Source organism: Francisella orientalis FNO12, assembly GCF_001042525.2.
In the GTDB taxonomy this organism is placed as follows: Bacteria; Pseudomonadota; Gammaproteobacteria; order Francisellales; family Francisellaceae; genus Francisella; species Francisella orientalis.
This window is the reverse complement of record NZ_CP011921.2, coordinates 1,326,134-1,556,819: the sequence shown is the minus strand read 5'-3', so window position 1 is coordinate 1,556,819 and position 230,686 is coordinate 1,326,134. Positions and strand designations below refer to the sequence as shown.

The following is a 230,686-nucleotide window of genomic DNA, read 5'->3' as shown; positions in this document are numbered from 1 at the left end:
GATTGTCTTAATTATGGTTGTGTGCCATCTAAGGCAATTATAGAAGCTTCAAGAGTTATTACAAAATTAAATAAGGCTCAAGACTTTGGTATAAATGTAGATAGCATAGATATTGATTACGCCAAGGTACAAGCACATATCAAAGCTACTATAGCAAAAATAGAGCCACATGACTCAGTCGATCGTTTTGAGAAATTAGGCGTCAAAGTTATCCAAGAATATGCCGAGATAGTTGGTCGCTATACGGTCAAAGCGGGTGGTAATATTATCAAGGCTAAATATATTGTTATATCTACTGGTTCAAGAGCAAGTATTCCTAATATTAAAGGTTTGGATACGGCTGATTATCTAACCAATGAAACAATTTTCGAGCTTAAAGAAAAACTAGAACATTTGATGATTATCGGTGGTGGACCCATAGGTGTGGAGTTAGCGCAAGCTTATGCTTTGCTTGGTAGCCAAGTTACAATTTTTGAAGCTTCAGATACTATCTTAGGTATGCTTGATAGTGAATGTCGCAAAGTTGTGATAAAAGAGTTTGATTGTCTAGGTATCAACATAATTACAAATGTAAATATCACAGAGGTTGAACAGCAAAACCAACAGGTAAATGTTTGTTGTGGCGATAAGTATTACGAGGGGTCGCATCTATTGGTTGCAGCGGGTAGACAGCCAAATTTAGCTAAGTTAAATTTAGATAATGTGGGTGTTAGGTATACCTCTAGAGGTATAGATGTTGATAAGCGCTTGAGAACAAACTATAAAAATATCTATGCAATAGGCGATGTCACCAGAGGGTATCAGTTTACTCATGTAGCCGGCTATCATGCTGGTATAGTGATCCAAAATATCTTATTTAAGCTACCTGCAAAAGTTGATTATAGTAGCTTGCCATGGTCTATATATACTAGCCCAGAAATAGCGCATGTTGGTCAAGATATCTCACAAGCTCAAGATCAAGGCGCAAAAGTTCTGAATTTGTCATATCAAAATAATGATAGAGCAGTAGCAAGTCTAGCAACTAATGGATTAGTCAAGGTAGCGGTCAATAAAAAAGGTTATATATTAGGGGTTACTATTGTTGGTGAAAGCGCTAGTGAGCTAATTGTACAATGGACTTTAGCAATTAAAAACAAACTAAAGATAAAAGATATGGCTTCTCATATTGTGGCATATCCAACTTTAAGTGAGCTAAACAAAAGAATTGCTGGAAGTTATTTCACACCTAAACTATATAGTAACAAAGTTAGACGCTTAGTTAGACTGTTAATGAAAGTATTTGGTAAAAGGTTATGATAGAACAAAAAATCAGACCAGCTTTTCAGAGAATCTTTGTTGATAATGTTGCTAAGCTTGTAGCACCTATAATAGCGCCTAATGCAGTTACAATACTATCTTTAATCTGTGGTTTAGTTGCTGCTGTATCATTTTTTATAAATCAATACTTGTGTGTCTTTTTGTTATTGTTATCAGGATATCTAGATATTTTAGATGGCTCAGTCGCAAGGCTGCAAAATAGCTCATCATCATTTGGAACTATGCTAGATATATTAAGTGATCGTTTTGTAGAGAGTTTTATAATTATCGTTATCTTTATTAATCAACTTGATATTGTATGGGTTGGTTTATTAATGATGATGTCTATTATTGTCTGTATTAGTAGTTTTTTGTTAGTAGGAATCTTCGGTCAAAAAGAATCTTCTAAAAGCTTTTACTATAGTCCGGGTTTGATTGAAAGAGCGGAAACATTTATCTTTTTTATAGTTATGATTCTATTACCGAGTACAGTATTTGTGCTAGGATTGATTTATACATTGTTAGTTTTATGGACTACGTTGTACCGTTGTTATGAGTTTTATAAATTTGAAAGAGTGAAGGATATAATTAAATGAAAAAACTATTAGGTAATGTATTTATAGGTTTTGTGAGTGGATTAATTAGTGCTTATATTTTGTATTTTATTTTTACCTATATAAGGCAGCATGGGATATACCTAAATGATGATTTTAAATATACACTTTACCGCTTAATGGTATGGGGAGGTGTATGGGCAATACTTTTTGCCTCTCCTATCCCTAAAAATATTTTAATTAAAACAGTAGTAATTGCACTAGCTGTTATATTTTTTAACTTTTTAGTTAATATGCCTCTTTCTGGCCAAGGTTATTTTGGTTTGAATGCAGGGAGTGAAGTGATTGTTCTAAATATAGTTTTCAATTCTATATGGGCATTACTCGCTGGAATTATATATAGAGTCATAGCGATTGTTGAGTAATTTATATAAATAGAGAGTTTGTTTATGAGTGTTTTTAAAGGATCTCTAAATAAGATATTTACTGCCTATATGGCAGGATTAGTTTTATGCTAATCTTATATTTAATTGTCCATGGGCTTTATTGGCTGGGTTTATATATTCATTTGCTAGTAATAAGTAATGTATTAAACTTATTAATAATTTTTAGATAATTTAACCATATCACTTGTTTTTCGCTAATTAATCCCTATATCTAATAGCAGGAAATTTTATAACATTAACTATATATCCATATTATCTATTTATTGGATATGTTTGAAAGTATTTGGGAGTTTAAAATATGGTAGATTATTATTCTTTACTAGGAGTTAGTAGAGATGCCTCAGAAGCTGAGTTAAAAAAAGCATACAGAAGATTAGCAAAAAAATATCACCCGGATGTCAACAAAGAAAAACGGGCTGAGGATAAATTTAAAGAAATTCAAACAGCTTATTATGTCTTAGGTGATAAAGAAAAGAGAAAACTATATGATGCGTATGGAGAAAACTGGGACAAAGTTCAGCAAGGAGGTTTGGGCGGAGCTGGAGGCGGCTTTGGAGGTTTTTCTCAAGGCGGAGGTTCTCAAAGCTTCAACTTCGAGGATTTAGGAGATATTTTTGGTGATCTTTTTGGTAGTGGAGCTGGTGCAAGAGGCTTTGGTGGAGGTCAACCAAGAGCTAGAAAAGGTGAGGATATAAACATCTCTTTACGATTGAATGTTGAGGATGCTATAAAAGGTGACTCTAGAACTGTTTCATATAGCTATCAAGAAGCAGGTGCTAATGGTATGCCAACAATGCAGCACAAAAGTGTAGATGTCAAAATACCACCAGCTATGGGTAATGGTAAAAAACTGCGTGTCAAAGGTAAAGGTAGTGCAGGTATTGGAGCAAATGCGCCGGCTGGGGATTTGTATATCAAAGTTGAAGTAGTGGATCATAAAAACTATAAGGTTGATGGCAATGATATATATGAGCATATTAATATAGCTCCTTGGGAGGCGGCTCTGGGTACATCACTAGAAATAGATACCCCATATGGCAAGAAAAAAATGAAAGTGCCAGAGGGTAGTCAATCAGGTCGAAAAATGCGTATCAAAGGTAAAGGTCTTGGGGATAGAGATTTTTATATTGTTTATGATGTCAAATTACCACCTGCTGATACTGATGAGAAAAAAGAGTTCTATAAGCAGATGCAAGAAAAAATGAATTTTGATCCAAGAGCTTAGACTTGCCTTTTCCTATTTCCTATCTCAATTATAAAGTAACTTACTAGTATTAATGAGCCTCCAATAATAGTTGATAAATATATTTTTTCATTATTGATAAGTTTCCCAAAAATTGTTGCAAAAATAGGCTCAAAAGAGAAGATAACAGAACTTGAGACATGCTTAGGTGTTTTTGATAAGTGTTTTGTAAGTAATAGCAAGTGATTGTTGAAATTGAGCAAAAAACTATAGCGATTATTAAGATATAGTTAAAATGAAGATACATAAACGATGATACATCTGTTATCAAAGGCATAGGTATACCAAAAGCTACTTGTAGTATTATGAGTAAACGTAGATCTTCAAAAGCTTCGCTGCGATGATCTTTTCTAGTTTCATAGCTAAGATATACCACTGATACAGCATACATCAATGCACACAATACTGACCAGAGATAACCTATAGTAAAGTTATCAAAACTTGCTCCTGATAATGCGTATATTTCCACCAATGAAACACCAGAAGCAACTATTCCGTAAATTGTTAATCGATCAACTTTAAAAAGACTTCCTATAAAAGGAATCATAATTACACTCAAAGCTGTCAAAAATGCAGAAACACTTGATGAAACTGTGTATAGTCCTTGAGTCTAAAAATAAAAACTCATGCCCTCAAGTGAGCCAAATATAGCTCCAACTTTTAGTAAGTAGAGCTTATTATTAAACTCAGCTCTTAAAACTAAGGGTAGGAATAGTAGGCATGATAATCCAAGTCTAAAAGCTACAAAAAGCCCTGGTGATACATACTCAAGAGAGATCTTAATTAAAGGGAATGTTGTTCCCCAAAGTATAGTCACTATAAAAAGTACAAATACTGCCTTTCTTTGTATACTCATGATATATTTACAGTACGATGCTAAAATTTATTAGCAAGTTTGTCTTTATCTGCTATTAAAATCAAGAAGATAATTTTACAAAAATAATCTTATAGTAAGTTATTAATTACTGGTTATTTACATTAAATTATCAATATTGGTATAATTTGATGTTTTTGAAAATAATTTTATAAAAAAGGGTGCCTATGAAACAGGTTTCAAAAGTTAAACAATTTGGTGCTATAGCTATTATAGCTGGTACAGCGATAGGCGCTGGTATGCTAGGTATTCCATTTGCAGTAGCAGCAGTAGGATTTAACTATGCATTAATGGCATTGTTTCTGGTTTGGATCATCATGTATGCGACAGCTTTGTTAATTGTTGAGGCAAATGTTTCACAACCATTAGGTACAGATATGGACTCGATTGCTCATAATATACTAGGTAAGTCTAGTAGAGTGATGAATTTATTATTTTATTTACTATTGTTATACTCACTCCTTACAGCTTATATCTTTATGGGCGGTCAGCTCTTTGAAACTTATGTTACTAGCTGGTTTAACTTTGGTAATGATAGCTTTGCAAAGTTTTTATTTACATTTGTTTTTGGCTTTTTTATTTATAAAGGAATTAAGGTTGTATTTAGAGTTAATGAGTTATTTTTAAGTCTAAAAGTTTTGGCTTTTGTATTATTTATATCTTTTGTAGCTCCACAAATACGACCTGCTGTACTAGAGAGTAGAGCGCTAGGTGTTGAGTATGTTTGGTTCTCTATCCCAATACTTGTAACATCTTTTGGGTTTCACATTGTGATTCCTGCGATTAGAAACTATTTTGAAAATGATGTTGTATTTAAAAAAACAGTAGCAGCTGGAGCATTAGCACCACTAATTGTTTATTTAGTTTGGGTTATGGCAACTCTGGGGACTATAAATCTACATGGCGGTAATGGTTTTATTGATCTTAGCCATTCAGGTAAAACATTAGCAGAAGCGTATGTAAGCTTAGGGCAAAGAGCTCCATTAGTATTTATTAGGCTTTTTGAGAATTTTGCAATTATTACATCTTTTCTTGGTGTTGCATTGGCATTATTTTCATTTAATCAGGATTTATATGCGCTAAATTCTAGAAAAAAATTAATCACTTTAATGATAACATTAGTGCCTCCGTTGTTTTTTGCAATATATTTTGTTAATAGTTTTATAGCTGCTTTGGGATATGCAAGTATTTTTGTATCTGTACTTTTAATTGTACAACCAGCACTGATGGCTTGGATTGTGAGAACTAAACAAGGTCAAAATAACATTCTCAGTAAGCTATATTTATCTTTGATATTATTCTGTGGTGTAGGTATTATTGCGTTGCAATTGTTGGTAGCCTTTGGTAGATTACCTCATATATAATTTTATTAACTTTCAAATCTTTTATATTTCTATGAAAAAACCTAGTTTTGATTTAAAAAAAAGACCACATGATAGTGGTAGTTATCAATTTGAAAATAGCTATAAGAGCCTTAATACTGAGGAATTTAGCCTTGATAAACCTAAGCAGTTTCCAGCCGAGTTAGTCGAGATATTTAATCTAATACAAGCTGTTCGTTATGATAGAATAGCTCTACAAGAAGAATATAATAAGTGTAGACTAAAGTTAAATAACGATAGAATGGATCTTGAGTTTGAAATTATAAAAATAAAAAAGCATTATAATGCTAGAATATCTGCTTTGCAGGAGGAATATAATTCGGTAAAATCTAATTACAGTATTGAACTAACAAAGATAAGAGAAAGCTAATAATACAAAGTTAGTCGGACAGTCGTACTTTTCATGAGTGAGGAAAGTCCGGGCTTTATAGAGCAAGATGCCAGATAACGTCTGGGAGGCGTGAGCCTACGGAAAGTGCAACAGAAAATAAACCGCCTTTTTTTAAAAAAAGGTAAGGGTGAAAAGGTATGGTAAGAGCACACCGCATTGGTGGTAACACTCAATGGCATTGTAAACCCCATCTAAAGCAAGACCAAATAGCGCTACGAAAATGTTGCTCGCATTGTAGCAGGGTAGGTCGCTTGAGCTTGTTGGTGACAACAGGCCTAGATAAATGACTGTCTATTACAGAACCCGGCTTATAGACTAACTTTGTATTTTTTTATAAAAAAGTGGGAAATTATGCAAGTTATTGACTCTAAACTTTTGGATAGCGATGGTCAGATAAAAGACGACCTTTTGATATTCGAGCTTAAAAGTTTTTATACTAGCGATAAGTTTGAGATTATAGCAGCAGCTTTAGAACTTCTAAAAGGTAAGAGTGCTGAATCAGTACGTCATCCAACCGGAATAAGCTCGTTTTTATATGCTATCGAGATGGCATATGTTCTTTTTAAAATCAAAGCAGACGAAGAATCTGTTTCAGCAGGAATACTTTACGAGCTATATAATTTTGGTGATATATCAGATGAAGATGTAGAGAAAGCAACCAATCAGACGGTAGTTAAGATTTTGCAAGGTACACGCAAAATGTCAGCTATTAGAATGTATCGTTCTGATAATATTTCACTTGAGCAGATTGATACTTTTAGGAAAATGCTTTTGACGATTATAGAAGATGTCAGAATCGTTTTAATTAAAATAGTTGATAAGCTATGTACGATCCGTCATTTAAAATCTCTAAATACTAACACCCTAAGAGTTATAGCTAGAGAAACGCTAGATATCTATGCACCATTGGCAAATAGACTTGGCTTAGGAGCCGTTAAGTGGGAGCTCGAAGATAGAGTCTTTTTCTTCTTAGAGCAGGAAGAATACAAAAAAATAGCCAAAAGTTTAGGTTTTACACGTAAAGAAAGAGAAGAGTTTCTTAATCAAGTTATTGAAGAGTTAAAACAAATACTCAGAAAGTATAATTTAGATGCAGGTGTTCAAGGTAGAGTTAAACACATCTATAGTATATACAAAAAGTTTAAAAACAAAGGCTATCAAGACATCAATGATCTTTATGATATTACAGCTGTTAGAGTCATAACAAATAATATAGATGAATGTTATAAAGTACTAGCTGAAGTTAATAATCTATATTCACCTATTCCAGAGGAGTTTAGTGATTATATAGCTAATCCAAAGCCTAACGGTTATAAGTCTATACATACTGTAGTCAGGGTTGGTGAACAAAATATCGAGGTTCAGATTAGAACACATAAAATGCATGAAGAATCAGAGCTTGGTTTTGCTGCGCATTGGCGTTATAAAGAAGGTGTGAAGTTTGATGCATCATACGAAGCAAGAGTGGCATGGTTGAGATCTCTTCTTGAATGGGAGAAAGAAATCAATGAAGATGATAGCCAAATTACTAAAGAGTTAAATAAGAGACTTTATGTATTTACGCCCGCTAATGAATTAATAGATTTAGCTGAAGACTCAACGGTTTTAGATTTCGCATACTCTGTACATACAATGGTTGGTCATCGTACAAAAGGTGTAAAATTAAATGGTAAGATTGTTCCATTAACAACTAAACTAAAAACAGGAGATAAGGTCGAGGTTCTAACTGGGAAAGAGCCTAATCCTAGCAAAGACTGGGCTTCTGAGAGTTTAGGGTATTTAACCTCTGCTAGAAATAGATCTAGGGTAACAAAGTGGTTTAATGAGCAAAATAAAGAAGATAATATTGTTTTAGGAAAAGATAGGCTTCTTAAAGAATTAAGAGGTTATGATCTTAAAGAAGTCGATTTTGTAGAAGTCGTTAATAAGTTTAATATGAAAAGTAGTGATAGCTTATTTGTTGCTGTTGAGAACGGTACAGTTAGGATTAATAGTATTGTTAATCATATACTTGATACATATTCGGCTGAAGAGAAGCTTGTCAAAAAGCAAAATCGAGTAACTACGGCTAAAGCCAAAACCCCTAAAGTTTTAGTGTCCGGATTTAATGGTATGAAGTATGAAATGGCTAAATGTTGTCAGCCTGTTTATCCTGATGAAATTCAAGGATATATGAGTGTTTCAAAGGGTGTTGTTATACATACATCAAACTGTCCTAATTTGAGTCACTTAAAAGAAAAAAGTCCTGAGAAATTTATAGAAGTCAATTGGGATGAGTAGAGTATACGTAAAATTAATTATCTTCCAGCATAGTTTCCTGTGTTTTTAGATTGTTGTAACCAACCATTTTTGATATAAAAAGCTACTTCATTTGTCGATTTAATTTCATTCCCAGCAGATGTCTGTCCCGCTATAGTCAGTTTATTCTCTCCAGGAGTTGGTCTAGCAATTTTCCACTGACCATCTTCAAATGTCGCTGGCATAACTGTGCCATTAACTATAAAAGTTGGTTTGTCATCAGCAGATATGGCAGGATTCGTTGATACGGCTAGCTTATCTTCTTTAGTGAAAATATTAGCATCGTTAGCTGGAGATGTTATTTGTACATTTAGATCTCTAGTTCTTTGATTTTTATCCAATACTTCTTTATTTTTTTTCAGCCAGACTAGAGTTATTTAGTTTAGAGATATCGCTTTGCTTAATTTCAACGGGTTAATTTGAAATCATATCTTGGCTAGCTTTGGTATCAACAACTGTAGGTTGACCGACCTCGATGATTTTATAATCAGTACCATCCGAAGGCTTTTCTTCTGAAAATACAACATTACCATTTTCTGAGCGCTATGAGTAAATAGTTGGGTTAGCTGCTTGGACAAAAGATATAAACGTGAAAGATGTTATAAGGAAAAGTAAGATAATTTTATGAAAATTGGACATTATTAAATTCTCAAATTTTTAACTATCTTCAAGTATATATAAAATTAATAATAATCAAAAGCCTAGATATGTTAATTTATCTACCTAAAACCTGACGTCTATAGAATTCTGAGTCACTTGATGTAATGATTTTATGATCCTTGGTACTACCTCTAACAGAAATTGTTACAGGTCCAGGATTTGGTCTATTGATTTTTCAAACGCCATTTTGAAAGTGAGCGGGATAAGGTATACCATTTATTATGAATATGGGATGATCTTCAGCTGTTAAAGCTGGCTCCAGAATTATTGGTAATTTCTCATTATGTACAAAACGATTTTCTCCATTAGCTGGTGAGATTATTTTTACTTTAATTACTCCTGAATTTCTACCGTTTTGCTGTTGAGTATCTTGTTGTGTATTATGAGCACTTAAATATAAGTTATTCTGTTTTAGTGAAGCAAGTTGTTGTTCTACAGGAGATTTTTGTTGTATTTTATTTTTATGAACTACACCGACTTTTTCGTATTCTTGATCAAATATAGGAGCTGTTTGTGAGAATACTACATTACCCTTAGAGTCTCTCCATGTATATACATTGTCATCTTGGTTTGCGTATAAAACATTAGTTATAATGCTCAGTAATAATATTTTGTACATATACTTTAAATAAATCATAAAACAGATATCTTAAAACTTTATATTTACAATTATATATGTTTATATTACATCAATTAAGGATAAATTTAGGTTTCTATTATGATTACATTGGATTATGTGATTTATGATTGTATAGCTAATGCGTGTTTACTTGGGTTTGCAATTTTACTTTATAAGAAAAACAAGTATGCTTGGATGTTCGTGTTAGCTAGTCTGATTATAAAAGTTTTTATTTATGGTAAATATGGGATTACAACATCATTTATCTATTTGTCGGCACAGATATTAACAACTGTAGTTACTGGATATATTTGGCTCAAACAATCTAACTATACCAAACCAACTCAAAAAGTAAGATTGCTAGCAATAGTTGCTAGTTTGATTGTCTTGTTATTATGGGTTGGTGTGATGTATAAATATGTCAATCCATATATACTTGATTACGAGTTATTATTTGGCTTTGATTATCTATGCTATATGCTGATTGTAATAGGAGCTATATTTGTTGCCTTTAGGTTGGCCATAGGGTTATTATTTTTTTCTGTAGTGTTTATTTAGCTATGCTGTTAATTATGCAAACTCTGCGATGGTTATTAGCAATTCACCTCAGAATATAAGAGATTTTATTCCATATTATTGGATATCAGCTGTACTTTTATTCATAGCTGGGATTATTATAGTAGCAGCATACACAAATGCTAAGAGAAATATTTGATACAGTTATAGACTATATACATCAAACCTATTTGTTTTACCTTTAAGTTGAGATGTTGGTTTTTTATCATAAAGAAAATCAGCATTAATAGGTCTTTTTACAACAGCTTTTTTTGTTTTTTTCGATAAGATAATATTCTTGAGTAAATTTGAGTTAGATTCATCGTTATTAAAAGCAATATCGTGTAAGACTTGCATTCCTTGTTTGACTTTAGCGCTTTTGTTACGTGGTGGAAACATTGGGTCTATATATATACAGTCAAAAGAAATATTAGTAGTATTTATATGCTCATTAGCATCTATATTAATCAAGTCTATTTGATTGGCAATGTCTTTTAAGTTATGAGTTTGTCTTGCTCTATGAAGTGCATCTACGAGTAATACGTAAATATAACAATCTTTCTCTAGCGAAGTCAATCTATGTCCTCTAGCTGCTAGTGTAAATGTATCTCTGCCGAGACCAGCTGTTGTATCTAGAATATTTAGTTTGTCTTTTGAGCGACCCTCAACTGCTTGGACAATACTGCATTTTTTAGTTTTAGGATCTATCCTATTTAGAATTTCGCTACTATTAAAATCTATAAATAGCTCTTTATCTTTGTAGTGTAGTTTTAGGATATTATCCTCGACATATAAGTACTTACCATTTTGGTTTGATAAAATATATTCAAACTCAATATCTGTAATATTCTCAATATGAGATTTTACTGCTAAATCGTAAATATTCATGATTTTTTTTTCGCTCGAGGGTGTGCTTTATCAAAAACACTAGCAAGTTGTTGGAAATTTAGATGAGTATAAATTTGCGTGCTAGAAATATCTGCATGGCCAAGTAAATCTTTTACAGCAAGTAAGTCTTTAGATGAATCTAAAACATGAGTTGCAAAAGAGTGGCGTAACATATGAGGATGTATATGCTTTGTTGCATATTTTTGTGCAAAGATTTCAATCCGTTTTTGGATAGACCTATTTGTTAAATGCCCACCATTTTGTGAGATGAAGAGATAGTTACATTTTAGGCTATAAGTATCTCGAATATTTAGCCATCTATTTAAATTTGTTAGTGTTTTACTACCAAAGTATGCAATTCGTTCTTTGTTGCCTTTACCTATGACACGTATACTCTTTTGATTTATATTTATGTCTTTTAGTTCTATTGAAGATAATTCGCTAAGTCTTATTCCACAGCTATACAAAAGATCAAAGCATGCTATATCACGAGTTTCGATATTATTGCTTGGTTTGATATCTAATAAGTAGGCTAGCTCATCTGTATTTACAGTTTTAGGTAGTTTTTTACTACTCTTAGGTGCCTTGATACCAGTTGTGGGATTATTTTTTATTAACTCACTATTTATCAAAAAATTAAAAAAACTTCTTAAAGAACTAAGTTTGCGTTGTAATGTTTTTGATGAGTTTCCTTGGGCATGAAGCTTTTTAACCCACATTAAAATATTATTATTTTCAAGTTTTGTTATATCTTTATCAACTATTGAACTATTTAACTGGAGTAAATCTCTGCGATAATTATTTATAGTTTCTTGAGAGTAATTTTTTAGGTAAAGTAAATTATCAAGGAAATTATCAATATGTTCTATATTTGTCATTATCTAAATTACAGAACTACGCACAATATTACTATTACACCAGAAACTAGAGAAATTAGCCATAAGCTTTTGTAGGTTGATATCTTGTAGTTAAAGCTCTCGCCAAGACTATTTATCTTAAATGCCATAAGAGCCGGCATAATCATCAATAAGACAGCAATCGATAGGCCAACGCATGTCATAGCATAAATAAATATGTCAGGATCCATTTGGTTTATTATTAGTGGAATGGCAAAAGTCAGAACTGTTGCTATTGAGTATCCAATAACTTTTTTTGTTTTATATAACTTATATGTGTCTAAGTTAAAATGAAATAAAGATAAGTTAACACTTAAAAATGATGTCATAATAGCCACATAAGTGAAGATATGCAGTACCGCATCTGTTGTCGGAGTTCTTACCTTGCTTCCTAAGGTTTTTAGAATATCTCCGATATTAGCTTTATCAACTGGGATGTGATTAAATATCGAATCCATGAAGCTTACATGACCGTGTAGTGGTAGTACACCTAAGATAGTAAATACCCATATGATATATAGTATAAGCGGTATGATACTGCCGATAATAACGATGAGTTTCATATCTTTAGCATTTTTGCCAAGATAGTCAGACAAGGCAGGGACTATAATATGAGATGTAAAAGATGTTGTAAAAACAGGAATTGCAATAATTAATGAAACTCCCAAATCAACTGGAGTTACAAAAAGATTTGGAACTTCAATATAACTATTAAATACAACACATAAAATTACTAATACGAGTATTTTTAGGATTATAAAAAATCTATTAGCATAATCGACAAATCTTGTTCCTAAAACTACGATACTTCCAAAAATGACTACAAAGATCAACGACGATGCTTTTTCATCGAGATTAGGGAAGGATGAGGATAATGATGATGCAGCGGCTGAGATATAAGCGGTACTAATAAAATACATAAGTATTAAAAAAGCTATACTTGCTACTATACCTTCACCTTTTCCAAGATATCTCTGTGCTATAGTTTTAAAGCTACTGCCATAAGGCATTGAGCAAGAAATATCTGAGATAACGACAGCGGTGTAAGTCATTATACTCCAGACTAAGAATATGAGAATAGAGCCTATCACAAAACCAAGTTTAGCGGTTATGATAGGGAGTGCTAGTATACCGCCACCTATCATAGTACCTACTATGATCATTATTGATCCTAAAATTTTGATGAAGCTATTCTGTCGATTATTCATATTTATTCTTAACTTAGTGTGCTGGCTGTTGAGATTGTTGTAATTTTTTTTGCATATATATAGCATCAAAGTTAATTGGTGCTAGATTAAGAGGTAAAAACCCTCCTTTAATTATCGAAGAATCAATAACTCTTTTTGCGTAAGGGAAAAGAGTATTAGCACAGTAGGTGTTAAGCACTGATTCTACTTGTTCTTCATTCATGCCAGTAATCGTAAATATACCCGATTGAGTAACCTCTGCTATGTACGCATTTGCTTGCTTGTTTTTTGTGGTTATCGTGATTGTCAAATCAAGCTCAAAATTTTCATCATTAATTTTTTTTGTATTAATATCAATATTGAAATCTGAGCTGGGATCCCACTGATCTTTAAAACAAGCTGGAGAGTTTACAGTTTCGAATGAAACATCCTTTGTATATACTTTTTGAATTAAAAAAGAAGGTTGATTTTCATTGTTTTGCATTGTTTTTCCTAAGACTTTACAAATTCATATCTAAAAAATTATAGCAAATTGAAAAAGTTTATATAACTAAATTAGAGCTTTTTTAGTTCAAAGAGTATATTTAGAGCCTCGATAGGCGTTATTGAGTTGATATCTATTGTTTCAAGTCGCTCTTTAATATGATTTTTTTGTATGGTTGTTTGATCAAGCTGGAGATTTTGTTGGGGTTGATCTGAGATATTTAATTTAGCTTGTCCTTTTTCTAAATTAGCTAGATTTTTCTTTGCTGATTCTAAAACATCTTTTGAGATGCCAGCTAATTTAGCTACTTGAATACCATAGGATTTTTTAGCCGCACCAGCAACTGCTTTGTGCATGAAATAGATATTGTCTTTATATTCTTTAGCTTCAAAATGGATATTCTTTGTATTTGGATACTGATTAACTAACTCTGTAAGCTCAAAGTAGTGCGTAGCAAAAAGAGTCAATGCACCAATTTTTGCAAATTTTTCTGCACAAGCTTTTGCAAGTGATAAACCATCAAAAGTACTTGTACCTCTACCGATTTCATCCATGATTACTAGAGACTTTTGAGTAGCATTGTTAAGAATGTAAGCTGTTTCAGTCATTTCAACCATGAATGTGGATCTGCCACTAGATATGTCATCTGAGGCACCAATCCGAGTATATATGGTGTCTATATCGCAAATATCCGCATAGTTAGCCGGCACATATGAGCCTATATATGCTAGAAAGATAAGTTGGGCAACTTGACGCATATATGTGGATTTACCACCCATGTTAGGTCCAGTGATTATTTCTAATGTATAAGTGTCTGTACTTAATAGGGTATCATTGGGTATAAAAGGTTCATCAATATTTTGCTCGATCGCTAGATGACGAACCTCTTTTATATCTAACTTACCAGTTTTATTGAATTTAGGTTGATTTAGGTTTAGTTTGATAGCTCTTTCTGCAAAGTTTGCTAAAACATCTATTTTTGCAATACTTGCTGCAGTCTGTTGGATTTGAGAGTAGTATTCTAAGACTTTATTCAATAGGACATCGTAGATAAGCTTTTCTCTAGCTAAAGCTTTTTCTTTTGCTGAGAGAATCTTATCTTCAAAAGCTTTTAGCTCATTAGTAATATAGCGCTCACTAGCTTTTAATGTTTGGCGTCTGATATACTCAGCTGGGACTTTGTCAGCATATTGTTTCGAGAGTTCAATGTAATAACCATGCACACGGTTATAACCAACTTTTAGTGTATTAATCCCTATTTTTTGTTTTTGTAGAGTTTCAAATTTTAATAAAAAATCGTAAGAGTTGTCTTTTAGTCCTCTTAACTCATCAAGCTCTTGGTCGAAACCATGTTTTATGGCGCCACCATCGCGAATGGTCACTGGGGGATTATCTACAATAGCCTTGTTTAGTAGTTCTGTTAGTTCATCAATTTGATGGATGTGATTATTTATATTTATAATTTCAGAGGTGTTTATTTCTTTAAGTAGATTCTTGAGTTTAGGTAGTTGCTCGAGAGAGCTATTAAAAGATACTAGATCTTTAGGTTTTACTGTTCCTAGAGCAACGCGAGAAATTATCCTTTCAATGTCATTTATATAAGACAGAATATCCTGAACTTTTAAGAAATGGTGTTGTTCCTTTAATGCTTTTATAACATTATGACGGAAAGCTATTTTATTTAGATCTCTAGTAGGGTTTTTGAAGTATCTCCTTAGAAGTCTACTGCCTAAACTAGTTTTACATTTATCCATTATGTTTAGAAGGCTACTTTTTGAATTATTATCTAGCTCTAAATTATTTCTACTATTACTATCTATGTTTAGTATGTTTTGATCTTCATCTAGATGGATGTCTGAAATGTGTTTAGGAATACTTTTAAGTGTATTTGTTAAATAAGCAAGTATTGATCCGATAGCTGTTAGTTGTTCTTTTTTATATGAGTTTAGAATGTTATTTGCAAAACTGTTATCAAAGGTGTCTACTATATGCTTTTTTGCCTCAAAATTACTAAAATACCATTCTTCCAAAACCTTTACTGGTTTGTTAAAAATATTCTTTTGGATAAGGTTATTAGAGTTGGTAATTATCTCTTGAGGAGAGAGCTTTAATATCTGATTTTTTAGATCAGATAAATTTTTCATTGTATTTACAAGATGAATTTTGCCTTGAGTATAGCTAGTATACGCGATGTGATATTTATTGTTTTTTTCATAGATACTTACGAGAATGCTATCTTGGTTACTATCTAAGAAGGCTTCTTCAGAAACTGTTGCCGGAGTTATTATACGTGTAACTTGTCGTTCAACAGGACCTTTTGAAGTGCTTGGATCTCCTATTTGCTCGCATATCGCAACAGATAATCCTTTTTTGACAATTTTGGCGATATAGCCTTCTGCAGCGTGATATGGCACACCAGCCATCGGTATTGATTCACCATTTGATTTTCCTCGAGCAGTGAGGGTTATGTCTAGTAGCTCTACAGCGTTTGTTGCATCATCAAAAAAAAGCTCGTAAAAGTCACCCATTCGATAAAATAGTAATATATCCGGATATTGAGATTTAATTTTCAAATACTGCTGTATCATTGGTGTGTGATTTGAAACTTCTTTCATAGTGGTTAATATTCTAGATTTTAAAAAATTATGTTTGAGATTATATTATAAATAGATACTATAACAAACCTTAAAAATCATTGGTTGTAGCTTTTTTATTTTGCTAAAATACTTTAGAATATAAAATAGCTATTTTTATGAATTGATTTGAATTTGAAAGGAGAAAATAAGTGAACTATTTAGACTTTGAGTCAAAAATAAAAGAAATTGAAGATAAAATTACCTCACTATCTCATGTATATGAGGATGAAAAGACTGAAGCTGAAATCAAAAAGCTTGGCAAAAAAAGACTTGAGCTTATGGAGTCTATTTACTCTAAACTTACAGATTGGCAAGTAGTTCAATTATCACGCCATCCAGATAGACCATATTTTAAAGATTTACTATCGTTAGTCTTTACAGATTTTCAAGAGCTACATGGCGATAGAGCATTTGGTGATGATTTAGCTGTTATTGGTGGTTTAGCTAAACTGAACAACAAACCTGTTATGGTTATAGGACAAGAAAAAGGTCGTGATACCAAAAGTAAGATTAAACATAATTTTGGTATGATGCATCCTGAAGGCTACCGTAAGGCTTTGAGATTGATGAAATTAGCCGAAAAATTCAATATGCCAATCGTTACTTTTATTGATACTCCAGGTGCGTACCCAGGTATCAAAGCTGAAGAGCGTGGTCAGAGTGAAGCAATTGCAAGAAACTTATTAGAAATGAGTGCGCTTAAAGTTCCTGTGGTTTGTATTGTGATTGGTGAAGGCTGTTCTGGTGGGGCACTAGGTATAGGTGTTGGTGATAGGTTACTTATGCTTCAGTATAGTTACTTTGCTACTATCTCTCCAGAAGGGTGTGCTTCAATTCTACACAAGACAGCTGAGAAAGCATCTGAAGTTACACAAATGATGAATATAACATCTGGACGCCTTAAAGAGTTAGAGATAGTTGATGCAGTTATACCAGAGCCTTTAGGTGGAGCACACAGAGACTATGATACAACAGCTGCTAACATCAGAAAAGCGGTTGCTGCTGAATTGAAAGCGTTGTCAGAGATGACAGTAGAGGAGAGAAATGCTAAAAGATATGATAAGTTAATGTCTTTCGGAAGATTCAAAGAAGCATAATTCTCTCAGCCTCAATCTAAATTTAATTCAATGTTTCTAAAAAAACAAAATCACAGGCTGGATTTGGTATCGTAGAATCAATGATTGCTGCCTTGATTTTGTTGTTTGTACTATCATCCGGTTTTATATTATTAAATAGTATTCTTGTGAGTATAACTCTTGAAAATAGGAAGGATTAAATAGCTACTGTTCTTGATGAAAGAGTCAGTATATATCGTCTAACAGGAGTATTAGACGATACTAAAACAGATGATGGTATAGAGTTTATCAAAACAGTTGTACTAGAAAAAGAAAACGATATTAAGCCACAGGAAAAAGAACAACCTGTGAATAGATTTAAATCATTAAGTGTTGCAGATATCAAAAAAAATGGCAGAAAGAGCTGATAAAAAAGCAAAAAAAGATGCCGCTAATAATGTTGATATTATATATAAAGTTGTAAACATAGCAGCTATTGATAATCAAATGCAAGTAGCTGATAAGGTTAAAGTTATTGAAAGAGATGTGAAAGCTAATGATAGCGAAGAGAGTTAAAAAATCATCAGGTTTTACTTTGCCATAACTAATGGTAGCAATGGTTATAGCAGCTATAGTAATGAGTATGGCCATCGGTATATATATTGATATGAAAAAGCAATATATAAAACTTATCGATAAGCATAGAATAAACTCTGATCAATTATTAGTTAAGCAGATATTATATAATGCAATCGGGCAAGCAGGGTTTACAACTAAATATGGAGATATTCATCAATATCTTGTGGATAACTCAGGGGATAACTTTGAAGATATCTTCGGGAAAATGGGTATAATAACAATTGGCAAAGCACCAGAGCAAAACTTTAAGAGTTTACATAAGGGACTGAGTATGTCTACGGAGCTATGCAAAGAGCGAATGTTAAATGATGAAGCTCTGCGAAATATGAATATTAATGAAGATATACATTGTGTACAACCTGAAACTGACTTTCTGATGATTCAAAGAAGTAGTCTAGACTCTACTTTGAAGTCAAATTCATCAAATAATATTTTCAAAGTAAATGAGTTTCAAAAGGATACTTTGCCTGAGAAAGATCTCTCTATATCTTAGAAGTATTCTTTGTAGCTGCTACTAACAAAAAAGATAAAGATGGTAATGAAATATATTCACTCTATGAATATGTGAAGCAAAATGCAGATGATTCACAAATATACGAATTAATAAGTAATGTAACAGATCTGAAAATTGAGTATGTTATGAATTCAGATATTCGTCAAGGAAATGCCAAAATAAATTGGAAATCATTGGAAAAAGAGCTTGTGAATATAAAAAGTGATTCTACAGCTGAGCTTAAAATTTCTTTTAAAGTTGCCGGGCAAGCAACAAATAAAATTTATATATTAGGTCAAGATTAGGTGTATATATGAATGATAGGTTAAACACAAAAATAACTGGCTCAGCATTGTTGATGGCTTTGATATTCTCATTTGTAATTATGGTGATGCTTAGAGGTCTTTTATATACATTTAAAATGGGTATGTTGACTACTAAGAGTATTATTAAAAATAGTAATGATAAAGTATTAGGAGAGTCATATATTTCTAAGGCTAAAGATGATATTAATTTTACGAAGTCTAGTGAATTTGAGATTGGCAAAAGTAAGTTTGAAATAACTGTAAATGAAGATGATATATCATCATTTTTTCCTACTATGACAAATGCAGAACTATTCCAGTCACAAGAGTATAAAAGTTATGATGTTATATATAAAGCTTTTAATCAAGGTACAAAAGTAGATTTAACAGAGAGAATCATTTATAACGCATTAGCAGCTAATACATATCAAAACTTTGATGGTGATTATACACTTATAAATGTTCCAATGATAAATCTAGAAGCAATGACTAATTATCAAGAGAGGATTTATCGTTTAAAGAGTGATGGTACTATCGAAGATGCACCAAAAGGTTTTATTGGTTTTGTAGAGAAGCAAAATAAGCAACTAAATATATTCACAGATAAAACCAAGATAGGAGTTGCAATTCCTGATGGTATGGGAACTGACTATAAGGTTAAGATAGGTTGGAATCTCGAAAAAGGAAAATGGACTTTATATTTATTATTATACGATACTGATAAATTATTTGCTTCTAGCATAGCATTAGATGATTTACTTAGTGAAGATGTTAAAGGTTTAGCCAAAGATAATAAAAAAATTGGTGATGAAATTGGAAAATGGCAGGCAGTCATGGTAGCTAGTAGTAAGGGTCGTTCATCATCAGGAGCTCAATTTGTAAAAGATAACATTCTTGGAGTGGTTTGGTATTTTGATAATAATGATGGTGCTCCAGAAATTATGCTAGTAAGAAAAGATAGTCAAAAAAAGGGTAACAGACGGGTTTTAGAAGTGTATTATTCTGAATACTCTACAACAAATAAAAGTTACGTTCTTAAGTTAGCAGAAAAAATTAATTTCAAAGGCGATTTAGATGAAGATAATATAAAACTTTTAGTGCCTGATATGGCAAATAATCTAGAAGCAAATATGCTTTTAATATTTCATCCGAATAACAAAAGTAAAACTATTATGGGGATTAGTGATTTTAATTTTAATGGAGATCACAGGGTTGGCAAGAGTCTAGATACATATATAGATGGTGAGAGTTTTGGTAAACCTGTTATAGTTTCTAAATCAGATGAGTCAATGTATATCATAACGTATGAACCAAATAAACTTCATAGATATGGATATCAAAAAGGTTTTGGTAGTTTTGTTAGTTTAGATTTTAGTTCTAATGGTTTAGAAAAAGAATTTAATTTCGAAGATAATGATAATCCTAATGTTGTAGTAGGACTTCCTAAGAAAAAAAAGAATAAACCTAAAAGACTTGGTGAAGATAAAAGCAAGAGTAAGGATACAGAAGATGAAGATGATAATGGTATTCAACTCGTAGTGCCTAAGTTTGGTTATCTATTTGTATTTACTCCAGATAAGGTTATGCAACTTAATTATGATTTTGATGTACTTCAAAAGGTTGATTTAGGACCGCAGTCTCCTCAGATTCTTGCTGATTTTGATGCTATCAAAAATACGGTTAATAAAATATATATTCAATCAGAAGCATTAGATTTTAAAGCTCAAGAAATAAAAGATGAGTTGGGTTACGAAGCAGAACCTGCCGCTCCAGTTTATTTAGAAAGTAAATATCTCTACCCATTAGGAGTTGTTAAGGAAGTTAAAATATGAGTATGTTAAAAAATATAAATACAGAGAAAAGAAATCCAAGAAGCTTTAACCTTGATTCGATGTCAGTTCAAGAATCTGTGAATCTAATGATAGATGAAGAGTATGGTGTGATTGAAGCATTAAAAGAGCAAAGTCTAAATATTGCTAAGATAGTTGAGGTTACATCACAGGCCTTGAAAAAGGGTGGTAGAGTCATATATGTAGGTGCGGGAACAAGTGGTCGATTAGGAATACTTGATGCTGTTGAGTGCCCACCAACATTTAGTGTTGATTATAATACTATTATTGGATTAATCGCAGGTGGCGAAAAAGCTTTTATTCAAGCCCAAGAGGGTGCTGAAGATAATCCTGATTTTGGTAAAGCAGATTTGCTAAAAATAAATTTGACGGCTAAAGATGTTGTAATAGGTATCGCAGCTAGTGGAAGAACACCTTATGTTATAGGAGCTCTTGAGTATGCAAATTCTATCGATGCTACTACTACTGCGATTAGCTGTACTAAGCAAGCTAAGATATCTAGTTATGCTGATTATAATGTTGAGGCAGTACCTGGTCCTGAAGTTTTGACTGGGTCAACTAGGCTTAAGGCGGGAACAACACAAAAACTCATTTTAAACATAATATCAACGTTATCTATGGTATCGCTTGGCAAAGTGTATCAAAATTTGATGGTTGATGTTAAACCAACTAATGAAAAATTAGTTGAGCGCTCTAAGAATATCATTTGTGAGGTAACAGAGGTTGATTATGTGACAGCTCAAGATTTTTATATGAAAGCTAATAAGTCTGTAAAAGTCGCGATTGTAATGATATTAAATGATTGTGATTATGAACAAGCTTTGGCAATATTAAAGGATAATAATAATTTTATAAAGAGCTAGGATGAGATTATTTATATTGCTTACTATTACATTAATCAGTCTAAATAGGTATGGTGCTGTTTATGAGTCATATAGTAATAGAGTGCCTGAATTTACTAATACTCCGTCAAAAGGAGCAACTAAATTAAACTTGGCAGATGATGCTATTACTGTAATAAACGCCGATAATATACCAAAGCAAGTTGTATGGGAGGGTAATAGGCAATATGGCTATTCAGATTATTCACAACCATATCAAGATACGCTACAAGCAGCTTTCCCAGAAGAGTTTACAGATAATTACTTTGATTTTTATGGTAGAAATTATCAATATCATAGTTTAATGTCATCAAGTATGGGGTAAAGTATGTATGCTGAAAATGGCGCTAATAATAGACGTTTACAAAGTAATTATTAGTCGGTTGAATAATGAGAAAAAATCTTATACTAATTGTTTTTATATCTTGTTTGATTAAGATTTTCTATTCACAAGAAACTATTCAATCCGCCTTTGAAGATAATGGTAGTCTTACTATCAAAGAGTTTCACCATATAGCAAAACAGCAGCGTAAAGAGTTAGTTAACGGTTTGCATCAGCAACATCACAGAATTTGAGAAGATAGCTAATAATTTATTTTAGCTCGGTAGATGTATTTGCTGCTTGTTTGGTTGGATTATGAGGATATATCATATTTAGAACTATTTTCAGTGTTGAGCCTTGCGCTAATATTGATAGTATCACGACAGTATAAGTTATACTGACTATAACGTGACCCTCATCAGGTAGTGATAGTGCCAACGCCAAAGATATTCCCCCTCGAACTCCAGACCATGCTACAAGTAGATTGTCTCTAGCAGATGCTCTAGATAGCTTTTTATCTATAACCGTTATAGGGATTGAGATACTGATTAATCTAGCAAATGTTACTATAAATATACCCGCAGCGCCAACCCAGAAAGCACCATGATCGAAAGGTATGCTAGTTAGTTCTAGACCTATCAATATGAATAAAAATGAGTTCAACATATTATCAATAATCATCCAAAATTTATCAATTTTTTCAACCTGATTTGGATGAGTTTTTTTACGATCAGAAAGACTATTACCTATAACTAGACCTGCAACAACCATGGCAATTGGTCCTGATACGTGTAGACTGTGAGCAATTACATAACCCATGCTAGCTATAGCCAGTGTTACAAAAATTGATGTCTCAGAATCGTCATTTGTTTTTAGGAAGATTAAAGCTACTTTTGCAAATATATATCCAAGCAGTATTCCACCACCGGCTTCAATACCAATCTGCTTAGTAATAATCCAAATATAGTTGATACCGGAGCTAGTTATTCCTTGACCGAAGTCTCCTCCACTACCAAAAAACACAATATTTGAAAGTATTACAAATAATATAATACCAGTAGCATCATTAAATAATGATTCACCAACAACACGTGTTTTGAGATGTTTAGGTATTGATTTATTACCAGCAAGGGTACTAATGACAGCTATTGGGTCTGTAGGTGAAATAAGCGCACCAAATACCAAACAGTATCCAAAGCTTATATTAAAACCAACCAATAAGCAGAATCCGTAGATTAGAGTTGCTGTTGTTAGTGCTGATAAAATTAAGCCAATACTAGCAAGTCCAAATATGGCTTTAAGTTCTTTTTTAAGATCGATCATATTGAAGTGCAGAGCATTTGCAAATAGTAAGAAAGACAGCATCCCATCCAAAACTGTTTTTTTGAAATCAAAACTAGATAGAGCAACTACTAAAAAGTTTGAAGAACTAAGGAAGGAAGCACATAGTGCCGAAAAGGTTATTGATAATATTGTTAATCCAATTGCCTTTGGTAGTTTCAGAAATTTTGTATTGATGTAACTCATCAGAGCAGCTACGACAGTAAGTAAACTAAATAAAAAAAACTCATTCATATTATTCCCCTAAAGTCCACAGCTATATTCGCAACTACAGGCTTTTGATAATTCTTCTAAAATATTGCCATGAATAAAGGCATGGTTATCTAATTTGTCGAAAGGTACATTATTAAACATAAAACTATTTGTTTCATTTTCTAGTGCTGAAACTTTTTTTATATCTGCTTTTGCTATCTTTTCAAACTCTTGTTGTGTTAAGTGTATACAAGGTTGACATTCAAGACTATGGTAAAACGCTTTAAAAGGCAGCTTTTTAGTCAATTCTAAAATATCATCATGATTTAGCTCTAATAAAGAGTACTCTAGTGATCTATAGTCATATTTTTCCTCTTCTTTCAGGTTTTTCAAAAGTTGTGAAACTTTTGATAAGTCTTTTCGATGACTCAGAAGTATGGTAGCTTCAGCATCAGGATCAATTTCATCAATTTTATTTAACAGTGTGATACCTTTTAAGAAGCCAGCACACCAGCTAAATTTCTGAGAAGGAAATTGCTTACGTGCTTTAACTAATTCTTGAAAAGAGTTTTCTGATTTTAGGTGATAAAACTCGATATCTTCACTTTTTAACCACGCGAATACATTACCTAAATAGCTATTCCAATTCTCAGCAGCAAAACCAGTATCTACAGATAATACGCAAAAGTTATTGTGTAAATTTTTCTTTGCCCAGCATATAAGAGCCAAAGAATGAATGCTATAGTTAGCTATAATTATATTATCTAACCTCTGCATCATTTTACATTCCTATTAAATCTTTAATTTTGCTAAGTTTATTCATAGCTAGAGGGCGCATTTTCTCTGCACCTTGATTAAGAATATCATCTACAACTTTGGGATTATTAATGTAGTAATCATATTTCTCTCGTGAATCTGTCAAATATTCATTTATTTTTTCAAAAAGTATTTGCTTGGCATCACCCCAACCTAATCCACCAGCTAAGTATTTTTCTTCTATAGAAGAAACTTCAGCCTTGGTAGCAATATTCTTATATATTGTAAATACAGTACAGTTTTTTGGATCTTTTTTTTCTTCGGGTGTTTGAGAGTTTGTGATGATTTTCATGACTTGTTTTCTAAGCTTTTTCTCTTTAGAGAATATAGGTATAGTATTATCATAACTCTTTGACATTTTACGACCATCTAAACCAAGTATTGTTTGACTGTCTTCACTAGTTAGAGCTTGGGGCGCTTTTAGTATTTGATTTTTATATATATGATTAAATCTATTTGCAATATCACGAGCAATTTCAATATGTTGGATCTGATCTTTTCCTACAGGAACTAAGTCTGCATCAAACATCATAATATCTGCAGCCATAAGGACAGGATAGTTAAATAAACCCATAGTTATGCCCTTATCAGGATCGGCATTTTCCTCTTGAATATTTTGATCTACTAATGCCTTGTATGCATGAGCACGATTTAGTAGCCCTTTAGCTGTAGTTGTACTGATAATCCATGTTAGCTCCATGATTTCAGGTATATCTGATTGACGATAAAAAGAAGCTTTTGTAGGATCAAGTCCTAATGCTAGCCATGAAGAAGCTATTTCATATATATATTGCTGGCGTAGTTTCTTATCCCAAAGCTTTATCAGTGAATGTTGATCAGCTATGAAGTACATGCAATTATATTCATTACTTTGAGACATTTCTATTGCGGGCTTAATAGCGCCTATATAATTTCCTAGATGAGGTGTGCCAGAAGGTGTTATACCTGTAAGAACTATTTTTTTAGACATTTAATAATTAAAAATTAGAATAATAGTCTTACAATTCTATCATATAAGAAGCTTATTTGCGTTATGTATATCAAAGAAAGCTGGCTAAACTAAAGATATTAATATTGGTAAAATCAGATAAAGATTTAAGAGGAAATTTTTTAATTACCAAAATCACAGTTAATAGCTAATGTTCCAGGAGCTGATGGATTGTCAGCCACATATATTTCAGCGCGTGAATATTTAGTGGTGTCCATTTTATTAGGACAGCTTAGTGGTTTTGCATACCATGTTATTTTTGGTGTTACAGTTATACTTGTTCCAATAGGAGACGTGGCTGAAGCAGTACCTCCTGTTGGAGATACGTATCCCAGTGTATTTATGCTACCATTAGAGCTTGTGAAAGTGATTCCTTCATCAAAACCATACTTTGGACTATTGTTGTGTACAAGAATAGTTGCTGTCTTTGGAGTTTCTTTTTCATCAGGGATTTTAGCACACTTGTTACTATCTAAAGCACAAGGAGACATATAATAACCAAAGTCGCCTACGCCGTGAGCAGGGTATTTGACTGAACCTGTGTTATATGCTTCTGGGACATAATCGACATTTAAAGACCAGCCCATAAAACCAGCGAACTTAGTATCTTTAGGAATGTTTCCTAGGTTGTCATATACTGACTTCATAGCATCATAAGTTTGTAAAGCTGAAGAGTTTGAAGGAATGTTACCATAATTACCGTCAAACTGAGGGAAATATACTGTAGCAGCTCCACCACCTTGAGCAGCAGTAGGATAGCCTATAACTATTTTAGCAGTTTTTGCTCCGATGTAGTTTTTGGTTAGTGTATATGCTTTTTGAACAAAATCAGGCTTTTGCTCAGGAGCTGAGTTGTAGTTTTGTACATATACATAATCAACTAGGTCCAAGACTTTATTTTTTGCATTAAATAATGGTGCATAAAACTCATCGTTACCTGTTGAGACTAGTTTATCATTATTAATCTGAGGAGCTATTATTACTAGCTTCGAGCTATCGATATCTTTTATATTTGTAATTACATTTTTTAGGTATATGCCATTGTTTGTTGCTGTTTCTGCTATTTCAATATCGAAATCGATACCATCTAGACCATACTTATTTAGGAAGTTGACTATATTTTGAGCAAGTCCATTAGCATCAGTGTCATTAGGATTATAAGTGTTAACGTTACTTTGTCCGCCAACTGAAACTATTGCTTTTAATCCAGCATTTTTTGCTTCTTGGATTTTTTAGCTGCAAGAGTTTCATAGTCACTTTTAAACGATATATTGTTATTTGCATCTATAGTTGCAAATGCTATAACAGCCTCGTTGTAGCTATCCTTAGCAACTTGAGATAAATCTACGCTATCAGCAGAGCCCATAGCGGTAATATCTAAATATCCAGCCATTACTCTATCACTAGAGTTTGCTGAACTAGTATTTGATGGGACAGAGCTGTTCGCGAAAGCTATAGCTGATGATGTTATAAGTAGGCTTGTTATAATTGTTTTCTTTAGCATGAAGGTGCTTCCTTTTTATTATTCGATGTTAAAAAAATAATTTTGTATTGGAATTATAATCATGAGGGGAGTGTGTTTTATATATACAATATTGCATAGCTATTATGTGTATTTGCAAAAGAAAGACTCTTATTATTAGATATTCTTAACTAGTTGAAATAATGTAATGGGAGTAATCAAATACTATCTAAAATTTAGATAAGTTTTTATCAAATCTGTAGGAATTTAAAAAAACAAAAAATGAAAAGAATTTGGAGCGGGAAACGAGGCTCGAACTCGCGACCCCAACCTTGGCAAGGTTGTGCTCTACCACTGAGCTATTCCCGCATGAAACTATGGCACACCCAAAGGGATTCGAACCCCTAACCGCTCGGTTCGTAGCCGAGTACTCTATCCAGTTGAGCTATGGGTGCAAAAGTTGAAGCATATTATATGCAAAAAATATTAGTTAGTCAAGTTTGCAATGTTATTATTGTTGCTATTAATTTGTCTTCTAATTCTTGATCATTTAAATTTGTATTATCTATAATGAAATCAGCAATTTTTTCTCTTTCATTATCTGATATTTGTAGATTTATGAATGCGACTGCTTGTTGTCTATTTTTGCCATCGCGTTCCATTAGTCTTCTAATTCTAGTCTCAAGATCTGCTTTGATAACTATTACTTTTTTAAGATAATCGTAGTGTCTAAAATTATATGGTCCTAATAATGGAATATCGACAATAGTCATTACAGTATCTGATTCTTTTACTTGTTTCTTTATCTCTCTATTGATAACAGGGTGTAAATAATCTTCAAGCCATTTTTTAGCCTCTTTAGATTCGGTAATGATTGCTCTAAGCATAGCTCTATTTATTTGCTTGTTTATTACTATGTCGTTGCCAAATTTTTCAGCTACTTTCTTGATTACGGAAGGTTTTTTGGTAATCTCTCTACTTATTGTATCTGCACATACAATATTTAAATTCATTTTTTCTTTTAGAATTTTTGTTGCCGTTGATTTGCCACTAGCTATACCGCCAGTTATACCAATTGGATAAGTTTGTATCACGCTCATCTACGCCTTCATCGTAAAAAATTATTTGAGCACAGATTTTAATATTTTTTTCTTAGAAAGTCATATATTTTTTGATTAAAACCCATTTTAAACTTAATATAATTATATTTTTACTAAAAATAGTTATTGTTTTGTGTCTATCGAAAATGTGATTCTAAAAAAAATAAAAGCTACTAACAAACCTCTTTTATTCAGAGATTTCATGAATATGGCTTTATATTATCCTGAATTGGGTTACTACTCTGGGTTTAAAGAAAAAATATCTTCAAATGGGGATTTTATTACGGTGACCTCTCAAACATCTCTATTTGCGCGTACTTTTGCGAGGCAGTTTGCACTAGTGATTTTGGAGTTGGGTAGAGATTCTAATGTTATAGAATTTGGAGCGGGTAGTGGTAAGTTTGCTGTTGATTGTATGCATGAACTTAATAGCTTAGGTAGCTTACCTGACAAATATATAATAGTTGAACTAAGTAATGATCTAAAATCTAGGCAACAAGAAAATGTAAGGAAGAATATTCCTGAGCTTTATGATAGGTTTGAGTGGTTGACAGAGCTTCCAAACTATAAGCTTAAGGCAGTGGTTTTTGCAAATGAAGTTTTAGATGCAATGCCGGTAGATATTTTTAGAGCAGAAAATAATCAATTTATACAGCAAGGTGTATACTGGACTGATAATAAGTTCAAACTCGTTGATATGGCTAGAAATGATAAGCTTTTTGAGTATGAGGCTAATAGAGTATTGCTTGATAATATCTGTTTTGAAGATGGGTACACTAGTGAGATAAATACTTGGATCCGTCCGTGGATTAAGTCTTTGTATGATATTTTAGGGAGCGGTATGATATTTTTGTGCGACTATGGTTATCATAGGAGTTTATACTATTCAAAAGAAAGAAGTATGGGGACTTTAGCTTGCTATCATCAACATAAGGTTAATTTTGATCCATTTGTTAATATTGGTGAGCAAGATATTACAGCACATGTTGATTTTACAACTGTTGTAGAGGCCGCAACAGAAGCTGGATTTCAATTAGATGGTTATATTACGCAAGCAAATTTTCTCAAAAAAGCTAGTATTGCCGATGTTTTTGATGATGTGTCTAAGAATCTTAAATCTAAAGATCAACTGAGATATACTAATGATATCAAAGAACTTCTGCTTAACGACAAGCTTGCTGAAGTGTTTAAAGTAATTGGCTTTTCTGTTGATTTTGACTACATATTAGATTCATTTGATAATGAGGATAATATTGATTATTTGCTATAGAGTTTCAGCCATAGAAATATTTAGTAAACTGATTTATATAAATTCATTTTAGTCTAACTAAGAAACAAAAAATATTTGAGCTATAACTTGAATTAGTTATGATTAAACTATCAACTGATTTGTTATATAGTTGATGTTATTTATAGATTGACTTATAATCGAGTGGTTAAGTTTTAATTTCGTTAATATTCGATTAATTCGGAGGATAAAGGATGTCGGATTTCACTAAAGATATTGATGTTTTAGAAACCCAAGAGTGGCTTGAGGCTTTTGAAGATGTCATTAAAAGAGAAGGTGCTGATAGAGCTAAGTTTTTATTTGAACAGTTGCTTAGTAAAGGTGCTGAACTTGGTATAGAGAATGCTTACTCAACAGCAAAAGTTAAAAGATATATAAATTCTATAGATGTTTCTGAACAGCCAAGTTATCCTGGTGATATGGAAATTGAGCAAAGAATCGAAGCCATAAATAGATGGAATTCAGCGGTAATAGTAGCATCAGCTAACAAAAGAGAAGGCTCTATTGGAGGTCATATTGGTACTGGTGCTGGTGCTATGACTCTATATGAAGTTGGCTTTAACCATTTCTGGAAAGCTCCAAATGAGAATCAAGCGGGTGATTTGATTTTCTACCAAGGACACCTTTCTCCAATCGTATATGCTCGTTCATACCTAGAGGGTAGAATAACAAAACAGCAATTAGAGAATTTTAGAAGACAAGCTTTTGATAGAGAAAATGCTGTTTCTTCTTATCCTCATCCGTATTTACAGCCTACATATTGGCAGTTCCCAACTGTATCTATGGGCTTAGGTCCACTTCAAGCTATCTATCAGGCTAGATTTATGAAGTATCTTCAAGCTAGAGGATTAGTTGAGACTTCTGATCGTCGTGTATGGGCATTCTGTGGTGATGGTGAGATGGATGAGCCGGAATCCATTGGTTCTATTACTAGGGCAGGTCGTGAAGGTTTAGATAACCTTATATTTGTAGTTAATTGTAATCTACAAAGGCTAGATGGCCTTGTAAACGGTAATGGTAATATTGTTGAAGAGTTGGCAGATGTATTTGCTGGTGCTGGCTGGAATGTTATCAAAGTTTTATGGAGTAGTGATTGGGATAGATTACTACAAGATCAAAAAGGCGGCAAAAAGCTTGCTCAAAGATTAAGTGAACTAAATGATGGTCAATTCCATACTATCAAAGCCCACGGTGGTGCTGAGTGTCGTAGAGTAGTATTTAGTGGTGATGAAGATCTTGAAGCGTTAGCTAAAGATATGACAGACGAAGATATCCAAGCATTACGTCGTGGTGGTCATGATCCAATCAAGATTTATGCTGCATATAAGAAGGCTATTGAGCAAGCAAATGGTAAACCAACACTTATCCTACCCATGACTGTTAAAGGTTATGGTTTAGGTGAGTGGGGTGAATCTAAGAATATTGCACACAACGTCAAAAAACTTGATACAGATGCTCTTGAGCATATCAAAAATAGATTTAATGTTCCTGCTACAAAAGAAGATATCGAAAATTATAAATTGGTTTCTTTACCTGAAGATTCTGCTGAGATGAAGTATCTTCATGCGAAAAGAGCAGCTTTAGGTGGCTATATTCCAGCAAGATTAGAGAATAAAGAGCTATTAGCTATTCCAACTTATCAAGAGTTTGCAAAAAACTTATTAGAAGATAGTGGTGATAGAGAGTTCTCTACTACTACAGCTTTTGTAAGAATACTATCTCACTTAGCAAAAGATAAGAAATTAGGTAAGCATATTGTACCAATCACGGTTGATGAATCGCGTACTTTTGGTATGGAAGGTCTATTCAGACAGTTAGGTATTTATAATCCTAAGGGTCAGCAGTATGTACCTGAAGATAAAGAACAAGTAATGTTCTACAAAGAAGCTAAAGATGGTCAGATTTTACAAGAAGGTATCAATGAGCAAGGCGGATTCTGTTCATGGATAGCTGCTGCTACATCTTATAGTGTGCATAAAGTGCCGATGATTCCTTTCATGATTTACTACTCTATGTTCGGTTTCCAAAGATTTGGTGATCTTGCATGGGCTGCGGGTGACTCTATGGCAAAAGGTTTTGTAATCGGTGGTACTTCTGGTCGTACAACTTTAAATGGTGAAGGTCTACAGCACGAAGATGGTCATAGCCATATTCAAGCTGGTCTAATTCCTAACTGTATTTCTTATGATCCTACTTATGCTTATGAGTTAGCTGTAATTCTTGGCGAAGGTATGAATAGAATGTATGTTAAAGGTGAGCATGTATATTACTATATCACTGTAATGAACGAGAATTATTCTCATAGAGCTATGCCAGAGGGTTGTGAAGAAGGTATTATCAAAGGTCTATATAAGCTTGAAGATACTAAACCAGCTGACAAACATGTGCAATTATTAGGTTCAGGTTCTATACTAAGAGAAGTTGAGGCTGCTGCTAAGATGCTAAAAGATGAGTATGGTATTACTTCAAATGTTTGGAGTATGACTTCTGCTAATGAGCTTCATAGAGAAGCTAAAAAAGTAGCAAGAGAAAATATGCTTCATCCAGATGCTGAGAGAAAAGAAAGCTACATAGAAAAATGCTTGAAGAATGAGCAAGGCCCTGTGATTGCTTCTACTGATTACATTAAACTCTATACAGATCAACTAAGAGAGTTTATTCCGCATACTTATGTTAACTTAGGTACTGATGGTTTTGGTAGATCTGATACTCGTGAAGCTCTAAGAAGTTTCTTTGAGGTTGATAGATATCACGTAGTTGTAGCATCATTATATGCTTTACATTTAGATGGTAAAGTCAAGGCTAGCGAAGTTAAAGATGCGATTAAGAAATATAATATAGACCCAGAGCGTGTAGCTCCGCTATATTGCTAATCGGTGAGGAGATATTAATGTCTATAGAGATAGTTAAAGTTCCTGATATTGGGGATTATGATAGTGTAGATGTGATCGAAGTTAATGTTGCTGAAGGTGATGTTATCGCTGAAGAAGATTCTTTGATTACATTAGAAACAGATAAAGCTAGTATGGAAGTACCATCTCCTGTTGCTGGAAAAGTTGTTGAGATTATCACAAAGGTTGGTGATAAAGTTTCGCAAGGTAGCTTGATATTAAAAGTTGAGACTGGAGCAAGTGCTTCAGTAGCTACACAAGCGCCAGCACAGCAAGTTGCACCTGCACAGTCAGCTACTGAAGAAGTTGTAGATGTCAAAGTTCCGGATATTGGTGATTATGATAGTGTTGATGTTATCGAAGTATCAGTGGCTGTCGGTGATACAATTGCTGAAGAAGATTCTTTGATTACGTTAGAAACTGATAAGGCTAGTATGGAGGTTCCATCTCCTGTAGCTGGCGAAGTTGTTGAGATTATCACAAAGGTTGGTGATAAAGTTTCGCAAGGTAGCTTAATTCTTAAGGTCAAGACAAAGGGCACAGCTCCTATAGCAGCACCTAGTCAGCCAGCAAAGCAAGAAGCTCCTAAGCAAGAAGCTCAACCAGCAGTATCTGCTTTAGCGACTCAAACTAATGTTAATGAATATGCCGTAGATAATTCAAAAGCTCATGCTTCTCCAGCTGTTAGAAAGCTAGCTAGAATTTTAAATGTTGATTTAAGAAAAGTTAAAGCTACAGGTCGTAAAGGACGTGTAACAAAAGAAGATTGTTATAACTACATCAAGCACGCTGTAACACAAGTTCAGACTGGTAAAGTCGCTGCTAGTGGTAGTGGTTTAGATCTTCTAGATGATCTAGTGGTAGACTTCGCTAAGTTTGGTGAGATTGAAACTCAACCATTGACTCGTATCAACAAAATTAGTGCAAAAAATCTACATAGAAACTGGGTTAAAATTCCACATGTTACTTTCTATGATGATGCAGATGTTACTGATCTTGAAGAGTTTAGAAAGTCTAAAAAAGCATTTTCTGAGAAAACTGGAGTTAAGATTACGCCGTTATCATTCTTGGTCAAAGCTGCAGCTGTAGCACTTCAAGAGTTCCCGAGAATGAATAGTTCGCTATCAAATGATGGTGAAAACTTGATATTGAAGAAATACTACAATATTGGCTTTGCTGCTGATACTCCAGCTGGGCTAATGGTTCCAGTTATCAAGGATGCTGACAAAAAAGGTATTATTGAAATATCAAAAGATATTCTGGAATTAGCTGGTAAAGCGCGTGATGGTAAATTAAGTGCCAAAGATATGACTGGGGCTACATTTACTATCTCTAGTATAGGTGTGCTTGGGACTACAGCATTTACACCAATTATTAATATGCCAGAAGTAGCGATTATGGGTGTATCTAAGACTGCTGTTAAACCAGTGTGGAATGGTAAAGAATTTGAACCTAGAACTATGCTACCTCTATCTATGTCAGCAGATCACAGAGTAATTGATGGTGCATTAGCTGCTAAGTTCTTAACTAGATATTGTCAGATTTTATCTGATTTACGTGAAATCATAATGTAAACACGGAGTTTTAAAATGAGTGGTATTAAAACGCAAGTTGTAGTTTTAGGTAGTGGCCCTGGGGGCTATAGTGCGGCTTTTAGAGCAGCTGACTTGGGATTAGAAGTAGTTTTGGTTGAGAGATATGCTGAAATTGGTGGTGTATGTCTGAATGTTGGTTGTATTCCATCTAAGGCTATGCTTCATATTGCTAAAGTTATCAATGAAGCGCGTCATCTAGAATCTCTAGGCATCATCGAGATGGGTGGTCTTAAAATCAACAGAGAAAACCTTTTAAAGTATAAAGATGGCGTGATTGGTAAGCTTACTAGCGGTCTAAAAGGCATGGCTCAGATGAGAAAAGTAAAAATCGTGCAAGGTTATGGTAAATTTACTTCTGATAAAGAGCTTGCTGTAGAAGCTGCTGATGGTAAAGTTACTAAGATTACTTTTGATAACTGTATTATTGCAGCGGGATCAAGTGTAATTAATTTACCATTTGTACCTAAAGATGACAGAATCATTGACTCTACTGGTGCTCTAGAGATGAAGGAAATCCCAGAGACTATGCTAGTAGTAGGTGGTGGTATCATTGGTCTTGAGATGGCTCAGGTATATTCTGAATTAGGTACTAAGATTACTGTTGTTGAATTTGCTGATCAGCTTATGAATGGTGTTGACAAAGATTTAGTCAAAGCATACCAAAAAGTAAATAGCCGTTATGGTGTTCGCTTAAAAACAGGTGTAACAGCTATGGAAGCTAAAGAAGATGGTATTTATGTAACTATGGAAGGCGATCATCCTACTAAGAATGAAAGATTCGATAGAGTACTTATGGCTATCGGTCGTAAGCCAAATGGTAAGCTAATTGATGCAGAAAAAGCTGGTGTTAAAGTTGATGAAAGGGGCTTTATCCCTGTAGATAAACAACTTCGTACAAATGTACCACATATCTTCGCAATTGGAGATATCGTTGGTCAGCCTATGCTTGCTCACAAAGCTGTACCAGAGGGAAGAACAGCTGCTGAAGTTATTTCTGGTCTGAACCATAGTTTTGATCCGTTAGTGATTCCTTCAGTTGCTTATACTGATCCTGAAGTTGCTTGGGTTGGTGAGACAGAGACTTCTGCAAAAGCAAAAGGTATCAAGTATGAGAAGGGTGTATTCCCATGGGCTGCTAGTGGTAGATCTCTAAGTATCGATAGATCAGAAGGTATGACGAAGGTTCTATTTGATGAGAATCATAAGATTATCGGTGCTTCTATCGTTGGTACTAATGCTGGAGAGCTTATCTCAGAAGCTGCTCTAGCAATCGAGATGGGATGTGATGCTGAAGATATCGCTCTTACGGTACATCCTCATCCAACTTTATCTGAGAGCTTGATGATGGCTACAGAAGTGTTTGAAGGTACTGCGACAGACTTGCCTCCTCAAAAGAAGAAAAAATAATTAAAATTTATATTTCTAGCTAATTTTTATAAAAAATATTCACTTTTCCATCTCATTTTATAAATCTATTTGTAACTGAAATGTTATTAGTATATTTTCATTAGTAATATATGGTTATCAAAAGTAAATATGACGAGTATAAATAAAGAAAAATTATCAGCACCATTCTGGGTTGTGTGGATTATAGAATTTTGGGAACGCTTTGGCTATGGTGGTGTTTTTGCTATCTTGGTAGCTTTTTTATCGGATGGATTAGGCTTTTCTGAAGAGAAATCTACAATTATTTTTACATCGTATGGAGCTTTTTCTTATGGTTTATTAATTATTGGTGGATTTGTCGGAGATAGGTTACTTAGTCCTCGTAAGACTATTATTGTTGGAGCTATTGTGCTTGCTCTTTCTTATGCGGGTTTGGTGTTTGCAACTGCAAGTTCGATATATTTTTGTCTAGCTGGTCTAATTGTTGGTAACGCGTTATTTAAAGCTAATCCAACCTCACTAATCTCTAAGATGTTTGATAGAGGTAGTTAGATGATTAATGTAGCAATGACATTGTATTACTTTGCGATTAATGTTGGTGCTATTTTAGCGATGTTAATAGTGCCAGTACTGTCTAAGGTGTATGATAGTTATTCGTTGGGCTTTATGATTTGTTCACTAGGTGTGATTATAGGTTTGGCTAATTTCTTAATCTTTTATACAATTGTCAGAAAAGTACCAAGTCCGGTTGATAACAAGCCTTCAAGCAAAAAATATATTCCTCTGGTATTTATATTTGCGGCTATTTTTACATATATTCTTGGCTTAATTATCTCAAATAATTTGGTAAGCTCAATCATTGCTTATTCGGTAGTAGTGTTAGGTTTTATATATTTTATTTTCATTGCGTTTGCTCAAGATTCAAAGATTGCAAGAAACAAGATGCTTGTAGCATTAGTATTGATAATCCAAGCAGTGGTATTTTTCTCATTATATTTTCAGATGCTAACATCGATAGCATTATTTGTTAAGCATAATGTTGATAGGACACTATTTGGATTTGAGATCCCATATTCTTCTTATGTGTTATTAAATCCATTATTTATTTCATTACTGACACCATTGTTGATGTATCTTTTTAAGAAATGCTCAAGTACACATGCTACTAAATTTACTATTGGAATGTTTTTGTGTTCTTTGGCATTTTTTACATTGTATGAGAGTAAGATTAGCGCTGTAGCAGGATTTACATCATCGTGGTGGCTAGTCCTATCGTATGCACTTCAGTCAGCATCAGAGATTTGTATAGCTGCTATTGGTTTAGCAATGATTACTCAGTTATTTCCAATTAGTATTTCAGGCACCGCTACTGGTGTTTGGTTTTTAGCATCAATGCTAGGCGGTAAAATTGCTGGAATACTAGGTAGTATGACTGTAGATAGCAATGATAGCGCAAGAACAGTTTTATAGAGCTTAGATATTTACACCAATAATTTTATGATAATAGGTGTCGTGGTATTTATTTGCGCTATGTAGATGCTGATTTTAGTACCTAAGCTTAATAAGGTTATCAAGTCATAGGCGCTTTTGTTAGATATCTGCTTAATGCTTTGATAATATATCGTTTTAGTGATCTGAATTATATATCAAATGAGTTATCAAGTTGATTTAGGCTATAAAGGAAAATGTGAGTAATAAATATAATAGGTTAGATTACTAATAGCTACTTATTCATATTATTTGTAAAATTTGTTTTATTAGATAGATGAAATACAAGTTTACTCTAGGAGGAAGTAATGAATTGGTCAGATGTTTTAGCTGATGAAAAGCAAAAGGACTATTTTAAGGCTATATTGGAGTTTCTTGCGAGTGAAACAAAGTCTGGTAAGATTATATTTCCAAATAAAGCAGATATTTTTAATGCTTTTAAGTATACTGAGTTTGATAATCTAAAAGTAGTAATTCTAGGGCAAGATCCCTATCATAATTATAACCAAGCACACGGTCTTGCTTTTTCTGTACAACCAGGAGTTGAGGTTCCTCCATCACTGCGTAATATTTACAAAGAATTAGAGCGAAGTATCTCGGAATTTAAAGCTCCTAATCATGGTTGTCTCACATCTTGGGCTCAACAAGGTGTGTTTCTCCTAAATACAACTCTTACTGTAGAGGCTCATAAGGCTAATTCACACAAAGATATTGGATGGGATATTTTTACAGACACTGTAATACAAAGGATATCTGATAATAAAACAAATGTTGTGTTTATGCTATGGGGTTCACATGCTCGCAAGAAAAAAAATCTTATTGATGCGACTAAACACTTAATTCTGGAGTCATCACACCCATCACCATTATCTGTATATAGAGGGTTTGATGGGTGTGATTACTTCGTGAAAGCTAATCAATATTTGACTTCAAAAAGTCTCGATGTTATAGATTGGAGATTGTAAGAATTTATGTTGAGATTGGAATTAATCAACTATTGCAGTTGTTGATAGTGTACTGCCATCTTCTAAGATCAACATTACAGGTATCTTTTCACCTTTTGTAATTTTTTGTTTCAGATCAATTAGCATAACATGTAGTTCTTGGTATGAAATGTCAACACTGTTGTGAGGATATATTTCAATGGTTTTTGATTTGTTTCATTACATGCTTATCACCAATTGTTACGAAGTGATGAAGTTGTGTTTGTTTGTCTATAGGTGAATAAGCTGCAATTATATCTATAGTTTTATCACCACTATTTTTGATATGCATTTTTATGGCAGTATTGTTGCTATTAGTCTCTTTTACTTCTGTGTGAGTTATGCTTAGCTCACTAGATTCTATATTACATTGATTTTTTGTATTTTGCGTATTACTAAAGCCAAAAAATGCAATCGCTAAAATCGTAGTTATGCTTAAAATAATTTTTTCATATTTAATTATCCTTGTTTGTTGATAGATAGTTAAGCGCTCTTTCAATTATATACTCTGGTACTTGTTCATGCTCAGAGAAATGGATTTGATCCAGTTTTATTGCGTTGGTCTTCATTATATACACCGATGGAGTATGACCTATTTTCAACTCTTTTGCTAGATTGTTATATGCAGAGTTAATATTTTCCAAATTTTGTAGGTACGTGCTTATATATTTTTTATCAAATCCATTCTTAGATAAAGTTTCAGATATTGTTGTTTTGTCTTGGCTATTAGTTAGTATATAAATAGTAATATCTTTATTGCTGTTATGAACTTCAGATAAAATTTTATAGTTTTTCAAGCAATTAGTCGATTGAAAATCACAGAATTGTATTATCGTATCTTCAGAGTTTAATTTGCCAATAACTGGTAACTTTGAAATTTGACTCGATAAATCATGAAAGTTATGAAAAGCTAGGTGTTTATTATACTGTGTGAAGGCATGCATATCACAATGTTTTTGTCTGTTATTTTTAAAGCTATTTTATCAATATCTGTATTACCTGATTTAACATTAGTTAAAAGGTTTGTTTTATTATTAAATAATCTAAATACAAGCTTATCTCCAACTTTTAATGATGGGATGTCGTAGATAACGTTGCTAGATTTATTCATTGCTGCTATATGTGCGAAATCGTAATGCTCAGGTTCTGGCTGTTGACCTTCCTCATGCTTGAAAGTGATATCCCTTACTTTGGCACTTTCTTGGCTGTTGATATAGATTATATTTTCATTGTTGTGTTGAGGCTCTATTTTATTTTTTGAGTTTAATTTACCTGCTTGAACAATGTCTGAAGAGCTGTTAATTTCTTCAGCAAGATCATATTGCCAGTCATTTTTGTTTTCTTCTGTAATTTCAATAGATTTTGAAACACTCTTACCATCTATGTTTGCTGAAAATAGTACTTTGTCACCAACATTTAAAACATACATTGTCATCTCTAAATATTTATTCCAATTTATTTCAACTGGTTGAGAATTTATGATGTCAATGTCGCTACAGCTGTAGAATGCTTCTGCTGAGTCACTTCTTTGCCAGATGCTGTATATTACATGAGGACCATTAGATACAGTGTTTGGTATTTCACACTTGAAACTTTCTATTTTTCCATCAATACCGGTTTGCATAGGTGAATTACCATCTGCACTAGGCTCGTATGTGCACAGATGAATAAGGTTCGCTTTTGTAACCTCTTGACCTGGTTTCCAGCTCTTATCTGTAATATATAGAGCTAAATATCCCTTACCAAACCCAAGATCATAAGCTGTTTTATATGGTGCTGTTACAGTATATTTCATATCCTTTTGATCTTAGATATTTATTTTCGTTACATGAGCTTGCCAATCAATAGATGCATCATCTAGGATGCTATATTTTGAGTTTGCACCGCTACATACTCCTGAGCTAGAAGCTGCTGCTGCATGACTTCCTAATATATTGGTTGTTTGAGGATTTTTTAATCGAGCATTAGCGTCACCTTGAGCAACTCCAGACCAATCTGTCCATACTGCTTGTGCTCCTGCTGCGGAAATTGCTTTACATACTGGATCATTTCCTCCTTCCCATGATGTGGAATTCATGTAGTACATCTGTCTACTTTCCGGATATGAAAGAGCACTATGTGCGAATGTTAGGGTTGGTATAGCACTTAGAGTTAAAGCACTAATTAATAATTTTTTTCATACGAGATTTCCCCTTAGAATATGACCATTTAAGTATTTATAATTTTTTCAGAACTATTATATATTGGAACTAAAATAGTTTATTTGTTAGATATTAATAGCCCTTATCAAAATTGATAAGTATTAGTTAATAACTATTTCTTTTGTGAAGGTTATTGTATTGTTGGTTTTTGAGTAAGGCTCTAAAGAGTGCTTTTTAGTGTAGGTTATGTTAAAATGCTGGCTATATGTTTTATCTTTGTTATAAGCGATAAGTAATGTCTATACCTACTAAAGAATCATCATCTATAAATATAGAAAAAGAACTGAAGCAATCTTACCTTGATTATGCTATGAGTGTAATTATTGGTCGTGCCTTGCCAGATGTAAGGGATGGTTTGAAGCCTGTTCACCGTCGTGTACTTTTTGCAATGAACGAGTTGTCTAATTATTATAATAGGCCATATAAAAAGTCTGCAAGGGTCGTCGGTGATGTGATCGGTAAATACCATCCTCATGGTGACACAGCAGTGTATGATACTATTGTTAGGATGGCTCAGCCATTTTCATTACGCTATACACTAGTTGATGGTCAGGGTAACTTTGGTTCTGTTGATGGTGACTCCCCAGCTGCGATGCGTTATACAGAGATTAGGATGCAAAAGCTTACTCATGAGCTTTTGATAGACATTGACAAAGAAACTGTAGATTTTTCACCAAACTATGACAATACTGAGCTTGTCCCGGATGTATTACCAACTAGAGTTCCAAATCTTTTGATAAATGGTTCTTCAGGTATTGCTGTTGGTATGGCGACAAATATTCCACCACATAATATGACAGAAGTTATCAATGGGACTATGGCCCTTATTGATAACTCACAACTTACGATAGAAGACTTAATTCAATATATTCCAGCCCCTGATTTTCCTACAGGATCTTATATAAATGGTACGGATGGTATTTTAGAGGCCTACAAAACAGGTCGTGGTCGTGTGATTATGCGTGCCAAGGCTGATATCCATGAAGATGAAGCTTCTGGCAAGTCTCAGATTGTGATTACAGAAATACCGTATCAAGTAAATAAAGCTAAGCTCGTTGAAAAAATTGCAGAGCTTGTAAAAGACAAGAAGGTAACTAGTATATCTGAGCTTAGAGATGAGTCTGATAAGGATGGTATTCGTGTTGTAATCGACCTTAAGAGAGATGAGTCTCCAGAAGTTGTTTTAAATACTCTTTATGCGCAAACTCAGCTTCAGTGTAGTTTTGGTATAAATATGGTTGCTCTTAGTGATAATAGACCTAAGTTACTGAATCTTAAAGAAATATTAGAACAATTTATTAAACACAGAAAAGAAGTTGTTACAAGAAGAACAATTTTTGAGTTAAGAAAGTCAAAAGAGCGAGCACATATTTTAGAAGGCTTGTTGCTTTCACTGGCAAATATCGATGAAATGATTGAGCTTATTAAGGCTTCTCCAAGTCCTGCTGATGCAAAAGAATCAATGCTTGCTAGATCATGGAATGGCTCTATGGTTAAGAGTATGTTAGAAGGTGTAGATGTTAAAATGTATCGTAAAGAAACATTAGCATCTCATTATGGTATTCAAGTAGATAGTTCTTATAATCTTACAGAAGAGCAGGCTGAGGCAATACTTGCTTTAAGATTGCACAGATTAACAGGTTTAGAGCAAGATAAAATTACTAACGAATTTAAAGAACTTATTGAAAGAATTAAATATCTAATAGGTATCTTAAGTGATGTAAATGAGCTAATTCGTGTTGTAAAAGAAGAGCTTGTTGAGATTAGAGGTAATTATGGAGATGAGAGAAAGTCTGAGATTATTGTGTCAAGATTAGATCTTACAAGAGAGGATCTAATTACAGAAGAGGATATGGTTGTGACTCTGTCAATGGATGGTTATGTCAAAACTCAGCCACTTAGCATGTATAATGCTCAAAAACGAGGTGGTGTTGGTAAGTCTGCAACTAAGACTAAAGAAGAAGATAGTATCTTTAAGCTAATGCTTGCTTCAACTCATGACACAATGCTTTGTTTCTCTAGCTTGGGTCGAGTGTACTGGTCGAAAGTATACGATTTCCCTGTGGCAAGTAGAATTTCTAAAGGTCGACCTATCAATAATATTTTACCACTTGATAAGAATGAAAGAATAACCGCTTTAATGCCAATTTCTGAATTTACGGAAGGCTGGTATGTGTTTATGTCAACTAAGCTTGGCAGGGTTAAAAAAGTTGATTTATCAGAGTTTGCTAGACCTCGTTCTACAGGTAAGATAGCTATAGGTTTAAATGATGGAGATGAGTTGTCATATGTAGCTCTTACTGATAGCAATAAGCAGATTATGATGTTCTCGGATGCTGGTAAAGCTATTCGTTTTGATGAATCAGATGTAAGAGCCATGGGGCGCTCAGCAGCTGGTGTTACAGGCATGCGTTTACACGATAATCAAAAAATAGTCTCTGTAATTGTGACAAATCCAGATGAAGGAGTTGTTTTGGCTGCGACTGAGAATGGGTATGGCAAGCGTACTGCAGTATCAGAATATCGTAAAACTAAAAGAGCTAGTCAAGGTGTAATCGCTATATCAACCTCTGAAAGAAATGGTAAAGTTGTTGTTGCGGTTCTTGTCGATAACGATGAAGACATCGTGATGATTACGGATAATGGAACATTAGTTAGAACATCATCCGATCAAGTTAGAGAATGTGGACGTTCTGCTCAGGGAGTTAGACTTATTAATTTAAGAAATAATGAAAAACTCATTAGCTTAAAGGTAGTTAAGCAAGAAGATGAAGAAACACATGATGATCAGGAGTTAGAGTCCTCTGAAGCGACAGAGCAGAGTGAATAAGTTATATGCTAAAGAAAACGATAACTATATTAGGGGCTACAGGTTCAATTGGGGATAGTACACTAGCTGTAATTAGAGAGAGTAATGACTTTGAGGTCTATGCCTTATCAGCTTTTAGTAATGTAGAAAAATTAGCGAAATTATGTAAAGAGTTTTTACCTAAATTTGCTGTGGTTCCAGATTTGGTCAAAAAACAACAGTTACAAACTTTAGTATCAGATGTTACTGTTTTAGTTGGCGAAAATGCCTTAGAAGAAGTTTCTAGTGCTTCAGAAGTAGATATAGTAATGTCTGCTATAGTTGGTATAGCAGGTCTTAAGCCTACTTTTGCTGCAGCTAGAGCGGGTAAGAAAATTTTGCTTGCGAATAAAGAGTCTCTTGTAACAGCAGGACATCTTTTAATTGAAGAAGTTGAGAAAAATAATGCTCAGCTTATACCCGTAGATAGTGAGCATAATGCTATATTTCAATGTATTGATAACTCTAGTAAGAAATATACAAAAGAAATAGACGAAATAGTTTTGACAGCATCCGGAGGACCTTTTAGGGATAAAGAGTTGAGTGAGTTGATAGATGTTACACCTGCTCAAGCATGTGCTCATCCTAACTGGCAAATGGGGCGAAAAATATCGGTTGATTCATCAACAATGGTAAATAAAGCACTAGAAGTTATCGAAGCATATTGGCTTTTTTCTGTTTCAGCTGATAAAATAGGCGTTCTGATTCATCCGCAGAGTGTAATTCACTCCATGGTTAAATATGCGGATGGTAGTTATATAGCGCAGTTGGGTGTACCTGATATGAGGACTCCAATAGCTAATTCAATGTACTATCCAAATAGAGGGTCAGTTAGTGTTGATAAATTAGATTTCACAAAACATGAGCTTACTTTTAGAGAAGTATGTTTTGAAAGATTCGAGGCTTTAAAAATAGTTTTTGATAATTTAAGTAATAAAAATTATGCAGCGAATATAGTTTTTAACGCTGCAAACGAAGTTTTAGTAGCAGCATTCTTAAATGAAAAAATTAAGTATTTAGATATTATAGAAGTAGATAAAAAAGTAACAAAAGAGTTAATTTTTGAGAATCCAGCAAGTATAGAAGAAGTTTTTGAAATAGATAAAAAAACTCGAGAATATGTGGATTCTATTTTGGGGTAAATTGAGTGTTTTTTTTGAGAAAGAAGTTTGTATTAGCCTCTCTTCTTATAGGTATTGTATTAAATAGCTGGGCAGATAATGACAGTTTTATATTAGACAATGTCTCCATAAAAGGATTAGAAGGTTTACAGAGTGATGTAGTTAAAAGCCGAATTGGTTATAAAAAAGGTAGCTATATTACTCCGGAAGATACAAACCAAATTATTAACAATCTTTATGGTACCGGTTTTTTCAACAGCGTTGACCTGTATCGTAAAGGTAGCAATCTTTTTATCAATGTCAAAGAAAGACCTATTATTGCGGGCTTTAATTTTACTGGGAATAAAAAACTTAAAAAAGAAGATTTAGAAAAAGTCTTTACTGATGCAGGTATATATGTTGGTAATGTATATAACCCTAATACAATGTTTTTGCTTAAACAATCTTTATTAAATCAATATTCTATGATGGGGCTATATGGCGCTGAAGTTAACGAGAATATTAGAAAACTTCCTAATAATAGAATAGATATTAATATCACTTTTAAAGAGGGTAAGCCCGCAACTATAGACTCTATAAATTTTGTTGGTAATAAGAATTTTGATGATTCTGATTTGGGCAGTAGTATGGCTTTTCAAGTTCCATCTGTATGGAATCTATGGGGCTTTTTGTCATCATTTGATAATTATTCTCCAGAGGGCATGAATCAGTCTGTTCAAGGTGTCATTAATTATTATCTTGATAGGGGTTATCTAGATTTCAAAGTTACTTCCAGACAAGCATCAATGTCAAAAGATCGTGAGCACTCATATATTACTCTTGATGTTGCTGAGGGCGAGGTATATAAGGTAGGGACTGTGACTCTAACTGGTAAATTTATCTTGCCAAAATCGGAGTTAGAGTCTTTGATAAAAATTAAGCAAGGCGAGGTTTTTTCTAAAAGTAGGCTTGTTGATACTGTTGAGGGTATAAAAACACTGCTAGGTAGTAAAGGGTATGCATTTGCTACAGTTAATCCTATTCCTACAATTGATAAGAAAAAACGTATAGTATCTTTTAAGTTTGTCGTAGATGCGGGTAAAAAAGTATATGTAAATCGAGTTAACTTCTTTGGAAATAATGTAACGAATGATTACGTATTTCGTAGGCAGTTACAGTACTATGAACAGAGCCAATATAATAAAGAAGCAATAGATAAGTCTCAAAGAAGATTGGATCAGTTACCATACGTTGCAGGTGCTGATATGGAGCTTGTACCTGTAGAGGATTCTGATGACTTGGTTGATGTTAACTACAATATCAAAGAGAGAAATGCAAACTCAATTAGTGGAAGCTTAGGTTTCTCGGATTTATATGGTTTCATGATTGGAGGTAGGCTTAATATGCCTAACGTTTTTGGTACTGGTAATACCTTTAATCTTAATGCGCAATTATCGATTCCATTCCAGCAGTTGGATATAAGCTATATTGATCCTTATTTTACTACTTCGGGCATTAGTCAAAGCATTTCAGCTTATATCAATAGATCAAACTTTGCAAAAACAAACGCTGTTGCAGCGTATCGATTAGATACAATCGGTGCAAGGTTAATGTATGGTGTGCCAATATCGACATTTAGTAATGTTTCTGCTGGAATAACATTCGCAAATAATACGATTAACCAGTCACAAGGATTTGAGTCATCTATTGTGCAGTGGTTTATACAGCAACAAGGTGGAAGAAATAATTTTAATGAGCCTGCTTTAACTGCTGGTTGGAGTTTTGATAACTCCAATAAATATATATTTGCGACTGATGGTGGTTCATTTGATATTAATGGTTTAGTTAACATCCCTGTTATCAGTAATATTGAAGCTTATAAAATTGAAGTTGGTGGTAAATATAATATTTCAATACCAAATACCGATATGTCAGCGCTAACAATCAGAGGTGGTGTGCAATATGGTGGAGGTTATGGTGGTACTGCTGAACTTCCTTTTTATGAAAACTTCTACGGAGGTGGTTGGGGAAGTGTGCGAGGCTTCTTGCAAGGTTCTTTAGGTCCACGTGATATAAATTTACAAAATAGTCAAGTAGGTAATTCAATTGGTGGTAACCTTAATATCTATAATAATTATGACTTGTTGTTTCCTGTACCATTCATAAAAGATAGCTCTAAGATGAGAATAGGTGCATTTGTGGATATTGGTAATACTTATACTACTTATGATTTGAAAGGAGTTGTAGCTCCTCAACTAAAACAAGAAACAACACCATCATTTACTAATCTTAAATATTCTGTAGGTGTTGAGTTTAGATGGGCTTCACCAATAGGTCCTTTAGCAGTTTCTATAGCTCAGCCATTCAATGTTCAGCCTGGTGATGTTACTCAGGTGTTCCAGTTCTCATTGGGTCAAAATTTCTAAAATAGCTTTATCTCTACTTAAGTAATTATTTAACTAAATCTAATACCAAAACGATTTAACAAGTTTTATAATATTGTGTTAGAATCTATAAATGTATATACAAGAAAATTTGTGGGAGATCTTAAAGATGAAGAAAGTTGTGTTATCGCTGTGTGTTTTGGCTAGTGCTGTTACTGGAGTTTACGCAGATACTAAAATAGCTGTAGTTAACCCTGTAGATATCTTCAATGATTCTAATTTGGGATCAGTTAGTGTTAAAAAAATGGAAAATGATTTGAAGCTGGAGGCTGCAAAACTTAAGCAAGAACAAAATGATATTATGCAGCAAATGAGAACTCTTCAAGAAAACTCAGCTACTATGACAAAAGCTGAATTAGAGAAGAAACAACAGCAAATTAAACAAGAGCAGCAAAACTTTGCTCAGAAAGCTCAAGTTCTTCAACAAAAAGAGTATGCTGCTAAAGATAAGTTATCCAAGAAATTCCAGGCATCATTCGATAATGCTGTGGCAACGATCGCTAAGCAGAAGGGTTACAATATTGTGATGACGACTCAAGCTTTAGCATATGTAAATAATGTAGATGATATATCAAATCAAGTAATTGAAATTATGAATAAGAACTCTTAATTATTTCGAGGAGTTTTGATATGTATTCTTTAGATTTTTTAGCTTCGAAGTTAGATGGTGAAGTCAAGGGTGACAAAAGTATTGAGATAACTAGAATAGCTACTCTAGAAAAAGCAGGAGTTGGAGATATTTCTTTTTGTACAAATCCTAAATACTTAAAAGCATTATCTGAAACTAAAGCTTCCGCGGTTTTGATCACAGAGGAGGCATTAGAGTTTTGCAATACTAATGCAGTAGTATTATCTAATCCATATATGGCTTTAGCCAAAGTTATGGAGCTTTTCGATAAGTCGCCTCAGCCTGATGGTAAAATACACAGTAAGGCTGTAATAGCTTCAAGTGCTATTATAGGTGAGAATGTGACCATCGGAGCAAACGCTGTTGTTGGTGAAAATGTTGTTATTGGAGATAATGTATTTATTGGTTCATGTGCTACTATTGATGAAGGTACAAAAATTGGTAACGCTACTCTTATAAAGAGTAATGTATCTATTGCTCATGATGTTCAAATTGGAGCTAACTGTATAATACATCAAAATGCAGTCATTGGTTGCGATGGGTTTGGTAATGCTAGAGATGATGATGGTAGTTGGACTAAAATTCCTCAATTAGGAAGGGTTATAATTGAAGATGATGTTGAGATTGGCTCAGGAACGACAGTTGATAGAGGAGCTATTGATGATACCGTTATTAAAAAAGGTGCGCGTATTGATAATTTAGTGCAGATAGCTCATAATGTAATCATTGGTCGTAATACTGCTTTAGCTGGTGTAACAGCCGTTGCTGGAAGTACAACTATAGGAGATAACTGCTTGATAGGGGGGCAGTCTGCGATAACAGGTCACATAAGTATTTGTGATAATACGATTATTGGTGGAGCATCTAATATAGGTAAGTCTATTACTCAGCCAGGAATGTATTATGCTGCGTTTGAAGCTAAAACAAGGATTCAATGGGGACGATTTGTAGCAAAGCTATCTAAAATCGACAGTTTGATAAAAAAAGTAAAACAACTTGAAGATAAATTAAATAAGTAAGGATTATTGCATGAGCCAGTTTGATGAAAAAAATAAGCACATAGATGTGATAGGGATTAGAAAGATTTTACCTCATAGGTATCCTTTTGCTCTTTTAGATAAGATTGTTGATTGGAGTATTGAAGATAGAACGATCGTGGCTCATAAGAATGTAACTATCAATGAAGACTTTTTTAATGGGCATTTTCCAGAATTTCCAGTGATGCCAGGGGTTTTAATTGTTGAAGCTATGGCTCAAGCAACTGCTATACTTGGTGAGTTGATGGCCGAGACTTTATTTGCTCATGTTGTTGCCAAAGCTGGTGGTGGAAGAAGAACATTTATGCTAGCAGGTATTGATAAGGTAAGGGTGAAAAGACCAGTTGTTCCTGGAGATGTTTTAGTTATCGAGTCACGTATGGTTAAACAGAAAAATATTATTTGTACTGCTGAATCAGTGGCTAAAGTTGATGGACAAATAGTTTGTTCAGCTGAATTAATGGCAGCATATAAGGATTATTAATTGTGATACATAGTTTGGCAGTAGTACATGAAAGCGCCAAAATAGCCGAAAGTGCTATAATAGGACCATTCTGTGTTATTGGAGAAAATGCTGTTGTTGGTGAAGGTACTGAGCTGAAAAGTCATGTTACTATTGGTGACAATACAGTAATAGGTAAAAATAACCGAATTTTCCAGTATGCATCAATTGGTGATGATCCTATTGATTATACTTACAGGAAAGGTGACTTTTCTCAAGTTGTTATTGGCGATAATAATATCATTAGAGAGTGTGTTACTATACACGGTGGTACATCAAAAGAGACAGGTATTACAACAGTTGGTAATAGTAATCTTATTATGTGTTATGTGCATATAGGTCATGACTGTAAGGTTGGAAATAATGTCAGTCTTGTTAATGGTGTAGGTCTTGCAGGCCATGTTCATATTGATGATTTTGTTATTTTGAGTTCAAATGTTGGTATTCATCAGTTTTGCCGTGTTGGTAAGCATGCGTTTATAGCTCATGCTGCTCTTGTTGGAAAAGATGTTCCTCCATATTTAATGGTTACAGCTGTAACGGCAGGAGCTACTCCATGTGGTATTAATACGGAAGGTCTTAAACGAAGAGGATTTACGCCGGAACACTTAAAGAAAATTAAAGAAGTTTATAAAGTACTGTACCGAAAAGGTTTGATGATCAAAGAGGCTTTAGAAGTTATTAAAGAAATGGCAGGTGAAGAGCCTGTATTAGAGCCGTTTGTCAATGTGATAAGCACTTCACGTAGAGGTATATTGAGATAATGAGAATAGGCATTGTAGCTGGAGAACTTTCAGGGGATCAGTTGGGTGCAACTCTTGTTGAAGCGTTAAAGAAAAAATATCCAAATGCTGAAATTGAAGGCATTGGAGGACCTAAAATGGAGGCTCAAGGTTTTAAAAGTTTGTATCCTATGGATGCTCTGTCATTAATAGGTTTTCTCGAAATTCTCTCAAAAGGTCTTAGTATATTAAGTATACGCAAAAAAATAATAAATTACTTTAAGCAAAATAGGCCAGATATATTTATTGGTATTGATGCTCCGGATTTTAATCTTACAGTAGAAAAAAAATTAAGAGCAAGTGGTATTAAGACTATACATTATGTAAGTCCTAAAATATGGGTGTGGAGAGAGTATCGCATCAGAAAAATCAGAAAGGCAACAGATAGAATTCTGGCAATTTTACCTTTTGAAGTAGAGTATTATAAAAATAGGCATAATTTTGAGGCAATATATGTAGGTCATCCACTTGCTAAAAATATACCTTTCGAGATTGATAGATCAAAATATAAAAAGCATTTGGGTCTTGAAAATGTAGAGCTACCAGTGTTATCAGTATTACCAGGAAGTAGAACTACCGAAGTAACTAGATTACTGCCATTATTTTTAAATGCTATAGAAAAGCTACAAGAGTCTGGATATCAGTTTAAGGCTATTATGCCACTAGCGAAACCATCTCTTAAACCAATATTTGATCAATATAGTTCACAAATCAAAAGTTTAGGAATCGAAGTTTTTGAAACAAACTCTCATGATGTATTGAAAGCTTCAGACTTAAGTTTATTAGCTTCAGGAACCGCAACTTTGGAGGCTATGTTGTGTAAATTACCTATGGTGGTTGGTTACAAGCTATCTAGGCTTTCAGCGTTTATAGGTAGAATTCTTATTCGTGGGCATAGTTACTGGGCTTTTCCAAATATTTTGCATAGAAGTGAAATAATAAAAGAATTGATCCAAGAGGATTGTACGGTAGATAATCTTTTTTATGAGTTGAAAAGATTGTTTGATGATAAGCAAAGAAATGATTATATAATTCAAGAATTTAAAAAAAATCATCAAGATATGGTTGTTGATACAGAAGAAAAGATCATAGAAGTATTGGATGCAATTATAGAAAAATCTTAATTTTTATGATCTATAAATATATAATACATGAGTATGAAAAACACCGCAGGTACTAAATAAATGACATTGATATTAGCTTTAGTTTTAATTTTAGTGATCTTAATTATAATAGATTTATTTCGTAAGAGTTTGAGAGTTAGGCAGAAAGATATTTTAGCAAATATTGAGCATGCAAATAGCCAAGAGTTTGTGAGTCAAGCTAAAAACTCGCCAGATAAGGCATATGTTGAAGATGTGCAACGTGAATATCCATTATTAAGAGATGGCTTTTTGCTTATCTATTTTGAAGCAGCTCAATCTATGCAAGTGAAAGATTTAGCAACATTTTTGAAATATTATGGTATTAAATTTACAGATGAAAAAGTTTTTCAAAAAGTAAACTATAAAGATATAATTTTTAGTGTTTTACCTGATAGTGAAGAGCAAGTGTTCGCAGCAGCTAACGACGGAGAGGTTAAAGGCGTAATAGCTGTAATGAATTATAGAAAGCTAGCTAATATAGGCTATGATGTTAAAACATGTTATGAGCTTATGCTTGATATACTTGAGGCGTTAAGTAAATCATTTAATGGTACTCTGATGAATGAGCATAAAGTTAGACTCACGAAAAAAGATAAACAAAATTATTTAGCGGCTATACTGTAATTATTAGAGTAAAAAATTAGTCAGGATATGTAGTTGTTTGATTTTAAATCCATAGTTTTTCTTAGTAGTTAATCATTGAAATTTTAATAATTTAGACTTTTAAAATTCTTTTCAGAAAAGTGTTTTTCAAATATAGATGTTGTTTTTAGTAAGTTATATAGAATTTATTTAATGGGAAAACATTTTGGTCCCAGTAAACCCCGAACTATAAGCTGAAAATATTGATACATAAGGATTTTATTTTTTAAATATCATTTGAGTATGTAAATGAGTATGTAAAATTGTATTTTTAACCCTCTATTTTGACATTTTTATAATTGCTGCAGCAACAAAACATCATCATGTATTATGATACTTGATATCTTAATATTCTACGTCTATTCTTAAATTATCTAATTAAGCACTTTCTAGGTAGGCCAACCGAAAGACATTACCCAAGTGTTTGGGAGTGCTTAATCTATTAGGAACACTGAGGGAGTGTGATTTGTCAGATGCTAAAATTAAGTATTTGCTTAAACAAGAATGGCTATCTTTTAAAGATATTCATGATATTTTTACTTATAAAGATTTCTCTATAGATTATAGAGATACAGCAGAAATTATAACTAGATGTTTTTATAATAAAAACTTCGATATTTACTATGATAATTGGAGATTTTCAGATTATGAAAATAGGAATGGATTTTCTAATAGTTCTAAAATAAAAACATACTTAACGACTAATAATAGGGTTATTTCCAAATGGTATAAAAAAGATATACACAAAAAATATAGTCGCAGTAAAAACAAACTATTAACTTATCGTGATTTTGGATTATTCAATAGAGATAAGCTTAAGATCATTGAAGGTGGTGTATCTTATAGTACAGCGATGAAGGGAAGAAGTCCATGCTTTTTAGTTGATAGCTTTGAGCTTGATAATCTAATTATTAAATTTAAACAAAGATTTGATTTGGGCGATGGTGAAGGTAGAGCAAATAACAGTCCCAACTTATATATTTTCAAATGTTGATGAGTATCTAAGCATTTATATTAAATCATTAGATTTTATATTATATTTTAATGATATTCTTGATTTGAATGAAGATGAATTAGTTAATACATTTATACCACTAAGTTATAAAGATCTATATTATGAGTATAAAGACATAATACTAAGTAAGTTTTTAATAAAAGAATATTTGAATATGCCCGAAATAAATATCGGTCAAATATCAGTAATTTATAAATTTTTTGGCGGTAACCATGATCCTGGTAATGTTTACGAAGCACTACAAAACTATGATATTTATGTTAATGACAATAACTATGAACACCCTTATACTGTCGATTCAAATGAATTTATAAGTGTTTACAAGGACATCTTTGACTTAGAGCCTTATATACCAAAATCGAGTAACATTAAAAATAAAATCAATGATAAGTATCAGATATACTCTCTCAAGTGATAAACAAAATTAAAGCTGAAAGCACAGCAGGTGTAAAGCTTATATTAAATCAAGAGTATATAGGTTATGAAGATTTAGCTTTAATTTTTGGTGAACTAATTAGCTTAGATAGATTGTCTAATATAGCTATGAAAGATAATCAAAAGATTAGGTTTTACTTTCAAATAAGTGAAGATAGTTTGGCTAAATATTTTTTAGAAAATAAAGAGGTTTTAAAGGATGGTACTATCTATGATAATTGTAAGGATGAAGATTTTTTAAATGATGTTTTAAAGGGAGTAAGTACTTTTAATAACGCTATTCATTATGTAGAGTTAAAAGAGCCTTTTTTGAAATATGATAATAATAGCTTAAATGGTTATATAGGAGCTACAGTTATTTGCTTAGAAAATTGATATAGAACAGTTTCTAAGGGTAAGTTTAACTCAATATTAATAGATAGACTTCTATTTAAAAAAGAGGAGGTAATACCGTACTTATTACCTACAGGAATATTCCCTAAAAACAACGAAATAAAGAATATTATAGAAGTTATCAATAAAGAAAGATACCATCAATCAAAGCAAGACTTTAATCAAGCTACCAAAGAGGCTCTTATTAAGCAATTATCTGTAGATAGTCCTAATGGATATTGATGAGCTTATGGACTGGTTAAATAGCATTACTAGAGCTGATAAAACAGATGATCACGGCTTATATGTATCGGGATATAATGGACATTCTTATAAAAGTAAAACAGTATCTAGAGAAACTCAAAAAGTAGATAGTATCACATTGTCTATTATTGGAGGTGTACAAACTAATAGATTATTAGAGTTTACTAAAAAATATAGTAGTAGTGGATTACTAGCAAGGTTTCAGCTAATCCCTATAGCTGAGAAGAGTTCAAGAGTGTATAAGGAAGAGGCTTTAAATAGTGCTGTAGAAGCTAGATATATTAATCTCATTAATAATCTTAAAAATATCCCTGAAAGATTTAATATTATAGATAATGAAGTGGTTAAGTCTGACCTATTATTTATCAATATACAAGCGAAGTCAAGAGCGTATATATTGAATGGTTTAATGAGGTCCAAAAAGATATACAAAGAAGCGATCACAGTGATTTAATGATCGAGTATTTAGGTAAAGCTGATAATACTTTTCATACTTTGGCTTTAATCTATCATTTAGCAGATAACCAAGATACTAATATCATAGCTAAAAATACAGTAGAGAGGATTGTTTTAATAATGGCTTATCTTTATGAGTGTGCTAATTATCTATATGGAGATGATTTTGATGAGGTTAGAAATGTAGCTCAAAAGATTATAGATAGAAAAAGTAAATTTAATAATAAAAATGGTTTTAGTGTGGGAGATGTTGCAAGACCTAAAATATTTAGAAAACTAGATAGAGAGTTATTAGAGTCAGCTTTAGAAATGTTAGCTAATTATGACCATATTCAAAAAACTAATAATTTAGGTGTTAAGTATGCTAAGTATAAATGGTTATATTAAATCTCTCTTTGGAAAAATGGACACAACCAGGACAAAAGATATACATATCAATGCTTTGAGGTGTGTGCCCTATAAAACACAACGGGACACTAAGGACACAACTAAATATTTAATAAATTTAAGTAAAAGCTATATATGCCAATGGTTACTGGGTGTTAATGCTTTTGTGTCCTCTTTTATGAATAGTATAAATTGGATATGTATTGTGTTTGTGTCCTTTGTTTCTTTGTGTGTCTTTGGTAAAACACAGCTTAAATCATTATATATCAATGGTTTAAGATACTTTGTATCCTTTGTGCTCACTTTTGTAAATAAAGAATTTAGGAATTATTTAAATGAGAAGTTTACAAGAGAAATTACAAGATTATAAAAATAAACATCAAGATAAACAAAAAGAGAAAATACAACTGCAAGATATTAAAGAAATTAAACAAAAAGTAATAAAACAACCTGGTAAATTACTGCAGCAACAATCACAAAATAAAGATGAATATTTAAGATTCTTTATCTTAGTGTCTATGATAGTTCTAGCCATAATTTACATACTCAATACAGGTGCGTCTACTCAGTATGTAAACCAGTATGTAAAATTGCAAGCGTTTTGTTAATATTTCTTGAGACAACTTGAGACAAGTATTTTACTTGATGCTTTGGATTTAAAATGGTTTTGATACGAGGTGAAACTTGTTGAGATATAAGTTTGGTGGGCCCAGTAGGACTCGAACCTACGACCTACGGATTATGAGTCCGGCGCTCTAACCAACTGAGCTATAGGCCCAAAACTATAGACAGAATTATATTTCAAATATGATATTTAGTCAATAGCTATTTTGTATAAGTTGTCGTTATTTATAAATTTTTGATGAAGTTCCAACGATAAGGGGATCTGGGGCAATTGCTACTTCAGGATCTTTATTATCATAGTCTATACTATTTAATATGTATCTGATGGCATTTATCCTTGCGCGTTTCTTGTCATCAGACTTAACTATTACCCATGGAGCATAAGGTTTATCCGTATATATAAACATTCTTTCTTTAGCCTCAGTATAGTCATCCCATTTATCTAAAGATGCTTTATCAATTGGGCTAAGCTTCCATTGTTTTAGAGGATGGTTTTCTCTAGCAGCAAATCTATCTTTTTGTTCCTGTTGGCTTACGGAAAACCAGAACTTAATGATTATTGTGCCACTATCAACTAGCATTTTTTCAAGCTGAGGGACTTGTTCTAGAAATAAGAAATATTCCCTCTCTGTACAGAAACCCATAACTCGTTCTACACCAGCTCTGTTGTACCAAGATCTATCAAAAAGTATTATATCTCCTCCTGATGGAAGATGCTCAATATATCTTTGAAAGTACCATTGATTTCTTTCTCTTTCAGAAGGTTTTTCTAATGCTATTACTTTAGCACCACGTGGATTTAAGTGCTCCATAACTCTTTTTATTGTACCACCTTTTCCAGCAGCATCCCTTCCTTCAAAAATAATTAGAACTTTTTTATTATTTTCTTTAACCCATTTTTGAAATTTTAATAATTCTATTTGTAAATGATGTTTTTGTTTTTCATATACTTTACGAGGAATTTTATGTTTGTATGGAAATATATTTTCGACAAAGAGTTTTTGGCGCTCTTCTTGACTTAAGACTTTCATATAAAAAATTGACTAATATTTCACCATAGATAATATATTATCATATAGGATTAGTATTAGTTAAAGAGATTGGTTCTTTACTGGTTTTATATTAAGTTTGAGACTAAATAATATATAAAAGATCGAGAAAATTAATATTATTAATATGAAAGGGGTTGGAGTCTTTATTGGATACATTAAGACAGCTAGAAATGTAGAAATAGATGCAAGCATTGTAAATATAAAAGTAAATGTTTTTATAAATTTACTTTTACTTATATGTTCTGTTCTTGATAAGTAGATATATTTTATCTGAACAAATGAAAATATAGAAAGTACAATTATTACAGTTTCATTGATCCATTGAGGAGACTGAAAACATAACATATACATCGCCATTACATTCCAGTAACTAGGAAAGCCAACAAAAAAGTGATCATCAGTTTTTGCGTTAGTTTGACAAAATTGATATGACGATGAAATTGTTATCATTACAACTACTGGGATTAACCATTCTTGTGAGACTATATCGGAGACATATATCCAAATACAAGGAACAATCGAGTATGTTGTGAAATCTATAATATTATCAAGTAATGCGCCATCTAGAGGAGCTAATTTTTTGATATCTACTAGTCTAGCAAGGCTACCATCAATAGAGTCAATAAAGATAGCCATAATTATACTAAACATTGAAAGTTTAATGTAATAGTGATGAAGATCTATCTGATTAGTTACAGTGGCCTTAGCAGCTTCTATAGAGAGAATTATGGCGAGTATGCCAAAGATTGCACCTAGTGAAGTAAATAGATGTACTAGCCAAGCATAAATTTTTTGTATTATCTGCATAGTATTATGTGTTTTGAAATTTGTCACAAAATAAATAATTACAAAATTGTAACAAAAATAGTTAATAGTTTCTATTAATAACTAATTCAATAAGTTTTTCTAAATTTTGTGTCGGAATATTTCTGTTATGTAATTCAGATAATAATTTTTTAATCTCATCTTTTTTGTGGTGTAAGTACTTGTATGCTCCATCAAGTCCCATTAGTGATACATAAGTGGATTTGTTAGCATCTATATCTTTAGCACTAGTCTTACCAAGTTCTTCTGTGGATTTTGTGACATCTAGAATATCGTCTTTAATTTGGAAGCATAATCCAATTAAATCCGAAAGTTCTGTTAAGAGATCTTCAATTTCAACATTATTATATTTTGAGATTATATAGGGCAGTATAATACTTGCTCTAAACATTTTTGCAGTTTTATTTATATGAAGTATTTCTAAATCTTCTAATTTTAGGTTCTGCTTTTCACCATCTATATCTAATTGTTGCCCTCCAACCATACCTTCTAAGCCACAACACTTTGCAAATATGATATTAACTTTTCTTTGCTTATGTAAATCTTCTATGTCTAAGGTGTTGAGAATCTCAAATCCTAGTGATTGTAAGGCATTTCCAGCTAGAATTGCTGTCGCTTCATTAAATCTTATATGACATGTAGGCTTACCTCTTCGTAAGACATCGTCATCCATTGCTGGAAGATCATCATGTATAAGTGAATAGGTATGTATACACTCTATAGCAAATGCAATTTTATGACAGTTTTGAACATCTATGTTAAGTGTCTCACCTAATGCATATACAAATTGGGCGCGTATCCTTTTACCACCACTAAAAAAACTATATTTCATAGCTTCTCTGAGTTTTTCAGAAGGTGATTTTATGTCACGAAACAAATTTTCTGCAAAAAGGTTGAAATTTTCTAATGTAGTATTAATACTCATAAGAATTTCGCTATATTATTATATTGTTTTTCTAGAACATCACTATGAGCCTCAAATGTCTTTAGAGCGCCTTGCGACATTTGCTCTAAATACTCTTTATTGTCTAGTAATTTAATTACGTTATCAGCGAGGTCGGTATGATTTTTGACTCGTACTAGTGCTCTATTACGGATTAATTCTTTTGAGATTTGACTAAAGTTATAAAGGCTTGTGCCACTTATAATTGGTTTTGCAAGAGCTGCTGGCTCTAATAAATTGTGACCTCCATTATCTATTAATGTACCGCCTACAAATGTTATAGTTGAGATATAATATAAGTGCAATAACTCTCCCATAGTATCACCTAGATATATCTGAGTATGATTAAAAATCTCATTAATACAAGAAGATCTTTTTTGGTAAGAAAATTCTTCGTTTGCGATGAGTTTTTCTACTTTTTGGAAACGTTCTTTATGTCTTGGTACTATTATTAATAGACAATTTGGATGAGTAATTAATATTTCTTTATGAGCGGCAAGTATTACTTCCTCTTCTCCTTGATGAGTGCTACCAGCAATCCATACTGGTCTACCGTGTATACTTTGCTTTATATTAAGCATTTTATCTTCAAGGTTTTCAGGAGTTATAAGATTGTATTTTAGATTTCCAGTTACTGTAACTTTTTCCTTATCTACTCCTAGTGAGCAAAATCTTTTTGCATCTTTTTCTGTTTGAGCATTTATTTGAATGATGTTTTTGAATAAGAAGTCTTTACCAAAAGGTATTTTGGTGTAGTTTCTCATAGATTTTCTTGATAAGCGTGCATTTGTTATTATCACAGGAATGTTTTCAGCGAAGCATTTGTTTAAAATATTTGGCCATATCTCAGTTTCGATGATTACAAAAGCTTTAGGGTTAACTTTTACAAAAAAACTATTTACAAATGGTATTGTGTCATAAGGGATATACATATGATGCACATTTTTATGCTTGCTGTAGAGCTTTTTGACAACATCACTGCCTGTAGGTGTTGTAGTTGTTATGACAAAATTTTCATTGGGAAAGTTTTTTAATAATTCCCTTACTAGTGGTTCTGCTGATACAGTTTCACCAACAGATACAGAATGAATCCAGATGCAATCTTTCAAGCGAAGTTTCGTCTGAGCAAATCTCTCCCCCCATCTTTGCCTGTAACTACTATTTTTGAGACTTCTTTTAAGCTTTTTTAGGTATATAAAAGGCACATATATAATAAACAAGCTTGAGTATATATGAGCAAGAGAAACGTACAGTATTCTTTTTAAATGTTCCACACTTCTACCTAAAAGCTTACTTAATCTAAGTAATGATTACTAATCTAATGGTTTTATTTTAGCATATAAGACAAAAATTTATATCATCAGAGATAAAAAAATACAGAGGCTTTATATTTTATTGATGATTTTGTTAAGTGCTATAGCTCTGTGACTAATTCTATTTTTTTCATCATTTGGTAGTTCTGCCAAGGTTTTTTGTAAATTAGGTAAAAAAAATATAGGATCGTATCCAAAACCATACTCACCAGAGCGACTATGCGTAATTTCGCCATCTAAGAAACCGTATTCTACTATTGGGGTGGGATCTGCTTCACGTCTAACATAAGCTAAAGCACAGACAAAGCGCGCAGTACGATTATTATTGTTTTTTAGATTAGTTAGTAATTTTTGTATATTAGCATCATCATTGCCATGCTCGCCTGCATACCTTGCAGAGTAAATGCCTGGGTCACCTGCTAATGAAAATACTTCAAGTCCAGAGTCATCAGCTATTGTAGGTAGCCCCGTATTTTTTGAGTAGTGCCTTGCTTTGATGATAGCATTTTCAATAAAACTAAGACCTGTTTCTTCAGCATCACTAATATTGAATTTTGTTTTGGGAATTATTTTGATATTTTTTTGCTTAAATATCTCAATAAATTCCTTGATTTTTCCTTTATTACTTGAAGCTAAGACTATTTCTTTCATTTGTGTGTTTTTTTAAGTTTTGTATTTACCTATATATTAGCAATAATTATTTCAAATGTTATAGTTATATAACTATAGAGTAAAAATATAGAGATATTATTTATGAAAGTATGTTTTATTGGTGGTGGTAATATGGCTGCTGCAATGATCGCAGGAATAGTTAATCATGGCTATGATGGTCAGGATATTATCGTTTTTGATAGAAATGAAGATAAAAGAGAAAATTTAGTTAGTCGATATGGGATACGGTCTTCGGACTCTTTAGTAGAGTCAATCGCTATAGCTGATATTATTATTTTAGCTGTAAAGCCACAAGGTATGATTAGTTTAATCAAGGATATTAGAGATCATACTAGAGATGATCAGACAATAGTTACGGTAGCAGCAGGCATCAGAACTAATGATTATGAGAGAATGTTTGCTAAGAATATTTCTTTCGCAAGGACTATTCCTAATACGCCTAGTAGCTTAGGCTACGGTGCTACTGGAATATTTTTTAATAAAAATATTAGTGATGATGATAAGTCAGAAGTTATTAATATTATGAAGACAATGGGAGAGGTCGCTGTAGTTGAAAAAGAAGATGAGATTGATGTTATTGCAGCTATAGCAAGTTCTGGTCCAGCATATTATTTTCAATTTATGGAACATATGGTCAATGCTGCTGTCAAAAGAGGGTTGGATAAACAACAAGCTGAAAAGCTTGTTGCTCAAACGTGTCTTGGTGCTGCGCAGATGGCTTTGAAAAGTGACGAGGATATGGCTACTTTAAGAAAAAATGTAACATCTAAAAAAGGTATAACTTTTGAAGCGTTGTATACTTTTGAGAAGTTTGATCTTGGTGGAATTATAGATGATGCTATACAAGCAAATATCACTAGAGCAGGGCAGTTGGCTCAAGAATTTAGTTCGGAAATCTCTTAATTAGAGCCCTCTATTTTGGTTGATATTTTGTGTACTTTATAATTTAAAATAAATATTTATTTTATGTATCTTATGCTATATACTTGCGTTGATAAATTTTTTTTATAAGTTTTATAACAGTATAGGTGAGTTTATGAGACTATTATTGGCTGAAGATGATCTTAATTTAGGCGAAGGCTTGCTGGAAGCATTGCAGAAAGAAGGTCTTATTGTTAACCTGGTTTCTGATGGAGAAGCAGCACAAACTTTTATAGAGTCTGGTTTATATGACATAGTTGTTCTTGACATAGGTATGCTAATTAAAACTGGTCTTGAAGTTCTTAGAAATGTTAGAAATAAAGGTATTAAAGTACCAATTATTCTTTTAACAGCTCGAGATGGTTTAGAAGATAGAATTAAAGGCTTAGACTTAGGTGCTGATGATTATCTTACTAAACCTTTTGAACTTAAAGAGTTAGTGGCAAGAATTAAAGCGATATCTCGCAGAATAGATACAAGATTTGGCAAAAGTACTAAAGAAGAAATTAAGTTTGGCGACTACAGTTTTAATCCTAGTTCTGAGACAGTAACTAAAGATGGTGTTATTATTCCAGTATCAAAAAAAGAGCTAGCGCTTTTAGCTATTCTAGTACAAAATGCAGGTCGTGTTGTACCAAAAACACAGCTTTTAGAAGAGGTGTATTCTACTGATAAAGAAATGGATACTAATACTCTAGAAGTACATATGCATAATCTAAGGAAAAAAATCAATATTCCAAACTTTATCCAAACAATTAGAGGTGTTGGCTATTTTGTTCAAAAGGATAAAGTAGTTAAGTAATTTCATGGAACTATTGAATTATATCTTAAACTTAGGCTTCACATTTTGGCTGTTGTTTTTAACTATTGCAAGTGGCCTAATATATCTAATTGACTTATTCTTTTTTCAAAGATCAAGATTAAAGCCTTATGCAGAAGGGTTGAAAGGTCAATCCAAGAAGCAAAAACGTCAGTTTTATAAAGATAATGGTCTCAAAGCTCCATTGATAGCAGATCAAGCTAGATCTTTGTTTAGTGTTTTTTTGGTGGTTTTTTTGCTTAGAACATTTCTTATAGGGAATTTTCTTATTCCTACAGCATCTATGACACCAACATTACCTGTTGGAGATTTTATATTTGTCAATAAAGCTGCTTACGGTATTCGAGCACCTTTTAGTAATGAAACTTTAATAAAAACAGGGGAACCTAAAAGAGGCGACATTTTAGTATTTCATTTTCCAGTTAATCTAAGTGTAGATTTTGTCAAAAGAGTTATTGGCGTACCTGGAGATGTTATTTCTTATAAAAATAAGATGTTAACTATTAATGGTAAAAAGCTTGAATACACGAATTGTGATAAAGATGCCATCAATTATTACAATCAATCATTGGCTAATGGAAGTGGTGATACAATTTGTACCGAAGATCTTGATGGTGTTAAACATCAAGTTGATTGGATTGAATCTGTAAATGGAACTGATTTTGAAGATCTTAAAGTACCCGCTGGACATTATTTTGTGATGGGAGACAATAGAGATAACAGCGAAGATAGCCGTTATTGGGGCTTTGTTCCTGAGAAAGATCTTGTTGGTAAAGCCAAGATTGTATGGATGAGTTGGGATAAGGTTGATAAGAAAGTTCGCTGGAGTGAAATAGGTAAGGTCTTTTAAATAAATGGTTCCCGAATATTCTCGATTATATAAAATTCTTGGTTATAGCTTCAAAAATTATACTCTCTTAGTCAGAGCATTGACTCATCGTAGTAAAACAAAGAAAAACTATGAAAGACTAGAGTTTTTAGGGGACTCTATTTTAGGCTTTGTAATTGCTGAAGTGTTATATTTAGAGTTTCCTGGTTTAGCAGAGGGTAAACTTTCACAAATTAGGTCTAAGCTAGTTAAAGGAGTAACTTTAGCAAATTTAGCTCTAAATTTTAAATTAGATGAATATATCATCTTAGGTGCTAGCGAACAGGGTGGGCATAAGCGCGAAAAAATATTAGAAGATGTATTTGAAGCTATTATTGGAGCAATTTATCTAGATAGTGATTTTGCAACTGTTAAAAAGGTTGTATTAAGTTGGTACAAACCATTGATATCGACTCTTGATTTAGATGATGTCAGAGTGAAAGACAGTAAATCTAAGTTACAAGAAATTTTATTGCAAAATGGACTAAGTCTTCCTGAATATAGTATTGAAACTATTGATGGTAAAGATCATGAGCAAGAGTTTACAGTTAAAGCGTTGTCTATAGATCTAAATATTGAAGTCAGTGCAAAAGGCACATCACGAAAAAAAGCAGAGCAAAAAGCTGCAGAGAAGATGATGCAAATACTATCACAACAAGGGTTACATGAAAAAAAAATAGATTAAATGGTGTGGTTGTTATAAATAAGGCTAAAGGCCTTAGTTCAAATAAAGTTTTACAACAATTAAAGTATTTATATAATGCTCAAAAGGCAGGTCATACAGGGACTTTAGATCCTATGGCAACAGGAGTTTTGCCTATATGCTTTGGCAGAGCCACTAAGATAGCACAATATCTTCTAGATTCTGATAAGGAATATATTGCTACTATTAAACTAGGTGTTGAAACAGATAGTGGAGATGCTGAAGGTCAAATAATAGCAAGAAATGATGATATTCCAGAATTTTTAGAGGATTACTTAGAAACAGTTTTGGCAACATTTCGTTGAGTAATAACTCAAATTCCTCCTATGTATTCTGCTCTTAAACATAATGGACAACCTCTTTATAAGCTAGCGAGAGAGGGTAAAACTGTCGAAGTAAAGCCTCGAAATATCAAAATATATGAGTTAGAGCTAGTAGACTTCAATACAGATTTGTTAAAAATAAGAGTTAAATGTTCAAAGGGAACTTATATTCGTAGTTTAGCAATATATATTGGAAAAACTATAGGGTGTGGCGGGCATTTAATTGCGCTACAAAGAACACAAAGTGGTCCTTTTAGAATTGAGGCTGCTCATGACTTAGACAACTTAAAAGATTTAAGTTTTGAGCAAAAACTTGCTAGTATAGCTAATGTAGAAAGTGTATTTATTGACAAGCCAATATACTCTTTAGTAGAAGAAGAAAAAGATGATTTATACAAAAGAGGACTTTTTGCTGACAAATCTCATCTTGATGGAACGGTCAGGATATACGATGATGAGAAGTTTGTTGCTATAGCAGATTTGATAAAGGTAAGTTAATAAGTAAAAAATTTTTTGACCAGGATATATTCATAAGTGAGTAAATATAATATACATAATGATCCTAATAAGGATATTGAAGCACAAAAATACGAGAATCCGATTCCAAGTAGAGAAGTAATCCTAAACTATATAGGAGATACTAATATACCTGTTAGTATAGAAAATATAGCAAATGCTTTAGAGATTTTTAAAAAAAATCTTTTTGATGGGCTTGTAAATCGTTTAGGTGCGATGGTTAGAGATGGTCAGTTAGAAAAAGATAGATCATACTATAGTCTACCAGAAATAGCACCAATATATATCACATCTAAAGTGACAGCTGATAGAGATTCTCGCTTAGAGCTGTTTAGTCACACTCTAAATACGAAGGTTGGTATAGTATCTCATCAAGCAAAAATGGTAATGGTTGGTGATGAAGTAACTGCAAAAGTACTAGGACTTAACAAACGCAGTCGTATAGATGCAGAGATTCAAACAATAGTTTCAAGAGCTCAAAAAACTATCACAGGATACTACTATAAGAGTTTTGATTGTGACTTTGTTAAGCCGATAAGTAAGAGCATGACAAGTGATATAGTGCTATTACCGCCAAAGCAAAAAATAGAACATAACTCTTTAATCGAAGCTGAGATAATTGTATACCCTAGTGTAAGTAGTACAGCCGTTGCTAAATTTAAACAGGAGGTCGAAGCAGTATCTCTAGTTAAAGAAGCAATGATGATGGCAACACAGAAATATGATTTAATTGAGCAGTGGAGTAAAAAAACTTTACGCTATTTAGATAATATTTCTGATGATGTGATTGTTGGTAATAGAGTTGATTTGCGTAGTGAGAATTTCGTAACTATTGATGGTGAAGATGCCAAAGATTTCGATGATGCTGTTTATGCACATAAGACTAAAAGTGGTAGTTGGAAGTTATATGTGGCGATTGCAGATGTATCAAATTATGTTGAAAAAGATTCTAGCTTAGATTTAGATGCTAAGCGTCGTTCAACTTCTGTTTATTTTCCAGGATATGTTATTCCTATGCTACCGGAGAAGCTATCAAATGGATTGTGTTCTTTGAAACCTAATGAAGATAGGTATTCTTTAGTTTGTGAGATGAATATTAGTAAAGAAGGTAAGCTATCTAGATATAAGTTCTATTCTGCTGTCATAAACTCAAAGGCGCGTTTGACTTATACAGAAGTCTCAAAGCTTATAGAGAGGAAACAAAACACAATAGTTGAAAAAACTCCTGAATTGGTGCCTAATATCTTTGATTTGTATGAGTTATATAAAGTACTTCATCAAGCTAGGCAAGAACGAGGTGCTATAGACTTTGATACAGTTGAAACACAAATAATACTTAATGAGCATAATCATATTGAATCAATAGTGCCAAGACATCGTAATGATGCGCATAGGCTAATAGAAGAGTGTATGCTTGTAGCAAATGTTGTAGCAGCTAAATTTACTATTAAGCATAAAAAAACATCGCCATTTAGAGTTCATAGTGAGCCTAAAGAAGATAGGATGGAAACTCTCAAGAAGTATCTTGGGAAGCATGGTATACATCTTGCTTATGGTAAAAATGGAAAAGTTACACCAAAAGCTTTAGCAGAAATGCTTGAGAGTATTAGAGAGCGTCCTGACTATGATGATATCCAGATGATGACTTTACGTAGTATGAATCAAGCAGTGTACAGTATAAATAATGATGGACACTTTGGGTTAGCATATAGTGAGTATACACATTTCACATCACCAATTCGTAGATATCCAGATCTAGTAGTACATAGAATAATCAAATCAATTATTGGTGAGTATGAGCATGGTGGAGCTGATTATAAACCTTCTGAATTAGCAAATATTTGTGAAAATGCTTCCGATCAAGAGCGAAATGCTGATGGCGCATCAAAACAAGTTGAGAACTGGTTAAAATGCTACTTCATGCAAGACTATATCGATCATGTTTTGGATGCTCAAGTTAAGCATGTTAATGGCTTAGGTTTATTTGCTGAGCTAAAAGATATGTATATAGAAGGCTTGATACATGTTTCGGCCATTCCAGGTGATTATTATATTTATGATGAAGCAAAAGATATACTAATTGGTAAGAGGACTCATAAGGTTTATAATATTGGTCAAGATATCACAGTAAGAGTTGTCAGAGCTGATTTGGAAAGAATTCATATAGATTTTGAGTTATATGATCCACGTAAGCCTCACGCAGATAAAAATACCGATAAATTACTTGCTAAGAAGTCTAAAAAACCAAAAAAAGCCAAGAAAAAAAGAGCTAGACGTAGAAAAAAGACAAAAACAAAAGCAGCTCAATAAGTTTATTCTAAGAATATTTAATCTAAACAGTTTTCTTTGGTTCTTTTAATCCCCATACTATTTTAAATTTTTTTTAAAACACAAAGAATCATGTATGTAATATCAATTTGCCACGCTTTGAGATCTGTTTCTAACAGAATAGGCAAACTTATGATGATTGTTATGCCAACCTTCTCCAAAAGTAATTAATGCGATAAACCAATTATTGCGACTATTATCTGAAGTTTCATAATCTTTTTTGCCAAAAATATGACAGATTGAGTTAACACTAAATGTAGTGTGATATAACAATACTGTACTTAATATACTACCCCAAAATACAAATGCTAAACCTGATGTTTGTAGGTTAGGGTAGAAGTGATTAATTACACTACCGATGGCAAAAAGGCCAACTAAGTATAAAGCGAATGAAACATGAGCATACTTATCTAACCATACTAGCTCGGGATACTCGACCCAGTCTTTGGTGAACTTAGGATCAACATGATCACTTCTAGATTCAAAAACCCAACCAACGTGTGATTGGAAGATACCATTTTTAGGAGAGTGTAAATCTATATCTTTATCAGAATGAATGTGGTGATATCTATGATGACCTGACCACCAAAGAAGTCCTTTTTGGGATGCTCATGTACCTACCAATGCTAAAATAAATTGAAATACTCTAGAAGTCTGAAAAGCTTTGTGTGCAAAGTAACGATGGTAACCAGCTGTTAATGCGAATGTCCAAGCTGAGAACGTAATAAGAAATACAACTAGTGCAGTGATATTATAATTTACAAAAAATATCACTAGGCAAGCAATATGCATAACAGCAAAGGCTATTATAGTGACTTTATTTGATTGAGTTTTCATGGTTTCTCCGGTTCTAAAACATCTTTTTAGCAATTTTAAAATAAAGTTTGTAAGGTAAAGCCGCAATAAGTTTTAGAATTATAGTGAGTTTTTTTGTAAAGTGAACCTCAAACTTATTTGACTCTAAACCTTTGATAATGCTAAGGGCAGCTTCTTCAGGTTGAAGTAGAGCTTGCATCTTGAAGTTATTTTTATCAGTAAGTTTAGTTTTAACAAAGCTTGGATTTATTAGACGGATATCAAGCCCAGGATTTTCTGCTTTTAGGCTCACCACTAAATTTATAACACCGGCCTTAGTAGCAGCATAAGGTTGTGATCTAGGTAAACCGATATAGTCAGCGACACTAGCTGTAATAGCTAGCTGACATTTTGGATTTTTTTTGAGATAAGGTAGCGTAAATCTTATTAGGTAAAAAACAGCAGTTAGGTTAGTTTGTATAGTTTTATTAAGATTTGAAATTGCAATGTCAGCAATTAGTGAAGGTTCATAGAATGCTGGCAAATATATAATATAATTAGGATTATAGCTAAGAGCTATGTTACTTCCTTTTTTGAAGCTCTCAAACTCTGCTACATCAAGATCAACTGCATGAGCTGTATTTTTTAGACCTGCAGATATACTTTGTAGTTTGTCTATTGAACGTGCGGAGATAATAAAATTAGCTTGTATTGAATTATCTAATTTTTTAAGTAAAGCATTACCTATACTGTCAGTTGCACCGATTAGCCATATTGTTTTACCTGCAAACTTTTGCATTACTATTCTCCAAACTTTTCTTTATGCATAAATAGTGTTAGTGAACCAACTGTTAGTCGAAATTTCTTAAATGTATTTTTATTTATAAGTACGCCATCATTCATTAGGTACATCCAATCATCGAAACTAATTTTGTATTTTTTGTCGCCAACTGGGATATTCATTTGATATTGCCAATTCATTGCATTACCTTCAACATAGATTTTGGCAGTACCAATTACGTAGCCTGTTGTACCTTCATAGTAGTTATCAGAAATTTTCTTGATTGTCCAAATGCGGTGATCTTTTTGACCATCATAGTAAACCATGTGCTCATCAAATGTGCCGACATCACCATTCCAACTAGCAGTTCCAGAGAAGTCAAATTGCTTAGTGACTTTTCCTTTATAGTCTTGAACAATCCCTGTACCAACAATTTTGCCTTGTAAATACTGTTGCAGGTCAAGTTTTGGACCCTCTCCTTTGTAGCTTAATATATCAGCCGAGCATCCAAATAATCCTAATGCCATAATAATTACTCCTATTCTAGATATTAATTTTTTCATAAGCCCCTCAATTGTTTTGATAGATTTTGATATGAAGAATTGTCGCTAAGCCATATCTCAAAAAAATATTTTGAAAGTTCTTTGTCTGGTATTTCACCAATCAAGCCATTGTCTGAATATATATCCTTTACCATTTTCATCCATTATAACCACATAGAGATTTGTACCGTTTTGAACATCGGGAATTAATTGATTGAAGGTATCTCTATATTCTTGATAATTTGCTTTAACTTGCTGTGGATGTTGGTATGATATTTCTTTGACAGTATGCTTAGAGATAGTTTTCCCATCCATATTTCTAAGGTAATGAATTTTTAGTAAAAATGGTTTGTTCCAATTAAAATGTCCATCTTGAGTATAAAGTTCAGCATCATAAACATCAAAAAACCATTTAGAAAAATGAATTTTACCAACTTGCTGTACTTGTTGTGATTTTATTTGTTGCAGAGTTAATTCTTCATCGTAAGTGAATAAAGGAAAACTAATAATGATAGCTATTAGTAGTCTTTTAAGCATGAACAATCTCTATTTTATTGTTTATTGATAAAATCATAGGATTACTAGTAAAACTAACAGTTGGTGACAAGACAGTAAAAAAATAAAGCAATTATTTTAAATGCTTTCAATTTAAAATGACCATGTGTTGATAACTTATGAAATTGATGATACTTTACGAAGAGTCTAATGTTAAGCTAATTTAATAATTCATCTTTATTTAATAGAAATGACCACTCTAGATCTAGATTTACGTAATAATTATTCTATGAAAATTCGATTATTGTCACAACGTAAGCTAGTCACTAATGTAATGGTAGCGAGATTTCTATAATTAAGCCATGAGGATGGTTGTTAGTAGCAGTGATATTGCCATTATGGAGTTGGATGATTTTTCTTACTAGGGAAAGTCCTGAGCCATTACCTATTTGGCTACGGCTTTTTTCTTCACGAAAGAATCTTTCAAAAATCTTATCAATATTTTCTTCATTTACACCAATCCCTTGGTCGGTAAATATGATGATATATTTTGAGTTCTGGATTTTTGTCGAAATCGTTATTTCTGTATCATCTTTTGAGTATTTATAGCTGTTGTCTAGGATATTTGTAATACTTTGGAAAATAATATTTTTATCGATATTTAAATTTTTTGAAATAACAGAGATATCTAATTTGATATTCTTTTGTTCAAACATTGGTTCATAAAGTTCAATAGCATCATCGATAATTTTTTTTACATCAGAATTTTTTTTGAGTAAGTTTTCGCGACCATGTTCAGGGCGATTAAGTCTTAGGATACTATTAAAGATATCAAGTAATTGATTACATTCTGCTAATGCTTCAGCAGTATCATTGTTTGGACAGGTTTGATCGAGGTTTTCAAGCTTGTTTTTAAAACGTGTTAGAGGAGTCTTTAGATCGTGAGCAATATTGTTTGAAACACTTTTGATATCTACCAAAAGTTCATCAATATTAGCTAGCAGAATGTTGAGTATATTTTCCAAATTACTAAGATCATCCCAGCTTGTATCGGATTTTATTCTTTGGCTAAAGTCGCGAGTGTTAACAATAGAGGCAGCATAGCTAGCTATAAAATTGATTTTCTTAACAACAAAAACACTGATCAAATAACTAATGATGACAACGCTTGCTGTACAGAAAATACCAATACTTAGGGGATTATATGTTCAGTAACTCTATTACCAAGCGCTGAGAAAATTATATAAATCCAAGATGCTATACTCAAACCCAAAAGTATTGTAAAAAGCATTGCCATCTTGAAGCTTGAGCTAATTATATACCTACGCTGAATAGAGTTGTTGAAGTTATTCTTGGATGACATATCCAAAGCCCCGTATAGTTTTTATAGGATCTAGTAGACCATTCTCAGTGAGCTTATTGCGTAAGTGAGAGATATGTACTTCAACTACATTTGTTTGAGGATCAAAGTCATAGTCCCATACTTCTTTAAGTATCATTGTTTTACTAACTACCTCATTTTTATGTTTAAGAAGTAAGTGTAGTACTTTATATTCTCTTTGTTGTAATAATATTAATTCATCATTACGACGTACTTCATGGGCAAGTTCATCAAGGATGATATCTCCACATGTTAATTTGTGAGATTGAGCCTCAGCGATTTGTTTAGTTCTTCTGTAGAGAGTATTGACACGAACTATTAGCTCATCTATTGAAAACGGCTTTGTCAAATAATCATCGCTCCCTGATGTAAGACCTTGAATTTTATTCTCTGTGCTATCAAGTGCACTAAGAATAATCACAGGAATTGTTACATTTTGTTTACGCAAAATTTTTAGTAAAGATATTCCATCTAAATATGGCATTATCCAATCTACAACAGCAACATCATAATCATTGGTATTAATTAGAAATAGTGCTTCTTTACCATCATGAGCTAATGTTGTCTTAATACCATTTTCTTCAAATTTGGTTTTTATAAACTGAGCAATTTTTTTATCATCGTCAGCAACTAAAACTTTTGGTTTATCAGTCATGGAGTCTATATATATTTAATTTATATAATATAATTATAGCCGATTAATAGCTTTGTAACTTAAAAAAAACAGCTATAAAACTTATTTATAATTTTAGACCGTTTGTGTATAAAATAGCTACATCAAAAAATTGGAGGTTGAAATGAAGAAAATTCTAGCAACGGTATTTGGTTTAATAATTGTGTCTGGAGTATATGCTGAGAGTTATCAGATGTATGCAAAACCAGATGAGAAATCCAAAAAAAATATGACAATTGATGATCGAAATCATCAATATAAAGCGATTTTCTCAAAAGGGGAGTGGATTGAAATAGTTGATCAAAAAGATGGGGCGGTTGGCTGGGTTAAGCAAAAATCACCAAAAAATGATACACAAGCATCTAGTGATGATCCTATAGAAAAAATGATGGCAGATTTTCAAAAACAACAGCAAATGTTAGATGAGCATTTTAATAAGATGATAGCTAACATTGATCAAAATATAGCCCAAATGCAAACACAATCTAAAACATCAAAAGTCACTAAAAATCAGATGTGTATAAAGAATTTAGTTCTATAACAATTAACTCAGATGGCAAAACTGCTAAGATTATCAAAAAGACAGAAGATAGTAATGGAAAGGTTGAAACAGTGGAGAATGAAGTGCCAGCTGATCAGCTTAGTACGGTGAATATTTAGACTCTAAACAAAAATATTTTCTTTAAGTTATAATATTTTCACATTAAATATTTATTTTTCTTTATGCCTTACGAAACAGAAGTAATTTATTTATGAAAGCGTATGCTCATCTATGCATCATTATTTTTTTTAAAAGTGAGTGCGGTTATAAACTATTTCATCAAAGCCTTCATCTGAGAGCAGGTTATATAAACTTTCATAACCAAGAAGATATTCCTAATGGGTCTATAAGAGATTATGTAGAATACAGTTTTAAGGAATATAAATTCCTTAAGGAAGTAAAAATGGAAGTGGGTAGTTATTACCCAAGGATTTTTAGACCTACAACAGGGGGTATGGTACAACAGTAGACTATAGTATATTCGCACAAAGTATAGAAATGGGTAAACTTTTGCTAAAAAAATTAAATGATATATCTTTGATGGTACATCCGTGCGATGCAAATAGAAATGTATATGGCCATGAAATAAAAGCAATTCTTCTTCTAGCATGATGGAAGTAGAGACAAACTTTAAATCTATTTTGAAAGATAATCACATTGTGAAAAATAGGTACAATACAAACGACTATGTTAAGTTAAATGATTTGATGAGTCTTGGTGAGTATGAGGTTAGATTTACTGCTTATAATGAATATTCGAGTATAAACCCATTTAAAAATTGGAATCAGAACAGACCGACTGTAAGCTTAACTTGGTATTATGCCTATAATAGTACAAAGCTCGACAGAGAAGAAAATTTTAGTAAGGCTAGTTTTGAGAATGCTATAAGCGCGGTTGCTGGGTTAATCGTTTTGCTATACTCACAATTGGGCAGGCGAGTGTTTGATGATATCGATATTAGATATTTAGCTCAAAACCCAGAGAAAGTATACTTAGCTTACTCAGATGATTCTGGTAACTTTAAAATTGTTAAAAAAGATGCTCTCCCTTACTTAGATACTTGTAAGGTGAAGTGAGGTCTCTTGTTTTAAAAGTTTAGCTAATAAGTTAAAATTACTATGTAATTGCCACTAAAAACTAAGGAGTGCATTATGTATGAAGAAGAGTTCTTATCAGAAAAATTACAGCGTTTCACTTTGGTTGATATTGCATTGGTTAAAATAGTGTACTTCCTCGTTGGCTTATTAATAATTTCTAGCTATTCAACATTAGCGTTGGTTAGTTGGGTTTTCTATTTGCTAATGTTTTTGACAGCGGTTTTTCCAATAGTGATTCATCTTTTGTCGTTTGAAGGTTTGTATATTGAGAAAGCTCGTAAATATTTAAAGACAAATAAACCCTTATATCAAGTACTTTTATTCTTTAGTATGTTTTTCTTTGCTTGTATGTTGGCTGTATTGATACTAGCTCTATTAGACGTACCATGGTATATTTATGCTATACTGATAGCTGTTTTTGCAATCAAGCCAATGCGTTCAAATATGTTTTGGTAGAGGAGGTTATAAAATTGAATAAAAGTACACACGATGGTCAAAAGGTTTACTCTAAATTAGTCCTTAAACTTTACAACTTTATTGTTTTATTTTTCAATAATACTTTTTTGTGGAAATGTAAAACATCTCAACTATTGCAGTTATACAAAGATAATGTATCGCCTAATCATTTAGATATAGGAGTAGGCTCAGGATATTACCTAAAAAATGTTAAAGATAGATTATCTAAAGTAGCATTAATGGATCTAAACCCAAATTGTTTAGAGTATGTGAAGAATGTACTTAAAGATAAAGAAGTATCAACTTATCAAGTAGATATACTTAAAGATATTGCAGAAGAATTCTATTCAAAATATGATTCTATATCTTGTAACTATTTGATTCATTGTTTACCTGATAATGGCAATAAAGAAAAAGTATTCGAAAATATTGCTAAAATGTTGAGTAAAGATGGAGTGGCTTTTGGATCGACTATTATCAATGACTATAGCTCAAAACTTGCGATTAAGGTGGCTAATAAATTCAATGCCAAAGGAATATTTGATAATAAAAACGATACTTATGAATCTATAGAAAAATATCTAAAGAATAATTTTGCTGAATATACTATAAAGCAAATAGGTTCAGTTTGTGTATATGTTATGTCTAAACCTCTTAGATAATCTTTACTATTTATAATCAAAACATTCTTAATTATTTTTGTTATAATTGCTACATAGACAAATTATTCTATTCACAAAAATAATGAAGAAAAAGCTTTTATTTGTAACTTTATCGGCAAGCTTAATTTTGTTGGGCTCATGTAGTAAAACAACAGTTGCTTATGAAGATCCAAACGGTGTAGATACAACATCTATTAATTTTAGTTCTACTGATTTGCAAGCTATCACGAACAAGATGACCGAAGATATGCTAAACTCACGAGCAGTTAAGAGAATTACTGCTATGGATACTCCAACATTATTCTTTAGTAACATTCGTAATGAAACAAGAGAACATATTAATACAACAATGCTGTCAAATACAGTACAGACACAGATTATCAAATCTGGATTATTCCAGGTTACTGATATGTCTCAAATCAAAAATGTACGTGAGCAGCTTGGATATCAAGCTAATAGTGGTATGGTTGATCAAAGTACAGCTACTAAGATAGGTCAGCATATTGGTGCTAGGTATATGGTTTATGGCTCTATCCAAGATATTGATAATACTAATGTTGATGGAGATAAGAGATCTAAATTCTTCTTGGCAACATTGAAGATGATGGATCTAAAAACAGGTCTTGTTGTATGGCAAGATGATAAGCAAATCCGTAAATCACAGACTAAATCAACATTTGGCTGGTAGTTAGATTTCAAAATAGTTATTTCAGAATAGATCTGAAATTTCTTAAAACATAGGAGATAAAATACTATGAAAAAGAAAATATTAAGCTCATTAATTGTTTCATCATTATTAGCAAGTCCTTTAGTTGCTGCAGAAACAACTGTAGATACTAAATCTACAGCTGAGCAGTCGCAATCTGTTGATATGGGTTCAGATGTATCTAATCTTAATAGTGCTATCTCATCAGATTCAAAAGCAGTTGCGACAACTACAGAAGATAAGAGATCCACAGAAGAAATTTTAAGTGATGTAATGGAGAGTTATATCGATCAGAATAATCTTAGAGATAAATATGATTATGTTGGTTCTGCTATAGGTACAGCCTCTGTCAATCAAACAAATTCAAATTATGTCGATAGTGCTCAGTTAGCATTTGAGAAGGCTTTGATAAAAGCACAGGCAGAATATATATCGTTTATATCAGCTAATACAAAAGTTGATAAGAGTCTGAGCATAGATAGTACTCAAGGTTCTAATGTTAATGACATTAATACAGATTCTGATAAGCCAAAAGAGGGTACTCAAGCAGCTATTGACGCTAAGCAACAAGCATTAGAAGAAGCAAAACTAGATAAACAATTAAAAGATCAAGGTTTAAATCCAGATGATTTTGCAACACCTGATGAGAAGAGAAAAGCTCTCTTAAGTCAGCAAATGACCGTTAAAAGCTTAACTACAGGGTTTGGTAACTTATCAGGTCTACTACCAATCAAGACTTTTGTGGTAGAAAAAAATGGTAATGCGGCTATTGGTGTAGTGGTTATTTATTCAGATAAAATTAAAGGAATGTTTGAAGATATTAAGCATGGTAATGAGCCTGTAATTGTTGGTAAAGGTGGACAATCTCCTTCTGACTTATATAAGGATAAGTCAGGCGAAGATATGATGGGTGATTATGGTATCCGTGTTGGTTTTGGAGAAGATAATAAACCATATATCTTATCATATGGTCAAGGCTCGTACACAGGTCCAAAAATTCAAGGAGTTTCGGCTGGTGATTATGGTTATAAGCAAGCTGAGATTATGGCAAGAGCAAATTTAGTTACACTAATTGCTGGACAAATGTCAACTAAAGAAGCTTTGACTATGTCTGAGGATATCTCTAGCACTCTTGCTAAAAATACTAAAACGCAACAAACACGTAGAATAGATGCAACTGATATTGAAAAGACACTATCTACATATTACAAAACAAAAGCAAACCTAGATATTATTGGTCTTAAAACTGTTAAGAGATGGCGCTATAAGTTACCAAGTACGGAGAATACTGTATATGGTGTTGTATTAAAATGGGATCCTAAGCAAGTAGCTACGGCAAATAAGATTAAAAACTTTAACTATGATGAATATCGTAAACAAAACGCTAAAAGTACAGAAAGTGGAGAAACTTCCTTAAATGGTAAAGTAATTATTAGACAAAGTAATGATAATAAATATTTAAACCAATTCTAGGATAGAATGATGCAAAAGATATTAATTTTTTTTTCTCTATTTTTGACTTCTATAATTAGTAATGTTGCTGTTGCTGCAGATTCTTCTACAAATATTGTATCTGGTAGTTCAGCTAACTTGTTAAATAACTCATTAAATAACACTTTAGGTACTAACTCTGGAAGTACGCTTAAGTACAAAGGTGTAGATGAGCGAAATAATCTCAAAATGTTTACAGTTGCTATATTACCATTTGATATAAAAGGATCGACCATAAATGGTAATTATAGTGAAAAGCAGCTTCAGGATGGTCTCAATCAAACTATAATAGCTCAAATTACGCAAACACGTAAATTTAGGGTTTCTAATAGGGATGCTAAAGATGGGAAAGCTTATGAAGAAGAAATTCGAAGTATAATAAACTCTAATGACTCTAGCGAAAAAGAAAAACTAAATCAAAGAATAGGCGCTGATTTTATACTAACTGGTGATATCTTAGGTTTAAACATTAGTAAGAAGAAGAGTTCGTATTATGGAGAAGACTTTACAACACTGAATGTCTCAGCGAGTGTGGCTTATCGTATGATTGAGTTAGCTACTATGGAGGTTAAATGGTCGAATGTCGTTAGATTGCAAGTACCAGCAAATATCGCTAACGAGTATGCTAACTATGACAATGGTGATCACTCACAGATATTAAGTTATGTTGCTGAGCAAATCGGTCAAACAATATCTAAACAGATTGTTGGAGCTATATATCCTCTTCAAGTATTAAAAGTAGACGATGGCGAGATATATTTTAACCGAGGTGGTAATGGAGTCGTTAAGGCTAGTACTTATGAGATTCGCCAAGAAGGGGGTACTAGTGTTGATCCGGCAACAGGACAGCATATTGTCTTAGATAGTAAAGTTTTAGCAAAAGTACGAATTACAGATGTGATGCCTAAGTATTCTGTAGGTATTGTAATTGATGGTAGCTTATCTAAAGTACATCCAGGTTTACGTGCTTACCTATCCAAGTAGTATGAAAGTTAAAGTCTGTTTATTATCTATTGTATGCTTAATAATTTCTAGCTGTGCGACATTCAGTGGTAGTCATCCTGATAAGGTAGAAACTGCCAAAGATGCTATTGAAACATGCAGATATAAGCCTATTGAAACTAAATTTGATGATGCTTTTGGTAGTGATGGTGTTAATGCTTCTATCGGTTTCTTAGAAACTGGACGTTTTGATCAGCTACTTGGTAAAACTGAACTATCACAAGCTAAATATACCAAGGCAACGGATTATGTTGCAAAGTCAGAAGCAGAAGCAAAAATAAGAGTTAGGAATATACTTAAAAATACTCAAACTACTCTTTTAAGTGATAAAGAGAGATATTACTATATATCTGATTATGAAATTACTTTTTTATATGCTTATCAAGCACTAAACTACTTAAAACAGCATGACTTAGAAAATACTGCTGTCAGTATTCGTAACTTATCATATGCGCAATATGCCACTTATGAAGCAAAAGATTTAGCTGCTCAGACAAATAAAACTAGATATGAAGAATTTAATCATGTTAATTCTAGACAGGTTTCATCAAATATATCTAGTTCAAAACAATATAGACAGCTAGTGAGTATAGCTGATAGGGTAAAAAACTCTTATGAAAATGCTTTTGGATATTATCTAGAGGCTTTGATATATCAGTCATACGATACTGATCTAAATAATGCTAACTTATCAATGAGTAATGCTCTAAGAGTTGTTCCAAACAATCCATATGTTAAAGAAGACTATAAACAAATCAAGAATGCTTTTGATACTGGTCATAATATCTATCTACAAGGGCAAGGTAAACTTGTTGTAATATATGAGAGTGGCTGGGTTGAGCCCATTAAAAAGTTCGATATACCGATCGCGATATTTTTCCAACAAGCTGGAGTTCAAAAAATTTCGTTACCATACTATGGCTCTTATAAGTTAGCACCTAATGCCGATGTAGAGATTTTAAAAGGTAATAAGATTATCGATAAAGGTAAAACAGCATTACTGGTTGATACGACTGCAATGGCAGCTAAATCTTTATCAGATCAATATCCTGCGATTGTAACTAGAGAGGTTTTACGTCTGGTTACAAAAACAGCTATTTCTGTGGCAGCTATTAGATCATCAGGTGACTATGCGGCTCTAGCAGCAATTGGAACATCGGTATATAACATGGCGACAACCCAAGCGGATTTAAGAAGCTGGAATCTTTTGCCCAAAAATGTCGATTTATTTTCTAAGGATTTAGATCAAGGTGAATATACTCTCAAAATTAATAATAAAGATACAATCGTAACTATTATGCCCCAAAAGATAACTCTGGTATGGTTAACTAGCGAAGGCTGTTATCAAAGGATATTATTAAACGAAATTTTATAATATTGATTGTAAATTAACTTTGAAAATTAATCTTTTAAAAATGATCAAAAGTATTTTTTAGTTGTAGTGATATATTCTGTCGAGAAATAAATAATTGCATAAGTTTCTATTGATTAATCATATTCTTATGAATATATTTAGTAGGTTAAATTATTTAAAAAATAAAACTATTTAATAGTAAATTGGAGAAGATATGAGAATCTTATCAGTTCAAGATATAGCAAAAATAGTGCAAAAGCGCGGTTTTGATAACTTTATTAGAGACCTGGTTGAATATACAAAACAGGACTTTATAAGATGGCAAGAGTTTGATAAATCACCAAGATATGCAGCTCATGTTCCAGGAGGTGTTCTGGAACTTATGCCAACTGCTGACAATAAATTATTTACATATAAATGTGTAAATGGACATCCTGCAAATCCATTTGATGGTAAGCAGACAGTTGTAGCTACAGGACAGTTAAATGAGATTAAACATGGTTATCCACTACTTATATCTGAAATGACTGTTCTTACAGCTTTAAGAACTGCAGCTGCGACTGTGTTAGCAACAGACTACTTAGCGCGCAAAGATAGTAAGACTATGGCGCTAATAGGAACAGGTGCTCAAAGCGAATTTCAAACTTTAGCTCATAAATTAATCAGACCTATTCAAACAGTTAGATATTTTGATACAGATCCTAAAGCTATGAAAAAATATGCTAATAATATGAAAGATGTAGATCTTGAATTTATAGCATGTGATAGTGCTAAAGAGGCTTGTGAAGGTGCGGACATCATTGTCGTATGTACGGCTTGTAAACTTCATGCAATTGTAATTGAAAATGATTGGGTTAAAGAAGGTGTACATATAAGTGGTTTGGGTGGAGATTGTCCTGGTAAGACTGAACTTGATATGGATATTCTCTTCAGAGGTAAAGTAGTTGTTGAATACAAAGAGCAGTCAATGATTGAGGGAGAGATTCAAAACTTATCACCACAAGAAGTTGAGCAAGTTTTACATGCGGAAGTATGGGAAATTTTAACTGGTAAGAAAAAAGGTCGTGAAAATGATAAAGAAATTACGATCTATGATTCTGTAGGTTTTGCAATCGAAGATTTCTCAGCACTTCGTCTGACCTTAGATTTAGCTGAGAAGTATGATATTGGTATCCAAATGGATATGGTACCACCAATCAAAGATCCTAAGAATTTATTTTCAGTATTATAATATTGGGGTGATGAAATGAAAAAAGTAGAGGCAGTAGGAATAGCTATTGGTAATGCTGGCAGAGAAATTGGTTGTGGAAGAGCTCCATATGCTTTGTTGAATGAGTTAAGAGATAGACGTATAGATGCTCAAATTATCAATTATATTGGTGGAAGAGCTGAAGTACCTACTATGGGTAAGTATTTTACCAAGGTTGCTCAACGAGTATCTGAAATTCTTAAAGAGGGTAAGTTTCCTTTGGCTCTAGGAGGAGATCACTCATGTGCGATAGGTACATGGAGTGGGGTTTATGATTATCTTAAAAGTCAGAAAAAAGAGCTTGGTTTGATTTGGATTGATGCTCATATGGACAGTCATAGACCAGAAACTTCTGAGACGGGTAATATTCATGGTATGCCTGTAGCACATCTTTTAGGATATGGACATGAGGAATTAACAAAGGTACTAAATGATAATCCTAAGTTAAAGCCTAAGAATATTGTTTTCTTTGGAATTCGCTCTTATGAAAAGCCAGAAAGAGATTTTTTGGAAAAATTAGGTGTTAAAGTTTATTATCAAACAGATTTAACTGATAGAAACTTTGAAGAATTATTTTTACAAGAGTTTGAACGTCTTGAGAAGGTTACAGAGGGTAATGTAGGGATTAGTTTTGATTTGGATGGTTTAGATCCTACTAACCTTGATGCTGTAGGAACTCCAGTTGAAAATGGTATTGATCCACAAGTTTTTTACAAAACTATTGAGAAAATTAATTTTAATAGTTTAGTTTGTTTTGAAGTGGCAGAATATAATCCTCTGATTGATAAAACAGAAATCTCGCTTAAATATATGTCAAAACTAATAAGATTAGTTGAAGGCAATATAAAAAATCTAACACAAAAATAGTTTATCTGTAAAACTTTTAATAACATTATCTTACAAGTTTCTCTTTATATATCTGATGCATAGAAACAACCTGATATTAATGACTGATAGTTATAAACACTCACATCCTTATCAGTATCCTAAAGATGCCAATTATCTTCATTTTTATTTAGCAAGTCGTGGTACTGTAAATAGTGATTTAGGAACGCATACTAGATTTTTTGGCTTACAGTACTACATCAAAAAATACTTATCTCGGCCCATAACACTAGAAATGATAGATGAAGCTGAAGAAATTCTAAAAGCTCATGGTTTGGTATTTTATCGAGAAGGCTTTGAGAAAATCTTAAAAAAGTATAATGGTTATTTTCCAGTTAGGATTCGTGCGGTTAGAGAGGGGAGTCTAGTATCCTTACATAATGTGTTGATGACTATAGAAAGTACAGATTATGAGTTATTTTGGTTGCCTGGATTACTAGAAACACTACTTTTGAAAGTATGGTATCTAACTACAGTTGCAACTATCAGTTTTAATATCAAAAAACTAATCAAAAAATATCTTCTAGAAACCGCAGATAATCTCGATAAGCTAGAATTTATGCTTCATGATTTTGGTTATAGAGGTGTTTCATCAGAGGAGTCTGCAGGGATTGGCGGGGCGGTGCACCTGACTAATTTTCTAGGAATAGATACCTTAGCAGCACTACAAGTTTGTAAAGAGTATTATCATGAAAATATGGAGGGTTATTCAATTCCTGCAAGTGAGCATTCAACGATGACTAGCTGGGGTAGGGGTTCTGAGTCTGAGCGCCAAGCCTTTGAGAATATGATTGAGTAATTTGGAGATAATAGTATTTTATATGCTTGTGTTTCTGATAGTTGGGACTTCAAACAAGCAATACAAACTTGGATTGATTTAAAAGATAAAGTCAAAGCTAAAAAAGCAAACTTGGTAATTAGACCCGATTCAGGAGATGCTATAGATAATATCTTATATGCTCTTAGTGAACTAGAAAAAGCTTATGGTAGTAGTGTAAATGCTAAGGGGTATAAAATTTTAGAGAGAGTAGCCTTGATACAAGGTGATGGAGTGAGTCTTAGTTTAGCAAAGAGTATACTATCGGCGATGAAAAAATGGGTTTTCCGCTGAGAATATAGCTTTTGGTATGGGTGGAGCATTACTACAAGGAAATCATGAGTCATCTATAAATAGAGATAGTTTCAAGTTTGCTATTAAATGCTCGGCAATCAAACGAGGGGACTCTTTAATTGGAGTTAAAAAAGAGTCTGTCACAGATCCTACAAAGAAATCTAAACAAGGACGTCTAGATTTGATTAAAGATACTAAAGGTAATTATCAGACAATAGTTCTAGATGATCAGTATGCTATAGGAGAGTATCATAGCAATTCAATACTTGAAACTTATTATGAGAATGGACAAATTAAATTTGAACAATCTTTAGCAGATGTGAGAAAATATATATAACCTAGGTATACTTGTAGTATGTTTGCATTTATTGCTACATAAGTATATTAGTTGTTTAATCAATAAAAATAAGGAGTATCTACAATGTTAGAACATCATCCATTAGTTAAAGAATTTCCTGAATTAAGAGATCAAATTACGCAATATGAAAGAAAATCATCATATCAGTAATCAAATGAAGAAATATGAAGATCTAGATAAGAAAATATATAATCTTGAAAGTCCAGGTATGTTTGAAGATATGTAGTTAGAAGAGTTGAAAAAGCAAAGATTAGAAATCAAAGATATCATCTATAAAGCTCTAAAAAGTTAATCATTAAAAATTCGATATAAAAAAATTCTTAAATAAATTACCTTTTCCTATAGTTTCTTATAAAACTTTAGTTCTATTTAGTATATCTTTATAGTTATATGTTTATTACTTAGTTGATAAGTATCTATTATATATTTTATAAAGAGGGTCTAATGTTAGTAACTAAATCACCAAAAAATCGTTATAGCTTTGATAGTTTTGACAGGTGTATGCTCAGGTTTTGATATTGGAGTGATATCAGGGACATTACCTGTTATTAAAGAGGAGTTATCTCTTAATCTTACACGACTATCTGAGATAGCTGGTATTGTGTTTTTTGGAGCTTTGCTATCGAAACTAATATCAGGACCACTAATGGATATCTTTAGTAGAAAAAATATTTTGGCTTTTGGGGCATTTCTATTTATAGTATCAATGATTTTGATGATGGTATCTAATACTTATACAACTTTGATGTTATCAAGACTTCTACAGGGGGTGTCAATAGGATTCTTGTTAACAGTAATTCCTGTTTATATTTCTGAAACTAGTGTAGCTAAGTTTAGAGGTAGGGCGATGGCTATATTTCAGCTATCATTAGTTTCTGGAATTTTTTTAGCTAACTTTTTGCAAGCTTATTTGTGGCTAGCTTTGGTTGGAGACTGGTATTTGCCTGCGCTATTCCTTTTTCAATTTTACTTTTCATCATTAGCTTAATAGCACCATTTTCACCATCTTGGTTAATCTTAAGGGGCAGAAATGAACAGGCACTAACTATTAGTGAGCAATTAGCTCTCAAGGTTCAGCACTCATTAACCGAAAAAAAAATAAAACAGGCTTCGTTGAGTTTATTAAAATTGTTATCAAACAAAAGTACTATTTATCTGAAATACTGATTAGTTTAATGGCGGTTTTAAATGGTTTTGTTGGTATTAATGTCTTTATAAGTTATGGTCCTACTATGTTTGGTCAACTCAGTAGTTGTAGTAATTGTGATGCAACTTATTATGGTACAGTGATGACCTTAGTTAATCTTATAGCTACTATATTCGGCTTGTTTCTTGTTGATGTTATTGGTCGAAGAAAGCTCACTATTGGTGGGTTGTTAATTTAATTTGTGTCTATATTTACAATGATATTTTGTATAACAGCTGGTTATAATAACTTAGGTCTTTTGATGTTGATTATTGTTGTATTTGGAGGGGCTGTAGGTCCTGGTGTGTGTATATGGTTGGTATTATCAGAAGTTTTACCTGTACATATACGCGCTATAGGGATATCTGTAGCTCTTGTTTCAAAAGCATTAATAGAAAGTATGTTTATATCGAGATTCTTAGATCTTACTCATAATTATGGTTATGCTCCTGTATTATATTTTATGGGAGCTTGCATAGTTGCATTTATAATTATTGTGTATAAGTTCTTGCCAGAGATGACAAATAAAGAGCTTATTTAAGATGTGCCAATAAATCATCAAGCTTATAGCTTGCGATATCTTTTTGTTTTGCATGATGTTCTTCTAGGAGCGCAAAATCAGCATCAGCATAGGCGCATAAATCGCCTTTTTCACTGAAGATATCAACTCTAATCCATACGGTAGTACGACCTTTACGAATTACAGTAGTTTTGAAAATATGTGCTACTTTACTATAGGTTGGTTTTAAGTATTTAATATTTAAGTTACGGGTCATACAAAATGACTTACTAATACTTAAAACATGTTTGCCAAGAATATCATCACATATAAGAGCGATGATACCACCATGAATAACATTATCCCAACCAACATGATTTGGTAGACATTTGAACTTTGTATACATATGTTCACCAACATGATACAAAGGTAACTTTACACCAAGAGGATTCTTGGCTATGTCACTAAAGCAAGTAAAATCCCGTGGGAAATCAATCGGTGTATAATCATTTAAATTTATCATTTTAGTTTAGCCTATTGGGTAATTAGTTATTTTTATATTAATGTTCAGGAAAATTATTAGCTACTAACAAGCTTCAATAATACCAGCTGCACCCATACCAGTACCGATACACATTGTAATCATAGCATATTTCTTGCCAGTACGTTGTAGTCCATGTAACGCTTTCACAGTTAGTATAGTACCGGTTGCACCAAGTGGATGTCCTAAGGCAATAGCTCCACCACAAGGGTTAACTTTGGACTTATCAAGTTTTAAATCATTAATCACAGCTAGTGACTGAGCAGCAAAGGCTTCATTTAGCTCAATCCAGTCAATATTATCGATATCTAAACCTGTTTGCTTAAGCACTTTTGGTATAGCTTTGATTGGGCCAATACCCATGATACGCGGATCAACACCAGCCACAGCAAACCCTAGAAACTTACCTAAAGGTTTTAGGTTATGCTCTTTTAGGTATTTTTCACGAACTAAAATTACAGCTGCAGCACCATCTGAAACTTGTGAGCTATTACCAGCAGTTACAGATCCACCATTTGCAAAAGCAGGTTTTAGTTTAGCTAATGCCTCTAGTGAGGTATCTTTTCGAGCGCCTTCATCTTCAGTTATGGTTTGCTTGTGATTTACAATTTCGCCAGTGGCTTCATCAGGTTTGTTATGATCAACATCTATAGATAATATTTCATCTTTGAAATAACCATTTTCGATAGCATGGATAGCTTTTCGATGACTCTCAAGAGCAAAAGCATCTTGATCTTGTCGTGATACATGCCAGTCTTTAGCAACCATCTCAGCAGTGATGCCCATGCCATAAGCTATGGCAACATTTTCATCCTTAGCAAAGATTTCTTTACTAAAAGACATCTTGTTACCACCAAAAGGAATTATACTCATACTCTCAACACCCGCGCCGATAGCAACATCAATATTACCTTGAGCAATCTCATTCGCTGCAATAGCAATTGACTGTAATCCAGAGCTACAATAGCGATTGATTGTAAAAGCAGGGACACTATTAGGTAGTCCAGCCAAAAGAGATGATATTCTCGCAACATTTAAGCCTTGTTCAGCTTCAGGCATCGCACAACCGACAACTATATCCTCTATATCATTAGGGTTAATATTAGCTTCAGCGACAGTTTTTCTAAGTACATCTGCTAATAACTCATCAGGACGTTTTTTTGCAAAACCACCTTTTTTACCTTTTGTAACAGCAGAGCGTTTTGCAGCGACTATATATACGTTTTCACTCATGTCAATTACTCCTTAATTTCTTAGTGGTTTGCCAGTTTCTAGCATATATTTAATTCTAGCTTCTGTCTTCTCAGATATCGCAAGTTCCTTGAAGTTTATTAGCTCTCTTTCGAGTAGCCAATCTTCAGAAATTTCAGTATCTTTTTCTATCTGACCTCCACACATAGTATCTGCTAAATTTACCGCAATCTTATAATCATGCTCAGATATTTGGTTACCATCAAGCATATTTACTAGTAAAGCTTTAATTGTAGCGATACCAGTCTCACCAAATACTGGGACTTTTTGTTTTAGAGGTGGTTGATAGCCTGCTAAAGCCATAAGTTGAGCTTTCTTAATTGCTACAAGTAGGATTTCTTTAGTATTCATCACGATTATGTCATCATCACGTAAAAAGCCCATTTCTTTTGCTTCACAGGCACTTTTTGCAACTTGAGCAAGAGCAAGGTTTTTATAACGACGTTCAAAGTCTTTCCAGTGATCTTGAGCTTGAGATGCTCTAACAGCCATTTCTTTTGAGCCGCCCCAACCAGGGATAATTCCCACAGCAGCTTCAACAAGACCAATATAGCTTTCATACGCAGCAACAGCAGCATCACTATGCAAGATAGTTTCACAGCCACCACCAAAAGCAAAGCCTTTGACAGCTGCAACAACAGGTATTTTGCTATAGCGTAATTTTTTGCTGATAATGCTACAACCTTTACGGATTACCTCTTCGATAGCTGCTTCGCCGTTCATTGCAAATTTGATACCAAATTCCTCTAAGTTGGCACCTACCGAAAATACATCTTGTTCTTGCCAAATAACAAGACCATCAAGATTTTCTTCGACATAGTTGATAGACTCAGATATGCCATCTAAAACCTCATCACCAATAGCACACATCTTACTCTTAAATGAGAGTATTCCGATATTGCTATAGTCGTCAATTTGCCATAGTTTGACACCATCATTTTCATAAAGTGTTTGTGTCGCTAAAGTGCTAGTATGTTCAACTATATTATCAGCGAATAGTTGACGTTTATAAACATCTAGGCTATCACGAGATATTAGCTCTTTATCCTTATAGCTAAACTCTTTATTATTTTGATAAACACCAATATCAAGAGTATCAACCCAGCTAGGTAGAGTATTTGTTGATAATGCTTTACCAGCTGAAATATCATCTTTTAGCCAACTAGCTACTTTATGCCACTCAGCAAGTTGCCATATCTCAAAGATGCCTTGCTTCCAGCCAAATCCCCAACGGATTGCCAGATCCATATCTTTAGGAAAGTTTGAAATATCCCCAACAAGATTAGCAGCATACAAGAACATTTCTCTAAAAGTTGACCATAAAAATTGAGCTTGAGGATTATCGCTATTACGAAGATCCTCCAGTTTTTTGCTCCAATCTCTCCCAGCTAGTATATCTAAGATTTCTTTATCAGCCTTTTTATCAGAAGGGCGATATTCTTTAGTATCTAAATCAAGTACTTTGATACCATCAGATTCTTTGATATATAAACCTTTTTTTGTCTTTTGGCCAAGTGAGCCATTATCAATTAAATTTTGTATCCAAGTAGGAGTATTATAAAAGTTTTCCCAACCATCTTCTAAATTATCCTCCATTGTTTTTATTACATGCGATAACACATCTAAACCAACCAAATCAGCAGTTCTATAAGTTGCACTTTTTGCTCGCCCTAGTTTTTTGCCTGTAAGTTCATCAACAACTTCTAAAGGGATATTCATTTGCTCTGTATAGTAGCAAGTGATAAGCATTGAAAAGACCCCCAATCTATTAGCGATAAAGTTAGGTGTATCTTTTGCACGAATTATACTTTTACCAAGCTTTTCAACTAAAAATGTTTCAAGCTTATCCATAATTGCAGTATTAGTACTTGCATGAGGAATTAGCTCAACTAAAGGCATATATCTAGGTGGATTGAAAAAGTGTACACCATAGAAGTTAACTTTGAGATTCTCTGGTAATACCTCAGCTAGTTTTGTGATACTTAAACCAGAAGTATTTGATGCTAAAATTGCATTTTCTTTGATATGACTAGAGATTTTTGCGTAGAGATTCTCTTTGATATCTATGCGTTCAGCTACTGCTTCTATGATTAAGTCACAATCTGCTAAAAGCTCAAGATTATCATCATAATTTGCAGGAGTAATGTATTTGATAGAATCTTTTGAGCCAAAAGGCGCTGGATTAAGTTTAGTGAGCTTCGCTAGAGAATCTTCAATAATAGCATTAACACTACCTTGTTGGGATTTTAAATCGAATAATACAACTGGGAGTCTAGCATTTGCGAAATGAGCAGCAATTTGAGCTCCCATAGTTCCAGCGCCAAGTACAGCGATTTTATCAAAAGCTTTACGCTGCGATTTGCTCTCTACTGGCTCTAATTTATTTACTATAGTGCTACTTGAACTATTACTACTTTCTCCAGTTGGAAGATACTCATCACCAAAAACCTTTAGATAACCACGCATAGCATCTTCTTTTGACATGCCTTTAATTACATCCCAAGCCATCCACTTAGCGCGCTCAACCATTTTCAAAGCAGAAGGTTTTTTTGTATTATTATCACCTTCTTTTACTTGTTTATAAAAAGCATAGAACTTTAGCTTTTGGCTATTATCAGGCTTGAAATCAATAGTTGCATCACGAACAGCTATCAACATTTCTTCAAACTTTTTCTCTAACTCTGTCATATTTTCCTCCCGATGTTGGTTTATACATCGTTTTTAGATTCCGTTATTTAAACGAAATGACATTGGTGCATATTATTTTTCGCTATTTTTTTGCCATTCTGGATGAGCATTTTTAGGTCCTAAAGCATAATCGTCAAACTCATCTGTTTGAATTATATTATTAACCTTTGTGAGCATCTCATTAGCAATATCTGCCTCTTGTTGAGAGATTATTTTATTCTCTAAAGCTATTTCAATAGAGTCTTGCCAGCTTGCTTTTGGTAGCTTAGCGGTCTTGATAGCATCAATAATTTTTTTCTTAATAGGTTGTGTAGTTAGTGATGAAAAATAAGCATTCTCAACTCTACCAATTGGATCATTATCATCATTTGGTATATAACATTTATCTTTCATCCATTGTCTAGTATCGCTATTGCTCACTAATGATTTACAAATTTGTGCTTCAAGCTTGTCAGATGGTCTTCTAAATTTTTTACCATAAGGAAAAACAAAAAGCTTCATCTTAGTAGCAAATATTCTATTTGGGAAATTTCTAAATAAGTCTAACATCGCTTGTTGAGCTTGGTATAGACAGTGTTGAATACTCCAATCAACATAGATATCATCACTTTGAGGTTCGCCTGTGTCCTTATAGTATTTCAATACAGCTACAGCCATATACAGATAACTCATGATATCTCCCAAGCGAGCGGATAATCTTTCTTTACGTTTTAGACCCGCACCTAATACTGTTATTGAAATATCATTGACATAAGAATAAGCAGTACTTATATGTGAGATATAGCGATAGTAACGCTTAAATTTAGAAGGATAGCTAGGAGCAGTGAAACCACCACTTAAACCATACCAAAGTGTACGTGAGCCATTTAGAGCCATATATTTGAAATGACTTTTGAAATTAGTTATAAACCTTTCTTCATCATCACTCATTAAGCTTTCTATCTCGTTACGAATATATGGGTGACATTTCATCGCACCTTGACCAAAAATCATCAGATTTCGAGTCATAATGTTGGCACCTTCAACTGTTATGCCAATAGGTGTTGCCATATATGGAATAGCTAGATAGTTATTTGGACCCATGATGATTGCTCGACCTCCATGGATATCCATAGCGTTGTTGATCGTTGTGCGCCCCATCTCAGTTAGATGATATTTAGCAATTGCAGATGATACCGATGGTCGCAAACCACTATCAACAGCAGAAACTGTGAATTGGCGAGTAGCATTGGCAATATATGCAAGTCCTGCAGTTTCTGCCAGTTTTTCTTGGACTCCTTCAAATTGAGCAATTGGAACTTTGAACTGTTCGCGTACACTTGCATAAGCAGCGGTCATTACAGCTGACATCAGAGTATTAGCTGTACCACATGCTGGTAATGAAATAGCTCTTCCAATAGATAGGCACTCAACTAGCATACGCCAGCCCTCACCAGCCATCTTTTGTCCACCGATTATCCAGTCAATTGGCATAAAGACGTCTTTAGCTTTAATATAGCCATTCATAAAAGCTTGCCCTAGAGGAAAACCACGTCTACCAATCTCTAAACCTTTGTGATTATATGGTAGTAGGGCGCATGTTATACCTTCATTACCTGTTTCACCGAGTAAGCTATCAGGATCTTGTAGTTGAAAAGCTAAACCAACTAAAGTGGCAATAGGAGCTAATGTAATATAGCGTTTGTTGATATTTTTTAGTTTGATACCTAAAGTTTTTTTGCCATTAAATTCTTCATGGCAGACAATACCATAGTCAGGTAGTGAAGTCGCATCAGATCCTGCTGTTGGTCCTGTTAAAGCAAAACACGGTATTTCTTGACCAGAGGCTAATCTTGGTAGATAGTAATCTTTTTGTTCATCTGTACCATAGTGAACTAGAAGCTCACTAGGTCCAAGTGAATTAGGTACCATCACCGTGATTGCCGCAGTGACACTTTTGGTTGCTAGTTTCATAACCACTTCTGAGTGAGCAGCTGCTGAGAAGCCGTTACCACCATATTCTTTGCCAATAACTAAGCCTAAAAAGCCTTTTTTACGTATATATTTCCAAGCTTCAACACTTAGATCTTTGTCTTGATAATTAATTTTCCAATCATCGATTAGTTTGCATAGTTCAGTTGTTTCATTATCTAAAAATGATTTTTCTTCAGCTGTTAGCTCAAATTTTTTTAAACTATGTAGTTTATTAAAGTCAGGTTTACCTTGAAATATATCTTGTTCAAACCAATTGTCACCAGCATTTAGGGCAGTTTGTTCAGTTTGAGAAATACTAGGAGTAGCCTTTTTTGCAATATTATAAATTCTGTTGAACATCTTTAGCTCCTTAAGCAAAAAGCTGTTTAGTTATTTATTTTATATTTTTCAGCATATTCTTTTTGTAATGCATTTACATCTATTTTTCCAACAGTATTTTTTGGTAACTCATCTATGAAAATTATTTTTCTAGGTAATTTATAATGAGCTAATTTAGTTTCACAGTATTTAAAAATTTCTTTTTCAGTAAGTTTTTTGTCTTCTTTTAGTACAACAAAAGCAATAGGCATTTCCCCTGTTTCGTCAGAGTGTCCTTTTATAACTGCCGCATCTTCAATTTCTTCTTTTTCAGTTAATACTAGCTCAACTTCTTTAGGAAAAACATTGAAGCCTGAGACGATAATCATATGTTTAATACGCCCTGATATTACTAGACGACCTTGCTCGTCAAGATAGCCCATATCTCCAGTCTTAAGCCAACCATTATCAGTGAAGTGCTCTCTATTAATCTCTGGTAGACTCCAGAATCCTGGTGACTTTTGTGGACCGGTTACCCATATTTCTCCTGTTTCGCCTTGAGGAAGCTCGTTACCTTTATCATCATAAATTTTGATATCAGTATTTGGTAATGGAAATCCAACACTACCACTAAAATCTTCTTCAAGTAATGAGTTTACAGTTACAACTGGCGACATTTCTGATAGACCATAACCTTCTTTAATATTTACACCTGTGATTTTTTTCCATTCTTTAGCTACAGCTTCAGAGGTCGGCATGCCACCACTTATTGAGAGCTTAAAATTAGGGAACTTACTTTGTCTAAATTCTTTATTGTTCAGGAGCGTAATGTACAGAGTATTTACAGCAAATATAGTTGAAAAATTACTTTTTCTCATCTCAGCTACTAAGCTTTTGATATCTTTAGGATTAGGTATAAGTATTTGAAAAGCACCAAAACAATAAAATAGAAATAGATTAGCAGTTAAGCTAAATATATGATAAATCGGTAGGGCAGTTAAGACAATTTGTTCACTAAGCTCGATATCAAAGCCCTCTGTCCATGCCTTTATCTGATAGATATTTGCTACAATATTCCTATGTAGAAGTATTGTGCCTTTAGGCGTGCCTGTTGTACCGCTAGAGTATTGAAGTGCAGCTATATCATCTAGCTTTAATTCAATATTTGTATAGTTTGGAGTGTAGTCAGATTTTAGAGCATCTGTAAATGTATCAAACTTATCTTTTGAATATTTATCTTTCATACCTTTGATATATTTGACTACAAAGGAGATTATTTGTTTTTTTGGAGTAGGATATAAATCGGCAATATTTGTAACCATTTTATATTTTAGATCTTCACATTCATCGGCTATAGCTTCGACATTATGCGCAAGACCAGATAGTACAATTACTCCTTTAGCTTTTGAATCTTGTAGGATTCCTTTGACTTCTCTACTTGTATAGAGTGGGTTTATATTTACAAAAGCACAACCAAGTTTTACCAAAGCAAAAATAACAATGGGGAACTGCAATAAATTAGGTAGCATAATAGCAATATGATCACCTTTTTGTAATTTCCATTTGTTCTGTAAGAATCCTGCGAATTTGTCTGCGTAGCTGTTAATCTCATTAAAAGTTAATTTCTCGCAGTGACAGCTAAGAGCATTTTTATTGCTGAAATCTTTAGTAGCTTTTTCAAGCATATCTTTTAGAGTAATATTAGGAATGTCTATATTTAGGGGAACCTTGTCGGGATAGTTTTTTGTCCATGGCTTAGTGATCATAAAGACCTCCTGATATCTTATAATTTTGTTGTTTTTACTATTTTTATTTTATTTTTGCACTCTGATATATTTCTTATAAAACAATATAGTTTATAGTTAAATATTATATGTTATTTGAGCGTATTTATATAATAATCAGTCTTAATTGATTTTTTTTATGATTTATACACCAATGTAATTTATAATAATGACTACGTTAATTGAATAACTAATTATTATGAAAATCTATCATAATCCAAAATGTTCAAAATCACGTCAAGCAAAGCAAGTTTTGGATCAAAATAATATCAATTATGATACTCAATTTATATCTAGATAATCCTTTATCAGTAAAAGAGATCAAAGAGTTATTAACAAAATTGAAGCTTTCCATAACAGATATTATTCGTACTAAAGAAGCTACTTGGGAGGAGAATTTCAAAGATGGTGAATTCACCAGCGATGAGCTTATAGAAATAGTAGCTAGCAATCCTAAGCTACTAGAGCGACCGATTATTGAACATAATGATTTTGCTGTAGTTGCAAGGTTTGACAAGAAAATACAAGAAATATTAAATACATACTAGTTTTGTGTTAGTATTTGAAGAGTAAAATTCTATCAATAGGAGATTTTTTATGCATAAGATATTTTATACATTCACAGATGAGGCACCAGCTCTAGCTACGGGTTCATTTTTACCAATAGTTGAAAGCTTCACTAAAGTTGCAGATATCGAGCTAGAAACAAAAGATATATCACTAGCTGTGCGTATATTAGCTAATTTTAGTGACTATCTTTCAGATGAGCAAAAATGCTCTGATGATTTAGTAATCCTTGGAGAGTTAGCAAAAACTCCAGATGCTAATATCATTAAGCTTCCAAATATTAGTGCATCAATCCCTCAACTTACAGCAGCTATCAAAGAACTTCAATCAAAAGGCTATAAAATCCCTGATTATCCATTTGAGCCAAAAAATGACAAAGAGCAAGAAATTAAATCTCGTTATGCAAAAGTTTTAGGTAGTGCAGTAAACCCTATTTTAAGAGAAGGTAACTCAGACCGTAGGGTTGCAGATGCAGTTAAAAAGTACGCTGAAAAACATCCACACTCTATGGGTGCATGGACAAAAGATTCTAAATCTCATGTTGCTAGTATGGCTGATAATGATTTTTATGCTAATGAAAAGTCTTATATTGTGCCAAAAGCAACTAAGGTTAAGATAGTTCATACAAATACCAAAGGTACTCAAACAGTACTTAAAGATAATCTTGCTTTAGAAGAAAAAGAAATCATTGATGCTACTAAGATTTCAATAAAAGCACTAAGAGAGTTCTACAAAACTGAAATCGCTAAAGCTAAAAAAGAAGGCACACTACTATCACTTCATCTAAAAGCTACAATGATGAAGGTTTCTGATCCAATATTATTCGGTCATGCAGTAGAGATTTTCTTTGAAGATGTTTTCAAAAAGTATGCTAAAGAATTTAAAGAGCTTGGTGTAAATCCTCGCAATGGTTGGAGTGATGCAGTAGAAAAGATTAAGCAACTGCCTCAAGATGTTCAAGATAAAATCAATGCTGATATTGAAAAGGTATTTGCTAAGCAACCAGATATTGCGATGGTTAACTCTGACAAGGGTATTACAAACCTAAATGTCCCAAGTGATGTTATTGTAGATGCTTCTATGCCTGCAGCTATTCGTGCATCTGGTCAAATGTGGAACAAAGATGACAAGCTTCAAGATATGAAGGCTATGATTCCTGATAGATGTTATGCAGGAGTATACGCTGCTACTATCGATTTCTGTAAAGAAAATGGTGCTTTTGATGTGACTACTATGGGTGATGTTTCTAACGTTGGCCTAATGGCAAAAAAAGCAGAGGAATATGGTTCTCATGATAAAACTTTTGAGATTCAAGCAGATGGTAAAGTTGGAGTTATTGATGCAGAAGGCAATGTTATATTTGAGCATAGTGTTGACAAAGGCGATATCTGGAGAGCTTGCCAAACTAAGGATATAGCAATTAAAGACTGGGTTAAACTAGCTGTTAATAGAGCTAGAATTACTCAAACCCCTGCGATTTTCTGGTTAGATTCAAAAAGAGCGCATGATAGAAACTTAATTGCTAAAGTTAATGAGTATCTGACTTTACATGATATTACTGGTCTAGATATCCAAATTTTAGCTCCGATAGAGGCTACAAAATACTCTCTAAAGAGAATGAAAGAAGGTAAAAATACAATTTCTGTAACAGGTAATGTTTTGAGAGATTACTTGACAGATTTATTCCCTATCTTAGAGCTTGGTACTTCTGCTAAGATGCTTTCTATAGTGCCGCTTTTAGCTGGTGGTGGACTATTTGAAACTGGAGCAGGTGGTTCTGCACCTAAGCACGTTGAGCAACTTATTGAAGAAAACCACTTAAGATGGGATTCTTTGGGAGAGTTTTTGGCATTAGGCGCTTCATTAGAAGATCTAGCAATCAAAACTAGAGACCCTAAAATCAAAGTGTTAGCAGAGGCATTATCTCAAGCAAACCAAGATTTCTTAGATAATGATAAATCTCCTAAGCGTAAAGTAGGTGAGCTAGATACAAGAGGAAGTCATTTCTATTTGGCTTATTATTGGGTCAAAGCATTAGCTAAGCAAACTGGTAATGCTGAAATCAAAGCTAAATTTGAGCCAATTTATGCTGAGCTAAAAGCTAATGAAGATAAGATTGTTAAAGAACTTAACGATGCTCAAGGCAAAAAAGTAGATCTTGGCGGTTACTACTTTATGGATAGTGATAAGCTAGCAAAAGTAATGAGACCAAGCAAAACTCTAAACTCAATTTTAGCTAAGCTATAGCCCTTTATTAAGTCAATTATTTCTTATTCATGCTATAATATCTTTACTAAGAATATGCAATTTATACCATAAAATCATGAAATTTAAAACGCTATTATCATTATCAGAGCTTTTTTGGAATATTTTTAAAGATATATTAGTTTTATTGTTTTTGGCTATTTTTGTATTTGTAAGTAGAGTCGTGATGATTTTTCTGAGATTAATCAATAAGATTCTAAAAATTACTGGTATAAAAAAGCGTCTAATGCAGTAGCATGAATACAAATAAAACTTTATTTACTGATTATCTTAATCAGATACCTACCAAACTTCGAGGTAAGCTTATATCAGCCATAAATAACAATAAGTTTCCACGACAGCAATTACTAACTGATTTACAGTTTTTAGTGGAGCAAACTAGCCAAAAGGTCTTGCCTAAGATAACCTATCCGGATCTTCCTGTTGCTGAAAAAGTAGATGATATAAAAAAGCTTATACAAGATAATCAAGTTATCGTTGTAGCAGGGGAGACAGGTTCTGGTAAGTCAACACAATTGCCTAAAATATGTCTTGATTTAGGGCTGGGCAAACGCGGATTAGTAGGACATACTCAGCCGAGAAGGCTTGCGGCTAGATCTATTGCTAGTAGAGTTGCTACTGAGATCGAAGATCAATCAAAAGTATCTTTTAAAATACGCTTTTCAGATCAAACTTCTGAAAATACTTTAATCAAAGTGATGACAGATGGTGTGCTATTATCTGAAATCAAGAATGATAGGTTTTTATCACAGTATGAGGTTATCATTATTGATGAGGCTCATGAAAGAAGTTTAAATATTGACTTTCTACTTGGTTGTATAAAAAAGATATTACCATATAGACCTGATTTAAAAGTAATCATTACCTCAGCAACTATAGATCATCAGAAGTTTATAGATTATTTTAAAAATGCTAAAGATATTACAATTAGTGGTAGAACATATCCTGTTGAAATTCGTTATCAAAATGATGAGGATTTTGAAGAATTTTCATTACAAGAGAGAATATTGTATGCTCTTGATGAACTTGGCAGGGGGGATGTTTTAGTCTTTTTGCCTACAGAAAGAGATATCCATGAAACATTAGCATATTTAAATAAACAAGATCTTAAATTTACAGAGGTTTTACCTTTGTTTTCGAGATTATCAAATAAAGATCAAAACAAAATATTCAACCCGGAAGGTTCTGTACGTAGGGTTATTTTAGCAACTAATGTCGCTGAAACAGCTCTAACAGTGCCTCGTATTAAATATGTGATAGACTCAGGCTTAGCGCGAATAAGTAGATACAGCTATCGCACCAAGGTACAACGCCTACCGATAGAAAAAATATCTCAAGCAAGTGCTAATCAAAGAGCCGGTCGCTGCGGTAGATTATCAGCCGGTGTTTGTATACGTTTATATAGTGAGGAAGATTTTAATAATCGTAAAGAATATACTGATCCTGAGATTTTACGTACTAATTTAGCATCTGTTATTTTGCAGATGTTGTTTTTAAAGCTAGGAAGTATCCAAGATTTTCCATTTATAGACTCACCTGATTCAAGATTTGTTAAAGATGGCTTTAAGCTCTTGTTTGAATTACGGGCTATCTCCGAGCTTAATTATTTAAAGCCTAAAATTACTGATGATGGGATGAAAATGGCGATTATGCCATTAGATCCTAAGTTAGCAAAAATAGTTATAGAAGGCCATAGACAAAATACACTTAGAGAAATCGTTTCAATTGTTAGCTTTTTAAGTGTACATGACCCGCGTGAGAGGCCTCTGAATTTTCAGCAAAAAGCTGATGAAAAACATGTTGTTGATAAAGATAAATCTTCTGATTTTATAGCGATTTTAAATTTGGCAAATAGACTAAATTCTGATTTAAAAGGCTTATCAAATAGAGAGAAAAAAGAATATTTTAAAAAGAATTTTGTTTCACTAGTTAGATTTAATGAATGGAATGATATCTATCGACAAATTGTTGAAGTTATTCACCAGTTTAAATGGAAGTTATCGTCAAATGAAAAGCTTAACTATGAAAACCTGCACAAAGCTATAGCCAGCGGTTTTTTGAGTAACATCGGATTTAATTATGAAAATGCTGAATATCTAGGAGCTAGGGGACTTAAGTTTTTTATATTTCCTGGATCTTCTCAGTTTAAGACAAAGCCAAAGTGGTTGTTTTCATTGGAGATAATTGAAACTACCAAGACATACGCGCGGAATGTTGCAAAAATAGAACCTGAATGGTTAGAGAGCTTAGCAGAGCATCTTATCAAAAAACATTATGATGAGCCTATTTGGAGCAAAAAGCGCAGAGCTGTTGTAGTTAATGAAAGAGTAACTCTTTATGGCTTAGAGATAGTTTCAAAAAGATCTGTACAATACGCTAAGATAAATCCTCAAGAGGCTAGAGAAATATTCATTCGAGATGCTCTTGTAAACGGTGACTTTGATTCTAAAGCGTACTTTAATCAGCAAAATCTCCAGCTTATAAACCAAGTTGAAGAACTTGAAAATAAATCACGCCGAAAAGATATCTTGGTCGATGAAGAGGTAATGTTTGCTCATTATGATAGCTTTATCCCAGATGATGTTTGTAGTGGCGCAACATTTGATAAATGGTTAAAGTCAGTTACAAAAGAACAGCAAAAGAGCTTTATCTTTGATATAGAAAATCTAATGCAGCGTGATGCTAAAGAAATCACGCAACAGAAGTTTCCTGATGTCTTAACTATCGCAGATATGCACTTACCATTAGAATATCATTTTGATCCACTAGATGAGAGAGATGGTGCAACCGTTACAGTACCAATAGTTTTCATCAATGATATAAATCCGGCTGTTTTAGAGTGGGGGGTGTATGGTTTTTTGTATGATAAGATCGTCGCTTTATTACGTGCTTTGCCAAAAAATATTCGCAAAAATTGTGTGCCAGTGCCAACTTATGCTCAGGCTGTATTTGAGTCAATAGATTTTGATAAGGATAGATACTCTCCTTTGAAGTCTATTATTGCCAAACATATTACGCGAATAATTGGTTTTGTGGTTGATGAGACAGTATGGCAAAATGAGGAGCTAGAGAGGCATCTAATACTAAACATAAAAATTGTTGATGAGCATGGTAAAACACTAAAGGTTGGTAAAGATATCAATATATTAAAGCAAAAGCTCAAAAACCTTGTTGTTAAACCAAGACAAGAAATTAATGAGGTGGTTTATTATGATTGGGATTTTGCAGATATTGCTATGACTAGTCAAATCAAAGAGTACGGCATAATAGTCAAAGTCTATAACTGTCTAGAAGAGCATAAAGATGGTGTGAAGCTATCTTCTTATAAGGCAACATTTGATGAGGCTAAGCTATGTATGCGAGAGGCTCTGAAAAGGCTAATCAAATTACGCTTACAAAATCAGTTATTAAAAAATATCAAAAGTAATGATCTATCAAGCTTATCAATGTCATTGAAACTAAGTGACTCAAAAGATAGTGTGATTGATAAAGCTATAGATTTGAGTTTTTTTGATAGTATTGAATTGCCATATACTAAAGTAGATTTTGAAAACTTCTATACTTTAGGAATGCAAAAATTTGCTTCAAATAAAATCAAAGTTGAAGCATTGCTTTTAGAAATAACAAAGTTTAAGTCGCAGCTTGAAAAAAAACTTAATGTTAAAAAAATACCACTTAATTTTATCGAGCTTTTCACAGATGTTAGAAATGAGCTTATTGAGCTTTTTACAGATGATTATATATCTCAACCCGTAGAGTTTTTACAGAGGTATAAATATTATCTTCAAACCTTAGAAAATAGGCTAGAAAAGGCTAAATTAAATCTCCAAAGAGATCGAGGATATCAAATAGAAGTTAATGAGCTAAGATCTAAATTAGCTAAAAAAATAACAGCTAATCATATTGATAAAAGTGAGTTTGTTGTTGTAAAAATTTATAATTTAATACAAGAGCTATGGATATCATGGTATTTGCAAAATGTTAAGACCATCGAATCAGTATCATATAAGAAAATTTTAGCTTACATAAATGAGATATAGTTATGATACTTTGATATAATTAATAGACTATAGGTATTATTTTTGCTTTATGAAATATTTTTACGATAAGAGGGTTCTTAATTTTGCAGTGATTATAGTTCTGACTATTGTGACTGTTAACTGGACTTCTTATATTTTTAAGCAAGATGTTAATACATATCTTCTACTTACGCTTGTTTTTTTGAGATGTTTGACATCTTTTTTACTTTTGCGTGATTATATGGCTAGTTGGCGTAAGTCGACACAGAAGACTTTTTTGCGTAAGGTGTTTATCAATATTCCTGTATTTTTTATCGTGGCTTTTGCCTTTTATGGTCAGGTTAGATTTGCACTTATTTTCTCTGAGTTTCTATCTTATGTGTTTTTAATCAATTTGAGTGTATATTTTTATTGGCACCTTACAAATAGAAGTCAAATAGAGAAAACGAAAACAGCTATCATTTATGGGGCGGGTGCAGCTGGAACAAAAATAGCTCAAGAGTTATCAGCGACAGGTTATCGGATTAAATTTTTTGTAGATGATGATAAGGCGTTACAAAAGAGGAGTATTGATGGCAAGAGAGTTTTATCAAGCTCGAAATTGCGTAAAGAGCTACGTTCTTCAAGGTTTGATTTGTTAGTTGTTGCACTGCCTAAAAGCGCTAATCATATAGTTAAAAAAATTTATAAAAAACTAGAATCAAACTTTAATCAGATTAGGATTATGCCTCCTCTTGAGGATGTACTTCAAGACGAAAGTTTTATGTCGCAATTAAAGCCTGTTTCAGTATATGATCTTCTATCAAGAGATTCTAAAAGCCTTGATCAAAAATCTATCTCAAAATTTATCAAAGATAAGGTTATCCTAGTCACAGGTGCTGGTGGTAGTATAGGATCTGAGATTGTTAGACAATGTATTAAGTATGAGGCAAAACAGATAGTTCTACTTGATCATAGTGAGTTTAACTTATATAAGATTACAGAAGAATGTCATGGATATAATATCAAAAGTATCCTATGCTCAGTATGTGATCGAGAGTCATTTGCCAAAGTTTTTAGCAAATATTCGCCAAATATAGTTTTTCATGCGGCGGCATATAAACATGTCCCTTTGGTTGAGGAGAATATATCGCGAGCTATCAGAAATAATATTCTAGGCACAAAAAATGCTATAGATTTAGCTATTGACTCATGTGTTGGCTCATTTATCTTGATATCTACAGATAAAGCTGTGCGTCCAACTAATGTTATGGGAGCTACCAAAAGGGTTTGTGAGTTATACCTACAAAATGTTGAACCAAAAAATACCAAGCTTGCTGCTGTTAGGTTTGGTAATGTGCTAGGAAGTAGTGGTAGTGTTATACCAAAATTTGAAGAGCAAATTAGAAATGGTGGTCCTGTTACTGTCACTCACCCAGAGATTACAAGATATTTTATGCTTATACCGGAAGCGTGTGAGTTAGTATTACAAGCTGGAGCTATTGCCAAAAACTCCGAAGTTTTTGTGTTAGATATGGGTCAGCCTGTTAAGATATTAGATCTTGCTAAGCAGTTTATCAAACTATCAGGTAGAGATGATATCAATATCGAAATAATAGGTCTGCGTCCAGGTGAGAAACTGTATGAAGAGCTACTTATTGATGAAAACGATATTAGTACTGAATACAAAGATATTTTCATTGGTAAAAGAACATTCTATGATAACAATGTATTAGAAAGTAATCTTCAAACGTTGTTTAAAGAGCATGCAAATAAACAGTTAGTATTATTAAAAACAATTGTTCCAGAGTTTGATCATAAGTTAAATGGGTAGATAATTATGTTGTATAAGTTTCTAAAAAGATTTTTGGATATTGTTTTGTCTTTCGTGGGTTTGGTTCTTTTAAGTCCAGTATTTTTGATTGTTATATTAATGATAAAAAAAGACTCAAAAGGTCTGATATTCTTTAAGCAAAAGCGTTATGGTAAGAGTAAGAAGTTCTTTTATATATACAAATTTAGAACAATGTATATAGATACACCTAAAGATATGCCGACACACTTATTACAAGATCCGTCTAAATGTATTACAAAGGTTGGAGCTTTTTTGAGAAAGACATCTTTAGATGAGTTGCCTCAGATCATAAATATCCTAAAAGGTGAAATGAGTATCGTTGGACCAAGACCTGCATTATGGAATCAAGATGATTTGATCGCTGAGCGAGATAAGTATGGTGCCAATGATGTGCCTGTCGGATTGACTGGGTGGGCACAAATCAATGGCCGTGATGAGTTGCCGATTGCTCAAAAAGCCAAACTTGATGGTGATTATGTCAAATACAAAAGTACATGGTTTGATATTAAATGCATATTTTTGACAGTCTTTTCAGTATTTGCTAGTAAAGGCGTAGTTGAAGGTGGTACTGGTTCACTAGATAACAAAAAAAGATAATAAGAAATAATGAAAAAAGTTCTAATAACTGGTTTAAATAGCTATATTGGTAATTCTTTTGAGAAGAATTGCGGAGATGATTTTATAATCGAAAAAATATCACTAAAAGATGAATCATGGCAAACATTAGACTTTAGCAAATATGATGCTATATTGCATGTTGCTGGCATTGCACATACTTCAAAAGATCCTTCTTTAAAAGATAAATACTATGCTGTAAATACTGAATTAACTTATGAGTTAGCTAAGATAGCTAAAAACTCAGGTGTCAAACAATTTGTGTTTATGAGTAGTATAATTGTATATGGAGATAGTGCGCCTATTGGGCAGCAAAAAATCATTACAAAAGATACTCTACCACAACCGGATGATTTTTATGGAGATAGTAAGCTTCAAGCAGAGCTTAAACTAAAAACTCTAGTATCAGAAGATTTTAGTGTTGCAATAGTTAGACCACCGATGGTGTATGGTAATGGCTCAAAGGGTAACTATCCTAAGCTTGTTAAACTTGCTAAGTATACTTTTATCTTTCCTAAAGTAGCAAATCAAAGAAGTGTTGTATATATTGGTAATCTTGTTAGTCAGTTGAAAGATATTCTAAACAATAATTACGAAGGGACATTCTTGCCTCAAGATGATAAGTACTTTTGCACCTCTGAATTTATTAAAGAATATCGACACAAATTGGGTAAAAAAACATATCTAACAGTTATTTTTAACCCATTAATCAAATTACTGGTAACTAAGATAGGGTTTTTGAATAAAGTTTTTGGTAATATGATATACAAGAAATAGCGTACTTGGACTGTTTTGGTTTGTAGAAAAATGCTTTTAAAAGTAATATAATTTCAGGATGTATGGTTTCGTTTTCTAAAGCGATGTCAGAGGAGAAGTAGTGGTAAACTTAATACTTTGTGGTGGTAGTGGTACTAGGCTTTGGCCTATCAGTAGGAAGCTCTTGCCAAAACAATTTGTGAAAATGTTTAGTGATAAATCATTGTTTCAGTTAACTGTTGAGAGAAATTCTAGCTTGTGTGATTCAACAATGGTTGTTTCAAATGAGGGGCAATTATTCTTAGCAAAAGATCAGTTAGATGAGCTAGGCATTTTGGATAAAAGTATTTTTCTTGAAGAGCCTGTTGGTAGAGATACAGCTCCTGCAATTGCTCTAGCATGTATGAAGTTAGATCCGCAAGAAATAGTATTTGTGACTCCATCAGACCATGTTATTAATATTGATGATGAATATAGAAGTATCTTAGTTCAAGCTAAGAAATTAGCTACTGAAGGCTCTCTTGTTACATTTGGTATTACACCAACTTTTGCTAATACTGGCTTTGGATATATCAAATCAGCTGGTGATTTTGATGTAGAGAGTTTTCATGAGAAGCCAAATGCTGCTACAGCAGAGAAGTTTTTAGTAGATGGTTCATACTACTGGAATTCTGGAATGTTTATGTTTAGAGCAGGCGTCTTTTTAGAAGAGCTAAAGAAACATTCTCCAGAAATATATACAGCGTGTGTTGAAGCATACGATAAAAGTGATCTAAAGAATTCAGATGCTGTCAAATATGATGATATGATGAGTATTCCAGCAAAGTCGATAGATTATGCTGTGATGGAGAAATCAAACAAGATAAAGATGGTTGTTGCTGATATTGTATGGAATGATGTGGGTAGTTTTGACTCGCTGTTTGATCAACTACCTAAGGATAGTGATAATAACACTATCAATAGAAACCATATTAGTATTGATAGTAAAAATAATTTGATACATAGTGAAAAAGGCCCTAAAAAGGTTGCTACTATTGGTGTGGAAGATCTTATAGTTGTCGATAGTGGAGATGCTCTTTTGATTGCTAAAAAAGGTAGCTCACAACGAGTAAAAGAGGTTGTTGAGCTTCTAAGTGATGATCTTAAAAATATCCACTTAACAGCACATAGACCTTGGGGCACTTATACCGTATTAGAAGATACTCCAGGATATAAGATTAAGAAAATAGAAGTTAAGCCTGGCAAAAGATTATCTTTACAGAAGTATTATCACTGTAGTGAACACTGGATAGTGGCCTCAGGTACAGCCACAGTGACTAAGGGAGATCAAGAATTTATTGTTAGACCTAATGAGTCTGTGTATATTCGTATGGGTGAAGTGCATAGGCTAGCAAATAATGGTAAGATTCCAGTAGTGCTGATAGAGGTGCAAGTTGGTGAGTACACTGGTGAGGATGATATCGTTAGACTATAAGATGATTTTAATAGAGTTTAATAAAGTAAATATAAGGATTGCAGATGAAAAAAGTAGCATTAATTACAGGTATTACTGGTCAAGATGGTTCATATTTGGCTGAGTTTTTATTAAAAAAAGGCTATGTTGTTCATGGTATCAAAAGAAGAAGTTCACTTTTTAATACTGATAGAATCGACCACTTATACCAAGACCCTCATGTTGAGAATAGAAATTTGATTCTACACTATGGTGATATGACAGATTCTATGAATCTAACTAGAATTATTGCTGATACTCAACCAGATGAGATCTATAATTTAGCTGCGATGAGTCATGTACATGTATCTTTTGAGACCCCAGAATATGTTGTTAATGCTGATGGTACAGGTACATTAAGAATTTTAGAAGCTGTTAGACTTCTTGGGTTAGAGAAGAAGACTAAAATATATCAAGCAAGTACATCTGAGCTTTATGGTAAAGTTCAAGCGATTCCGCAGAGTGAGACTACGCCATTCTATCCAAGATCACCTTACGCAGTAGCTAAGATGTATGCGTTCTGGATTACTGTGAATTATAGAGAAGCGTATGGTATGTATGCTTGTAATGGTATTTTGTTTAATCATGAGTCTCCAGTGCGTGGCGAGACTTTCGTGACTAGAAAGATTACAAGAGCAGCATCTAAAATAGCGCTTAACCTTCAAGATAAGCTGTATCTGGGTAATCTAGATGCTAAAAGAGACTGGGGTCATGCCAAAGATTACGTAAGAATGATGTGGATGATTCTGCAAGCTGATCAGCCAGAAGACTGGGTGATTGCTACTGGTCAGACTACTACAGTTAGAGATTTCGTTAAATTATCATTTGCTTATGCAGGTATTAATCTGAGATTTGAAGGTGAGGGTGTTGATGAGATCGGTGTAGTTGATTCAGTGGATTTAGCTAGAGCTGAAAAAGCGGATGTTGATTTATCTCATATATCAGAAGGTCAGGTAGTGGTTTGTGTAGATCCTAGATATTTCAGACCTACAGAAGTAGATCTATTATTGGGTGATCCTACAAAGGCTGAACAAAAATTAGGCTGGAGCAGAGAATATGACCTTGAGCATCTTGTAAATGATATGATGGAAAGTGATTTGAAATTGATGACGAAAGATGTTTACCTAAAAGAAGGTGGCTATAAAATTATGAGTTATTTTGAGTAAGGAATTATTTAAAATGCATAAAGATAGCAAAATATATGTAGCTGGGCATAGAGGGTTGGTTGGCTCAGCTATTGTTAAGAATCTTCAATCTAAAGGCTATACTAATTTAGTATTGAGAACTCACGCAGAGCTTGATTTAACTAATCAAAAAGCTGTTAAGGATTTTTTTAAGGTAGAAAAACCTGAGTATGTGATTTTAGCGGCAGCTAAAGTTGGTGGGATTGTTGCGAACAATACTTATCGAGCAGAATTTATCTATGATAATATTCAGATTCAAAATAATGTTATCCATCAAAGTTATGTAAATGGTGTGAAGAAGCTTCTATTTTTGGGTAGTACATGTATATATCCTAAAGATGCTCCACAGCCTATGCTAGAAGATTGTTTATTAACTAGTCCATTAGAGTACACTAATGAGCCATATGCTATCGCTAAGATAGCTGGTATCAAGATGTGTGAGAGCTATAATTTGCAGTATGGCACAAACTTTATATCTGTGATGCCAACAAATCTATACGGGCCTAATGATAATTTTGATCTTGAGAAATCTCATGTTTTACCAGCGCTGATTAGAAAGATACATCTTGCAAAACTTCTAGATGAAGGCAAGACGGAGCAAGTGTTGCATGATTTGAAAGTAAACTCTATTGAAGAAGTTAGACAGTATTTATCTAAATTCGGTGTGAATGAGAGTTCTGTAGAAATATGGGGTACAGGCAATCCAAGAAGAGAATTTTTATACTCTGAAGATATGGCAGATGCATGTGTGTTTTTATTAGAAAATAGAGACTTCAAAGATACCTATCTTAAAGATGCTAAAGAGATAAGAAATACTCATATCAATATCGGTACTGGGATTGATATCTCTATTAGAGAGTTAGCTGAGCTTATTAAGGGTATTGTTGGTTTCAAAGGTGAACTTAAGTTTAATGCTGATAAGCCAGATGGTACAATGGTTAAACTTACTGATCCATCTAAACTGCATTCGCTTGGCTGGAAACACAATGTAGAGCTTGAAGAAGGTGTTAAAAGAATTTATAACTGGTATCTGTCAAAGTTTTAATCTATATTCAATATATTCAAAGTTTTTGTTTCTTACAATATTTTCAATATACCTAGCTCTGTGATTGAAATTTCAGATTGCTATTCGTATACTATCTTTTAGTTATCTATTTGTTCTCTTAGGGTTTACTATGAAAGGTATAATATTAGCTGGTGGTAGTGGTACACGACTGTATCCAATTACAAAAGGTGTGAGTAAACAGCTTACACCAATATATGATAAGCCACTTATTTACTACCCACTTTCTGTGCTTATGTTGGCTGGTCTAAAAGATATACTTATAATTACAACAGAACAAGATCAGCCTAGTTTTAAAAATCTTTTGGGTGATGGTTCTGACCTTGGAATCAATCTTGAGTATACTATACAGCCTAGTCCAGATGGGCTTGCTCAAGCTTTTATATTAGCTGAGGAGTTTTTGGCGGGGGATTCAGCTTGTCTTGTGCTTGGTGATAATATTTTCTATGGCCATGGTCTACCCAAGATGTTTACTAAAAGTATACAAAATGTAGAAAAAGAGAATGGTGCTAGTATTTTTGGTTACTATGTTGATGATCCAGAGAGATATGGTGTGGCAGACTTTGATGCAGATGGGAATGTGATTAGTATCGAGGAGAAACCAAAGAAGCCAAAATCAAACTATGCGGTTGTGGGCTTGTATTTTTATCCTAGTGATGTAGTGGTTAAGGCTAAGCAAGTACAACCATCTGAGAGAGGAGAGTTAGAGATTTCTACACTTAATCAGATGTATCTTGATGAAGCGCGTCTTAAGGTTAAGACTATGGGTAGAGGATATGCATGGCTTGACACTGGCACACATGAGAGCATGCTTGCAGCGAGTAACTTTATCCAAACTATAGAAGACAGACAAGGGCTAAAGGTTGCGTGTCTTGAAGAGATTGCTTATGAGATGGGATATATCTCAAAAGAGCAACTTCTTAAATTAGCCCAACCGCTCAAGAAAAATCAATATGGTCAGTATTTGATAAAGAGAGCAAAAGAGCGAGCAGTACCACGATGAAATTTACGCGTACACATATCAGTGATATTATTATTTGTGAGCCTACTGTTCACGGTGATGGTAGAGGCTATTTTATAGAGACTTTTCGAGAAGATAAGCTCTTTGATTTTTTAGGTTATAAGATTAACTTCTGTCAAGATAATGAGTCTAAGAGCTATTATGGAGTGCTTAGAGGTTTACATTATCAGTTGGTTCCACATGCGCAGACCAAGCTTGTTAGAGTTATTCAAGGTAGAGTGCTAGATGTTGCTGTAGATATTCGTAAGGGTAGTCCTACTTTTGGTCAATATATTGCAATTGAATTAAGTGCTGAGAATAAAAAACAAATACTTATACCAAGAGGGTTTGCTCATGGCTTTGTTGTTTTAGAAGATGATACTGTATTTGCTTACAAGGTTGATAGTTATTACTCTCCAGAGTACGATAGGGGTATCGCCTTTGATGATGATAGTATTGTTGTAGACTGGCAAGTACCTGCTGATAAGCTCAAGTTGTCAGCAAAAGATAGGATTCAACCGAAATTGAATGAGACAATTGATTTATTTGAGTATGGGAAGAATTATTATTAATGCTGAATTTTGAATTGTAAATTTTGAATTAGTGGTTAATGAGTAATTTGATATAGCGCAAGATATTTAATAGGCATTAAGAGTTATGAATGTATTAGTAACAGGTAGTAGTGGTCAGTTAGGCTCTGAATTAAAAGAGTTAGTGTTTAGTTCAAAATTAGAAATTCAAAATTATACCTTTATATTTGCAGATAGTAAGTTGTTAGATATAACAGAACATGAGTCTGTGCGGAGATTTATTATTGATAATAATATTGGGGCTATTATTAATTGTGCAGCATATACTGCTGTGGATAAAGCTGAAACTGATATTGAAATGGCAGATAAGATAAATCATCTTGCTGTTGCTAATATCGCTATGGTTGCAAAAGAGCATGGCGTTAAGTTAGTACATATATCTACAGATTATGTTTTTGATGGCCAAAATTATAAGCCGTATATTGAAGCAGATGCTACAAACCCGCAAGGTGTTTATGGTGCTACCAAGCTTGCTGGTGAACAAGCAATTTTGGATATAAATCCTAAAAACTCGATAATTATCAGAACATCATGGGTTTACTCATATTATGGTAATAATTTTGTCAAAACAATGCTTCGCTTGGGTAGAGAAAGAGACTCTTTGGGGGTTATCTATGATCAAGTAGGTACTCCTACCTATGCCAAAGATTTAGCAAAATCTATTTTAGATATACTTCTGAGGATTCAAAACTCAAAATTAGAAATTTATAATTATAGTAACGAGGGTGTAGCTAGCTGGTATGATTTTGCTAAAGAGATTATGAATATTGCAAATATAAGCTGTCAGGTTAATTCAATTGAAACTAAAGATTATCTAACTCCTGCGAAGCGTCCGCATTATAGTGTACTTAATAAGAGTAAGATAAAGTCAGATTTCGATATAGAGCTACGGTACTGGAAAGACTCACTGAAAGATTGTGTCACTAGGATTCTGAGTGATAATTAATCCATCGAGCTAGGGTTATGCTCCTTGTCGTTATAGCTGTGAAGACGAATATCTTATAACTAGTAGATACATGTGATAAAGATTCCCACCTGCGTGAGAATGATATGGACATATTACTATCTTACTCAGTTGTTGTAATGCACATAACTTGAAATTTACTTATGAAATCAATTTACTATTAACTAATAGTAAATAACAAGCTACAATTACTCTATAAGATTTTAAAATATCAAAATACTATTTAAACTATAAAGGAATATATAAATGGACTATAAACCTAGAAACATATTAGTAACAGGAGCTGCTGGTTTTATAGGTAGTAACTATGTGCGTATGATGTTATCGAGATATGACGATGTGAAAATAGTATCTTATGACAAACTTACTTATGCAGGTAGTTTAGATAATCTAAAGGATTTAGAAAATGAACATAATCATACTTTTATCAAAGGTGATATTTGTGATGAGACGTTAGTATATGAGACTCTCAAAAAATATAATATTGAAACTGTAGTGCATTTTGCAGCTGAATCTCATGTAGATAACTCAATTGCTAATCCTAAGGTATTTTTGGAGACAAATGTAATAGGTACATTTACACTTTTAAATTGTGCTAAAAGATATTGGTTTGATGAGTTAGGCTTAGATGAAACAAGTTGCAAGTTCCATCATGTATCTACAGATGAGGTGTATGGTACATTATCAAAAGATGATCCGGCATTCACAGAGACAAAGGCATATGAGCCTAACTCACCATACTCAGCATCAAAAGCCGGATCTGATCATATTGCTAGAGCATATCATCATACTTATGAATTGCCAGTTACGATTTCAAATTGCTCAAATAACTATGGACCATATCAACATCCTGAGAAGTTAATACCAGTTGTGATTAATAGCTGTATCAACAAAAAGCCTATTCCGGTATATGGAGATGGTTCAAATATCCGTGACTGGCTGTATGTGGTAGATCATTGTGATGCTATACAAACAGTAGTTGAGAAAGGTATTGTTGGTGAGGTGTATAATATAGGTGGTATTAATGAGGTTAATAATCTGACACTTATAAATACTATATGTAAACTAATGGATGAGTATAAGCCTGAGCATGCTCCACATAATAGACTAATATCATTTGTTGAAGATAGAAAAGGTCATGATTGGCGATATGCTATAGATAATAGTAAGATTCAAAATGAACTAGAATGGAAACCATCTCAAGATTTTGAGAAAATGTTTAAAGAGACTATAGAGTTTTATCTTAAAAAAATAAGTTGAAGAGTTTATTTAGTAAAGTTTAATTTATTAGAAGCTTTAGTTTATAAGTTAGGTTATATATGGACTTTGAAAAATTTAGTACGTATTAAAAGATCGAAAGGTAAATGAGATAAGTAGGTTGGTGATGAAGAAAATATACAAATTAAGCCAGTTTATAGATAGTTCAATGGTTATAAAAGATGGTTCTTTTGGGATCGTAGGCAACGCAAACATAAAGGATAAAAGTAATGTTTTGTGTTATGCCTCTAATTTAGAGTTTATAGAGATAGCCGAGAAAAACCCAAATATTTCAGCAATTATAACAACGAGCGAGTTAAGACATAAAACTACTAAGGCAGTCGCAGTATATGATGAGCCAGTTTTTTTATACGGAGAGATTTTAAATGAGTTTATAGTAAATGGGCTAATTAAACCGCGCATGGATTATAAGATAAGTAAATCATTAGTGGTTGATGAGAGCTCATTTATTAGTCCAAAATGTTATATTGGAGATAATGTTTCTATAGGTAAAAATGTAATCATAAATGATTATACTATAATAGAAGATAACTGCATAATAGGTGATAATGTAGTATTGGGTTGTGAAGGTTTTTATTTTCGAAGAAGAAAAAGTGGTGAGGTTGTCAAATTTTTACATGCGGGAGGCGTACATTTGCATAAAAATGTGGAAATTATGACAGGTAGTATGATCCAAAGAGCACATGATGAGTTTACAACAATAGGGCGTGGAACTAAGATTAGTGTAAATGTTAATATTGGACATGGTTGTAAAATAGGGGAAAATAATATTATAACAGGAAGAGTGCAAGTTGCAGGCTGGACAAAAATAGGTAATAATTGTTGGATTGGTAACTCTTCTATAATTGCTGATTATGTGAATATAGGAGATAATGCAAGTATAAAAATAGGTAGTGTAGTAGTTAAAGATGTTGTTGCTGGTGAGCAGGTATCTGGTAACTTTGCATATAATCATACAAGAAGAATAAGAAATTTTGCAAGAGAACAGAGAGAAAAATGACTAAAAAAAAATTGAATTTTTGTTTTAAAGGTTCTAGAGATTATATTCATGGTACAGATATTTTTAATGAGCTCAAAAACTGTTTCAATGATAGTTTAAATTATGAAAATACGATGCTTGACTTATCTTTTCATGGGATTGCAAAAAAAAAATTAGATATTGTAGAAGATAATGCTACGGATGCAAAAGTAGTTGTAAAATTTTATGATACAAATGATGATAAAAAGACATACTACTTAGTCGAAAATAAAGATGATATAGTTTGTAGGTATGATTATGCTGAAAATAAAATTGTCGAGCTTTCAAAAATTGATTTAGATTTAGGGAAAATTAATTTAAATAAAGATACATCGTATAGCCTTATTGAAAATATAGTTGCCTTAAATAAGAGTCTTCTGGAAAATATGTTTAAAGAAGCTTTTGGTAAATGGTATTTTACTAGGCTGCAGCTTAAAAAAATTCCTTTGAATTATTATCTAATAAGGCTGGAATTTAAGTCAAACTTTAATTTTAAGCTTACCAAAACAGAAATTTTTTTGGATAATGAATCATTAGGGTTCATATACTTTAGTTTAGTATAAGGCTATAAGGGATAAAATGCTGGGAATAACAGGTATAGCAAGTTACTTGCCCGATAGTAAAGTATCTAATTATGATAAAAAAGATAAATTTAAAATCGATGATAGCTTTATAGAGCAAAAAATAGGAGTTAGAAGCTTTTTAATAAAAGAAGAAAGTGATAAAGCATCAGATTTATGTGTAAAAGCGTTTAATAATCTAGAGAGAAAGAAATTTATAGATAAATCAAAAATTGATTGTTGCATAGTCGTCACTCAAAATTCTGATTATAATATTCCTCATACGTCAGCAATTGTTCATAGTAAACTTAACTTACCTAATAACTGTGCGTGTTTCGATATATCATTAGGCTGCAGTGGTTATGTTTATGGGCTATCAAACATTATTTCTTTTATGAAAAATAATAATCTTAAAAGAGGTTTGTTGTTTACAGCTGATCCATATAGTGAGATAGTTGATCAAGATGATAAAAATACAGCTTTACTTTTTGGAGATGCTGCAACAGTTACATATATTGGTGAAGAGTTAGTTTTAGAACTCAAAGATGTATTATTTGGTACAGATGGAAGTAATTATAAAGAGTTAATTTGTGATAATGGTAAGTTATATATGAATGGAAGGGCGGTCTTTACATTTACAGCTACAATGATTCCTAAACATATATCTCAACTATTAGAGAAAAACAGCTATACAGATAAAGATATCGATAAATATATTTTGCATCAGGGCAGTAAATATATTGTTGATACTATTGGTAAAAGATTAAAGGTTGATGAGTCTAAAATTGTTTTCGATATGAGTGATTATGGAAACACAGTTTCATCATCTATACCTATTATATTAGAAAAAGAATTAGATAGAAGCTCTAATAGGTTTGTAATTAGTGGTTTTGGGGTTGGATTATCATGGGCAAGTGCTATCTTAGAAAGAGTAGGAAAATATGGAGAGTAAAATGAAAATTACAAAAGAAGATATAATAAATACGATAAATGAAGCTGATGTTATGTTTAGTACTGAGAACTTAAAAGATGATGTTAGCTTAGTAGATCAAGGGTTAGATTCACTTGATGCAGTTACAGTTTATTTATTAATTGAAGAAAAATTTGATATCAAAATTCCTGATAATGATTTAGATAGAGTGCAAACTATTTCATCATTAATTGATTATGTAAATAATAAACTTGCGTAAGTAGAAATGAGTTCATTAAGTAAAATAAGGAAAATATGTGAAGATTGGTGTACTAGTAAATCTAATTATAAGGATCTTTTATTTTCGATTAACAATTTGATAAATATAGATATATTAGATAGCTGTTGTGATAGAAGTGATATTTATACAAGGAATTTAATTTACTTAAGTAATTCTTTTGAGGTTATATTGATGAAGTGGCCAAAAGGCACTGGGTCACTTCCCCATGATCATAATGGTCAAGATTGTATAGTAGTACTTAATAGTAGTTCATTAGTTAATACTAATTACTATCTTGATTGTAATGGTGTGTTGAAAGAATTGAATAAAAAGGTTATTAAAGAAAATAATATTTTTAAGAGTGAGACTGATGTCATACACTCAATATCAAATATATCAGATACAACCTCATACTCTTTACACTTGTATAGCAAGCCTATAAGGCAGTCAAAAATTTATACAGAAGATAGTGGCGAAAAAGAGCTTATTGAACTAACTTATCATAAATATATCTAAGAGACTGTAAATAAAGTGAAAAACCTCATATAAGCAATAATACATTTATCTTTGATGTTTGAATATAGAATTCAGTATATATAAGTTATTTGATAAAGCTAGATTTTTTTATGGCTCTTTCCAATTAACTGTGTAAATTCTTGATTAAGATGCTAGATTGTTTCTAGCAAGCTTAAGATAAAGGTAGTGTTTAAATATAAAAAATCAGAAGATAGTTAAATACTAGCAGACCAGATAATAGATTCTGGAGTGGGTTATGCCTATTTTACTATTGAATATTAAGATAGAGCTCAGAGTTTGTGTAAGTGAATTTACACACTTGTTTTAGAAAGGTTTTTTACAGATGTGACCGTTTGTTTTGATAATTCATCCCAACAATTTGAAATAATAACATTATTTAAATTAACTTAATTTTATTTTTTTTAAACTATCTTAGTTTTTTAAAAAGCTATTTTTTCTCTTTTCACTATGGAAAATATTATAAGTTGCGAGAAATATTGGTTCTTTTAAAATATATTGTAGATTGTTTCTAATTTTTATCCCTATTGTACTTATGGCTTTTCCATAAAAAGGGTTTTTCTATGTACTTATAGCTCAACAGAGATACTATAAATATAAATATCGAAAAAAGTACCGTAAATAGTATATTTGCAACCAAACTACGATTTGGTAAGTTGATAGAGTGCATTAGAATAATCATTGGGATTGAATGGAATAGATATGTTGAGTATGAAATGTCTCCAAGAATTTTGAATTTAGAAGCGAGTTCATCTTTAACTTCTAAAAATAATATGGGTATCAGTGTTTCACAAAAAGCTTTAATTTGAATATCCCATCCAAATGCGCCACTAAATAGAACAAGAATCATAAAAGCTATGAAAGCTCTTATCTCTTTTTTGCTTAAGATAACACTTAACTGTTCAGATTTATTATAAAAATATGCAAAAACAAAACCATAAATAAAAGTGTGCATATACTCAAACATTTCGATTTTAATGAAATGAGGAAATATATATGAAATTATTATGACTAAAAAAAAGAAATATTTTTTACTAAAAACTAAAGAAAAGTATACAATCACATAAAAGCAAAGCTCTAAAGATAGTGTCCAACCTACTGTAAGTAAAGGATAGTAACCTATTCCAGAAGGGTTTTGCATTGATATCATTAGGTAAGAACAAATTAAAAACTTCAAATTTATAAAAGCTATAGGATAATTTATATCAGGAAAGATATATATATACATAAAATTAGTAATGTAGTGAAAAATATATAAGCGGGGAATACTCTTGATGCTCTTTTTAGCAGAAAATCTGTAGTATTTTTTGTTTTAGCTGCTACGATATACATCAAGAATCCGCTTAAAACGAAAAAAATATCTATACCAAATTGCCCTCGACTATAGAATAGATATCCAAGTAGACTCTCATATTTAAATCCAAAAAAAGTTGGTTATAATGATGGAAAACGACTGACCAAGCAGCCAAGCCTCTTAAAATTTGTAGGCCTACATTTTTATCTTTCATTAGCACTAAAGAATTCCTTAATGTAATTTACTATGTATTTAATTGTTTTTGTTTCGAGATTATAAAACATAGGAAGTCTTAAAAGCCTTTTACTTTCAGTTGTTGTGAAAATATCTTTGCCTGTAAATTTAGTATTGTGTTTACCATATTCAGAGCTGTGTAAAGGAACATAGTGAAAAGGTGCTGTTATATTATTATCTTTTAAAAATCTAATCAATTTATTTCTTATTTTTAAATTTTTAACTTTTATGTAAAACATGTGCCCATTTTGTTGGCAATTATTGGGTATGGTTGGTAATTCAATAAGTTTTTTATCAGAGAGAGGTCTTAAACTAATGTAATAATTTTTCCATAAGCTTAAACGCTTATTATTAATTTTATCAGCGACTACTAGTTGAGTATACAAGTAATAAGCTAAAATATCACTTGGCAGATAAGAAGAGCCTATATCAACCCAACTATATTTATCAACTTGTCCTCTAAAAAAATTAGATCTATTTGTTCCTTTTTCTCTTATGATTTCAGCTCTTTCGATGAATTTATCATTATTGATGATAATTGCTCCACCTTCACCCATCGAGTAATTTTTTGTTTCATGAAAGCTATAGCAACCTATATCACCTATAGTACCTAAGGCTTGCTCTTTATAGCTAGACATGACACCCTGAGCAGAATCTTCTACTACAAAGAGATTATGTTTTTTAGCAATTGCCATAATACTATCCATATCACATGCAATTCCCGCATAATGAACAGGAACAATAACTTTAGTTTTAGGTGTAATAGCAGCTTCTATTTTTGTTTCATCTATATTCATAGTATCTGGACGAATATCGACAAACACTATTTTTGCACCTCGCAAAACAAATGCATTTGCGGTCGATACAAAAGTATATGAAGACATAATTATTTCATCGTCTTCCTTTATATCAAGTAAAATAGCAGCCATCTCTAAAGCATGGGTGCAAGATGTAGTCAATAAAGCTTTTTTACATTTAAACTTAACCTCAAACCATTTGTGGCATAGCCAGGTGTATTTGTTATCACCACAAGTTGGATATTCATTAAAGTTATTTTCAAACTTGTAAGGAGTGTTAAAACTTATCATTTTTATCTCCGGAGTTAAAACTTTTTAAATAGCTTTTAGCATTGTTACCCTCATTAAAAATTAAATCAAGAATGCTTACTCCATGTTCAAATGGAGGGTGTAGTTGTTGATATTTTCTATATCCACTGTAATCCATCCATTCAACCTTTATGTTCTCTTGTTGAGCTAGCGTTTCATCAAAATAATTTTTGGCAGCAGGACCACTTAAGTATACATCTGCGTTACATTGTTTACAAATGCCTAATAATTTTTCTGTTTGTCCATACCCGAGTTCAAACTCACTTGACCACCTTATTTGGGTTTTAATATCCAGTATTCTGTTGATTATAGTAATTAATTTGTAATTAATCTCACTTAGATGGTTTTCATTGGAGTTCATATAAAAATCTTCAAATATATCTTTATAATCTTTAAAGTGCTTTGCTTTTGTATAATTGCTTACTATTGTGTTCCAATGTTTTTTGCCCCAATTATTTTTTGCTATTACTGTTTCATTTATTTTTTGCTCTAAGTTTTTCTGATAAACAGGAATTGTAAGCCAATGTAAGCCTTGAGATGTTTTTATTTTATTTCGATTTCGCCAATCATTTTTAGTATATTGAACATCATCATATAAGATAAATTCATCAACCATGTTTATAAGATCAAAATATCCTTTCCACGGGATATAGTTTGATTGTAAAATAGCTACTTTTTTCATAATATCTTTATTCCTTGTTCTTTATGTGTGGAAACTCGTTTGGCAGGAGTTCCTAAATATTTTGAATGCTTTTCGGTGTTGTTTAAAACTAGGGATTTGGCACCTATTAAGGCCTTATCTTCCAGAGTTATATTTTCAATAATGGTACTGTTGAAGCCAATAAAATAATTGTTTTTGATGATTGAGAAGCCACCTACTAGAGATTGAGAGGCTATGAATGAGTTACTATAAATATTAACATTATGACATATGTTGCAAGATGACCATATTATATTGCTATGTCTTATTCTGACATAAGGCTCTATTACAGAATTTTGTAATATAACATTATTTTCTCCTGTTTGAACGCTCGAGTCTATAATTGCTAATGGGCTAATATAATTTACACAAGTATAACCTTTTGCTTTAATGCTTTCAAACATCATTTTTCTTGCTCTCATATTTGAATACCCGGCTGCAACAAAAGCTTTAAATATATTTGGAGGATATTCAAACTCAATTTCATCAAAAGAGATTATTGGTAGATTACAAAAAGTGCTGTTAGTTATATATTTATTATCTGTACAGAATACAATAGCTTTATAATCTGAACTTGTGTTGAAGTAATATAACATTTGCTTTGCAAAATTACCTTTACCGTAAATAATAATATTTTTTTGCACAAAAAAGCTAATTTAACCTCTTTAGTTTTACAGAAGATTTTTTCTTAAACTATTTTTTAAATTAAATAACCTTATTTAAAATACAAGCCCAATCAAGCACCAAATAAACATGTGAAAATCCTATTAACGTTATATGCTATTCTTTGAGATAATAGCAAAAAGTTATTTGTTTATAGTATTTTTACTTGTGTTATAAGTTTAAGATATTTAATTGTTTAGTGAAAGCCAAGTTGTATTTAGCGGAGTATACCATAAACAGCATATTGATCTTTATCTTATGGTTGAGTTTAAAGATTAAGTCAAACATAATAAACTAATATTTTAATAGAAAACTTTGATAGTGTAATACAAAAATATAAAGTTCGTTACAATTTGGTGAAAAAAGATATTGTGAGGAGTAGGAATAAGATGGAAGAAAAGCTTTTAGTGACTATTTTATGTCAAACCTATAATCAGGAGCAATTTATAAGTCAAGCTTTAGATAGTTTTTTGATGCAGGAAACAGATTTTGATTTTGATGTGATTGTAAGAGATGATGCGTCAACCGATGCTACAGCAAAAATTGTCAAAGGATATGCCGCAAAATATCCTAAAATAATTAAGCCTATATATGAGTTAGAGAATCAGATGAGTCAGGGAATTGGATTATTGCCTGGTATGTTGCCGCGCGTTATGAAAGATCGTAAATCTAGGTATATAGCTCTTTGTGATGGAGATGATTATTGGACAGACCCTTTAAAACTGCAGAAACAAATAAGTTTTCTTGAAGAAAATCCTAAGTTTGTAGGTTCAGCACATGCTAGTAGATATTTAAGGGATGGCAAAGAGGCTGAGTTGGCATCTCGAAATATTCATGATAAAGATATCTACACATTTGAAGAATATTTGGGTAATTGTTATTTTCAAACTAGCTCTTGGGTTTATCGATATGATACTGATTTTAGACCATTGATTGAGAATTTTTTTTATAGGAAGTGTGGAGGAGATGTTTATATGACATTAGCTTTTATGACTCTGGGACCTATTAAATATTTTGACGAAGTAATGTCAGTATGGCGAGTGCATGATAAAGGAGAATGGAGTAAAAATTCTGCTGATCACCAAATAATGGAAATCTTAGTGGCATTTGTTGATTATACTTATAAATTTGATGAAAAATATAAACCTAAATTTTATGAACAGCTTTATTTTACAATTAAAAATATTAGCTCAGAGACATTTTCGAAATTAGTGATGGAAAATTATCAATCAAAGGATATTCAAAAAATCATTACCATGTTAGCAACTGTTATAATAGATAGTAATAGCCCTATAAATAAAATTATTGAGTCTAGAGAAGGTACTATAAAAGAGTGTAATGCATATATAAAAACATTAGAGCAATTGTTGGAATTAGAAAAAAATAAAAGCATAATTGATTTTTTGAAATCTAAGATTTTGAGTTTGTTTAAAAGATAATTAGTCTAATCTGTTAAGACGCATTGGTGTATTGAATATTATATGGAGAATGCTCATCAGTATCGGTCATATTATAATTATAAATGTTAAAATAATGGTTAGTTGTTTTGGTCTTTGGATGTAGTAAGAAAAATTTATGAACTTTGAGCTTTTTATATGATAAATGTAACAAAAACATATTTGCCAGATATTGAAAAATATAGAGAATATGTTGAACAAATATATAGTCGCGGACAAATTACTAATAGTGGGCCTCTTGTCAAAGAGTTGGAGCAGCGTTTAGCAAATTATCTAGGAGTTAAAAATATTGTTCTAGTTTCTAATGGAACAGTTGCTTTAGAAATAGCTTATAGAGCTTTAGGAGTCAAAGATTTTGCTATTACGACGCCTTTTTCATTTGTGGCAACGACAAGTTCGTTAGTTGCTAATGGTATTAAGCCAATATTTGTAGATATTGATGAGAAAACATTTAATATTAATTCAAATAAAATAGAAGAGCAAATAACACCAAATACAACAGCAATAGTTGCTACTCAAGTATTTGGTAATCCTTGTGATCTTGAAGCAATAGCTAAGATTGCTAAAGAGCATAGCTTAAAAATTATATATGATGCGGCACATGCTTTTGATGTTAAGTATAAAGGTGAAAGTGTTCTCAACTTTGGGGATATATCAACTCTAAGTTTTCATGCCACTAAGCTTTTCCATACTATTGAAGGAGGAGCACTTATTACAAATGATGATGATCTTGCTGAGAGAGCAAGATTTCTAATTAATTTCGGTATCAAAAATGCTGAAGAGATTCCTCATTTGGGTACTAATGCTAAGATGAATGAATTTGAAGCGGCTATGGGATTATGTGTATTAGATGATATGGATATTATTTTTAGCTCTAGAAAAGCTATTGCTGAGAGATATAAACTAAAATTACAAGATTCGGTTCAGTTTCAAGAGTTTAATCATAATGCTGAAGAGAATTATAGCTACTTTCCTATATTATTTAAGTCTGAAGAACAGCTACTTAGTGTTCAAACATCTTTAAGTAAGCAATCTATTTTTCCTAGAAGATATTTTTATCCATCTTTGGATACTCTTAGTTATATAGAGCCGAAACAGTATATGCTTATATCTAGAGATATATCGAAAAGAATAATGTGTTTACCAATTTATTATGGGCTCGAAGAAGGTGTCCAAGAGCAGATAATATCAATTATTAAGGGAAGCTTATGAGAGTTGCAGTAATGCAGCCTTATTTTTTTGCATATATTAGCTACTGGCAACTGATTAATGCTGTAGATGTTTTTGTAATATATGATGATGTTAATTTTATAAAAAAAGGTTACATAAATAGAAATAATATTCTGCTTAATAATAAACCATATAGAATTACTTTAGAGCTTTTAGGAGCTAGTCAGAATAAGCTTATTAATGAAATTTACTTGGGTGATAATAGGCCGAATATATTAAAAATAATTAAACAAGCTTACTCTAAAGCTCCATATTTTCGTGATGTTTATAATTTATTAGAAAAGATAATGACTGATGAAGAAAAAAATCTAGGTTTGTTTTTAGAAAAATTAATTAAAAATGTATCTGGTTATATTGGTATGGGTACTAAGTTTATAAGGTCTAGTGATCTTCGCAAAGATAATAATCTTAGGGGTCAGGATAAGATATTGCAAATTTGTCAGCTATTGGATGCAGATATTTATATAAATGCAATTGGAGGCAAAGAGCTTTATGATAAACAATCATTTTTTGATAAAAGTATGAGTCTAAATTTCATAGAGTCTGAAATTGTTGAGTACCCACAATTTGGTAATGAGTTCTGTGCATATCTTTCAATTGTAGATGTTTTGATGTTTAATAGCGTTAGTGATATTAAAGAAATGCTTGGAAATTATACTTTAGTTTAAATGGAGATTTATGATGAAGATTGTAATATATGGGAATGGGAAAATAGCGAAAGTAGTTTATCAGTTTGTGAAAAAAAAATTCGAGGTGGTAGCATTTACAGTTGAGAGAAAATATAAGAATACTGATTTTATAGAAGGAGTACCTTTAATTGAGTTTGAGGATATTCAGAATCAGTGTGGTCCTAATGAGCATAAGATGCTTATAGCTATAGGTTATATACAAATGAATGATATAAGAGAAAAAAAATATCAAGAAGCAAAAAAAAGGGGGTATGGTTTTATAAATTATATCCACCCATCAGTGGAGATGCATGATAATATAGAGATAGGAGAGAATAATATAATCCTAGATCATGTAACAATTCAGCCGTATGTGAAAATAGGAAGTAGTAATTTTGTATGGAGTAGTGCGGTTATTGCTCATGGTTCTGCGATTGAAGATACCAATTGGATAACCTCAGGGGTTGTTGTTTCAGGAGATGTTGTTATAAAATCCAAGTGTTTCTTGGGTGTTAATGCTACTATAGGTCACAATACGGTAATTGAGAGTGAGAGTTTTATTGGTGCAAATACTTTAGTTACAAAAAATACTACTTATAGAGATGTTTTTATTTCAAGAGAAGGTGAAAAGTTTAGACTTGACAGTAAGAGATTTTTACAATTTACAGGAGTTTAGTGTATGAATGCGTTAGATAATATTTTATGCCAGGTTTTTAGGCTGAAAGAGGATCAAATAAAAGACAAGTTTACTATGGGTGATGTACCAGCGTGGGATTCCTTGACTCATATGGATCTGATAACTTCCATTGAGGAAGGATTAAATATTCAGCTGACAATGGATGATATTATGAATATGAGAGATATAGGAACTATAAAAAAAATAGTTAGTGAAAAGTTGGTGTAATATGGAGTTAGCGAATAAAGTTGCTATTGTAACAGGTGGTGCAAATGGTCTTGGTAAGGCAATAGTGGAAATGTTATTGTCTAATAATACAATAGTTTGCGTGCTTGATATAAGTAAGGAGGCCCTTGAAAGTTTAGTGAAAAATAAGAATTTATTCAAAATACCTTGTGATATAACAAAGGAAAATCAAATATCAAACACTATACAAGAAATAAAAAAACAATTTTCTAAGATAGATATTTTAGTAAATAATGCAGGTATTTTATATAGTGAACCACTTATTAACATAATGTCAAAAGAGAAAAGACATAGTGTATTAATGTGGCAGAAAGTCATAGACATAAATCTGACAGCCCCTTTTGTTTTGGGTTCATATGTGGTGGAACAGATGATCATGACAAGAACAAAAGGCGTAATCATAAATATTAGTTCTATTAGCGCAAGAGGCAATGCAGGACAAAGTGCATATAGTGCTGCAAAAGCTGGTTTGGAGTCTATGACGGCCGTCTGGGCAAAAGAGCTAGGTAGTTTTGGTATTAGGTGTATTGCGGTTGCTCCAGGATTCATGAATACTGAATCAACTAATTGTGCGGTTACACAAGAGATATTAGATCATGTAAGAAAAGAAACTCCTATAAAAAGACTGGGTAAAGCGAAAGATATTGCAGAGGCAGTAAAATTTGTGATACAAAGTGACTATATGAATGGTAAAACTTTACAAATAGATGGAGGTTTGGTGTTTTAAAGGAAAATGAAATTATTAGAAAAATTTGAATATATTAAAATTTACAGTGAATTTGATGATTTTATTATATACTTCCCCATCATTTTGTCTGTCGTTGATAATAAGCAAGAAGGTTATGTTTTTCAAGAAGGATCTACTTTTATAATAGTTCATAAGTTTGGGTTCTGTTATATTCTAGGTGAATATTATGATTATGCTAAATTAATAGATAGAATTAGTGAAAAACTTAAAGTTTTGGTACCAAAGCTTAGACTATATGATCCTAATGGGAAACTCAAGGATAGTAGATATTTGCTTCATGATAGGTGTACTAGAATAAAGTATATTCACTCTCTTAATATGCATAATGACTTTGAAAGTCAAATTGAGTTTTTTGATATTCAAGATAAAGATGACAGTGTATATGATTTTTTTGACTTAGAGCTTGATAGTCGCTATTGGAGTACTTGTTTAGAATTTAGGGAAAATAGCTTTGCGATTGTTGATGAATATAATATAGGTATTTGTTATGCGGCTGCAATTTCTCATGGCTATGCAGAGACTGATGTTTTTGTTAATAAAAAAGTTCGAGGGAAAGGGTTGGCTACAGGATTGGTCAAAAGTTTTGTTAATAAGTGTATAAGTAATAATGTTATTCCTGTATGGGATTGTTATTCTAATAATCAGGCCTCTATAAATTTAGCAAATAAAACTGGATTTAAGAGAGTGTTTGAGTATTATTTTTACAATATAAATATTTAGGTACACGTATGAAGTGGATAAAAAAATGCTTAATATTTAAAGCTGATGATATAAAAAGTGATTTTATTAAAAGTCATGCTCAGATACCCACCGTATTAGTTTTAGAAGATAGGTTTAGAGTTTATTTTGCTACCCGTCCAAAACCAGGGTTAAGCATGACCACTTATATGGACCTTGATATAAAAGATCCTAAAAAGATACTTTATATACATGATCAACCAATTTTTGAACTTGGTAAAGATGGGATGTATGATGAACATGGTGTTATGCCACAATCAATAGTGAAATATGATGATAAAGTTTGTATGTATATTGGCGGGTGGAGCAGAAGGGAATCAATTCCTTATAGTAATTGGACTGGTCTTGCGGAAAGCTATGATGAAGGAAAAACATTTAAAAAAGTTTTTGAAGGACCTGTTTTTGATAGGACGCCAGTTGAATTGTATTCAGCAACAGGTTTTTATGCAATGAAAGCTAAAAATATGTTGCATGCTTTTTATGCATCGGGCATGGGTTGGATAAAGAAAAACAATAAATATGAAGAAATTTATGTGATTAAAACTGCAACTTCAAAAGATGGAGTAAACTGGTGTAGAGATGGTAAGCAAATTATTCCAACACCCAAAAAATGTTTTCAAGCAACTCACAGACCGTCAGTCATTTATAAGAATGATATTTATCATATGTGGTTCTGTTATAGAGGGGTTGAAGATTTCAGAAATGGCAGAGATGCTTATAGAATTGGTTATGCATGGTCTAAAGATCTTAAAAATTGGAATAGAGATGATGAGAGGGCTGGCATTAATATAAGCAAAGAAGGTTGGGATAGTAAAATGATGGCATATCCTCATGTTGTAGAAACATTATATGGAACGTATATGTTTTATAATGGAAATGGATTCGGGCAGAGTGGTTTTGGTTATGCAGTTTTGGAGGAGTAATGGCTTATTTTAATTTGGCAAACTATTTTTACGATATAGTGTATGGAAATGGTGAAAGAACTCTACTAATCTATGAAGGAAAAAAAATAAGTTATAACGAATTAAATAGTTTATCTAATAGGATTGCTAATTATCTCTTATCTTTTGGGGTAAAACCTCATGATGTAGTAGGAATTTTCAATACAAAAGAAGTTGAAGGATATGCAAGTATGCTGGCATGTCTCAAAATAGGAGCAGCATATACTAATCTAGATGAAGAAAACCCTCCACTTAGACTAGAAAAAATATTAACAACATGTTCTCCTCGACTACTCATAAGTGATCATGTTCCTTCGATATTGATAAAAAATGTTGCTAAGGATATGAATATACATATCGCTGATTTAAGTAATGAAAACTTTTTAAATAGTTTTAATGATAAGAATATTGATATTTCATCAAGAATAACTGGGAATACTATTGCGTATATAATGTTTACTTCAGGAAGTACGGGGAACCCGAAAGGTGTTGCAATCTCTCATAACAATGTTTTAAGCTTTTTGCAATGGAGTATAGATAGATATAGTATTTCAAACGAAGATAGATTTGCTCAAGTCAGCCCCATGTATTTTGATAACTCAGTTTTTGATTTTTATACTGCTATATATAGTGGTGCTTGTTTAGTGCCTATAAAAAAAGAGTTACTCAAGAAACCTCTTGAACTTGTAAAGTTTATTGATGTAAATAAATGTACAATTTGGTTTAGTGTACCTTCATTATTAGTTTATCTACTTACAATGAGAGTTTTAAACGAAAATAGTTTTAAGAACATACGAGTATTTATATTTGGCGGAGAAGGCTTTCCTAAAGGAGAGCTCAAAAAACTTTATTATATTTATAAAGACTGTGCAAGGATTATAAATGTATATGGACCAACTGAAGGAACTTGTATATGCACATCTTACGATATAACAGAAAAAGATTTTGAAGATATGAGTACTCTAGCACCACTTGGAGTAATTAATCCAAATTTTGAATATCTAATAGTAGATGAGAATATACAACTTCTAAACGATGGTGAAAAAGGTGAGCTTTGCTTAGTAGGGCCAAACGTGGCCGCAGGATACTATAATGACATAGAAAGAACAGAGCAAAGTTTTGTGCAAAATCCTTTAGTAAAAACATATAGGGATATTGTCTATAAAACGGGTGATATAGTTTATGAAAAAGATGGAATACTATGGTTTGCTGGTCGTGTGGATAATCAAGTAAAGCATATGGGATATAGGATCGAGTTAGAAGAAATAGAATCCGTTTTAAATAGTTTTGACTATGTTCATCAGTCAGCAGTTCTGTATAATAGAGATCGAGTAAACTATGGAAAAATTATTGCCTTTATAGCAACACAAAAAAATATTTCAGAGTTGGAAATAAAAAATGAGCTTTTTAGTATTTTGCCTAGTTATATGATTCCTAATGTTGTAGTTGTTAAAGATAAGCTCCCTAAAAATGCTAATGGTAAGGTTGATAAGGTGGCTTTAAAGCAGGAGGGCTTCGATGAATATAAATAAAAGAGAGGAGTTTGATATTATAAGTAGGTGGAAAACAAATGATATAATGGTAAGTATATGTTGCATAACCTTTAATCATGAAGAATATATTGGTCAGGCTATCGATAGTTTTTTGATGCAGGAAACAGATTTTCCATTTGAGATAATTATAAGTGATGATTGTTCAACTGATGGTACAGCCGATATAGTTTCTAAATATCAGACTAAATATCCAAATATTATTAAACCAATATTTCAAACTGAAAATCAATTTACTAAAGGTGTGAAGCTATTTACGGATATTACTATGCCTAAGTCAAGGGGTAAATATATAGCATTGTGTGAAGGTGATGACTACTGGATAGATCCTCATAAATTGAAGAAGCAGGTGGATTTTCTTGAACAGAACTTACAATTTATGGGATGTGTCCATAATACAAGATATTTAGAGAATGATTTGGAAACAGATAAGCTAGTGATTGAAAATGTTAAGGAAGAATATACTTTTTTTGATATTATAGATAATTATATTCATACGAGTTCATATTTATTTAGGTATGATTGTCAATATAAAAGAGATATAGATCAGTATTTTAAGTTATATTATGGTGATAGATATCATTTACTTGTTTTTTCAAAGTTTGGACCGGTTAAGTGTATTGATGAGGTAATGTCTGTATATCGGATACATGATATGGGGTTTTGTAGTGGGGCTAATAAAAAAGTTAAATATCTTAGAGAATTAGAGGACTATCTTGCTTATAGTAAAGCTTTTCAGGAACATGAAGACCTTTTTTTAAAGCTTTTCCTGCGATCTTTGTATGGGATGGATAGTGATTATATAGATGCAGTAGTAGGAACTTTCTCTACCAAGTTGGATTATGGAGATGCTATAAAAATAGCTAAATATTTGATGATGTCGATTACGGATAATCAAAAAGTGATTAGTGAATCCTCAGTAAAAATTAAAGAATGTAATGATTATATACAGTATCTAGAGAGTGAAAATAAAGATTTAAGTTTTATAAGATATATGAGAAAAATTATAAAAAAGATTTTCTCTAAATAAAATATTTATATTATAAAGGATTAGTAATGAAAAAGCTAACTGTTTTAATGCTGGCGTATAATGTTGAGAGCTATATTGCAGAATCTATTGAATCTGTATTAATGCAAAAGGTCAATTTTGAATATGAGTTATTAATTATCGATGATAAATCTACAGATGATACATCGAAGATTGCTTTAGAATATAAGCAGAAATATCAAAATATTATAACAGTCCTCAAAAATGATAAAAATCTAAGGGCTCTTGCAACATCGACTAAAGGTTATGAAATAATAAAAACTGATTATTTTTGCGTACTTGACCCAGATGATTATTATGTTGCTGATGATTTTTTACAAAAAGCATTAGATTTCCTAGATAGCAATTTGGACTATACAATTTATACAACAAATTGTGATACATTAGACATAAACACTCAAGAAAGGCATAAATTTATACATTCAGATTATGATAACAAAACTTTTACGATGGATGATTTATTAAATGGAGAAGCTGTTTTTGGTCACACAAGTTCAACTGTATTTAGGAATATAGTTTTTAAGAGCAATCTTCCTCAAAAATTATATAGTGCTGTTGATACATATTCTGAGAAATCTTTTGAAGGCGATAGTTTTAGAAACTTACTTCACTTAAATGAAGGGAAGGGTTTTTTTAGTAATGTGGTAGTAGGAGTTTATCGCATGACACATCAAGGTATATGGACTTCTCTACCTAATGTGAAAAAAGATTTGATACAGTCTCAGCTATATTTTGACATGAGCAATTTTTTTAATGATAAAAAAATATGCGAATTTATGCTTAGAAAATCATATATGTATTTTCAAAAGCTCATATTAAGTTTGATGCAAAACTATTCTTTAAGTTGTAGTACTGATGCTGATATGAATGACTTTAAGATACCTACAGAGTACATTCATTTCAAGCAAATTGATAGCCTTTATAAAGAGTATATTAAGAAAAAAAGCATACTTGTAGATATGGGTGATTGGAATCAAGATCAAATAGATAAAGATAAATCAGCAAAAGAAAAAGAGAAATGTTATACAGATACCATCAATTACTATAAGAGTAGTTTGTCCTGGAAAATTACAAAACCACTAAGAGCAATAAGGAAATTATTACCTTAGTGGCTCTCTCTACTTTCAATATATGGATATAAGATATATAATTTAATTGTTAGATTTTTAAATTTACGCCTTGGTTGAAATAAATTATGGTAAAAACATTATATTTTGATATTAAAGGAGACAGTAGAGGCTCCTTGATTTCAATAGAACAAAACAATAATATACCTTTTGATATAAAAAGAGTTTATTATATATTTGACACTCAAAAAAATGTACGTCGAGGGTTTCATGCCCATAAGAATTTAAAACAAGTTTTAATTTGTGTTTATGGCTGTTGCAAAATACTAGTTGATGATGGTACCTCGAAAGAGAATGTGTTGCTTAACTCGCCGGATAAAGGTTTATTAATATCAGGGCTTGTTTGGCGAGAGATGTTTGACTTTTCAGATGACTGTGTGCTTGTGGTACTAGCTAGTGAACTATATGATGAATCCGACTATATAAGAAATTATGATGATTTTATAAAAGAGATTAATAATGCCTAGTTTTATACACCCATTATCAGACGTTCAGTCACGAGCTATAGGCAACGATACAAAAGTATGGCAATTTGTAGTCATATTATCAGATGCCATAATTGGTGAAAATTGTAATATTTGTTCGCATTGCTTAATAGAAAATGAAGTGTTTATAGGTAATAATGTTACTATAAAGTCTGGGGTGCAAATATGGGATGGCATTACACTAGAAGATAATGTCTTCATTGGGCCTAATGTGACATTTACAAATGACAAAACCCCTCGCTCAAAGCAGTATCTTAATAACTGGTCAAAAACGACAATTAAAAAAGGAGCCTCTATAGGCGCTAATAGCACGATATTGCCAGGCATCACAATTGGTGAAAATGCTATGATAGGAGCAGGCTCAGTTGTTACTAAAAATGTTCCAGCAAATGAGATTTGGATAGGAAATCCAGCTAAGTTTTATAAGAAGGTTTAGAGTATATGATTAATTTCTTAGATTTAAAAAAAATAAATGGTCTATATGAACAAGAATTAAAAAATGCTTGTGCAAGGGTTATTGATAGTGGCTGGTATATTCGTGGTAATGAATGTGAAGTTTTTGAAAGAGAGTTTGCGAAGTATTGTGGCACTAAGTATGCTGTAGGTGTTGCAAATGGTTTAGATGCCTTGATCCTTATTATCAGAGCATATAAAGAATTAGGTGTCTTCAAGTATGGTGATGAAATTGTAGTGCCTGCGAATACCTATATTGCGAGCATTTTGGCTATATCTGCTAATGATATGGTGCCTGTGTTAGTAGAGCCTAATTTAGATCACTACCTCTTAGATACAGATAGAATTGAATCAGCTATCACAGTTAAGACAGTAGCTATAATGCCAGTACACCTGTATGGACAGGCTTGTCAAATGGACAAAATAAACTCTCTCGCTAAAAAATACAATTTAAAAGTTATTGAAGATTCTGCTCAATCACATGGAGCATACTTTGCAGATAAAAAATGTGGTAATCTTGGTGATGCTAGCGGTTTTAGTTTTTATCCTGGTAAAAACCTTGGAGCTCTAGGTGATGCAGGAGCAGTGACAACTAATGATAAAAAGCTAGCAGAGACAATCTCAGCTTTAGCAAACTACGGTAGCCATGAGAAGTATAGAAATCTTTATAAAGGTACTAATAGTCGCTTAGATGAGATACAGGCAGCTATGCTGAGAGTTAAGTTAAAATATCTTGAGAGAGATATAGAATATCGTAGGGCAATAGCAGATTTTTATACTAAAAATATTAGTAATCCTAAAATTATACTTCCTATTCAAAATTCACAACTAAACATTAAAAATTATCGAAATCATGTTTGGCACTTATATGTGATTAGAACTGATAATAGAGATGAGCTACAAAAGTATTTACTAGAAAATGAGGTTCAGACCGTTATACACTATCCTATTGCCCCACATTGCCAAGATGCGTATAAGGAGTTGGCAAATAATAGTTATCCTATTAGTGAGCAGATTCATAAGCAAGTTTTGAGTTTGCCAGTTGGACAACACCTGAGCTTAGATGATGTTACAAAAGTTGTTAAAATTATAAATAGTTATGGTTGTGCATGATGATGAATTCGAAAAAATTAGTTTCGTTCTGTTGTCTTTCATATAATCATGAAAAATTTATTCGTAAATGTATGCGAAGCATATGGTCACAAGAGTACAAAAACATAGAAATTATCGTTCTAGATGATGGATCTTCAGATGGCAGCTTAAGAGTCATAAATGAGTGTAAGAACGAATCACCATGCAGTTTTAATATAATTACACAGGAAAATTCTGGTGGTAAAGTTGGGAGTAACTTTAATAAACTTATTAACGCTTCTTCTGGTGATTTTCTATTTTTCATATCAACTGACGATGAGGCTGTATCAGACTCAGTCTCATCTAAAGTAGAATTATTTGAGTCAGATGAAAATCTAGCCTTTACTCTTAATACATATATCGAAACTATTGATGAAAATAGTAATGTTATAGATAAGCCATATATCCATAAAGAATATGTAAGAATATCTAGCATAAATGAATTACTTGAACTTGAATTTAATGCTCTTGGATCTTTTTATATACAAGGAGGTCTTTTTAAAAAATCAGTTATTGATGACATTGGTGGCTTTGATGATGATTTGATAGGTGACGATATAATATTAAGAACCAAGCTATTTAAGCATATAATAAACCAAGCTCCTACACTTAGCTTCAAACTTATTGATACAGTTGGTGTTCGCTATAGAATGCACGATACTAATATACATAAAAACTCTTTAAGACAATCTATACTCATACACGAATGGTTTATGAGATATTTTAAAGATAGAATTCCTAATAAAACTATGTTAGTTTGGCTAAATCATGCTTATGCATATACTGTTAACAATAATCTATTAGAAGATGCAAAAAAACTTATTTCAATACTTATTGATTATCTACCTTACTTTGATCAAGAAGAAAAGAAAAAGATAACAGTAAACTTTTTTAATAGTGCTAAGGTTAGAGCATACCAGTTGAATAAAACTTTGGATTTAAATAAGGAGTTTGTTCTCAAAATACTTGGTGATATGATGATAGAGAAAAATAATAATCTTTATATTGAAGAGTCTCAAGTTCAGTGGTTTATAGAGTATTTATTAGATAGGAGCTATAAATCTGAACTAACGCTAGATAAGATATATAAATCTTTTAGTTGGAGATTAACGAAACCTATAAGATTCTTAGCAAAAATATTTAAGAAATTTAGTTGAAGTATCTCTTTTCAGGGCTTAAAGCTATGTTGGTGCTAAAAAAATATTTAAAAAAATATTTTAATTTAATAACAAGAATCAAATCAAAACTTAGATTATTAAAAAAACTTCATTATACACACATTAAATTTAATAGAAATAAAGAAACTATTATAGTGTTTTCACAATATTATTTAAAAAATAACGCTAGTTATAACTATATAGAAAATATTGAGACAATATTAAATGAAAAGTATAATGTCATTCGATACATTTATGAAAATGATTATAATATTCAAACACATGGGTATTCATTTTTAATTGTTAAGTATGACAATAAAACAGAAAAAAAACAATTACTGTCTCACATACATAAAAAATACAATGTCAAAATCCTAGTATTATGTTCGATAGATAGTTCAATATTAGAGGTGGCATGCAGCCTAAATCTAGCAACTTTATTAATTAGTGACTTTAGTGATGCTAATTATAATATTGTTGATATTCAAAAAAGTGTCATAATGTCTGATAAGGTTATATTACCTGACGCCGCAATATTTAATAAGCTACTAAAACAAATAGAGAATCTTGTTCCGTGTCCTAGTCTTGTAAGTAATATTCATGCTGATTGCTTAGAATTATTTCATAAAAAAATAAAATATGAAGAAGCACTTAGCAAAATCTTCTTAAAACATATATCAGATTCAATATTAATAAATTCAGAAAATATTGAAATACAAAGTTTTTTAGTCAGCTCAGATGTTTTTGATACTGATTTTATGAATATTATAAGTTCTAAAAGTCAGTCTGCATACTATTATATAAAAACTCAAAGAAAAGGATTCTATAAAGCATGTCCAAACCCTGCTCCAGGATTTTCTACATCCATCTGGATATGTGGAAATGAGGCTAAAGGCCTTGTACCATTGTACAAGTCTATTAAGAATGGTTATGAAACTACACACAGGTGCATGATATTGGGCTCGAACCATCTAACTGAAACCCAAAAAAGAAGTTTTAAAAATAAGAAAATAGCTATACATTTGCATTTGTATTACACAGACCTAGCCAAAGAGTTTTGTGAGTATTTTAAAAATATTTCTGTGAGTTATGATTTATATATAACTACGACAAGCTCTGTTAATAATCCTGATATTAAAGAGGCTTTTTTGGAGTGTGGTGCTGAAAATATAGAAGTTTTTAATGTTGAAAATCGAGGGAGAGATATTGCTCCTTTAATTTTTGATCTAAAGGATGAGATTATTGGTGGAAAATATGAAATTGTTGGTCATTTTCACAGTAAAAAGTCTGTTGCGATAGATGGTAATGTTGGTGATAAATGGCGAAAATACTTATTGGATAGTTTAATTGGAAACAACACAATATTTACTAACTCAGTGTTAGAACTATTTAACAATGAAAATACAGGTCTAATTTTTCCTGAGCCTAAAGATTTTATAGATATCGGAGCTAATAAAGAGTATATAAACTCATTGTGTGAAATATTAAAAATAAAAAAAATAAATCAAACACCTATATTTCCAGTAGGAAATATGTATTGGGCGAGAGTTGATGCTATCAGAGATTTGTTTTATTTGGAAAAAGAAAAGGTTATACAGAACGAACCTTTACCTACTGATGGTAGCTATATGCACGCAATAGAAAGAATCATGCCACATATAGCTCATAAAAATAACTACTCATTTGTCACAGTGTATAAAAAAGATATTATAAACTGATAAAATACTTGCTATATTATAATAAGTTATACTAGTATTTTTGACGTGATTTATGAGTAGTATTCGATATAGAAGTGATATAGATGGTTTGAGGGCTTTTGCTGTACTGTCAGTAGTCTTATATCATTTAGAAGCTAGTTGGATTAAATCAGGTTTCCTTGGTGTAGACATATTCTTTGTTATATCAGGTTTTTTGATAACAAAGATTATTGTCAGAGATTTACAAGATAGTACATTTTCTATCAAGAATTTCTATCTAAGAAGAGTACGAAGAATTCTACCAGCTCTGATTTTTGTATTAGTTTTTTCAAGTTTTTTTGCATGGTTAATACTTCTACCACAGGACTTATTAAACTATGCTAAATCAATGCTAAGTGCAATTGTTTCTGTTTCAAACCTCTTCTTTTTTAAAACATTAAACTTTGGTTATTTTGCAACAGACTCATCTACTATACCACTATTACATACATGGTCGTTAGGTGTTGAAGAACAGTTCTATATTGCCTGGCCGGTAATTTTGATTATTTTATTTAAACTAAGCACATCTTCCAAGAAGTATTTATTAACTATTACATCACTGCTTATTATTGTTTCAATAGCAATATTTTTTTATAAACATTTTCCAAAGTTCTACTATATGCCTATTAATCGAGGATTCGAACTGCTATTCGGCTGTTTTTTAGCTATTAGTTTGAATAATAGAGAACAGAAATCACCAAATAAAACTCTTTTGGACATATATTCATTGGTGTCATTAATACTTATGGCAATTCCGATATTTTTGGTATCAGTAAGCTATTCAAGCTTTTGGATGATAGTAACTTGTTTGGGAGCCATGTTATTTATATATTCAGGAAGTCTTGGTTATATTCCATTTATTAATAGACTATTTTCAATAAAACCTTTTGTAGCCATAGGGGTTATCTCATATTCTTTGTACTTATGGCATTGGCCGATAATAGCTTATTTAAATTATTTAAGTATTACTATTACTGTAGATATTGCTACTGTTGTAATTATTTTAAGCATTATATTAGCAACTATATCTTATTTATTTGTAGAGAAACCTTTTAGACATAAATTTAAACTTAGTTTTTTAAAGAGTTTGATTCTTTTATGGATTATTCCTTTAGTTGTATCAATATGCTTTTATACAGCATCTAAGCACCAAGGTTTTGGTTTTAATCAAAGTTTTTATATGGATCAAAATCAATTAACCTTTTCTTATGGTTTTAGTGATTTTGATAATAATCATTGCTTTTTGCAAGCTGAGTCTACCACATTTAAATCTATAGATTTACCAGCTAAAGATTTGTGTATTATAGGAAGCCATAGTTATAAGAACACAGATATTCTTTTTATTGGAGATTCACATGCGAGATCAGAATACCCCATGCTTTCTATTTGGTTGAAGAGTGCTGGTCTGTCTGCCTATGCTATAACACAAAGGTCAACGCCATTTTTATATGGAATGAATGATAATGAGCAAGGAATATCAAAACTTGATAGAAATGTAGCTATAAAAAAATTAATCGAAACAAGATTTTATAAATATATAATATTAGGTGGTGCATGGAGTTCTCCCGCATATTCTGGCTTTATAGAGCTTTTGGATAAGTCAATTGATATAATAGTCAAAAGTGGGGCTCAACCAATTCTTATACTTGATACACCATACTTGCCGGAGAGGTTGAATAATTTATGTCATCTTAGTAATTCAGAGATATTAAAATATTTTAATCTAGCTAATTGTTCAATCAAAAGATCATATGTTGATCAATCTGAGCATAAGTTTCATACTTTGTTAAAGCTTTTATTAGTTAAGTATCCGACACTGCGAGTCATAAATCCTAAAAAGGCTATATGCAATAGCAAAGAATGCCAAATATCCATAGAAGGTGTGCCTATGTATGCTGATAATCAGCATATGAATTATATTGGATCAAAATTGTTAGGAGAGTTGTATTTAAAAGAGTTCGGTAATCCATTAATAGCAATTATAAAAAAACTGATTAAAATTTAGAGATGTAAAGGAGTAATTTTGAACTCAAAGAAATCAACGTGTAATGCAAATGTTCGTTACTGCGATAATTATCCACTGGTAAGTATCTGTTGTACAGCATATAACCAAGAGAAATATATTGAAAAGGCTTTAGAGGGGTTTTTATCTCAAGAAACAGATTTTCCATTTGAAATAATTATAAGTGATGATTGCTCAACTGATAGGACTACAGAAATACTTAATAATTATCTTGAGCAATATCCAAATATTATTAGATTAGTTTATCAGCAACAAAATCAATACTCAAAAGGAGCTTTACCTATAAGAGACTTTATTTTACCTGTCGTTAGAGGTAAATATATAGCATTGTGTGAAGGAGATGATTATTGGACAGATTCTACCAAATTACAGCTGCAAGTTGATTTTTTGGAGCATAATCCTGAATTCATGGGCTGTGGTCATAATACAAGATTTTTAATCAATGGAGAATTGACAGATAGATTATTTGTGGATTCTAGCAATAAAAAAGATAGTTATAAATTCGATGATTTTATAGATTCTGCCTATTTTCATACGACATCTTTAGTTTTTAGATACGATGCACTTAAGAGTCAAATTAATGAATACCTTGCTAAATATTCATCTGTTAAACGTAATGATGTATATATGTTGTTGGTATTTTCAAAATTTGGGCCAATAAAGTATATAGATAAAATCATGTCTGTCTATAGAATGAATGACGGCGGTATATGGAGTGGTGCAGATGAACAAGCACGGCTAATTATGTTTTTGCACGGTTGTGTAGATTTTAGCTATATCTTTGGTGATGAGTATAAAGATAAATTTCTTTATTCATTCATCAATACATTAAGTGAAAGTATTAATGTTACTACTTCAGATTTCATGTCAGAAGTATTAAAAGAATTCTCAATAAGAGATTTTAAAACTATTATAAAGAGTTTTGCAAAATTTAAAAAAAGAGATAATGATACTATTAAAGAGTGTAGTGATTATATAGATTTTCTTGAAAAACAGGTAAATGATAATAGTTTTAAGTCAATGTTAATAAGGCTATTAAAATTAAGAGGAATTTACAATTTTTTCAGAAGGAAAGCTTAAGTATTACTTAATGCCGATAAAATAGTCTTTAGATTTTATTTCTGTTATAATTTCGTTAAGATTAAATCATAAAATTGTTATTAAATGGTTTCATATATAAAAGAGTTTTATAGGTTCTTAAAGCACCTCAGGAATAATTATAAACTTTTACTTATACTGGCATATAATGATTTTAGAGAAGAATATTTAGGTTCCTATTTAGGTATTATTTGGGCCATCATAAGACCATCAGCTTTTATTTTTGTTATTTGGCTTGTTTTTACCTATGGAATTAAGCCTGGTGCTGGAATAACTAGCTCATCTATGATTTTGTTCTTACTTACAGGTATGGTTCCATGGTTTTTCTTTTCTGAAGCACTTGTGAAAAGCTGTAATTCAATAGTCGAGAATGAGTTCTTAGTAAAAAAGGTGGCCTTTAGTGTAAATATTTTACCTCTTGTTAGTATATTATCATGCCTGATAATTCATTTAATATTGCTATCATTGGTGATACTGGTTGTTATTTTAAGTGGATATTATCCTGATCTGTATTGGTTACAAATACCTTTCTATGTGTTTTGTAGTATTATGCTATTACTAGGTTTAGGATGGCTTACATCAGCTATTAGAGTTTTTGTCAAAGATATAGGCGAAGTGGTTGGTTTAATTGTTCAGTTTGGTTTTTGGTTTACGCCAGTATTTTGGTCTCCAGATAAAGTGCCCGAAAGATTTCGATTTATTCTAGATTTAAATCCTATGGCATACATTATTCAAGGGTTTAGAGATTCTTTAATAAATAAAGTATGGTTTTGGGATCATGGCATTGCAACTATTATCTTTATTATTATGTTATCGTTTATTTTGTTTTTAGGAGCTTTGGCCTTTAAGAGGCTTACTCCACATTTCGGAGATGTCATCTAATGAAGAAAGGTATAGCAATAAAGTTAGATAATGTATCAAAATACTACAAGATTTATGATAGAGCTAGAGATAGGGTTAAAGAGGCGTTTAGCCCATTTCGGAAAAAGTATTATAAAGAATTTTGTGCTGTAAAGGATATAAACCTTGAAATAAAAAAAGGAGAGGTTCTCGGAATTTTTGGTTTAAATGGTGCTGGGAAGTCAACTTTGTTAAAAATGATAGCAGGAGTCGTAACCCCAAGTAAAGGTCGTGTAGTCACACATGGACATATCAATGCGATGCTTGAGTTAACAGGTAGTCTAAATCCAGAACTTACCGGTAGGCAAAATATAGACTTTAATTTAAGTTTAAATGGTGTTGCTGATAGTGAGAAGCCACAAGTAATTAAAAGTATAATTGATTTTGCTGAAATTGGAGATCACTTAGATCAGCCGGTCAAAAGTTATAGTAGTGGTATGGGAGCTAGATTAGGTTTTGGCATTGCTACATCTACTAAACCAGAAATATTAATTGTAGATGAGGTTTTAGCTGTAGGTGATGTAGTTTTCCAAAATAAATGTTTTATTAAAATTAGAGAGTTATTAAAGGGCGAGACTACTGTAGTTTTTGTGTCACACAACATCTCTTTGATGATAGAATTTTGTAATAGAGCGATTCTACTATATGATAGAGAAATTCTATTTGATGGTCCATCAAGAGAGATTGCCCATTATTATCAAAAAATATTGTTCAGTAATGATAGAAATATGACTATAGCGGAATTAAAAGGTCTTCCTATAGAATTGGCATATAAATCTGATAAAAGTAGCATCTCGTCTAATATTAATAATGAGAATGTTATTGTTGGCCAGCTCTCTATTTATGACACTGAAGGTGTGGAAACTAGCTTTTTAGAAACTGGCTGTATTTATGATATTGTAATTCATATTAAATTCAAGAAAAATTATGAGAAAGTTAGGCTTAAGCTTAATGCATCTGATATAACAGGTAAACAGCTTAACTTTCTAGATTCTGTTGCGGAAAGTTTGATATCTAATATTTATGAGCATGATTCATATGTATTTAGAACATCCTTTAAGAATATAGTATTTATCGGAAAATACTCTATCAAGTTGGAAATTTTAGATATAACTGATAAGCGTTATTCTGTAAATTTGTTAGATCATGAGCTTGAAATAAGGTTTGAATCAGGGATTATAGGTATGGAGCCTCTAGTAAATATAGATAAGATAGAAGCTGATATTAATAAGGTTGAGAGTAGGAAATGAAATTCTCTATAGTAACAGTATCATACAATTCTGAGAAATATATTGAAGAGACCATCTTGAGTGTGATCACTCAAAGGGGTAATTTTGATATTGAATATATTCTTGTAGATGGTAAATCAAAAGATAGTACTTGTGATATTATCCAAAAGTATGTCGATAAACATAACAAAGGCGAATTAGACATATTTTGTCATAGTCTCGATATCAAGTTTATATGTGAGAAAGATGATGGCATGTATGATGCTTTATCAAAGGGGTTGTCGATAGTAACTGGTGATATAGTTGCATATATAAATTCGGATGATTTTTATCTACCAAATGCTTTTAAAGCGATAGCTGCTGAGATGAAAAAGCATGGCGAAAAAGCACAGTGGATAAATGCTAAAAATACCTGGTACAACAAGTATGGTATTATTGAAAACTCAATGTTACCACTTGTGCCATCGAGAAAGAGAATACTAAAAGGTATCTATGGTACGAGTTTGCCATCGATACAACAAGAGTCAACTTTCTGGACAAAAGCATTACAAGATAAAATGGATATGAAAAAGTTTGCTGAGTATAAACTAGCTGGCGACTTTTTTATGTGGCACGAGTTTGCAAAACATGCAAATTTACATATATGTAATAGTAATGTTTCGGGCTTTAGACATCATGAAACTAACAAAAGCCATGATCTAAGCGGTTATATGAATGAGTTTTATGATATTGTTGGCGGCAAGCCAAGAAAGAATATTTTTGATCTGTGGCATATATTTATGTATAAGTTTTATGTCAAATATACTTCAGACAATATGATTAGAAGACATAATGAGTATGTTAGAATATTCAGACATATAGGTTATAAGCTTAGTGAAAAGCTAGGTAAGAAAAGTCACTAATATATCTTAGGAGCTATCCTTGTCAAACTCCCAAATTCAAAAAACTAGTTATCCTTTAGTTACAGTTATAACAGTTGTATACAATGCCAAAGAGCTTCTAGATGGGACTATTTTAAGTGTATTAAATCTGGCATATTCAAATATTGAGTATGTTATAGTTGATGGTGGTTCTACTGATGGTACGCTTGATGTTATCAAAAAATATCAAGATAAAATTACTAAGTATATCAGTGAGCCAGATCAAGGTATTTACGATGCTATGAACAAAGGTATTGCACTAGCTAAAGGGCAGTGGTTAAACTTTATGAATGCAGGAGATAGCTTCTATTCTAATGATGTTTTACATAAGGTATTTGAGAACAAATTTTCTCAAGATACTGCTGTCATTTATGGAAATACTGATATTGGTCATAAAACTCTAAAATACAAACCTGAACTAAATTTGAGAGATATGGCGCTAGGAATGATGTTGTGTCATCAATCTACTTTTTATAGGTTAGATAAAGCAATAAAATACAATCTTAAATACAATATATGTGCAGATCAAGATTTTACAATGCAGTACTTTAAGCTTGGTAAAAAATCTAAATATCTAGATATGACTATTTCTAAGTATGATCTTGATGGTATATCATCACAAAACTTGAATAAGATTCTCAAAGAAAAGTTTCAAATAAATAAATCCTATAATCTTTCGTATCTGCCTGTAATCAAGAGTTACATTATTTCTTTGTTAGTTAAGCTACGAAGCTACTTTAGGGGTTACTAAAAGCTAGTATTGTTATATCATATAGTTATATATAGATTTAATTAGAGGCAAGATAGATATCATGTATGATTATGTCATAATCACTCACATTCCAGCTTTTTATAAGGTTAACTTGTATAATCAGTTAGCTAAGAAGCTAAATATCTTTGTTATTTTCTTAGCCTCTAATACAAATGAAAAAAGAGCAGACGACTTTGTTGGTTTAGATAACGTATCTTTTGAGTATCAAGTTTTATTCTCAGGCAACTTACAACAGCGAAACTCTTCAGCGAATATCAAAATATTAAGAAGTATCTTAAAAAGTATTCAATATAAAAGAATATTAGTAAGTGGTTGGGATTTGCGTGAGTTTTGGTATGTTATATTTGCTAATCGTAAAAACAAAAATTGTCTAGCTCTTGAGTCAACTGTCAATGAGAGTAAGACAGCAGGAGCACAAGGACTTATAAAAAAAATATTTCTATCGAGGATTGCTACGGTTTTTGCATCTGGTACTCTTCATCGAGAGTTATTACTAAAGCTTGGGTATCATGGAGTTATAAAAATTACTAAAGGTGTTGGTATTATCAACAAACCAAGCTTTAATAAAGAAGTAAGAGAGTATCACAAAAAGTTTCTTTATGTTGGAAGATTGTCAGCCATTAAAAATTTAGAGAGATTAGTTCAGGTATTTAATAGCCTAAAAGATTATAGTCTAACCATAATCGGAGAGGGCGAGCAGAGAGAGTATTTACAAAAAATCGCTAATGATAACATTGTGTTTAAATCAGCTATTGAGAATAAGAAACTTAAAAATGAATTTTTTAGTCAAGATGTTTTTGTGCTACCTAGCTTGGTTGAACCATGGGGATTAGTGGTTGAAGAGGCATTTTATTTCGGTTTGCCTGTGATTATTAGCCAAAGCTGTGGAGTCAGAGATATTGTTAAGGATAATATAAATGGCTATTGGATAGATCCACAAAATATTGATGAGCTAATCTCATTGATTCAAGCAATTAACTCAGATAAGTATCATGAGCTTATCATTGGTGTGGAGAAATTCTCTCTAAATGCAAAGGATATTGAGCAAGTTGAGGCTTATTTATGAAAATTTTGATTGTCCATAATCGCTATCAGTCAAATAATATTGGTGGCGAAGATATAGTTTATGATAATGAGTTAAAGTCTTTGCGAGAATTACATGGCGAAGATAATGTTTTGGCATATCAGGTTTCTAATGATGATATTAGTAAGTTTAGCTTATTATTTGGGATATGGTTTTCACTCAAGCATTATCGAAATATTAAAAAGATAGTTAGAGATAATAATATTGATATAGTTCATGTGCATAATTTTTTTCCATTGTTGACACCAAGTGTTTTTAAAGCTGCCAAAAAATCTGGTGCTAAAGTGGTGTATACACTTCATAATTATAGGTTGTGGTGCATATCAGGAATTTTGTATAGAGATGGCTTTGGTGCATGTGAATTATGTACTAAAAGTAAGTTGCCTATTTTTGGTATCAAAAATAAATGCTATAGGAAGTCAAGATTACAGAGTTTGGTTGCACAAGCAGCATTTAGTTTTTACAGATTCTTCAGAATGTTTAAGAATTTTGATTATTATTTTGTATTAACGGATTTTCAAAGGCAAAAGATCAAAGAGCTAGGTATTCCAAACCATAAAATTATCCTCAAACCAAATAGTATTTCTTTGGCGGTTATGGACAATCAACATATTCAAAAAATCAAACAAAACTATATTTATGTAGGTAGGCTTGAAGAATCCAAAGGCATATTTGAGCTTCTTGATACATGGATATCTTTAGATGATAAGTTTGTATTGACAGTGGTTGGCGATAGTCCCGATAGTGATGAGATAATTAATAAATACTCATCTAAAAATATTATTTTTATAGGAAAATGTACTAGGGAAGAGACGCTATCTTTGATTTCACAATCGAAGTATCTAATCCAACCAGCACTACTGTATGAGACATTTGGTTTGACGATAATAGAAGCAATGAGTTTTGGTGTTCCTGTTATTGGTTTTGATATTGGTACGCGTAGAGATTTTATCAAAAATCGAGAAAATGGTTTCATAACTACAAAAAATGACTTACAAAGAACTATACAAAACTCTTATGACTATAGTAATTATGAGCTTATGAGTCAAAATGCAAAAAATACTGCAAAGCAATATCAAAATGATTATATAATAGCTAGGCAGTTAGAGATTTATAAAAATATTTTAGAAGGTTGATAGTTTGAAAGTATCGATAATTACAGTTTGTTACAACTCTGCAGAGACTATTGAAAAGACAATTCAGTCAGTAATTTCACAAAGCTATCAAGATATTGAATACATAATAATTGATGGTGGTAGTTATGATGGCACTTTGGATATATTAGCAAAGTATCGGTCTAAGCTGTCAAAAGTAGTAAGTGAATCAGATGATGGTATCTATGACGCTATGAATAAAGGTATTGCTTTAGCAACTGGGGATATCATTGGTATCTTAAATAGTGATGACTGCTATAGTAATAGTGATGTTATAGAGAGTATTGTTAGCGCATTTAAGCAGAATGATAAAGATATGCTTTTTGCAGATTTGAAATTTGTTAATGACAATGACAAGATTTTGCGTTATTACTCAGCTAAGCGTTTTACTCCAAATAGATTGAAGTTTGGAATTATGCCACCGCATCCAACACTTTTTGTCAAAAAAGCTATTTATCAAAAATATGGAGTCTATCGTTTAGATTTTAAGATTGCTGCAGATTATGAAATTTTTGTAAGATTCTTGCTAGTGAATAGACTTTCGTATACATATTTAAATAAATGTATAATTAATATGTTGGCAGGTGGTGTTAGCACTAGTAATTTGCAGAGTAAAAAGATTATTAACCAAGAAACGATGAAAGCTCTTGAGTTAAATGGTATCAAAGCAAATTATTTATGTATTTCGACTAAGTATGTTACCAAAATACTAGAAATACTAAAAGGTCGACTGTTAAACTATTATAAGAAAAACTAAATTTATAAGTATATAAGACTATTTTGGGAGATTCGTGTGGAAAAAGTAGTTATAAAAGATGTTATCAACTCTAGTGGTGTGAAGTTCGGTACTAGTGGGGTTAGAGGTTTAGTTGTAGCGATGACTGATAAAATTTGTTGGCTATATACTAAGGCTTTTATTCAATTTTTGGAGCATAAGTATTCAATAACTAAAGGTACAAAGGTTGCTATAGCTCATGATCTACGTGATAGTAGCCCTAGAATAACTAAGACTGTGATTAAGGCAGTCAAAGATAGTGGCTATGAGCCAGTGTATTGTGGAGAGATCCCATCTCCAGCTACGATGCTATATGGCATAACTAATCAAATACCATCAGTTATGGTTACAGGTAGCCACATTCCAGAAGATAGAAATGGTATTAAGTTTAATACTCCTTACGGAGAAGTTCTCAAAGAAGATGAGGAAATGATTGTCAGCCAAGTGATTACGGTTGAAGATACTACTTTTGATAAAAATGGGATGTTTTTGCAAAAAATAGAATTACCAAAAATTTGTAATCAAGCACATGTACAGTATGTAGATAGATATTTAGATTTCTTTCCACAAAATTGCTTGTCAGGTAAGACTATTGGATTGTATGAGCATTCGTCTGTAGGGCGTAGGATAGTCAAAGAAATTCTTGAAAAATTAGGTGCTAAAGTTATCTTGCTAGGATTCTCAGAAAGATTTGTATCTGTAGATACCGAAGCAATTCGACAAGAAGATGTAAAGCTTGCAAAACAGTGGGCTAGCGAGTATGAGATTGATAGTATCGTATCAACAGATGGTGATGCTGATAGACCTCTAGTTAGTGATGAGTATGGTAATTGGTTAAAAGGCGATATTCTAGGTGTATTGACAGCTAAATATCTCCAGGCGGATGTTATTGCTACTCCTGTTAGTAGTAATACTGTAGCAGAAAAGATAGGTTATTTTAGTAATGTAATTAGAACTAAAATTGGTTCGCCGTATGTAATTGCTGCAATGAATGAGCTACTTGCTAATAATCAAAGTTCTGTAGTTGGATATGAAGCAAATGGTGGATTTCTATTAGCTAGTGATATATCAAGAGATGACAAAGTCCTAAAAGCATTGGCTACAAGAGATACCGTGATACCTATGCTTGCTGTGATGATGCTATCTATTGATGCTAATAAAACAGTTTCAGAACTTTTAGTCGATTTACCATCTCGATATACAGCTAGTAGTAAGATTGATAATTTTGCCACTGAAAAAAGCCAAGAGATTCTGAAATCAATATTAGCAGGTGAATCAGATCTTTTAGATAAAGTTATATCTGAGCATTTTGATGGTAAAAATAGCATTGAAAATATCGATACTACAGATGGTGTTAGAGTAACTTTGACTAATCAAGATATTGTCCATCTTAGACCATCAGGTAATGCACCAGAGTTAAGATGTTATACAGAAACTACTACTGAAGAATCAGCTAAGAAACTTAATCAGTGTTGTGTGGATTTGATTAATAACATTCACTAATACTAACTAATAATACTAAATTTCTATCTGAATTTAATTCCTGTCAAATTAGATTTCTAAGAACGATAAAAAGATAAAAATAGGTTGATAGATAAAAAAATGACCTAGGTTTAAATAGCACCTCTTTTCATAGTCTCGAAGAACTCTTCATTAGTTAATGAGCCTTTCATTTTTTCTGTTAGGAGTTCCATAGCTTGAACATCTTCCATACCACCAAGAATCTTACGCAGTACCCAAAGTTTTTGTAGTTCTTCTGGAGTTGTAAGAAGCTCTTCTCTACGCGTACCAGATCTATCAAAGCTAATAGCAGGGAATACACGGCGCTCTGCAATCTTACGATCAAGATGAAGTTCCATGTTACCAGTACCTTTGAATTCCTCAAAGATAACCTCATCCATCTTAGAGCCAGTTTCTACAAGTGCTGTTGCAATGATTGTTAAACTACCACCTTCGGCAGTATTACGCGCAGCACCAAAGAATCTCTTAGGCTTTTGCAGAGCATTTGCCTCTACACCACCTGATAGTACACGACCTGATGCTGGAGATACAGTGTTATAAGCACGAGCAAGTCTTGTGATTGAGTCAAGTAGAATTACTACATCTTGTTTGTGTTCTACTAATCTTTTAGCTTTCTCAATTACGATTTCTGCTAACTGGACATGACGAGCTGCAGGTTCGTCAAATGTAGATGCTACTACTTCACCACGCACTGAGCGTTGCATTTCTGTAACTTCCTCAGGACGCTCATCGATTAGTAGCATAATTAGGTTACATTCAGGATGGTTTTTGGCAATTGATGTTGCAATATTTTGCATCATAATTGTCTTACCAGTCTTAGGAGGAGCTACGATCAGACCACGCTGACCTTTACCAAATGGTGCGGCTAAATCAATAACTCTCGCAGTTATATCTTCGCTTGAGCCATTACCTATTTCCATAGTTAGCCTTTCTTTAGCGTATTCTGGAGTTAGGTTTTCAAATAGGATTTTTTTTCTAGCTAATTCAGGTGAATCAAAGTTAACACTGTCAATATGCTTTACTGCAAAGTATTTTTCATTATCACGAGGTGGGCGAATCTTACCAACAATACTATCACCAGTTCTTAGGTTTAATTTCCTGATAAAAGCAGGTGAAACGTAGATATCATCAGGAGATGCAAAATATGAGCTATCAGAAGATCTCAGGAAACCATAGCCATCTTGTAGAACTTCTAAGATACCTTCGCCATATATGTCTTCGCCTTTATCGGCATGGTATTTAAGAATTGAGAAAATAAGTTCTTGTTTTCTTGCACGAAGTGATTCAAGATCTAGACTTTGAGCTATATCCATTAGTTCATTAACAGATTTATACTTTAATTCATTTAAGTTCATTTGATTTTCTATTTATAAAAAATAATATTGATCTAACTAATCATAGATATTTGTCTACGATTGAGATTAATTGAGTCTTTTGTACTACACCAACTTTAGTTTCTTTGTTTTCGCCATCTTTGAAAACTATAAGAGTAGGTACACCGCGCACACCAAATTTCATTGCCGTTTCTTCGTTGTTATCGATATTTATTTTGCATACTTTAACTTTGTCGCTGTAGTGATCAGCAACTTGCTCTAGTATTGGAGAAAGCATTTTGCAAGGGCCACACCATGGAGCCCAAAAATCTAATAATACTGGAGTATCACTATTTAATACTTCGCTTTCGAACTGGCTATCTGATATATCGATACATTTTGACATGCTTTGATTTTCCTTTAAGTTTTTTGATTCTAAAACTGATTAAGTAGAAGCTTCTGCTGTATTTTGATAATTTTATAAGAAGTTAAACTAATTGCTAGTTATTATAAACAAAAAAACTTCTTAGACAAATTTTTTTAGCTATTTTACAGATATTTTTTTATAATGGGGATAGTTATAAAAATAAGCTTTTGTTTTGTATGTCAAAGATAGTCGCAACAGTAGATTTAGGTTCAAATAGTTTTCATATGCTGATAAGTGAAATCAAGCCTGATGGTGAGGTTGTTACATTATCCAAACAAAAACAAAAAGTGAAGTTAAGAGCAGGTCTTAATAACAATCTAACCATTAGTAAAGATGCTCAAGAGAGAGCTATTGAGTGTTTGGTGTTTTTTGCTCAAGAAATTCAAAAATATAAAGTTGAGCATGTAAAAGCTGTAGGCACATATACTCTTAGAAAAGCTAAAAATAATATAAAAGGTTTTAAAAAGAAATTAGATAAAGCTTTAGGGACTAAAATTAAGATTATTTCTGGTCTGGAAGAGGCACGTCTGGTCTATGTTGGGGCTAGAGATAATCACGATGCAAAGCAAAAAACATTAGTTATAGATATCGGAGGAGGCTCCACCGAAATTGTAATTGGAAGAGGTGATAAAATATTAATTGCTCGTAGTCTAGATATAGGTTGCGTGGGTATGCAAAAAGATCACTTTAGTAATGAGAAGCTCGATTTTGCTAATTTCTATGCAGCTACTGCTATGGCAAAAGAAATACTCTCTCCTATTTTAAGTAAATATAAGAAAATTAGCTGGAACAATGTCTTAGGTTCTTCAGGAACTATTATTGCAGTGGTCGGAATTTGTCAAGAGATCACTGGAGGTTCTATTGTTACTAAAGAATTTTTGAATAACCTAATTACAATGATGATGGATAAGCGAGAGGTTGAGCATATTCGCTTTGAGGGCTTGAGAGAGGATAGAGAGAGCGTTTTGGCTGGGGGTGTGGCAATTTTGTATACTATTTTTGATTGTCTTGGAATTTCTGAAATGAAGTTGTCTAATGGCGCAGTGCGTGAAGGCATGCTATATGAGCTTGTTAAACGTAAGTACAAGATTGTTATAGATTAGAATAATTAAGAGCGTTAGTTAAAAATCAAAAAAAGGATTTATTTAGATGAAGTATACTCCATTGGCAGCTCGATTAAGACCTCAGAGTATTGAGGAAGTGATAGGTCAAGAGCATATACTATCAAAAAATGGATCATTAACAAAAATTTTGGCTGGTGATGGGATTTGCTCGCTAATACTATGTGGAAAACCAGGTGTTGGTAAAACTAGCTTGGCTAAAATTATAGCTAGTTCTAAGCAGTTAGAGTTTTTTGAGCTATCTGCAGTTGATTCTGGCGTTAAGGATGTTAAAAAATTAATAGCAGATAATCAACATTTAGGTAGTTTTGTACTATTTTTAGATGAAATCCATCGATTTAATAAATCACAACAAGATTTACTTCTACCGTATGTTGAGTCAGGCAAAATTATTTTAATTGGAGCAACTACTGAAAATCCAACATATTACTTGAATAATGCTCTAGTTTCACGAGTATTTATTTTACGATTGAAAAGACTGAATGTTTCAGAGACTCGTAAGCTTATTCAAAGAGCTATAATCAAGGATGAATTATTAGCAAAATATTCTTTTGAAATAGATGAAGATTTATACAATGCTATACACAACTATAGTGAAGGGGATTGTCGTAAAATTTTGAACTTACTTGAGAGGATGTTTCTAATTAGTGATAGAGCTAATAAGATTAATCTTGATAAGGATCTTTTTGATCAAGCTGTTGGAGAGGCTTCGAGAGATTTTCACCGTGAAGGTAAAGAGTTCTATGAGCAACTATCGGCTTTTCACAAGTCTGTCAGAGGTACAGATCCTGATGCAGCTATATTTTGGTTGAGTGTAATGTTAGATAATGGTGCTGATCCTCTAGTTATCGCAAGAAGAATGTTGTGTATAGCTTCAGAAGATATCGGTAATGCTGATCCTCAGGCTTTGAGAGTTGCCATAGATGCTTGGAATGCTTATGAAAAATTAGGTATGCCAGAGGGAATGTTGGTTTTGTCGCAGGCTGCTATATATTTAGCTGTAGCACCTAAAAGTAATGCTTGCTATAAGGCGCTAGCAGATGCCCAGCAGATTATTAAAAGTTTGGGCAATATTGAAGTTCCTCAGCATCTTAAGAATTATAAAGATAGTAATTATTTATATCCACATAACTATGCTAATGCCTATGTAGTACAGCAATATCTACCTAAAAACATTACACAAACCTTTTATAATCCAACAGTAGCTGGTTTTGAATCTAAAATAAAAATTAAGCTAGACAGTATAAGTAAAATCAAGAAGTTATAATTAAGCTATTAAAATTTTGTATTTGTATGCTATAATCTTTAGAATTAAATTATATCTAATAAAATTATAACTAGGTTTTATACTGCTATGGCATTGGAAAATTTACTACATCCTACTAATATTAAAATTGATGAATATGCGAAAAATGCTACTAAGTTTTCTTTTGAAGCTCTAGAGAGAGGTGTTGGCTATACTCTTGGTTACGCGCTAAAGCAGACTATGCTTTATTCTATACATGGCGCATGTGTTACTAGTGTGAAAATTAATGATGGTAAAGTTGTTTCTCTAGATGATGTGATTCCATGTGATGAGACTGTTGCTGATATTATCTTAAATGTTAAAGCACTTCCTGTAACTTTAGCAGAAGGAGTTGATACAGGAGTAATCACTTTTGACTTATCAGGCTCAGAAGAAGTATTTTCAGAAGAGGCTAAACTATCTGAAGGTCTAGCAATTACAGAAGAAGTATTTATCTGTAGCTATAATGGAGGTAAGAAGCTTAAAATCGAAGCTAAAGTAGAAAAAGGAATTGGCTATAGGCAAGTCCAAGAGAATTTCAAAGATGGTGAATTTCTTTTAGATGCTACTTTTTCTCCAGTGTCGTTCTGTGATTATGAGATCAAAGATGCCCGTGTAGGTAGACGTACAGATCTAGATAGGCTTGAACTTAATATCAAGACAAATGGTAATGTTAGTTGTGAAGAAGCTCTAAGAATAGCTGCTACAAAAATACAAAATCAACTAAGAAATATCGTTGATGTTGAAGAAATAAATAAAGGGATTTTTGTAGAAGATCCTACTAAAGATATAAAACCTCTTTTATTGAAGCATGTTGAAGAGTTAAACCTTACAGCAAGATCTTCAAACTGTCTAAAAGCCGTGAATATCAGATTGATTGGTGAACTTGTACAAAAGACAGAAAATGAGCTTCTTAAAGCACCAAATTTTGGTAAGAAATCGTTGACAGAAATCAAAGATAAATTATCAGAACTTGGTTTATCTTTGGGTACAATGATTGATAATTGGCCTGAAGATCTGTAATATATAAGAACTACTCTTGCCGGAGTGGTGAAATTGGTAGACGCGCCGGATTCAAAATCCGGTTTTGGCAACAGAGTGCCGGTTCGAGTCCGGCCTCCGGCACCACCTTATTATAAGTGTTCGACTTATATTCTCGTAATGTTCCTATCTCATAAATTTTATATACTAAAGAGAATTAGTGCATGAAAAACCCTAACTTTAATATTGTAGTAATTGCGATCATAATTATTATGGGTATGGATCTTATTGATACAACTGTTATGAATAATATCTTACCTAAGATAGCAGAAAGCCTTCATATAACACCTGAATTTCTAAAGACAGGTATCAGTATTTATATGATTGTTATGGGGATGTTTCTGCCTCTTAGCTCATGGATGGCTGAGAAGATTTGCTTTAGATATACTTTAATGTTTGCAGCATCTGGTTTGGCTTATTTTCATTACTATCTGGATTAGTAATGACGGATACTCAGCTTTTTACATTCAGAGCAATTCAAGGCTTGTTTGTAGCATTTTCAGCACCTGTAGCAATACTTGCTTATCTAAAGCTTTCGGAGAATATGCTCGAGGGAACAGCTACATTATCTAACTATACTTTGATAATGGCAATATCTGGGCAAATTATAGGTGGTATTTTTGCATCTATATCACCAGAATCATGGCGTTTAGCATTTGTGATGCAAGTACCATTTGCCTGTTTTGCAGTTGTTGCTATATATAAATATTTTCCACAACAAATATTAAGTAATCAAAAACAGAGAATTAATTTTGTTGGTCTTTGTTTGTTAGGTTTTTCAATATCTGCACTTTTTATATTGAGTGAAATTCTTTTAAAAGACATTGAGGTGTCAATTAAAATATATCTTGGTATATGTGTAGCTTTATCGATTTTTTATATGCTATTACATACAGAAAAATCAGAAATCCAATAATTAACTTAAGTATTTTTAGTAATAAAAATTTTACGATAGCTTTTGTTTCAAACTTTTTGTGTAGACTAACAACTTATTAAGTGTTCTTTTCTTGGCTGGTTGTTTTATATCATCTTAGTCATTTGAATACGATATACATATCTATTATGTCTGTGTGTTTGATGATTGGTACTATTATTTCTAAAAAAACCGCTAAACAAGTAGTTTATTTATATGGCTACAGAACGTGTATGGTGTTAGGTTTGCTTGGTGTATCTTCAGTGATGTTAATCTCAATTTTATTTGATACTCACTATAATTATATTACATTTTGTGCTGTTGCTATGGGATATGGATTTGTACTAGGTATGTATCAAACATCATCAAATGCAGTGATGTATGCGGTAGCTGATAAAGATAAGTTAGATAGTGTTAACACTATTAAAAGTTCCGGCAATATGATTTCGTCAGCATTTGCTTTGACTATTTTTACTATAACTTATGATATTTATTATAAATATGATATTAACCATCATTGGTTAGATAGATTTGTGAATGTTTTTACCCAAGCTTATTATTATGTTGTAGTTACAGCGGCATTGGCACAGATTGTTTTGGTTGTATGGATAATTTTAAAAATGGATAATATCAAAGAAACTCTTCAAAAATAGCCTTGCTTGATAAATAGTTTTTGTATCATCAATAATTTATAATGGGGACAGTGATTAACTAACTCAAATATAGTAGATTATGATAATAGATTCACACTGTCATTTAAATTACCTAAAATTAGATGATATAAACCTTGAGAAGGTTATTAATAATGCAAAAACTGCTGGCATTGAAAAGATTGTTTCAATAGCTGTTGCTTGGGATGAAATAGCTGATATAGAACAAATCACAGAAAACTTTGATAATGTATACCATTCTGTAGGAGTTCATCCTAGTGAGCTTGATTCATATCAACCAAGTGTTGATGATATCATAGCGCGCTCACAACATAAAAAATGTGTTGCTATAGGCGAGACTGGTTTAGATTACTACTATAATGGTAGTGATACTAGAGAAGCGCAGATAAATAAGTTTGTAAATCATATGCAAGCAGCAAACGAGGTTAATAAACCTGTTATTATCCATACAAGATCAGCAAAACAAGATACACTTGATATATTAAAAAGTGAAAATGTAGAGAAGTGTGGAGGAATATTACATTGCTTCATGGAAGATTATGATATGGCAAAAAAAACCTTAGATATGTGTATGTATATATCATTCTCTGGTATCTTAACTTTCAAAAATGCTAAAGATATTCAAGAAACTGCCAAGAAATTACCTCTTGATAGAATATTAATTGAGACAGATGCGCCTTATTTAACTCCAGTACCTTTGCGAGGCAAGCCAAACTATCCAGAGTATGTGAAGTATGTAGCACAGTTTTTGGCTGATCTGAAAGGCATCTCGTATAATGAGGTTGCAAAACAGACTTATCAAAATACTTGTGAAGTATTTGGGTTTTAGTCTTATTTACTGCTATTCAAACTACATTTTGTGTTAGTATTATTTAATGATAATAAGTTCTCATGATTTATGTCAAAATCTAAATTTTTATATTGTTTTATTCTTGTTATATTTTTCTTTGGGTTTGTACAAGCGAACACTGTTACACAAAAAATCAATTAGACCAAAAAGTAAATGAGATTAATAGTTTTGCTGTATCTATATAGCACCAAAGAGTCAACTGATGAGAAGAGATTAGCATATCAAAGAGAAAAGTTACTAAAAGATAGAGTATTTATCAATAATCAGATGAGGCTCTTAAGTGCTGAATTAAACAGGGTAGACAATATTTTAAGTTTTATTGATACAAAATATCATAGTGAACTGTTTTCTAAAACAATAAATAAACAAGTAGAAGAGGATAAAAACCTAAATACTAAACTTGAGGAATACATTCGTAAGCGATCTGTAACTCTAAATGAATTAGTATTGCTAAAAGAGGCTAATTTAAATATTGAAAGTGCTCTTAAACATATATCAGGTGTAAGAACATATTTGAGAAATCAATTCCGATTTGAAAAAAATAATGTTTTATGGCGTTCAGGTGCATGGGGTAGTGCATTTAATATGTTTGCTAAAAATACATTTTTAGTATTGAAAGATTGTGCATTATTTTTTGTGTTACTTGGGCTGTATTTATTAGCAAGACCTCTATTTTCGCTAGATAGATATTTATTCAAAAATCCTAAAATTAGAAATAAAAAGAAGATATTGCAAGCAGCTGTTAAGCTAAATAGAATTTGTTTTTTTGGTGTATAGCGCTATCCTATATCCAGTAGCAATTATAGGTGTTGGCTATATGCTTAGATATCTAAGTGTTATATCTTCTGATTCATTCTTTGTCGCTGAATAGTCGTGCAAGTGATTGGCATATATGCATTTTTGGTATTTATATTAGAGAACTTTGCACATATTAATCTATCAAGAGTATTAAAATTACTTATTTTAGTCACTTATTGTGCTTCTGGTATGGCGATGTATGTTTTTAGATCAAATCTTGTCAATTTTACAAGAGGTAGTTTGACTACTATTCTTTCAAGAGAAGATGCTTTAGTTCTGGTCTTTTGCTTTTTGATAATAATGTTTATTCCAACAGCGATAATTTTTATTAAACTAGGCAAATTTATAGCTAAGAAAGATTCAGATGTAAGGATACTTAATTTAGTTAGGTATTTCATACTAGGAACATTACTGTTTAGTATTTTTATGATGGCATTAGGCGGGTATCCAAATTTTGGTATGTCGGTTGGGTTTGATATGTATCAGATATTATACGGATCCCTTTACATATATGTTTTTTACAAACTATTTACAGTTGCTATAGATATTATTTTATGTCGAAAAACTAAATTTGTGGTAATTAGAAGTTTTACAGAAACTGTAATGGGTGGAGTCAAAAGAGCTGATGTAAGATATTGGTAAAAAATCTGATATTTATATTTGCTATCATAATGTTTTTGATTCTGTTGCCACTAAGTCTTAATGTACAGCTGGAGAAGTTGCAAGATGTTTGGAATACATTCTTTTATGATGGTGGTGATATTTTAGGCTTGCAATTAATACCTTTAATTACACTGATGAAGTCAGTGTCTGTGGTGGTTGTTGCATTTATAATATATAAGTTTATTAGGGTTTTTGTAAATAAAAGAGTTTTTCCTTATACAAGCATGGACTTGGGTATGCGAGAAGCATTTTTATCAATTTTGAAATATATCTATGTGATTATTGCGATTTTCTTATCTATTAAGTCTTTAGGGATTAGTAACACAGTGATAATATTTATTATCTCAGGTTTATCTGTCGGTCTTGGTTTTGCGATGCAAGATCTGGTCAAAAACTTCTTTGCTGGATTAGTTATGTTAATTGAAAGACCTGTTAAGATCGGGAACTGGGTAAATGTTAACGATGAAATTGGCGTTGTTAAAAAAATCAGTATTAGGGCAACTGAGGTTTTAACTTTTGATAATAATTCTTTGATTGTTCCGAATAACGTTATGATAACTAAAGTGGTTTCTAACGAGACATTAGAGTCCACCTCTAGGCCAGTTTTACCATTAAAAATTTCTTATAACCATGATCCTAAAAAAGTTATAGAAATTTGTAGGTACGTTATAGAGTCAGAAAAAAGAATATTTAAAACTCCTGCCCCTGAGTTTTTATTAAGTAACTATGATGAATATAGCATGGAGATAACTATTAGAGCTTACTGTTTGAGGATTATTAAAATATACCTATTAAGTGATTTACGACTTAAAATTTTGGAGGTATTAAAAGAGAATAATATAAAAATTGAGTATCCTAAGCTTGATGTGTATCTTAGAGATATTGATAAGCAAGGTTGCTTAGTAGATGAAAAAAGCCAAGAATTTAAATAACTTTAAATTGGTGTGTAGGCTAAGTAAAAGGAGCTGAATGAAAGAGAATAGTCACGAACTAAATTTGTATTGTGTCAATCCAGAAGTAGCATCGAATGAAGTATTTATAGATCTTCTGAAAAATGATAGTATTTATGTAGAAAAGATTATATCTTATGGTCAGGTTACACCTATAGATGAACCGTATATCCAGAGTCATGATGAATGGGTTGTTGTACTTAAGGGTATGGCAAAGCTTAGGTTGGATAGTAATGATTATATTTTGGATGAAGGAGAGTATTTATTTATTCCAGGAAACACTAAGCACTAGGTTACATATACAGAAAATCTGACTATTTGGCTGGCTTTACATTTATTGATTTAGTAGGATGAGTTTCTTTTTTGAGAAAAAATTTTACTCGCTTTACTGAATCCTCTATTTGAGGAGGTATTATGCCAGTGAAATTAACTTGTATATTTTCCTTAGCTAATTCTTCTTTTAGCGTTTTGATAAAAATACCATTACAACTACTTCTTGGTCGTCAGCCCAAGTGTTTCAACTCCACATGTTGGAGACATATTTACACCAAGGATTCCAACAATTTCAAAATTATATTTTTTATACTGTTTTAACTGGAGTATGACATGTTTAGCTAAATCTACACTCAGTTGCTTTTGATTTGCCATAAGTTTTGAAACTTTGGTCTTTTCACTTTTAATATCATCAACAGTAGTATCTTTAACACACTGTCTATCAATCCTTAGTCCTAATAACTCTGGACAAGGCATCTGTACAATTCCAACTCCAGAATTTATTATTTCTCCCATGACTAAAGGAAGTGCACCAGGTCTAGATGCGAGATGATCTAATTTTGCATTTTGATTTAATAAGCAGTGCGACATAAAGAGTATTCTTTTACTTCTATTATCTATATCAAACATAAATATTAATTCCTTAGAAATGTTGTATAAGAATAAGTTGATTCAATTTGTATTTATTTAGCAGTATTGCAATTAAATATATTGTAATATTAAATGAGTTTTTCTTATATAGTTATAATTTTAAAATGGTTGAATTTTTTTCCGAGCATTTTTATTTTTTGTGTATATTTATTGTGGCTATGGGTTTTTTGGCAAGCTTTATAGATGCTATAGCTGGAGGTGGCGGTTTAATAAGTATACCAGCATTAAGTATGACAGGTTTGCCAATTGTAACAGTACTTGGTACAAATAAGCTTCAAGCTAGTATTGGTACTGCTATGGCAGTGTTGAAATATTACAAAAGTGGCTTAATTAACATCAAAACAGTTTTAAGAGGACTTATAGCTGGATTTATTGGTGCTTGTTTAGGTACTATACTAACTTTGCTTATTCATAATGATTTTATGAATACTTTAGTTCCTGTTCTTTTAATAGTAGTTTTTATTTTTAGTATTTTGAATAAAAACTTAGGTGTTAATGAAGGTAAAAAAAGAATGTCAGAGATGGCTTTTTTTACAATATTCGGTTTTATATTAGGTGCCTATGATGGTTTTTTTGGTCCGGGAACAGGTAATTTCTGGATTATTGCTATAGTTTATTTTCTTGGTTATTCATTTTTACAAGCATCAGGATACGCAAAGGTTCTTAATCTAAAAAGTAATCTATTTTCTTTAACTGTATTTGCATTATCTGGTCAGGTAAATATAGCATTTGGACTGTTAATGGCTGTTGGTAGTTTCTTTGGTGGGATTGTTGGTTCAAGAATGGTTATACTTAAAGGATCTAAGTTAGTTAGGCCAATATTTATAGTTGTTGTAGGTTGTAGTGTATTAATGATGCTATTTAATTTTTAGTTATATCATTTTTAAATAAAATTTAAAAATTATTATTAAATAAATAATATTAAATTATAATAGTTAGTTGAATAAATTAAATATCTTAATATTTAATTCTAATGTCTAATGTTAAGAAGTTGTTAATGAAAAGAAATATTTTAAAAAAAATGATTATGTCTACTATATTATTCGTACCATTTTTAGGATGTGCTGCTGTAAATTTCGAAGTGCAAATTAGCCGAGGTCTTACTAATGAATTATACTTTGGTAATGCTTCATCAATAGATCCAAACTGTAAGGTTCTAAGTATCTCAAATAAGGAAAAAATAGTAGTATCATGTGATGGCTCGGGTCAAGCAACTTTCCCTGTGATTTCAGTAAATGAAGATAGAGAAATAGCTGTGATTAAAATGAATAATCCTTGGTATGCTTCGGCATCTACATCGCTGATAACTGATGAAACAAATGTGAGCTCTAAGTGTGATATGGGTGGTAACTGTACTAATGCGCCAGTTAACGATTATTACCTTTTAGCCGAAAGTTTAGATGGCAATAGACCTGATTATGCAGATGAAAATGTTGTTGTCAAACTGAGAAAATTATAATCTTTTTATTCCTTAGTACTTCTATAAGTTTCCAAAAAAAAAAAATCTGAAATGCTATAATATGCAAATATTTTTCTAAATAATTAATTATTATGGACAATCAAAACGCGTTAGAAATAAAAAATCTTACCAAGGTTTATAAAGGTGGTTTGAAAGCGGTTGATGATATTAACTTTGAAGTTAAAAAAAGCGATTTTTTTGCTCTTTTAGGACCTAATGGAGCCGGTAAATCAACAATTCTAGGAATGATATCATCACTTGTAAACAAAACTTCAGGGCAAATAAAAATTTTTGGATATGATATCGATAAAGATTATATCCAAGCGAGAAAGCATCTAGGCGTAATGGCTCAAGAGATTAATCTAAATATCTTTGAGAAGCCTATGGATATTTTAGTTACACAAGCAGGTTTTTTTGGTATCTCTAAAAAAGAAGCTATACCTTATGCTGAAGAGCTCTTAAAGAAAGTAGATCTTTATGAGAAAAGAAATACTCAAGTCAGATTTTTATCTGGTGGTATGAAAAGACGATTAATGGTTGTTCGAGCTCTTATACATAAACCTAAACTTCTTATCCTTGATGAGCCAACAGCAGGTGTTGATGTTGAGCTTAGAAACTCACTGTGGGAAATGATTTCAGAGTTTCACAAAGAAGGTTTGACAATTATCCTTACAACACATTATCTAGAAGAGGCTGAGTCAATGTGTAAACATATCGCACTAATTCATAAAGGTAAATTATGTGTTAATACTGATATGAAGACTTTTTTAAAGTCAGCTGATAAGCATACTTATATTTTTGATCTTAAAGAAAAATGTCAGCATGAATTGAAATTAGATCTTGGTGAAGTCAAAAAAATAGATGACTATACAATCGAGGTTGAAGTTACTAAGGGTGTGGTACTTAATGAGATATTTGCTGAATTAACAAGTAAATATGATTTAGATGTTTTAGATGTACGTTCAAAAGAAGCAAAACTAGAAAAGCTATTTATAGAAGTAGCTAGAAATAAGTAGGTGATTTTATGAGTTTAAGAGATTTTTGGATAACATATATCACGATTTTTAACCGTGAATGTAAAAGAGTTTTTAGAATTTGGCCACAGACATTATTACCATCTGTAATTACAATAATTTTATATTTTTTGATATTCGGTAAGGTTGTAGGCTCACGTATAGGTATGATGGATGATGGTATTACTTATATGCAGTACATTACACCAGGTTTGATAATAATGGCAGTGATTCAAAACTCATATGGTAATGTAGTTAGTTCTTTCTTTGGTATCCGATTTAGTAAGGCTATCGAAGAGCTATTGGTATCGCCTGTTAGTAATCATGTGATTGTGCTTGGATATATTTCTGGTGGTATTTTTAGAGGTTTTTTAGTCGGTATATTTGTTAGTATTGCGGCATTTCTATTAGGTGGATTTAGTGTTATTTATAATGTACCTTTAGTATTGGCTGGATTTATATTTTGTGGGGCATTATTCTCACTTGGTGGATTAATAAATGCGATATTCTCACAAAAGTTTGATGATACTACGATATTTCCTACATTTATTCTAACTCCATTAATATACTTAGGTGGGGTGTTTTATAATATAAATAATCTTACTGGGTTTTGGCATTTCATTTCATCATGTAATCCATTATTTTATATAGTTGATTTTGTAAGATTTGGATTTTTGGGAGTTTCTACAGTTAATCCGTACTATGCATTTGGAGCGATAGTGGCTTTTACATTTATACTATATTACGCTTGTTGGTATTTGTTAGATAAGGGTATTAGATTAAAAGCTTAATAGAAAATTATTTTTCAGATCTGTGCACTTCACGCAATATATATAGAGGTCGATGCTTTGTTTCGATAAATATTCTACCGATATAGCTTCCTAACATTCCTATACCAATCATCTGTAATCCACTAAAGAATAAAATAAATGTCACTAGTGAAGGGTAGCCTGGGACATCGGCTCCGAATACTAATGATTTAATGATTATTATAGAGCCATATACAAAACTCATAAAAGCAACAAAAACACCAATATAAGACCATATCTCTAGTGGTGCACGGCTAAAACTTGTAATACCATCTATAGAAAACTTAAATAGCTTCCAGTAGTTCCATTTAGTCTGTCCAGCTACTCTTTCTTCTCTAGCATGGTAAACGATTTTCTCTTTGAAGCCTATCCATGTAAGAAGACCTTTGTTGAAACGTATTTTTTCTTTAAGCTCAAGAAAAGCGTTAATAGCAGCTCTATTTAACAGTCTATAGTCTCCGGCATTAGGAGTAAGTTTAGTTTCACTAATTTTATTCATCACTGTGTAGAAAAGTCCAGCAGTATGCTTCTTCGTTGAAGTATCTGTATCACGATTTTCTCTAACTGCAGTTACAACCTCGTAGCCATTTAGCCAATGCTCAACCATCTCTAGGATAAGCTCAGGTGGATCTTGTAAGTCAGCATCAATAGAAATGGCTGCATTACCTTTGCAGTTAGCAAAACCAGCAAATAATGCTGCTTCTTTGCCGAAGTTACGTGATAAATCAACAACTGCGATTTCTGGAATGCTCTTTTGTTTTTCTAGAAGAAGATCTAAAGTATTATCGCTACTACCATCGTTTATGAATACTAGTTCATACTTGGTTGGTAGTTGCTCTAGAATCGGCATCAATCTATTAAAAAGATGATCAATACTTTCAGATTCATCTTTTACAGGTATAATTATACTTGTCAGTTTATTCTTGTTGTCCATATACTCAATCTATATTTACTAAGCTTATACTTTATTTTAAATATATTAATAGATTTGAGCAACTTATATTTGATGGCTATCTATATGTTAAATCTATTATCACGAATATTAAGTCAAAGATTTTCGATGCTAGTAGGTATTTTGGTATAATTAAGATTAGTATTAGTACAAATCTATGAATATGACCTACAAATATAGCAGAGTTGCAATTATCGGTAAGCATTATAAAAAAGAAGTAAGTCAGACAGTTGAGGTTTTGTATGCTTATTTGCAACAGCAAAATCTAGATGTGGTGGTAGAGGATGAAACGGCATCTGATACTGCTTTAGAAAATATTGCAACAGCAACTTTAAAAGAAATAGCTTTGATATGTGATGTAGCTATCGTTGTTGGTGGAGATGGTAATTTTCTTAAGGCTTCTAGAGTTTTAGCATTGTATAGCAATATCCCTGTTATTGGCGTAAATAAAGGTAAGCTTGGGTTTTTGACAACTCTTGCTGCAGATAATAATGCCTTAAGAAGGGACCTTGATGCTATATTGAAAGGAGACAGCTCAGTTACCAAAATGAGTATGTTGAAATGTCGCGTTGATGATAATTTACGAGCACCTCTTGAGGCTTCTATTGCGTTAAATGAAATTGCGATAACGTCTAGTAGGGGATTAATGTTTGGCTTAAAGGTCTACATAGATGGTAGATATGCTTTTGATCAAAGAGGTGATGGGTTGATTGTGGCAACACCAACAGGCTCAACAGCACATGCAATGTCAGCTGGCGGACCTATTTTGAATCCTAATCAAAGCAGTGCGGTTTTGGTACCAGTATGTTCACACTCATTAAATAGTAGACCTTTGGTCATCTCAGATACAAGTGTTATAGATATTTATATAACAGATTACAATGATCCGGAACCTGTTTTGAGTATTGATGGTAGACATGATACTATGCTAAGGTCTCATCAGAAAGTCACTATCCAAAAAGCACAAAAAAAAGTCACTGTCTTGCATACAAAAGATTATAATTATTATGATACTCTAAGAGAAAAATTGGGTTGGAGTAAAGTTCTATTCTAAAAAAGCTCAATTAATATAACTACTACAAAAACAGTTATAAAAATTGCAGATATTAACTCAATTTTTTTGATATTTCTAAAAAATACTTGTCTAAGCTTATTATTGCCAAAAAAAGTAGCAACAATAGCAAACCAAATAAAGGTGCTAAGTGCTATAGCAAACCAGATAGCAATTTTACCAAAACTTGGAAGTTGTGCAACTAGACTAAGCATTGAGCTGAAAAAAACTAATACTTTAGCATTGGCTAAGTTTGTAAAAGCACCATTTAAAAACAGTCTAATATTAGCTGGCTTATCAAAGTTATCGAGATTTTTTATATGTTCGTTAGCATTGGGATTGAGTTGTTGCTTTGTGAAAATATTTTTATATAAGTTATATGCAATATACGCAAGATAAATGACACCTAGAAGTATTAATGCTTTGAATAGTAATGGTTGTTGGTGGAGCAAAAAAGATCCAAACCAATAGACTATAAAAGTGTTTAAAAGAATTCCACTTGCAACGCCAAATGCAGTATAAATTCCTGATCTGTGTCCAAATTTAATAGAATTACTTATAGTTACAAAGAAGTCAGGACCTGGTAATACGAGGCAACTGATTTGTAAAGCTAGAATAGCTAAAAAGATTAGCACTATTATACTCTTATTTTTGTTTGACTTGCGATAGAATAGTAGTAATAAAATTGCAATAAATCTAGAAAAATGAGTGATAATTTTAAAGAAAATTTACGCCAGATAAAAAGTTATGTCCAAAGAGCTGGCAGAGTAACAAAAAAACAGCAACAAGCTCTCGATGATTATGCATCTAAATATATGATTGAATATGATCAAAATAAAAGTTTAGACTTTTCTGAAATTTTCAAAAATTCTAATGATGTAGTATTAGAGATAGGTTTTGGAATGGGTGGGTCATTGGTACAAATGGCTTTAGAAAATCCTACTAAAAATTATTTAGGGATTGAAGCTCATAAAGCTGGAGTTGGTAATATTCTATATGAAATCGAACATCAAAATATTTTTAATCTTTTAGTGATGAGTCATGATGCCATAGAAATATTAGAAAATATGATATCTGATAGTTCTTTGTCAGGAATGCAGATATATTTTCCAGATCCATGGCATAAGAAAAAGCATAATAAACGTAGATTAGTGAATCAATCAAATGTTGACTTATTTGCTAAAAAACTTAAAGTAGGTGGGGTATTTCATTATGCTAGTGATTGGTTGCCATATGCAGAGGAAGTATTAGAACTTCTTGAAAATGATAATAAATACAAAAATCTATATGATGGATTCGCATCGCGACCAGAATGGCGACCTTTGACAAAATTTGAGAAACGAGGTCAGAATCTCGATCATCCAATATCAGATATTCTTTTTGAAAAGATTTAGGGATAAAAAGTGAAAACAGCTAGATATAAAAGAGGGTTCATAAAAGCCAGTGAATATAATAGTAAACTCCATTTTGATAATATTTTTTGTCCAGATTGCGGCAAAGCTAAACTAAAAATAGTACGTAAAGCTGATCAAGAAGCATATTTTTCTTTTATGACAGATCAACAGCATGATGAGCTTTGTCCAAGGGTTGCCAAACCAATTCAAGATGAAAAAATCAAAGAATTAGTTTTAAGTGATTCAAAAAAAGATATGAGTAAGTTGAATTTTCTAGTAAACAAGAACTTAGAAAAATGTATAAATCTTGTTACTAAGCTAGAGAATAATGGTGAGCTTTCTAAAGAAAAAGAGCTTAATCTAATGCCACAAAAGAAGCAGCAACTTACTGAAAATCGTATTAGAGAGTATGCTAGACAAGATATTTTAACTATTAATATTCTTGATTTAAATTTCATTGATGCTCATGTGCTTAATAATAAATATTGTCTAATTTATGGTATTGCAGGAATTACGCTTTCTGATATTGGAGAGAGTAAAAAGCTATTTTTTAAAGCAGATCAGGATTCTAGATTTTCGATATTTGTGGTACCTAGTCAGATTAAGTATCTTGATTTTGAAAAAGGTAAAAGAGCTAAATTTGCTGTATTTGGTAAATTTAAAAAAGTTGGCAAGTTTATAAATTTAGAAATTTGTTCAACACGTGATCTAGTTATCAAGGATTAGTATATGCACGTAAAAATTAGGTATGAAAATTTAAAGGATCAAGAGCAGATATATAAGCTAATATCTGAAGCATTCGATACCGGTGATGAGGAGATGTTGGTTAGGCTGTTACATACAGATCATCAAAGTTTAATATCTTTGGTTGCTGAGACAGATGAAGGTAACATAATAGGCCAAGTAATTCTCTCGAAAATGACAGCTGAAGAAACTGATGAGCTTAAAATATGTGGATTAGCTCCAATGTCTGTAGCACCCAAATATCAACATAAAGGAATAGGTACTAAGCTTATTGAAATGATGATAAAAGAAGCTAAGAAAAATAATATTGATGCAATATTTGTTTTAGGGCATCCTAGTTATTATCCGAAGTTTGGCTTTAAAGCGACCATAGAGTACAAAATAAAATGTGAGTATGATGTCCCAGAAGATGTTTTTATGGTGCTAGATATATCAAATAAATTAGCTAAACTAAAGGGGCAGACAGTTTATTACGCTGAAGAGTTTAGAAAAGTTTTTTTAAAAATTTGACTTTACTATTTTTACCATATCATATAATAGTTTGTCTATTTGGTTAGATAATTCAATTAGGCCCGGTGCTTATCTGCTGGTTATATAATCCTCAATTGACCCGAATGGATTTATTTAGTTTAAATAACGATAAATCAACAAGAGGATAATAATTATGAAAACAATATATCGTGCAAGTATCTTTACATTCAACAAAAATGCAACACTTCAGTCATTATTAGGTCATAAGGTTGACAACTTATTTTCTGATTCAAAAGACTATACATTTCTAAGAGATGGTGCAGTTGTCGTCGAAAATAGTTTGATAACTGAGGTTAACGATTTTCATAAGATCAACGTAGGTGAAAATGCTAAATTGATAGATTACTCTGGTAAATTAATTATGCCAGGACTTATCGATACACATATGTATACAACTCAAACAAAAGCTGTAGGTGCTTATGGTGAAAAGCTTTTAGAGTGGTTAGATGGATATATTTTCCCAAGTGAAGCTAGTTTTAATAGTAGCTCTTTAGCTCATAAGGAATTTGACATACTTTTCAAAGAATTGTTAAAGAGTGGAACTACAACTATATGTGGATACGCTCCAAGTGCTTATGACGGTACGGATATAGTTTTTGAAATAGCTTTCGTATTTAATTTCTTATATGGTGTTGGATGTGGCGGAGCTATACTAGCGTTCCAAGAGATTAAGTTGTTATTTAAGCAGTTCTCAATAAGACCATTAGCTAATTCATTAGTATTAACTTTTACTTACTTATTTAATGGTATTGTTATACAACCATTGACTGGATATATCATAGGAGAGACTCATGTAGTATATTACTACAACCAGTCTTCACCATATTCAAAATGGTTGTATGATACTACCGTACATAATGAATGGCGTAAGTTTAATAGTGGTTTGTTTATCATCGTATTAATAATAGTAATTAGTTTTGTAAGTAGTATTTTCTTTACTAAGAAAAAATCAAGCTAATTATGTTCTATATATTTGAATATATTATTGATTTCTAAATTAGTATATTGCTAATATTTTGAATTAGAAACTACACATGTTAATAATAATTATGGATTTGATACAAATGAAAGATAATGCTAGTAAAGCTTCATCTTTGCTAAAAGCAATATCTCATGAATCTAGGTTATTGATACTTTGTTTGTTATTAAGGAAAGAAATGACAGTTGGAGAACTTGCAGAATATTCTGATCTAAGTCAGTCAGCTTTTTCTCAGCACCTGTCTGTTCTTAGAAATAAAGGGTTAGTTAAGTGTAGAAAGGAATCGCAAAATGTTTATTATAGTATTAAAGATTCTTCTGTGATAAAAATCTTAGAAGCATTATATGGCATATACTGCAGCGAAGAAAAAAAGTAAAAAATTTAAACAATATATTAGGATTAACTAAATTAGAAAAAGCTTAACATAAAGAAGAGCAAACATGAGTAAAGTAAAAAATATTTCAGTTAAAGATTTTTTGGAATTACAAAAAAAAGAAAAGGTAAAATTAATAGATATCAGAACAACAGGTGAGCATAATAGAGAGTGTATTGATTGTCTGAGAATATTTCTATTGATGAAATATATGATGCTAACATCCAGCCTAATGAGATTGTTGTACTTCACTGTCAGTCTGGTAATAGAACTAATCAAGCAGCTACTAAAGTAAAAGATCTAAACGCGAAAGCAGTATATTTGTTAGAAGGTGGTTTGAATGCTTGGAAACAGCACAAGCAACCTACAAAAAAATGTTAAAGAACCTCTGCCAATAATGCGTCAAGTACAGATAATAGTTGGTTTTATGGTATTGTTAGGTGCAGTGCTTTCGTTTACAGTATCGCAATATTTTGCGATTTTGAGTGGGTTCTTTGGAGCTGGACTTTTATTCGCTGGCTTAACAGGCACATGTGGTTTAGCAATAATGTTAGAATTTTTACCATATAATAAAAGAAAATAACACTTTATATAATATTTCTAGAAGAGCTTATAATGGCTAAAAAATATCTCATAGTTGGTGGTGTTGCTGCAGGAGCATCAGCAGCTGTAAGACTGAGAAGACTTGATGATAAAGCAGAAATAATAATGTTTGAAAAAGGCCTACACGCATCATTTTCTAACTGTGGTTTACCTTATCATTTAGGCGAGCATATCGAGCCGGCTGAAAAACTGATATTAATGACTCCAGAGAAGTTCGACATAAGATATAATATTGAGGCTCGTACAAACTCAGAAGTTATCAGTGTTGATAAATCAAATAAAACTGTAACTGTTATAAACCACATAACTCGAGAAGAGTATACTGAAAGCTATGATAAGCTAGTGTTAGCTGTAGGTGCTAAGCCGATAGTTCCCCCTTTTGAAGGTCTTGGGACAATCAATCATTTCATATTAAGAAATGTTGTCGATGTCAAAAAAATCCATAAAGCTGTTTTCGATAGTGAAAACCTGTCAAAGACGTGACAGTTATAGGAGCAGGCTTCATTGGTATTGAGGTTGTAGATAATCTTAAAGAAAGAGGCTTTAATGTAACTATAGTTGAGATGGCTAACCAAATTATGCGTCCATTTGATTATGAAATGGTTAAGTATCTAGAAAAAGAGTTATTAGACCATGATATAAACTTGATGCTATCTGAGAAAGTAGTTGGTTTTGAATCTGATAAGGTTCTGCTTGAATCAGGTAAAGAAGTTAAGTCAGATTTAGTGGTTTTAGCTATTGGTGTGTCACTAGATACTGCATTTCTAAAAAATGTAGGCATTGAACTAGCTAAAAGTGACCATATTGTTGTTAATGAGAATTATCAAACATCAGATAAAGATATTTATGCAGTAGGTGATGCTATATTTGTTAAAAATCCTCTTTACTGGTCAAGATTTTAATTTGCCGTTAGCAGGACCAGCTAATAAGCAAGGTCGCTTAATCGCAGATCATATAAATGGTAGAAAAATTATAAACAAAGGCTATATTGCTTCATCAATCATCCAGATATTTGATTATACTGGTGCAGCAACGGGCTTAAACGAAGCTTGGATTAAGTTTCATAATTTAGATAACGATTATCAGGTAGCATATACAGCGCCATTTGATAGAGTAAGTATTATGCCTAATGCTCAAAATGTATTTACAAAAATATTGTTTGAGAGTAACACAGGTAAACTTCTAGGTGCTCAGACAATTGGTAAAGGTATCGTTGATAAGAGGCAGATGTGTTTGCAACAGCTATCAAAGCGGGTATGACAGTAGAAGATCTTCAAGATCTTGAATTATGTTATGCTCCTCCATATTCAACAGGTAAAGATGTAGTTAACCATACTGGCTATGTTGCTAATAATCTTTTAAATGGAGATTTTAAACAAGTTTTATTTACTGATGTTGAAAAGCTTTTAGCCGAGAATGCTCAAATTATTGATGTTAGAGAATTTGGTGAAACATCTAAGGGCATGTTAGTAGGTGCTAAAAGTATACTAATGTCTGAGATTAGAAATAGATTATCAGAGCTTGATAAAGCTAAGCCGGTATATGTACATTGTCAATCAGGTCAAAGATCATATAATGTGACTCTAATGTTACAACATCATGGTTATGATGTTTATAATATTGCCGGTAGTTATGCTATGATTTCTAACTATTATAGCACTATTGAGCGCATTACGGGCGAGCGCCGTATTTCAATAACTTAAACTAGAACAGATAAATATATCTAGGGGGAACTATGATTTTTAGACAACTAATTGATAGAGATACTTATACTTATATTTTAGTTTGTGAGTAAACTAGGGAAACTATAATAATAGATCCTGTTAGATTTAATGTTCAGCAGTATTTAAAACTATTGAAAGAACTTGATCTTAAATGTGGATACGCATGTTCATGCAGATCATGTGACAGCCGAGGTATTTTAAGAAAAGAAACCGGCTGTGAATATAGTACTAGGTGGAGAAACGAAAGCGCAATGCCCAACTAAAAGAGTATTTGATGGAGATATATTAACATTTGGTAATTATAAGATTAAAGCAATATATGCACCTGGTCATACAGATGACTCTTACTGTTTTATAACAGAGAATATGCTTTTCACTGGAGACACTTTGCTGATTAGAGGGCTGGTAGAACTGATTTTCAAAATGGTGATTCTTATGCTGCATATGAGAGTATTATGACTAAACCTATGACTTTACCAGGTAGCACAATTATATATCCTGGTCATGATTATAACGGTGTTACTAGTAGTAGTGTTGCCGAAGAAAAGAGAAATAATCCAAGACTACAAGTAAACTCGCCGGAAGAGTATGCTAAGATAATGGATGATTTAAAATTACCTCCACCAAATTATATAGATATCGCAGTTCCAGCTAACCTAAAATGTGGTAAAGAAGAGTAATATGTTTTTGACTATATTTGGATTTATTTGCGGAATTGCTTTAGGCTTAACTGGTGGTGGAGGATCTATATTAGCAGTTCCATTACTTACTTATGGTGTAGGTTTAGACTTTCATACCGTAGTTCCTATTTCTCTTCTTGTAGTAGGATTTACAGCTATTTTTGGTCTTGTAGTTAACTATAAGTAGCATGATATTAATTATTTAGCTGCAGCGATAATGATTACTACAGGAGTTATTTTTGCTCCAATTGGTAGTTATGTATCTCAAGGCTTATCAGACAAAGTGCTAATGATTAGCTTCTCTATACTCATGATTACAATAGGTATTTGGAGCCTGATAAAAGCTAAAGTGATGTCGGGTGCTGAGAAATCAATATGTGAGGGTATCGCTCCGAAATGTATTATTGCATTATTAGTAAGTAGTGCAATTGTTGGTACTTTGACTGGATTCTTTGGGGTTGGTGGTGGATTTTTAATAATTCCTGCTTTGGTGTTTATAACAGCTATGCCAATTTAAAGAGCTATAAATACTTCTTTATTGGTAATATCTGCTGTATCAATATCTGGGTTTATATCGCATTATGAAGAAGAGCATATGAGTTGGTATGTGGCTGGTATGTTTATAATTGGTAGTGTAATTGCGATGTTAATAGCTACTAAACTTAAAAAAAGACTTGATGATAAAATCTTACAAACATCATTCGCTATTATGTTGGTTGTGCTTGGAGCAGTGATTTATTTTATTAATTAACAATCTTCAGCTTTGACTGTCTTAAAGCCATAAAACGCTGCGAAAGCTTTGTTATTAACATTACTACTATCACATGTTATCGCCTCAAAAGTTATACCATAAGGTTCCGTTTCTCCATGAAGTTCGAATATCGGTATAGTAATATTCTCTATTTTTCTACTGTGTGATTCAGCAATAATCTCTTGTCTATGTTGATTGAACTTATAAAGTGAGTAATATGAATCTCCCATAATTCCCATGATAATTAATAAACCTATCAGAAAAACGATATAAATTTTTTTGAAGGCTTTATAGATAGTTGTAACCACTGTACTCTGATTATTATAAAACGGTTGCATCACAGCAATAAAAAAGATTATGTAATATATTAACATTAATCTAATCTGTAAGCCGTAACTAGTCGCAAGAGGAGCCATTATAAAAATTGATATGATTAATGTTAGTGAGTATATCAATACGCTAATTTTCGAGTTCTTTTTATTAGTTATGGCTAAAATAAAGTATAAGATAAATAACCATACAATAATCATCGTATGAGGCCATAAGTTATATCTAAATATATGAATAAAATAAAGAAGTTGACTAAAAATAGAAATATTTTGATCACTTGACATTTGATCTAATCTAACGTAGTTTCCTGGAGCAGCTATTAAAATAACTCCACCAATCCAAAGACCCGTCAAGAAAAATAGAATTCCTTTGTTTATTATTTTGTTATTTATTTTTCTCTCAATAAAATAGGCTAAACAAAATACTAACAATACTCCGACAAACTGTTCATTGTATAAGCCTATGAAAAGACCAACAATTAAACTCATTAAACAGAATTTCTTATTCTGAATTATTAGATAATAGTAGAGAGTTGTGAGAATGACATATCCCCAAAGATATTGTATAGCAGCAGTTTTCCATATTACTTGACCTATAAATCCTGTCCAAGTGAACATTAAAGCAAAAAAGAATGAATATATAATAAAATCTTTTGATGCTAAGCTATACTTGTTCCTAGTCACAATTTTGAAGATAAATATTGCAAATAAGCTCATAGATATTGAGTTTATAATATTTATGGTTAGCAAAGATAAAGTTAAGTATTTTTTTGAAAATAGAGCATATACTAAAGCTTGTGCTGACATTCTACCTGTCCAGCCTGTATAATCTTGTATCAGAAAATGAAAAAAAGAGCCATTTACTAAAGTATCGTTTAAAGCTCTCCAAAAGTCATCCATTGCTAATGGTTGACAACAGTTTATAAATAAAAAGTACAGAAAAATAATAAAACTTATAAATATTTGTTGTTTCAGTGACTTATTCATTATTACATTAAATGCTCTTAAATTTATTACATTATATCTGACCACTCGAATATTTAAAAATATAAATCAAAACGCGATTTTAAGATATTGTTATTATCAAGAAAACTAGTTAGTTTTTAGCCAACCTGTAATACTGAGTCTTTTGTTTTCTGTGAGTACAGATAATACTTCGTGTTCAATAGTTTTGCTATCAAAGAGAATTATTTTCCCATTAGTTGGGAATATTTGTAATGTTTGATTGTTAAAATATAGTTTTAACTCTCCGCCAAAAGATTCATTCCAAATCTCATTAAGATAGCAAACTATAGATATCGTTCTGCGATCATCATTCTGAAAGGTATCGATATGTTTTTTATAGAATGAGCCTTGAGGATAAACTGCGTAGTGAAATTCCTTTGTTACGATTCCAGCAAAACATGTTTTATTAAGATATTCAATAAAACTATTTATCTTTTTAAAAAAGACTGAGATATGTTTTGTTTCATCTAGCCAAAAAATAAAGTCATTACGTATAGATCTTTCTAAGTTTTCATTTAAGCAATTACCTATTTCTGATTTTTTAAAGCAATCAGCATCATAAAAATGATTAAGTTCTTTGCGTAGTTGAGTAGTTTCTTCATTAGTCAGCCAACTATCAATAATACAGAAACCATTGCTAAGGTAATCACTAATTATTTTTTCATAAAAAGGATTAATTTCGAATAAATCAGACATACAATGTCCAATTAGTAAAGAGTAAGGAATTATATATCAGAAACTAAAAATCAGTTATCTATTTTTATGATAAAGTCTTCTAAATATTCATCAACATCTAACTCATATTCAGAAATAGCAAAATGCTTAGCAGATTTCTTCTGTTTTTGCATCTCATCTGTAGAGCCAGTGTTTAAATGATGATAGTCAGGAAGGTCTTTATTTTGTAGTAAAAGCTTATAGCTACAACTATTAGGTAGCCATTTGTAGGCATGATTTTTAAGTTGTTTATATGTTAGGTTTATGCAGTCAGGTACAATCTGCTTTCTTTTTTCGTACATACTGCATTGGCTCTTTCCAACATCTAAAAGCTTACAACTAACTTTCGTATAGTATACTTCATCAGTTTCATCATCTTGAAGCTTATTTAAACAGCAAAGACCACATCTATCGCAAATAGATTCCCATTGCTCTTTACTCATATCTTTTAAATCAACTTCTTGCCACCATTTACTCATAATTTATTCATCTATGATAGTTTGAGAAGTATTAAACTAAATTATTTAAGAAAAATATAGTCTAAAAAGAAAAGTAATACACTCTCTCATCCTAAATTAATTCTTGGTATTCTAATAAAATAAATGGTTACAGTAATAAATTCAGTATGATGTTTTGAGTTTTAATAGAGAATATTTAAGAAATTTGTTGAACTGGTTGAGTTAATACTGGAGAAATACCTGTTTGTACAAAAATTTGCTGTTGAATTTTTGCAAAAGCATTTTCGTAGGCCTGAGGATTAAGGATTGCATAAGATGTATTTATTGGAGCAGCTCCTTGATTAGGATCAGGAGTTGATTGATAGACTACAAAGTTAATTCGTATACTAGAGTCTTTAGTTGATTGTCTATAAGGTTGTATAAATGCTGTAGCTTCAGTATATTCAGATTGTCCCCAACCATTGGCATTCTCAGTGCTTTTAGCTGTAATAATACCTGTATTAAAGTTAGCATCCTGAATGATATAACCAAGGTTTTGCATAACAGTAACTGTAGCATCAAAAGCTGTTCGTAAATCAACATTAAAAACTTTTGTTTGCATAAGTTGAATTTGCAGAGGTGTTAAATTTGGTTGTTGTGGTCCTGATGATATACATCCAGATAAAGCTAAAATAACTAAGTAAACTAAAAGACTGAATTTCTTACGCATATTATAAAAAGCCTCATCTAGAAGTTAGTTGATAATGATTTATAGTTAGAGACAATATTACCTTTGAATGTGATAATTATAGTCATAGTTTTTTGTGATTGCATGAATCCGGATTCTTGAGTATTTTCACCTGTTATCAGTAGTGTTAGTAAACCCATCTCTAGAAGCATTATTCTCAACAGTTGCATTTGTTTGATATGTCCATACAGATTCTCCGCTTGCATTTTGAGTAACTATATTAGGAGAGCCAAATGCATTTATAACCTCATCTTTGGTTGTTACACCTTTTTTAAGTGTTAAAGAAACATTACCAGAAGTGTAAGGAGTTTTTACAAATCTAACATCTTGTGGGTTAGTATTACTTACACAAGAGTTAAGGATAAATACTGTTCCTATCAGACATATAAATTTTAAATTTCATAATAGTCTCTATGGTTTATGAGGAGTAATTTATCGAGGATATTTTATTACAGATATGATAATAATGGTATCTAAAACTGCATGATTTTTAAAGTATTAATAGCTTATGAGATCTATATATATCATTGTTAATAATGTATAATCAAAATCATAAAATTTGCTAAAAATATTATCTATACAACAATTATGAAAACTACTGCTAGAGCTAGAAATAATGCTCGTTTATATACTGTGCAAGCTTTGTATCAAAAAAAAGTTGCTGACCACACATTTTCTGAACTAAAAACTCAATATTATGCAGATAATTCAGAGAGACATTATACTGACTGGGATCTTTTTTATAGATTAATGGATGCAGTCAGAGAGAATCAAGATACTATAAACAACTATATACAAGATAATTCAAAAAATGGTATTGAGTCTATAAATTATGTGGATTATGCTGTATTGCAGGTAGCTATAGCAGAACTTATAGAATGTCTAGAGAACCCATATCAGATTATTATAAAAGAGTATGTCGAAATTTGTTACAGTATGGGGACAGAAGAAGGGTATAAATTTGTTAATGCTGTTCTTCAAAATCTAGCTAAGTCGATTAGAGGTGAAGAGTAAAATTATCTTGTGATGTAAGAAAATTAAACTTATTACGATGTTCTTGTTGTTTGTTGTTATCTAAAGTTGCTGTTAGGACAGTTTCTTTATATTCCTCATGAGCTAAAACATCTCCATTATAATCAATGATCATGCTATCTCCAGAATAGCTAAAGTTAGGATCATTTCCAACTCTATTACATGCAATAACATAAGCTTGATTCTCTATCGCTCTTGCTTTTAGTAATGATTTCCAATGTTCACGGCGAGACTCTGGCCAACAAGCAACATTTAGTAGTACATCATATTCATTATTATTACAATTGAATACGGGGAATCTTAGGTCAAAGCATATAGTCAAAAGTATATTAAACCCTTTATATTTAATGATTTGACGTTTATTTCCATTAGTATACTTTTTATCCTCTCCAGCATGTATAAATAGATGATTTTTATCATAAGTATAAACTTGCTTGTCAGGAGTTACAAAATAAAGCCTATTGGCAATTTTATTTTCTGTAAAAGTTGCAGCACTACCTACGATAGCATAATTTTTATCTTTTGCTTGATTGTACATCCAGTTGATAATATCTTCTTCAGAGCTAGCTTCATTAGCAGGGTTCATTATAAAACCAGTATTGAACATTTCACATAGCACCACCAGATCTGTTTGTTCATCAATATTAGCGATTTTATTTTCAATGACTTTATAGTTTGTTTGCTTATCATCCCAAACAATATCTGATTGAATTACACTGACTTTTAATTTTGACATATACTATCCTTATTTTGGTGTTTAGGTCTCTTTTGAGAGTTTAGCAATATTTTACTAAATCGTTAAGGACAAAGTGATATATATAATGAAGTATAATTTGTTGACAAACAAATAACTCAATAACATAATAATCATAATTTGTGTTAACACTTATAATAAGGAAATTAAGAAGACTATAAAATTAAAAATTTATGCAATATTATCTGTCGTTATATTGGCTTTGATTGCTGGATGCTCAAGTATTGAGAGTAATAATGGTATAAAGTATGTAGAGGCTTATTACATAATATAAATGCCATATACTTTTTTGATAAGGTTTATGGTGCAGCATTAGAGTCAATAAAACGGGTGAAACGTACACTACAAATGGTACTCCATACGATCTTAAGATAAACAAGTAATGCTAATGGTAAGGCGATCTTAGAGGGTGTTAATGATAATGACCCTAAAGATATTATTCGTGTAGAGATCGTTAAATTATCAGACAAGCTTACAAAAGTAGCTATCAAGTATGGAAAAGATGGAAACTCTATTAGATCATCTGCTGAAGTTCAGATTATTGAAGGTAACATTAAATACGGTTAATAGCTAAATTTTATTCTAAATTTTTGCAAGAATCTTTGCGCCTTTGATTATCTCATCATCTTTTTTAGCAAAACAAAGTCTCAGTAGCCCATTTTGTGGTTTTTCAAATAATGATGATATTGGAACTAAGCCAATGCCATGTTCTTTGATTAAATTAGAGGCAAAATCTTCATCAAATTGGTTGCTGATATCACTGTAGTCTAGCATCTGAAATGGGGAGCCATGCCATTCAAGAACTTTGAATCTAGTACCTTTTAAGTTATCTCTTAAAAGTTGATTTTGTTTTTTGTATAATTTGTTGAGATTAATGTAATACTCAGGGTGTTCAATAATTCCCTCTGCTAAAGCTAGTTGTAGGGGATGTACCGCTGAGAAAGTTGCAAACTGTTTTACAGCTAAGATATTTCTAATAACATCTATTGGAGCTATAACTACTCCCTGACGCCATCCGGTAACATTATAAGTTTTTCCTAAAGATTGAAGAACAATAAGCTTATCTCTAAGCTCAGGTATTTCAATAGCACTTGTAAAACTCTCTCCTGCGTAGATATGCTCATAAACCTCATCAGAAATTACTAGAAGATTTTTATTTTTAACTATTTTAGCAATTTCTTTAAATTCATCTTTTGATATCACAGTACCCATAGGATTATGAGGCGAATTTAGGATAATAAGTTTTGTTCTATCTGTGATTGCATTTGCGATAGCTGGGATATCAATTCTACCATCTGCTAGTAGTTTTAGTCTTACACAATTACCTTGGTTAAGTTTTGTAGCTCCAACATATGTATCAAAAACCGGATCAAACATGATAACTTCATCACCTTGTCCTATATAAGCAGATATTAATGTAAATAAGCCTTCTTGAGCTCCTGCAGTGATAGCTACATTTTCAATATTTATTTCTGAGTCATAGTATTTTTTAGTCTTTGTGACGATGGCATCGCGCAATGCAATAGTGCCCAGAATTGGAGAGTACTGATTTTTTGCGTGCTGCATATGAAACATTGCTCTATCAATTAACCATTCAGGAGTATCAAATGCAGGAGCTCCTTGAGTGAAATTAAGAGCTTTATATTCTGCAGCTAATGTAGCAAATCTGCCATAAACAGAAGGAGATGTATCTATATGAGGTTTAGCTTTGATCATAGTCTTTGTTATAAATTATTAGTGTATTTACAGTATATAATATAAATATATATTTTAAGTAGAATTTTGTGCGAAAAACATAATAAATAATAGAGATATGTTAATGCTTTGTGGTGAATTCAAGAGGGTTACCGTACATAGATAAATATTTTTTCCTAATACTAATAGTTCTGAGCCTATATAGTTAAGATGATTTGAGTCGGCATAGATCGGAATATTATCTATTACAATATTGTAGTAACTGTCATCACTGATCGCTTTTTTAGGATCAATAATTACTAATTTTTGAAATTCCTTTTTGAGTTTTTCAACAAGATTAGAAAATACCAACTGTTGTTGTTTGATAAATTCTATATTTAATTTTCATGAATTATCTCCAAAAATAAATGGTAGTTTATTTTTTTCTAATGGACAAAGATTAGTGACATCAGTGTTGAGTGCTGGAGTATCTAAAATAAGTATAGGTATACTACCACTATCTACTACTAACTTGATGGATTATTGTATTGAATCAATTGAACTAGAGTATAGTGCATTTGACCATTCACCAGCAAGAATAACATATTTATATTTTTTTGATTTTATCAAATTAGTAATAGCCTTATTTCTATCAGTAACAGAAACGTATTCAACAACATTTTTGAAAGTTGGTAAGAAGGGTGTGGATTTTTGGGTTACAACGTAAGCTTTCTAGTTTATGTTATCAAGCCAAGTAGTTATCATCGGTATTTCAGATCTTGCATGAGAGTCACCTACCAACAGAAAATTTGTATCTTTAGCCTTAGGGCTTCCGATTGAACAGACATTAATGTTAGGAAGCTGTTTTGATTGAAAGCTAGCAGATTGAATCATAAGAAAACAATTGTTTTGATCAATTTTATTAAACCCGTAGTTATAAGTTAGTTTATTTTGATCAATAAGGTTTGAGGAATTGAAACCAAATTTATTATTAGTTGATACTATGAAAAAGCAGCAAGCCAAAATTAGAGGTATTATCCATAGTAGTATAAAGCTTTTAGTAAAGCTAAACTTATATTTGTGTCTAAAAGGTTTTTCTACAAATAAATATGTTAATGTAGCAAGGGCTAAACAAGCAGTAAAAATTATGCTACAAATAGTTGCAGTTTTATTGATACTTAAATAGTTGATATAAGCAATAATAGGTCAATGCCATAAATATAAGGAATATGAGATAAGACCTATAGCCACAATAGGTTTTAGAGAAAGTATTCTATTTATAATAGGTATATGATTAGTGTTTGCGCCAGAATATATATAAATAGTCGCTCCAATACATGCAAGAACAGTCCAAATACTTGGGAAACTCACATTAATAAAAATATAGGGGCTATCATCATTAAAGCGCTTATTGCAGAGAGTATATTAAGAGTTAGTTTGCTATTGTTTATAGTCTCTGGATTATTAAGATATATGGCTAAACAGCAACCAAATAAAAGTTCGAATGCTCTATGAGTTGGAAAGTAATACCATCTGTCAGAGCTTAGAATATATAAATTAAATTCCCCAGAAAGGAAAATCAAGCAAGATATAACTAGCAATATTATTGAAGTAGTTAGAAGTTTTACTTTTGTTGAAAATCTCAGTTTAAATAATAATATTAAGATTAATGGCCAGATCATATAAAACTGTTCTTCTACACCTAATGACCATGTGTGAAGTAGTGGTATTATTTGTGAGTTTTGTCCAAAGTAACCAAAATCAAGTTTTACAAAGAAATAGATATTAGAAAAAGAAGCAATTGCGCTAACAAGTGATTCGGCGTAGTCTATTAAATCTTGCGGTAGTAATATAAGCCATGCAAAAAAAGTAGAGAAAACTAAGACAACTATTAATGCAAGTAGAATTCTTCTAACTCTTCTTAGATAAAAATTTTTGATAGAAAAAGAATCGCTTTGTAGATCTCTAAGAACTATAGATGTAATTAAAATATCCAGAAATTACAAAAAATATATCTACACCAAGAAAGCCAGATTTAATCCAACTTATATTTAGGTGGAATAGAACTACTGATAATACAGCAAATGCTCTTAATCCATCTATATCTTATATTGCTCATTAGTACTTTTTATAAGAGTTTCTATATATTGTGATACATTTTTATTGGTTTTTATAAAGTATAATTTATTCTGGGTACTATGAGTCACTTTTATTAGTCTTTATTTAAGTATTGAAATAATATAGACTTCTTCATAAGGTTTTATTATTTATAGTATTGATGAAAATTTCACGTACGAATGTAATAATAGCTGTTTTGATAATAGCTTTTTTCTTTGTTATAAACTATTTACAGCCTTTAAGAGCTGATGATTTTGGTAGAGCTTATACTGATGCTCTTGATAAGGGTTTCATTATATACCTTCGTGGTATTGCATCAAATTATATTCATTGGACAGGTCGGATATCAGCACAGGCGTTAATCTATCTGTTTTTGAGTAAAAAATATATCCATTTATCAGTATTTCTAATTAATATAATTAACTCGTTATGTTTTTATCTGTTTGTGCTATATTCATATAAAATAGTAAGATCTAAAATAAAAGTTGAACTATTATCGAAGGATTTTTTAATATACTTTTTCTTTTTTGTTTTTCTTTTTTATCAAATAGGATTTATTGCTAATGTTGTATGGAAAACAGCAGCAGTGCAGTACTTTTGGGGCATAACGTTATTAGTTATTTTCTACTATATATCTATAGTGAAAGATAAACAGCATATATGGTTTAGTTTATTTACGGGATTTTTTATTGGCTTATATAATGAAATATTTGTTGGTGTCGCAATTATTTTGTGTTTTGCTTATTTTTTAAATCAAAAGCTCTCTCAAAATGAAATAGGTAAGAATATATTATATTTTTTTATAGCTTGTGTGGTGGGAGGTATAATTCTAATAGTAGCTCCTGGTAATTATGTAAGACTAAATATAGTATATTCCGAAGGCCATGTAACTATATTTAGTCAAGTTATAAACTTAGTTACACAAATTGTAACAAAGCCTGGCGATACACTTGTGCCTATGTTGATGCTATTGATATCCTTAGTTCTTATTTTTACAAACAAAAATATCACAAAGAAAGCTTCTTTTATATATGGGGTAGCAACTGCATCCTCAATATTTGTATTGACACCTGTGGCTAAGTCTTATGATTTGAATCAAAGAGTTTTATTAATTTATGATGCAGTATTTTTTATAATAATGATGCAGCAATTTTATAATCATAGTACTAGTTTTATTCTGAAGTTAAGGTTTCGATTAAATTCTTTAAGTTGGGTGTTTTTAGTATTATTAGTAATACAACTCACATTAATGGTAAGTATTTATTTTGAAATATATAAGTTTGAAAGGTGTAGGAATATTTTAGTTGCATACTATCAGCAAAATAATATCTCTGATCCTACCTTACCCATAATTCCTGAACTTAGTCAAATAACTTTTATAGATGATATTACATCAGATGAAAATGCATATAATAACGATGCTTACGCTAAGTTTTATGATTTTGATAGAGTTTATGGAAAAGAATTAGGCTAGAATATCGAATAATTTTTCTAATGTAATTTCTTGTTTTTCTTGAGTTTTACGATTTTTATACTCAATCAAACCTTGTTCTAACAGTCTATCACTAATAACCACATGATGTGAGTAGCCTATAAGATCTGCATCAGCAAACATCACACCAGGTCTTGCACCTCTATCATCTAAAATCACATCTATTCCTTTTGTAACTAACTCTTGATAGAGTTTGTCAGCTGTTTGTTTGACATTATCTAATTTGTTGTAGTTGATTGGTAATATTGCAACTTGATATGGAGCGATAGCCTCTGGCCAAATGATTCCATTTTCATCATGAGATTGTTCAATTGTAGCAGCCATTACACGCGATACTCCAAAACCGTAGCAACCCATAAGCATAGGTTTAGGTTTGCCATCTTGGTCAATTATATTAGCATTCATTGGTTTTGAATAAACATCTCCAAGCTCGAAAATATGTCCAACTTCGATACCGTTTGTGAGCTCTAGAGTTCCGTTATTATCTGGAGAGATGTCTCCTGTAACTACATTTCTAATATCGGCAATTTGATAATTAGTGATATCTCTATCCCAATTCACATTCGTAAAGTGATAATCGTCTTCATTTGCACCACAATAGATATCTTCAATCATCATTGCACTATAATCAGCTATGATTTGTACAGGACAGTTAACTATCCCTAATGAACCTGGATTAGCATTAAAAATAGAGAAGATTTCATCTTTAGTTGCAAGAATGTATGGAGCTACAATTTGTTCAAGTTTATTAATTTTTGTCTCGTTAAGTTCATGGTCGCCTCGGATAACTAAAGCGAAGAAATTACCTTTAGCATCTTTTATAACCATAGTTTTAATAGTTTTTTTGATATCAAAATCAAGTTCGCTACAAAGTTTTTCGATAGTCTTAATATTTGGAGTATGAGTTTTTGTTATAGTATTCTCAGAAACTGCTCTTGTGCTTAAATCTGGTTTTGCATAGGTTGCTAGCTCAATATTTGCAGCATAGTCAGAGCCATTGCTGTAGCATATAATATCTTCACCAGCATTGGCTAATACTTGAAACTCATGACTATTATCACCACCGATTGCTCCAGTGTCAGCGCGGACAGGACGATAGACTAAGCCAATTTTATCAAGGATGTTACAATAAGTTTCATGCATCTTATTGTAAGTATTATGTAGGCATTCGTTATTTTCATGGAATGAGTAAGCATCTTTCATGATAAATTCACGAGCACGCATCACACCAAAACGAGGGCGGATCTCATCTCTAAATTTTGTTTGAATTTGATAAAGATTTAGAGGTAATTGTTTGTAACTCTTGATAGTGTCACGAGCCATGTTTACAATAGGTTCTTCATGGGTTGGACCATAGCAAAAATCTCTTTCATGTCTGTCTTTTAGCTTCAGAAGCTCAGGACCAAACTTATCCCAGCGATGAGTTTCTTGTAATAATTCAGAAGGTAGGACACTTGGCAGTAATAACTCGCTTGCTCTAGCTTTATTCATTTCTTCACGGACTATATTTTGGATTTTCTGTAGAACTTTTAACCCTACAGGCATCCATGTATAGATTCCTGAAGCAAGTTTTTTTATCAAACCAGCTTTTAGCATGTATTGATGGCTAGTAAGTACAGCTTCTTTAGGAAGCTCTTTTGTAGTAGTAATAAGGGTTTGTGTAGCTTTCATGATTATCTAAATTTCAAAATAATAATATGAGCTAAATTATAGCAAAAAAATAATTATAAAATATAAAAATTGACTCTAGATGAAGGAAGTTAAGGAGATATGAAAAAAACTAAGGAGTATCACCTAGAGTAATCTTTATATATTAAGACTTAATCAAACCCAAAAGCGTAACTTTGTTACTCGTTGGATATGATTTTGCTTAGGAGTGTATATTCTATACTGAATAAATTTTATGTCAATTATTTTTTATAGGTTTAATAACCAATAACTATCTGGATCAGATGGGCAAAGATGCGGACCACATTCAATAAATACGCTTATTGTGTTAGCAAGTGTTAAAGTTAGTATCAAAAATATCTCTATCTTTGTGAATAAATTTAAATTTTTCTTTTTGTCTTCATTTGGAGTAAAGAACCCGCAAATAGTCGCATATATTATGAAAATAATACTTACAATAAAATTCCAAGTATACATATGTAATGAAAATACTGCATCTCCATAATTTCCAGTACCTGGAACAATATGTAAAAGTATTTGTGTCATCGCCATTGCAGCATTTAAAATAGCTACTAATGTTACGAACAAATAGTTCTTATATTTATTACCATGCGACAAGTTTAGTAGTAATCCAAAAGTTAATAAGCTCAGTGACATTCTTTGGAACACACATAAGGCACACGGTAGCTCTTGGAAATAAAGTTGATAATAAAAAGCCATTGCTAAAACGATACTTATACCAATAATAGCTAAAGAGTCGAATAAATCTAAAATATTATCTTTCATAGCTAGCCTCTTAAAGTTGAATATTTATATATCGAATTGTATGAGGGATAAATACTACTAGTAATAATCCCAAAGACACAAGGAAAAGGGTGATAGCTAACTTATGCTTATTTGTTATTGGAAATATTAAGCTAAGAAATGTTGTTAGAAAGATTAAAAATATCATATTGTCAAACTTTATAAATACTGATGTTAACGAGTATAGTCAAAATTTAACTATAAGTGAAATCGAAATTTCTAAATTACATTATAAGTAAAACTAATATTATAATGATAAGCACACTTAGGGCTATTCAGAATTCGTAAATTTAGAGATAAGAAAGGAGGAGAAAAATACAAACTACCCTAAGTAAAAAAATTTTTAGTATAGTGGAAAATTTTTCTTGAATTTATTGGCTCCCCGAGACGGACTTGAACCGCCGACCAATTGATTAACAGTCAACTGCTCTACCGACTGAGCTATCGGGGAACTTGTGAGGTATTATAGGGCTGTTTTGTGATCCTGTCAACAGTATTTTTATTTTTTTTGAGAAAATATGGTGTTTTATCAAGTTTATATGAATTTTAGTGTGTGATAACATATCATAAGTTTCAAAATATCATTATTTAAAATAGTAATAAGTTAGTATGGAAAATCAAGTTATACAAAGACAGCAAGAATTAGTTGAAGAATTATCTTTCTTCGAAGACTGGGAAGATAAGTATGACTATGTCATATCATTGGGTAAGCAATTACCAGAATTTCCTCAAAATAAAAAAACTGAGGAGCATTTGGTTAAAGGCTGTCAATCCCAAGTCTGGTTCGACAGTAGTATAAAAGATGGTAAGTTACATTTTATAGCTACTAGTGATGCATTGATTGTTTCGGGGTTGATTGGAATGTTACTAAGAGTATATAGTGACGCAACTTCAGCAGATATACTTAATTCAGATACTAATTTTATTAAAGAAATTGGTTTTGGTAATAATTTGAGCTCGACAAGAGCTAATGGTCTGAAGTCGATGCTAAATTATATCTATGCTACCGCACAAGAAAATCAGTAAATGAAAATACTAGTTTGTCGCCCTAAGGATGATGCTGATAAGCTTTCACAATTACTAAGATCTGAAGGGTACACAGCTATAAGTTTGCCATGTATTAATATAGATTATATTAGAATAACAAGTTCAGTACTGGATTATACAAGTTATATATTTACTAGCAAATATGCCATTGAGAGTTTGTTTGCTCAATATAATCCTAAATTGTTTCAAGATAAAAAACTCTACAGCGTAGGTCAAACTACTGCAAAAACTCTAAAAAGATATGGTTTAGATGCTATATATCCACATAATCATGGTTCACAAGAGCTTCTAAAGCTAATCATAGAAGAAGATGTCTCTGATGATAGTTTTGCGGTTATCTCTGGAGTTTCTGGAAATGAATTGCTTGTTAAAGAAATATCACAACTAACAAAGTGCGATAAATTTGAAACTTATCAGAGAGTTTTTGAGAGTATTACTGTGCTTAGTCAATCGTATTTGAAAGTGATTGATGATGGTATACATCCTGATGTAATCATTGCAACAAGTATAGCTGTTTTTAGATCTTTGAATAGAGTTTTTGATGAAATAGTAGCTCCCACAGCTGCAATTATTACCATAACAAGCCCGAAAATGTTAGAATTTGTTAATGAACAAGGCTTTGAAAATACTTTGAAGCTTGAGAAATTAGATAATAACTGTATCTATCAAAAAATACGAGAACATATTGAGGCTAAGAATGTCACAGGAAAAAAATATTCAGCAAGAGCAAACCAATAACACTAATGATAATGTTGCTCAGGAGTCAAATTTAAATAAGAAGAAAGCGTCATTTAATATCTTTTCTAAAGCAAGCATTGTTGTATCTTTAGTAGCTCTTGGTTTGGCTAGTTATTCTGTTATTGATTTTGAAAGAAGTGATAATAAACTTGGTGCTAACGATCGAGCTTTAAATAGTTTACAAAATCAACTTGAATCACTTAAATTAATGCAAGCTGAACAAAAAGAGACAATAAAAGATCTAAGTGCACAAAATGATTTTTTAACAGAGAGTCTTAAAGCTACACAGTCTCAAGTTACAACATTGGGTAATCAAGTAGCAGTTCCAACTAAAGATTTGTATTTGCAGATGAGTATAGTAAATATTCAGTCAGCTATTAACTACTTAGTATTAGCTAAAGATGTGGCAATTTTTGATGGTAATGCTCAAAAGGCTAATGAACTGGTTGATAGTGCATTTTATAAAATAGAGGCTAGTGGGGTTGTAAGTATAAGTGTTAGTGAGCGTCAGAAAGTAAAAGATTCTTTAAGAAAAGCTCTTTCAAGAAATGATATTATTAAGCAGTTCGCTTCTATTCAACAGCAGTTTGCTAAGCTTAAATATATCACTCCTGAGAATATTTCTGTTGAAGCTAGTATATCTTCTCAAAATAATTATATGAAAATTTTAAATTCTGTAGTTGAAATACAAAATATACCAGAGAATCAGACTCTTGTTGCAACTAATCAAGCTAAACAAGCTATTGCAAGTAATTTGTATAACTCATTGATACAGTTACAGAGTGCTATGTATAGTAATGATCAAGATAGCATTGATCAAGCTAAAGATAATCTTATTAATATTGTTGATCGATACTTTGTGCAGGATAGCAATGCAAAAGAATTGGAGACGAGTATAGAAAATATTAGATCGCAAAATCTTGATGATATAAATAGTAGTTTAGATAAGGTTATTAATCAGTTATCTGAGCAGCAAAATAAACTTTTGGTAAAAGAATCGAACTTGGCTAAAACTAATATGAGTATACAAGGAAGTGATAAATGATAAGGATTTTAAAGCTTATAATAGTTGTTGCTCTAGCTACTTTGATTGGTATATGGGCAACTAAAAATCATGGATATATTATGTTAGTGATGGCTGATAAAGCTATCAAAGTAAACTTGGTTGCTTGTGTATTTATAGTTTTTGCATTATTATTTGTATTAGTTTTTGGCTTTAGGGTAATTAAGTTAAGTTTTCAACTTCCATATTTATTATTTAACCGGTTTATTGGTCTATTTACGGTTGATAAACAGGAGAGATTTACAGACTTACTTGCTGATATGGTTCTGGAAAATAATAGATTAACCAATAAGCTAAGTGTTTCGAATATTTCTAAAATATCTCCAAGACATTTTAAGGAGTATGTACTTTTTAAAAAGATTTGTATGATCGCAAACTCCAAAGACATCAAAGAATTAGATAAAGCTCTTAAGCAGATTAACAATAATACAATTGTATATAAATTTTTTGAGGTCTATAAGCTCTATCTTGTACAGAAACTCTCAGAAGCACGTGCTAAAGTAATTTTACTTTTAGAGAAAAATGATAGTAGATTTTTGCCTAATATTGCAAATTTGGCAGCGAGTATTGCTTTAGATGATGAGGATGATGTTTTTGCTCTCAAAATTTTAGAAAAATACGATGTTTATTTAAAGCAAGACTTGGGAGAAAAGCTAATTATCTTAGCATTAAGAAAAGCAAAAGATGTTAATAAATTATTAGATATATACAATAAAGCAGATACTACAAATCTATTAAGCGGAGTTTATTTAGAGCAACTTGTTGACTTTGAAGAAATGGTGTTGGCAGAAAAGTTTGCTAAGAAGCAATTAGCTGCAAATAATATCTTGCCAGAAATGCTAAAAATTTATGTCAATGCATTTAGTATCCCAGTAGCTAAACTATCTGAAAAAGTTCTTACTAGAACTAACCATGATTATAATAGTATCCTTATGTTACTAGAACTCGCTGTAGTCAAGTCAGATAATTATAGCTTCAAAATGGCTTACGATTATATTGAAAGGCATATTAAGGAGTTACTGACTATTACACAGTTAGAGAGATATCATCATATATTATGTAAGTTTTTTATAAAAAATGGTGATGTGGTTAGTGTAGATATCTCAGCAACACAGTTAGTTTATCAAAATAACTAAAAGGTATGTTAGATGCAAGTTAAAAGATGGTTTTTGAATAACAGCTTGAGAAATTATCAATATTTATTATATGATGAGAATTACGCCATAGTTATAGATCCTCTTAAAGCAGATATATTTGATGAATTTATCAAACAAAATAATTTAAAGCTTGAGGCAATACTTATTACACATAGGCATGGTGATCATATTGCAGGGGTTAAGAAGTTGCTTAAAATCTATCCTAATGCTTTGGTGTATGCTTATGCAGATAATGAGCTTTTTAAGCCAAGTATCTATGTTGCTGATAGTGATTTTATAGATTTTGGTTTTACAAGCTGTAAGGTGATGTATACCCCCGGCCATATAGATGATCATGTGTGCTTTTTGTTTGAAAAAGAGAAAGCTCTTTTCTGTGGTGATACTTTGTTTAATGCTGGAGTTGGTGGTGTACATGCTACTTCGGCTGATGTAAATCAGCTGTATGATTCAGTAGTCAAAATTTCTAGTTTAGATGGAGATATAAAGCCATATCCAGCTCATGATTATTGGCAGAGTAATCTTGATTTTGCACTTAGTATACTGCCTAATGATGACTCTCTTAAATACTATAGAATTCAAGTTGCGGAGCTTACCGCTGAGCAAAAACCTGAAGTGAATTTGGCAGAGGAAAGTAAACTTAATATTTTTATCAGATCTATAAATGATAAATCTCTACTACAGGCTTTACCTGAATATTCATTAGGGAGAGAAATGTTTATTAAGCTTAGAGAGTTAAAGAATAACTTTTAAATATTGGGTTTAATTTTTAAGATTTTTATCGTCAGTGGCGTCTTTTGGATTGTTTGTGGACTCACTTTTTAAATCTTTCTTAGTCTCTTTAGGTTCTATTTTTGTACGACTAATTTCATGAGGGAAACCACCATTTAAGCCGATTCTTTGAAGTTTGATTATATCTGGAGCCATAGCACGCTTGCTATCATAAGGTCCTATATACATCCTAATCCAGTTACCTACACGCTGAAAATGTGGGTTAAGACCATCTTCTTTCATCTTTTTGACATACCAAGAAGTTTCATCCATATTTCTAAACGAAGCGATCTGGTATATGTATGTGTATTTGTATTGCGCTCTTTGTGCATCAGGCTGAACATCAACTTCTACACTATCATGTTTAAGACTATTGTAGAATGTAAATACCATTTTATCATTATTGTTTTTTTCAGAAAAATCAGGGTTCTGATCACTGTTTGTGGCATCTGTTTGGGTATTATCATTATTATCTTGAGCTTCTGTTGAATTGTTACTTTGATCCACTTGTAGCTCAGCTTTTGCTTTTTCTTCTTCAGCTTTAACTTTTTTTAGATGTTTATTTATAAGTTTAGATGCTACAGCTATTACCAATAGGCATACTACGGCTGCAATTACGATTTTTTTCTTTTTAGAGCTAGAGCCTTTGGGTTTTTGTAGTTCTTGGGGATTTTCTTTTGTTGTTTTTTTAGGTATATCTAATCTTGATAGATCTTTCATAAGTGTAATTTTTTAATAAATCTATTAAACTTTACTAAGTGTTTAATAGCATAACGTTATACTAAACAAAGATTATAATTAATACTTGTGTAAATAAATAGAGTTTTATTCTTAGTTATAACAAAAATAGTATATTTATTGAAATAAATAAATATTGTAATTATTGAAGACTAATCGATAAGCATTATAATTAGCTCCTAAAGAGTTTGTGAATTTTTGAAGTGAATTTTAGTTTATCGTAGTTTATAAATTAGATTTTAAAAATTTAAAAAAAGAGGACATTCAATGCGCTTGCAGAAAAAAATATTATTAACATCAATATGCTTAGCTACTTTTGCAACAACGAATCTATATGCAACAACAGTAGCAGAAGCTACTAAGTTAACTAGTCAAGAGAAATATGATAATAAGAAGATGCTCATTAGCAATTTAGACTTGCTATTTCCATATCCTACAAAGATAACTGTAGGTAGTGTTTCTCAGGATAAAAGTGGTAGTCTAGTAGCAACAGATATTATGATAATAAGTAGTGATCCGAAAAATCCAAATATTAGCATCAATAAAGCTACATTTGAAGGTTTAAAAGCTGGACAGACTGTTAAAAATGATTTTCATATAAAAATTGAAGGTTTAAGTATAGCAAATTTAGCTACGGCAGTTGCTAATAGCAATGTGGTTAGCTCAAATACAGATCCAAAAGATCTTGCAAATAACCAAGGTTTGTTTGCTATTTTAATGAACAGTATAGGTCAGGCATTATATAACCTTGATATTAACTATAACTATAACTATAATAACAGTACGATTGATTTTGTATTAAATTCAACTATAGATAAAAAGACATTTATAAAAACAAATGCTAAATTAAAAGACATAGATTTGTCTGGAACTAGTGTTGATATGGACTTTTTAGCAGCATTGATGACAAAATGTATGAACTCGAAGATACAAAATCTTAGTTTTGATGCAAATTTTTCAGAAGTTTTAAAAGAAATAACAGATAAATACTTGGGTAAAGAGTACAAGCAAAATCCGATATTAGATTTTAATGGTGAGTTAGGTAAGAAATCTGGTGAATTAGTATTGAACTTTGATGGAAAATTGGGTGTCAATAACTATGGTAAATATAATATTATAATTGATGGTATAGACTTAAATGATAGTACTATCAATCAAATCATTGATGGCGCAAGCAAAGCCTTAGATAATGCTTATGTGAAGTCAAATACCCGCTGACTCAAAAATTTAGCTTAACTTCCAAAAGGATTTTTTCCCTGAGAAATCACCAATAAGAGAGGTTTTTTCAATACTTGATACTAATGATATTAATATAAAAATTAACTCAGATCACCAATTTAAGAATAATAAATATAATACTAACTTTGATATACAGGTAGAGGGGCTAGCAAGTTTGAATGGTAGTGCTGAAGCTATGGTAAATGACAAATTAAGCTTATTACCATACCTAGGTGTGGGCGCACAAGATCAAAAAGATTTATATGATTATAATAATGAGCTATGTCTAAAAAATGTAAATGTTACATTTGCTAACTATGGATTACTTGAAAAAATAGCTAGGCTTGCAAATCAAGATCCGAATACTACTCCTCAGCAAATACTTGGATCATATGGAGCATTGTTACAGCTTTTTGCAGTACAACAACGAGATAGATTCTTACAGCAGGTACTGTCATCATTTGCAATGTTCTTACTAAATCCTAAGAATATAAGTATCCATGCTAAAGCGAATAAGCCAGTTAATGAAATGGTATTATTAAACATGTTAGCCAATGATGCTAAAACTCTAAAAAGAAATAATCCTATCAAGAATAATGGTAAGGTTGATTTAAGTAAGAGTCCTGATGTTAAGCTTATAAATAATATACAAAATCTATTTAAGATTAATTTTGATGTAAATCAGAACTAAAAATTAATATTTCTTGAAAATTAAAGCTATATCTCTATTGACAACTTCTCAAAATAAGATAATATATCACCCTATAAAGCGGGAATAGCTCAGTGGTAGAGCACAACCTTGCCAAGGTTGGGGTCGCGAGTTCGAGCCTCGTTTCCCGCTCCATACTCTTTGGTTTGTGTGGCTGAGTAGCAAAATGGTTATGCAGAGGCCTGCAAAGCCTTGGACGCCGGTTCGATTCCGGCCTCAGCCTCCACTAGCCCGGGTGGTGAAATTGGTAGACACAAGGGACTTAAAATCCCTCGGAGCTTAACCTCCGTGCCGGTTCGATTCCGGCCCCGGGCACCATTTATTACTTTCATATAGTTTCATTAAATACTTACATATTCTTCTTTTAGAAATTTATGGTTCCATATAGTTATATGGAAGGTTATTAAAGACTTGTGTTTAGAGTTATAAGACTTTTGAATTTTGTTTTTGATAACTGCACATGATAACTATGAAAATGATATAATATCAAAAACTTCTAAAATTAAAAGAGTTAATAACTCTACCAATTATAACCGTATCAGTTGGTGATTTGATTTCATCATTATTTTGAAATTTTGAGTTTAGTGGCATCAAATATAAGCGGTTATTATCTTTGTATAATAGTTTAACTGTAGCTCCATCGGAGTTTCTAGCGACTACAATCTTATCTACTAAATTTTGAGGACTGATTTCGCTAAGGTCAACTAAAATATTCTCACCTTCGTAGAGAGTATATTTAGCATATTTAGGACTAAGCAGTTGAGATTCTGAAGAATCATAGAGCATACTTTCACCTTGTACTCTTAGTGAAAAACCGTTTTTGGGTACAAGAAAATGAGGAATTTGTAAGTAGTCGATAGGATCTATACTTTCTTGAGATTCGGTAAACTCACCAGCCTGAACATAACTCAATACGGGAACATTAACAATAGCTACTATAGATGTATCATTAGGATGGTAATTGTCTTCTAAGCCTAGTATTCTCATAACCTCTATATGTCCATCATAGGAGGGGCAGTTTGTACCTGCAACCCAACCTTTGATAGTGCGATCACTTTTACCAAGTTTTTGGGCTAATTCGACTTGTTTCATGCCTATTCTTTTTAAGGCTGGTTTTAGATCGGTTTTATAGTCAAACATCTCTAATTCTAAATATAATAATCTAAGTCTAAGTATATTTGTATGAAAGTATCAATTCAATAAATTTTTGAAAAATGGTGCAATAATACTTCCCTTTACAGTAAAGGTTAGCTACTATTAAAAGTGTGATAAAACAGCACTTTTATGAAATAAAGGAGTTAAAAAATGATAAGAAAAAGTATTCTAGTAGAAAATCAGGAAATTAAAGATTTGTTATCTGTTATCAAACAACACTATATATCTGATAATAGAAATACTATTCAAGATGTAAGTTTGAACCATGTTGTGAATAGAGCGTATAAAGACGATGTAAGGAAATATATAGCTGATCGTTGGCATGCTCTAGAAACTAAAGTTGGGCATCAAGTTACCCTTCTAGAAAATAACTATAATAAGAGTATCATCAATAAATTATACAAAAAGTCTCGTGATCTAAATTTTGTGATTAAAACTCGACCTGATGATTCATCAAGAGATTTACACGATTCAATCAAAAAAGTATCTAACATAGATATAGTTATAAGAGAGTTTTCTTTCTCTTAAAGTCTACTTAATTACTTGTTTCTCTAGTACCTTTTGCCTAAATAAACAGATAGTATAATTATAAACATTCCGACAAGTTGTTGTATTGAGAATGTTTCTCTAAATAAAACATAGCCATATAGCAATGCAAATACTGGACCAATTAGTAAAACCAAAGAACTCATAGCTAATGATATATGCTTAATACGACTAATATATAGTATATTTCCAAGTAAATATCCAAATAGAGCTATAGCTAATAAAATCGCAATACCTCTAGAAGTAGTTGGAACTATCTGTTCATTGAAAATAAAAGCTAATATAAATAATACAACTGAACCACTTAATGAGGCGATAAACATTATTCTAAAAGTTGAGCAAGAGTCTCTAAGTTTCTTAGAAAAGATAATAAAAAGAGCATAGACATATGGCAGATATAATCGCTAGCCAATTACCTAAAAGGTGCTGAGAGCTTAGACCTGCCTGACTCATAAGAAGTAATAAGTCAATAAATGCTACCAATAAAACTAAATAGTATTTAAGAGAGACTTTCTCCTTGAGAAATATGATAGCTATGAAAGTTGTAATAAATGGGCAAGGGTTAGTTAGAAGACTAGCTTCTGCTATTGATGTATAAATCAGAGAGATACTATAAAAAGCTAAATCTAAAGCTAAGAAAAATCCTGTTAACGCGGCGATATAGAGTGATTTTTTTGATAGTTTTTCTTCATCTTTGGTGATTGCCAAAAATGAATATAAAATATACAAGGTAGTAAGAGTCTATAACCAAAACTTGCGATAGGACCAACTTTTGAATATCTAATCAATACTGATGCTACAATAAGATTAGAAAGAGCAAATAGTATTATAAAAAAATCTCTATTCATAGTTTTGTCCTAAATAAAATGACTATTAAGCAGATGATATCATGAAATTAGCTAAATACTTGTGATAATTAAATGTAAATACTAGTGTTATCTAAACTTAGAGATTTTAACTTTAGTAGATACATGCTAAATTAGCTTTAGAGTTAATTCTTTAAGTAAATTTTAAGGTCAAAATCAATGCATATAAGTGAGCGCCGCAAATGGTATATAGGCTTTGCTATTTTTGTGATAATAGTTCTATTATCTTTTTCATTACTCCACGCATCAATATGGGTAAGCATAGGTTTTATAGCTGTTTTAGGAGTGATTGCAATATATGATACTACCCAAACAAAACATGCTATTTTGAGAAACTTTCCTATAGTTGGACATATGCGTTTTATACTTGAGTTTATTCGCCCTGAAATTCAGCAATATTTTATCGCAGATAATGAAAGTGAAAAGCCCTTTGGTAGAGAGACAAGATCTACAATCTATCGCCGAGCTAAGGGTCTAAATGACACCGTAGCATTTGGTACTGAGAAAGATATTGATAGAGTCGGTTATGAGTGGGTAACACATTCGCTAGTGCCGAAGCATTTGGATGAAGTTGAAACTCGGGTTAAATTTGGTGGTTCTAATTGTAAACAACCATATATGGCATCACATCTGAATATATCAGCAATGAGTTTTGGAGCATTGTCAGCTAATGCAATTATGGCTTTGAACAAGGGTGCTAAGTTGGGTGGATTTTGTCATTGTACTGGTGAAGGTGGTTTGACAAAGTATCATTTACAAGGTGGCGATATTGTATTTCAGATTGGTACAGCTTATTTTGGTTGCCGCACTGAAGATGGTAACTTTTCTGCTGAGAAGTTTGCTGAAAAAGCAAATCTAGATAGTGTTAAAATGATTGAGATTAAGTTATCTCAAGGTGCTAAGCCATCTCATGGTGGTGTGTTACCTGCTGCTAAGATAACTCCAGAAATCGCGGAAATTAGGGGAGTATCTATGGGTAAAGATGTTTTATCACCACCAGCACATAGTGCTTTTTCAACACCAATCGAGTTTTGTCATTTTATAAAGTTATTAAGAGATTTATCAAATGGCAAGCCAATAGGGTTTAAGCTTTGTATTGGTAGTCATGTAGAGTTTTTGGCTATATGTAAGGCAATGCTTGAGACAGGTATCAAACCTGATTTTATAACTGTAGATGGAGCAGCTGGTGGTACTGGTGCAGCACCTTTAGAATTTTCTAATCATATAGGTATGCCGTTAGAAGATAGTCTGATATTTGTGCATAATGCTTTGGTTGGTTGTGGGTTACGCGATGAGATTCGTATTGTTGCAAGTAGTAAGGTAGCAACAGGTTTTGATATGGTTAGATTATTTGCTATGGGAGCAGATACTTGTAATTCTGCTAGAGCAATGATGATGGCTGTAGGTTGTATTCAATCACGCCAATGTAATAACAATACTTGTCCAGTTGGTGTGGCATCCCAAAACGAGCGTCTTGCAAAAGCACTAGTTGTAGAGGATAAAATGTATCGTGTGTATAATTTCCATAAGGCTACGATTAATTCATGCTTGGAAATCGTTGGAGCAATGGGTCTAACATCTACAAATGATATTGGTCCAGAAAACCTCAAAAAACGCGTATCTGTAAATGAGATTAAGTCATATATAGATTTGTATGATTTTATTCCTGAGAATAGTTTGATAGATAGTAATATGCCAGCTAGCTTTGCAAGATCTTGGGAAAAAGCTCAAGCGAATTCTTTTTAGTTTTTCAAAACCAAATAATAATTTTTTGTCTACTCAATTTGCTAAAATAACTAATATAAATATTCTTGTTAGTTAAATATGGCGTTATATACCTATCCATCAAATAAGCTTGAGTATCTAGTTCAAGTTTTATCTAAACTTCTAGATGTTGAAAAAAAAGATTTGTTCACACCGACACAACTAATAGTTGGTAGCCGTGGTATGCAACATTGGTTAAGTATGCGGTTAGCACAATATCGTAATATTGCGATGAATCTTAAATATGACATGATAAATGGTTATATACTTGATATTTGTTATGAACTCACAGCAAAACAAGAATATAAAAAAGCATACACAAAAGATATTTTAGCTTGGAGAATTTTTAGAAGTTTAGATAGTATCAATAACCCTAAACTTCAAGAGTATTATCACAGTAGCGATCTTAAGAAATATCAACTATCCATTAAAATAGCCGAGACTTTTTCAAAATATATATCATATCGAAGTGAGTGGTTGCAAAAGTGGGAGCAGGGCGAGTATATAAATCCTGTTAAACCAGAGAGTGATGAAGATTGGCAAATACAGCTTTGGCAGAAGCTTGTTGAAGATGTCGCTGAAACACCATATAAAGTCCAAGCAGAAGCACTCCAAAAGCTTAATCGACAAAACTTAGAAAAGTTAAATATACCAAATGATATCTATATATTTGGGGTTAATACTATATCTCCCAAAAATCTTGGTTTTGTATTTGAGTTGGCTAAATATATTGATGTTAATATTTTGTATATTAACCCATGTAGTGAGTATTGGTATGATTTACACAAGAGCAAAATCTCAGCTTGGCTAGATAGTGATGATTATGAGCTTCAACCTCTTTTGGCAAATCTAGGTCAACAAGGTAAAGAATTTTTTAACCAGCTTCTAGAAAATCAAGAAAAGCAAGAGTTAGAAATCTTTGAAAAATTTGATAAAAATTCGTTAGATTTTGAGAAACTTGCTGATAATGACCAAACACAGCTAGTAAGCCTACAGCGGAATTTACTCGAACTTGATTGCCAAAATCATACCAAGCAAAAAGATTTAAGCATCAGTATTAATTCATGTCATAGTCCACTTAGAGAAGTGCAGATTTTACATGATAAGCTTTTGGATATGATCAAAGCAGATCCTAGCATTAAGCCTCGAGATATTTTGGTAATGTGTCCAAATATTGAGGATTATTCGCCATATATTGATAGTGTGTTCACAAGGTTTCCAACAGATAAAAAGCTCCCATGTTCGATAGCAGATAGGACATTATTAGATTCAGAGCCTTTAACCGCTAGCTTTATTGAGCTTTTGCAGTTGCCAGAGAGTAACTTTGAAGTTAATAAGATACTTGATTATCTAGCTGTACCAGCAATTCAGCAAAAGTTCAAAATTACGGATGAGCAATTAGAAACTATTAGCTATTGGTTAAAAGAGTCATGTATTCATCATGGTAATAATGGTCAGACATTCTCATGGAGCTGGGGACTTAAGAGATTGATGCTAGGGTTTAGCTATAGTGATAGCAATCATATTATCGATGATAAACTAATGACTATATCTGTGATTGAAGGTAGTGAGATTGTCGAACTTGGTGGCTTGTATGAGTTGCTAGAGCTGTTAGAAAAATATTCACAAGAGCTGCTTAAGCCAAGAAGCTTAGAAGCATGGCAAGACTATCTTTTGGAGATGTTTGATGATGTCTTTGATGTAACTAGTGATGAGCAATATATTGCTAAGAAAATCAAAGATATAATCGTAAAGACAGTCACTACAGCTAAAGATGTATTGCTGGCGGAAGAGATTGATTTGTATACAATTAGATATTGTCTGATTTCGCAGTTATCTGAACCTATTATTAATAACCATTTTTTAAATGGTAAAGTAACATTCTGCTCAATGACACCAATGCGTAATGTTCCTTTTAGAGTGATAGCGATGCTAGGGTTAAATAATGGTAAGTTTCCACGCCAAGAATCTGCGATTAGCTTTGATTTGATGGCAAGACTTGGAAGAGTTAAAGGCGATAGAACTAAACGAGATGATGATAGATATTTATTTCTAGAGGCTATTACATCTGCACGAGATTATTTGTATCTTAGTTACATTGGTAGAAGTGTTAAGACTAATATTGAGCAACAACCAAGTCTAATACTCAAAGAGTTGACTAGCTATTTGGATTTGAATTATGGCTGGGAAAAGGTGGATATTAAAGAATATCCACTACATCCTTTTAGTTCTAAATGCTATGCTGATGAGTACAGAAGCTATGATGAGGCTTGGTTGAGTTTGTTACAGTCAAAGCCTAAGGTATTTTATGATTCTACTAAAACTACCCCGCCTTGCTTACGCAATTCACCCCTTCACGAAGCGAAGGGGAACTGTATAAGTAGTCATACCCGTGAAGGTGGGTATCTCGATAGTAATGAGACAAATTTAAGAGATTCCCACCTACGTGGGAATGGCGATAGCTTGAGTGTAGCCCCTAAGCTCCCACAACAATTATCTATCTCTAAATTAGTCAAAATTTTTGATGATCCAATTAAGGCTTATACAAATTATGGCTTGGAGCTATATTTAGAGGATGACTTTGAAGAGCTAGAAGACAGTGAGCCATTTGATATTAATAGTTTAGATAAGCATAAATTTAAACAAGATTTATTAAACACTCTTGAGAATGAGAAAGACAAAGAATTAACCATAAAAAAAGCTAAGCTAAGTGGTAAGCTTCCAAAATCGGTACTTACTGATACAGAGATTAATCAAGAGCTTGAAAATATCCAAAAGTTATTAGATAAGGCGAATTTAGTAAATTATGAGTCTAAATATTTTCATCAAGAGATATTAGGATATGAGCTAGAGGCTAATTGTCATATCAAAGATAATCAAGTTTTGTTATATACAACTTCAACTTTTGGTATTAAGCATCGATTTGAATTATATTTGACAGCACTATTAGTGGCATTATCAGAGCAACAAGATATCTCTGTTACTTATGTTTATTTTGATAAAGACAAAAATCAAGCATTTGATACTACTTTTGTTATAAGTCATTTAGGTGTAAAAGAGTTGTTAGAAAAATATCTATCAAATGCGGAAAAGATAGTATCTAAGCCAACTTTAGTACATTTATTTTTAGCAGAAGCATTGCTTGCTGATAGAGAGAGTTATGGTAAGAGATATAAAAAGTCAGATAAACAAAAACAACAAGCTTGGGATAAAGTCATTTCAGATGATAATAATCCTAGATCGTTGGATAAAAATGAGTATTTTAAGCTATTTTATAATGAGTATCCAAAAATAGAAGACTTTGAGGGTCTGCAAATATATCAAGATTTCTTTGAGGTTATAAATGAAAATAAATAAAAATTTATCCCCACCACAGTTATACAAGGATATTTATATTAGCTTTGAAATTGCTATTGCGGCTCGTATATGTTTTTTGTTTGGCCTTTATCTATCTGAGTTGTTGCACGTAGGTCAGTCTGTAATTTGGGGTTTTGGTGTCTGATAATAGTCTCTATAATTTTACAATTAAGTATTAGAGACTATTACTCAGCAGCTTTTCAAATTCTTGTAGGCTCTGTAATAGGTGGTATCACAGCATTTATTTTTACATCTATTTTAGGTTATCATTATTATGTCATGATTTTAGCTGTGGCAATTAGTGTTCTTATCACAGAGACTCTACATCTTGAGAATGTTATCAAAATGAGTAGTGCAAATGCTGGAGTAATTGTTGCATTAGGATTGTATCAGCCAAGTTATTCACCTTTTCTAAATACCGGTTTACGTTTGATAGAAACATTTAGTGGTACAGCTATAGCATTATTTTTTATATGGGAAATTTAAAATGAAAAAACTTTTAAAATTAGCTTTGCTACTCTCGAGTGTGTTAGCAAGTTCTGCGATGGCGTGTACAGCGATAACACTCAAAGGTAATGATGGGGATGTTGTCGCAGGTAGAACGATGGAGTGGGGATTCACTTGGGATTGGAGTCTAACATATATTCCAGCGGGTATTTCACATACACTGACTGCACCTGTAGATCTAAATTTACCAGCAAAAAAATATTTATCTAAATATTCTGTATTAGGAATAGGATTAGCGATAAATAAAGATAACTTTGCGATACTTGATGGACAAAATAATCAAGGGCTTAGTCTTAGTGCTAATTATCTACCTGGTTTTACTCAGTATCAACAAGTTGACAAAGATGATGAAAATTACGCTTCAATTTTAGAAATAGCAACCTATATTTTAAGTCAATATAATAGTATTGATGAAGCTAAGAAGGGTTTAGAAAACATCAAAGTTTGGAGTGATAAGTCTACAGATGTAAATGGAGTGGTTCCAGAACTTCACTTTTTGATATCAGATAAAAGTGGAAGTGCGATAGTCGTAGAGTATGTTAAAGGTGAAGTTCATTTCTATCAGTTAGAATTAGACCTTAAAGTTATGACAAATGCTCCTACTTATGATTGGCATTTAGTAAATATTAGAAACTATCTGAACTTGTCAAATAAGACTGTATCTCGTATGAAACTTTATAATGAGAATGATGTAGTGCCAAATCATACTTATAAAATTATGGATGCATTAGGTCAAGGCAATGGGATGTTGGGTATGCCTGGTGATTACTCTCCTCCATCTAGGTTTATTAGAACAGCAGTATTAGGCTACTATTCTAATAATGATAATATCAAGGATGAAAGTACTCTAAATAGAGTAGCTCACATCTTGCATAATGCTGATATACCTAAAGGTGTAGTAGCTGAAAACATAGGTGGTAAAACATATTATGATCATACAGTATCTACTAGTATCAAAGATCTAACAAACGATACTGTTTATATAAATATTTATAATAATCCGCTTAATTCAGTATCTATAAATTTAGATACTTTAGATAAGAATCATACAAAAGCTTTTGTTAAAAATATTAAGCAGCTACCATATCCAAAGTCTGACATAACTAGCTCTTTAATATCAGCTTAGAATATGACATGATATAGTTGCTTAAATTAGAATTTCTCGCAGTTGATTAATTACTTAATTTCACTATTATAATATTGTCCTTTAATTCAATAGCTCCTTTGTCTGGGTAGATTGGCATATTAGTAGCTAAATATTTTGCTTGTTTTATTTGTTCATGAGTGGGTATTTGATAATATAAACCTAGCCAGTGCATGAAATAGTATGCTCTGTGATTAAGATTACTATCTTGCCATGATTGATCAGGAAAAATATTACTAAAAAGATCTAAATCGTTAGATGTATGAAACGGTTGTTTAAGAGTTTCTTTTATAAAATAGTTATTTTCAATATTTTTTGATGCTACAAATACTATAGCAATATGGTAAGTACTGTTTCCATAGGCATGATAAATATCTTGATAAATTGATGTAACAATCCTTTCATTGTATTTTTGAGCCATATTTTCACTATATGTTAACTTGGATATTTGATTGAAGTTAATTAATGAAATAAAAATGCTTAAAGTAAGGATTATCTTTTTGTATTGAAAGGTTCTGTAGCATACCACAGCCATTAATGCAATGCTAAAAGGAATTGCGAATAAGGTTCTTAGAGGCATTGGAGATAAAAATAGTAGTGGCATTAATATCGGTATGATCAAGCTTGCTAATACAAGTAAGAAACTAAAAAATCTTATTTTAAATAAAAAACTAATTAGTAAGATAAAGCATAAGCCATATAGTATAGTAAATTGTGATGTTAGTAATTGGTATAAATAATCAGTAAGTCTAACTATATTATCCCATAGTGATTGATTGTTTAACCAGCCATCAAAAGTCAAACTCAGATAGTTAGATTTTGGGATAAATAAGTATATGATATGTGTTGTTACAAAGTATGTAATTAAAGCTATAAGTGTTACCACAAAAACTAGTGAAATATGACAGCGTATAGTCTTTGTATTAATATCGGTATTTAATTGACTAATTATCAGAGTAAATATAGCACCTTCAAGAAAAAGAATTATAAAAGCCTGATATATACCTAATGCTAAATATAGAAATATAATGCTTATAACAATAGATCTATACCTATTTGAGTTTTTGTGACTTAAGGTTAGGTAATAAAGTGAAAGAGCTGAAAAAATAAACCCTAAACCTACAAACATGCTTTGATTAAAGAAGCTAAATTGAAAAATATAGATCGGCGATATTAGATAAAATAGTCCAAAAATAATAATTAGTGTCTTGTCAGAGTTTAATTTGGTTATGATTAATATCCAGATTAAATATGAGAAAAACAAAAATATAACTGTAAATAGAGAGTTGAAGTATGGAGTGGGTTCACTTAAAAAAAAGGTGAAAATACCTAGTATTGGTCTACCTAGTTTTATAAACTGTATATATAACGGGTATAAGAAATCACTGTTTCCTATATCGTATGTTGCGAGTTCAGTATCTATAGTGATGTTCCACGAAAATATAAAGTAAGCATAACTTGCGAATGCAGATATTGCAGTAAGTATTACTATATATTTATTTGATTTGATAGTATCAGAAAGTTCTAAAATGAATTGTCTCATAATGAGGATTAATAAGCCCTTACTTGAGGAATTGCATAATACTACAGTATTTTTTGGGAGAAGTTAACTTTTTGTAATACTAAAAAATTATGATTTATTATTGTAAGTGTTTGATAGACTCCTAGAATTTGGATATAAGCATTTTACTTACTATAGATAGTTGGAAAATTTATATGTAAAGACAGTCGAATTTTTATAGATCTCTTACAACCGAGATTACAGAATAACTACTTGGAGAAAAAACAACCGAAAAATGATAGTGAGAGTTTTGTTTCTTTGTCATAAATTTTATTGGAATATCCGGAATAATTGAAAAATCCATATTAGAGTATTCTTTTAAAAATCATTAGAAGCTATATTTAGTTCAAATAATTGATTCTCTTGGCTTTCAAAGGATTCTTTTATCCTTCCATCAGAAGTAGCATTAGTTACAAAGATCTACTCATTATCATTTAAAGATCTAAGAGTTACTCTTATTTCGGAAGCATTTTTACCAAAAGTAGAGTCAAGTATATGACATGATATTAAGTTCATAATAAATCCTTATTCAATACTTGCATCATCTCTGCGCATAGTCATATCTTCTATCACAGGAGTCATAACACCTTTCGTCAAAACATTTATACATGCTGGTTTATTACTTGCAAAAGCTCTTTCTAAAGCAGGTACGATATCTTGATATTTTTCAACAGTTTCAGCATATCCACCTAGTCCTTCTATTATATTTCATCATGCCCTCTAGACCAGCATTACAAAATCCTTCAGCTAGAGTAAAGACATTTTTAACACCTTTTTCTTTTAGAATAGATGCTAAGATAGTTCCCCCACGAACATAATTATCAGCCATAAATAATCTCCATATAATATAACGAACCAAACAAGTTTATTTTAACACGTGGATATTTAGCCAAGAAATAGTATTTTGAGTCACATCATAAGTTAAAATTGATTTATATATGAGCAAATAACACTGATAAATCCCCAAAGTTTCAAAGATAGATAATTTTTTAAATTAGTAATTTGCTAAAATATCACAAAGACTTTCTTGAAAATTATAATTGGTTAATATGACTAATCTAGATGCAAAAACAATAATCCTACAGGGTCACCATATTATCGAGGCTAGTGCTGGTACCGGCAAGACTTTTAATATTACTGAGTTATATATTCGCTTATTAGTAGAGAAGAGACTTTTACCAAGTCAGACACTAGTTATGACCTTTACCAAAGATGCCACCCAAGAGATTATCGGTAGAGTTGAGGCTAAGATTAGAGATGTATTAGAGGATATTTCTGAAGGCAAACAGGTCAAAGTTTCTATAAAAGGACGAGATACTCTGATTCAAAAAGGTGATGAGAATTATAAGCATCTAAAAAGATCATTACTTGAGATAGATGAGGCAGCTATTTTTACTATCCATGGGTTTTGTAAAAAAGTCTTAAGTGAACAAGCATTTGCTAGTGGTATGGAGATGGATGTCTCTATGGAGGTCGATACTTCAGATATTTTGCAAAAAGTAGTAGAGGATTTTTTTAGAAAACATATCAATAAAAACAAAACCAACTTTGAATATTTGCAAGCATATAAGCTACATACTCCAGATATGTTTTTGGATAAGCTAAGAAAAGTTGTTAGAGCTAATTATGAGATTTTAACAAAGCAATCTATAAGTTTAGATGAGTTTAAGATACTCAAAAAGCAACAGTTAGAGTTGTTTATTAATAATCAAGATACCGTAGATTATTTCTTATCTAAATTGGGAAAAGGCGAGCCACAGGGCAAGAGAGTAGATGAATATCATAGAGTTTTAGAATGGTTGAAATTAGATAATGAAGCATTATTTCCACACGATGTATCTATAATTACAGATGGCAGAAAGACAAGTGTAAAGCTAATAAAACCAATTCTTGCTGGTATCAAAGAATTAAGAGACCTACAGGAAGAAATAAAGAGAGCAAATGCAGCTCAATTCATCAAACAAGCCTGCCTACAAATCCGCCAAGATTTTATAAAAGCCAAAGAGCAAAATGGAGTTTTGGATTTTGATGATTTGATTACTAAACTTTGTCATAGTGTCAAAAAGTCTCCAGATTTAGTCAAGACATTACAACATCAATATCCAGTTGCTCTTATTGATGAGTTTCAAGATACCGATGCTGAGCAGTATGAGATTTTGGATACTATTTATCCTCAGAGTAATAAACTACCTCATAAGTCTTCGGCGGACACCCCTTCGTCCCAAAGGGGAATAGATGATTTGTTATTGCTAATGATAGGCGATCCAAAGCAGGCAATCTATGGTTTTAGAGGTGGGGATATTTTTACATATCTAAAAGCTAAGGATAGTTGTTCTAATGATAATCAGTGGAGCATGGACACTAACTGGCGCTCAATTAGAGAGATGATAAAGGCCTATAATAGACTTTTTTATAAACAAGATTATCAGCTAGAAGAAGAGGGGCAAGTTGGGGCTAATATTTTTAGCGATGGTATAGGCTACCAACTTGTCAAAGCATCACCAAATGCTGATAAGAAAGCAAGAGATTTCGATGATAACATTAAACCAATAAATTATTTTTATTATCAAGTAGCTGAAGATGATAATAAAAGTGATATTGATAATAATTTATCAGCATGGACAGCAAATGAGATCGTCAGACTATTAAATTCGAAAAAAGTTATAGAAAGTGATATCGCAATTTTGGTAGAAAATAGTAATCAAGCAAAGGTTATTCAAAAAGCTCTACAAGCTAAAAAACTAAGCTCAGTATATCTAAGCCAGCGCGATAATGTATATCATAGTCAAGAGGCTAAAGAGATATTAGCTCTTATGGAAGGTATAAACGATCTTGAAAATAAATCTATGCTAAAGAAAGCATTATCAACTATTTTACTTGGTGGTACAGCGGCTAAGTTTATTGATTATATTGATGAAAATGATGTCTCAGCATGGGATGAAGAGATAGAAAAAGCTAAATCTCTAAGACAACAATGGCATAAATATGGTTTTATGGCATTTATTATGCAAATTATACATCAGAATTTTATTCAAAGATCCGATTCAAAAGAGCGTGTTATTACAAACATTCTCCATTTAGCAGAGCTTATAAAAGTAGCTGAGAATAAATATAAACACCCAAATCAGCTAATCAAGTGGTATCGCCAACAGCTAAATAGTACAGCTACAAGTGAGGGCGAACTTAGATTAGAGAGTGATGATAACCTGATTAAGATAACTACAATTCATGGCTCAAAAGGGCTTGAGTACTCTGTTGTATTTATACCATTTGCAAGTTATGTAAGTAAAAAGAAATTTGAGGCGAGTGATTTCTCTAAATACTATGATAAACACCTTAAACAGACAGTCTATAAAATTGGTAAGGATGACAGTATAAAACCACAAATAGAAAATGAGGTTATAGAGGAATTAATGCGCCTGTTTTATGTAGCTGTCACACGTGCAGAGCATAGATGTTATATTGGAGTTGCAAAATATAGTAATAGCGAAAAATCACCATTAGCAAGATTTTTAGGTTATCAAAAAGATGATGATTGGTTAGAGAAAATCCAAAATATAACAGCAAATCCTACTAATCAAAGTTCGCTTATAGATGTAGCTACAAGTCATTGTTATGAAAATGAGAATTTAATTACAAATGACCAATTTGACCATGATACTTTACAAAACCTCAAAGCGAATGATATTAAGAAGTTAGCAAATGATAGTTGGGAAATGCTGTCTTTCTCAAAAATATCAAAGTCAAAAGTTCAAAATACCGCATTAGAAAAAGAAAATGATGAGTCTGAAGATGATAGTGCTCAAAAATCTCAGCAGGAATTAGAGTTTAGATTTACAGCTTCCAAAGGAGCAGATATTGGTAATATTTTGCATAATGTTTTAGAGCATGCGGATTTTAGCTTAGGTAAGATAAATGATAATCTTTTACAAGAGCAAATGGGTAGGTATAAAGTAGTTGCTGCAGAAGATTTTGATAAGCTTAAAGTATGGTTAGAAGAATGCTTAGTCGCGTCTATACCTTCTATAGAAACTGAAGATTTTAGTTCTAATGATATTCAATATGACTTGTTTGATATCAAGGATAAAGGCTTTTGCTTAAAAGACATCTCTAATACAAAACCCTTAAAAGAAGCAGAGTTTTATTTTCCTATAACAAATGAAAAACTATATAAGAAAAATATTATCAAAATTTTAGCAGAATATCGTAATCAGATTATTGATTATGATGAGTTTGCTAGTCAAAAGATTTTTGGTATGCTTCATGGTTTTATTGATTTGATTTTTGAATATGATGGCAAATTTTATGTGGCAGATTATAAGTCAAATTATTTAGGTGATAAATTAGAAGATTATAATCAAGCTACTATGAGTGAGAAAAATCAAAGTAGCTTTTATGATTTACAATATCTAATATATAGCGTTGCTTTGGATAAGTACCTGCGACAAAATATTGAAAGTTATAATTATGAAAAGCATTTTGGCGGAGTATATTATTTCTATCTTAGAGGTATGAAAGATGGCTATGGGGTTTATCGAGCTAGACCAAGTTTAGAGATTATCAATAAGCTTGCTAATCTATTTAATGGGGGTGACTATCATGTATAAGACTTTCCATCAAGCTTGTGAGCAATTAGCAGATATTAGAGCTATAGAATTTTTCTTTGCTAAAGAAGTATTTGATTTGGCTAAAAATTTACCTAAGAGCTCAAAAAACAATTGTCATTCCGGACTTGATCCTGAATCTCTAAAATATAGTGAAAATGAAAATGTATTTTTCCATATTTTGATAAAGCTTATGCATGTGTATAGCCATGGTCATAGCTGTTTGAAGATAGCAGATATATCAAGTAAAACTATTTTTGCTTCAGAGCAAATTAATCACAGCGATGCTAAAGTAGGCTTTAAAATGCTAAGTTTTGATGAAATTGTAAGTATTTTAGAGCCTTTAGATTATGATAAATTACCTATATATTTTGCTAAAGAGTATGATTCCTTATATATCAAAAGATTGTGGAATTATGAGGTTGAAATAGCTAACTTTATAAAATCTAGAACTATCCAAAATACTCAACAAGATAACCATATTGAAGAAGTTGTAGATAAGCTATTTGAACCTGCTAATGAGATAGATTGGCAAAAACAGGCAGTTATCAAAAGTCTAAATTATAATTTTAGTATTATCTCAGGTGGACCAGGTACAGGTAAGACAACTACAGTTGCAAAACTCTTACTTGCTATACAAATGCTTAATCAAAATCAGCAAAGAATAGCTCTTTTAGCACCAACGGGTAAGGCTGCTCAGAGAATGATGGAATCCTTAAATAGTGTATTAAGTAAAAGGGTAGACAATGATAGTTATTTAGGATTATCTAATCTAGAAGCTCAAACTATACATAGATTTTTAGGCTTAAGACCAAACTCTACTTATGTTAAATATAACGAGCAGTCAAAAGCACCATACGATGTGATTATTGTTGATGAAGCTTCGATGCTTGATATGAATATTTTTATTAAGTTGATTAGAGCAGTAGCTGATAATACCAAGCTAATTTTGATAGGTGATACTAATCAGTTACCATCAGTTGAGGCTGGTAGTCTACTGGCAAACTTTACACACCATAGAGATGGCGATATTAAGCCATATACAACATTGCTTATCAAAAACTATCGTTCACAACAATATATAAATAATCTTGCAGCCCCAGTTCTAAAAGGTGTTATTAATATTGATAGTCACCAAAACGAGAATATTAATTTTCATAGCCTAAGGAATTTAGATAATTATTTAAGAGATTATGCAAGAAGGTATTCACAGCTTGAAAAGTGCCGTGACCACAAAGAGGCTCTTACCGAGCTAAATAAATTTAGAATACTTGTGGCTAACAAAAATTTAGAAATTGGTACAGATAAGTTAAATCAGAAAATTGAGAAATTTATGTTTAAGCTTATAGATTCTAGCTATAAGGGTAAACCAATTATGATAACTCAAAATAGCTATTCATTAGGATTGTTTAATGGAGATGTAGGGATTATCTGGCCTGATAATACTGGTAAGCTTAGAGCATATTTTGATGGTAAAGATGCTAAGGCTTTTAGTCTAAATATGCTACCAAAATATGAAAGTGTTTATGCGATGACAATTCATAAAACTCAAGGTTCAGAGTTTGATGAAATCGTGATTATTCTTCCAGCAGAAGATAATGAAGCGCTAAGTAAACAACTTTTGTATACGGCTATCACTAGAGCGAAACATAAATTAACGATTATTTCTGAACAAAGTAGTTTAAGAGATATTGCTCAGAAAGATATTAAGAGAAATTCAAATATTAGTGAATTAGTTAGCTTGAGCACTCAATAACTTAGAAATTACTTATTCATTTGCCAGATTATTCTGAGTCCATGAAGTAATAAATCAGAGATAATTACATCAAAATATTGTTCTTTCTCAAATAAGTGAGCATACTCTCAAGTTGCGATTAACACGGGAGGCTTATCTGAGAAACTCTCCTGAGAGATTCTACTAATTATCTCTTTTATAGCTCCTAATTGACCATATATAAGACCAGATTGAATTTGAGATATAGTTGTCTTACCTAGGGCAGAGCTAGGTTTTGCTATAGTCACATTTGATAATTTTGCAGTCTTTTGTGATAGGCTATCCATTGATAGATTAATTCCTGGTAGAATTGCACCACCTATATAAGATTTATTTTGCTTGATAGCGCATATAGTTGTTGCAGTACCAAAATCAACAATGATAATGTTCTTAGATGGAAAGTTAGAGATAGCTGCAACTGAATTTGCAACACGATCTGCACCTAAATCTAGAGGATTTTTGATATCGAGTTTTAACCCTGTTTTTATTCCAGGTTTTAGCTCAAGAGGTGTTATCCCTAGATATTTTTTGCAAGCAGAATTGACAGAATACTCTAGATGAGGAACAACTGATGAAAGTACAACTGCTTCAATAGCTTCGATATCAAGCTTCTTTCTCTCAAAGAATGATAACACAAAAATATGCCTAGCGTATCGGAGGTACACGGAGTAGTAGAAGGGTAGCGAAAGCGGAGCTTAATTTGATCTCCTACAAATACTCCACCAAAAATATGTGAGTTACCAATATCTATGCATACTATCATTTATTATTCTCCGGTTTTAGGTCAACAAGCTTAGGTTTTATATTTTCTCTAGTAGGATCAATTTGCGCATAACTAATTATAAATAGCTCATCGCCTATTTCACATCTTCTAGCAGCAGGGCCGTTTAGTGCGATAGTTTTATTATTTGGTTCACCCTTGATTACATAAGTTTCAAGACGCTCACCGTTGTTTAAGTTTACCACTTGTACTTTCTCATTTTCAATAATATTTGCTTGTTTCATTATCTCACTATCAATAGTGATACTACCCACATAAAATAAATCTTTGCCAGTTACAGTAGCGTATGAGATTTTTGATTTTAAAACAGAAATTAACATGATGGTCCTGTCTCCTTTAGGAAGTTGTCAATTAAACGTACTTTACCAATGTAAAGTGCCAAAAATATTCTGTTATTAATTTTTTGAATGTATTGCAGTTTTGCACTAGTAGAATTAATCTTATTTGTTAGTTCTTCTAAGTCTGAGAAATTATCTTGTCTAAGTATTTCGTATACCTTATTAGCAATCTCTATATTACTAGGTGTTAGGTTTTTATTTCTAGAGCTAAGAGGAAGTCCAGATGGTTCTCTTTGTGTTGGGCAAACTATAATTTTTGTATTAATAAAAAAATCTTTAATAAGTTGTTTGATTAGCATAACTTGTTGATAGTCTTTTTCGCCTAAGTAGAGATTATCAGGCTTAGTGATTTGTAGCAGCTTTAGTACCACAGTTAACATGCCACTGAAATGTCCAGGTCTAGCTTTACCTTCTAGGATATTCGAAATTTCAAGCTCAGGTTGCATTCTCAATAGGTTACCATCTGGATAGATATCTTTTTCTCTGGGGTTAAATAACACATCAATATCAAGTGATTCTAATATTTGTATATCTTGTTGCAGTTGGTTTGGGTATGTTTGATAATCACTTGGATTATTAAATTGAGTTGGATTTACAAATATACTGACAATAGTAATTTCATTTTCTGATTTAGCTTTTTTGATTAGGCTTATATGACCACTATGTAACGCGCCCATTGTTGGGACAAAGCCTATTTTTTGTTCTTTAGTGAAACTTTCTCTTAGCAAATTAAATTGCTCAATATTTTTAGCAATAATCATAGCTATGCTCATTAGTTGGAAAAATATTAGCTTTCGTCTCTTTAACATAAGTATTTATAGCTTCAGAAAATATCTCAGAAGCATTTATATATTTCTTGACAAATTTTGGTTGAAAGTCAGTATTCATACCAAGCATATCTTGGAGAACCAAAATCTGACCATCAGTATCACTACCAGCACCAATACCTATTGTTGGGATATTTAAATTTTGTGTAATATTCTTAGCAATATTTGTCGGTATACATTCTAGAACTATCGCAAAACATCCTGCTTGCTCAAGAAGCTTTGCTTCTTCAAGTAAATTCTTAGCAGCTTCTTCAGTTTTATTCTGAACTTTAAAACCACCAAAACTATTTACAAACTGAGGCGTCATACCAATATGACCCATTACTGGAACACCAGAATCTACGATATGTTTGATAATATCTAAATTTCCTGAACTACCTTCAAGCTTAACCGCATGAGCTCCTGATTGAATCAGTGCTGTAACAGCTTGCATTGTTGTTTCTAATGATTGGCGATAACTCATAAATGGCAAATCAGCGATTATGAATTTATCTGTAGCACCATTAGCTACCGCTTGAGTCATGAACTGTATATCAGCTAGAGTTGTGTAGGTAGTATTTTTTTTACCCAGTAATACCATACCACCACTATCTCCAACGAGTATACAATCGATATCTGTTGAGTTTATAATTTTAGCTAAAGTATAGTCATAGCAAGTTACCATCGAGATTTTTTCTCGATTCGCTTTAGCTTTTTTGAATCCTAAAACTGATTTCATTTTATCTTTTCTCCTTGTTTAAAAATTGATTAGCAATAGCTCTAAAAACATCATAGAAATCATCATTAACTAAAGCGTTGAGATCCTTTTGTAGTGTAAGGCTATCTCCTCTAGCTATTGGTCCTGATAGGGCATGATGATTATGTTTGATATTTTTAAAAGTGGTTTCTAAAAATGGTGTTAGATACTCTTGATTTATACCAAAGCGATTTTTCATTTCTGTATAGAATTTCTGCCAGATTAATGTACTTACATTATTGGCTAAAACACACATTGCATGATAGTATGCTTTTTGACTTTTATCGATACAAAAATTAGCGTTAGGTAGCTTAGGTAAAAGCTCACTAAATGCAATATCTCTATCACAAGTTATAAATGCAATCGATTTGTACTCATCTAAAGAGTATAAGTTCTTATCGGGGAAGCTTTGTAAAGGATGTGCTGAGCAAGCATTTTCGATATCCAAAAGACCAGAGAAGTGAATTATTATGAGTCTTTTTGACTTATTTGTGAGATGTCTATCTATAAATTTTTGTATCTCAGAGTCTTTGATTAAGACTAAAACATGAGTTGCATTATCTAATAATTTATCAAGCTGATCTAACGATTCATTTCGAGACCATTGTCTGAAATCTAGTTTTAAGCATTTAAAATAATAGCACATATGTGCCGCTACATTGCCGTTGCCGACAATGACATATCTAGGTACCTGTTGCATAAATCAAGTCCACCTTTTAATTAAATTAAAACTGTGATTATTGCCTTTTTAAAAGGTCAATATTGTTTATAAATCATAAGTACCGTTACAAAATCGTATACAGTCTTATATTTTGTAATGCAGATTTATAACATATTGCAAAAAATCATACAATCTTTAAATAGCATTATTATCATATTTACCTAAGTTAAATAAATAAGAAAGCTCACAAACCTAGAGCTCTTTTTCTTATGCAAAAGCTACTAAATTAGTATAAAATAATCACTATAAAAAATTATGATAAACTTTTCTTGTAATGACTCCGAGTGATTTTATCTCTACAGACTATAAAACTTTAACTAAAGCACAATTAAAATCATATATTGATGATCTTGCAGAGTATCTAGGCGAACAAAGCTATTTGTATCATACTATAGATAAGCCAGTTATTACTGACTCAGACTATGATAAGTTATTCCGATTATTACAAGATTTAGTTGATGATAATCCGGAGCTTAAGCCAACAAACTCAGTATTAGACCGTGTTGGTGGAGAAATTTTAGCAGGGTTTGAAACTATCAAACATAAGAAGAAAATGACATCTCTGGCTAATGTTTTTAGTCTAGAGGAGTTGCGTGATTTTTATGACAAGATAGAGTATGACATTGAGCTTGAGTGTGAGCCAAAAATGGATGGCTTGGCTATTAGCATTTTCTATAAAAATGGTAGATTTGACTATGCTGTTACGCGTGGTGATGGTATTCAGGGTGAAAAAGTCTCCGAAAATGTTAAAACTATCCGTGATGTCCCACTTAAATTAAATACCTCAAATCCTCCTGATGAACTAGAAGTCCGTGGTGAAATTATCATAGATAAGCAAAGTTTTTTATCTTTAAATGAATATATGCAAACTCACGAGAAAAAAACTTTTGCAAATCCCCGTAATGCAGCAGCTGGAAGTATCCGTATGCTTGACTCAAAAGTTGTAGCAAAGCGTCCACTTAAGCTTTATAGCTATGGTATTGGCTATTTTTTAAAAGACTTTGTACATCCTGAAACTCAATTCGAGCTTATGAATCTATTACAGAGTTTTGGCTTTACTATCAGTGATAATATGTTTTTGGCAAAAAACTTCTCAGAAGTTGAGGAGTATTATCATAAAATGAGCCATCAGCGTGCTGATTTAGCTTATGATATTGATGGTTTAGTTTTTAAGGTTAATAATATTAAACTACAAGATACTATTGGCTATATTGCTAGAGGACCTAAGTGGGCTATAGCATATAAGTTCCCAGCTGAAGAGGTAGAGTCTGAAGTTCTAAATGTAGAATTCCAAGTTGGCAGAACAGGAGCTGTTACCCCAGTTGCAAGACTTAAGCCAGTAGCAGTTGGCGGTGTGATTGTTTCAAATGCAACTTTGCATAATATCAATGAAATTAAACGCAAAGATATCCGAATCAGTGATAGAGTAATCGTACGTAGAGCAGGAGATGTAATTCCAGAAGTGGTCAAAAGCTTACCACAATATCGTAAGTCTGATGCACAGATGGTTGAGATACCAACAAACTGTCCAGTTTGTGATTCAGCAATTGAGAGTGTTAACGATCAGGCTATATGTCGTTGTACAGGAGGATGGCATTGTCAGGCTCAAACTACTGAGCGCTTAAAGCACTTTGTCTCACGTAAAGCAATGGATATTGATAAGCTTGGAGCTAAACTAATTGAGCAACTTGTTGCTGCAGATTTGATCAAGTATCCAGCAGATATTTACAAACTCAATTTTGAGCAATTGTCAGCCTTAGAAAGAATGGGAGCTAAATCATCGCAAAATGTTTTAGAATCTATCACAAAAAGTAAAGAGCCAAGTTTAGCAAGATTTATTTTTGCAATAGGTATTAAAGATGTTGGTGAGGTATCATCAGAAGCTTTAGCTAATCATTTTTGTAGCTTAGAAAGTTTCCGTGAAGCTAAATTTGAGCAATTAATAGAGATTAATGATATTGGTGAAATTATTGCTAAAAATATTATTTCATTCTGGCAAGACTCCCTAAATATACAAATCGTTGATGAACTATTGGGTAATTCTATTAATATCCAAAATCCAGAAAAAATTGAGCAAGCACATAATGAAAGTTTTACAAATAAAACAATTGTTATTACAGGAACTTTTGAAAACTATAACCGTACAGAGTTGACTCAACTTCTTAAATCAATGGGTGCAAAAGTTACCTCAAGTGTCTCTAAAAAAACGGATATGGTTATTTGTGGTGATAATGCTGGTAGCAAACTTACAAAAGCTCAAGATTTAGGGGTTACGGTTATATTAGAACAAGATTTACAGAATTTGCTATGAATATTAATAACTTAAAAAAGGGTGATGTTATTTTCATAGTAGATGAAGCTGAGAAAAATATTTCTAATTTATTTACTGGATTTGGTGGTTATAGTTACTATCATTGCGCTTTGTATATGGGCAATGGAGATATTATAGAAGCTATTCCTGTTGCGGGAGTTATACAAACTAAATTATCTAAATATTCAAATAAAAAAACTCTAATATCTCGTGTATCTGAGAGTGAAGAGTTTCTACAAGAAGTAGTTAATAATGCACGTGAATTTATAGGTTTTGCTTATAATGATTTATTTTTACCAGATTTAAAAGATAAACTTTATTGTTCGCAGTTGATTCATGAGGTTTTTGATAGTGTGTGTAAGGGTAAATATTTCAGTCAACATACGCTTAATTATATTGCAATTGATGATGTTGCTGTGTCGAAATACTGGCTTGATTTCTATGGGGAGCATGGTTTAAAGGTTCCTCAAGGAGAGCATGGTTCACATCCTAATAATTTGTCATTAGATAAAAAGTTTACTCATGGAGCTTTTTTAGGTAGTATTTAATAATAGTTTACAACTTCTGTGCGTTATCATAGAATTAAATTGTGGATACTTTTTATTAAATCACTTACAAAATTATTGAAGGGTTACTATTAAAATAAGAAAAGCGACATCTAAAGATTTTAAAGATATGTTACATATATGGAAAGAATGCATATCTACAACCTGTGAATTTTTAACAACAAGTGAAATAGATAGAGAAGTAGAAGTTTTAGAACAAAAATATTTCAATATTCCAGAAACTAAGAGTTTTGTACAAGTTGTGGATGATAAGAATGTAGGCTTTGTATGTATTAGAGATAAAGAACTATTGTTTTCCCCTGTATTACCAAGCTTTTTGGAAAAGGTCTTGGTGAAGCAATGGTTAAATACTTATTTGAAAATCATGATATAGATACTGCCTATGTCTATTGTTCGGATATGCACTCTTTAGCATTTTATACAGCATTAGGGTTTATTATCGATGACAGAATAGTTTGATAATAGATATAAATTAAATAGATTAAAATTGTCTATATCTCCAAAAGAAGCTGCTGAGAGAATCGCAGCTAAGAAGAAGCCTTCTTAATCAAGCAGTAATAAAATCCATCACCTTTATCTTCTGTAGGTAATATCTGATAACCATAATCAGTTTTATAATTTTCTAGAATTTTAATTTCTACAATCTCAGCATCTTGATGTTTTGATAGGAAATTCTTTATTTGTAACTGGTTTTCTTGTTGTAATATTGAACATGTAATATATAGCAGATAGCCATCTGTCAGCAGATTATTACACCATAGATTATCAAGTATTTGAGCTTGGAGTGTTTGTATAGATTTTATATTTTGGGGCTTTCGTAATACTTTGATATCAGGGTTTCTCTTAAGTGTGCCAAGAGTAGAACATGGGGCATCTAGGATGATTTTGTTATACTGTCCCGCTAGAGGTTGTGTTAGATCATGCTTTATTACATTTACATGATTATTTTTGGCTATTCTTATTATATTTTCTTTAAGTAATTCTAGGCGTTTATCAATAATATCTATAGCTGTAATGTTGGTTTGTGGTGCTAATTCTAAGATATGAGTTGTTTTTCCACCAGGAGAGGCACAAGCATCTAGTACAATATCATTATTTTGGACATTAATAATATGACCCATATATTGGGCAGATATATCCTGAACAGTAAAATAGCCTTGTTGAAAAAGAGTGTTATTTTTGACATCAATGGCTTTATCTAATTTGATGCAGTTCTCTAGTTCAGTTTTTGAGTAACTAATATTGTTTTTATCAAAATAATTAATAACATATTGAGGATCTTTCGCTTTGTTTAGGCGAATAAACATATCTGCTTTTGAGTTCACAGCTTCGGCTATTTTTTGATAATCAATAGGATATTGTTCTTTAATCATATTATTAAGCCATAATGCAAGATCATGCTTTTTATGCTCTGTATAATTAGGTCTAATATCTTCTAAATCACGAACTATTTGTCTTAGTACGGCATTAACAAGTTTCTTTGCCCATAGTATCTTTAGATTTTTACAAGCTGCTACAGTTTCATTAATGCTAGCATAATGAGGTTGATTGATCTCGAAAATCTGTAGGATACCAAGCATTATTAGTATCTTAGCTTTTAGCTTAGTTTTTTCAGCTAAATACAAACTGGCTACATTTTCTAAAGAATAATAATTTCTAAAGAATTCATAACATAATAGTTTTACGAATGACTTATCTTTATCTGATAAATTATATTCAATAAGCTTGTGTTCTATAGTTAACAGAGAGTATTTGTTATCAATAATATCTGAAATTGACTTAGCTGCAATAGCACGGGTATTCATTATTTGATATGTTTTGCTAAAATTTTGATAAGTTTAGGTTGGACTTTTTTGTTGCCTGCTACGATTAGACCAGATTCAAGATTACTACTACCATGAATGTCAGTAACTATAGCACCAGCTTCTTTCATGATTATATATCCAGCCGCTAGATCCCATATCTTGACACTACCACAAGCCCATAATCCATCGATATAACCAGCAGCTAAGTAAGCCATATCCATAGCTATACTTCCAGAATATCTATAGCCAGAAATTACTTGTTGAAGTTTGATAAGTTCAGCAACATAAGTATCTTTGAATATTCTACGTGAGTATTTTAGAGATGCTGAAATTAAAGTCTTTTCTAAGTCTTGGCTTTGAGCAACTCTAATTTTTTTACCATTAAGTAGGGCGCCTTGTCCTTTATATGCACAAAACATTAAATCTAAGAATGGATTATAAATAACACCCAAGACGATATCATTATCTTTTTTTGCTGCTATTGAAATACAACAATGTGGCAGACCATGGACAAAGTTGTTAGTACCATCAATAGGATCAATAATCCATGTGAAGCGACTATCTTTGTTACCAAATTCACCACTTTCTTCAGTTATGAAATAGTCATTAAATTGAGATTTTTTGATATTATCGATTATGAAGTTCTCTACAGCTACATCAATATTTGAGACAGTTGTATTATCAGATTTTTGAGAAATTTGGATAGTACTAGGATCATTTTGAGCTTGTAGAATAATTTTACCTGCTTTTCTAGTAATAGTCGTTACGGCGTTAAGAATTGGTTTCATTAGTTGTGAAAATTATAAGATTATTATTTTTAGACATGATACATTATTTAGTTTCAAAATAGGATAGCTTTGGTCAAATAAGAGACTATATTATGCTAGTAATACCATAAGTGATTGCTATACCGCCGAAAAATAACCATGCGAATAATATTAATGCTAAGACTAAAGGTTTTATTCCAGCTTGGATAAATTTAGATACATGAGTTTCAAGTCCTAAAGCAGTCATCGCCATAGCTAATAAAAATTGGTTAGCTATTCTAATACTACTAACAGTTGTTACTGGTAGTAAGTCTAAAGAGTTGAATCCAACAATTATTATAAAACCAATAGCAAACCATGGGATGATTTTTTTAATTGATCCTTTTTCAGGCTTTGATCCATTTACTCCACCTACAGTTGCAGCAGATTTAGTGATCCATATACCAATCACGATTAGCATAGGTGCTAACATCATTACACGGATCATTTTGACTGTCACAGCAACTTCTTCAGCATGAGCACTTACACCACTTCCAGCAGCTACAACTTGAGAAACCTCATGTATTGAACCACCTGCAAAAATACCATACTGAGCATCAGTCATATGACCTAAAAGACCAGCTTTCATTAGAATAGGGTACAAGAACATCTCAGCAGTCCCGAATAATACAACTGTACCTACAGCCATAGCTGCCTTATAAGGTTCTGATTTTAATGTGCCTTCAGTAGCTAATACAGCAGCAGCACCACATATAGCACTACCAGCTGCTACTAGAATTGAGCTATCTCTATCTAAGCCAAATACCTTAGTACCTAGCACAATACCTATTACTAGAGTAGAAACTAGCATGATTATTGATACTGAAAGCCCAGCTAAGCCAACAGATGCTATTAATTGGAAAGTTAGGTTGAAGCCATAAAAGATTATTGCAAATCTAAGGATTTTCTTTGCACTAAATACAATGCCTTCTTTCCATTTATGAATAATTTTACTTGCTGGTGTATGAGTTAATGTCATACCCAGCACAATCCCTATAATTAATGGGCTAATTCCAAGATCCTCAATAGCTGAGATCTTTGCTATAAAATAGGCTATGTCAGCAAGAGTTGCTACTAACAGCACCCCTAGAATCATCGGTTGAGTAAAATGTTTTTTCATAATTTTCTATCTTTAGTTAAAATAAGTTTTGTATAAATATATACTATTAGACTGGTATTTTATAACTAAAAGTATTTATATCTATTATTAGAAAAATTTATATCTTGAGACTTATGCGTTTTTTTGTTCTTTTGAGAATAGAACAGAGGATATTACAAGTATGAACGATATTATATAAAAAATAACTACAAAGTGCATTACGTTAGTAAGTCCGAAATATTTATTTATAAAAGCACCTGTTGTTGTAGATAGTGCGGTACCTGTTGTACCAAATAAAAGAATAGTTGTAATAAGAGTTGGAGGAGCATTCTCCATTTGGAAAGTACCATAAGCTAGTAGACCTGCATATATATAGCAGTTAAATAAACCAAATATAATAGCTGCTTTGATTACTGTACTCATATCAGGGATATATAATATGCCAGATAATGCGATTAATCCAACTAACATAAATGTAGGCAAAATATATTTTAATGGTACGAATCTTGTTATAAGAGGACTTATGAATAAGCCTACACATTGAGCAGTCCAGAAAAAAGAAAGTGGTTTATTTGCATCAATCGTGCCCCAACCTAATATTTCTTGGAAATATGATTGAGCATAACTAGTCATTATTAATTGAGCTAGTAGAAACAAAAATGCTGCAAAAGCAATACAATATAAGCTTAAATTCCAAGATGAAAAACTTAGTTTTGTATTTATGTCATTTACTATTTTATGTCTATTTAGTATAGAAAAATCAGAAAAAATAACTAAAACTAGAATAATAACAGCAGTTATTTGTAGGATTGAGTAAATAGTATACCATTGGAAGTTTTGGGTAATCAAATAAGCTGCAAATATAGGAATTAAAGCTCCACCAAAGCTAAAAAAGAAATCTGTGAAAATTACATTCATAGCTCTAATTTTATGATCGTTATAGATATGTACAATCATATAGCTTGCTATTGCCATAAATAATCCGCCTGTTATACCCACACAAGTTAGAAGTATTTTAAGTGTGAACATGGATGGTACTATAGCGGTTATGAGTGAAGAAATGACACCAATAGCCACAGCTGCTATAAGTAGTAGTTTTATTGAGAATCTATTCATCAAAATACCAATAATAAATATGGCAAACCACATTGCAACGTTAATAAATGTGAATGCAAAACCTATATTACTATTATTAAAATATTCAGATAGGGGTTTCATAACAGCCCCAGTAACTAATACTACATTAGCTGTATAAAAGTAACAAAGGTAACATATAAAAGTTATAAGCAGTTTATTTCTAAATGATGATGAGTTGTTTGTTCCACTTTCCATGTTGATTTTATATTGTGAGGATATATAATGATTATTTTTGCATAAGTAATTATTTTTAGCAAGATGCTAATCTTGTTAATTATTAGGATGAATTTATTTAGATATAAGTGATATATGTATACAAAAATAATATGGCAAGATAATACTCCAAAATAAGAATTGTTTGATGATTTTTATTTTTCTAGTACATCTGGGATTGATGAAAGCTCATATAACTATTTAGAGCATAATTTTCTGGAACAGAGATTTAAAAAGCTAGCTGATTATTAGATCTATAGAATTTGTGAAACTGGTTTTGGCAGTGGATTAAATTTTATTCTAACTATGAATCTTTGGGAAAGCTTGGCTCCTAATAATGCTAAGTTAGAATATATCTCATTTGAGAAATATCCTATTTCACCATCTGATTTAAAAGAGATATTCATAGCACTAAATGGTATAGCAGGGCATGAAAAACTTCTGAGTGCTTATGATCCTAAACCTGGACTAAATTATATACAAATTTAATAATGTAATTTTAAAATTGATTATTGATGATGCCAGATATATTAGCAATTATGATTTAGATATAGTAGATACATGGTTTCTTGATGGATTTTCTCCAGCAAAAAATACTAGCATTTGGAAAGAAACTTTTTTTGAAAATATGATGAAATTATCAAAAAATCAAAGTAATTTCGCAACTTTTACATCAGCATCAAAAATTAGAAAATTATTGCAGAAATATGGTTTTAAAGTTAATGAAGACACAGGTTTCAGTAAGAAGAGAGAAATGATGTAAGGTACTTTTATTAATTAGTTAATTCTTTTATATGCTTGACAGCATCAAAAGTATTAAAACTATACTGAGCTATATTATTTGTATAAAAAGGATCATTTTCAATAAACTTTTTAACATCTTCTATATCTCCTTTAGCAAGGATGATTCCACCAGTTTTATCTGATTTAGGTCCTGAAGCTAGAAGGATACCTTTGTCATATCCTATATCTAGAAACTCCCTATGAAGAGGTCTTATAGATGCGACCTTATCTTCATTAACTAAATATTTTAAATTTATAATGTGGATTTGCATGATTATTATATTCCTTATATAAAAAAGGCCACAATTGTGGCCTTAAATTAGTCTTAGAGGTTTATCGATCAGATCTTTTTGAAAATTACAGATCCATTAGTACCACCAAATCCAAAAGAGTTGTTAAGTACATAATCAATCTTCGTTTTCTTAACAGCATTAGCAGCATAATCTAAGTTACAACCATCATCTAAATTATGTAGATTAATTGTTGGAGGAGCTATTTGGTCTCTTATTGATAATACACTGAAGATAGATTCAATTGCACCAGCAGCACCTAATAGGTGTCCTGTCATAGATTTCGTAGAACTCATTACAAGATCTTTTCTGTATTGACCAATTACTTTTTCAGCTACTTGAGATTCTTGTACATCTCCAAGAGGCGTAGAAGTACCATGAGCATTTATATAGTCAATAGCATCAGGATCATTCTCAAGACCTGCATTTGCCAAAGCATTTTGTATACATCTTTCTTGACCAGGGGCATATGGCATAGTCATATGATAGCCATCTGCTGACATACCAAAACCTACTACTTCAGCATATATTTTAGCACCACGTGCCTTAGCTTTTTCATATTCTTCAAGTACAACAACACCAGCACCATCACCAAGCACAAAACCATCTCTATCTCTATCCCAAGGACGAGAAGCACCTTGAGGATCATCATTACGAGTTGATAATGCTCTAGCAGCAGCAAATCCACCCATACCAATAGCATTACTAGCTTTTTCTGAACCCCCAGCAAGCATAGCATCTGCATCACCACTAGAGATTAGTCTAGCAGCCATACCAATGTTATGAGTACCAGTAGTACAAGCTGTAACTATAGGAACGTTAGGACCACGCAAACCATGATTTATTGAAATAATACCAGATAGCATATTAACAATAGATGAAGGGATACAGAATGGAGATATCTTAGAAGGTCCTTTAGTGTCTATTACAGATTTTGTAGTTTCTAGTGTTTCGATACCACCAATACCAGAACTAACACAAACACCAAACTTATATGAATCTTCTTCAGATACTTTATCGATACCAGCATCTTTTAAAGCTTCATTAGCAGCAGCTATGCCATAGTAGCAGAATGGATCTACTCTTTTGGCATCTTTTTTGCCAACAAGTGTATTTACATCAAAGTTCTTAACCCTTGCTGCAAATCTAACTTTAAACTCGCTAATATCTGGAGCAGGCGTATCGAATCCTGTTAATGTCGCTACACCACTTTTACCAGCTAAAATATTAGCCCATGTTGTAGGGACATCATTTCCTAAAGGTGTTACCATACCAAGGCCAGTAACAACTACTCTACGATTAGATTTCATCATTTAAATTAACCTGTTTATATTCATTTAGAAAAAGTACGAATATATCATCGTACGGACTTTAGAGATTAATTTTGATTAGTTTACTTTAGAGTCAATATAATCGTAAACATCTTTAACAGTTCTGATTTTCTCAGCATCTTCATCAGGGATTTCAGTGTCGAATTCTTCTTCTAGAGCCATTACAAGTTCAACTGTATCTAAAGAGTCAGCACCTAGGTCATCGATGAAAGAAGCTTCTGGTTTAAGATCTTCTTCTTTAACGCCTAATTGCTCAACGATAATAGAGTTTACTTTAGCATATACTTCATTTGCGCTCATGTTTTTTTCCTTCTTATTTTTGTTTTGAAAAAATTAAAATTACTATTCACATCCAATAATATTATTTTTTAATCACTTTTGCAATAACTTTGCAAAATTTAAGCCATATACATCCCACCATTTACATGGATAGTTTGTCCTGTTATATACTTTGCATCTTCAGAAGCTAAGAAAGTTACTGCAGCTACGATATCTTTAGGTTCACCCATTTGGCCAGATGGTATTTTAGTAGTTATGAATGATTTTTGCTCATCTGTAAGTTTATTTGTCATATCTGTAGCTATAAAGCCAGGAGCAACAACGTTTACTGTAATATTGCGAGTTGCAACTTCATAAGCCAATGATTTTGAAAAGCCAATAACCCCAGCTTTAGCAGCACAGTAGTTTGTTTGTCCTGGGTTGCCAACAGAGCCTACCACAGATCCGATAGAAATTATTCTGCCCCATTTTTTTTTCATCATCCCTCTTACACATTCTTTTGACATGCGGAAAATAGAGCTTAAATTAGTGTTTATAACTGATTGCCACGCATCTTCTGACATTCTCATCATTAGATTATCACGAGTTATTCCAGCATTATTAACTAGAATATCTATAGCTAGATTCTCTGCTTTTAATTCAGCAAAGAGATTTTGAATACTTTCAATGTCAGAAATGTTTAGAACTAATCCTTTTGCTTTTAATCCTTTTTCTTTCATAGAATTTTCAAACTTTTCTGCAGAGCCTTGGCTAGTGGCTGTGCCTATTACCATAGCTCCTTTGTTAGCTATTGCTTGAGCAACTTCAAAACCAATTCCTCTGCTAGCTCCTGTAACAAGAGCAATCTTATCGTTTAAAGACATATATTATCTCCTTTTAAATATTTTCTAAACTATCGACACTACTTGTATCTTTGATAGTTAGTGATTTATCAATTCTCTTTACTAATCCAGATAAGACTTTATTAGGTCCACATTCAATAACTTCTATAACGCCAAGTTTAACTAATTCTTCTATTGATTGAGTCCATAATACAGGTTTATAAAGTTGCTTGATAACCGCACCCTTTATCTCTGTTGGTGTTTCATGTGACATCGCATCGAAGTTTTGTACTATATCAGTAGTAGGTTTTTTAAACTCGACATTGTTAAGATCTACTTCAAACTTATCTGCAGCAGCTTTCATAAGTGAGCAGTGCGAAGGTACACTTACAGCTAGAATTTGAGCTCTTTTAGCACCTTTTGATTTTGCTATTTCATTAGCTTTTTCTACAGCAGCTTTCTCACCTGATATTACTACTTGACCAGTCGAGTTGAAGTTGGCTGCTTCTACAACCCCTACATCAGATGCTTCTTGACAGCTGCTTATAGCATCTTCATTTGATAGTCCTAAGATTGCACTCATAGCACATTCTTTATCTGTAACGGCATTTTGCATTAACTTGCCGCGAGTTGATACTAGTTGTAGAGCATCTTTATATGAGATGCACTCAGCTGCTAGTAGAGCAGTGTATTCTCCTAGGCTATGACCAGCGAAATATTCTACTTTTAGCTCTGGCTTTTGCTCTTTTAATACTTTGTATATGGCATAACTTGTAGTAAGTAATGCCGGTTGAGTGAACTCGGTTTTATTTAAAGTTGACTCATCATTTTGTATTATGTCCCATAAATCGTAACCTAAGTGTGTCTTTGCCTCATCTACGATACTTCTAAAAGTCTCAAAATTTTCATAATAATCTTGAAGCATTCCTAGCTTTTGTGACCCTTGACCTGGGAAAACCACAGCTATTTTTGACATAATAATTCTCCTTTAAGATATTGAAGTAGCTTTCAAAAAAACGATTAAATTTTTGCGATAAATCCACCCCAGACGAAACCAGCTCCAAATGCTTCTGAGATAATAGTATCTCCAGGCTTGATTTGATTCGTTCTGACAGCATGGTCTAACGCTAATGGTATTGAGGCTGCTGATGTATTACCATGATCTTGAAGTGTTGTTACTACTTTTGACATTGGCATATCTATCTTTTTAGCAGTCGAATTTAATATTCTATAGTTTGCTTGATGTGGTACTAACCAGTCAATTTCACTAGCTTGTATCCCTGCTTCTTTAATCAGATCATCTGCAAGAGATGAAAGCCTTGAGACAGCGAATTTGAAAACTTTGTTTCCTTCCATAATTAGATATGAATCTATGTTTATAGTTTCTCCTCTTGAAGTAGGAAGGTTGTTGGGTACGTTAAGCATATCTAAACATGACCCGTCAGTATAAAGTAAAGAAGATATAATTTTTTTCTCTGGACTTGTTGAGATAACTACAGCTCCAGCGCCGTCACCAAAAAGCACACATGTCGAACGGTCACTCCAGTCTAGCACCCTAGTCATTTTCTCAGCGCCGACTACTAATATATTTTTTGATACGCCTGTTTCTATATATTGTTTTGCAATATCAAGAGCATACACAAAACCACTACAAGCTGCTGATATATCAAAACACCTAACATTAAAATGATCAATCTGTAAATTTTGATGCACCATGGATGCTGTCGATGGCATAATGAAATCTGGAGTGCTTGTGGCAACTATTATCATGTCAATATCATTAGCATTAATTTTAGCAGACTCTAGTGCCTTTTTTGCTGATTCTGTGGCCATGAAGCTTGTTGTTTCAGTTTCATTCGCGCAATGGCGTCTTTCTATACCAACTCTTTGTTTGATCCATTCATCTGAAGTATCAACAAACTTACTTATATCTTCATTGGTTAAGATTTTCTCAGGTAAGTAACTTCCTGTACCAAGTATTTGTGCAAACATTATATAGTTATACCTATTTAGTTAGATTAGTAACAAAAGTTATATCATAGGCAATCCTAAGAAAACCTACTGTCTAAAAACATTGTATCATGATTGGTAGAGATTAAAGAACTTTTTCTAATGATTCTTGAATAGTTTTAGGAATATTATGTTTGATTTCTTTTATAGCTTCATAAATAGCAGTTTCAAATGCATTTGCACTTGCGCTACCATGACTTTTGACGACAATACCTGTCAAACCTAGGAGTGATGCACCATTAAAGCTATCTAGGTTCATACCTTTTTTCATTTTTTTGAATAATGGCAAAGACATGATTACTGGTATTTTCATTAATAATGATGTTTCAGTGATAGCTTTTTTGATTAAAGATTCTATAAGTCTTAAGCTACCTTCCATAGTTTTTAAAGAGACGTTGCCAACAAAACCATCACATACAATTACATCTGTTGTATCATCAAAAATATGTTTTCCTTCAATATATCCCTGATAGTTAATGAAATCACAACCCTGTAATAACTTTGAAGCATTCTTGATATTGTCTAAGCCTTTCATTTCTTCTTCACCAATATTTAGTAAAGAGACTCTTGGCTCGGCTAAGCCTTTTGAGCTAGCAGCAAGTATCGATCCCATGATAGCAAATTGGAAAAGCTGTTCAGAAGAACAGACAACGTTAGCACCAAGATCAAGCATGTATGTTTTGCTGAGCTGCTTAGTGTCTCTATTAAATGCAGGTAATGCATATACTATGGCAGGGCGATCAACACCATTTACAGTTTTAAGGACAAATTTTGAAGTTGCCATTAACGCGCCGGTATTACCAGCACTTACACAAGCATCTACTGTCCCATCTTTGACAAGATTTATGGCTACGCGCATTGACGAGTCCTTCTTTTTTCTTACTGCTATTGAAGGAGACTCATCCATGCTAACTGTTTCGCTAGCGTGGTGAATAGCTATTCTCTGTAAGACTGGAAGTTTTATTTTTTTGACTTTTGAATATCTGTCTAAAGCTCTTTTGACTTTGTGATGATCTCCAACTAATACTATTTGTAAGTTGGAGTCTTTTTTTACTGCTTCAAGAGCTGCTGGGATAGTGGTATTTAAACCATTATCACCACCCATCGCATCTATAGATATTTTGTAACCCATAATAAATAAAACTTCCTATGTCGCTAATTGATATATTTGTAAATACTCACTAACCAAGGCATAAATATAGTGTGAGATGATTTTAAGATTTGACTGGAGTAAATATTAGTCTTCAGATTTTGTGTCTACTACTTTTTTACCCTTGTAAAATCCATTAGGTGACACGTGATGTCTCAAGTGTAACTCACCTGTAGATTTGTCAGTAGATAATGTTGGACCTGTTAAAGAATCGTGAGATCTTCTCATGTCTCTTTTTGATCTGCTTTTTTTAACTTGTTGTACAGCCATTTTAGATAACCTCTTTTATGTATTTTAAATTCTAAATGTCTTGTTACTTAAGTTTCTTGAGAATCTCGAAAGGATTCAGTTTTTCTTCAGTAACAGTTTCTTGCTCGCTATAGTATGAATGTTTTTTTGTTTTTTTACAAGAGCTAGCATCTTTTTTTGGTGCTAATGGTAGCTCTAGAAGTATTTCTTCTTTGATAATATCTTGTAAATCTATTAATGCGCTTTCGCAGATAAAAGGCTCGTGTAAGCTATCTTGAACTAGTCTATTATCCTCAGTGATTATTATGCTATTTGTAACTGTGATGGGATAGTCAAATGGCTCGAGAGAGTCTTGGCATATTAGTTTGATTGTGGCACTTATATTATACTTGATGCATGCGTGATTTTTCTCTTCAAAAAAAGAGAATGAGCAGTTAAATGAGTGTGTGGTGTTGGCTATGAGTACTGAGATGTTGCTTAAGTTCTCTATAGTTACTTGTATGTTTTCTAATTCTCTTTTTTGTTTTGCATAAATGCTATAGTTTATTTGGCTATGTTTGCCTTTCATACATTATGTTTTTATTATTGTATTGTGATACTATTCTATATACATTTCTTGTTTTATGAAAGTCTCTACTGTATCATCTTAATAGTTATATTTTTTTAAATTGATAACACAGTAAAAGGATCAAGTAATAATGTCTTTATCTATCCCTAGAGAATTTTCAAATGCTATAAGATTTTTATCTATCGACGCAACACTTAAAGCAAAGTCAGGACATCCAGGTATGCCTATGGGTATGGCCGATATCGCTACGGTTTTATGGACCAAGTTTCTTAAACATAATCCTCAAAATCCAAACTGGATAAATCGTGATAGATTTGTACTTTCAAATGGCCATGGTTCTATGCTTTTGTACTCTTTATTACACCTTAGTGGTTATGATTTAAGCATTGATGATATTAAAAAATTTAGACAATTTCATTCTAAAACTCCAGGGCATCCTGAATATGGTTATGCGCCTGGAGTAGAGACTACAACAGGACCTCTTGGTCAAGGTGTGGCTAATGCTGTTGGTATGGCATTGGGTGAAAAGTTATTGTCAGATAGATACAATGCGCCTGACTTAAAAGTAATGGATCATCATACTTATGTGTTTTTGGGAGATGGATGTCTAATGGAGGGTGTATCTCATGAAGCGTGTTCATTAGCAGGTACCTTAGGTTTAAATAAGCTAATAGCATTTTGGGATGATAATAGTATTTCTATAGATGGGGATACAAAAGGCTGGTTTACTGACAATACAGTCGAGAGATTCAAAGCTTATGGTTGGAATGTGATTGAGGATGTGGATGGTCATAATTTTGAGGCTATCGAAAAAGCTATAGCTAAAGCACAAACTGAGCAAAATAAACCAACTTTGATTTGTTGTAAAACGATTATAGGATTTGGTTCTCCAGAAAATGCTGGTACTGCATCTGTACATGGCTCGCCTTTGAATGAACAAGAAAGAGCCTCAGCTGCAAAAGAGCTTGATTGGAATTATGCTCCTTTTGAAATTCCTAATGATGTATACAAGTACTGGGATGCTAAAGAAAAAGGACAAGCTTTAGAAGCAAATTGGCAGAAGAAATATGATTTATATAAGAATAATCCTAAGTTTGAAGAATTTGATAGAGTGCTGAAAAAACAGTTGCCTGCAAACCTTGAACAAGAAGTTGATCAATATATTACTTCACAATTAGCGAATCCTGTAAAAGTGGCTACGCGTAAAGCATCGCAGATGGCTTTAGAAGTGTTGTGCAAGAATATGCCAGAAATGTTTGGTGGTTCAGCGGATTTAACGGGATCAAATAATACAAATTGGAGTGGCTCAATTTGGTTGAACAATACTGATAAAGGAGCTAACTATCTTTCTTATGGTGTGAGAGAGTTTGGTATGGCTGCTATCATGAATGGCTTAAGTTTATACGGTGGTTTAAAGCCATACGGAGGTACATTCTTGGTGTTCAGTGATTATTCTAGAAATGCTATTAGAATGTCAGCACTTATGAAGCAACCGGTCGTACATGTAATGTCACATGACTCAATTGGTCTTGGAGAAGATGGACCTACTCATCAACCTGTAGAACACGTACCTAGTTTAAGATTAATACCAAACTTAAATGTTTGGAGACCAGCAGATACTATTGAAACGATGGTTGCTTGGAATGAAGCGGTTAAGTCTAATGAGACTCCAAGTGTTATGGTACTAACGCGTCAAGGTTTAGAGCCTGTGATTCAAACTAAAGAACAAGTTTCTGATATCGTGAAAGGTGGGTATTTAGTCAGAAATAATAATGATGCTAGATTAACTATTGTATCTACTGGTTCAGAAGTCGAGCTAGCAATTAAAGTGGCAAAAGAATATGATGACAAAGGAATAAAAGTTAATGTCGCTTCTATTCCATGTGTTGACGTTTTTGATACTCAAACTCAAGAGTATAAAAAAGCAGTAATCAAAGATGATATCCCAGCAATTTTTGTTGAGATGGCTCAGCCTGATGGATGGTATAAGTATATGCCTAAAGCTGGTGGTGAAGTAAAAGGGATTTGTAGTTTTGGTGAATCCGCGCCAGCTGAGGATTTATTTAAGCATTTTGGTTTTACTGTAGAGAATATCAGCAACATAGTTGCTAAATATGTGTAATAAACTTTTGAAAGATAATATCTTAAGGAGATTAAAATGAGATTTGCAATTAATGGTTTCGGTAGAATTGGTCGTTTAGCTTTTCGTCAAATGTTTGACAAATCTGGTATAGAAATTGTTGCAATCAATGATTTAACAAATCCAAAAATGTTAGCACATTTATTAAAATATGATTCTGCTCAAGGTAGATTTTCAAAAGCAGCTGTTACAACTGCAAAAGATGATGCTATCGTTGTGGATGGTAAAGAAATTAAAATATATGCTGAAAAAGATGCGGCTAATTTGCCTTGGGGTGAATTGAAAGTAGATCTAGTATTAGAATGTACAGGTTTTTATGTATCAAAAGCAAAATCACAAGCTCATATTGATGCGGGTGCTAAAAAAGTAGTTATTTCAGCTCCTGCTGGTAATGATTTACCAACAGTAGTTTTTGGTGTTAACCATGATATATTAACTGCGGATGAGAAAATCATTTCAGCAGCTTCTTGTACAACTAACTGTTTAGCTCCTATGGCTAAAGGTCTTCATGATTTGGCAACAATTGAAAGTGGTTTTATGACAACTATTCATGCTTATACGGGTGATCAAAATACTTTAGATGCACCTCATGCTAAAAATGACTTCCGTCGTGCAAGAGCTGCAGCTGTAAATATTGTACCTAACTCAACTGGTGCTGCTAAAGCTATTGGTCTAGTAATTCCTGAACTTGCAGGTAAGTTAGATGGGGCTGCTCAACGTGTTCCTGTTCCTACTGGGTCATTAACAGAATTAGTTGCTGTAGTATCTAAGAGTGTAACAGCTAAAGATGTAAATGCTGCAATGAAAGCAGCTGCTAATGAATCTTTTGGTTATACAGAAGAAGAGTTAGTATCTAGTGATATCGTAGGAATTTCTGAAGGATCATTATTTGATGCAACTCAAACTAAAGTTACTTCACTTGGAGATAAGTCTCTAGTTAAAGTTGTATCTTGGTATGACAATGAAATGTCATATACAAATCAAATGGTAAGAGTAGTAGAGTACTTTGGAGCTCTGTAAACACTTATAGGTGGTATAAATGTGTTTTCTAACATTAAAAGACGTTGATCTTAAAAATAAGAAAGTCTTAGTTCGAGTTGACTTTAATGTGCCTGTCAAAGATGGCAAGGTTACAAGCAAAGTCAGGATAGAGGCGGCTACTCCAACCATTCAGTATATTTTAGATCAAGGTGGAGCTGTGATTTTAATGTCTCATCTTGGTCGCCCTACAGAAGGCGAGTATGACTCTCAGTTTTCACTTGAACCTGTTGCTGAAGCATTATCCCAAATCATCAAAAAACCTGTTAGATTTGCTAAAGATTGGCTAAATGGTGTTGATGCTAAAGCTGGTGAAATTGTTATGTGCGATAATGTACGTTTCAATAAAGGTGAGAAAAATTCTGACGATGAGCTATCAAAAAAAATAGCAAGTCTTGGTGATGTGTTTGTTATGGATGCATTTGCTACAGCTCATAGAGCTCAAGCATCGACTTATGGAGTAGCTAAGTATGTGCCTGTATCGTGTGCAGGCCTACTTTTAGCTAATGAAATCAAAGCACTAGAAAAAGCTTTGAAGGTTCCTAAGAAACCAGTGGCTGCTATAGTCAGTGGATCTAAAGTTTCAACAAAGTTATCTGTTTTACACAATCTTCTTGATAAGGTTGAGATTCTTATTGTTGGTGGAGGTATTGCAAACACTTTCATAAAAGCTGAAGGATTTAATATTGGTAATTCACTATATGAGGAAGACCTTGTTGGTGAAGCTAAAGATATCTTAGCAAAAGCGAAAGAGTTTGGTGTAAACATACCTGTACCAGTAGATGTAAGTGTTGCAAAAGAGTTTAGTGAAAATGCCGTTGCAGTAGTTAAAGATGTGGCTGATGTTGCTGATGATGAAATGATACTAGATATAGGTCCGAAGTCTGAAAGAAATATTGCAGAGCTTTTAAAATCTGCTAACACTATTCTATGGAATGGTCCTGTAGGAGTGTTTGAATTTGATAATTTTGCAGAAGGTACAAAAGCTCTATCTTTAGCGATAGCAGAGTCAGATGCTTTTTCTGTTGCTGGTGGTGGCGATACTATAGCAGCGATTGAGAAATTTGATATTAAGGATAAAGTATCTTACATATCAACTGCTGGCGGAGCATTTTTAGAGTTTCTTGAAGGTAAGAAACTACCCGCTGTAGAAATATTGAAAGAGAAAGCAACTATATAGCTGTAGGTTATTTATATGAGAAGAACGAAAATTTTAGCTACTCTTGGTCCTGCTAGTGAATCTAGAGAAGCGTTAACAGAGATGATTAAAGCAGGTGTTAATGCGGTACGATGTAATTTTTCGCATGGATCTGCTGAAGATCATCGTAAAAGAGTTGATCTGATACGTCAAATAGCAAAAGAGCAAGATACTTACGTTGGTATTTTGGCGGATTTACAAGGTCCAAAAATAAGACTATCGAAGTTCAGAAATGGTTCAGTGATAATCAAGAAATGTCAAAAATTTACACTTGATGCAGATCTTGGTATTGAAGATGGTGATGAAAATTCAGTTGGTATTGACTATAAAGAGCTTATTCAGGACGTTAAGAAGGGCGATATACTATTAGTTGATGATGGTAAAATTGTTCTAGAAGTTGATTCTGTTAAAGGTAACAAAGCGGTAACAAAAGTTGTTATCGGAGGTAAAGTTTCCAATAATAAAGGAATCAATAAAAAAGGTGGTGGTCTAACAGCACCTGCTTTAACAGATAAAGATAAGCAAGATATCAAGGTAGCAGCAATGCTTCAGGTAGATTTCTTAGCTGTTTCATTTGTTAGAGATGGCAAAGATATGGAATATGCTCGTCAGCTTGTAAATGAGGCTGGTTGGAAGCCTGCAATGGTTGCTAAAATTGAGCGAGCAGAGGCAGTATTAGAAGATAATTTGAAAAGTATAGTAGATGCTTCAGATCTTGTGATGGTTGCTCGAGGTGATTTAGCAGTTGAAATTGGCGATGAAAATGTTCCAACTGTACAAAAGCTAATTATTAGTACAGCTAGAAGAAATGAGAAGGGTTCTATTACTGCTACTCAAATGATGGAATCAATGATTGAAAACTCATCTCCAACTCGTGCTGAAGCATCTGATGTGGCAAATGCTGTATTTGATGGTACGGATGCTGTGATGCTATCAGCTGAAACAGCAGTCGGTAAGTATCCTGTTGAAACTATCTCTGCTATGTCAAGAATTTGTGAATCTGCAGAGAGAAGCAAATATACACATATTACTAAAAAACAGAAAATTGCTGATTGTGATAGAGCTGATCATGCTGTTTCAGTTGCGGCTGTTAAAATTGCCAATGATATTGGTGCTAAAGGTTTAATAGTATTGACAGAAGGTGGAAATACTTCGCGTTGGATGTCACGTGTAAATTCTGAGCTACCCATCTATGCACTATCACGTAATTCTACAACTCTGGGAGCAATGACATTGTTTAGAGGAGTTGTTCCTTTGTATTTTGACTCTACTAGAATGTCTAAGTTATATGTTAATAGATCAGCTTCTATGGAGTTGGAAAGCAGAGGCTTGACCAAGGATGGCGACATTCTTGTTTTGACAAGTGGTGATAGTATGGGTGTACATGGAAGTACTAATAAAATTAAAGTAATAATTGCAGGTCAAGTAAGATAAGGAGATAAACATGGCTTTAGTTTCATTGCGTCAACTATTGGATCATGCTGCAGAGCATGGTTATGGGTTGCCAGCGTTTAATGTAAATAATCTTGAGCAAGTAAGAGCTGTTATGGAAGCTGCTGATAAAGTTAATTCACCAGTTATTCTACAAGGTTCTGCGGGTGCAAGAAAGTATGCAGGAGCTCCGTTTATTAGACATTTAGTTCTTGCAGCGATTGAAGAGTATCCTCATATTCCAGTTTGTATGCACCAAGATCATGGTACATCTCTATCTGTTTGCCAAAGATCTATTCAATTAGGTTTTTCATCTGTAATGATGGATGGTTCTTTAAAGTCGGATGGTAAGACTCCTTCTGATTATGAGTATAATGTCAATGTTACAAAAACTGTTTCTGATATAGCTCACGCTTGTGGTGTATCAGTTGAAGGTGAGCTTGGATGTCTTGGTTCATTAGAAACAGGACAGGCAGGAGAAGAAGATGGTGTTGGTGCTGAGGGTACTCTTTTTATGGATCAAATGCTTACAGATCCAGAAGAAGCTGCGGATTTTGTTAAGAAAACAAAAGTAGATGCTTTAGCAATTGCTATAGGTACTTCTCATGGAGCTTATAAGTTTACTAAGCCACCTACAGGTGATGTACTATCTATTAAGAGAGTAAAAGAAATTCATGCAAGAATTCCTGATACTCACTTAGTAATGCATGGCTCATCTTCAGTACCTCAAGATTGGTTAGAAGTAATCAATACTTATGGTGGAGCTATGGGTGAGACTTATGGTGTGCCAGTAGAAGAAATCGTTGAAGCAATCAAGTATGGTGTGCGTAAGGTAAATATTGATACTGATTTACGCATGGCTGCTACTGGTGCGATTAGAAGATTTATGGCAGAAAATCCTGCTGAATTCGATCCACGTAAATATAATGCTGTAGCAAAAGTAGCTATGTCAGAAATCTGTCAAGCTAGATATGAAGCATTTGGTAGTGCTGGTATGGCAAGTAAAATTAAACCAATTTCGCTTGAAACAATGTTTCAACGTTATGAAAGTGGCGAACTTGATCCAATCGTGAAATAATATTTCTTTCTAATTTTTATATTTCCAGCCAGAATTTTTTTAGTTAATCACATGAATTTAGCTTGATATTCTTAATGGTTTAAGAATGTTAAGATTTTGCATACTCATAATTTATATATTTTGACAAAGTTTGCAACTACTCCATTTGTCTAACCAAAGCCATCTTGTACTATATACTCGCCACCACCAGCATTTGCTTTAGGATTGACTACATCATACTTTTCACGG

At 32.2% G+C, this 230,686-nt stretch carries 199 protein-coding genes, 8 tRNA genes, 1 other RNA gene and 30 pseudogenes (2 of these 238 cut by a window edge); 156 read left to right on the top strand and 82 right to left on the bottom strand.

Annotated elements, in window-relative coordinates; genetic code table 11:
• From FNO12_RS08025 to FNO12_RS08005, 4 genes are all read left to right on the top strand, one after another.
• Window positions 1-1,296, top strand: partial view of a dihydrolipoyl dehydrogenase family protein gene (locus tag FNO12_RS08025; RefSeq protein ID WP_014714734.1) — the 3' portion only. It extends 117 nt beyond the left edge of the window; the window shows 1,296 of its 1,413 coding nt (coding positions 118-1,413); its start codon lies beyond the left edge, outside the window; it ends in the stop codon at window positions 1,294-1,296.
• Window positions 1,293-1,892, top strand: coding sequence for a CDP-alcohol phosphatidyltransferase family protein (locus FNO12_RS08020; RefSeq protein WP_014714735.1), 600 nt, complete (start codon window positions 1,293-1,295; stop codon window positions 1,890-1,892). The genes FNO12_RS08025 and FNO12_RS08020 overlap by 4 nt, the downstream gene beginning before the upstream one ends.
• Window positions 1,889-2,275: a hypothetical protein gene (locus FNO12_RS08015; RefSeq protein ID WP_014714736.1), complete on the top strand. Its 387-nt coding sequence runs from the start codon at window positions 1,889-1,891 to the stop codon at window positions 2,273-2,275. The genes FNO12_RS08020 and FNO12_RS08015 overlap by 4 nt, the downstream gene beginning before the upstream one ends.
• 319 nt (window positions 2,276-2,594) lie before the next feature.
• Complete coding sequence (locus FNO12_RS08005) at window positions 2,595-3,521, top strand: DnaJ C-terminal domain-containing protein (RefSeq protein WP_014714737.1); 927 nt, start codon at window positions 2,595-2,597, stop codon at window positions 3,519-3,521.
• Here FNO12_RS08005 and FNO12_RS08000 read toward each other — a convergent pair.
• Window positions 3,518-4,395: pseudogene (locus FNO12_RS08000) on the bottom strand (DMT family transporter). The gene FNO12_RS08005 and the pseudogene FNO12_RS08000 sit on opposite strands and share 4 nt — an antisense overlap.
• 185 nt (window positions 4,396-4,580) lie before the next feature.
• On the opposite strand from FNO12_RS08000, the gene FNO12_RS07995 reads away from it, so the two are divergent.
• From FNO12_RS07995 to FNO12_RS07980, 4 genes are all read left to right on the top strand, one after another.
• On the top strand, window positions 4,581-5,777 hold the full coding sequence (locus FNO12_RS07995; protein ID WP_014714738.1) for an amino acid permease: 1,197 nt from the start codon (window positions 4,581-4,583) through the stop codon (window positions 5,775-5,777).
• A 31-nt stretch (window positions 5,778-5,808) separates the two neighbouring features.
• Window positions 5,809-6,165, top strand: a complete 357-nt coding sequence (locus FNO12_RS07990; RefSeq protein ID WP_014714739.1) for a hypothetical protein — start codon at window positions 5,809-5,811, stop codon at window positions 6,163-6,165.
• A gap of 6 nt (window positions 6,166-6,171) precedes the next feature.
• An RNA gene (gene rnpB, locus FNO12_RS07985) (RNase P RNA component class A) lies at window positions 6,172-6,513 on the top strand.
• 24 nt (window positions 6,514-6,537) lie between these two features.
• The gene (locus FNO12_RS07980; RefSeq protein ID WP_014714740.1) at window positions 6,538-8,466 is read left to right on the top strand and encodes a RelA/SpoT family protein; all 1,929 of its coding nucleotides are present in this window, start codon (window positions 6,538-6,540) and stop codon (window positions 8,464-8,466) included.
• A 17-nt stretch (window positions 8,467-8,483) separates the two neighbouring features.
• Here FNO12_RS07980 and FNO12_RS11620 read toward each other — a convergent pair.
• Window positions 8,484-9,123: pseudogene (locus FNO12_RS11620) on the bottom strand (DUF4124 domain-containing protein).
• A gap of 76 nt (window positions 9,124-9,199) precedes the next feature.
• A pseudogene (locus tag FNO12_RS07970) lies at window positions 9,200-9,781 on the bottom strand (DUF4124 domain-containing protein).
• Window positions 9,782-9,862: 81 nt separating this feature from the next.
• Between FNO12_RS07970 and FNO12_RS07965 the strand changes: the two are divergent.
• Window positions 9,863-10,478: pseudogene (locus FNO12_RS07965) on the top strand (hypothetical protein).
• A 5-nt stretch (window positions 10,479-10,483) separates the two neighbouring features.
• Here FNO12_RS07965 and FNO12_RS07960 read toward each other — a convergent pair.
• The 5 genes from FNO12_RS07960 to mutS all read right to left on the bottom strand — a co-directional run bounded on the left by FNO12_RS07960 (window position 10,484) and on the right by mutS (window position 16,388).
• Window positions 10,484-11,206, bottom strand: a complete 723-nt coding sequence (locus tag FNO12_RS07960; RefSeq protein ID WP_014714743.1) for a class I SAM-dependent methyltransferase — start codon at window positions 11,204-11,206, stop codon at window positions 10,484-10,486.
• Window positions 11,203-12,084 carry a site-specific tyrosine recombinase/integron integrase gene (xerA, locus tag FNO12_RS07955; protein WP_014714744.1) on the bottom strand — a complete coding sequence of 294 codons (882 nt, stop codon included), beginning with the start codon at window positions 12,082-12,084 and terminating at the stop codon, window positions 11,203-11,205. The genes FNO12_RS07960 and xerA overlap by 4 nt, the downstream gene beginning before the upstream one ends.
• A gap of 8 nt (window positions 12,085-12,092) precedes the next feature.
• On the bottom strand, window positions 12,093-13,310 hold the full coding sequence (locus FNO12_RS07950) for an amino acid permease (protein ID WP_014714745.1): 1,218 nt from the start codon (window positions 13,308-13,310) through the stop codon (window positions 12,093-12,095).
• A gap of 13 nt (window positions 13,311-13,323) precedes the next feature.
• Window positions 13,324-13,773, bottom strand: a complete 450-nt coding sequence (secB, locus tag FNO12_RS07945; RefSeq protein ID WP_014714746.1) for a protein-export chaperone SecB — start codon at window positions 13,771-13,773, stop codon at window positions 13,324-13,326.
• Window positions 13,774-13,844: 71 nt separating this feature from the next.
• Window positions 13,845-16,388 carry a DNA mismatch repair protein MutS gene (mutS, locus tag FNO12_RS07940; RefSeq protein WP_014714747.1) on the bottom strand — a complete coding sequence of 848 codons (2,544 nt, stop codon included), beginning with the start codon at window positions 16,386-16,388 and terminating at the stop codon, window positions 13,845-13,847.
• 170 nt (window positions 16,389-16,558) lie between these two features.
• On the opposite strand from mutS, the gene FNO12_RS07935 reads away from it, so the two are divergent.
• The 7 genes and pseudogenes from FNO12_RS07935 to FNO12_RS07905 all read left to right on the top strand — a co-directional run bounded on the left by FNO12_RS07935 (window position 16,559) and on the right by FNO12_RS07905 (window position 22,208).
• On the top strand, window positions 16,559-17,506 hold the full coding sequence (locus tag FNO12_RS07935) for an acetyl-CoA carboxylase carboxyltransferase subunit alpha (protein ID WP_014714748.1): 948 nt from the start codon (window positions 16,559-16,561) through the stop codon (window positions 17,504-17,506).
• Window positions 17,507-17,586: 80 nt separating this feature from the next.
• Window positions 17,587-18,040 (top strand): annotated as a pseudogene (locus FNO12_RS07930) (pilus assembly protein).
• A 31-nt stretch (window positions 18,041-18,071) separates the two neighbouring features.
• Window positions 18,072-18,901, top strand: a pseudogene (locus tag FNO12_RS07925) (PilW family protein).
• A gap of 8 nt (window positions 18,902-18,909) precedes the next feature.
• On the top strand, window positions 18,910-20,733 hold the full coding sequence (locus FNO12_RS07920) for a hypothetical protein (RefSeq protein ID WP_014714750.1): 1,824 nt from the start codon (window positions 18,910-18,912) through the stop codon (window positions 20,731-20,733).
• Window positions 20,730-21,614, top strand: a complete 885-nt coding sequence (gene murQ, locus FNO12_RS07915) for an N-acetylmuramic acid 6-phosphate etherase (protein WP_014714751.1) — start codon at window positions 20,730-20,732, stop codon at window positions 21,612-21,614. The genes FNO12_RS07920 and murQ overlap by 4 nt, the downstream gene beginning before the upstream one ends.
• Window position 21,615: 1 nt before the next feature.
• Window positions 21,616-21,957, top strand: coding sequence for a hypothetical protein (locus FNO12_RS07910; protein WP_048349219.1), 342 nt, complete (start codon window positions 21,616-21,618; stop codon window positions 21,955-21,957).
• Window positions 21,958-22,022: 65 nt separating this feature from the next.
• Window positions 22,023-22,208, top strand: coding sequence for a hypothetical protein (locus FNO12_RS07905; RefSeq protein ID WP_041265071.1), 186 nt, complete (start codon window positions 22,023-22,025; stop codon window positions 22,206-22,208).
• 16 nt (window positions 22,209-22,224) lie between these two features.
• Here the strand turns inward: FNO12_RS07905 and FNO12_RS07900 are convergent, their stop codons facing one another.
• From FNO12_RS07900 to coaE, 8 genes and pseudogenes are all read right to left on the bottom strand, one after another.
• A complete protein-coding gene (locus FNO12_RS07900; protein ID WP_014714754.1) occupies window positions 22,225-23,529 on the bottom strand; it encodes a cation:proton antiporter in 1,305 nt (434 codons plus the stop codon).
• Between the two features lie 9 nt (window positions 23,530-23,538).
• Complete coding sequence (locus tag FNO12_RS07895) at window positions 23,539-24,264, bottom strand: hypothetical protein (protein WP_174805270.1); 726 nt, start codon at window positions 24,262-24,264, stop codon at window positions 23,539-23,541.
• A gap of 4 nt (window positions 24,265-24,268) precedes the next feature.
• Window positions 24,269-25,273, bottom strand: coding sequence for a tryptophan--tRNA ligase (trpS, locus tag FNO12_RS07890; RefSeq protein ID WP_014714756.1), 1,005 nt, complete (start codon window positions 25,271-25,273; stop codon window positions 24,269-24,271).
• Window positions 25,274-25,413: 140 nt separating this feature from the next.
• Entirely contained in the window at window positions 25,414-26,487 is a 1,074-nt protein-coding gene (locus FNO12_RS07885) for a glycoside hydrolase family 18 protein (protein WP_231138742.1), read from the bottom strand.
• A 5-nt stretch (window positions 26,488-26,492) separates the two neighbouring features.
• A complete protein-coding gene (locus FNO12_RS11080) occupies window positions 26,493-26,795 on the bottom strand; it encodes a hypothetical protein (protein ID WP_231138716.1) in 303 nt (100 codons plus the stop codon).
• Between the two features lie 252 nt (window positions 26,796-27,047).
• Window positions 27,048-27,122 (bottom strand) — tRNA-Gly (locus FNO12_RS07880).
• A gap of 9 nt (window positions 27,123-27,131) precedes the next feature.
• Window positions 27,132-27,208 (bottom strand) — tRNA-Arg (locus FNO12_RS07875).
• Window positions 27,209-27,239: 31 nt separating this feature from the next.
• A pseudogene (coaE, locus tag FNO12_RS07870) lies at window positions 27,240-27,853 on the bottom strand (dephospho-CoA kinase).
• A 133-nt stretch (window positions 27,854-27,986) separates the two neighbouring features.
• Between coaE and FNO12_RS07865 the strand changes: the two are divergent.
• The 7 genes from FNO12_RS07865 to ung all read left to right on the top strand — a co-directional run bounded on the left by FNO12_RS07865 (window position 27,987) and on the right by ung (window position 37,466).
• Window positions 27,987-29,123 (top strand): class I SAM-dependent methyltransferase, encoded by a 1,137-nt coding sequence (locus FNO12_RS07865; RefSeq protein ID WP_014714758.1) that lies wholly within the window; start codon window positions 27,987-27,989, stop codon window positions 29,121-29,123.
• Between the two features lie 212 nt (window positions 29,124-29,335).
• A complete protein-coding gene (gene aceE / locus FNO12_RS07860; RefSeq protein WP_014714759.1) occupies window positions 29,336-32,014 on the top strand; it encodes a pyruvate dehydrogenase (acetyl-transferring), homodimeric type in 2,679 nt (892 codons plus the stop codon).
• Between the two features lie 17 nt (window positions 32,015-32,031).
• The gene (gene aceF, locus FNO12_RS07855; protein WP_014714760.1) at window positions 32,032-33,606 is read left to right on the top strand and encodes a pyruvate dehydrogenase complex dihydrolipoyllysine-residue acetyltransferase; all 1,575 of its coding nucleotides are present in this window, start codon (window positions 32,032-32,034) and stop codon (window positions 33,604-33,606) included.
• 15 nt (window positions 33,607-33,621) lie between these two features.
• Window positions 33,622-35,034 (top strand): dihydrolipoyl dehydrogenase, encoded by a 1,413-nt coding sequence (gene lpdA, locus FNO12_RS07850; protein WP_014714761.1) that lies wholly within the window; start codon window positions 33,622-33,624, stop codon window positions 35,032-35,034.
• Between the two features lie 129 nt (window positions 35,035-35,163).
• Window positions 35,164-35,565, top strand: coding sequence for an MFS transporter (locus tag FNO12_RS07845; protein WP_014714762.1), 402 nt, complete (start codon window positions 35,164-35,166; stop codon window positions 35,563-35,565).
• Window positions 35,566-36,483, top strand: coding sequence for an oligopeptide:H+ symporter (locus FNO12_RS07840; RefSeq protein ID WP_014714763.1), 918 nt, complete (start codon window positions 35,566-35,568; stop codon window positions 36,481-36,483).
• A gap of 326 nt (window positions 36,484-36,809) precedes the next feature.
• The gene (ung, locus tag FNO12_RS07835) at window positions 36,810-37,466 is read left to right on the top strand and encodes a uracil-DNA glycosylase (protein ID WP_014714764.1); all 657 of its coding nucleotides are present in this window, start codon (window positions 36,810-36,812) and stop codon (window positions 37,464-37,466) included.
• A gap of 21 nt (window positions 37,467-37,487) precedes the next feature.
• Here the strand turns inward: ung and FNO12_RS11075 are convergent, their stop codons facing one another.
• The 4 genes and pseudogenes from FNO12_RS11075 to FNO12_RS11065 all read right to left on the bottom strand — a co-directional run.
• The gene (locus tag FNO12_RS11075; protein ID WP_231138715.1) at window positions 37,488-37,592 is read right to left on the bottom strand and encodes a copper chaperone PCu(A)C; all 105 of its coding nucleotides are present in this window, start codon (window positions 37,590-37,592) and stop codon (window positions 37,488-37,490) included.
• Window positions 37,593-37,641: 49 nt separating this feature from the next.
• Complete coding sequence (locus tag FNO12_RS07830) at window positions 37,642-37,983, bottom strand: copper chaperone PCu(A)C (RefSeq protein ID WP_014714765.1); 342 nt, start codon at window positions 37,981-37,983, stop codon at window positions 37,642-37,644.
• Between the two features lie 411 nt (window positions 37,984-38,394).
• Entirely contained in the window at window positions 38,395-38,913 is a 519-nt protein-coding gene (locus tag FNO12_RS11070; RefSeq protein ID WP_231138741.1) for a hypothetical protein, read from the bottom strand.
• Between the two features lie 117 nt (window positions 38,914-39,030).
• Window positions 39,031-39,561: pseudogene (locus tag FNO12_RS11065) on the bottom strand (lytic polysaccharide monooxygenase); the annotation flags it as partial.
• 359 nt (window positions 39,562-39,920) lie between these two features.
• On the opposite strand from FNO12_RS11065, the gene gyrA reads away from it, so the two are divergent.
• The 15 genes from gyrA to FNO12_RS07735 all read left to right on the top strand — a co-directional run bounded on the left by gyrA (window position 39,921) and on the right by FNO12_RS07735 (window position 54,350).
• Entirely contained in the window at window positions 39,921-42,515 is a 2,595-nt protein-coding gene (gyrA, locus tag FNO12_RS07810) for a DNA gyrase subunit A (protein ID WP_030005748.1), read from the top strand.
• A 5-nt stretch (window positions 42,516-42,520) separates the two neighbouring features.
• On the top strand, window positions 42,521-43,675 hold the full coding sequence (gene dxr / locus FNO12_RS07805; protein ID WP_014714768.1) for a 1-deoxy-D-xylulose-5-phosphate reductoisomerase: 1,155 nt from the start codon (window positions 42,521-42,523) through the stop codon (window positions 43,673-43,675).
• Window positions 43,676-43,680: 5 nt separating this feature from the next.
• Window positions 43,681-46,059 (top strand): outer membrane protein assembly factor BamA, encoded by a 2,379-nt coding sequence (bamA, locus tag FNO12_RS07800; protein WP_014714769.1) that lies wholly within the window; start codon window positions 43,681-43,683, stop codon window positions 46,057-46,059.
• 127 nt (window positions 46,060-46,186) lie between these two features.
• Window positions 46,187-46,687: an OmpH/Skp family outer membrane protein gene (locus FNO12_RS07795; protein ID WP_014714770.1), complete on the top strand. Its 501-nt coding sequence runs from the start codon at window positions 46,187-46,189 to the stop codon at window positions 46,685-46,687.
• 20 nt (window positions 46,688-46,707) lie between these two features.
• A complete protein-coding gene (gene lpxD, locus FNO12_RS07790) occupies window positions 46,708-47,724 on the top strand; it encodes a UDP-3-O-(3-hydroxymyristoyl)glucosamine N-acyltransferase (protein ID WP_014714771.1) in 1,017 nt (338 codons plus the stop codon).
• A 10-nt stretch (window positions 47,725-47,734) separates the two neighbouring features.
• Window positions 47,735-48,226, top strand: a complete 492-nt coding sequence (gene fabZ / locus FNO12_RS07785; RefSeq protein ID WP_014714772.1) for a 3-hydroxyacyl-ACP dehydratase FabZ — start codon at window positions 47,735-47,737, stop codon at window positions 48,224-48,226.
• A 2-nt stretch (window positions 48,227-48,228) separates the two neighbouring features.
• The gene (lpxA, locus tag FNO12_RS07780; protein ID WP_014714773.1) at window positions 48,229-49,008 is read left to right on the top strand and encodes an acyl-ACP--UDP-N-acetylglucosamine O-acyltransferase; all 780 of its coding nucleotides are present in this window, start codon (window positions 48,229-48,231) and stop codon (window positions 49,006-49,008) included.
• Complete coding sequence (gene lpxB / locus FNO12_RS07775; protein ID WP_014714774.1) at window positions 49,008-50,150, top strand: lipid-A-disaccharide synthase; 1,143 nt, start codon at window positions 49,008-49,010, stop codon at window positions 50,148-50,150. The genes lpxA and lpxB overlap by 1 nt, the downstream gene beginning before the upstream one ends.
• Window positions 50,151-50,210: 60 nt before the next feature.
• Window positions 50,211-50,795, top strand: a complete 585-nt coding sequence (locus tag FNO12_RS07770; protein ID WP_014714775.1) for a cell division protein ZipA C-terminal FtsZ-binding domain-containing protein — start codon at window positions 50,211-50,213, stop codon at window positions 50,793-50,795.
• 484 nt (window positions 50,796-51,279) lie between these two features.
• Window positions 51,280-51,807: a hypothetical protein gene (locus FNO12_RS07765; protein ID WP_030005746.1), complete on the top strand. Its 528-nt coding sequence runs from the start codon at window positions 51,280-51,282 to the stop codon at window positions 51,805-51,807.
• Window positions 51,755-52,243, top strand: coding sequence for a hypothetical protein (locus FNO12_RS07760; RefSeq protein WP_030005745.1), 489 nt, complete (start codon window positions 51,755-51,757; stop codon window positions 52,241-52,243). The genes FNO12_RS07765 and FNO12_RS07760 overlap by 53 nt, the downstream gene beginning before the upstream one ends.
• A complete protein-coding gene (locus FNO12_RS07755) occupies window positions 52,240-52,638 on the top strand; it encodes a hypothetical protein (protein ID WP_014714778.1) in 399 nt (132 codons plus the stop codon). The genes FNO12_RS07760 and FNO12_RS07755 overlap by 4 nt, the downstream gene beginning before the upstream one ends.
• A gap of 229 nt (window positions 52,639-52,867) precedes the next feature.
• Window positions 52,868-53,353 (top strand): DUF3987 domain-containing protein, encoded by a 486-nt coding sequence (locus FNO12_RS07750; protein ID WP_030005744.1) that lies wholly within the window; start codon window positions 52,868-52,870, stop codon window positions 53,351-53,353.
• Entirely contained in the window at window positions 53,257-53,742 is a 486-nt protein-coding gene (locus FNO12_RS07745; RefSeq protein WP_148663991.1) for a DUF3987 domain-containing protein, read from the top strand. The genes FNO12_RS07750 and FNO12_RS07745 overlap by 97 nt, the downstream gene beginning before the upstream one ends.
• A gap of 335 nt (window positions 53,743-54,077) precedes the next feature.
• Window positions 54,078-54,350, top strand: coding sequence for a hypothetical protein (locus FNO12_RS07735; RefSeq protein ID WP_014714779.1), 273 nt, complete (start codon window positions 54,078-54,080; stop codon window positions 54,348-54,350).
• Between the two features lie 93 nt (window positions 54,351-54,443).
• Here FNO12_RS07735 and FNO12_RS07730 read toward each other — a convergent pair.
• The 6 genes from FNO12_RS07730 to rdgB form a co-directional block, all read right to left on the bottom strand.
• Window positions 54,444-54,520: transfer RNA gene (locus FNO12_RS07730), tRNA-Ile, on the bottom strand.
• Between the two features lie 67 nt (window positions 54,521-54,587).
• Window positions 54,588-55,397 carry a polyphosphate kinase 2 gene (ppk2, locus tag FNO12_RS07725; RefSeq protein WP_014714780.1) on the bottom strand — a complete coding sequence of 270 codons (810 nt, stop codon included), beginning with the start codon at window positions 55,395-55,397 and terminating at the stop codon, window positions 54,588-54,590.
• Between the two features lie 60 nt (window positions 55,398-55,457).
• On the bottom strand, window positions 55,458-56,225 hold the full coding sequence (locus FNO12_RS07720; RefSeq protein ID WP_014714781.1) for a CDP-alcohol phosphatidyltransferase family protein: 768 nt from the start codon (window positions 56,223-56,225) through the stop codon (window positions 55,458-55,460).
• 61 nt (window positions 56,226-56,286) lie between these two features.
• Entirely contained in the window at window positions 56,287-57,168 is an 882-nt protein-coding gene (locus FNO12_RS07715) for a polyprenyl synthetase family protein (protein ID WP_014714782.1), read from the bottom strand.
• Window positions 57,165-58,460 (bottom strand): lipid IV(A) 3-deoxy-D-manno-octulosonic acid transferase, encoded by a 1,296-nt coding sequence (gene waaA, locus FNO12_RS07710; RefSeq protein WP_030005741.1) that lies wholly within the window; start codon window positions 58,458-58,460, stop codon window positions 57,165-57,167. Before waaA ends, FNO12_RS07715 begins: the two co-directional genes overlap by 4 nt.
• Window positions 58,461-58,571: 111 nt before the next feature.
• Window positions 58,572-59,150, bottom strand: coding sequence for an RdgB/HAM1 family non-canonical purine NTP pyrophosphatase (gene rdgB / locus FNO12_RS07705; RefSeq protein ID WP_014714783.1), 579 nt, complete (start codon window positions 59,148-59,150; stop codon window positions 58,572-58,574).
• Between the two features lie 102 nt (window positions 59,151-59,252).
• Here rdgB and proC point away from each other — a divergent pair, with 102 nt between their 5' ends.
• From proC to rnr, 6 genes and pseudogenes are all read left to right on the top strand, one after another.
• Complete coding sequence (gene proC / locus FNO12_RS07700) at window positions 59,253-60,074, top strand: pyrroline-5-carboxylate reductase (protein ID WP_014714784.1); 822 nt, start codon at window positions 59,253-59,255, stop codon at window positions 60,072-60,074.
• 133 nt (window positions 60,075-60,207) lie between these two features.
• Complete coding sequence (gene qseB, locus FNO12_RS07695) at window positions 60,208-60,894, top strand: response regulator QseB (protein WP_014714785.1); 687 nt, start codon at window positions 60,208-60,210, stop codon at window positions 60,892-60,894.
• Window positions 60,895-60,898: 4 nt separating this feature from the next.
• On the top strand, window positions 60,899-61,762 hold the full coding sequence (lepB, locus tag FNO12_RS07690; protein ID WP_014714786.1) for a signal peptidase I: 864 nt from the start codon (window positions 60,899-60,901) through the stop codon (window positions 61,760-61,762).
• 4 nt (window positions 61,763-61,766) lie between these two features.
• On the top strand, window positions 61,767-62,465 hold the full coding sequence (gene rnc / locus FNO12_RS07685) for a ribonuclease III (protein WP_014714787.1): 699 nt from the start codon (window positions 61,767-61,769) through the stop codon (window positions 62,463-62,465).
• Window positions 62,466-62,470: 5 nt separating this feature from the next.
• Window positions 62,471-63,348: pseudogene (truB, locus tag FNO12_RS07680) on the top strand (tRNA pseudouridine(55) synthase TruB).
• Entirely contained in the window at window positions 63,341-65,632 is a 2,292-nt protein-coding gene (gene rnr, locus FNO12_RS07675) for a ribonuclease R (protein WP_014714788.1), read from the top strand. The pseudogene truB and the gene rnr overlap by 8 nt, the downstream one beginning before the upstream one ends.
• Window positions 65,633-65,654: 22 nt before the next feature.
• On the opposite strand, the pseudogene FNO12_RS07670 reads toward rnr, so the two are convergent.
• From FNO12_RS07670 to bfpR, 6 genes and pseudogenes are all read right to left on the bottom strand, one after another.
• Window positions 65,655-66,487: pseudogene (locus tag FNO12_RS07670) on the bottom strand (acyl-CoA desaturase).
• 13 nt (window positions 66,488-66,500) lie between these two features.
• Window positions 66,501-67,244 (bottom strand): SDR family NAD(P)-dependent oxidoreductase, encoded by a 744-nt coding sequence (locus tag FNO12_RS07665; RefSeq protein ID WP_014714789.1) that lies wholly within the window; start codon window positions 67,242-67,244, stop codon window positions 66,501-66,503.
• 2 nt (window positions 67,245-67,246) lie between these two features.
• Window positions 67,247-67,789: a DUF3833 domain-containing protein gene (locus FNO12_RS07660; RefSeq protein ID WP_014714790.1), complete on the bottom strand. Its 543-nt coding sequence runs from the start codon at window positions 67,787-67,789 to the stop codon at window positions 67,247-67,249.
• Window positions 67,786-68,305 (bottom strand): annotated as a pseudogene (locus tag FNO12_RS07655) (chalcone isomerase family protein). The gene FNO12_RS07660 and the pseudogene FNO12_RS07655 overlap by 4 nt, the downstream one beginning before the upstream one ends.
• Window positions 68,306-68,589: 284 nt before the next feature.
• A pseudogene (locus tag FNO12_RS07650) lies at window positions 68,590-69,560 on the bottom strand (sensor histidine kinase).
• A 49-nt stretch (window positions 69,561-69,609) separates the two neighbouring features.
• Window positions 69,610-70,299 carry a two-component system response regulator BfpR gene (gene bfpR / locus FNO12_RS07645; protein WP_014714792.1) on the bottom strand — a complete coding sequence of 230 codons (690 nt, stop codon included), beginning with the start codon at window positions 70,297-70,299 and terminating at the stop codon, window positions 69,610-69,612.
• 142 nt (window positions 70,300-70,441) lie between these two features.
• Between bfpR and FNO12_RS07640 the strand changes: the two are divergent.
• The 15 genes and pseudogenes from FNO12_RS07640 to FNO12_RS11045 all read left to right on the top strand — a co-directional run bounded on the left by FNO12_RS07640 (window position 70,442) and on the right by FNO12_RS11045 (window position 82,956).
• Window positions 70,442-70,977 (top strand): annotated as a pseudogene (locus tag FNO12_RS07640) (hypothetical protein).
• A 92-nt stretch (window positions 70,978-71,069) separates the two neighbouring features.
• A complete protein-coding gene (locus FNO12_RS07635; protein WP_014714793.1) occupies window positions 71,070-71,327 on the top strand; it encodes a hypothetical protein in 258 nt (85 codons plus the stop codon).
• A 139-nt stretch (window positions 71,328-71,466) separates the two neighbouring features.
• Window positions 71,467-71,934: a hypothetical protein gene (locus tag FNO12_RS07630; protein ID WP_051388209.1), complete on the top strand. Its 468-nt coding sequence runs from the start codon at window positions 71,467-71,469 to the stop codon at window positions 71,932-71,934.
• A 75-nt stretch (window positions 71,935-72,009) separates the two neighbouring features.
• On the top strand, window positions 72,010-72,411 hold the full coding sequence (locus FNO12_RS07625; RefSeq protein ID WP_014714794.1) for a hypothetical protein: 402 nt from the start codon (window positions 72,010-72,012) through the stop codon (window positions 72,409-72,411).
• A gap of 14 nt (window positions 72,412-72,425) precedes the next feature.
• Window positions 72,426-73,073 carry a class I SAM-dependent methyltransferase gene (locus FNO12_RS07620; protein ID WP_041257313.1) on the top strand — a complete coding sequence of 216 codons (648 nt, stop codon included), beginning with the start codon at window positions 72,426-72,428 and terminating at the stop codon, window positions 73,071-73,073.
• Between the two features lie 82 nt (window positions 73,074-73,155).
• Window positions 73,156-73,761 carry a penicillin-binding protein activator LpoB gene (gene lpoB / locus FNO12_RS07615; RefSeq protein ID WP_012280600.1) on the top strand — a complete coding sequence of 202 codons (606 nt, stop codon included), beginning with the start codon at window positions 73,156-73,158 and terminating at the stop codon, window positions 73,759-73,761.
• Window positions 73,762-73,827: 66 nt separating this feature from the next.
• Window positions 73,828-75,252 carry a DUF6844 domain-containing protein gene (locus FNO12_RS07610; RefSeq protein ID WP_014714796.1) on the top strand — a complete coding sequence of 475 codons (1,425 nt, stop codon included), beginning with the start codon at window positions 73,828-73,830 and terminating at the stop codon, window positions 75,250-75,252.
• A gap of 9 nt (window positions 75,253-75,261) precedes the next feature.
• Entirely contained in the window at window positions 75,262-76,254 is a 993-nt protein-coding gene (locus FNO12_RS07605) for an LpoB-related protein (RefSeq protein ID WP_174805271.1), read from the top strand.
• Between the two features lies 1 nt (window position 76,255).
• Entirely contained in the window at window positions 76,256-77,647 is a 1,392-nt protein-coding gene (locus tag FNO12_RS07600; RefSeq protein WP_041257315.1) for a COG3014 family protein, read from the top strand.
• A 193-nt stretch (window positions 77,648-77,840) separates the two neighbouring features.
• Window positions 77,841-78,857, top strand: coding sequence for an ornithine cyclodeaminase (gene ocd, locus FNO12_RS07595; RefSeq protein WP_014714799.1), 1,017 nt, complete (start codon window positions 77,841-77,843; stop codon window positions 78,855-78,857).
• Between the two features lie 15 nt (window positions 78,858-78,872).
• A complete protein-coding gene (locus tag FNO12_RS07590) occupies window positions 78,873-79,742 on the top strand; it encodes an arginase (protein WP_014714800.1) in 870 nt (289 codons plus the stop codon).
• A 55-nt stretch (window positions 79,743-79,797) separates the two neighbouring features.
• Window positions 79,798-81,208 (top strand): annotated as a pseudogene (locus FNO12_RS07585) (nicotinate phosphoribosyltransferase).
• Between the two features lie 84 nt (window positions 81,209-81,292).
• Window positions 81,293-81,521: pseudogene (locus FNO12_RS07580) on the top strand (HP1242/YdcH family protein).
• Between the two features lie 231 nt (window positions 81,522-81,752).
• Window positions 81,753-82,396, top strand: a pseudogene (locus FNO12_RS11790) (MFS transporter).
• A gap of 8 nt (window positions 82,397-82,404) precedes the next feature.
• Window positions 82,405-82,956, top strand: a pseudogene (locus FNO12_RS11045) (MFS transporter).
• Here the strand turns inward: FNO12_RS11045 and FNO12_RS07570 are convergent.
• The 5 genes from FNO12_RS07570 to FNO12_RS07550 form a co-directional block, all read right to left on the bottom strand.
• Window positions 82,949-83,437 carry a PaaI family thioesterase gene (locus FNO12_RS07570; RefSeq protein WP_014714801.1) on the bottom strand — a complete coding sequence of 163 codons (489 nt, stop codon included), beginning with the start codon at window positions 83,435-83,437 and terminating at the stop codon, window positions 82,949-82,951. The pseudogene FNO12_RS11045 and the gene FNO12_RS07570 overlap by 8 nt on opposite strands.
• Before the next feature lie 63 nt (window positions 83,438-83,500).
• Window positions 83,501-84,688 (bottom strand): acetyl-CoA C-acyltransferase, encoded by a 1,188-nt coding sequence (locus FNO12_RS07565; RefSeq protein WP_014714802.1) that lies wholly within the window; start codon window positions 84,686-84,688, stop codon window positions 83,501-83,503.
• A 12-nt stretch (window positions 84,689-84,700) separates the two neighbouring features.
• Window positions 84,701-87,394, bottom strand: coding sequence for an acyl-CoA-binding protein (locus FNO12_RS07560; RefSeq protein WP_014714803.1), 2,694 nt, complete (start codon window positions 87,392-87,394; stop codon window positions 84,701-84,703).
• Between the two features lie 72 nt (window positions 87,395-87,466).
• Entirely contained in the window at window positions 87,467-89,707 is a 2,241-nt protein-coding gene (locus FNO12_RS07555) for an acyl-CoA dehydrogenase (RefSeq protein WP_014714804.1), read from the bottom strand.
• A 26-nt stretch (window positions 89,708-89,733) separates the two neighbouring features.
• Window positions 89,734-91,431, bottom strand: coding sequence for a long-chain-fatty-acid--CoA ligase (locus FNO12_RS07550; protein ID WP_014714805.1), 1,698 nt, complete (start codon window positions 91,429-91,431; stop codon window positions 89,734-89,736).
• A gap of 217 nt (window positions 91,432-91,648) precedes the next feature.
• On the opposite strand from FNO12_RS07550, the pseudogene FNO12_RS07545 reads away from it, so the two are divergent.
• The 18 genes and pseudogenes from FNO12_RS07545 (at window position 91,649) to FNO12_RS11030 (ending at window position 112,360) form a co-directional block, all read left to right on the top strand.
• Window positions 91,649-91,997 (top strand): annotated as a pseudogene (locus tag FNO12_RS07545) (arsenate reductase family protein).
• Window positions 91,998-92,046: 49 nt separating this feature from the next.
• Entirely contained in the window at window positions 92,047-94,263 is a 2,217-nt protein-coding gene (locus tag FNO12_RS07540; RefSeq protein WP_014714807.1) for an NADP-dependent isocitrate dehydrogenase, read from the top strand.
• Window positions 94,264-94,517: 254 nt separating this feature from the next.
• Window positions 94,518-98,321, top strand: a complete 3,804-nt coding sequence (gene hrpA / locus FNO12_RS07535) for an ATP-dependent RNA helicase HrpA (RefSeq protein ID WP_030005730.1) — start codon at window positions 94,518-94,520, stop codon at window positions 98,319-98,321.
• A 49-nt stretch (window positions 98,322-98,370) separates the two neighbouring features.
• On the top strand, window positions 98,371-100,113 hold the full coding sequence (locus tag FNO12_RS07530) for a polysaccharide biosynthesis protein (RefSeq protein WP_030005729.1): 1,743 nt from the start codon (window positions 98,371-98,373) through the stop codon (window positions 100,111-100,113).
• 6 nt (window positions 100,114-100,119) lie between these two features.
• On the top strand, window positions 100,120-100,731 hold the full coding sequence (locus FNO12_RS07525) for a sugar transferase (RefSeq protein WP_014714809.1): 612 nt from the start codon (window positions 100,120-100,122) through the stop codon (window positions 100,729-100,731).
• 9 nt (window positions 100,732-100,740) lie between these two features.
• On the top strand, window positions 100,741-101,526 hold the full coding sequence (locus FNO12_RS07520) for an NAD-dependent epimerase/dehydratase family protein (protein ID WP_014714810.1): 786 nt from the start codon (window positions 100,741-100,743) through the stop codon (window positions 101,524-101,526).
• A gap of 100 nt (window positions 101,527-101,626) precedes the next feature.
• Window positions 101,627-102,979, top strand: coding sequence for a mannose-1-phosphate guanylyltransferase/mannose-6-phosphate isomerase (locus FNO12_RS07515; RefSeq protein WP_041265070.1), 1,353 nt, complete (start codon window positions 101,627-101,629; stop codon window positions 102,977-102,979).
• Window positions 102,980-103,023: 44 nt separating this feature from the next.
• Window positions 103,024-104,163, top strand: coding sequence for a GDP-mannose 4,6-dehydratase (gene gmd, locus FNO12_RS07510; RefSeq protein WP_014714812.1), 1,140 nt, complete (start codon window positions 103,024-103,026; stop codon window positions 104,161-104,163).
• 13 nt (window positions 104,164-104,176) lie between these two features.
• Entirely contained in the window at window positions 104,177-105,226 is a 1,050-nt protein-coding gene (locus tag FNO12_RS07505; RefSeq protein ID WP_014714813.1) for a GDP-L-fucose synthase family protein, read from the top strand.
• A gap of 130 nt (window positions 105,227-105,356) precedes the next feature.
• Window positions 105,357-106,247 carry a glucose-1-phosphate thymidylyltransferase RfbA gene (gene rfbA / locus FNO12_RS07500; RefSeq protein WP_014714814.1) on the top strand — a complete coding sequence of 297 codons (891 nt, stop codon included), beginning with the start codon at window positions 105,357-105,359 and terminating at the stop codon, window positions 106,245-106,247.
• Entirely contained in the window at window positions 106,244-106,816 is a 573-nt protein-coding gene (gene rfbC / locus FNO12_RS07495; RefSeq protein ID WP_014714815.1) for a dTDP-4-dehydrorhamnose 3,5-epimerase, read from the top strand. The genes rfbA and rfbC overlap by 4 nt, the downstream gene beginning before the upstream one ends.
• An 85-nt stretch (window positions 106,817-106,901) precedes the next feature.
• Complete coding sequence (gene rfbD / locus FNO12_RS07490) at window positions 106,902-107,780, top strand: dTDP-4-dehydrorhamnose reductase (protein ID WP_014714816.1); 879 nt, start codon at window positions 106,902-106,904, stop codon at window positions 107,778-107,780.
• Between the two features lie 264 nt (window positions 107,781-108,044).
• The gene (gene rfbB, locus FNO12_RS07485) at window positions 108,045-109,058 is read left to right on the top strand and encodes a dTDP-glucose 4,6-dehydratase (protein ID WP_014714817.1); all 1,014 of its coding nucleotides are present in this window, start codon (window positions 108,045-108,047) and stop codon (window positions 109,056-109,058) included.
• 124 nt (window positions 109,059-109,182) lie between these two features.
• Entirely contained in the window at window positions 109,183-110,076 is an 894-nt protein-coding gene (locus tag FNO12_RS11615) for an LbetaH domain-containing protein (protein ID WP_014714818.1), read from the top strand.
• Entirely contained in the window at window positions 110,073-110,657 is a 585-nt protein-coding gene (locus tag FNO12_RS07475) for a hypothetical protein (protein ID WP_014714819.1), read from the top strand. The genes FNO12_RS11615 and FNO12_RS07475 overlap by 4 nt, the downstream gene beginning before the upstream one ends.
• Before the next feature lie 16 nt (window positions 110,658-110,673).
• Complete coding sequence (locus FNO12_RS07470) at window positions 110,674-111,606, top strand: ketoacyl-ACP synthase III (RefSeq protein ID WP_014714820.1); 933 nt, start codon at window positions 110,674-110,676, stop codon at window positions 111,604-111,606.
• A gap of 1 nt (window position 111,607) precedes the next feature.
• The gene (locus FNO12_RS07465) at window positions 111,608-111,844 is read left to right on the top strand and encodes an acyl carrier protein (RefSeq protein WP_050346501.1); all 237 of its coding nucleotides are present in this window, start codon (window positions 111,608-111,610) and stop codon (window positions 111,842-111,844) included.
• Between the two features lie 192 nt (window positions 111,845-112,036).
• A complete protein-coding gene (locus FNO12_RS11030) occupies window positions 112,037-112,360 on the top strand; it encodes a cysteine dioxygenase (RefSeq protein ID WP_014714822.1) in 324 nt (107 codons plus the stop codon).
• A 529-nt stretch (window positions 112,361-112,889) separates the two neighbouring features.
• On the opposite strand, the gene FNO12_RS07455 is transcribed toward FNO12_RS11030, so the two are convergent.
• From FNO12_RS07455 to FNO12_RS07440, 5 genes are all read right to left on the bottom strand, one after another.
• On the bottom strand, window positions 112,890-113,528 hold the full coding sequence (locus FNO12_RS07455; RefSeq protein ID WP_335583387.1) for an acyltransferase family protein: 639 nt from the start codon (window positions 113,526-113,528) through the stop codon (window positions 112,890-112,892).
• A 50-nt stretch (window positions 113,529-113,578) separates the two neighbouring features.
• Window positions 113,579-113,737, bottom strand: coding sequence for a hypothetical protein (locus FNO12_RS11785; protein ID WP_367888649.1), 159 nt, complete (start codon window positions 113,735-113,737; stop codon window positions 113,579-113,581).
• A gap of 138 nt (window positions 113,738-113,875) precedes the next feature.
• Window positions 113,876-114,994, bottom strand: coding sequence for a dTDP-4-amino-4,6-dideoxygalactose transaminase (gene rffA / locus FNO12_RS07450; protein ID WP_014714825.1), 1,119 nt, complete (start codon window positions 114,992-114,994; stop codon window positions 113,876-113,878).
• Window positions 114,981-115,694: a WbqC family protein gene (locus FNO12_RS07445; RefSeq protein ID WP_014714826.1), complete on the bottom strand. Its 714-nt coding sequence runs from the start codon at window positions 115,692-115,694 to the stop codon at window positions 114,981-114,983. Before FNO12_RS07445 ends, rffA begins: the two co-directional genes overlap by 14 nt.
• Window positions 115,691-116,356 carry a PglD-related sugar-binding protein gene (locus FNO12_RS07440; RefSeq protein WP_030005726.1) on the bottom strand — a complete coding sequence of 222 codons (666 nt, stop codon included), beginning with the start codon at window positions 116,354-116,356 and terminating at the stop codon, window positions 115,691-115,693. Before FNO12_RS07440 ends, FNO12_RS07445 begins: the two co-directional genes overlap by 4 nt.
• A gap of 375 nt (window positions 116,357-116,731) precedes the next feature.
• Between FNO12_RS07440 and FNO12_RS07435 the strand changes: the two genes are divergently transcribed.
• The 26 genes from FNO12_RS07435 to FNO12_RS07310 all read left to right on the top strand — a co-directional run bounded on the left by FNO12_RS07435 (window position 116,732) and on the right by FNO12_RS07310 (window position 143,224).
• The gene (locus tag FNO12_RS07435; protein WP_148663988.1) at window positions 116,732-117,814 is read left to right on the top strand and encodes a glycosyltransferase family 2 protein; all 1,083 of its coding nucleotides are present in this window, start codon (window positions 116,732-116,734) and stop codon (window positions 117,812-117,814) included.
• Window positions 117,815-117,970: 156 nt separating this feature from the next.
• Window positions 117,971-119,044 (top strand): DegT/DnrJ/EryC1/StrS family aminotransferase, encoded by a 1,074-nt coding sequence (locus FNO12_RS07430; protein WP_014714829.1) that lies wholly within the window; start codon window positions 117,971-117,973, stop codon window positions 119,042-119,044.
• The gene (locus tag FNO12_RS07425) at window positions 119,041-119,730 is read left to right on the top strand and encodes a WbqC family protein (protein WP_014714830.1); all 690 of its coding nucleotides are present in this window, start codon (window positions 119,041-119,043) and stop codon (window positions 119,728-119,730) included. Before FNO12_RS07430 ends, FNO12_RS07425 begins: the two co-directional genes overlap by 4 nt.
• Window positions 119,731-119,740: 10 nt before the next feature.
• Window positions 119,741-120,406, top strand: a complete 666-nt coding sequence (locus tag FNO12_RS07420; RefSeq protein WP_030005725.1) for a PglD-related sugar-binding protein — start codon at window positions 119,741-119,743, stop codon at window positions 120,404-120,406.
• Between the two features lie 3 nt (window positions 120,407-120,409).
• Window positions 120,410-120,634 carry an acyl carrier protein gene (locus FNO12_RS07415; RefSeq protein ID WP_014714833.1) on the top strand — a complete coding sequence of 75 codons (225 nt, stop codon included), beginning with the start codon at window positions 120,410-120,412 and terminating at the stop codon, window positions 120,632-120,634.
• Between the two features lies 1 nt (window position 120,635).
• Window positions 120,636-121,379, top strand: a complete 744-nt coding sequence (locus tag FNO12_RS07410) for an SDR family oxidoreductase (RefSeq protein WP_014714834.1) — start codon at window positions 120,636-120,638, stop codon at window positions 121,377-121,379.
• 6 nt (window positions 121,380-121,385) lie between these two features.
• The gene (locus FNO12_RS07405) at window positions 121,386-122,120 is read left to right on the top strand and encodes a GNAT family N-acetyltransferase (RefSeq protein ID WP_014714835.1); all 735 of its coding nucleotides are present in this window, start codon (window positions 121,386-121,388) and stop codon (window positions 122,118-122,120) included.
• Window positions 122,121-122,128: 8 nt separating this feature from the next.
• Window positions 122,129-123,061 (top strand): glycoside hydrolase family protein, encoded by a 933-nt coding sequence (locus FNO12_RS07400; RefSeq protein WP_014714836.1) that lies wholly within the window; start codon window positions 122,129-122,131, stop codon window positions 123,059-123,061.
• Window positions 123,061-124,611, top strand: a complete 1,551-nt coding sequence (locus FNO12_RS07395) for an amino acid adenylation domain-containing protein (protein ID WP_014714837.1) — start codon at window positions 123,061-123,063, stop codon at window positions 124,609-124,611. The genes FNO12_RS07400 and FNO12_RS07395 overlap by 1 nt, the downstream gene beginning before the upstream one ends.
• On the top strand, window positions 124,598-125,659 hold the full coding sequence (locus FNO12_RS07390; RefSeq protein WP_014714838.1) for a glycosyltransferase family 2 protein: 1,062 nt from the start codon (window positions 124,598-124,600) through the stop codon (window positions 125,657-125,659). The genes FNO12_RS07395 and FNO12_RS07390 overlap by 14 nt, the downstream gene beginning before the upstream one ends.
• A gap of 26 nt (window positions 125,660-125,685) precedes the next feature.
• Window positions 125,686-126,786, top strand: coding sequence for a glycosyltransferase family 2 protein (locus tag FNO12_RS07385; RefSeq protein ID WP_030005722.1), 1,101 nt, complete (start codon window positions 125,686-125,688; stop codon window positions 126,784-126,786).
• A gap of 86 nt (window positions 126,787-126,872) precedes the next feature.
• Complete coding sequence (locus FNO12_RS07380) at window positions 126,873-127,271, top strand: sugar 3,4-ketoisomerase (protein ID WP_030005721.1); 399 nt, start codon at window positions 126,873-126,875, stop codon at window positions 127,269-127,271.
• Window positions 127,264-127,725, top strand: a complete 462-nt coding sequence (locus FNO12_RS07375; RefSeq protein WP_014714842.1) for an acyltransferase — start codon at window positions 127,264-127,266, stop codon at window positions 127,723-127,725. Before FNO12_RS07380 ends, FNO12_RS07375 begins: the two co-directional genes overlap by 8 nt.
• A gap of 5 nt (window positions 127,726-127,730) precedes the next feature.
• The gene (locus tag FNO12_RS07370) at window positions 127,731-128,855 is read left to right on the top strand and encodes a DegT/DnrJ/EryC1/StrS family aminotransferase (RefSeq protein ID WP_014714843.1); all 1,125 of its coding nucleotides are present in this window, start codon (window positions 127,731-127,733) and stop codon (window positions 128,853-128,855) included.
• The gene (locus FNO12_RS07365; protein WP_030005720.1) at window positions 128,852-130,030 is read left to right on the top strand and encodes a glycosyltransferase family A protein; all 1,179 of its coding nucleotides are present in this window, start codon (window positions 128,852-128,854) and stop codon (window positions 130,028-130,030) included. The genes FNO12_RS07370 and FNO12_RS07365 overlap by 4 nt, the downstream gene beginning before the upstream one ends.
• Before the next feature lie 155 nt (window positions 130,031-130,185).
• Entirely contained in the window at window positions 130,186-131,748 is a 1,563-nt protein-coding gene (locus FNO12_RS07360; RefSeq protein ID WP_030005719.1) for a rhamnan synthesis F family protein, read from the top strand.
• 52 nt (window positions 131,749-131,800) lie between these two features.
• A complete protein-coding gene (locus tag FNO12_RS07355) occupies window positions 131,801-133,771 on the top strand; it encodes an acyltransferase family protein (RefSeq protein ID WP_030005718.1) in 1,971 nt (656 codons plus the stop codon).
• A gap of 18 nt (window positions 133,772-133,789) precedes the next feature.
• Window positions 133,790-134,869 carry a glycosyltransferase family 2 protein gene (locus tag FNO12_RS07350; RefSeq protein WP_030005717.1) on the top strand — a complete coding sequence of 360 codons (1,080 nt, stop codon included), beginning with the start codon at window positions 133,790-133,792 and terminating at the stop codon, window positions 134,867-134,869.
• Between the two features lie 84 nt (window positions 134,870-134,953).
• Entirely contained in the window at window positions 134,954-135,769 is an 816-nt protein-coding gene (locus FNO12_RS07345) for an ABC transporter permease (protein WP_014714848.1), read from the top strand.
• Window positions 135,769-137,037, top strand: a complete 1,269-nt coding sequence (locus FNO12_RS07340; RefSeq protein WP_014714849.1) for an ABC transporter ATP-binding protein — start codon at window positions 135,769-135,771, stop codon at window positions 137,035-137,037. The genes FNO12_RS07345 and FNO12_RS07340 overlap by 1 nt, the downstream gene beginning before the upstream one ends.
• On the top strand, window positions 137,034-137,918 hold the full coding sequence (locus FNO12_RS07335; protein ID WP_030005716.1) for a glycosyltransferase: 885 nt from the start codon (window positions 137,034-137,036) through the stop codon (window positions 137,916-137,918). The genes FNO12_RS07340 and FNO12_RS07335 overlap by 4 nt, the downstream gene beginning before the upstream one ends.
• 19 nt (window positions 137,919-137,937) lie before the next feature.
• Window positions 137,938-138,687 carry a glycosyltransferase family 2 protein gene (locus FNO12_RS07330; RefSeq protein WP_014714851.1) on the top strand — a complete coding sequence of 250 codons (750 nt, stop codon included), beginning with the start codon at window positions 137,938-137,940 and terminating at the stop codon, window positions 138,685-138,687.
• Between the two features lie 61 nt (window positions 138,688-138,748).
• A complete protein-coding gene (locus FNO12_RS07325) occupies window positions 138,749-139,774 on the top strand; it encodes a glycosyltransferase (RefSeq protein ID WP_014714852.1) in 1,026 nt (341 codons plus the stop codon).
• Window positions 139,771-140,928, top strand: coding sequence for a glycosyltransferase family 4 protein (locus FNO12_RS07320; protein WP_014714853.1), 1,158 nt, complete (start codon window positions 139,771-139,773; stop codon window positions 140,926-140,928). Before FNO12_RS07325 ends, FNO12_RS07320 begins: the two co-directional genes overlap by 4 nt.
• A gap of 4 nt (window positions 140,929-140,932) precedes the next feature.
• The gene (locus FNO12_RS07315) at window positions 140,933-141,703 is read left to right on the top strand and encodes a glycosyltransferase family 2 protein (RefSeq protein ID WP_014714854.1); all 771 of its coding nucleotides are present in this window, start codon (window positions 140,933-140,935) and stop codon (window positions 141,701-141,703) included.
• A gap of 36 nt (window positions 141,704-141,739) precedes the next feature.
• Window positions 141,740-143,224, top strand: a complete 1,485-nt coding sequence (locus FNO12_RS07310; RefSeq protein ID WP_014714855.1) for a phosphomannomutase — start codon at window positions 141,740-141,742, stop codon at window positions 143,222-143,224.
• A 110-nt stretch (window positions 143,225-143,334) separates the two neighbouring features.
• Here FNO12_RS07310 and rho read toward each other — a convergent pair whose 3' ends face one another.
• Entirely contained in the window at window positions 143,335-144,597 is a 1,263-nt protein-coding gene (rho, locus tag FNO12_RS07305; protein WP_014714856.1) for a transcription termination factor Rho, read from the bottom strand.
• Window positions 144,598-144,637: 40 nt separating this feature from the next.
• Complete coding sequence (gene trxA, locus FNO12_RS07300) at window positions 144,638-144,961, bottom strand: thioredoxin (protein ID WP_014714857.1); 324 nt, start codon at window positions 144,959-144,961, stop codon at window positions 144,638-144,640.
• Window positions 144,962-145,158: 197 nt separating this feature from the next.
• Between trxA and FNO12_RS07295 the strand changes: the two genes are divergently transcribed.
• From FNO12_RS07295 to FNO12_RS07250, 10 genes and pseudogenes are all read left to right on the top strand, one after another.
• Complete coding sequence (locus tag FNO12_RS07295; RefSeq protein ID WP_014714858.1) at window positions 145,159-146,085, top strand: Ppx/GppA phosphatase family protein; 927 nt, start codon at window positions 145,159-145,161, stop codon at window positions 146,083-146,085.
• 46 nt (window positions 146,086-146,131) lie between these two features.
• Complete coding sequence (locus FNO12_RS07290; RefSeq protein WP_014714859.1) at window positions 146,132-147,370, top strand: AAA family ATPase; 1,239 nt, start codon at window positions 146,132-146,134, stop codon at window positions 147,368-147,370.
• Between the two features lie 87 nt (window positions 147,371-147,457).
• The gene (locus tag FNO12_RS07285; RefSeq protein ID WP_014714860.1) at window positions 147,458-148,411 is read left to right on the top strand and encodes a DNA-directed RNA polymerase subunit alpha; all 954 of its coding nucleotides are present in this window, start codon (window positions 147,458-147,460) and stop codon (window positions 148,409-148,411) included.
• An 18-nt stretch (window positions 148,412-148,429) separates the two neighbouring features.
• A tRNA-Leu gene (locus tag FNO12_RS07280) sits at window positions 148,430-148,516 on the top strand.
• A 77-nt stretch (window positions 148,517-148,593) separates the two neighbouring features.
• Window positions 148,594-149,995: pseudogene (locus tag FNO12_RS11610) on the top strand (MFS transporter).
• Window positions 149,996-150,074: 79 nt separating this feature from the next.
• Entirely contained in the window at window positions 150,075-150,842 is a 768-nt protein-coding gene (locus FNO12_RS07270; protein WP_014714861.1) for a TatD family hydrolase, read from the top strand.
• Window positions 150,843-151,016: 174 nt separating this feature from the next.
• Window positions 151,017-151,640: a hypothetical protein gene (locus FNO12_RS07265; RefSeq protein WP_030005715.1), complete on the top strand. Its 624-nt coding sequence runs from the start codon at window positions 151,017-151,019 to the stop codon at window positions 151,638-151,640.
• Between the two features lie 96 nt (window positions 151,641-151,736).
• Window positions 151,737-152,303 carry a hypothetical protein gene (locus FNO12_RS07260; RefSeq protein ID WP_030005713.1) on the top strand — a complete coding sequence of 189 codons (567 nt, stop codon included), beginning with the start codon at window positions 151,737-151,739 and terminating at the stop codon, window positions 152,301-152,303.
• Window positions 152,304-152,332: 29 nt separating this feature from the next.
• Window positions 152,333-153,256 (top strand): mechanosensitive ion channel family protein, encoded by a 924-nt coding sequence (locus tag FNO12_RS07255; protein ID WP_148663986.1) that lies wholly within the window; start codon window positions 152,333-152,335, stop codon window positions 153,254-153,256.
• A gap of 37 nt (window positions 153,257-153,293) precedes the next feature.
• Window positions 153,294-153,566 carry a cupin domain-containing protein gene (locus FNO12_RS07250; RefSeq protein ID WP_014714865.1) on the top strand — a complete coding sequence of 91 codons (273 nt, stop codon included), beginning with the start codon at window positions 153,294-153,296 and terminating at the stop codon, window positions 153,564-153,566.
• 197 nt (window positions 153,567-153,763) lie between these two features.
• Here FNO12_RS07250 and FNO12_RS07245 read toward each other — a convergent pair whose 3' ends face one another.
• Window positions 153,764-154,177, bottom strand: coding sequence for a DUF523 domain-containing protein (locus FNO12_RS07245; protein WP_014714866.1), 414 nt, complete (start codon window positions 154,175-154,177; stop codon window positions 153,764-153,766).
• A 125-nt stretch (window positions 154,178-154,302) separates the two neighbouring features.
• Between FNO12_RS07245 and FNO12_RS07240 the strand changes: the two genes are divergently transcribed.
• The 4 genes from FNO12_RS07240 (at window position 154,303) to FNO12_RS07225 (ending at window position 157,461) form a co-directional block, all read left to right on the top strand.
• On the top strand, window positions 154,303-155,070 hold the full coding sequence (locus FNO12_RS07240; protein ID WP_014714867.1) for a TSUP family transporter: 768 nt from the start codon (window positions 154,303-154,305) through the stop codon (window positions 155,068-155,070).
• Between the two features lie 125 nt (window positions 155,071-155,195).
• Window positions 155,196-155,657: a hypothetical protein gene (locus FNO12_RS07235; RefSeq protein ID WP_014714868.1), complete on the top strand. Its 462-nt coding sequence runs from the start codon at window positions 155,196-155,198 to the stop codon at window positions 155,655-155,657.
• Between the two features lie 92 nt (window positions 155,658-155,749).
• Entirely contained in the window at window positions 155,750-156,673 is a 924-nt protein-coding gene (locus FNO12_RS07230) for an ABC transporter ATP-binding protein (protein ID WP_014714869.1), read from the top strand.
• Between the two features lie 8 nt (window positions 156,674-156,681).
• Window positions 156,682-157,461, top strand: coding sequence for an ABC transporter permease (locus FNO12_RS07225; RefSeq protein WP_014714870.1), 780 nt, complete (start codon window positions 156,682-156,684; stop codon window positions 157,459-157,461).
• 7 nt (window positions 157,462-157,468) lie between these two features.
• Here the strand turns inward: FNO12_RS07225 and FNO12_RS07220 are convergent, their stop codons facing one another.
• Window positions 157,469-158,413, bottom strand: a complete 945-nt coding sequence (locus tag FNO12_RS07220; protein WP_014714871.1) for a glycosyltransferase family 2 protein — start codon at window positions 158,411-158,413, stop codon at window positions 157,469-157,471.
• A gap of 181 nt (window positions 158,414-158,594) precedes the next feature.
• Between FNO12_RS07220 and FNO12_RS07215 the strand changes: the two genes are divergently transcribed.
• Complete coding sequence (locus tag FNO12_RS07215; protein ID WP_041257485.1) at window positions 158,595-159,485, top strand: NAD(+)/NADH kinase; 891 nt, start codon at window positions 158,595-158,597, stop codon at window positions 159,483-159,485.
• On the opposite strand, the gene FNO12_RS07210 is transcribed toward FNO12_RS07215, so the two are convergent.
• The gene (locus FNO12_RS07210; protein ID WP_014714873.1) at window positions 159,482-160,117 is read right to left on the bottom strand and encodes a LysE family translocator; all 636 of its coding nucleotides are present in this window, start codon (window positions 160,115-160,117) and stop codon (window positions 159,482-159,484) included. The genes FNO12_RS07215 and FNO12_RS07210 overlap by 4 nt on opposite strands.
• Window positions 160,118-160,186: 69 nt before the next feature.
• Here FNO12_RS07210 and trmB point away from each other — a divergent pair, with 69 nt between their 5' ends.
• The 9 genes and pseudogenes from trmB to FNO12_RS07165 all read left to right on the top strand — a co-directional run bounded on the left by trmB (window position 160,187) and on the right by FNO12_RS07165 (window position 167,261).
• On the top strand, window positions 160,187-160,876 hold the full coding sequence (gene trmB / locus FNO12_RS07205) for a tRNA (guanosine(46)-N7)-methyltransferase TrmB (RefSeq protein WP_014714874.1): 690 nt from the start codon (window positions 160,187-160,189) through the stop codon (window positions 160,874-160,876).
• A 9-nt stretch (window positions 160,877-160,885) separates the two neighbouring features.
• Complete coding sequence (locus FNO12_RS07200; RefSeq protein WP_014714875.1) at window positions 160,886-161,602, top strand: hypothetical protein; 717 nt, start codon at window positions 160,886-160,888, stop codon at window positions 161,600-161,602.
• 3 nt (window positions 161,603-161,605) lie between these two features.
• On the top strand, window positions 161,606-162,130 hold the full coding sequence (locus FNO12_RS07195) for a GNAT family N-acetyltransferase (protein WP_014714876.1): 525 nt from the start codon (window positions 161,606-161,608) through the stop codon (window positions 162,128-162,130).
• A 154-nt stretch (window positions 162,131-162,284) separates the two neighbouring features.
• Window positions 162,285-163,109 (top strand): amidohydrolase family protein, encoded by an 825-nt coding sequence (locus FNO12_RS11010; protein WP_014714877.1) that lies wholly within the window; start codon window positions 162,285-162,287, stop codon window positions 163,107-163,109.
• A 91-nt stretch (window positions 163,110-163,200) separates the two neighbouring features.
• A complete protein-coding gene (locus FNO12_RS07185) occupies window positions 163,201-163,506 on the top strand; it encodes an ArsR/SmtB family transcription factor (protein ID WP_041257328.1) in 306 nt (101 codons plus the stop codon).
• Window positions 163,507-163,570: 64 nt separating this feature from the next.
• Window positions 163,571-164,086, top strand: a pseudogene (locus FNO12_RS07180) (rhodanese-like domain-containing protein).
• A gap of 32 nt (window positions 164,087-164,118) precedes the next feature.
• Window positions 164,119-165,809: pseudogene (locus FNO12_RS07175) on the top strand (FAD-dependent oxidoreductase).
• 32 nt (window positions 165,810-165,841) lie between these two features.
• Window positions 165,842-166,510, top strand: a pseudogene (locus FNO12_RS07170) (MBL fold metallo-hydrolase).
• 1 nt (window position 166,511) lies between these two features.
• Window positions 166,512-167,261: pseudogene (locus FNO12_RS07165) on the top strand (sulfite exporter TauE/SafE family protein).
• Here FNO12_RS07165 and FNO12_RS07160 read toward each other — a convergent pair.
• The 5 genes and pseudogenes from FNO12_RS07160 to FNO12_RS07140 form a co-directional block, all read right to left on the bottom strand.
• On the bottom strand, window positions 167,258-168,577 hold the full coding sequence (locus tag FNO12_RS07160) for a DUF6056 family protein (protein ID WP_014714879.1): 1,320 nt from the start codon (window positions 168,575-168,577) through the stop codon (window positions 167,258-167,260). The pseudogene FNO12_RS07165 and the gene FNO12_RS07160 overlap by 4 nt on opposite strands.
• Before the next feature lie 105 nt (window positions 168,578-168,682).
• Window positions 168,683-169,291, bottom strand: a complete 609-nt coding sequence (locus FNO12_RS07155) for a 2OG-Fe(II) oxygenase (protein ID WP_014714880.1) — start codon at window positions 169,289-169,291, stop codon at window positions 168,683-168,685.
• A gap of 50 nt (window positions 169,292-169,341) precedes the next feature.
• A complete protein-coding gene (locus FNO12_RS07150) occupies window positions 169,342-169,788 on the bottom strand; it encodes a YcgN family cysteine cluster protein (RefSeq protein WP_014714881.1) in 447 nt (148 codons plus the stop codon).
• Window positions 169,789-169,963: 175 nt separating this feature from the next.
• Window positions 169,964-170,476 (bottom strand): hypothetical protein, encoded by a 513-nt coding sequence (locus tag FNO12_RS07145; protein WP_012280666.1) that lies wholly within the window; start codon window positions 170,474-170,476, stop codon window positions 169,964-169,966.
• A gap of 17 nt (window positions 170,477-170,493) precedes the next feature.
• Window positions 170,494-170,881 (bottom strand): annotated as a pseudogene (locus FNO12_RS07140) (hypothetical protein).
• A 201-nt stretch (window positions 170,882-171,082) separates the two neighbouring features.
• On the opposite strand from FNO12_RS07140, the gene nusB reads away from it, so the two are divergent.
• The gene (gene nusB, locus FNO12_RS07135; RefSeq protein WP_014714883.1) at window positions 171,083-171,508 is read left to right on the top strand and encodes a transcription antitermination factor NusB; all 426 of its coding nucleotides are present in this window, start codon (window positions 171,083-171,085) and stop codon (window positions 171,506-171,508) included.
• Here the strand turns inward: nusB and FNO12_RS07130 are convergent.
• Window positions 171,492-172,262: an amidohydrolase gene (locus FNO12_RS07130; protein ID WP_014714884.1), complete on the bottom strand. Its 771-nt coding sequence runs from the start codon at window positions 172,260-172,262 to the stop codon at window positions 171,492-171,494. The two genes, nusB and FNO12_RS07130, sit on opposite strands and share 17 nt — an antisense overlap.
• A gap of 417 nt (window positions 172,263-172,679) precedes the next feature.
• Between FNO12_RS07130 and FNO12_RS11005 the strand changes: the two genes are divergently transcribed.
• On the top strand, window positions 172,680-172,847 hold the full coding sequence (locus FNO12_RS11005; protein ID WP_306807230.1) for a DUF3568 family protein: 168 nt from the start codon (window positions 172,680-172,682) through the stop codon (window positions 172,845-172,847).
• A 15-nt stretch (window positions 172,848-172,862) separates the two neighbouring features.
• Here FNO12_RS11005 and FNO12_RS07120 read toward each other — a convergent pair whose 3' ends face one another.
• Window positions 172,863-173,996 (bottom strand): aminotransferase class I/II-fold pyridoxal phosphate-dependent enzyme, encoded by a 1,134-nt coding sequence (locus tag FNO12_RS07120; protein ID WP_014714885.1) that lies wholly within the window; start codon window positions 173,994-173,996, stop codon window positions 172,863-172,865.
• A gap of 100 nt (window positions 173,997-174,096) precedes the next feature.
• A pseudogene (locus tag FNO12_RS07115) lies at window positions 174,097-176,057 on the bottom strand (acyltransferase family protein).
• 175 nt (window positions 176,058-176,232) lie between these two features.
• Here FNO12_RS07115 and FNO12_RS07110 point away from each other — a divergent pair.
• A complete protein-coding gene (locus tag FNO12_RS07110; RefSeq protein ID WP_030005709.1) occupies window positions 176,233-177,546 on the top strand; it encodes a DUF6056 family protein in 1,314 nt (437 codons plus the stop codon).
• Here the strand turns inward: FNO12_RS07110 and FNO12_RS07105 are convergent.
• From FNO12_RS07105 to FNO12_RS07095, 3 genes are all read right to left on the bottom strand, one after another.
• Window positions 177,538-179,235 carry a proline--tRNA ligase gene (locus FNO12_RS07105; RefSeq protein WP_014714886.1) on the bottom strand — a complete coding sequence of 566 codons (1,698 nt, stop codon included), beginning with the start codon at window positions 179,233-179,235 and terminating at the stop codon, window positions 177,538-177,540. The genes FNO12_RS07110 and FNO12_RS07105 overlap by 9 nt on opposite strands.
• Window positions 179,236-179,481: 246 nt before the next feature.
• Window positions 179,482-180,018, bottom strand: coding sequence for a disulfide bond formation protein B (locus tag FNO12_RS07100; RefSeq protein ID WP_014714887.1), 537 nt, complete (start codon window positions 180,016-180,018; stop codon window positions 179,482-179,484).
• Window positions 180,019-180,411: 393 nt separating this feature from the next.
• Window positions 180,412-180,487, bottom strand: a tRNA-Asn gene (locus FNO12_RS07095).
• Between the two features lie 158 nt (window positions 180,488-180,645).
• Here FNO12_RS07095 and FNO12_RS07090 point away from each other — a divergent pair.
• The 5 genes from FNO12_RS07090 to FNO12_RS07070 are packed head-to-tail and all read left to right on the top strand — an operon-like array spanning window position 180,646 to window position 184,791.
• Window positions 180,646-181,062 carry a SufE family protein gene (locus FNO12_RS07090; RefSeq protein ID WP_014714889.1) on the top strand — a complete coding sequence of 139 codons (417 nt, stop codon included), beginning with the start codon at window positions 180,646-180,648 and terminating at the stop codon, window positions 181,060-181,062.
• Complete coding sequence (locus tag FNO12_RS07085) at window positions 181,063-181,821, top strand: uroporphyrinogen-III synthase (protein WP_014714890.1); 759 nt, start codon at window positions 181,063-181,065, stop codon at window positions 181,819-181,821. It begins immediately after the preceding gene.
• The gene (locus FNO12_RS07080) at window positions 181,781-182,866 is read left to right on the top strand and encodes a hypothetical protein (protein WP_014714891.1); all 1,086 of its coding nucleotides are present in this window, start codon (window positions 181,781-181,783) and stop codon (window positions 182,864-182,866) included. Before FNO12_RS07085 ends, FNO12_RS07080 begins: the two co-directional genes overlap by 41 nt.
• The gene (locus FNO12_RS07075) at window positions 182,863-184,020 is read left to right on the top strand and encodes a hypothetical protein (protein ID WP_014714892.1); all 1,158 of its coding nucleotides are present in this window, start codon (window positions 182,863-182,865) and stop codon (window positions 184,018-184,020) included. The genes FNO12_RS07080 and FNO12_RS07075 overlap by 4 nt, the downstream gene beginning before the upstream one ends.
• A gap of 12 nt (window positions 184,021-184,032) precedes the next feature.
• The gene (locus FNO12_RS07070; protein ID WP_014714893.1) at window positions 184,033-184,791 is read left to right on the top strand and encodes an MBL fold metallo-hydrolase; all 759 of its coding nucleotides are present in this window, start codon (window positions 184,033-184,035) and stop codon (window positions 184,789-184,791) included.
• Between the two features lie 9 nt (window positions 184,792-184,800).
• Here the strand turns inward: FNO12_RS07070 and FNO12_RS07065 are convergent, their stop codons facing one another.
• On the bottom strand, window positions 184,801-185,529 hold the full coding sequence (locus FNO12_RS07065) for an SPOR domain-containing protein (RefSeq protein ID WP_014714894.1): 729 nt from the start codon (window positions 185,527-185,529) through the stop codon (window positions 184,801-184,803).
• 285 nt (window positions 185,530-185,814) lie between these two features.
• Between FNO12_RS07065 and FNO12_RS11605 the strand changes: the two are divergent.
• The 4 genes and pseudogenes from FNO12_RS11605 (at window position 185,815) to FNO12_RS07045 (ending at window position 187,792) form a co-directional block, all read left to right on the top strand.
• Window positions 185,815-187,456: pseudogene (locus FNO12_RS11605) on the top strand (aq_1923 C-terminal domain).
• 78 nt (window positions 187,457-187,534) lie between these two features.
• Window positions 187,535-187,609 (top strand) — tRNA-Gly (locus FNO12_RS07055).
• Window positions 187,610-187,626: 17 nt separating this feature from the next.
• Window positions 187,627-187,700 (top strand) — tRNA-Cys (locus FNO12_RS07050).
• 3 nt (window positions 187,701-187,703) lie between these two features.
• Window positions 187,704-187,792 (top strand) — tRNA-Leu (locus tag FNO12_RS07045).
• A 168-nt stretch (window positions 187,793-187,960) separates the two neighbouring features.
• Here FNO12_RS07045 and FNO12_RS07040 read toward each other — a convergent pair.
• Window positions 187,961-188,614, bottom strand: coding sequence for a LexA family protein (locus FNO12_RS07040; RefSeq protein WP_014714895.1), 654 nt, complete (start codon window positions 188,612-188,614; stop codon window positions 187,961-187,963).
• 165 nt (window positions 188,615-188,779) lie between these two features.
• Here FNO12_RS07040 and FNO12_RS07035 point away from each other — a divergent pair, with 165 nt between their 5' ends.
• Window positions 188,780-189,157: a hypothetical protein gene (locus FNO12_RS07035; protein ID WP_014714896.1), complete on the top strand. Its 378-nt coding sequence runs from the start codon at window positions 188,780-188,782 to the stop codon at window positions 189,155-189,157.
• A 23-nt stretch (window positions 189,158-189,180) separates the two neighbouring features.
• Here the strand turns inward: FNO12_RS07035 and FNO12_RS07030 are convergent.
• Window positions 189,181-190,023 (bottom strand): annotated as a pseudogene (locus FNO12_RS07030) (DMT family transporter).
• A gap of 177 nt (window positions 190,024-190,200) precedes the next feature.
• On the opposite strand from FNO12_RS07030, the gene FNO12_RS07025 reads away from it, so the two are divergent.
• From FNO12_RS07025 to FNO12_RS07010, 4 genes and pseudogenes are all read left to right on the top strand, one after another.
• Window positions 190,201-191,787, top strand: coding sequence for an FMN-binding glutamate synthase family protein (locus tag FNO12_RS07025; protein ID WP_014714897.1), 1,587 nt, complete (start codon window positions 190,201-190,203; stop codon window positions 191,785-191,787).
• A gap of 78 nt (window positions 191,788-191,865) precedes the next feature.
• Complete coding sequence (recC, locus tag FNO12_RS07020) at window positions 191,866-195,162, top strand: exodeoxyribonuclease V subunit gamma (protein ID WP_014714898.1); 3,297 nt, start codon at window positions 191,866-191,868, stop codon at window positions 195,160-195,162.
• Window positions 195,149-195,648, top strand: a pseudogene (locus FNO12_RS07015) (FUSC family protein). The gene recC and the pseudogene FNO12_RS07015 overlap by 14 nt, the downstream one beginning before the upstream one ends.
• 1 nt (window position 195,649) lies before the next feature.
• Window positions 195,650-196,795: a choloylglycine hydrolase family protein gene (locus FNO12_RS07010; protein WP_030005708.1), complete on the top strand. Its 1,146-nt coding sequence runs from the start codon at window positions 195,650-195,652 to the stop codon at window positions 196,793-196,795.
• A 46-nt stretch (window positions 196,796-196,841) separates the two neighbouring features.
• Here the strand turns inward: FNO12_RS07010 and FNO12_RS07005 are convergent, their stop codons facing one another.
• Both FNO12_RS07005 and FNO12_RS09565 read right to left on the bottom strand, forming a co-directional pair.
• Window positions 196,842-198,356: a glucosyltransferase domain-containing protein gene (locus FNO12_RS07005; protein WP_014714900.1), complete on the bottom strand. Its 1,515-nt coding sequence runs from the start codon at window positions 198,354-198,356 to the stop codon at window positions 196,842-196,844.
• A gap of 694 nt (window positions 198,357-199,050) precedes the next feature.
• Window positions 199,051-199,203, bottom strand: coding sequence for a hypothetical protein (locus FNO12_RS09565; RefSeq protein WP_014714902.1), 153 nt, complete (start codon window positions 199,201-199,203; stop codon window positions 199,051-199,053).
• A gap of 220 nt (window positions 199,204-199,423) precedes the next feature.
• Here FNO12_RS09565 and recB point away from each other — a divergent pair, with 220 nt between their 5' ends.
• Together recB and recD are read left to right on the top strand one after the other, a co-directional pair.
• On the top strand, window positions 199,424-202,981 hold the full coding sequence (recB, locus tag FNO12_RS06990) for an exodeoxyribonuclease V subunit beta (RefSeq protein ID WP_014714903.1): 3,558 nt from the start codon (window positions 199,424-199,426) through the stop codon (window positions 202,979-202,981).
• A complete protein-coding gene (recD, locus tag FNO12_RS06985; protein ID WP_014714904.1) occupies window positions 202,974-204,734 on the top strand; it encodes an exodeoxyribonuclease V subunit alpha in 1,761 nt (586 codons plus the stop codon). The genes recB and recD overlap by 8 nt, the downstream gene beginning before the upstream one ends.
• An 8-nt stretch (window positions 204,735-204,742) precedes the next feature.
• Here the strand turns inward: recD and FNO12_RS06980 are convergent.
• The 5 genes and pseudogenes from FNO12_RS06980 to panG form a co-directional block, all read right to left on the bottom strand.
• Window positions 204,743-205,515: pseudogene (locus FNO12_RS06980) on the bottom strand (type III pantothenate kinase).
• Window positions 205,512-205,853, bottom strand: a complete 342-nt coding sequence (gene panD, locus FNO12_RS06975; RefSeq protein ID WP_014714906.1) for an aspartate 1-decarboxylase — start codon at window positions 205,851-205,853, stop codon at window positions 205,512-205,514. The pseudogene FNO12_RS06980 and the gene panD overlap by 4 nt, the downstream one beginning before the upstream one ends.
• The gene (gene panC / locus FNO12_RS06970) at window positions 205,847-206,632 is read right to left on the bottom strand and encodes a pantoate--beta-alanine ligase (protein ID WP_014714907.1); all 786 of its coding nucleotides are present in this window, start codon (window positions 206,630-206,632) and stop codon (window positions 205,847-205,849) included. Before panC ends, panD begins: the two co-directional genes overlap by 7 nt.
• Window positions 206,619-207,416 carry a 3-methyl-2-oxobutanoate hydroxymethyltransferase gene (gene panB, locus FNO12_RS06965; protein WP_030005706.1) on the bottom strand — a complete coding sequence of 266 codons (798 nt, stop codon included), beginning with the start codon at window positions 207,414-207,416 and terminating at the stop codon, window positions 206,619-206,621. Before panB ends, panC begins: the two co-directional genes overlap by 14 nt.
• 1 nt (window position 207,417) lies before the next feature.
• Entirely contained in the window at window positions 207,418-208,134 is a 717-nt protein-coding gene (gene panG, locus FNO12_RS06960; protein ID WP_014714908.1) for a 2-dehydropantoate 2-reductase PanG, read from the bottom strand.
• A 295-nt stretch (window positions 208,135-208,429) separates the two neighbouring features.
• On the opposite strand from panG, the gene ligA reads away from it, so the two are divergent.
• From ligA to FNO12_RS10990, 3 genes are all read left to right on the top strand, one after another.
• Complete coding sequence (gene ligA / locus FNO12_RS06955; protein ID WP_014714909.1) at window positions 208,430-210,466, top strand: NAD-dependent DNA ligase LigA; 2,037 nt, start codon at window positions 208,430-208,432, stop codon at window positions 210,464-210,466.
• Window positions 210,463-211,014 (top strand): YiiX/YebB-like N1pC/P60 family cysteine hydrolase, encoded by a 552-nt coding sequence (locus FNO12_RS06950; protein WP_014714910.1) that lies wholly within the window; start codon window positions 210,463-210,465, stop codon window positions 211,012-211,014. Before ligA ends, FNO12_RS06950 begins: the two co-directional genes overlap by 4 nt.
• A gap of 127 nt (window positions 211,015-211,141) precedes the next feature.
• Window positions 211,142-211,405, top strand: coding sequence for a hypothetical protein (locus FNO12_RS10990; RefSeq protein WP_231138704.1), 264 nt, complete (start codon window positions 211,142-211,144; stop codon window positions 211,403-211,405).
• A gap of 154 nt (window positions 211,406-211,559) precedes the next feature.
• Here FNO12_RS10990 and rsmB read toward each other — a convergent pair whose 3' ends face one another.
• From rsmB to tsgA, 4 genes are all read right to left on the bottom strand, one after another.
• Window positions 211,560-212,837: a 16S rRNA (cytosine(967)-C(5))-methyltransferase RsmB gene (rsmB, locus tag FNO12_RS06940; RefSeq protein WP_014714911.1), complete on the bottom strand. Its 1,278-nt coding sequence runs from the start codon at window positions 212,835-212,837 to the stop codon at window positions 211,560-211,562.
• Window positions 212,837-213,625 carry an inositol monophosphatase family protein gene (locus tag FNO12_RS06935; RefSeq protein WP_014714912.1) on the bottom strand — a complete coding sequence of 263 codons (789 nt, stop codon included), beginning with the start codon at window positions 213,623-213,625 and terminating at the stop codon, window positions 212,837-212,839. Before FNO12_RS06935 ends, rsmB begins: the two co-directional genes overlap by 1 nt.
• Before the next feature lie 85 nt (window positions 213,626-213,710).
• Entirely contained in the window at window positions 213,711-214,763 is a 1,053-nt protein-coding gene (locus FNO12_RS06930; protein WP_014714913.1) for a YeiH family protein, read from the bottom strand.
• A gap of 111 nt (window positions 214,764-214,874) precedes the next feature.
• Window positions 214,875-216,074, bottom strand: a complete 1,200-nt coding sequence (gene tsgA / locus FNO12_RS06925) for an MFS transporter TsgA (protein WP_030005705.1) — start codon at window positions 216,072-216,074, stop codon at window positions 214,875-214,877.
• A 324-nt stretch (window positions 216,075-216,398) separates the two neighbouring features.
• Between tsgA and FNO12_RS10985 the strand changes: the two genes are divergently transcribed.
• Entirely contained in the window at window positions 216,399-216,581 is a 183-nt protein-coding gene (locus FNO12_RS10985) for a hypothetical protein (RefSeq protein WP_231138703.1), read from the top strand.
• Window positions 216,582-216,597: 16 nt separating this feature from the next.
• Window positions 216,598-216,855: an MnmC family methyltransferase gene (locus FNO12_RS10980; RefSeq protein WP_231138702.1), complete on the top strand. Its 258-nt coding sequence runs from the start codon at window positions 216,598-216,600 to the stop codon at window positions 216,853-216,855.
• 10 nt (window positions 216,856-216,865) lie between these two features.
• Here FNO12_RS10980 and FNO12_RS06915 read toward each other — a convergent pair whose 3' ends face one another.
• The 9 genes from FNO12_RS06915 to FNO12_RS06875 all read right to left on the bottom strand — a co-directional run bounded on the left by FNO12_RS06915 (window position 216,866) and on the right by FNO12_RS06875 (window position 223,573).
• Window positions 216,866-217,147, bottom strand: a complete 282-nt coding sequence (locus tag FNO12_RS06915) for a YciI family protein (RefSeq protein ID WP_014714915.1) — start codon at window positions 217,145-217,147, stop codon at window positions 216,866-216,868.
• A gap of 68 nt (window positions 217,148-217,215) precedes the next feature.
• On the bottom strand, window positions 217,216-218,475 hold the full coding sequence (gene fabF, locus FNO12_RS06910; RefSeq protein WP_041257490.1) for a beta-ketoacyl-ACP synthase II: 1,260 nt from the start codon (window positions 218,473-218,475) through the stop codon (window positions 217,216-217,218).
• Between the two features lie 78 nt (window positions 218,476-218,553).
• Window positions 218,554-218,796 carry an acyl carrier protein gene (gene acpP / locus FNO12_RS06905; protein WP_004287370.1) on the bottom strand — a complete coding sequence of 81 codons (243 nt, stop codon included), beginning with the start codon at window positions 218,794-218,796 and terminating at the stop codon, window positions 218,554-218,556.
• A gap of 98 nt (window positions 218,797-218,894) precedes the next feature.
• Window positions 218,895-219,638 carry a 3-oxoacyl-ACP reductase FabG gene (gene fabG / locus FNO12_RS06900; protein ID WP_014714917.1) on the bottom strand — a complete coding sequence of 248 codons (744 nt, stop codon included), beginning with the start codon at window positions 219,636-219,638 and terminating at the stop codon, window positions 218,895-218,897.
• A gap of 13 nt (window positions 219,639-219,651) precedes the next feature.
• On the bottom strand, window positions 219,652-220,572 hold the full coding sequence (gene fabD / locus FNO12_RS06895) for an ACP S-malonyltransferase (RefSeq protein ID WP_014714918.1): 921 nt from the start codon (window positions 220,570-220,572) through the stop codon (window positions 219,652-219,654).
• Window positions 220,573-220,616: 44 nt separating this feature from the next.
• Entirely contained in the window at window positions 220,617-221,588 is a 972-nt protein-coding gene (locus FNO12_RS06890; protein WP_014714919.1) for a beta-ketoacyl-ACP synthase III, read from the bottom strand.
• A 103-nt stretch (window positions 221,589-221,691) separates the two neighbouring features.
• Window positions 221,692-222,738, bottom strand: a complete 1,047-nt coding sequence (gene plsX / locus FNO12_RS06885) for a phosphate acyltransferase PlsX (RefSeq protein WP_014714920.1) — start codon at window positions 222,736-222,738, stop codon at window positions 221,692-221,694.
• 105 nt (window positions 222,739-222,843) lie between these two features.
• Window positions 222,844-223,026, bottom strand: a complete 183-nt coding sequence (gene rpmF, locus FNO12_RS06880) for a 50S ribosomal protein L32 (protein WP_004287375.1) — start codon at window positions 223,024-223,026, stop codon at window positions 222,844-222,846.
• Between the two features lie 43 nt (window positions 223,027-223,069).
• On the bottom strand, window positions 223,070-223,573 hold the full coding sequence (locus FNO12_RS06875) for a YceD family protein (protein ID WP_014714921.1): 504 nt from the start codon (window positions 223,571-223,573) through the stop codon (window positions 223,070-223,072).
• 130 nt (window positions 223,574-223,703) lie between these two features.
• Between FNO12_RS06875 and tkt the strand changes: the two genes are divergently transcribed.
• From tkt to fba, 5 genes are read left to right on the top strand one after another with little or no spacing between them, the layout of a single operon-like run.
• Window positions 223,704-225,695 (top strand): transketolase, encoded by a 1,992-nt coding sequence (gene tkt, locus FNO12_RS06870; protein WP_014714922.1) that lies wholly within the window; start codon window positions 223,704-223,706, stop codon window positions 225,693-225,695.
• Between the two features lie 36 nt (window positions 225,696-225,731).
• Complete coding sequence (gene gap, locus FNO12_RS06865; RefSeq protein WP_014714923.1) at window positions 225,732-226,733, top strand: type I glyceraldehyde-3-phosphate dehydrogenase; 1,002 nt, start codon at window positions 225,732-225,734, stop codon at window positions 226,731-226,733.
• Between the two features lie 19 nt (window positions 226,734-226,752).
• The gene (locus tag FNO12_RS06860; protein WP_030005704.1) at window positions 226,753-227,931 is read left to right on the top strand and encodes a phosphoglycerate kinase; all 1,179 of its coding nucleotides are present in this window, start codon (window positions 226,753-226,755) and stop codon (window positions 227,929-227,931) included.
• Window positions 227,932-227,946: 15 nt separating this feature from the next.
• Window positions 227,947-229,383 (top strand): pyruvate kinase, encoded by a 1,437-nt coding sequence (pyk, locus tag FNO12_RS06855; protein ID WP_048349218.1) that lies wholly within the window; start codon window positions 227,947-227,949, stop codon window positions 229,381-229,383.
• Between the two features lie 10 nt (window positions 229,384-229,393).
• Entirely contained in the window at window positions 229,394-230,458 is a 1,065-nt protein-coding gene (gene fba, locus FNO12_RS06850; RefSeq protein WP_014714925.1) for a class II fructose-bisphosphate aldolase, read from the top strand.
• Between the two features lie 149 nt (window positions 230,459-230,607).
• Here fba and FNO12_RS11600 read toward each other — a convergent pair.
• A pseudogene (locus FNO12_RS11600) lies at window positions 230,608-230,686 on the bottom strand (trehalase family glycosidase); it runs 1,333 nt beyond the window's last position.

Bases quoted from the DNA above. Each gene is read 5' to 3' on its own strand.
- FNO12_RS08020 (WP_014714735.1), top strand. From the start codon at position 1,293: ATGATAGAACAAAAAATCAGACCAGCTTTTCAGAGAATCTTTGTTGAT.
- FNO12_RS08015 (WP_014714736.1), top strand. From the start codon at position 1,889: ATGAAAAAACTATTAGGTAATGTATTTATAGGTTTTGTGAGTGGATTA.
- FNO12_RS08005 (WP_014714737.1), top strand. From the start codon at position 2,595: ATGGTAGATTATTATTCTTTACTAGGAGTTAGTAGAGATGCCTCAGAA.
- FNO12_RS07995 (WP_014714738.1), top strand. From the start codon at position 4,581: ATGAAACAGGTTTCAAAAGTTAAACAATTTGGTGCTATAGCTATTATA.
- FNO12_RS07990 (WP_014714739.1), top strand. From the start codon at position 5,809: ATGAAAAAACCTAGTTTTGATTTAAAAAAAAGACCACATGATAGTGGT.
- FNO12_RS07980 (WP_014714740.1), top strand. From the start codon at position 6,538: ATGCAAGTTATTGACTCTAAACTTTTGGATAGCGATGGTCAGATAAAA.
- FNO12_RS07960 (WP_014714743.1), bottom strand. From the start codon at position 11,206: ATGAATATTTACGATTTAGCAGTAAAATCTCATATTGAGAATATTACA.
- xerA (WP_014714744.1), bottom strand. From the start codon at position 12,084: ATGACAAATATAGAACATATTGATAATTTCCTTGATAATTTACTTTAC.
- FNO12_RS07950 (WP_014714745.1), bottom strand. From the start codon at position 13,310: ATGAATAATCGACAGAATAGCTTCATCAAAATTTTAGGATCAATAATG.
- secB (WP_014714746.1), bottom strand. From the start codon at position 13,773: ATGCAAAACAATGAAAATCAACCTTCTTTTTTAATTCAAAAAGTATAT.
- mutS (WP_014714747.1), bottom strand. From the start codon at position 16,388: ATGAAAGAAGTTTCAAATCACACACCAATGATACAGCAGTATTTGAAA.
- FNO12_RS07920 (WP_014714750.1), top strand. From the start codon at position 18,910: ATGAATGATAGGTTAAACACAAAAATAACTGGCTCAGCATTGTTGATG.
- murQ (WP_014714751.1), top strand. From the start codon at position 20,730: ATGAGTATGTTAAAAAATATAAATACAGAGAAAAGAAATCCAAGAAGC.
- FNO12_RS07910 (WP_048349219.1), top strand. From the start codon at position 21,616: ATGAGATTATTTATATTGCTTACTATTACATTAATCAGTCTAAATAGG.
- FNO12_RS07905 (WP_041265071.1), top strand. From the start codon at position 22,023: ATGAGAAAAAATCTTATACTAATTGTTTTTATATCTTGTTTGATTAAG.
- FNO12_RS07900 (WP_014714754.1), bottom strand. From the start codon at position 23,529: ATGAATGAGTTTTTTTTATTTAGTTTACTTACTGTCGTAGCTGCTCTG.
- FNO12_RS07895 (WP_174805270.1), bottom strand. From the start codon at position 24,264: ATGCAGAGGTTAGATAATATAATTATAGCTAACTATAGCATTCATTCT.
- trpS (WP_014714756.1), bottom strand. From the start codon at position 25,273: ATGTCTAAAAAAATAGTTCTTACAGGTATAACACCTTCTGGCACACCT.
- FNO12_RS11080 (WP_231138716.1), bottom strand. From the start codon at position 26,795: ATGCTAAAGAAAACAATTATAACAAGCCTACTTATAACATCATCAGCT.
- aceE (WP_014714759.1), top strand. From the start codon at position 29,336: ATGTCGGATTTCACTAAAGATATTGATGTTTTAGAAACCCAAGAGTGG.
- aceF (WP_014714760.1), top strand. From the start codon at position 32,032: ATGTCTATAGAGATAGTTAAAGTTCCTGATATTGGGGATTATGATAGT.
- lpdA (WP_014714761.1), top strand. From the start codon at position 33,622: ATGAGTGGTATTAAAACGCAAGTTGTAGTTTTAGGTAGTGGCCCTGGG.
- FNO12_RS07845 (WP_014714762.1), top strand. From the start codon at position 35,164: ATGACGAGTATAAATAAAGAAAAATTATCAGCACCATTCTGGGTTGTG.
- FNO12_RS07840 (WP_014714763.1), top strand. From the start codon at position 35,566: ATGATTAATGTAGCAATGACATTGTATTACTTTGCGATTAATGTTGGT.
- ung (WP_014714764.1), top strand. From the start codon at position 36,810: ATGAATTGGTCAGATGTTTTAGCTGATGAAAAGCAAAAGGACTATTTT.
- FNO12_RS11075 (WP_231138715.1), bottom strand. From the start codon at position 37,592: ATGCTAATTGATCTGAAACAAAAAATTACAAAAGGTGAAAAGATACCT.
- FNO12_RS11070 (WP_231138741.1), bottom strand. From the start codon at position 38,913: ATGTATGTTTTAAATGTTGGTGACAAAGTACTATTTTCAGCAAACATA.
- gyrA (WP_030005748.1), top strand. From the start codon at position 39,921: ATGTCTATACCTACTAAAGAATCATCATCTATAAATATAGAAAAAGAA.
- dxr (WP_014714768.1), top strand. From the start codon at position 42,521: ATGCTAAAGAAAACGATAACTATATTAGGGGCTACAGGTTCAATTGGG.
- FNO12_RS07795 (WP_014714770.1), top strand. From the start codon at position 46,187: ATGAAGAAAGTTGTGTTATCGCTGTGTGTTTTGGCTAGTGCTGTTACT.
- lpxD (WP_014714771.1), top strand. From the start codon at position 46,708: ATGTATTCTTTAGATTTTTTAGCTTCGAAGTTAGATGGTGAAGTCAAG.
- fabZ (WP_014714772.1), top strand. From the start codon at position 47,735: ATGAGCCAGTTTGATGAAAAAAATAAGCACATAGATGTGATAGGGATT.
- lpxB (WP_014714774.1), top strand. From the start codon at position 49,008: ATGAGAATAGGCATTGTAGCTGGAGAACTTTCAGGGGATCAGTTGGGT.
- FNO12_RS07770 (WP_014714775.1), top strand. From the start codon at position 50,211: ATGACATTGATATTAGCTTTAGTTTTAATTTTAGTGATCTTAATTATA.
- FNO12_RS07760 (WP_030005745.1), top strand. From the start codon at position 51,755: ATGGTGAAGGTAGAGCAAATAACAGTCCCAACTTATATATTTTCAAAT.
- FNO12_RS07750 (WP_030005744.1), top strand. From the start codon at position 52,868: ATGGATATTGATGAGCTTATGGACTGGTTAAATAGCATTACTAGAGCT.
- FNO12_RS07735 (WP_014714779.1), top strand. From the start codon at position 54,078: ATGAGAAGTTTACAAGAGAAATTACAAGATTATAAAAATAAACATCAA.
- ppk2 (WP_014714780.1), bottom strand. From the start codon at position 55,397: ATGAAAGTCTTAAGTCAAGAAGAGCGCCAAAAACTCTTTGTCGAAAAT.
- FNO12_RS07720 (WP_014714781.1), bottom strand. From the start codon at position 56,225: ATGCAGATAATACAAAAAATTTATGCTTGGCTAGTACATCTATTTACT.
- FNO12_RS07715 (WP_014714782.1), bottom strand. From the start codon at position 57,168: ATGAGTATTAATACTACATTAGAAAATTTCAACCTTTTTGCAGAAAAT.
- rdgB (WP_014714783.1), bottom strand. From the start codon at position 59,150: ATGAAAGAAATAGTCTTAGCTTCAAGTAATAAAGGAAAAATCAAGGAA.
- proC (WP_014714784.1), top strand. From the start codon at position 59,253: ATGAAAGTATGTTTTATTGGTGGTGGTAATATGGCTGCTGCAATGATC.
- qseB (WP_014714785.1), top strand. From the start codon at position 60,208: ATGAGACTATTATTGGCTGAAGATGATCTTAATTTAGGCGAAGGCTTG.
- lepB (WP_014714786.1), top strand. From the start codon at position 60,899: ATGGAACTATTGAATTATATCTTAAACTTAGGCTTCACATTTTGGCTG.
- rnc (WP_014714787.1), top strand. From the start codon at position 61,767: ATGGTTCCCGAATATTCTCGATTATATAAAATTCTTGGTTATAGCTTC.
- FNO12_RS07665 (WP_014714789.1), bottom strand. From the start codon at position 67,244: ATGCAAAAGTTTGCAGGTAAAACAATATGGCTAATCGGTGCAACTGAC.
- FNO12_RS07660 (WP_014714790.1), bottom strand. From the start codon at position 67,789: ATGAAAAAATTAATATCTAGAATAGGAGTAATTATTATGGCATTAGGA.
- bfpR (WP_014714792.1), bottom strand. From the start codon at position 70,299: ATGACTGATAAACCAAAAGTTTTAGTTGCTGACGATGATAAAAAAATT.
- FNO12_RS07635 (WP_014714793.1), top strand. From the start codon at position 71,070: ATGAAAGCGTATGCTCATCTATGCATCATTATTTTTTTTAAAAGTGAG.
- FNO12_RS07630 (WP_051388209.1), top strand. From the start codon at position 71,467: ATGATGGAAGTAGAGACAAACTTTAAATCTATTTTGAAAGATAATCAC.
- FNO12_RS07625 (WP_014714794.1), top strand. From the start codon at position 72,010: ATGTATGAAGAAGAGTTCTTATCAGAAAAATTACAGCGTTTCACTTTG.
- lpoB (WP_012280600.1), top strand. From the start codon at position 73,156: ATGAAGAAAAAGCTTTTATTTGTAACTTTATCGGCAAGCTTAATTTTG.
- FNO12_RS07610 (WP_014714796.1), top strand. From the start codon at position 73,828: ATGAAAAAGAAAATATTAAGCTCATTAATTGTTTCATCATTATTAGCA.
- FNO12_RS07605 (WP_174805271.1), top strand. From the start codon at position 75,262: ATGCAAAAGATATTAATTTTTTTTTCTCTATTTTTGACTTCTATAATT.
- FNO12_RS07600 (WP_041257315.1), top strand. From the start codon at position 76,256: ATGAAAGTTAAAGTCTGTTTATTATCTATTGTATGCTTAATAATTTCT.
- ocd (WP_014714799.1), top strand. From the start codon at position 77,841: ATGAGAATCTTATCAGTTCAAGATATAGCAAAAATAGTGCAAAAGCGC.
- FNO12_RS07590 (WP_014714800.1), top strand. From the start codon at position 78,873: ATGAAAAAAGTAGAGGCAGTAGGAATAGCTATTGGTAATGCTGGCAGA.
- FNO12_RS07570 (WP_014714801.1), bottom strand. From the start codon at position 83,437: ATGATAAATTTAAATGATTATACACCGATTGATTTCCCACGGGATTTT.
- FNO12_RS07565 (WP_014714802.1), bottom strand. From the start codon at position 84,688: ATGAGTGAAAACGTATATATAGTCGCTGCAAAACGCTCTGCTGTTACA.
- FNO12_RS07560 (WP_014714803.1), bottom strand. From the start codon at position 87,394: ATGACAGAGTTAGAGAAAAAGTTTGAAGAAATGTTGATAGCTGTTCGT.
- FNO12_RS07555 (WP_014714804.1), bottom strand. From the start codon at position 89,707: ATGTTCAACAGAATTTATAATATTGCAAAAAAGGCTACTCCTAGTATT.
- FNO12_RS07550 (WP_014714805.1), bottom strand. From the start codon at position 91,431: ATGATCACTAAGCCATGGACAAAAAACTATCCCGACAAGGTTCCCCTA.
- FNO12_RS07540 (WP_014714807.1), top strand. From the start codon at position 92,047: ATGCATAAGATATTTTATACATTCACAGATGAGGCACCAGCTCTAGCT.
- hrpA (WP_030005730.1), top strand. From the start codon at position 94,518: ATGAATACAAATAAAACTTTATTTACTGATTATCTTAATCAGATACCT.
- FNO12_RS07530 (WP_030005729.1), top strand. From the start codon at position 98,371: ATGAAATATTTTTACGATAAGAGGGTTCTTAATTTTGCAGTGATTATA.
- FNO12_RS07525 (WP_014714809.1), top strand. From the start codon at position 100,120: ATGTTGTATAAGTTTCTAAAAAGATTTTTGGATATTGTTTTGTCTTTC.
- FNO12_RS07520 (WP_014714810.1), top strand. From the start codon at position 100,741: ATGAAAAAAGTTCTAATAACTGGTTTAAATAGCTATATTGGTAATTCT.
- gmd (WP_014714812.1), top strand. From the start codon at position 103,024: ATGAAAAAAGTAGCATTAATTACAGGTATTACTGGTCAAGATGGTTCA.
- FNO12_RS07505 (WP_014714813.1), top strand. From the start codon at position 104,177: ATGCATAAAGATAGCAAAATATATGTAGCTGGGCATAGAGGGTTGGTT.
- rfbA (WP_014714814.1), top strand. From the start codon at position 105,357: ATGAAAGGTATAATATTAGCTGGTGGTAGTGGTACACGACTGTATCCA.
- rfbC (WP_014714815.1), top strand. From the start codon at position 106,244: ATGAAATTTACGCGTACACATATCAGTGATATTATTATTTGTGAGCCT.
- rfbD (WP_014714816.1), top strand. From the start codon at position 106,902: ATGAATGTATTAGTAACAGGTAGTAGTGGTCAGTTAGGCTCTGAATTA.
- rfbB (WP_014714817.1), top strand. From the start codon at position 108,045: ATGGACTATAAACCTAGAAACATATTAGTAACAGGAGCTGCTGGTTTT.
- FNO12_RS11615 (WP_014714818.1), top strand. From the start codon at position 109,183: ATGAAGAAAATATACAAATTAAGCCAGTTTATAGATAGTTCAATGGTT.
- FNO12_RS07475 (WP_014714819.1), top strand. From the start codon at position 110,073: ATGACTAAAAAAAAATTGAATTTTTGTTTTAAAGGTTCTAGAGATTAT.
- FNO12_RS07470 (WP_014714820.1), top strand. From the start codon at position 110,674: ATGCTGGGAATAACAGGTATAGCAAGTTACTTGCCCGATAGTAAAGTA.
- FNO12_RS07465 (WP_050346501.1), top strand. From the start codon at position 111,608: ATGAAAATTACAAAAGAAGATATAATAAATACGATAAATGAAGCTGAT.
- FNO12_RS11030 (WP_014714822.1), top strand. From the start codon at position 112,037: ATGAAGTGGCCAAAAGGCACTGGGTCACTTCCCCATGATCATAATGGT.
- FNO12_RS07455 (WP_335583387.1), bottom strand. From the start codon at position 113,528: ATGATATCAATGCAAAACCCTTCTGGAATAGGTTACTATCCTTTACTT.
- rffA (WP_014714825.1), bottom strand. From the start codon at position 114,994: ATGATAAGTTTTAACACTCCTTACAAGTTTGAAAATAACTTTAATGAA.
- FNO12_RS07445 (WP_014714826.1), bottom strand. From the start codon at position 115,694: ATGAAAAAAGTAGCTATTTTACAATCAAACTATATCCCGTGGAAAGGA.
- FNO12_RS07430 (WP_014714829.1), top strand. From the start codon at position 117,971: ATGATAAATGTAACAAAAACATATTTGCCAGATATTGAAAAATATAGA.
- FNO12_RS07425 (WP_014714830.1), top strand. From the start codon at position 119,041: ATGAGAGTTGCAGTAATGCAGCCTTATTTTTTTGCATATATTAGCTAC.
- FNO12_RS07420 (WP_030005725.1), top strand. From the start codon at position 119,741: ATGATGAAGATTGTAATATATGGGAATGGGAAAATAGCGAAAGTAGTT.
- FNO12_RS07415 (WP_014714833.1), top strand. From the start codon at position 120,410: ATGAATGCGTTAGATAATATTTTATGCCAGGTTTTTAGGCTGAAAGAG.
- FNO12_RS07410 (WP_014714834.1), top strand. From the start codon at position 120,636: ATGGAGTTAGCGAATAAAGTTGCTATTGTAACAGGTGGTGCAAATGGT.
- FNO12_RS07405 (WP_014714835.1), top strand. From the start codon at position 121,386: ATGAAATTATTAGAAAAATTTGAATATATTAAAATTTACAGTGAATTT.
- FNO12_RS07400 (WP_014714836.1), top strand. From the start codon at position 122,129: ATGAAGTGGATAAAAAAATGCTTAATATTTAAAGCTGATGATATAAAA.
- FNO12_RS07395 (WP_014714837.1), top strand. From the start codon at position 123,061: ATGGCTTATTTTAATTTGGCAAACTATTTTTACGATATAGTGTATGGA.
- FNO12_RS07390 (WP_014714838.1), top strand. From the start codon at position 124,598: ATGAATATAAATAAAAGAGAGGAGTTTGATATTATAAGTAGGTGGAAA.
- FNO12_RS07385 (WP_030005722.1), top strand. From the start codon at position 125,686: ATGAAAAAGCTAACTGTTTTAATGCTGGCGTATAATGTTGAGAGCTAT.
- FNO12_RS07380 (WP_030005721.1), top strand. From the start codon at position 126,873: ATGGTAAAAACATTATATTTTGATATTAAAGGAGACAGTAGAGGCTCC.
- FNO12_RS07375 (WP_014714842.1), top strand. From the start codon at position 127,264: ATGCCTAGTTTTATACACCCATTATCAGACGTTCAGTCACGAGCTATA.
- FNO12_RS07370 (WP_014714843.1), top strand. From the start codon at position 127,731: ATGATTAATTTCTTAGATTTAAAAAAAATAAATGGTCTATATGAACAA.
- FNO12_RS07365 (WP_030005720.1), top strand. From the start codon at position 128,852: ATGATGATGAATTCGAAAAAATTAGTTTCGTTCTGTTGTCTTTCATAT.
- FNO12_RS07355 (WP_030005718.1), top strand. From the start codon at position 131,801: ATGAGTAGTATTCGATATAGAAGTGATATAGATGGTTTGAGGGCTTTT.
- FNO12_RS07345 (WP_014714848.1), top strand. From the start codon at position 134,954: ATGGTTTCATATATAAAAGAGTTTTATAGGTTCTTAAAGCACCTCAGG.
- FNO12_RS07340 (WP_014714849.1), top strand. From the start codon at position 135,769: ATGAAGAAAGGTATAGCAATAAAGTTAGATAATGTATCAAAATACTAC.
- FNO12_RS07335 (WP_030005716.1), top strand. From the start codon at position 137,034: ATGAAATTCTCTATAGTAACAGTATCATACAATTCTGAGAAATATATT.
- FNO12_RS07325 (WP_014714852.1), top strand. From the start codon at position 138,749: ATGTATGATTATGTCATAATCACTCACATTCCAGCTTTTTATAAGGTT.
- FNO12_RS07320 (WP_014714853.1), top strand. From the start codon at position 139,771: ATGAAAATTTTGATTGTCCATAATCGCTATCAGTCAAATAATATTGGT.
- rho (WP_014714856.1), bottom strand. From the start codon at position 144,597: ATGAACTTAAATGAATTAAAGTATAAATCTGTTAATGAACTAATGGAT.
- trxA (WP_014714857.1), bottom strand. From the start codon at position 144,961: ATGTCAAAATGTATCGATATATCAGATAGCCAGTTCGAAAGCGAAGTA.
- FNO12_RS07295 (WP_014714858.1), top strand. From the start codon at position 145,159: ATGTCAAAGATAGTCGCAACAGTAGATTTAGGTTCAAATAGTTTTCAT.
- FNO12_RS07290 (WP_014714859.1), top strand. From the start codon at position 146,132: ATGAAGTATACTCCATTGGCAGCTCGATTAAGACCTCAGAGTATTGAG.
- FNO12_RS07285 (WP_014714860.1), top strand. From the start codon at position 147,458: ATGGCATTGGAAAATTTACTACATCCTACTAATATTAAAATTGATGAA.
- FNO12_RS07270 (WP_014714861.1), top strand. From the start codon at position 150,075: ATGATAATAGATTCACACTGTCATTTAAATTACCTAAAATTAGATGAT.
- FNO12_RS07265 (WP_030005715.1), top strand. From the start codon at position 151,017: ATGAGATTAATAGTTTTGCTGTATCTATATAGCACCAAAGAGTCAACT.
- FNO12_RS07255 (WP_148663986.1), top strand. From the start codon at position 152,333: ATGTTTTTGATTCTGTTGCCACTAAGTCTTAATGTACAGCTGGAGAAG.
- FNO12_RS07250 (WP_014714865.1), top strand. From the start codon at position 153,294: ATGAAAGAGAATAGTCACGAACTAAATTTGTATTGTGTCAATCCAGAA.
- FNO12_RS07245 (WP_014714866.1), bottom strand. From the start codon at position 154,177: ATGTTTGATATAGATAATAGAAGTAAAAGAATACTCTTTATGTCGCAC.
- FNO12_RS07240 (WP_014714867.1), top strand. From the start codon at position 154,303: ATGGTTGAATTTTTTTCCGAGCATTTTTATTTTTTGTGTATATTTATT.
- FNO12_RS07235 (WP_014714868.1), top strand. From the start codon at position 155,196: ATGAAAAGAAATATTTTAAAAAAAATGATTATGTCTACTATATTATTC.
- FNO12_RS07230 (WP_014714869.1), top strand. From the start codon at position 155,750: ATGGACAATCAAAACGCGTTAGAAATAAAAAATCTTACCAAGGTTTAT.
- FNO12_RS07225 (WP_014714870.1), top strand. From the start codon at position 156,682: ATGAGTTTAAGAGATTTTTGGATAACATATATCACGATTTTTAACCGT.
- FNO12_RS07220 (WP_014714871.1), bottom strand. From the start codon at position 158,413: ATGGACAACAAGAATAAACTGACAAGTATAATTATACCTGTAAAAGAT.
- FNO12_RS07215 (WP_041257485.1), top strand. From the start codon at position 158,595: ATGACCTACAAATATAGCAGAGTTGCAATTATCGGTAAGCATTATAAA.
- trmB (WP_014714874.1), top strand. From the start codon at position 160,187: ATGAGTGATAATTTTAAAGAAAATTTACGCCAGATAAAAAGTTATGTC.
- FNO12_RS07195 (WP_014714876.1), top strand. From the start codon at position 161,606: ATGCACGTAAAAATTAGGTATGAAAATTTAAAGGATCAAGAGCAGATA.
- FNO12_RS11010 (WP_014714877.1), top strand. From the start codon at position 162,285: ATGAAAACAATATATCGTGCAAGTATCTTTACATTCAACAAAAATGCA.
- FNO12_RS07185 (WP_041257328.1), top strand. From the start codon at position 163,201: ATGGATTTGATACAAATGAAAGATAATGCTAGTAAAGCTTCATCTTTG.
- FNO12_RS07160 (WP_014714879.1), bottom strand. From the start codon at position 168,577: ATGAATAAGTCACTGAAACAACAAATATTTATAAGTTTTATTATTTTT.
- FNO12_RS07155 (WP_014714880.1), bottom strand. From the start codon at position 169,291: ATGTCTGATTTATTCGAAATTAATCCTTTTTATGAAAAAATAATTAGT.
- FNO12_RS07150 (WP_014714881.1), bottom strand. From the start codon at position 169,788: ATGAGTAAATGGTGGCAAGAAGTTGATTTAAAAGATATGAGTAAAGAG.
- FNO12_RS07145 (WP_012280666.1), bottom strand. From the start codon at position 170,476: ATGCGTAAGAAATTCAGTCTTTTAGTTTACTTAGTTATTTTAGCTTTA.
- nusB (WP_014714883.1), top strand. From the start codon at position 171,083: ATGAAAACTACTGCTAGAGCTAGAAATAATGCTCGTTTATATACTGTG.
- FNO12_RS07130 (WP_014714884.1), bottom strand. From the start codon at position 172,262: ATGTCAAAATTAAAAGTCAGTGTAATTCAATCAGATATTGTTTGGGAT.
- FNO12_RS07120 (WP_014714885.1), bottom strand. From the start codon at position 173,996: ATGATCAAAGCTAAACCTCATATAGATACATCTCCTTCTGTTTATGGC.
- FNO12_RS07110 (WP_030005709.1), top strand. From the start codon at position 176,233: ATGAAAATTTCACGTACGAATGTAATAATAGCTGTTTTGATAATAGCT.
- FNO12_RS07105 (WP_014714886.1), bottom strand. From the start codon at position 179,235: ATGAAAGCTACACAAACCCTTATTACTACTACAAAAGAGCTTCCTAAA.
- FNO12_RS07100 (WP_014714887.1), bottom strand. From the start codon at position 180,018: ATGAAAGATAATATTTTAGATTTATTCGACTCTTTAGCTATTATTGGT.
- FNO12_RS07090 (WP_014714889.1), top strand. From the start codon at position 180,646: ATGGAAAATCAAGTTATACAAAGACAGCAAGAATTAGTTGAAGAATTA.
- FNO12_RS07085 (WP_014714890.1), top strand. From the start codon at position 181,063: ATGAAAATACTAGTTTGTCGCCCTAAGGATGATGCTGATAAGCTTTCA.
- FNO12_RS07080 (WP_014714891.1), top strand. From the start codon at position 181,781: ATGTCACAGGAAAAAAATATTCAGCAAGAGCAAACCAATAACACTAAT.
- FNO12_RS07075 (WP_014714892.1), top strand. From the start codon at position 182,863: ATGATAAGGATTTTAAAGCTTATAATAGTTGTTGCTCTAGCTACTTTG.
- FNO12_RS07070 (WP_014714893.1), top strand. From the start codon at position 184,033: ATGCAAGTTAAAAGATGGTTTTTGAATAACAGCTTGAGAAATTATCAA.
- FNO12_RS07065 (WP_014714894.1), bottom strand. From the start codon at position 185,529: ATGAAAGATCTATCAAGATTAGATATACCTAAAAAAACAACAAAAGAA.
- FNO12_RS07040 (WP_014714895.1), bottom strand. From the start codon at position 188,614: ATGTTTGACTATAAAACCGATCTAAAACCAGCCTTAAAAAGAATAGGC.
- FNO12_RS07035 (WP_014714896.1), top strand. From the start codon at position 188,780: ATGATAAGAAAAAGTATTCTAGTAGAAAATCAGGAAATTAAAGATTTG.
- FNO12_RS07025 (WP_014714897.1), top strand. From the start codon at position 190,201: ATGCATATAAGTGAGCGCCGCAAATGGTATATAGGCTTTGCTATTTTT.
- recC (WP_014714898.1), top strand. From the start codon at position 191,866: ATGGCGTTATATACCTATCCATCAAATAAGCTTGAGTATCTAGTTCAA.
- FNO12_RS07010 (WP_030005708.1), top strand. From the start codon at position 195,650: ATGAAAAAACTTTTAAAATTAGCTTTGCTACTCTCGAGTGTGTTAGCA.
- FNO12_RS07005 (WP_014714900.1), bottom strand. From the start codon at position 198,356: ATGAGACAATTCATTTTAGAACTTTCTGATACTATCAAATCAAATAAA.
- FNO12_RS09565 (WP_014714902.1), bottom strand. From the start codon at position 199,203: ATGGCTGATAATTATGTTCGTGGGGGAACTATCTTAGCATCTATTCTA.
- recB (WP_014714903.1), top strand. From the start codon at position 199,424: ATGACTAATCTAGATGCAAAAACAATAATCCTACAGGGTCACCATATT.
- recD (WP_014714904.1), top strand. From the start codon at position 202,974: ATGTATAAGACTTTCCATCAAGCTTGTGAGCAATTAGCAGATATTAGA.
- panD (WP_014714906.1), bottom strand. From the start codon at position 205,853: ATGTTAATTTCTGTTTTAAAATCAAAAATCTCATACGCTACTGTAACT.
- panC (WP_014714907.1), bottom strand. From the start codon at position 206,632: ATGATTATTGCTAAAAATATTGAGCAATTTAATTTGCTAAGAGAAAGT.
- panB (WP_030005706.1), bottom strand. From the start codon at position 207,416: ATGAAATCAGTTTTAGGATTCAAAAAAGCTAAAGCGAATCGAGAAAAA.
- panG (WP_014714908.1), bottom strand. From the start codon at position 208,134: ATGCAACAGGTACCTAGATATGTCATTGTCGGCAACGGCAATGTAGCG.
- ligA (WP_014714909.1), top strand. From the start codon at position 208,430: ATGACTCCGAGTGATTTTATCTCTACAGACTATAAAACTTTAACTAAA.
- FNO12_RS06950 (WP_014714910.1), top strand. From the start codon at position 210,463: ATGAATATTAATAACTTAAAAAAGGGTGATGTTATTTTCATAGTAGAT.
- FNO12_RS10990 (WP_231138704.1), top strand. From the start codon at position 211,142: ATGTTACATATATGGAAAGAATGCATATCTACAACCTGTGAATTTTTA.
- rsmB (WP_014714911.1), bottom strand. From the start codon at position 212,837: ATGAATACCCGTGCTATTGCAGCTAAGTCAATTTCAGATATTATTGAT.
- FNO12_RS06935 (WP_014714912.1), bottom strand. From the start codon at position 213,625: ATGAAACCAATTCTTAACGCCGTAACGACTATTACTAGAAAAGCAGGT.
- FNO12_RS06930 (WP_014714913.1), bottom strand. From the start codon at position 214,763: ATGAAAAAACATTTTACTCAACCGATGATTCTAGGGGTGCTGTTAGTA.
- tsgA (WP_030005705.1), bottom strand. From the start codon at position 216,074: ATGGAAAGTGGAACAAACAACTCATCATCATTTAGAAATAAACTGCTT.
- FNO12_RS10985 (WP_231138703.1), top strand. From the start codon at position 216,399: ATGAATCTTTGGGAAAGCTTGGCTCCTAATAATGCTAAGTTAGAATAT.
- FNO12_RS06915 (WP_014714915.1), bottom strand. From the start codon at position 217,147: ATGCAAATCCACATTATAAATTTAAAATATTTAGTTAATGAAGATAAG.
- fabF (WP_041257490.1), bottom strand. From the start codon at position 218,475: ATGAAATCTAATCGTAGAGTAGTTGTTACTGGCCTTGGTATGGTAACA.
- acpP (WP_004287370.1), bottom strand. From the start codon at position 218,796: ATGAGCGCAAATGAAGTATATGCTAAAGTAAACTCTATTATCGTTGAG.
- fabG (WP_014714917.1), bottom strand. From the start codon at position 219,638: ATGTCTTTAAACGATAAGATTGCTCTTGTTACAGGAGCTAGCAGAGGA.
- fabD (WP_014714918.1), bottom strand. From the start codon at position 220,572: ATGTCAAAAATAGCTGTGGTTTTCCCAGGTCAAGGGTCACAAAAGCTA.
- FNO12_RS06890 (WP_014714919.1), bottom strand. From the start codon at position 221,588: ATGTTTGCACAAATACTTGGTACAGGAAGTTACTTACCTGAGAAAATC.
- plsX (WP_014714920.1), bottom strand. From the start codon at position 222,738: ATGGGTTACAAAATATCTATAGATGCGATGGGTGGTGATAATGGTTTA.
- rpmF (WP_004287375.1), bottom strand. From the start codon at position 223,026: ATGGCTGTACAACAAGTTAAAAAAAGCAGATCAAAAAGAGACATGAGA.
- FNO12_RS06875 (WP_014714921.1), bottom strand. From the start codon at position 223,573: ATGAAAGGCAAACATAGCCAAATAAACTATAGCATTTATGCAAAACAA.
- tkt (WP_014714922.1), top strand. From the start codon at position 223,704: ATGTCTTTATCTATCCCTAGAGAATTTTCAAATGCTATAAGATTTTTA.
- gap (WP_014714923.1), top strand. From the start codon at position 225,732: ATGAGATTTGCAATTAATGGTTTCGGTAGAATTGGTCGTTTAGCTTTT.
- FNO12_RS06860 (WP_030005704.1), top strand. From the start codon at position 226,753: ATGTGTTTTCTAACATTAAAAGACGTTGATCTTAAAAATAAGAAAGTC.
- pyk (WP_048349218.1), top strand. From the start codon at position 227,947: ATGAGAAGAACGAAAATTTTAGCTACTCTTGGTCCTGCTAGTGAATCT.
- fba (WP_014714925.1), top strand. From the start codon at position 229,394: ATGGCTTTAGTTTCATTGCGTCAACTATTGGATCATGCTGCAGAGCAT.